Origin of the sequence: Pseudarthrobacter sp. PvP090, assembly GCF_040547365.1 — a bacterium.
GTDB lineage: Bacteria > Actinomycetota > Actinomycetes > Actinomycetales > Micrococcaceae > Arthrobacter.
Window position 1 is genome coordinate 1 of record NZ_JBEPPO010000004.1, and the last position, 228937, is coordinate 228937.

The following is a 228937-nucleotide window of genomic DNA, read 5'->3' on the forward strand; positions in this document are numbered from 1 at the left end:
CCGATGCCGGTCACACCGTCTTCAGTCGTGATCCGCAGAGTCACGAAATTCCGGGAGGGGCTGGTCACGAAGACTTCAGCAGCAATGATTTTCACAGCAGGTCCTTATCTTGGCTGGGTGGGGGTCAGTTGGTGGTGGACGCGAGGGGCTTGGTGTCGCCGGCGGGGCCGTCCGGGCCGCCGCTGGCTGCGTCGTCGGACGTGCCGCCGGCGGCGCCGTCCGCGCCGCTTTCGCGGCGGGACCGGATGTCCGCGAGGATCTCCGCATGCCTGGCGTCGGTGAGCTTGTATTTGGACATCACGGCCACGGCCACGATGGTCAGCACGGCCGGGATGGCACCGGCGGCAACCTGGATGCCGAACACAGCGTCTGCGGTCTGCACGGCGCCGGACTTGTAGCCGCCCAGGGCCAGGGCGTACGCGGCGAGCGCTCCGCCCACGGCCTGGCCGGTTTTGCGGGTGAAGGAGAAGAGCGCGTAGGTGATGCCTTCCGTGCGGACGCCGGTCCTCCACTCGCCGTACTCCACGGTGTCAGCCTCCAGTGCCCACACCACGATGTTGACGGCGAGGACGCCCAAGAGGCTCACGACCAGGCCCGTGAACCCGATCCAGACCTGGCTGGCCGGGGCGAGGAAGACCGTGATGCCGCCGATGACCGTCAGCAGTGAGGAGTAGATGTAGACGCGCTTCTTGCCGAGGTTCCGGACGAGCCGGGGCATGAACCCGGCCAGCACGAAGGTGAGGACCAGCTGGATGATGGACAGGACCGGGTACAGGTCCAGCCGTCCCAGGACATCGCGCAGGTAGTACAGCTGGACCGACGTCAGGGCGAGGTACCCGGAGAGGAAGAAGAACGAGCTGAGGCAAAGCATCAGGAGCGGCTTGTTGCCCTTGAGGGTGTCCATGCTCTGTTTGAAGGTGACGTTCGGGACGGCGCGGTGGACCCGTTCCTTGGCGGTCAGGACGGTGAAGAAGTAGAGGACGGCGCCGATCACCACGAACGCGAGGGTGATGTTGGTGAAGGTCGCCTGGAGGTCGGCTCCCGGCTTGATGAGCGGTGCCACGAAGATGCCGAGGGCGGAACCCACCAGCAGCGCACCGATCATGCGGGCGGAGCCCAGCTTTGCCCGCTCCCCCGGATCCTGCGTCATGGCGCCGGCCAGGGAACCGTAGGGGATGTTGACGAGGCTGTAGGCCAGGCCAAGGGCGGCGTACGTGACGTAGGCGTAGAGGAGGGTGCCCGACTCGCCGAGCTCCGGGATGGAGAAGGTTGCCACGCTGAGCAGGAGCAGGGGGATGGACCCGAACATGATGAACGGGCGGAACTTGCCAAAGCGCTTGCTGAAAGTCCGGTCCACCACGCGGCCGGCGAAGACGTCGGCGAAGGCGTCGAAGATCCTGACCGTGAGCAGCAGGGTGCCGGCCGCGGCGGCGGAGATCCCGGCCACATCCGTGTAGTACACCAGCAGGAACATGGTGGCGGTGGTGAAGGCGAGGTTGTTGGCAGCGTCGCCGGCGCCATAGCCGATGATACTTAACTTGCTGAGTTTCCTGGGCTTGTTCATGTGTGGGCTCCTTTACCCGGGGCCGCCCCTGGGGCCGGCGAAAAATGGTGAAAACGCTAGGGGGTGGTGATGCTCTTCGTGCTGCCGTTCTTCGTGCCGGCCAGCGCGGTCCACCGCTGCCGGAGGGCGAACGCGGCGGGCTTGGGCCGGCGGTCGCGGGTGAAGACGCCCTTCTTGTTGCCGTCCACGCGCATGATGCCGTTGGACGTCTGGAAGTCGGCGAAGTTCCAGACCTGCTCGCCCACCATGGCGTCCACGCGGTCAAAGACGCGGTGGTACATGGCCAGGAATGCGGCCTGGTATTCCTCGCTCCAGGGCTGTTCGTAGATGGAGTGGAATCCGGGCATGGTGTCCGGCCCGTACTCGGTCATGATCATGGGCTTGCCGTATTTGGCTTCCCATTCCCGGAGTTCCTTTTCCAGGACCTGTTCGGCCGTTTCCAGGCCCCCGTTGTTCAGGTACCAGCCGTAGTAGCGGTTGAGCATGATGACGTCGAAGAGGTCGCCCAGCAGTTCCTTGTCGGGGGTGTCGAACATGACGTTGACGTAGCCCACGGGACGGGTGGGGTCCAGCTCGCGCGTGAGTTCCACCAGCGGCTGGAAGTATTCGCGGGCGCCGTCCTCGGAACCGTTGGGTTCGTTGGCGATGGACCAGATCACCACCGAGGGGTGGTTCTTGTCCCGGGCCACGAGCTCGGTGATGGCCTGGCGGTGGCTGGCGGCGGTGTTTGCGTCCACGCCGCCGTCCTCGTACGTCTTCTTGGCGATGCCGCCGAAGACGGCGCCGAAGCCCAAGTGCAGTCCGACGGCGGCGGTTTCGTCGATCACGACAATCCCGTGGCGGTCCGCGAACTCCATGACCTCTTCGGCGTAGGGGTAGTGCGAGGTCCGGAACGAGTTGGCGCCCACCCAGTCCAGGAGCTGGAAATCGTTGACCATCTGGGCGTTGCTGTGGCCCTTGCCGACGGTGACGTGGTCCTCGTGCATGCCGAAGCCGGTGAAGTAGAACGGCTCCCCGTTGATGAGGAATTCTTTGCCGCTGACTTCGACCGTCCGGACGCCGACGGGCAGTGTGTAGCTGTCCAGCAGCCGGCCGCCGTCGCGGATCTCCGCGGTCAGGCTGTAGAGGTACGCGGCGCCGGGCTTCCAGAGCACGACGTCGGCGACCGGCAGCGTTCCCCGGGCGCCGTCGGCGCGGGCCACCTCGACGCCGTCGGCATCCTTAAGTGAAACGGTCACCGTTTCGCTTCCCGTGCCGCCCGCCGTCGCGATGGTGTAGTCCACGCGGCCGGTGGGCCCGTCGAATCCGGTGACGACGGTGATGTCGTCCACGGTCACCGCGGGGGTGCTGAACAGCCAGAGGCTGCGGTGCAGCCCGGCGTAGTTGTAGAAATCGTGCAGGTAGCTCTGCTGGCGGCGGCCGTCCTCGGTGACGGTGATGCTGCCGGGCGGGATGGTGGCCTGGGTAAGCTCGTTGTTCACGGAGACCGTGAGGCGGAATGCCTGGCCGGGGGTCACGTGGTCCGTGATGTCGGCGCTGAACGGCATGTAGCCGCCGGCGTGCTGGGCGACCAGGACATCGTCCACCCACACCATGCCCTCGTGCGTGGCGGAGTCGAGGCGGAGGTGGATCCGCTCCCCTGCCCAGCCGCGGGGCACCCGCACTTCCCGCTGGTACCAGACGTAGCCGACGTGGTCCCGGATGGCTTTGTCCGGGAAGACGTCGTTGTAGCTGGCGGGGACGCCCATTTCCAGCGGCGAGTCGAGCGCCGCCTTGAACCATTCATCCCGGTGGCCGGACCGGTCGAAGTCCACCTTGAACCGGTACAGCCCGTCAAGGTTGACGAGCTCACGGGTTTCATTTGCCTGGGGCTTGAGCATCTGGGGAATCCTTACGCGTCGTTGCGGGGGTGCGCCTGCGGGTCTGGCCGGCGGGCCGGGATGTCCTCCCGGAGCGCCTTCGTCTGGATGTAATCCTAGTCACGTGGCAATCAAATGGCAAGCGGTTGCCAAATATTTCTGGGGGTCAGAACGGCGGATCCTTCAGCAGGGTGCCCCGTTCAGCACAGCGGATCCTTCAGCACAGCACTGCCCGGGTGCCGGCGTGTGGCCGGGCCCGGGCAGGGGTGCCCCCAGGGGCGGGGACTACTCCGGGACAGCCGGCCCGGAGAACGTCCCCCTGAGGCTTTCGACGAGCTCCACGACCGGGCCGCCGCCGGCCGCTGCCGGATCCACGAGCTCCGGGGACAGCAGCTCGAGAAGGGCGCGCGTGCGCCCGGCTGCGCTGAGGGCGTTGGCTGCGGCGATCTCTGATGCCAGCGGGTCGTGGAGCTCTGCCGCGGCCGCGGAGAAGTCCATCCAGGCGGCGATCATCAGCGCGGCGGCGGCTCCGCTGCGGCCCCGGGCGCGTTCGGCCAGGAGCACGGGCACGGCGCGCATGCGGAGCTTGGTGCTGCCGTCCATGGCGATCTGGGCCAGGTGGTGGGCGATCCGGGCGCTGGAGAAGCGTTCGATCAGGGCGGCGCGGTAGGCGGGGATGTCCAGGTCCGGACCCGGCAGGTTGGCTTCCGCCGCGTCCCAGAAGCGTTCGACGGCGTCCCGGCAGAGCGGATCCGCCAGAGCCTGGGCCACGGTGGTGTGTCCGCGGAGCGCTCCGGCGTAGGCGAGCAGGGAATGGGCACCGTTGAGGAGCCAGAGTTTGCGGTTTTCGTAGGGCTCGATATCCGCGACGAACACGGCGCCGGCGTCTTCCCAGCGCGGCCGGCCGGCGGGGAAGTCGCCGCTGAGGACCCAGTTATGGAACGGCTCGGCCACCACCGGGGAGTTGTCCCGGTAGCCACAGGCCGCCTCGACGGCCGCAACGTCCGCGCCGGTGGTGCGCGGGGTGATGCGGTCCACGGACGTGCTGACGAAGCTGGTGTTCGCCTCGATCCAGGCCGCGAGACCGGCATCCCAGGCCCGGGCCATGCCCAGGACGGCGTTGCGGGCCACCGTGCCGTTGTGGGCGAGGTTGTCGCAGCAGACGACGGCGAGGGGCCCGGCCCCGGCGGCCCGGCGGGCGGCGAGGGCGAAGACCAGGCGGCCCAGCGGCGTCGCCGGATGTCCGCTGCCCGACGCCAGCAGTGCGAGGTCCGCGGCGACGTCGGCAGCGGACCGGTCGAGGCTGCCGTCGGCGCCGAGGCGGTAGGCGGCCTCGGTGATGGTCAGCGTGATGATGGCGGTGGCGGGGGCTGCGACGAGTGCCGCGAGCCGTCCGACGTCGGCCCCGTCCACGGCCTCGACGATGCTGCTGACGGTCGCGAAGGAGTCCCCGCCGTCGGCGCGTTCCACCACGGTGTAGAGCCCGTCCTGCTCGGCGAGGGCCAGGGCGGCGTCGGGGCGTCGTCCGGTGAAGGCGGCGATGCCCCACTCCGCGGCATCCCCTGCCTGGTGCGTGTACCAGGCCTGGTGGGAGCGGTGGAAGGCGCCCAGGCCAAGGTGGACGATCCGGACCGGGGCCTTCGCGGACGGGCGGAGGCGGCGGGTCAGGCGGGGGGCTTCCACGGCCGGTTCGCGCTCGGGATTCACTGCGGATGTCAGTTCGATGCTCACAGTTTGAAGACCCTTCGGGGTGAGGCGTCGACGAGGTCGACGATGAGTTCGTGGGCGCGGTCCTCGCTGACCCGGTGCTCCGCGACGAGGCGGGCCAGGAAGGAGGCCTCGATCCGGCGGGAGGCATCGTGCCGTGCCGGGATGGAGCAGAAGGCCCGGGTGTCGTCGATGAAGCCCGAGGACCGGGAGAACCCTGCGGTTTCGGTCACGGCGGAGCGGAAGCGCAGCATGGCGTCCGGCGCATCGAGGAACCACCACGGCGCACCGAGGTAGACCGACGGATAGAACCCGGCCAGCGGCGCGAGTTCGCGGGAAAAGACGGTCTCGTCCAGGGTGAACAACACGAGGTGGAAGTCCTTCGCGGTGCCGAAGTCCTGCAGCAGCGGCCGGATTGCCTCGGTGTAGTTGACCGAGAACGGGATGTCGTGGCCGGTGTCGGCGCCGAATGCCTGGAACGTGGGCTCGTGGTGGTTGCGGTAGGACCCCGGGTGGATGGTCATGACCAGGCCGTCCTCCACGGACATCCGCGCCATCTGGTACATCATGTGGGCTTCGAAGTCGTCGCGGTCCTGCGCGGTGGCCCGGCCCGAACGGGCGCGGTCAAAGAGTTTCGCCGCGGCGCCGGCGTCGAGCTTGAGTGTCGCGGGCGTCCGGACGCCGTGGTCGGCCGAGACCGCGCCGTGGTCCACGAAGTATCGACGCCGGTTTTCCAGGGCGGTGAGGTAGCCGGTGTAGCCGGTGGCGCCGTCGCCCGCTGCCGCGATCAGCCGGTCCACGTTCGCGGACCAGGCGGGATGTGCGATGTTCAGGTAGGCGTCGGGCCGGAAAGTCGGCAGAACGCGCCCGTGGAACGTGGGGTCCTGGGCGATCGCCGCGTGGCTGGCCAGCGTGTCCAGGGGGTCGTCCGTGGTGGCGAGGACCTCGATGTTGAAGTCCTTGAACAGCTGCCGCGGCCGGAAGCCCGGCTCCCGCAGCCTGGCGGAGATCGCGTCGTAGCTGGCATCGGCGGTGTCGGCGCTGATCTCCTGGTCGAGGCCAAAGACGCTCTCGAACTGGGTACGGAGCCAGTAACCGGAGGCGGTTCCCTCGAACAGGGGCCAGGCCCGGCAGAACTCGCGCCAGACGGTGCGGGAGTCCGGTTCCGAGGTGTTCGATGCCCGCAGCCGGTCCAGCGGAACGCCGCTGGCGTGGATCAGCCGGGTGACGTAGTGGTCCGGGCTGACCAGCAGCGCTGCCGGGTCCGGGAAGGGGGTGTTGTGCTCGATGACGGCGGCGTCAACGTGCCCGTGCGGGGAGATGATGGGGAGGTCCTGGACGCGGCCCAGCAGTTCGCGCGCAATGCTGCGCGTTCCGGGATCCGCGGGCAGGAGCCGGTCGGGGTTGGCGGCAATCGACTGTGACATAGCTCAATGGTCCGCCTCCCGGGGACGCCTTGTCAACCGGTTGCCACAAATTGCCATCGAGTTGCGGGCCGGCCGGGCCGGCAGTGCTAGCCCGGGGGCAGGAGCCGTCCGCTGGAGCCCCGCAGCACTAGTTCCGTTTCGACCCGCAGGGTGGCTGGGGGCTCCCCCGCGCCGCGCTGGGGATCACTGTGCAGGAGATCCAGCAGCAGCGCGGCGGCACCCGATCCGCACTCGCCGAGCGGGGAGCGCACGGTGGTCAGCGGGGGCGTGGTGAAGTCCGCCCCGAAGATGTCGTCAAAGCCCACGATGCTGATCTGGTCCGGGACCACCACGCCGGCGGCCTGGAGTTCCTGCATGAGCCCGATGGCCAGGAGGTCGTTGTAGGTCAGCACGGCCGTGGCCCCGCTGGCCCGGACGTCGCGCGCCACCTGCCGGCCGCCGTCGACCGTGGGTTTGCTGGATTCGAGCCGCACGGCGTCCAGCCGGGACCACTCGCAGGCCGCCTGCACGCCCTCCCAGCGCCGGGCCGACATCCAGGACTGCGGGGGCCCGGCAACAAAGGCAACTTTGTGGTGCCCGTTGGCGGCGAGGCTGCGGACTGCCTCGCTGATGCCCTTGTTCACGTCGGGAACCACGCACGGCACGCCGTCGACCTCGCGGTTGATGACCACCACCGGCTTGTCGCGGGCGAGGGCGCGGATGTTGTCGTCGTCCATGCGCGGGCTGGCCAGGATAAGCCCGTCCACGGTGGCCATCATCCGCCGGGCGGCCGTCAGTTCGGTGGCCGCGGATTCCGCCGATTCGGCGAGCACCAGGGTGTAGTCCCGGGCCGTGGCGGTGGTCTCCGCGCCCCGGATGATGTCGAAGAAGGTGGGGTTGGTGATGTCCGCGACGATCAGCCCGAAGGTGCTGGTCCGGCCGGTGGGCAGCGCCCGGGCGAACGGGTTGACCTGGTAGTTCAGCTCGGCCGCGGCATCCTCGATGAGTTTCTGCGTCTTGGCGCTCACCCGGCCGGGCTTGCTGAGCGCACGGGACACCGTGGACGGATTGACGCCGGCGACCTTGGCGATGTCGTAGATGGTGGCGTTGGGGCGGCCGTCCCGGGCGTGCTTCTTGGCCGGAGCCTTGGTGGCGTCAGCGTCCGGCGTCTTGGGTTCAGTCACGGCTCCATCGTAGTGGGCACGGCAACAAACAGCGGGACGGTTGCCAAACCATCTCTCACATTCCGCCCCCTTCATGCCAACGGTCTCTCACTTTCGTCAAGAAAGTGAGAGACCGTTCGCCTCACGGTGCCCAAATGTGCGGGAGCGTTGGGCTAGGAGCGCTCGGGGAACTTGCCTTCGTCCGCGATGCGCTTGTTGAGCTCGGCGAGGAACTCGTTTTCGTCGAAGTCCAGTCCCACTTCCCTCCCGGTCCAGCTGGAGAGGTGGATGGCATTGGCCAGGCGGACACCGTTGATGCCGTCCGAGCCCGGCGCCAGGAGCGGGGTGCCGTCCAGGATGTTGGCGGCGAAGTTCTCCAGGACTCCGGAGTGCTGGGCGCCCCAGGCGGACTCGAACTCGATGACCTCGGTGGTGTAGTACTCCGCCGGGTTCAGCTCTCCCATGAACAGCTTGCGGACATCATCCATGCCCATCCCGTCGCTGAGTTCACGTTCGGGCCGCTTCAGGCGGGTCACCGTGGCCGTTTTGCTGTCGGTGACGACGATTTTGCCCTGGTCGCCCAGGATCTCGAAGCGGTCCGTGCCCGTCAGGTCGTGGGTGGCGGTAACGAACACGCCGGTGGCGCCGTCGCCGTAGTCCACCACCGCGGTGACCTCATCCTCGACGGCGATGTCCCGGCGGAAACCGTAGGCCACCTTCGCGTACACGGACTTGGGCACGCCGCAGATCCACTGCCAGAGGTCCAGCTGGTGCGGCGCCTGGTTGACCAGGACACCGCCGCCTTCGCCGCCCCAGGTGGCACGCCATTCGCTGGAGTTGTAGTAGCCCTGCGGGCGCCACCAGGTGGTGATGATCCAGTTGGTGCGGCGGATGCTGCCGATCTCGCCGGCGTCGACGATCTCCTTCAGGCGCTGGTAGAGCGGGTTGTTGCGCTGGTTGAACATGATGGCGAAGGACAGCTCGGGCTTGCCCGCGGCAAAGTCGTTGAGCTCCTTGACCTGCTTGGTGTACACGCCGGCCGGCTTCTCCACGAGGGCGTGGATGCCGCGTTTGAGGGTCTCGATGCCCATTTCGGGGTGCAGGAAGTGCGGCACGCACGTGACGACCGCGTCGACGTCGCCGCTTTCCAGCATCGTGATGTAGTCGTCGTGGAAGGGGACGTCCGGGAATTGGGAAGCCGCCAGGTCCTTCTTGGCCGGGTCGGTGTCGCAGATGGCCCCGACCTCCATGTTGGGGACCAGGCCGTCCTGGATGAACCTGGCGTAGGCGCCGCCCTGCTGGCCCAGGCCGATGATGCCCAGGCGTACTTTCTTGCTCATGTGCTGATGCTTCCTATCGTGTTGAAACGGTGGTGGGTTGGCTGGATCCGGAATCAGAAGAGGTCCGAGTGGCCCATGGCCACCAGGTTGTCGTACGAGGTCTGCAGTGCCTCCCACACGGTGCGCCCGTAGAGCTCGTCCTGTTCAACCAGCATGTACTCTGCTCCGGCGGCCTGCGAGGCGTCGATGATCGACGGGAAATCGAGGTTTCCTTCACCCACTTCGGCGAATTGGACGACGTTCTTGAATTCCTGCATGAAGCCCGGGAAATCGCCGGCCTGCAGCATCCCGAAGGCCGCCCCGGGCATCTCGCCGATCCGGTAGTCCTTCAGGTGCACCATGGCCGTGCGGTCCGCGTACTTGTTGATGGTCCGGACGGGGTCGAGGCCGCCGCGCTGGACCCAGTGCACGTCGATTTCCATCCCCATGGACGGCGAATTGTCCGCGATGATGTCCAGCATGTATTTCCCGTCGAACTTCGCGAATTCGATGTGGTGGTTGTGGTAGTACAGGCCGATTCCGTGTTCCTGCAGGCGCTCGGCGTAGCCGTTGGCTTCCTTGGCGAAGTCAATGACGGCGCCAAGCGACTGCATGGCCGGGAACGGCAGCATCCCGATCCGGAGGAACCTGGAGTCGAGGCGCTTGGCGTCGTCCACGATCTTGTCGAAGTCATCCCGGAGGGAGTCGCCCGGACGTCCCACCGGTTTTTCCAGGGCCACCGAGAGGGCCGCCATCTCCATGCCAAGTTCGGCGCGGGACCGGCCGAGTTCGGCCACGTTCGCGGCCGTCATGGGGACCTGCGAAATTTCGACGGCGTTGTATCCGATCGCGCTGACCTTGCGGAGCGTTTCAAACGGCCCGATCTCCTCGAAACTGTCCTTCAACATCATGGCTTGAACACCAATTTTGGTCATTCTGGTTCCTCCGTTGCTCTACGTGCTGTGCTAAATCTGGTCCCTGCCCTCAGGCGGGGACGCCTGCCTGTTCGTTCTGCTGGCGCTGGATTTCCAGCAGCCGGTGCCGGTCGGCCCGGCGCTGTTCCTGGCGGTCCGGGTCCGGGACCGGGGAGGCCAGCAGCAGCCGCTGGGTGTAGGGGTGCTCCGGGTCCCGGGTGACGACGTCGGCCGGCCCCTGCTCCACGATCCCGCCGTGGTACATCACGGCCACGCGGTGGCTGATGTGCCGGACGACGTCGAGGTCGTGGGAGACGAAGAGGTAGGACACGCCGGTGTCCTTCTGGATCTGCAGGAACAGGTCCAGCACGCGGGCCTGCGTCGACAGGTCCAGCGCGCTCACGGGCTCGTCGCAGACGATCAGTTTCGGCGACAGCGCCAGGGCGCGGGCGATGGCCACGCGCTGGCGCTGGCCGCCGCTGAATTCCCGCGGGAGCCGGTGGATGGCGTCGGACGGCAGCCCCACCTGGTCCAGGAGTTCCCGGACCCGCGCCCTGGCTGCGGCGGGCGGCGTGCCCTGGACGGCGAGGGGTTCGGCGAGGATGTCGCCGATTTCCAGTGCCGGGTTCAGCGAGGTGTACGGGTCCTGGAAGACCACCTGCAGGTCCCGGCTCAGGGCGCGCCGGTCCTTGCGGCCGGCGTGGCTGATGTCCTTGCCGTCGAAGGTGACCCTGCCCGCGGTGACCGGGGCCAGGCCCAGGACGGCGCGGCCCAGGGTGGTCTTGCCGGAGCCGGACTCCCCCACCAGGCCGAGGGTCTCGCCCTGCCCGATGGCGATGGTGATGTCCGTGAGCGCCCGGAACGGCTTGGCCCGGAAGCCCTTGCCGGGGTATTCCACGATGAGGTTGTCCACGCGGAGCAGGTCTGCGCGGTCCCGGGCCGCGGGAGCGGCGCCGCTGGCTGCGGTTGCCGTCATGATGCCGCCCCCTGGGAGGTTGATGAAACGAGCATTGTCATGGGTTCCTTGCCTTCCAGCATGGACCCCAGCAGGGTCCGGGTGTAGGGCTCCTGCGGGTTCCTGAGGATGCCGCGCACCGGCCCTTCTTCCACGAGCCGGCCGTTCTGCATCACCACGACGCGGTCGCAGAGGTCCGCCACCACGCCGAAGTTGTGGGTCACCAGGATGACGCCGATGTTCAGCCGCTGCTGGAGGTCCCGGATCAGGTCCAGGACCTCGGCCTGCACGGTAACGTCCAGGGCCGTGGTGGGTTCGTCGGCGATGACCAGGTCCGGTTCGCAGCTGATGGCCCCGGCGATCAGCACACGCTGGGCCATGCCGCCGGACACCTCGTGCGGGTAGGCGTCGAAGGTCCGTTTCGGGTTGACGATGCCGACGTCGGTCAGGAGCTTCAGCGCCCGCGCCGCCGCCTCGGCCTTGGAGATTCCCAGGACCCGCACCATGGGGGTGACCAGCTGGTAGCCGATGGTGAAGGCCGGGTCCAGGTTGCTCATGGGTTCCTGCGGAATGTAGGAGATCCGCTTGCCCCGCAGCTTGGACAGCCGCTCCTGGCTGACGGTCTCCTCGCCCGGGGCCACGGTGTAGCTGCCGTCGAACTGGATGGAGCCGGCCACAATCCGGGCGCTGTCCGGCAGCAGCCCCAGGATGGAGAATGCCGTCTGGGACTTGCCCGACCCGGATTCCCCCACGATGCCCAGGATCTCGCCGCGGTCCACGTGGAAGGAAACGTCGTCCACGACCTTCTTGGTGGAACCGTCGGCCTGCGGGTAGCCGACGCCGAGGTTGGTCACCTTCACCAGGTGGTGCTCGGTGCCGGCGTCGACGGCGGCAGGGGTCCTGCGCGCCGCGCGCTTGGCGGCGGGCGCGGGGGCCGCCGTCGTGCTTGTTACCGCTGGTTTTTTGCGGTGCTTGATCTTTTCGCCGTCTTCCAGGGCATCGCGGATGGCATTCCCCAGCAGGACCAGGGCACCGATGGTCAGCGCCATGGCAAACGCGGGCCAGAAGAGCAGGGTGGGCGTGAGGTAGACGTTCTTGAAGCCCTCGGAGAGCATCACGCCCCACGTGGCCTTGGCCGGATCACCCAGGCCCAGGAATTCGAGCCCTGACTGGATGGCGATGGCCACGCCGGCGATCGCCGCGGTCTGGATGATGATGGGGGCCCGCACCACGGAGAAGATGTGGCGGGTGATGATCCGCAGGTCCGAGAGCCCGGACACCCGTGCGGCATCCACGTAGAGCTCGTTGCGGACCGACTGCACGGCAGAGCGCGTCAGGCGGAAGTAGGAGGGGCTGATCAGGACACCGAACGCGATCATGGCTATCCAGACCGACGGGCCGAAGGCCGCACGGATGGTCAGCAGCACGATCAGGCCCGGAAGGCTCATCAGGATGCTGACAACCCAGTTGGAGACGGCTTCGAACCGGCCGGCGTAGTAGCCCGCAATCAGGCCGGCGGGGAGGCCGATGCCGATCGCGACGGCGGCGCACAGCAGCGCGGAGGTGAGCGTCAGCTGCGCCCCGAACAGCAGCCGGCTCCAGACGTCGCGTCCGGAACTGTCCGTGCCCAGGATATTGACGGCGTCCGGGGCGGCGAGGGTCTTGGAGATGTTGGCGAAGTTCTCGTCGAACGGGGCCAGGGCGTCAGCGAACACGGCCAGCAGGGCCAGCACCAGCAGGATCCCCATGGCGACGATGCCAAGCGGGTTTATGAAGAGACGCTTCAGGACGGTTGAACGGACGACGGTTCCGGTCTGGCCGGTCGTTCCGGGCAGGGGCGTCAGGGCTGAGGTTTCAACGGACTCGGTCACGAGGCACGCACCTTCGGGTTGAGCCAGCCGTTGAGCAGGTCAACAACGAGGTTGACCAAAATAACAACGGCGACGGTGTACATAACAACGCCCATCACCACGGGCTGGTCGCTCTGGCCGGTGGCGGCCACGGCCAGCGGGCCCATGCCGGGAAGCGCGAAGATCTGCTCGATGATGACCACCCCGCCCAGCATGCCGATCAGCTGCAGGCTGAGCACGGTGAGCCCTGCCGGCGCGGCGCTGCGCAGGACATGCCTGAACAGAACCTCGCGCTCACTGATGCCGCGGCTGCGCAGGGTGCGGACGTAGTCGCGTTCGAGCTGTTTGATGACGGCACTGCGGATCTGCTGCGCACCGCCGGTGACTCCGTTGATCAGCAGGGCGATGACCGGAAGCGTCAGGGACATTACCCAGGCGGAAGCAGGCTCGCCCGGGGAAATGGTGCTGGTGGCGGGGAAGAGTCCCATTTGGATGGCCAGGACCGTGACCAGGATGATGCCGATGACGAACCCGGGAACGGAGTCGCCGATGATGGCGCCGATCTGGACCACCCTGTCCACCCAGCCGCGCTTGACCGCTGCGGCCACGCCGAGGAGGGTGGCGATGATGGCGATCAGGATCATGGCCGCGACCACCATGGTCATGGTGACCGGAATGCGCGTGGCGAGCGCATCAGCCACGGGCTCAGAGGTGAACCAGGATGCTCCCAGGTCCCCCTGCAGTGCGCCCGTGAGCCAGCTGACGTAGCGCGTGATGATGGGCTGGTCGAGCCCCAGCTCTGCTTCCTTCACGGCCAGCTGCTCCGGCGTGGCCTGGTCGCCCAGGATGTTCCGGGCAATGCTGCCGCTCGAGATGTAAAGCAGGGAAAAGACGAGGATCGAGACGGCGAACAGGACGACGAGTCCGCTGCCGAGGCGTTTGAGGATGAAGGGGATCATTGCAGGCTCCATTGACTGGCATGGATTGGTTGCCGGGTCCGGCAGCCCACCGTTGTTGATGGGCCGCCGGACCCGCGCCGGTTTTTTGGCTCGCGGCCGGGTGCTATTGGGCGGGCGCGTAGTTGTAGATCGACGGAACGGCCTGCTGGACCTGCGGCGTCACGGTGATCTTCGAGTTGTGGTAATACATCTGGTTCACTCGGAACAGCGGGGCAAACCAGGCCTGTTCCACCACGTACTTGTTGACGTCCTGTCCCAGCTTGCCGGCGTCCTTGCCGCCGTTCTGGACGGCGTCGATCTTGGCCTGGAGCTCCGGGGTGGTGTTCTTGAACGGGTTGTACAGCGCTTTCGTGGAGATGATCTGGTTGACCGCCACCCACGGCTCACCCTGGAAGAGCGAGAAGTACATGGTGGTGAACTTCTGGGCTGCGACTTCGGTGGTGAAGGTGTTCGTGATCGCGGCGCCCACTTCGAGGGTGACCCCGATGTCAGCCAGCTGCTGCTTGATCACTGCAATCTGGGTTTCAAAGCCCGGGACGGCCGGGACGGACAGGGTAACGCCGCTTTCGTAGCCGGCTTCCTTCAGGAGCTGCTTGGCCTTGGCCGGATCGTACGTGTAGTAGTTCTCCAGCTCTTCGGTCCAGGCTCCGCTTGCCTTGCCGAACGGCTGGGACGTCGGGGTGCCCTGGCCCAGCATGACCTGGTCCAGGATGGTTTTGCGGTCAAAGGCGTAGTTGATGGCCTGGCGGACCTTGACGTTCGCCAGCGGGGTGTTCTTGGTGCCGTCACGGTCCAGCAGCAGCAGCCCCTGCCAGTCCACTTCATTGGCGACCAGCTTCATCTTGGCGCCCTCGGCCTGTTTGCCGGTCTTCGGGTCCAGCAGCGTCGCGTCAACCTGTCCCGAGACCAGGGCATTGGTCCTGGCGGTCGGGTCAACGAGGATCTTGAAGGTGACTTTCTCGAACTTCTGGTTGTCCTTATTCCAGTAGTCCTTGCGGGCCGTGAACACGGACTGTGAGTCCTTGACCGTGGCGGCCTTGTCCATGACATACGGGCCGCTGCCCACGGGCTCGGTTTTGATGCCTTCGGTGCCCAGGGCCTTGGGGCTGCCCATCAGTCCGGCGGCCTGGCTCAGGTAGTACTCCAGCGAGGGATCCGGCGCCGTGAGGTTCAGCTCAATGGTGTCGGCATCTACGACCAGGACGTCCGCGACGGCGGTGAGCTGGGCCATCTGCGGGCCGTTGGCCTTCTTGAAGTGGTCCAGGTTGGCCTTGGCTGCTTCGGCGTCGAACGCGGCACCGTCGCTGAACGTCACGCCGGTGCGGAGGTCAACGGTGAGCTTGGTGTTCGCGTCGTTGTACTTCCAGGCGGTGGCCAGCATGGGGCTGAGCTTGCCGTCCGGTTCACGCAGGATCAAGGAGTCGTAGGCGGCTTGGTAGGGCTGAAGGTAGTGCCCCACGTGGGCCTGGGCCGGATCCCACGAGCGTATTTCCTGAACCGCGCCCAGGGTCAGCGTGGTTGTCTTGGGGCCGGCGGGGTTGTTCCCGGTGGCGGCGCCTGACGCGCCGCCGCAGGCCGTCAGCGCCAGGGACGCGCTGAGGATGAGGGCAGCCGCTGCTGCCTTGGGACCTAACTTCATTGTTGGCTCCTTGAATACGGGGAACGGAAAAGTTCTTGCTGAGGGAGGTGTGGCGTGGGCCACACCTCCCTTGTGAGATTCACAGTACGCATTGTTGCCTAACTTGGCAACCGATTGTCAAAACTGTTGCAGCATTGCTGGTAAATGCTCGAAAATGAAACGTTCCAGACAGGCCAAGATGGACTCAACCGGTTGCCGGGTGGGCGTTTATGACACCCTGTGGGCGGCGTCGGGGTAGCTCTGCCGGTAGACGTCCTTGATGATGCGCAGCGATTTCTCCGCCTCCGCGGGGCTGATCCAGAACGGCTCCGGATCCTCCAGCCTGCTGTAGAAATCGTTGATCAGCAGCTCGTGCGAGACACCCCAGTAGGACCGGCCGCCGGAGCCGCTCGTGCGCTCCGGAATGACGTCCACGCGTCCGCCCGAATGGGAAACTGTGAGATCGCCCCGCAGGCTCAAAACGGCCTTCTCGGTGACCACGTCGAGCGTGACGGGGGCGTTGTAGGCATTGGCCAGGGTGGCAAAGAACGCGCTCCTGGCCCCGTTAGAATGTTCTGCCACGAATTCGGCGGTGTCCTCGACTTCGATGGTGCTGCCGAGGAAGCGCGTGGACGCGTTGCCGCTGACCTTCACGACGTCCCCGACGAGCCACTGGAGCAGGTCGACGGTGTGGATGGCCTGGTTCATCATCAGCCCACCGCCGCCGCCGGCCCAGGTCCCCCGCCACGGCCGGTTCCGGTAGTACTCCGCGGAACGCTGCCACATCACTGTTGCCGACGCCCCCATGACGGCCCCCAGCTCGCCGGATGACAGCAGCGAGAACATCGCCTGGGAGGTCGCGTTGTACCGGTTCTGGAAGCACACGGCGATTTTCGCCCGCCCTGCCGCCGCGGCATCAACCAGCCGCCGCCCCTCGGCCAGGGTGTGGGCCAGCGGCTTCTCCACGATGACGTTGACTCCGCGCTCCAGGCAGTCCGCCGCCACCGAGGCGTGCTGGTCATGCGGGGTGCAGATGTGTACCACGTCCGGGCGGACCGCTTCGAAGAGACTCAGGTGGTCGGCGAAGCCGGGGACGCCGTGGGCGGCCACCGCGTCCGCCAGCCGCTGCGGATCCGAATCGCAGACCGCCACCAGCGTGGCGCCGTCGAGCTTGGCGACCGCTTCGAAGTGCACGGCGGAAACATCGCCGCAGCCAATGACCGCCGCCGTCGTACTCAATAGAGCTCAACCCCGTTTTTCGCGGCGAGCGCGGCAAAGGCGCGGGCGGCAGTACCAAACGCGGCCGGGCCCGAGAAACCGCCCAGTTCATGGGCGCTGGCCAGGTGCGGCTCCAGGGAGGCGAAGCCGGAAAACCCGTCCGCCTTGAGGGCCGCGATGGTGGCGTCCAGTTCGCCGTCGCCCTCGCCGGCGGGAACCACTTCGCCCGTCGCGGCCACGGCGTCCTTGACCTGGAAGTACTCGAGGTACGGGCGCAGCATGGCATAGCCCTCGGTGAAGGGCTTGACGCCCACCTGGACGAAGTTGGCGTTGTCCCAGGCGATGCGCAGTGCCGGGGAGTCCACGGTCGTCATGATGTCCAGGACGCGCTCCGGGGTGTCGCCGAAGATGCCCTTTTCGTTTTCATGGAGCAGCACGACGCCGGATTTCTCGGCGAGCGCCGCCAGGGCGCCGAGGCGGACCATTACGTCGTCGCGGATGTCCTCAGCGCTCCGGCCGTCCGCCCGGAAGAAGGAGAAAATGCGGATGTAGCCGGCCTCCAGCCCCTTGGCGACGGAGATGATCCGGCGGAGGCGTTCGAGCTCGTGTTCCACCGGCAGGCTCACATCCACCTTGCCGATGGGGCTGGCCACGGCCGAGACTCTGAGGCCCTTCTCATCAAGGATCCCCCTAAGCCGGGCCACCTGCTCCGGCTCAAGTTCGGAGACATTGGTGCCCCAGGCGCTGCGCACCTCGATGTGTCTGGCGCCCAGGGCAAGGAGCACCGCGGCCTGCACGGCAGGGTCCGGGTCGATCTCATCGCCGAAGCCAGAAAGCGGCCAGACTGCGGTGGGGGTATTGCTCACGCGGATCTCCAGGTTTTCGGGGCCGCCGCGCGGGCAGCCCGCATTTTGGCTCCGGCGCGGTGACGCAGTTCACAAACGTTGTTGCTGCCAGCTTAGCCACAGCCGCGGCAAATGACAACCGGTTGCCATACTTTGACAATTTATGGCATCCTTGGCTGACCGGGCCTGTGGCGACAGTCACAGGCCCGCCCTTCCGACCCGGCCCCCACGGCCCGGCCACCACGTTCAGAGAGGAGCGCCGTGGCTACGACGCAACCAGCAGCAGTGGACCGCCCTGCCACCATCCACGACATCGCCGCGCTGTGCGGCGTGGCGGCCTCCACCGTTTCGCGGGCCCTGTCCACGCCGGACCGGGTCAATGTCCGCACCCGCCAGCGCATCGAAGCTGCTGCTGCCCAGCTGCACTACATCCCCAACAGCCAGGCCAAGGCGCTGAGTTCCGGCCGCACAGGCGCGGTGGGAGTCCTGGTGCCGGATATCACCAACCCGTTTTACTTCGACCTCATCCGGGGCACCCAGCTCCAGCTCAAGGCGGCCGGCTACACCCAGCTGCTGGTGGACACGGAGGAGTCGGACGAGGTGGAAGCCAGCACCGTGGAACAGCTGCGAAAGAGTGCCGACGGCATCATCGTTGCCGCGTCCCGGCTCAGCGACGACGCCCTGCTGGCCGCGGCGGCCAAGATGCCCCTGGTCACCATCAACCGTGACGTTCCCGGCGTCCCCGCCGTCCTCATCGACACCCCGTCCGCCACCGGCCAGGCGCTCGACCACCTCATCTCGCTGGGCCACACCAGAATCGCCTACGTGGCCGGGCCGCTGACGTCCCAGTCGAGCACTCGGCGCTGGACCACGCTGTCCGGGGCGGCCGAGGAACGCGGCGTGGACGTGCGCCGGCTGGGACCGTTCGCGCCCAAGAAACAGTCCGGCGCGGCCGCCGCGGACGCCGCCGTGCACAGCGGCGTGACAGCCTGCATCGCGTTCAACGACCTCATCGCCATCGGCATGCTTCAGCGCCTCCGCGACCGCGGCATCCGCGTCCCGGAGGACATGAGCATTGTGGGCTGCGACGACATCTTCGGTGCCGATTTCTGCAACCCCCCGCTGACCACCATGGCCTCGCCGATCGAGCAGGCGGGCCGGGTGGCCGTTTCCATGCTGCTGGCCCGGCTGAATCCCCTGGCCGGCGGCGGCGCCCGCAACCGGTCCGTGATGCCCACGCACCTCACGGTCCGCGGCTCCACCGGGCCGGCTCCGCTGGCGTGACGGCGGGCGCGGGTTGGCGCCGCGGCTCCTGGCGTGCGTTTGCTCGCGGGCGCTGCGGTTTCCGGCACGCGCGGCGGTTTCACGCTGGCGCTGCGGGTTGACGCCTGCGCGAGGGGTATTCGCGTAGCGACCGGTAATTGGCGCAGCGCCATCCAATAGCCGCAGCGCCACTCAGGCGGACATAGTTGAGCGCGGTTGACACCGCTGGCTAGGCTTTGAGTCATGCGTGAACTCCAGGCGAAGATCATCGAAGAAATGGGCGTGCAGCCCCGGATTGACCCCGCCGGGGAGGTGCGTAAACGCGTCGCGTTCCTCAAGGATTACCTGAAGGCGACCCACACGAAGGGATTCGTCCTGGGCATCTCCGGCGGTCTGGACTCCTCGCTCGCGGGCCGCCTGGCCCAGCTGGCCGTGGAGGAGCTCGCCGCCGAGGGTGTGGACGCAAACTTCGTCGCCGTCCGCCTCCCGTATGGCGTGCAGCACGACGAGCACGACGCCCAGGCCGCCCTGGACTTCATCCAGGCCAAGACGGAGTGGACGTTCAACATCTCCGCGGCCGTGGATGGCTTTGAGGACGAATTCGAGAAGACCGTGGGCAACGGGATCTCCGACTTCCACAAGGGCAACACCAAGGCCCGCACCCGCATGATCGCGCAGTACGCCCTCGCCGGCGAGCACAACTACCTGGTCATCGGAACGGACCACGGGGCGGAATCAGTCACCGGCTTCTTCACTAAATACGGCGACGGCGGCGCGGACATACTGCCGCTGTTCGGGCTCAACAAGCGCCAGAACAGGGCACTGCTCGCCGAGCTCGGCGCCCCGGCCCGTGTCTGGGAGAAGGTCCCCACTGCGGACCTCCTCGACGGCCAGCCCGGCCGCACCGACGAGGACGAACTGGGCCTGAGCTACGACACAATCGACGACTACCTCGAGGGCCGCGACATCCCCGTGGCCGCAGCCGAGCTGATCGAACAGAAATACCTCCGCACGCGCCACAAGCGCACCGTCCCGGTCACCATCTTCGACACCTGGTGGAAGTAGCCGGCCCCTGGCTAAGTCGCTCCGGGGGCACTTTGCGCCACCGGCGGACCGTTTAGGCGCCCAGCGCCGGCGTGTCCGAGCCAATGTGCCCCCGGACGGCCGAAGGCCGGTGAACCACGACGCCGGGACTCACCTCGCCGGGTGCCCGCACCCGCCAGGGACCTACGCGGCGCCCTGCAACAGCGTCGAGATCCGGTGGGCCTCATCCATCAGGAGGCGGCCCAGCATCTCCTGGCGTTCCCCCTTGAAGCGCGGCTCGATGCCCGTCAGTGACAGAGCCCAGGCCGGCAGCCCCCGCTGGTCGAAGACTGCCGCCCCCATCCCCCAGCTGCCTTCCAGCACGAGCCCCGGATTCACCGAATAGCCGGCCTGCCGCGTCGCGGCCAGGTTGGCCCTGACGAGCGGCTCGGTGTGGGCGGTCGCGAAACTGCCCGCATGCGCGGGCCAGTCCGCCAGCAGGTCTTCCTGCTCCGTCTCGGGCAGGAACGCCATGATGGCGGTCCCGGCGGAGGCGACCCCGAGCGGGAAGCGGACGCCCTCGTGCAGCACGAAGGACCGCACCGGGAAGCTGCCCTCCTCGCGGAGCAGGCACACCGTTTCGGCGCCGCGCCGGATCGAGAAGAACGCGCTTTCGCCGGTCTCCTCGGCGAGCCGGCGGAGGCTTGGCCGGGCGATGTCCTCCAGCGGGAACCGCGCCGAGGCCACCGAACCCATCAGCAGGATCTCCGGTCCCAGCACCCAGTTGCCGCTTGCCGGATCCTGGTCCAGCAGCCCCTCGGCGGCCAGCGAGCTGAGCAGCCGGTGCACGGTGGGACGGGTGAGCCCGGATTCCCTGACGAGTTCCACGAGCGGGGAGCCTTCCGGTTTCCGCCCGACGATGCGCAGCAGGGACGCGACGCGGCTGACGACCTGCGCGCCCTGGACCGGTGTTGAAGTCATGATTTCCTCGGAAGTCGGGGGAACTCTGCCAAATCATCCACATTGTGGATGGTCCACAGCTTACCGTCCACACTGTAAAAACAGCACCCGCAAAAGAAAAACCGTCCATTGACAGTCTCCTTTTCGGCACCGTAGGCTCCAACACCAGGGAAACAGTCCACAAAGTGGATTGCGTCAAGGGCTCAATGAGGAGATGCAATGTCAAAGGTGAAATCCGGAGCGGCAGCCGCGCTGCAGGACGTACTGCGGGACGGCATGACGCTCGCCGTAGGAGGCTTTGGCCTCAGCGGCATCCCGGCCGACCTGATCGAGGCGGTGCGCGATTCGGGCGTCAAGGACCTCACCGTGGTTTCCAACAACATGGGCGTGGACGGCAAGGGCCTCGGCGTGCTGATTGAAGCCGGCCAGGTCCGCAAGGTCATCGCCTCCTACGTGGGCGAGAACAAGCTCTTCGCCGAGCAGTACCTCGCCGGCAGGCTGGAGGTGGAGTTCACCCCGCAGGGCACCCTGGCCGAGCGCCTCCGCGCCGGCGGCGCCGGTATCCCGGCTTTCTACACGAAGACCGGCGTCGGGACCCTCGTCGCTGAAGGCAAACCACTCGCGGAGTTCGACGGCGAGACGTATGTCCAGGAACGCGCCATCAAGGCCGACGTCGCCCTGGTGCACGCCCACACCGCCGACACCGACGGCAACCTGACCTACCGCTTCACCGCGCAGAATTTCAACCCCGTCGTCGCGGCCGCCGGCGCCGTGACCGTCGCGGAGGCCGAAGTCATCGTCGAACCCGGAGTCCTGGATCCCCACCACATCATCACTCCCGGGGTATTCATCCAGCGCCTGGTCCAGGCCAGCGACCGGGTCAAGGACATCGAACAGCGCACGGTCCGCCCCCGCGCCGAGGCGGCAGACGCCGAGGCAGCAAACTCATCCGCACCCGTTCCGGCCTGAGCGCCGGCCCCTACTTTCTTCAGGAGAATCATCATGGCTTGGACCCGGAATGAAATGGCTGCCATCGCGGCCGAAGAGCTCAACGACGGCGACTACGTCAACCTCGGCATCGGCATCCCCACACTGGTCGCCAACAACCTGCGCGAGGGCGTCCGCGTCGTGCTGCAGAGCGAAAACGGCCTGCTCGGGATGGGGCCGTTCCCCTACGAGGGCGAGGAGGACGCGGACCTCATCAACGCCGGCAAGCAGACCGTCACGGTCCTGCCCGGCGGCAGCATCTTCGACTCCGCCGCCTCCTTCGGCATGATCCGCGGCGGGCACGTCAAGGTCGCCATCCTGGGCGCCATGCAGGTCTCCGGGAACGGCGACCTCGCCAACTGGACCATCCCCGGCAAGATGGTGAAGGGCATGGGCGGCGCCATGGACCTCGTCGCCGGCACCCCGCGCGTCGTGGTCCTCACCGAGCACAACGCCAAGGACGGCACCGCCAAGATCGTCAAGGAATGCACGCTGCCCCTCACCGGGCTGAGCTGCGTTGACCGGATTATCAGCGACCTCGCGGTGTTTGACCTGGACAAGGTCGACGGCGTCCGGCGGCTCACGCTGACCCGTCTCGCCCCGGGCGTCACCGTGGAGGAACTCCGCGGAAAGACCGAAGCCGACTTCGACGTCGCCCCCTCCCTGGACGCAACCCCCACCCTTAACAGCATCACCCTTGAAGGAGCCACCGCATGAGCCTGCGCGAACAGTTCGGCAAAGATGTCCTGCTGACCGGCTGGGGCCACAGCCGCTTCGGCAAACTCACGGACGAAACCCTCGAATCCCTGATCGTCCAGGTCGCCACGGAGGCGATCGGCAACGCCGGGATCGAGCCGGGCCAGATCGACGAAATCTACCTCGGCCAGTTCAACTCCGGCATGATGCCGCTGGCGTTCCCGTCCTCGCTGGCCCTGCAGGTCTCGGAGCAGCTGGCCAACGTCCCGTCCACCCGGGTCGAGAACGCCTGCGCCTCCGGATCGGCAGCGTTCCAGCAGGGCACCAAGTCGCTGCTGGCCGGTACCGCGAAGACCGTCCTCGTGATCGGCGCCGAAAAGATGACGCACGCCGGGGCCGACGTCGTGGGCGCTGCGCTGCTCGGCGCCGACTACGACATGGCCGGCAAGGCCTCCAGCACCGGCTTCACCGGGCTCTTTGCCGAGGTCGCCAAGCACTACGAGAAGCGCTATGGACCGGTGTCGGATGTCCTGGGCACCATCGCCGCGAAGAACCACCGCAACGGCGTGGACAACCCCTACGCCCAGCTCCGCAAGGACCTCGGCGAGGAGTTCTGCCGGACCGTTTCGGACAAGAACCCGATGGTCGCCGACCCGCTGCGCCGCACCGACTGCTCCCCCGTGTCCGACGGCGCCGCCGCCGTCGTGCTGAGCGTCGCCCCCACCGGCGGGGCCACTGCCCCGGTCCGGCTCGCCGGATTCGGCCACGCGAACGACTTCTTCCCCACCGAGCGCCGCGACCCCACCGCCTTCACCGCGACGCGGGCCTCCTGGCAGCGCGCCCTGGGGATGGCCGGCGTCGGGCTCGGGGAGCTGGACTTCGCCGAGGTGCACGACTGCTTCACCATCGCCGAGCTGCTCATGTATGAGGCGATGGGGCTGACCGAACCCGGCCAGGGCGCCCGCGCCATCGAGGAGGGCTGGGTCTTCAAGGACGGCAAGCTGCCCGTCAACGTCTCCGGCGGACTCAAGGCCAAGGGCCACCCCGTGGGCGCGACCGGCGTCTCGCAGCACGTCATCGCCGCGATGCAGCTCACCGGCACCGCCGGCGACATGCAGCTGGCGAACCCGCGCCGCGGCGCCGTGCAGAACATGGGCGGGGTCGGCATCGCCAACTACGTCAGCGTGCTTGAAGCCCTCTGAGAAAGCCAACGCGGGGTCAGATACCGCCAGCGGCGTAAGGGGCCGTATCTGACGCCGCGTTGATTGTGGTGGTCGGGGTCGTGCGGTGCGAGCGGCGGCCGGCGGGTGCCGGGTGCCGGGTCAGGTGTAGTCGTTGTAGAAGCCGCGGCCGCTCTTGACGCCCAGCCAGCCTTTGGCGATGTAGTCCTGCAGCATGGGGGCCGATTTGTTCTCGACCCCGGCCAGCTCGCAGTAGTGGTTTTCGAGGTCGAGGACCACGTCCAGGCCCACCTCGTCCATGAAACGGAAAGGCGTGATCTCGGATTTAAAGAGGTCGGCAAACAAGGCGTCCACGTCCCGCGGCTCCGCCACACCCTCGGCAACGACCAGGAGCGATTCGCGCTTGATGGCCGCCCAGATCCGGTTGAAGATGAAGCCGGTACTCTGTTTGCGGACCCGATGCGGGACCAGTGCGTACCTGGGCAGCTCGGCCATGAGCAGTTCGATGATCCGCGGGTCGGTGTGGCCGCTGGACATCAGCTCCACCGAACGCACTTCCGGCGGCATGTAGAAGTGCATGTTCAGGACACGCTCGGGCTTGTTCACGCCGCCGATGAATTCGGAGGAAGCGAACGCCGAGGAGCTGCTGGCCAGCACGGCGTCCGGGGCGGCCAGCTGGTCAAGGTCAGCGAAGATGGCCTGCTTGAGGCCGAGCTTTTCCGGTACCGCCTCGACCACGAGCCACGAATCCCGCAGGGCGTCGGCGAGGTTGTCCCGCGCCGCGAGCCGGACCGCGGGGTTGCCCCCGAGCTCTTCCACGGCGCGGTGGCGCTGCGTGGCAACGTACTCGAGCGCGGCTCTGGCCACGGCGAGGCTGGTGTCGTAGACGCGCACTTCGGCGCCCTGGAGCGAGAGCATCAAGGCGATGCGCCGGCCCAGGGTTCCGCCGCCGACGACGGTAATGGGCCGGTCCGCGATGTTGGCGGGGAGCGTGTAGGTCATGCCAGTTCCTTTCAGCGGGCTGCCAACGATACGGGCGGCCAGATGGGAGCGGTTCGTGCTGATGCCCTTGGCGTCAATACAAGGGCAGGGACAGCGGCCAACACAAGAGCCGGCGGGCAGGGAGGACTAAACTCGATCCAAGCCCGCCCACCCCCATGCGAGGAGCCTCCATGCGCGCCACGATCATCCACGCCCCCGGCGACATCCGGGTTGAAGACCGTGACTATCCCACGGTCCAGTTGCCCACCGACGCCGTCGTGAAAGTCACCGCGTCCTGCGTCTGCGGCTCGGACCTGTGGCCCTACCGGGGCGTGCGGCCCACCCGCCGGCCCACCGCGATCGGTCACGAGTTCATCGGCACCGTGGAGAGCATCGGCTCAGGGATCACCGGTCTGGCCGTCGGCGACCTCGTGATCGCACCGTTCGTGGTCAGCTGCGGCGCCTGCCCCCAGTGCCTCAACGGCGTCACCGTGGCCTGCGACCATCTGGCGGGCTGGGGCGGCAAGGACGACGCCGGTCACGCGATCGACGGCGGCCAGGGCCAGGCGGTCCGCGTCCCGCTGGCCGACTCCACCCTGGTCAAGGTTCCCGGCGTCGCCGAGCCGGATGACGCCCTCCGGAAGAGCCTGCTCACGCTGTCCGACGTGATGGCCACCGGCCACCACGCGGCCCTCGCCGCGAAAGTCGGCCCGGGCCGGACCGTCGTGGTGGTGGGCGACGGCGCCGTCGGCCTCTGCGGTGTCCTGGCCGCCAAGCGGCTCGGGGCGGAACGGATCATTGCGATGTCGCGCCACGCCGACCGCCAGGCGGTCGCCCGCGAATTCGGGGCCACGGACATCGTGGAGGAGCGCGGGGACGACGGCGTCGCCAAGGTCCGCGAACTCCTCGGCGGAGTGCTGGCCGACTCCGTGCTGGAATGCGTCGGGACCAAGGAATCCATGGAACAGGCGCTGCACAGCACCCGCCCGGGCGGCGCACTGGGCTTTGTCGGAGTCCCCACCGGCGGCAGCGAGGTCCCGCTGCGCTACCTCTTCGACACGAACATTTCCATCGGCGGCGGCATGGCCCCGGCACGCACCTACATCCCGGAACTGCTGGCGGACGTCCTCGACGGCACGATCAACCCGGGCCGCGTCTTTGACGTCGTTATGCCGCTGGAAGAAGCCGCCGAGGCCTACCGCGCCATGGACGAACGGCGCGCCATTAAGGTCCTGCTGACCCCCTAATGGAAACGCCCGACGGCGGTCTTGTCCTGGCTCTTGTTCTACCGAGGGGACCGGGTCTACCGTGAGCGCATCAGCATCCGCCGCTGTCGAGGAGCCGTCATGGCCAGGTTTGTGCAGATCATCGAATTCCAGACCTCCCGCATCGAGGAAATTGAGGCGCTGGGCCGGCCGTCGAGGACCGAGGGAAGCACCCCGCCCACGTTCCGCCGGATCCTGGCCACCGCGGACCGCGACCGTCCCGGAACCTATCTCACCCTGGTCGAATTCGATTCCTACGACTCGGCGATGGAGAACTCAGTGCGGCCCGAGACCTCCGATTTCGCCGCACGGATGGCGGCCCTCTGCGACGGGCCGCCGGTGTTCCGGAACCTGGACGTGATGTGGGAGGACACCGGTAGTCCGACGGACCTTCCGTAGGGGCACGCCATGGACACTGCACATCCTGACCCGTCGGCCAGCAGTTCCCCCGCAGATCCTCTCGTGCTGGATCTCGGCGGGACGGGCACGGCGCCCCTCAAACTGGTGGGCGGCAAGGCCCTGAACCTCGGCAGACTCCTGGCGGCCGGGCTGCCGGTGCCGCGCGGGTTCTGCCTGACCACCGTCGCCTACGACCTGGCGGAACCACCCGGACTCGCAGCCCTCGCAGCCGAACTCGACGCGCCGCGAACGGCGGCGGGAACAGCAGCATCCGACGCGGCGCCCGTCACGGTGGCCGGGCGGGCCAGGGCACTGATCGAGGAAGCGCCGATCCCGCCCGCGGTGGATGCCGCCGTCCGCAGCGCCTACACGGACATGGGCGGAACCCTCGCGGTGGCCGTCAGGTCCTCGGCCACGGCGGAGGACCTGCCCTTCGCCAGTTTCGCCGGCCAGCAGGACTCCTACCTCGACGTCGTCGGCGCCGACGCCGTGGTCGAGGCGGTCCGCCGTTGCTGGGCGTCCCTGTGGAGCGACCGGGCGGTGGCGTACCGGTCCGCCAACGGGATCAGCAACCGCGACGTGGGACTCGCCGTCGTCGTCCAGGCCATGGTCGACGCCGCCACGGCCGGAGTGCTGTTCACCGCCAACCCCGTCACCGGGACCCGGACGGAGACGGTCATCAACGCGAGCCCGGGCTCGGGGCAGGCCGTGGTCTCGGGAGCAGTCAACCCGGACCAGTTCGTGCTGGACACGGCCTCCGGCGCGGTCAGGCTGCGAACGCCGAGAGGGACGGACCCCGGTCGCGACCCGGTCCTGAGCGGGCCCCGGCTGCAGGAACTAACGGCACTGGGAGACCGCGTCCAGCACCTCCTCGGGGCGCCCCAGGATATCGAATGGGCGGTCGACACCGCCGGCAGGACCTGGCTCACCCAGTCACGTCCGATCACCACGCTGTATCCGCTGCCCGAGCCCGCGCCCGAAGACGTCGCCGCCGGCGCCGCGGCGCCCACCCGGGTGTACCTGTGCGGCACCCTCTTCCAGGGGCTCACCCGGCCGATCACGCCGATGGGGCTGGCCGTCCTCGAGGTGATGCGCAACAGCAAAGGGCCCTGGCGGTACGTCAATCCGGGCTTGCGGATGTACGTGGACCTCACGGCGGTGGCCCGCAACAAGTCCGGCCGCGCCTACCTGCTGCGGGTACTCCCCCTGGCGGACGGCAGATCCGGTGCCGTGATGCCTGCCCTCCTAGAGGACCCCAGGTTCAGCCTCATCGAGCACCCGTTCCGGGCACGCCTGCGCAAGGCCGGGCCCGGGCGGCGCGTCCCGCCGCCGCCGCGACGCGCCGGCAGCACCGAGAAAACGGCCAGCCTCGGCCTCATCGCGGGGCTCATTCCGGCCATGATCCGGTCCGCGTTCCGACCCACCGCTGAGCTGCGGCGGGCCAAAAACTACGGCAGGGGGCTCGAGGCCGAGCTCCGGCTGGCCGAGCCCGCCAGCTCAGCGCAGCGGCTCGAATACACCGAGCAGATCCTGGGCCGGACGATTGACGGGCTGATCCGGGCCACGCTGCCGGGCCCGTCCGCTGGCTACATCTTGCTGGCCGTGGCCCGGCGGCTGCTGCGCGGCATCGCCCCGCCCCGGGAGCTGGAGGCTGTCCTGCGCGGCCTCCCCCACAACATCACGACCGAAATGGACCTGGAGCTTTGGAAGCTCGCCGTTTCCATCGGCGACGACCCGGTGTCGCGCGGGGAATTCCTGGCGAAACGCCCTGACGAGCTGTCCGCCGAATATCTCGCCGGCACACTGCCGCCCCAGGCCCAGGCCGGGGTGCGCGGCTTCCTCGCCCGCTACGGCCACCGCGCCGTGGCGGAGATAGACCTCGGCATGCCCCGCTGGTCCGAGGAGCCCGACCATATCCTCGGCATGATCTCCAACTACCTCCGCGTCGAGGATCCGGAGCAGGCTCCCGACCGGCAGTTTGCCCGGGCCGCCGAGCATGCGGAGGACAGGATCCGCAGCCTGGTGGACCGGGCGCGCGTCCGGAGCCCCTGGCGCGCACGGGCGCTGGAGCTCTGTCTACGCCGCGTGCGGCAACTGGCGGGGCTGCGGGAGCTGCCCAAGTTCTACATCGTCGCGGTGCTCGGCGAGATGCATCGGCAGCTGCTGCTGATCGGCGCGGACATGGCCTCGGCCGGCACGATCGCCGACGCCGAGGACGTGTTCTTCCTCGACTTCGACGAGATCCGCGTGGGACTGCGCGGCGCGGACCTGCACGGCATCGCCGCGGACCGCCACCGGCTGTACGACATTGAACTGCGGCGCCGGCGCATTCCGCGGCTGCTGCTGTCCGACGGCACCGACGTCGAGGCCGCCATGATGGCGAAGTCTCCGCCGTCCGGTGCCCTGACCGGGACACCGGCCTCGGCAGGCACCGCTACCGGACGGGTCAGGGTGATCATGGATCCGGTGGGCGCCCACCTCGAGCCCGGCGACATCCTGGTGGCCCCCTCGACGGACCCCGGCTGGACGCCGCTGTTCCTGACGGCCGGCGCGCTCGTCATGGAAATGGGCGGGGTAATATCCCACGGGGCCGTGGTGGCCCGCGAGTACGGCATCCCGGCCGTGGTGGGCGTCCCGGACGCCACCACCCGGTTGCGGACCGGCCAGACCGTCACCGTCGACGGCGCGGCCGGCACCATCCGCGAGGAGCCGTGACCCGGGGCATGCCGTGGCTGGACCAGGGCAGGCTGCCCTCACAGCTGTAGCACAGCTGTGCCAGATAGAATTGGGCGATGACCACACCGGCCCACCGGCCAACGCACCACGAGTCGTCCTTTCAGCTGTCCCGGCAACGGCCGCAACCATCCGGCGGCTCCTTCGCCCTGGCCCGAAAGGCCAGGAACGTCCTACAGCGGGTTCCGGTGTGGACCTGGCGGGTGCTGATGCACTCGGTGAAGGCCAGCGAGAACTCCCGCTTCAACGTGGACCCGATTACCGGCGTCGAATATTTCCACGACATCGATTTCGTGGGGGACGGCATCCGGGCGCACCGCCTCGACGTCATCGTTCCTCACGGGCCCGGCGGCACTACAGCAGCCGGCGTCGGTTCGCCGGGGGCGCTGCCCGTGTACGTGTACTTCCACGGCGGCGGCTGGACGTCCGGAGACAAGGCCTCGCTGACCAAGTACTGCGCCAGCCAGGCCGAGGGCGGCATGGTGGTGGTCAACGTGAACTACCGGAAGGCTCCGCGTTTCCAGATGGCCCACGTCCTGGCGGACGCCAACGCCGCGCTTGCCTGGGTCCGAAAGAACATTGCCGGCTACGGCGGCGACGGATCGCGGATCGTGCTCGGCGGCGACTCCGCCGGAGGCCAGATCGCGGCCCTCCTGACGGCCGCCAGCTTCCGGCCGGAACTGGCGCGGCACCACGGCCTCACCCCGGCCGTACCGGCGTCCGATTTCAAGGGACTCGTCCAGCACTGCAGCGTGGTGGACTTCTCCGTCTTCTTCGAAAAGGGCTTCGTGCTGAGCCTGAACTTCGTCCGCATGCTGCTTCCCGGACTCCGACCCGGCGGCCGGAACCGCGGCATCGGCGGGGGAATGCGCGGCGGCTTTGGCAGCAGGTTTGCCAGCTCCGGTCCCGGCCGGCTCGAGGCCCTCCGCAAGGGCGCAGGCTTCCTCTCACCGATCGAATGGCTGGATTCGCGCTTCCCGCCGGTCTTCGTGACCACCTCGGAACGGGACTTCTTCTACGCCGCCAACCTGAACTTCATTGCCCGGCTGCGCGCACATTCCGTCCCCGTGGACAGCCTCATCTACGACTGGGACAACTCCAACACCGAGCACACCTGGCAGCAGAACTTCCGCTACCCGGAATCTCAGGAAGTGTACCGCCGGCTGCACGCTTTCGTGCGGAAAGTGGCCTGAGGACTGCTGCTCCTCCCCCGCCCGGGTCCCGTCCGCCGCCGGCCCGGGCTATGTTTAGTCCATGGTGTCTGCCGACAGCAACACACAGGGCGACCGGGATCCTGAGGGATTCGGATCGGCGCTGGTTGACGAAGCCGCCCGCCGGGACGCCGCTCTGGGCGACGTGGACTGGACCGTCCTGCCCGAGGGGGCGGTACGGGGCACGTTCGAGGCCCCCAGCGGTCCGCTCGCCACGCTCTCCATGGGCACACCGGGCAACCCGCGGGTGCTCCTGATCCCCGGCGCCACGGGGTCCAAGGAAGACTTTGTCCTGATGCTGCCCGAGCTCGCCGCTGCCGGGTACTTTGTCCTGACCTGCGACATCGCCGGCCAGTACGAATCCGCCGGGGCGGGCCCGGAAAACCTCGTGCCTCCCCGCGCGCACTACGACTACGAGCTGTTCACCGATGACCTGCTCGCCATGCTCGACGCCGATGAGGGGGCCGCGCACGTCGTCGGCTACTCCTTCGCCGCGATCGTCGCCCAGGTGGCTTTTTCCCGGCGGCCGGAAAAATTCCGCAGCCTCACCCTGCTCAGCTGCCCGCCCGAACCCGGCCAGAGCTTCCGCGGCGTTCAGCGCATCGGACGGTTCAGCAGCTGGGTCAGCCCGAGGGTCGGGGCCGCGCTGATGATCTGGGGCATCCGCTTCAACGTCGTGCGTGTCCCGCCCAACCGGATTCGGTTTGTGAATCACCGGTTCCGTTTCACCCGCCGAAGTTCAGTGCGCGACATCGTCGGACTGATGCAGCACGCGCCGGATCTGAGGGCGGTGCTGGCGGCGGCGGCGCTGCCGAAGTTCGTCGCCGTCGGGGAACACGACCTCTGGCCGCTGGCACTGCACCGCCGCTTCGCGCAGTCCATCGGCGCCCGTATCGCCGTGTACCGGGGCGGACACAGCCCCAGTGAGACGTCGCCGCACCAGATGAGCCGGGACCTGATCGCGCTCTACGGATCCGTCTAGCGCGGGTGGTCGCGTTCCCATTGGCGGCGGCGGCGGCGCCGCCGGAACGGGCCCTCCTGCCTGAACTCGACACCGAAAGTGGTCCACGCCATCGACAGCCGGCGCCCGACGGAATGCCAGCTCGCCAGCGGCCGCGCGGAGACCTGAACGCGCAGCGTGGGGTCGCCGATCACCGTCACCTCGGGCGGGATCTGGTAGGAAATGTCCAGATCATCGTGCACCGGCGGGACGCCCCGATGGACGGAGCCGCGGATCCGGTCCCAGACGTCGGACCGCAGCGCGAAATTCGAGCCAAACAGCGGAGGATGTCCCAGCAGCCATCCGATGGCCCAGAAATATCCGGGAATGTAGACACTCGTGCCTACCCATCGGGCGAACCGGGTTGCGCCGTAGAAGTCGCCGGGGCCGGACACGGCGGACAGCGGGCCTGCCTTTTCGAGGATGGCTTCAACCCGTTCGAGCCAGTCCGCGGGTGGTATGGAGTCGGTGTCCAGCCGGGCAATCAGGTCGCAGCGAGCCTCGTCGAATCCGTACGCCGTGGAGGCGGCGATCCCCGGGAGTTCGACGGCGATCCGCCGGGCCCGGGCGGCGGCGCAGACCTCCGCGGTATTGTCCGTGCTGGCGTTGTCTATGACGACGATTTCATCCGCCGGGCGGGTCTGCCGGGCGAGTGCGGCGAGGCATCCGGCGAGCATGTCAGCGTCGTTCCTGGTTGGGATAACCACCGAGATTGTTGTCATATTGCCCCGACTATAGTCCGGCGATGGGACGAAATGCCCCCGTTGGACTCTTGCACCGCGGCCCCCGGACCCGTAGGTTGGGCAACAGCGGACGAATGTCTCCGCAGCCGTTGGCCTCCGGGCCGCCGGAGATCAGCAGCATTTCAGAAGGATATGGCATGGCTACAGGCACAGTTAAATGGTTCAACGCCGAAAAGGGTTTTGGCTTCATTGCCCCGGATGACGGGTCAGCCGACGTTTTCGCCCACTACTCGGCAATCGCCAGCAGCGGCTACCGCTCGCTGGACGAGAACCAGAAGGTCGAGTTCGACGTCACCCAGGGCCCGAAGGGTCCGCAGGCCGAGAACATCCGCCCGCTCTAAATACTCCGGATAGCAGCACCGGCCAGCCGGCCGCCATGCTTTCCCCAAGACCACAAACGCCCCCCTCGAGGATTCCTCGGGAGGGGCGTTTGTCGTTGTTGGGCGCGCAGTGCGGTCAGCCGACGTGGACCCACGGCCGCCTGGTCACGTCCGGCTCCGCCTCCCGCAGCACTTCGCGGGTCACCGGGGCGATTTCCCCCTCACCGAAGGCCAGGAAGCGCAGCAGGTTGGTGACGGGGTTGCCTTCGGTCCAGCGGAAGTAGATGTGCGGCATCAGGCCTGTCACATCGCGGATGTGGAGCAGGACCGACGCGATCGTGTTCGGGACGACGGGCCCATGGACTTCCAGGATCCGGTATCCGTGCCGGGTGATGCCGCGGACCAAAAGCTCCGTTTCAAAGTCGGACGAGTCGTCCACCACCACCTCAAGGAAGAGGGCACGGTAGTCCAGCGGCAGGTGGCTGACCTCTGTGGCGGACGCCAGTTTCTGCTGGTAGGCCTCTGCGCTCATTCGAAGCGGCTCGTGGGCGATGAGCCGCAGCGGCCCGTCCAGCTCATCGGACATGAATTCCAGCGCCGCACTGTCCAGATGGACGCGGGTGGCGTGCAGCTCAAAGGAACGCCCGACCCGCGACAGCAGCGAGATCACGATGATCGCCAAGATGAAGACCGAAGCGATCCGGATGCCTTCAGGGCGTTCGATGATGTTCGCGACGGTGGTGTAGATGAACACAACGGCGATGGCGCCGAATCCTGCGGTGCGTTTGCGCTGCCGCTGCCGGCGGGCCGAAAGCGTCACCGCCACCGCGGCCGACGTCATCAGCACCAGAACCCCCGTCGCGTAGGCGCCACCCTGCGCATCGACGTCGGCATCGAAAAGCCAGGTGATCAGGAACCCGACCAGCGCGAACACGAGCACCAGGGGGCGTACGGCGCGTGCCCACTCAGGGGCCATGCCGTAGCGGGGCAGGTACCGGGGAACCAGGTTCAGCAGCCCGGCCATCGCGGAGGCCCCGGCGAACCAGAGGATCGCGATGGTGCTGATGTCATAGATGGTGCCGAACCCCGCCCCCAGGTGTTCGTGGGCCAGGAACGCCAGGGCGCGGCCGTTCGCCTCGCCGCCGGGCTGGAATTCCTGCTCCGGGATGAGCACCACGGTGGTGAAGCTGCTGACGATCAGGAAGCTGCTCATGATGAGTGCCGCCGTCGTCAGCAGCTTGCGGGTGCCCGCGATGCGGCCGGCAGGATGGTCCTCGCTATCGCCCGCGTGGCCCCGGATCTGCGGCATGACGGCGACGCCCGTCTCGAATCCGGAAAGGCCCAGTGCGAGTTTCGGGAAGACGAGCAAGGCGAAGCCGACGGCCAGCAGCGGGTTTCCGTGTGAGGTGGAGATTGCCTGCCACCAGTTGTCCACGGCAACGGGGTGCGTGAACACCTCAAAGACCGAAACGGACAGCACAACGACGTTCAGCGCCAGATAGACGGCGACGATCAGGACGGCGACGCCGATTGCCTCCTTGAAACCGCGGAGGAAGACCGCGCCCAGCATCGCCAGCAGGAACAGCGTGACCGGCACGTCCTGCCCCTGCAGCCAGCTGGGGGCCATCGGGTTCTGGATCAGGTGCGCCGTGGCGTCCGCCGCCGACAGCGTCATGGTGATCATGAAGTCCGTCGCGGCAAAGCCCAGCAGGACCAGGACCAACAGCTTTCCGCCCCAGCGCGGCATGAGCCGCTCGAGCATCGCGATGGAGCCCTCGCCCCGGTGGCTCTCGCCCGCCACCCGCCGGTAGACGGGCAGGGCGCCCAGCAAGGTGACGGCGACGAGCACGAGGGTCGCGAGCGGCGAAATTACCCCCGCAGCGAGCGCCGCGATTGCCGGCTGGTATCCCAGCGTGGAGAAGTAGTCGACACCGGTCAGGCACATCACCTGCCACCACGAATGCTTCTTCTCGTGGGCAGTGGGCACTCCGCCCGGGCCCTGGTGGGTGCCCTTGCTGTCCTGCAGCCCGAACAGCAGCCAGTTTTTCAGCCCGGCGATCCGCGGCGGGCGGGGAGCTGAGGGGTCTGCCGGCGGGCGGCTCAGGGTGGTCATATGGTGCCTTCCTCGCGGCACGCCGCGGCGCACCGCACTGCGATTACAGCCGAAGCTAGCACCGGCCGGGCGCGGTTTTCCCCGATACGGGCCGATCTTGACGAATCCTTGACGCCGGCTCAGGCTTCGCCCGAAGGCAGGCGTCAAGAACCCGTCAAGATCCGGCCGTCGGCATCAAGGTTCCGTAAGTCTCTACTCTTTCGACTCTTCGGAGGACTTGACTGGATTTAGCCCCGCATACGGGGCGCAGATGAAAGGAACCTGCAATGGCCGACCTGGCTGTTATCGGAATCCTCATGGTGTCCATGGGGTTCGTCATGTGGATCGGCCATGTCCTGGCCGGGGTGGTCGGCGGTTCCGACGACCGGCCGGAGGGCGGGCAATGAGCGCCGACGCGATCATGTGGCTCGTCCTGCTGATAGCCGGATTGAGCCTCTTTGGCTACCTGCTCGCCGTCCTTATCCACCCGGAAAAGTGGTGAACAGATCATGACCTTCAACACTGCATCCTTTGTAATCCAGGTGGCGGCACTCCTCATTGTCCTGGCGGCCATGCACAAGCCCTTCGGCATCTACCTGGCCCGGGTTTTCGAAGGAACGACGTCAAGCCGGCCCGAGCGCCTCTTCTATCGTCTTGCCGGGATCGACGCCGACACCGAGCAGACCTGGGCGGTCTACCTGCGCAGCGTCCTGGCGTTCTCGGCCGTCTCGATCCTGGCCGTGTTCGGCCTGCAGCGGCTCCAAGGCGTCCTGCCCGGCAGCGGAGCGCTTCCCGGCGTGGATCCGTGGGTCGCGATGAACACCGCCATTTCGTTCGTGACCAACACGAACTGGCAGACCTACGTACCGGAGACCACGGTCGGCATCTTTGTGCAGATGACCCTGCTGGCGGTGCAGAACTTCCTCTCCGCCGCCGTCGGTATCGTCGTCGTTGTCGCCCTCATCCGCGGCATCTCCCGAACCAGGACGCAGCGCCTGGGCAACTTCTGGGTGGACCTGGCCCGGACGTCCTTCCGGGTCCTGCTGCCCATCGCGTTCATCGCCGCAGGGGTGCTGGTCCTGGGCGGTGTGGTGCAGAACTTCTGGCCCACCGACGTCACCAACCAGGCCGCCGGAATCAGCCAGAGCATCCCCGGAGGGCCGGTCGCCTCCCAGGAAGCCATTAAGGAGCTCGGGACCAACGGCGGCGGATACTTCAATGCCAACTCCGCCCACCCGTTCGAGAACCCCAATGCCTTCATCAGCCTTTTCGAGGTGTTCCTGCTCCTGCTCATTCCCTCAGCCCTCCCCTACGCCTTCGGCCGGATGGTCGGGGACCAGAAGCAGGGCTATACAGTGGCCGCCGTCATGGGCACCCTCTGGCTGGCCTCCATCACGCTGACCGGCTGGGCCGTTGCCGCCGCCCAGGGAACGGCGACCGCAGCGGCAGGCGGACTCGGTGAAGGTTTCGAGCAGCGCTTCGGCGCGGCCCCGAGCGCGATCTTCGCTGCGTCAACCACCCTGACCTCCACGGGCGCCGTCAACGTCGCCCACGACTCCCTGCCGCCGCTGGCCGGCGGCGTCGCCATGGTGAACATGATGCTCGGCGAAGTCGCACCGGGCGGAACCGGATCGGGGCTCTACGGCATGCTGATCCTGTCCATCATTTCCGTCTTCATCGCAGGTCTCATGGTCGGGCGCACCCCGGAATACCTGGGCAAGAAGATCGGCCCGACGGAAATGAAGCTCGCGGCCATGTACATCCTGGTGACCCCGACCCTGGTGCTGGCGCTGGCCGGTATCACCGTCATACTGCCGGACATCATGGCCAACGCCCCGGCATCAGGGCCGCACCAATTCAGTGAAGTGCTCTACGCCTACACCTCCGGGGCGAACAACAACGGCTCCGCGTTCGGCGGCATCACCACCTCGGGCCCGTTTCTCTCGGTCATGATGGGCCTGGCCATGCTGCTGGGCCGTTTCCTTCCGATTGTCCTGGTCCTCGCCCTCGCCGGCTCCCTCGCCCGGCAGGGCAAGATTCCTGCCTCAGCCGGCACCGTCCCCACTCACGGCGCGCTTTTTGGCGGTCTGCTGCTGGGCGTGACAGTGATCCTGACCGCCCTGAGCTACTTCCCGGCCCTTGCCCTCGGCCCCCTCGCAGAAGGACTCCTGAAATGACCCGGTCCAGCACGGACACCGCCGCCGCCACCTACGCCGACGGCAACCCCCTCGGCACCCCCGGCGAACACAAACACCACACCAAGGCCCCGGCAAAACTCACGATCGCGTCCGTCGCCGCCGCACTGCCCCTCGCTGTCCGGAAACTCTCCCCGCGGCAAATGATCCATTCCCCCGTCATGTTCACCGTGCTCGTGGGCGCCGCCCTGTGCACCGCGATCTCGGTGTACCGGCCCTCGGTGTTCGGCATCGCCGTCACCGCGTGGCTCTGGCTCACCGTCCTCTTCGGCACCCTGTCCGAATCTATCGCCGAGGGCCGCGGAAAGGCCCAGGCCGACAGCCTCCGCGCCAGCCGCAAAGGTGTCCAGGCCCGGCTCCGGCAAGCCGACGGCACCGCCAAAGAGATCCCCGGAACGGAGCTGCGGCGGGGCGACGTCGTGATCTGCGAAGCCGGCGACGTCATCCCCTCGGACGGCGAAATCATCGAGGGCCTGGCCAGTGTCGACGAATCAACCATCACCGGCGAATCAGCCCCTGTGATCCGCGAATCCGGCGGAGACCGGTCCTCGGTCACCGGCGGCACCCGGGTCCTCTCGGACCGGATTGCCATCCGCATCACCGCGGAGCCGGGACAGACGTTCATCGATCGGATGATCAAGCTGGTCGAGGGTGCAGTCCGGCAGAAGACCCCCAACGAAATCGCACTCCACGTGCTACTGGTGTCCCTGACCATCATCTTCCTGGTCGTCACCATGTCCCTGGCCCCGTTCGCCGCCCTGGCCGGCGCCACCCCGTCCCCGATCGTGCTGGTGGCCCTGCTGGTCTGCCTGATCCCCACCACCATCGGTGCCCTGGTGCCGGCAATCGGCATCGCGGGTATGGACCGCCTGGTTCAGCACAACGTCCTTGCCACGTCCGGCCGCGCCGTCGAGACCGCAGGGGACATCACCACCCTCCTGCTGGACAAGACCGGAACGATCACCTACGGCAACCGCCGCGCCGTCAATTTCTTCCCCGCCAGCCATGTGGAGAGGACCCGGCTCATCGAAGCGGCCCGGGTCTGCAGTCTGGCGGATGAAACCCCCGAGGGCCGGTCCATCGTGGACCTCGCCGCGGACAAGGGCGTCACCGGATCCGATTTGGTCACCCTCGAACGCAGCTCCGGCGATTTTGCCGTGGTACCTTTCAGCGCCAGCACGCGCATGAGCGGACTCGACCTTGACGGGCTGCAGATCCGTAAAGGCGCCGCTTCCACGGTGACTGCCTTCGTTGCCGAATACGGCGGCCACACCCCGGCGGAGGTCGAGCACCGGGTCGAGGAAATCTCGGCCCAGGGCGGCACACCCCTGCTGGTCGCCCAGGTGGACAAGGACGGCCGCGCGGAGATCCTGGGGACCATCCATCTGGCCGACGTCGTCAAGCCGGGCATGCACGCCCGCTTCGCCGAACTGCGGCAAATGGGCATCCGGACCGTGATGATCACCGGTGACAACCCCATCACCGCCAAGGCGATTGCCGCCGAGGCCGGGGTCGATGACTTCCTGGCCGAAGCAACCCCCGAGGACAAACTCGCGGTCATCAAGAAGGAGCAGGCCGCAGGGCGCCTCGTGGCGATGACCGGGGACGGCACCAACGACGCACCCGCGCTGGCCGCGGCGGACGTCGGCGTCGCGATGAACTCAGGCACCCCGGCCGCGAAGGACGCCGCCAACATGGTGGACCTTGACTCCGACCCCACCAAACTCATCAACATCGTCGGCATCGGCAAGCAGCTGCTCATCACCCGCGGCGCGCTGACCACCTTTTCCGTGGCGAACGACGTCGCCAAGTACTTCGCGATTGTTCCGGCCCTGTTCACTGCGGCCTTCCCGGGCCTCGGGCTGCTGAACATCATGGGCCTGGCCACGCCGGCCTCGGCGATCCTGTCCGCTGTGATCTTCAATGCCCTGATCATCATCGCCCTGGTCCCACTGGCCCTGCGCGGTGTGAAGTACCGTGCCGTGTCGGCCAACCAGGCCCTGAGCCGGAATCTGCTGATTTACGGGCTGGGCGGGCTCGTCGCCCCCTTCATCGGCATCAAGATCATCGACCTGATAATTTCCCTCATTCCCGGAATCGGCTAGGAGCACGCCCTCATGAACATCCTTACCGGCTATCTCCGCCAGGCAGGAACTGCCCTGCGTTTCCTTGTCCTTGCCACCCTCGTCCTCGGACTGGCCTACCCTCTGTCCGTCTTCGGCGTCGGACAGCTGATCGCCCCATATCAGGCCAACGGCTCGATCATCAAGGACTCCGCCGGCGCCCCGGCGGCGTCCGCACTGATTGCCCAGGCCAGCGCCGATGACAACGGCGCCCGGGATCCGCGGTGGTTCCACGCCCGGCCGTCGGCCGTCGCTTGGGACCCGGCGTCGTCCTCGGCCAGCAACCTGGGCCCCAACGAGCCCAAGCTCCTTGAGGCCGTCACCGCGAACCGGTCCACCGTCGCCGCCGCGGAAGGCATCAACGAGTCCGAGGTTCCGGCCGACGCCGTCACGGCAAGCGGGTCCGGGCTGGACCCGGATATCTCGCCGGAATACGCCAGGCTGCAGGTGGCCCGGGTGGCCGCGGCGCATGGCCTGGACACTGAAGCCGTGGCGTCGCTGGTGGACCGGCACACGAGCAGCGGGTTACTCGCTTTCCTGGGCCAGCCGTCGGTCAACGTGACATCGCTGAACCTGGCGGTCGCTGAGGCCTCGCAAGCGTCGCAGCCGGCACAATCCGAGTGAGAGAATGACGGCATGGCACGTGGAACGCTGCGGATTTTCCTGGGGGCCGCGCCCGGGGTCGGCAAGACCTACGAGATGCTCGAAGAGGCGCACCGGCTCGGCAAGCGCGGCGAGGACGTCGTCGTCGCGTTTGCCATGGACCATGGACGCAGCGAGACACGGGCCCTGCTGGAGGGGCTGGAAATCATACCCCCGAGGCGCATGCCATACCGGGGCACGGAATTTGAGGAAATGGACCTTGACGCCGTCCTCGCCCGGGCACCCGGAACGGCGATCGTGGACGAGTACGCCCACTCCAACATCCCCGGGAGCCGCAACCCGAAACGCTGGCAAGACGTCGATGAGCTGCTCGACGCGGGAATCGACGTCCTGTCCACCGTTAACATCCAGCACCTAGCGTCGCTGGGTGATGTTGTCAGCGCGATCACCGACGTCCACCAGGCGGAGACGGTGCCCGACGACGTCGTCCGCCGGGCCGATCAGATCCACCTCGTCGACATCTCCCCCGAGCTGCTGCGGCAGCGCCTGGGCGACGGAAAGATCTACGCCCCCGAGAAGATCGACGCGGCACTCTCGAACTACTTCCGTCTGGGCAACCTCACCGCGCTGCGGGAGCTGGCGCTGCTGTGGCTGGCCGACCGTGTGGATGAGGGTCTCGCCAGGTACCGGGCGGAGCAGGGCATCGAGGAAAGCTGGCCGGCCAGGGAGCGGATCGTGGTGGGCCTGACGGGCGGCCCCGAAGGGGAGGTCCTGATCCGACGCGGCGCCAGGATCCTTAACCGCATCAGCGGCGGTGACCTGCTGGCGGTACACGTTAGGGCCGCGGACGGGGTCGCCAGCGAATCCCCCCAGGCGCTCGAAGCCCAACGGCACCTGATCCAGGACTTGGGCGGCAGCTACCACATTGTGACGGGTGAGGATCCGGCAGGCGCCCTGCTGGACTTCGCCCGCAGCGTCAATGCCACCCAGATCGTCGTCGGCATTTCCCGGCGCAAGAAGATCTCCGCGCTGCTGGGAAACCTGCTCGGCGGAGGTGTCGGCACGCGGGTGGTCCGCGATTCCGGCGACATCGACGTCCACATGGTTTCCCACCCGCTCGGCGGGCACGGCACCCGGCCGTCCCGGCAACGCGACCTGGGCCGCGTCCGGGTGACGGCGGGTTTCATTCTGGCCGTGCTCCTCCCGGCCGTGCTGCAGCTATTGCTGCTGGCTCTCAACCCGGAGCGGAACGTGGCTACGGTGATGCTGGTCCAGCTGAGCGGTTCCATCGGGGTGGCACTCGTCGGGGGTCTCTGGCCCGCGATCCTCGCCGCGCTCTGGAGCAGCCTGCTGGTGAACTACTTCTCCACCCCGCCTGTCGGGACCCTCACCATCAGCGATCCGCAGAACTTCCTCGCCCTGCTGGTGTTTGTGGGTGTTTCTGCAGCCGTGGCGGTCGTTGTCGACTTGTCAGCCCGGCGGTCGAAGGAAGCCGCCCGTGCCCGCGCGGAAGCCACGACCCTCAGCGACCTGGCCCGGAGTGCAGCCGGCTCCGATGATATGGTCCGGGCCCTCCTCGAGCAGGCACTGGGCGTCTTTCAGGCCCGGGGGGCCGCCGTCTTCAGCCATGTCGAGTCCCCGGGTGACGTCGGGCCGGCCGGCGCCAACGGCCGGAAGTGGAGGCTGATTGCCGCGGCCGGCGAACTGGCCGCAGGCGACACCGAACGCGGCGGCGCCGACGGCGAGAACATTGAAGAGATAGATCCCTCGACGCGCCTCGTGCTGTTCGGCCGAATCCTGCCGGCGAGTGACCGGCGTCTGCTGGGGGCCTTCGGAGTCCATCTGAACGCGCAGCTCGAACGCCAGCAGCTCGTGGCCAGCCGCCGGCAGATGCTGCGCCTCGCCGAAAGCAACACGATCCGCACGTCCATTCTCCGCGCCGTCTCCCACGACCTCCGCACCCCCCTGGCCGGAATCAAGCTCGCCGTCGGCGGCCTCCGCCATGACGGCGCCCGGTACACCCCCGACGAGCAACAGGAGCTGCTGGCGACCATCGAGGAATGCTCGGACCGGCTGGACGCCCTGGTGGGCAACCTCCTGGACATGTCCCGAATCAGCGCCGACGCCGCCCACCCCCTGCTCAGGCCTGTGCGCTGGTACGAAGTCATTCCGGACGCCCTGCGTGCCGTGCCGGAGGGGCGGGTCCGGGTGGAGCTGCCCGCCAACATGCCGGAGGTCGATGCGGACCCCGGAATGCTGGAGCGCGTCATTGCCAACGTCGTGGAAAACGCGGTGAAGTACGCCCCCGATTCGGACGTCGTCCTGGTCGGCGCCGGAGGTGGTCTCAGCCCGGTTACCCTCGAGGGGCATCCGGCAGGAGAATTGCGCATCATCGATCATGGCCGGGGAATCCCGGCAGAGAGGGTCGTGGAAATGTTCCGGCCGTTCCAACGTCTCGACGACGCTCCGCAGACGACCGGCATTGGCCTCGGCCTGGCCGTGGCCAAGGGCTTCACGGATGCCATGGGCGGCAGCCTGACTGCCGAGGCAACACCGGGGGGCGGACTGACCATGGTCATCCGGCTCCCGCTATCCACCGGAGTGCCTTTCGAGACACGCCACCACCAAGCCCCCCTGGAACCCCAGTCGGCCTTGGACCGCCGGCGCCACACCCTGCCCCTCAGTGCGTCCGGAACGGACGCAGGATGACCGCCGTCCTGGTGGTCGACGACGACCCGCATCTGCTCAGGGCCCTGCGGATCACGCTGCAGGCCCATGGCTACGATGTGACGACCGCGGCGGACGGCCATTCGGCCCTGCTGGCGGCCACCCAGCACCCGCTGGCACTTGTCATCCTGGACCTCGGCCTGCCGGACCTGGACGGGACCTCCGTGATCCGGGAACTCCGCACGTGGAGCCGTGTGCCGGTTCTGGTCCTGTCCGCCCGCCACGGTTCCGAGGACAAAGTGGAAGCGCTGGATGCCGGAGCCGACGACTACATCACCAAGCCGTTCGGGCTGGATGAACTGCTGGCGCGGCTGCGCGCACTGCTGCGCCGCACCGCTGACCCGGATCAGGAGCCGGTCGTCACGACAGATGCGTTCACCGTGGATCTGGGTAAACGCCGCGTACTCCGCGACGGCCAGGACATCCGGCTCACGCCGACCGAATGGAAAATGCTGGAGGTGCTGGTCCGGAATCCGGAGAAACTCGTCACCCAGCAGCAGCTCCTGTCCGAGGTGTGGGGTCCGGCGTACGCCAAAGAAACCAACTACTTGCGGGTCTACATGGCCCAACTCCGGCGCAAGCTGGAACCCGGCGCTGCCACGCCGCGGCACCTGGTCACCGAGGCAGGCATCGGTTACCGGTTCCTGCCCTGACGTGGCCCGGGAGTCCCGCGGGACCGGCCCTTGTCTAGACGAACGCGGACTTGCCCGTCACGGCGCGGGCCACGATCAGCGAGTTGATCTCGTAGCTGCCTTCGTACGTGTACAGGATTTCGGCGTCGCCAAAGAGCTTGCCCATCTCGTAGTCGCTGCTGATCCCGTTGCCGCCCATCAGCGAGCGGCCCATCGCCACGGATGCCCGGGCCAGCCGGGTGGTGGTGGACTTGGCCATCGCGGCCTGGACCATTTCGAGCTTGCCGTCCTCCTGGATCCTGGCCAGCTGTGCCATCAGTGAGAGGGAGGCGGACGCGTTGCCCAGGATCTCGGCCAGCTGCTGCTGGATCAGCTGGAAACGCGCCAGCTCCTTGCCGAACTGCTTCCGCTCCAGCGAGTAGGACCGCGCGACGTCGAACGCGGCCAGCTGGATGCCGGCGGCCTGCCAGCCCACCCAGGCGCGTGAATCGCGCAGCAGCTCGTTGGCCTTGGAGAAGTCGGTGGCCCCGGGCAGCAGGTTGGATTCCGGGATGCGGACCTCGTCGAGCACGATGTCCGCGTTCTGCATGATCCGCAGCCCGATCTTGTTCGCGATCTTCGTGGCGGTGTAGCCGGGGCGGTCCGTTTCGACGATGAAGCCCTTGATCTGCTGGTCCGCGACATCCCGCGCCCAGACCAGTGCGAAGTCGGCGATGGTGCCGGCGCCGATCCAGCGCTTGGCGCCGCTGATGACCCACTCTCCGCCCTCAAGCCGTGCCGTCGTGGCCAGCCCGCCCGCGATGTCCGAGCCGTGGTCCGGCTCGGTCAGGGCAAAGGCGCCGATCTGCGTCAGGGCGGTCAGCCCCGGCAGCCAGCGCGCCTTCTGTCCCTCGGAGCCGAGCTGGTCGATCATGCCGACGATCAGCTCATTGTGGATCCCCACGAGGGCCGAGAGGGACACATCGGCGCGGGCCACCTCGACGTACATGAGGCCCTTGAACAGCTTGGACGTCCCGTCCGTCTGCAGGCCGCCCAGGCCGTACTTGCCCAGTTCGGCGAGCAGCCCGAAGGGGAACTCCTCACGGTTCCAGTAGTCGATCGAGGCCGCCCGGATCCGGGACTGGAGGAAGTCGCGGATTTCCTGGTACCGGGACTGCTCCTCCGGGGGCAGGAGGTCGACGATGTACATCAGGTCGGCGTCCGGGAAGGGCGGCGGTACAAGTGCCGTTCCATCCTCAGTGGCCGTCTGTCCGCTGGCACGTCCTTGTGGCTGCACGGGCATGTATCCCTTCGTCGTGATCCGGTCATGAACCGGGTCGCCTCTTCCAAACCCTTGGATGTCCTAGTATATTGCAAAGTGATGGGGGTCACTAGGCAACTGGTGATCTCCGGGCAACGGCGCCGGGCCTGAAACGGCTGCGCCACCAGACTTCGAAAGGTGCACCATGACAGTCACTGAGGAATTCCGCGCAGCACGCGACCGCATGCTTGACCTCCGCACGGACTACGAGGCGGCGCGCAGCGAATTCCAGTGGCCGCGCTTTGAGCACTTCAATTTCGCGCTGGACTGGTTCGACCAGATCGCGGCGGACCCTGCAAAGGCGGACAACCCGGCCCTCGTCATCGTCGAGCAGGACGGCTCCGCCACGCGGCGCAGCTACGCGGACCTGTCCCGCCGCTCCGCCCAGGTGGCCAACTGGCTGCGCAGCCAGGGCGTGCGGCGCGGTGACCGCATGATCATCATGCTCGGAAACCAGGTGGAACTCTGGGAACTGATGCTCGCCGGCATCAAGCTGGGCATCGTCATGATCCCCACGACCACCCTGATGGGGCCGGCGGACCTGAAGGACCGGGTGGAGCGCGGCGGCGCGAACTGGGCCGCCGTTGGAAGTGCCAATATCACGAAGTTCGATGAGGTCCCGGGCGACTACACCCTGATCGAAATCGGCGGCGCCGGTACCGCCAGCAACGACAGCACACACAAGGCGGCCCTGCAGTACTCCGGGGCGGCCGGCGCGGAGGAGTCCTTCACGCCGGACGCGCCCACCCGGGCCGACGAGACCCTGCTGCTCTACTTCACCTCCGGCACCACCTCCAAGGCCAAGCTCGTGGAGCACACGCACACCTCCTACCCGGTGGGCCACCTGTCCACCATGTTCTGGATCGGGATGGAACCCGGCGATGTGCACCTCAACGTGGCCTCGCCCGGCTGGGCCAAGCACGCCTGGTCCAATGTGTTCACGCCTTGGATTGCTGAGGCCTGCGTTTTCATCTACAACTACGAGCGCTTCGATGCCAAGGCACTGATGGAGCAGATGGACCGCGAGTCCGTGACCAGCTTCTGCGCCCCTCCCACGGTCTGGCGGATGCTCATCCAGGCCGACCTGACCCTGTTGAAGAACCCGCCCACCAAGGTGGTGTCCGCCGGCGAACCGCTCAACGCCGAGGTGATTGACCAGGTCCAGCGCGCCTGGGGACAGACCATCCGCGACGGCTTCGGCCAGACCGAGTCCACGGTGCAGATCGCGAACACCCCCGGCCAGCCGATCAAGATCGGCGCCATGGGCAGGCCGCTGCCCGGTTACGACGTCGTGCTCGTGGACCCGGCGACGGGTGCCGAGGGCGACGACGGCGAGCTGTGCCTGCGCCTCGACCCCCGCCCCGCCGGGCTGATGAAGGCGTACTACGGGGATCCCGAAAAGACGGCGGAGGCATTCCGCGACGGCTATTACCACACGGGTGACATGGCGAGCCGGGACGAGCGCGGCATCATCACCTACGTGGGCCGCGGCGACGACGTCTTCAAGTCCTCCGATTACCGGCTGTCCCCGTTCGAGCTGGAAAGCGTGCTGATCGAGCACCCGGCGGTGGCCGAGGCCGCCGTCGTCCCCTCCCCGGACCCGCTGAAGCTCTCGGTACCCAAGGCGTTTGTGGTCCTGGCCGCCGGGCACGAGGCGGGGCCGGAGCTTGCCGAGGACATCCTGCGGTACTGCCGCGACCATCTGGCACCGTTCAAGCGGATCCGCCGGCTGGAATTCGCCGAACTGCCCAAGACCATCTCGGGCAAGATCCGGCGTGTGGAGCTGCGGCACAGCGAGGAAGTGCGCCACGGCGGCGGGACGGTCCCGGCCGGCCTGGGCAGGGAGTACTCCGAAGCCGACTTCCCCGGCCTGAAAAGCCCCGCCGAAAAGCTAGGCTGAACCCTATGAGATGCAGATCGAGTTGCTGGGGGTGCCGTGGCAACGCCGCTGCCGCGTGATCCGATCGCCGACGCCCGGCTGAACTGGGAACGGCACGGCTGGTCCGACGTCGCCGCACCGATGGCGGCCATCACCGCCATCATGCGGACCCAGCAGATCCTGCTGGCCCGGATCGAGGGCATCCTGAAGCCGTTCGGACTGACGTTTGCCCGCTACGAGCTGCTCGCCCTGCTGAGCTTCGCCCGCAGCGGCGCGCTGCCCATGAACAAGGCAAGCGCACTGCTGCAGGTCCATCCCACCTCGGTGACCAACGCCGTCGACCGGCTGCAGGGCGCGGGCCTGGTGATCCGCTCGCCGCATCCCACGGACGGGCGCACCACCCTGATTGAACTCACGCAGGAAGGGCGTACGCTTGCTAAACGGGCGACGGCGGCACTGAACTCCGAGGTGTTCGCCCAGTCCGGCTTCGCGGAGCAGGATGTCGACCAGCTGATCCGGATCCTGGGTACCTTCCGCCGCAACGCCGGCGATTTCAGCGAATAACCGCGGCCGGAGGGCCTCAACAGAAGTGACGTCCCGTCACACCGCAGTGACGGGGTCCGCGGCACCAGGAGACGACTCATGCAGCCGAACGCCTATTCCCGCCCCGATGACAGGGAGCTGCTCCGCGCCTCCCTGCGCCTGCTCTCCGGGAGGTTCCGGCCCGCCGTGCTTTTCGCCGGACTGGCCAGCGGCGAGCTGCTGCAGCTGACGGATTTCCTGGGCACCGCCACGTCCAGCCTGCACCAGATGCTTGTGGTTCCAGGCACGGGGCTCGGCGGCCGGGTCTTCACGCAGCGGCGGCCGTTCCTGGTCGAGGACTATATCGCCTCGGAGGGAATCACCCATGAATATGATCTCGCCGTCCGGCGGGAGCGCCTGACGTCCATGGCGGCCGTGCCCGTGGTGGTCCGGGGCCAGTCGCGCGCGGTGCTGTACATCGCCAGCAGGGACAGCGCCCCGCTGGGCGAGAACACGGTGTGCGAGGCGATGGAGGCGGCCGCCGAAATCGCCGCCGAACTGCGGATCCGGGACGAGGTGGACCGCCGGGTCTCGATCATCGATACCGCCAGGGCCGCGCCCGCCCTGGTCCAGGACCGCAGCTGGCTGGAGCACGTCCGGGAAGCCCACGCCGAGCTGCGGTCCCTGGCCGGCACGGTGTCCGACCCGAACCTGGCGCGGCAGCTGGACATCATCGGCAGCCATCTGGCGCCGCCGTCCGCCGTCGGCATCCATCCGACGGCCCGGCTGGCCCGCCGTGAGCTCGATGTGCTGGCGCAGGTGGCGCTGGGCTGTTCGTACCAGGAAACCGCTGAACGCCTCGGCTTGAAGGCGGTGACGGTCAAGAGCTACCTGCAGAACGCGATGTCCAAATTGTCCGCGCACAACCGGCTTGAGGCCGTGTCCGCGGCCCGCCGGCTGGGACTCATCCCGTAGGGCGGGGCTGCAGGTTTTCACCGGCAGCCCCGCCCCCACCCGCGGATCCCCCAAAGTCCCGAATCCGCAGTCTGGATTGCCTGGCGCAGATCCTAGGGACCTGCGACGGGCTCGATAAATGCTGCGTCGTCCACATGCTTAGACGAGGTGGGCGACTTGCCGTCATCCAGCCCCTGCTTTTCGCGGTTGGGCAGGGCCAAGGTGCAGAGCACACTGAACACGCCGATCCCGGCGAGCAGGATCCCGATGGACCATGCACCGGACGTAACGGCGAGCTGCGCCGCCACGAGCGGGACAATGCCTCCGCCGACGACGCCGGCCAGGTTGTAGCCCATGCCGGCGCCGGTGTAGCGGTACCGGGTCTCAAAGAGCTCCGGCAGCAGTGCCCCGGCAGGACCGTAGGCGATGGCGAAGATCACCAGGGTGACGGTGAGGCCGAAACCAAAGGCGAAGACAGTGTTCGCGCTGAGAATCGGGAACAGCATGAGCGACCACGGCACAGCGAGAATGCACGAGGTGGCGATGACCTTCTTGCGGCCGAAGCGGTCCGAGAGGACGCCGGAGGCCAGGGTGGCGGCGGCGACAAACAGCGAGGAGACCATGCCAGTGCTCAGCACTTCCACCCGGCTCAGTCCCATGCCGGTGGGGCTTGTGGCAAAGCTGGTGAGGTAGGCGGTGCCAACGTAGAAGAAAGCGAACAGAAGCGTCAGGGAGCCGCCGGCGAGGAGGATTTCGCGCGGCTGGCGCTTGACGGACTCGAGGATGGGCAGTTTGGTGCTGGTATGGGTAACCTTGGCGGCGTTCTTGAAGACCGGGGTCTCCTCGATGCTCAGCCGGACCCACAGGCCCACGAGGACGAGCACTGCGCTGAGGATGAACGGCACCCGCCAGCCGATGGTGATGAATGCCTCGGATTTGTCCCCCAGCGTCAGGTTGGTGAGGAGGAAGGTACCGCTGGCCAGGGCGAAGGCAACCGACGGGCCGAGTTGCGGGAAGGAGCCGAACAGCCCGCGCTTGCCCACAGGAGCATATTCGGCCACGAGGAGCGTGGCGCCGGCCCATTCGCCGCCAACGGCGAGGCCCTGCACGAAGCGCAGCACCACCAGCAGGATGGGGGCTGCGACGCCGATGGTGCTGGCGTCCGGAATCAGGCCGATCATCACGGTGGCGATGCCCATCATGAGCAGAGTGGTGATGAGGGTTTTCTTCCGGCCAATCCGGTCGCCGAAGTGGCCGAAGATGATCGCGCCCACGGGCCTGGCGAAGAAGGCGACGGCGAAGGTGCCGAAAGAGGCGATGGTGCCGGCGGCGGCCCCGAGAGCCGGGAAGAACACGACCGGGAAGACCAGGGCGGCAGCGGTGCCGTAGATGAAGAAGTCGTAGAACTCGATGGTGGTTCCGGCGGCGCTGGCGAAGGCAACCTTGCGCAGCGTCTTCTTGCTGGGCGGCGCTTGCAGCCCGGCCGGCGAAGTCGGTGAAACTGAAGTCATGGCAATCTCCTTTGATGTCCGCCTCGATGCGCGGCTTTGTGACTCAGATCACCGTAACGAAAAGCGTGGACATCCAACTACCTCCTAAAAGAGGTAGTCCGAAAAGCGCAGGAGCGCCCGGGCGGTCACCTAGACTTCGGAAAGAAACCAACCCTGAAAATGAGGAGCGCGATGATTCCGGAGATCAACATCTGGGCAGTACTGCTGGCCACGCTGTCCAGCATGGTGGTCGGGTCCGTCTGGTACACGCCGAAAGTGTTCGGCAACTACTGGATGCGCGTCGCCAAGGTCACCCCGAGCGGGGACGCCAAGGATGCTATTAAGCCGATCCTGATCACGCTGGTGGTCAGCTTCGTCAGCGCCATGGTGCTGGCCGGTGCCGCCGCCATCTCGCAGCACTTCTACGGCGGGGATTTCCTGGCCAACACCCTGGTCACGGCCCTGATCCTGTGGGCCGGGTTCACGGCGGCGCGCTTCATCACCCACGATGCCTTCGAGGGCCGCCCGGCCGGACTGACGGTGCTTAACTGCGCGCACGAACTCGTGACGCTCATGGTGATGGCCCTCATCATCGGCCTGTTCGGCATCAGCGCGGCCTGAGGCCTGACGCTGCACAGCCGGCCCGGCGCGGCGGGTCCGGCCTGACGCTGCGCAGCCGGCCCGGCGCGGCGGGTCCGGCCTCACGCGGCGGATCCGGCCTCACGCGGCTTCGCCGGCCTGGCGACACGCAGAAGCCCTGACGCTACCGGAATACGGCAGCGTCAGGGCTTCTGCGCGTCATGGAACGCTTACCGCGTCGCAGGACGGTCCGCGGCGCCTGGTCAGCGGTGCGTGAAGTCCGGCTGCCGCTTCTCGGCGAAGGCTGCCATGCCTTCCTTCTGGTCCTCGGTGGCGAAGAGCGAATGGAACACCCGCCGCTCAAACAGCACGCCCTGGGCCAGCCCGGTCTCGAACGCGGTGTTGACGGCTTCCTTGGCCACCATCGCCACCGGCTTGGACTTGGAAGCAATCACCGCGGCGGCCTTCAAGGCTTCCTCCACCACGTCCGCGGCCGGCACCACACGGGACACGAGGCCGGCGCGTTCGGCTTCCTCGGCGTCCATGAAGCGGCCGGTCAGGATCATGTCCATCGCCTTGGATTTGCCCACCGCGCGGGTGAGGCGCTGCGAGCCGCCCATGCCGGGCAGCACGCCCAGGTTGATCTCCGGCTGGCCGAACTTGGCGTTGTCCCCGGCAATGATGAAATCGCACATCATCGCGAGCTCACAGCCGCCGCCCAGGGCGAACCCGGACACGGCCGCGACCACCGGGATGCGCAGCCGGGTGAAGTCTTCCCAGCCGCGGAACCAGTCCGCCGCATACATGTCCATGTAGCCCTTGGACTGCATTTCCTTGATGTCCGCCCCGGCCGCGAAGGCCTTGGCGGAGCCGGTCAGCACCACCGCCCCTACTTCGGGGTCCATATCCATGGCCGACACGGCTGCCACGAGTTCGTCCATGGTGGCCTTGTTGAGGGCGTTCAGCGCCTCGGGCCGGTTGAGCGTCACGAGCCCCACCCGGCCCCTGCGCTCCACCAGAATGTTTGTGTACTGCTCCGTCATGCCTGTCCCCTCAGCTGCTGTTCGGAAATGTTTGGTGTCCGGCCGGCCGGTGTTCAGAACCGGCTAGTGTCCGGATTTGTCCCGGATGTCGGTAATGATGCCGGAGAAGTCCCGGCCCGCCCCGCCTTCCGCGGCAAAGCTATCGTAGATTTCGGAAGCGAGCGGACCCAGCCGTGCGGCGACGCCAGTGCTTTGGAGCGCGTTGAGTGCCAGCTTGAGGTCCTTCGCCATGAGGGCTCCGGCGAAGCCGGGCTGGTAGTCGCGGTTGGCGGGGCTTGTGGGCACCGGCCCCGGCACGGGGCAGTTGGTGGTCAGCGCCCAGCACTGCCCCGAGGCCGCGGAGGCGACGTCGAACAGCGCCTGGTGGGTCAGGCCCAGCTTCTCGCCCAGCACAAAGGCCTCGCTGACCGCGATCATCGAGACGCCGAGGATCATGTTGTTGCAGATCTTCGCGGCCTGCCCTGCGCCATGTTCCCCGCAGTGGACTACGCGCTTGCCCATCACCTCGAGCATCGGTCTGACTGCCTCGAAGTCCTCCGGAAGTGCCCCCACCATAAAGGTCAGGGTGCCCGCTTCGGCGCCCATGACGCCGCCGGAAACCGGCGCGTCCACGGCCCGGTGGCCGGCCGCCACGGCGAGGTCGGCGGCCTCGCGGGCCTCATCCACGTTGATCGTGGAGCAGTCCAGGAACAGGGTCCCGGGGGCTGCGGTGGCGAGCAGGCCGGGCTGTCCCGGCTGGCCGGGCGTGCCGCGATAGGCGTCCAGCAGGTGTTTGCCGCTGGGCAGCATGGTCAGGACGACGGCGGCACCGGCCACGGCCTCGGCGGCGGTGTCCGCGGTGGTGATGCCGTGCGCGCGGGCAGTCTCCAGTGCGGCCGGCACGACGTCGAAGCCGGTCACGATGTACCCGGCCTTGACCAGGTTGATGGCCATCGGCCCGCCCATGTGGCCCAGGCCGAGGAAGGCGATCGGGCCGCTCTGCGCCCCGGACCGCTCCGGTTCAGACGGCGGGAATTCAGACATTGTCGCGCTCCTTCGAAAGCATCAGTTCACGGTCGCCCAGCGGCGCAAAATAGGATTCGACGTCGCCGCGGCTGACCTCCGCCAGCGTGGCGGGCTGCCAGTGCGGGTCGCGGTCCTTGTCCACCACCTGGGCGCGGATGCCTTCGCGGAAGTCGGGCCCGGCGAGGAACCGCAGTCCCACGCGGTACTCCTGTTCCAGGGCTTCATCGAGGCCCAGCCCCCTGACCCGGCGCAGGGATTCCAGCGCCACTTTCACGGCGGTCGGCGACTTGGCTTCGATGGTGTCGGCGGCGTCGGATGCTTCCCCGCCCACGGCCCGCAGCCGGCGCACGATCTCCTCGGCGTCGTCGCTGGAATAGCAGGCGTCAATCCATTCCTGCTGCGCTGAGAGGACGGAGGGCGGGGCCTCCCCGGCGAAGCGCGCGACGGCGTCGCCCGGCGTCTCGCTCTCCAGCGCCTCGGCGAGTTCGGCGAGCTTCGCGGACGGAACGAAGTGGTCCGCGAGCCCCAGGAACAGGGCGTCGGCGCCGCTCAGGTGCGCGCCGGTGAGGGCCGCATGGGTGCCGGACTCCCCCGGCGAGCGGGAGAGCAGCAAGGTGCCGCCGACGTCGGGCACAAACCCGATGGTGGTCTCCGGCATTCCCATCCGGGTGCGTTCGGTGACGATCCGGACCGAGCCGTGCGCTGAGATCCCCACTCCGCCGCCAAGGACCAGGCCGTCCATGAACGCCACATACGGCTTCGGGTAGCCGGAGATGAGTGCGTTCATCCGGTATTCCTCGGCCCAGAAGTCGGCCGTTGCGTCGCCGCCGTCGAGCATGTCCCGGTAGATGGCCACGATGTCGCCGCCGGCGCACAGCCCCCGGTCACCGGCGCCGCGGACCAGCACCGCCGCCACGGCGTCGTCGTCCGCCCAGAGGGTGAGCTGCTCCAGCATGGCCGAGGCCATGCCCGCGGTGAGCGCGTTGACGGCCTGGGGCCGGTTGAGCGTGACCACACCCAGCCGGCCTCGGAGTTCGAACAGCACCTCCGCGGACGCGGCGTCCGGGGAATGCTTCCCCGCCATCAGCTGCCTTCCGGCATCACGAAGCTGGCACCGGTGCGGATGCCGGACGGCCAGCGCGTGGTGACCGTCTTGGTCTTGGTGTAGAAGCGGAAGGCGTCCGCCCCGTGCTGGTTGAGGTCGCCGAAGCCGGAGGCCTTCCAGCCGCCGAAGGTGAAATAGGCAATCGGCACCGGAATGGGGACGTTGATGCCCACCATGCCCACCTGGACCCGGCTGGCGAAGTCGCGGGCGGAGTCGCCGTCGCGGGTGAAGATGGCCACGCCGTTGCCGAACTCGTGCTCGCTGCACAGGCGCAGGGCCTCGTCGTAGTCCTCCGCGCGGAGCACACTCAGCACCGGGCCGAAGATCTCTTCCTTGTAGATCGTCATGTCCTTCGTGACGTTGTCGAAGAGGGTGGGGCCGACCCAGAAGCCGCCCTCGTAGCCCTCGACCTTGAGGCCGCGGCCGTCGGTGAGCAGGGTGGCGCCCTCGTCGACGCCGGCCTGGATGTAACCTTCGATCCGCTCCTTGGCGGAGGCCGCCACAACGGGGCCGAAGTCCGAGTCCTTGGCGAGGCTGTGGCCGACCTTGAGGTCCGCGATCCGCTCCTCCAGCTTGGCGACGAGCGCGTCGCCGGTGGCCTTGCCGACCGGCACGGCCACCGAGATCGCCATGCAGCGTTCGCCGGCGGAGCCGAAACCGGCGCCCATCAGGGCGTCAGCGGCCATGTCCAGGTCCGCGTCCGGCATGATCACCATGTGGTTCTTGGCGCCGCCGAAGCACTGCGCGCGCTTGCCGTTCGCGGCGGCGGTGGCGTAGATGTACTGCGCGATCGGCGTGGAGCCGACGAAGCCGATGGCCTGGACCCGGGGGTCCTCCAGCAGCGCGTCCACGGCTTCCTTGTCGCCGTTGACGACGTTGAAGACACCGGCGGGCAGGCCGGCCTCGGTGAAGAGCTCCGCGAGGCGCAGCGGCACGGAGGGGTCCCGTTCGGACGGCTTGAGAATGAAGGAGTTGCCGGCGGCGAGCGCCGGGCCGGACTTCCAGAGCGGAATCATGGCCGGGAAGTTGAACGGCGTGATGCCGGCGACGACGCCGAGCGGCTGGCGCAGGGAGTGAACGTCGATGCCCGTTCCGGCGCTGTCCGAGAATTCGCCCTTGAGCAGGTGGGGGGCGCCGGCGGCGAATTCCACGACCTCGATGCCGCGCTGGATGTCACCTTTCGCGTCGAGGAAGGTCTTGCCGTGTTCCGAGGAGAGCAGGGTGGCGAGTTCGTCCAGGTTCTGGTTCACCAGATCCACGAATTTGAGCAGGATCCGGCCGCGGCGCTGCGGGTTCATGGCCGCCCATTCGAGCTGGCCCTTCTCCGCGTTGGAGACCACGTTACGGACTTCCTCGGTACTGGCCAGCGGCACCCGGGCCTGGACCTCGCCGGTGCACGGATCGTAGACATCGCTGAAGCGCCCCGAGGTGCCTTCAACATGCTGTCCGTCAATGTAATGGGATAGTTCGCGAACCATGATGGAATGCTCCTTTGCACCGAGTGATTGCCGAAGTGACGGCCGGGCCGTGTGTGACCCACGCCATCTTCTGCTCCCGAATATACTCGGACTTCCTACTAAATTCCAGAGGGGCGTGGCCGGCCCGCAGCTTTGTCCGGCAGCCAAGTTCGGTAAGTTAGGGATTGTGAAGATAGCTACCTGGAATGTGAACTCGCTCCGCGCCCGTGCCGACCGTGTTGAAGCCTGGCTTCAGCGCACCGACTGTGATGTCCTGGCCATCCAGGAAACCAAGTGCAAGGACGACAACTTCCCCTGGGAGCTGTTCGAGAACATGGGCTACGAGGTGGCGCACTTCGGCCTGAGCCAGTGGAACGGCGTGGCGATCGCCTCCCGGGTGGGGATCACCGACGTCGAACGCACCTTCCTGGACCAGCCCGTCTTCGGCAAAAACGGCAAGGATGCCGTGCAGGAGGCCCGCGCCATCGGCGCCACCTGCGGCGGAATCAGGGTCTGGAGCCTCTACGTTCCCAACGGCCGGGCCCTCGACGACGAACACATGCCCTACAAGCTCAGCTGGCTGGACACCCTCAAGACCCATGCCGAAGGCTGGCTCCGGGAAGCCCCCGACGCACAGATTGCCCTGATGGGCGACTGGAACATTGCCCCGCAGGACGACGACGTCTGGGACATCGATTACTTCCGCACCGAACGCCTCACCCACGTGAGCGACCCGGAACGCGCAGCCTTCCACGCCTTTGAGAACGCCGGCTTCCAGGACGTTGTCCGCCCGCACACCCCCGGCCCCGGCGTCTACACCTACTGGGACTACACCCAGCTGCGCTTCCCGAAAAAGGAAGGCATGCGGATCGACTTCGTCCTGGCCTCCCCCGCCCTGGCCGCCCGGGTCACCGGCGCCGCCATCGACCGCGAGGAGCGCAAGGGCAAGGGCGCCTCGGACCATGCCCCGGTGATCGTGGAGCTGAGCGACTGATGGGCGCAGCCCAGGGAAGCGACGTGCTCCAGTGACGGGCAACATCTACCGCGGCCAGGCCGGACTGCCGTTCTCCTCGGCGCTGCGGGTCTACGAACCCCTGGAGGCCTTCCCGGCGGAACAGCAGGCTGCCCTGCGCGCGGCGGGGGCCCGGAGCGTTTCCCGGGCGGCCGTTGAAAACGCCGAGCTGCTGGCCTCCCTCGGCCGCATCACCCGCCCGGGCGGGGACCCGTTCCCGACCGGCGCGACGGATCTGGTCAGGATCGTTGCCGTCCCGCGGGGCGACGGTACTGCCCCCGGCGGCACCGCCCCGGACGGCACGGCCCCGGCGGCTGGTCCGGCGGACGCCGGGAGTCCCGACGGCGGGGCTTCGGACTCCAGCGCTCCGGAACGGCTGCTGTTTTGCCCCAGCCAGCTGGTGCTCCGGGCCGGGCTGGCGGCCAACGCCCTGATGGAGGGCATCCATGGGCCGCTGGCGCAGCTGCTCATCCCTGAGGAGCAGCGCGACAAGCACCAGGAGCGCATCGATGAAGTGCGGGCGCATTCCGGGCTGGGCCGCGTGCATACCAGGGCGTCCACCTGGGGCATCCCCTTCAGCTGGTTCTGCCTGTTCAAGGAGTCGGACCCCACGGACGTGGTGGAATCCGAGGGGCGGATTGTCACAGTGCGCATCCGCGCGACGATCGCCGAGTCCCTGGAGCGGGTCCGCTACGCCGTAGCCCATCTCGCCCTGGCCGCCCCGGATCTGGACATGCTCGAGGACCTGACCCAGCTCACCGAATGGCTGGAGCTCTTCCACCCGGAGTCCGTGGTGGAGCTGGACTACGGCGCCGTGGCGGACAAGGTCTACCCGGATGACTCGCCCATGGATGTGCGGCTGGGCATTGAGTGCCTGGCGGAAGGGGACATGACCGGGGCTGCCGCCGCCTACCGCCGGCTGGCCTCCCGCTGGATCCCGATCCGGCAGCTGGCCCGCGCTTCCTGACAGGACCGCCGGGTACTATGCCCGGCCTGCCTGATGCGTCAGAGTCCCCGGCGCGGCGCCGTTCCGGGGCGGCGCCGTCGTGCTTCTGACAATCAGCTGGTGCGGGGCCACCGTGGAGCGCACTGCCCCGGCGACGCCGTCGAGCTCGTCCAGCAGCATTTTCGTGCCCAGTTCGGCCTGCTCGTCCGGGCGCTGCCTGACCGTCGTGAGACCCATGGCCTCGGAAAAGTCGTGGTCGTCGATCCCGATGACGGAGAGGTCCTCGGGGACCTTCACTCCGGCCCGGGTGGCCTCAAAGATGATCCCCATGGCCATCTCGTCCGAGGCGCAGAAGATTGCCGTGGGCTTCCGTCCGGGCCTGTCCCAAAGCCGGTGGAAGGCGTCCTGGCCGCTGCGGACCGTGAAGTCCCCCCATTCGTCCCATTCCTCCCGGACGTTCAGGCCGGCTCCGGCCATGACGTCCTGAAAGGCCTTGATCCTGACCCGGGGGACGTCGAAGTTCAGGTCGGTTTCGTCGTCGCCGTGCAGCAGGGCGATCTCCGTGTGGCCGAGGTCGATCAGGTGCCGCACGGCCGTGGCGGCGGCGGCGTAATCGTCGATCCCGATGTAGGGGCATTCCTCGACGTGGCCGCCGACGACGACCAGCGGGATGTCGATCTTCTGCAGGTGTTCGATTTCCTCATGGGTCAGCGCCATACACAGGACCAGCAGCGCGTCGATCTGTTTGTAGACCATGGTCTTGCTGAAGAGCCGCTCACGGTTGCTGCCGTGGCCGCCCAGGTTGAAGAGCGAGAGGTTGTACTGGCGGGCGTGCAGTTCACGGTCGGCGCCCTCGATGGCCTTGGAGAAGAACCAGCGGCTGACGAAGGGGGCCAGCACGCCGATGGTTTTGGTGCGCCCGGTGGCCAGCCCGGACGCCGAGGAGGAGGCGACGTAGCCCAGGTCTGCGGCGATGCCCAGGATTTTCTCCCGGGTGGCCGGCGAAACCCTGGGCAGGCCGCGGACGGCGCGGGACACGGTGGCGGTGGACACTCCGGCGGCGGCGGCCACATCTTCGATGCTGACACCGGAGTGGCCTCCGCGCTGTGCCCTGTCTGTTGTCTTTGCCACCGTGTCCCCTTGTCGACTCACTACTGCCGCCTCATGCCTGGCGGCCGGAAATACCCGCCCGCCTTCCCCGCGGCAAAAGTGCCCCTGCCAAGCAACGCGGGGTCACTTGCGGCCCGCAAACCCCCTCGGGATGGGCGCTGAGTGACCCCGCCTTCACTTGCGCCGCGTCGCCGTCCTTTCCGGCAGGCGCCGGCGCAGCCGGATTAATCCGTACAGTGCCAGCACCATGGCCAGCAGGCCCAGGGCCCAGCCGAGCGCGGGCTGGCCGGTCACCTCCATCCAGACGGTGATCACCAGCAGCACAAGTCCCCAGAACCCGAGGAGCCCGATGATGATGTCGAAATCCTCCCCGGAGCGGACGTGGCGGTATTCGCTGCGCACCAGACCACGGCTCGACTTGCTGTTCATGGCCAGGCCGTCACTTCACAGCGCCGGCGGTGAGGCCCGCGACGATCTTACGCTGGAAGACCAGCACCAGGATCACCAGCGGAATTGTGACGATCGTTCCGGCGGCCATGATGGCCGTGTAGGGAATCTGCTGCGGCTGGGCCCCGGCGAAGTTGGCAATGGCCACCGTCACCGGCTGGGTCGCATCGTTGGAGAGCTGGCTGGCGATCAGGAACTCATTCCATGAGGAAATGAACGCCAGGATCGCCGTCGTGAAGATGGCCGGTGCCGCCAGCGGCATGATGACCCGCCGGAACGCCTGCCCCTGGGTGCAGCCGTCCACCCGGGCCGCTTCCTCAAGCTCCCACGGCATTTCCCGGAAGAACGACGTCATGGTGTAGACCGTCAACGGGAGGACGAAGGAGATGTTCGGAATGATCAGCGCCTGGTAGGTGCCGATCCAGCCGATATTGGTGAACAGCTGGAACAGCGGGGTGATCAGCGCAACCCCGGGGAACATGGACGCCCCCAGGATGAACCCCAGCACCAGGTACTTGAACCGGAAGTTCAAGCGGGCCAGGGCATAGGCCGCGAAGACGCCAAGCACCAGCGAGATCACTGTCACCGTCACGCCGATGAACACACTGTTCAGCAGCGCCTGGCCGAACTTGTTGCCGAACGAGGTGTCGAAGGCTGTGACGAAGTTGTCGAGCGTCACGTGGGTGGGCAGGAGCGAGGTGTCGTAGGTGTAGCCCACGTCGCGGAACGCCGTCACCACCATCCAGTAAGCCGGTGCGAGGCACCAGATCAGGATGACTGCCGCACTGATGTAGGTGCGGACGCTCGCCCACTTCTCACGGTTCTGGGCTACCTTGCGGCCGCGGTCCTGCCGGGCCCTGAGTTCGGTCGCGGCGGTCATTTCTTCCCCTTACCTGCGCCGGTTTGCTGCTCCACGACGTTAGCTCCGAGGAACCGGACGAAGATGAAGGCCACAATGAAGATGATGATGAACGTGATGGTGGACAGTGCGGCGGCAGCGTTGAAGCCTTGCCTGATCTGGTTGACCACCAGGATGGAGAGTGTGGTGGTGTTGTTGGAGCCTTCCGTCAGGATGTACGGGAGGTCGAACATGCGCAGGGCATCCAGGGTCCTGAAGAGGATCGCGACCATGAGCGCCGGCTTCACCAGCGGCAGGGTGATCATCCGGAACCGCTGCCAGGCTGAGGCCCCGTCGACCTTGGCCGCTTCGTAGACCTCGGCCGGAATCATCTGCAGCCCCGCCAGGATCAGCAGCGCCATGAACGGCGTCGTTTTCCAGGTGTCGGCGATGATGACAGCCCACCGGGCCGGGATCTCGCTGCCCGTCCACAGGATCGTGGTGTTGAACAGTTTGTTGCCGATGCCTTCAAAAGCGAAGATGAACAGCCACAGCTGGGCCGTGACGGCGGTGGGAATGGCCCACGGCACCAGGACGGCTGCGCGGACCAGGCTGCGGCCCCGGAAGGTGCGCGCCATGATGATCGCCATCCAGAAGCCGAGGATCGTCTCGAGCGTCACCGTGACGATGGTGAAGTAGAAGGTCGTCCCGGTGGCGGACCAGAACTGCGAGCCGAGGGTTCCCGGCGGGCAGGCCATGGTTCCGCCGCCCGGAGCGGCGCACTGCTGGAAGATCCAGTTGACGTAATTCGAGAAACCGGCCGGGCCGCCAGCGGTGAAGAGACCCGTGACCGGGTCAAGACCGGCATCCTTCTGGAATGACATCACGATGGCGCTGATGATCGGGTAAACGATGACGATGGCCAGCGCGACGATGGTCGGCGCCAGCAGCCACGAGGCCCACCTGCCCTGGCTCGCGATCGCGTTGTCCTCCCCCACGCCCTTGGGTCCGTGGTGGATCGGGGTACCGCCCGACGCCGGTTCCTTGACCGGCGTCGGGCCCAATTCGGTTGCCATGGCTAGGCTACTGTCCCGCGCTCGCGGATTCGATGGACTTCTGCATATCGGACAACGCCGCATCCACGGTCTTCTCGCCCTTGATGGCCGAGTAGGCATTTTCCTGGATGGCCTTGGTCACGGCCGGGTAGTACGGCGTGACCGGACGCGGCACGGCGTTCTCGATCGAGGTCTTCAGCACCGGGAGGTAGGGCAGCTTGGCTACCAGTTCCTGGTCCTCGTACAGGGCACCGAGAACCGGGGCCAGGGAGCCCTGGATGGCGTAGAACTTCTGGGTCTCTTCAGAGGTGAGGAACTTCAGGAAGTCCAGGGCCGTGGCCTTGTTCTTCGAGTAGACGCTCATGCCGGCGCTGTGTCCGCCCAGCGTCGATGCGCCGGGGCCGTCCTTGCCGACCAGTGCGGTCATACCAAGGACGTCCTTGACCTTCGACGAACCTTCCGTCATGGCCAGGTTGTAGACGTATGGCCAGTTGCGGTGGAACAGGAGCTTGCCGTCCTGGAAGGCCTGGCGGCCCTGTTCCTCCTGGAAGGTGATGGCTTCCTTGGGGATGCTGCCGTCGGCGTAGGCCGCGGCCAGGTTTTCAAGGCCTTCCTTGGCCTCGGGGGTGGTCAGGCTCGGCTTGCCGTCCGCGTCGAGCACGGAACCGCCGGCGGAGTTGATGGCCTCGGAGGCGTTGACGGTGAGGCCCTCGTACTTGGCGTACTGGCCGGCGAAGCAGCCGATGCCGTTCTCCTCGGCGACGGAGCACATGCCCATCATCTCGTCCCAGGTGGTGGGCGCGGTGGGAACGAGGTCCTTGCGGTAGTAGAGGATGCCGCCGTCGGAGTTCTGCGGGGCCGCGTAGAGCGTGCCCTTGTAGGAGGCACTGTCGACCGTCGGCTTCAGCATCGCTGAGGTGTCCAGCGCCATTTTGTCCTTGAGCGGCTGGAGCCAGCCCTTGGCGGCGAACTCTGCCGTCCACACCACGTCCACGCTGACGACGTCGTAGTTGGCGTTCTTGGCCTGGAAGTTCTGGACGAGGTCGTCGTGCTGCTGATCCGCCTGGTCGGTCTGTTCCTTGAACGTGACCTTCTCGTCCGGGTGGGCCGCATTCCACTTCTCGATCAGCGGGCGGACCACGTTGCTGTTGTCCTTGCCCTGGACGTACGTGATGGGGCCACGGCTGTCGAGGCCTTGCTCGGCGTCGGCTCCGGCGGTCGTGCCGCCTCCTCCGCCACCGCCACAGGCGGAGAGAGTCAAGGCTAGAACGCCTGCTGCTGCTACGGGAAGTAAGAACTTCGGTGTTTTCATACTGGGGGCTCCTCGCTGAGTACCGGACAAAAAACGGCGGTGCGTTCGTGTGGTGCCCATCACGATAATCAACATCCGGTGAGGAATGCAAGCGTTTACATAGAACCTTTACAGAAAGGAGACCCTTGCGCCGGGGCCAGGTTTGTGCTCCAGCCCGCGCCGATTCAACGGAAATCCGACCACGGGACGTCTTCAGCGTTCGCGGCAAAAGTTTGTTGCCGATAGCTCACACCGGTCAGCGGACCCGTTCTGCCCGACCAAACCTGGAACGGGCACCCGAAGCGATATGGATGAGCACCAAGGTGCGTTTTCCGAGCGCGACGTCGAGCGCTTCCACGAGGGCGGACACCTCGGCTGCGAGCCGGTGCGGGGCCACACCATGACGGGGCTGGATCCTGATTCTCAGGGCCGGTTCGCCGCGGAATTCGTAGGTGGCAACGGTCGCGCCGGCCAGGTCCGGACGGTCCGCCAAAGCGGCCCGAAGTGCCTGTTCGGCCACTCCGCTGCCGATCCTGACGTTTCCGGGCACCTCGCCGGGATCCTCCCCGGACACGAGGAAGTTGGACCGGCCCTTGCCCTGCTGGGCAACCCAGGCCACCATGGCACCAATCACGAGGAGCAGCATCAGGACCACCACGATCCAGAGCCAGCTCTCCGCGCGGCCCGGGAAGCGCGTGCGTTCGAAGAGGTCCCGCCAGATGCTCCAAACGCCGGCGGCCCAGCCCTGCCACCATGCGGCGACCGCGGGCACAGTCGCCAGCAGGATGAGCAGTACTCCGATGGCGAGGAGCTTGAAGCCGAGGACCCCGATCAGGATCCGGTTGAGGGTTCTGGGGGTGCCGTTCATGCGCCGATCACCCCGCTCGAGGCCACATTGATCCGGGCCTCCGGCGCCGGGGTCAATTCCATCTCCCGGAGCTCATCCGTGACGGCCGTGAGGACGGCATTCCGGCTCAGCGGCACGCCGGAGGTGGGACGGACGTTGACTTCGACCTGCTGCCGGGACACGGTCACCATCACCTGTTCCTGACTCACGTTGGCGGCCAGCCGCGCCCGCCGCGCCAGCGCGGAAGCTATCACCTCGTCGTCCACGACGACGGCGGCGCGGCGGTCCAGCACGATGTGGCGGGCACGGCGTCCCGGAAGGACCGCGTTCAGGAAGAAGAACAGCCCTGCCATGACCAGCACCGCCCCAACGACGCCGAGCAGGAGCGGCGGGACCCCATTCGGGAGCGCCACGACCTGCTCCGCGGCGGTTTGCGGATCCACGAGCCAGGGCGGCTGGCCGACGGCCCGGACCGCAGTCTCCAGCAGGGCGTAGACGCAGAGCGCAATGACAAGCACGGCGGCGATGATCGAGGCCGCAGCCCTGGAGGAGTAAGTTTCGCGCTTGAGGATCTGTTCCACACCCTCGACGCCTGCCCCGGCAGCCGCGGGGTTGCCGGCGGACGGTGCGGCGCTGGGAGCGGGCGGGACGTGGCGTCCGCCGCCGGAATGACGGTCCGTGGCGTGGCTCAATGGACCCGCCCTCCTTCCCTCACGCTGGCGCCGCTGATCCGGATGTCGACGCGGCTCAGCCGGGCACCGCTCAGCTCGGTCACGCGGCGCAGGATGTCGGCTTTTGCGGCGACGGCGCGGTCCCAGACGGAGCCGCCGAAGACCGTGACGCGTCCGGGGTCCCGCAGGATGGAACCCAGCGGCGGGAAGGTGATGGGTGAGACAAGTGACAGTGCCAGCAGCCCGTCGTCGTCGGACCACTCGGCCCGCACCTCATGCGGAGTGACACCAAGCGCCTCTGCCGCGGCTGCCTGGGCCACGCTGGTGAGCGCCTGGGTGCTGATCCTAGTGTGTCCAGCCATCGCGGCGGCGTGGACCGCACCAGCTGTCGCGCTCATGAGGAGGAACGCCGGCCCGTGAGGGCGTCAAGCACGCTGCGCAGGTCCAGTTTCCCTTCCGCGGCGCGGCCCAGCAGGGCTCCGATTCCCATGAACAGCAGGGCGCCCAGAAACCCCCATACGCCGAACTGGAAGGACATGAACGCGACAAAAGCGCCCATTGCGATTCCCACAACCGTCAGACTCACTGGATTGCCTCCCTTGAAGGCCGGGTCTCGGCCGGGGTGCCGGGCTTCGCCGGGCCGGGCACGTAGACGTCGTTGATCTCGATGTTCACTTCGATGACCTGGAGCCCGACGAGTTCCTCGACGGCCGCGTACACGGCGGCACGGATCTGGTCCGCCAGGGCGTAAAGGGGCGTGCCGTACAGCGCCACCAGATCTATGTCGACAGCTACCTGGGTTTCACCGACCTCGGCGCGGACACCGGCGGCGTGGTCCGAGCTGCCGACGGCGTCCCGGAAGGCGCCGAGGGCGCGGGACGGGCCGCTCCCCAGGGAGTACACCCCGGGGACGGAGCGGGCGGCGATGCCCGCGACCTTCGCGACGGCGGTTTCGGAAATGACGGTGCGGCCGGCGCCGGGCAGCGGCAGGTCGGCGGCCAAACCAGGCACCGGGACCGCTGCGGGCTGGGAATTCTGGTATTCCATGGAGCACTCCCCCTTCTCTTTGTGACCACCCTAGTACCTGCCAACGACAAGGTGGCCGGTTGGCCCGGCAGGCCACGAACTCGGAAGGGGCCCGGCCCAGGGCCTTGCCGGCCCGAGTCGCCGGAATTGGCCCTGCCCAGGAGAGACCAAACCGGTCAGCGTGTCGAGGCCAGCCTCCTGTAGCTGAAGGACTTGAGCGTCAGGGACCCCTCTGCCGTGACGGCCTTGATGGTCGGCGCGCCCGCGGTTGGGAAAACGAGTGACGTCATGGTCTTTTCCCCGCCATTGATGAAAAGCTCTACTGAGCAATAGTCGACGAATATTGTTAGCTCGACTTTCCCTTCGCGCGGTGGGCTGACGGTGCGCCGCGATGCCCGATAGTCCGGGTGGAGTTCGGCCTTGCCGGCGGCGGCAGCATCGGCATCGCGGGAAATGAATGCCGATTCACCCGCGAAGTCATATCCGACCGTCGCGAACGTCCCCTGGTCGCTTCCAAGCTCGATCCTCGCTTCGGTTCCGTCGTCGCCTGCCCTGCGTTCAAGCGTCACGTCGAGCCTGTATGCCCCGCCCTCCGGAGCCGGGAGCTGCCCTGCGCCATCCTGTGTCATTCGACGTTCCCCGACCGTTGCCACCGGTCCTTCAATAGACTTCATGGCAGCTGTGGGGCTGGACACCAGGGTCGGCTTTCCCATGATGGACTTCAGCCGGATGTCGCGCACGATGGAGTCGGTGCCGCCGTGCCAGTCCCTGGTGGGAAGCTGCCGCGCGTACGTCCAGTTGTTCATCCACCCGATGGCGTGCCGGGAGGACATCCGCTGGCTTTCGGTAAGCCTGGGATCGTCCCACGTCACGGCAGCGTAGAAGTCGGAGCCGGCGTCGAGCCACTGATGCGCGGCGTCAGAAGCTGTGAAACGGGTTCCGTCCCACGAGCCGGTCCAGTAGGCAACGCCCGTGGTGAATCCCTCTTCGCTCCCATTGGCGCTGGCGGCCAGGACCCAGGTTCGCTTGGACGGATCCCCGTCGAGATCCAGTTGGAAGAACTCCGGGCATTCCAGGGTGCCCAGACCGGTGCGTTCGATGCCCGAAGAGTAGTGCCAGTCCTTGAGGTCCGTCGAGGTGTACATGCCGATCTTCTCGCCTTCGGCCAGTGCCATCACCCATTGGCCGTTGGCTTCATCGCGGATGATCTTAGGATCCCGCCAGTGCGGTTCGCCGGGATTTTCCATGATGGGGTTCTTTTCATACCCGGTGAACGAGTATCCGTTGTCGGTGGAATAGAACAGGGATTGCCGCTGGATGCCCTGGTCCTGTTGCGTCATCACCGCGATAACGGCCCCCTTGCCGAAGCCGGCTGAGTTGTCATGGTCCACCACGGCGCTTCCGGTCTCGATGTCGCCCAGCCCGTTTTTGTACTTGGCGATCGCCACCCCTTCGTCTTTCCAGTGCACCAGGTCTGTGCTTGTCAGGTGGTACCACTCGGTGCCGTTTTCCTTGGGATACCCGGCATTGTAGAGGTAGTAGTAGTGCCACAGCCCGTCCAGCAGGATCGGTCGCTGCGGGTCATTCATCCAGTTTTTGCCGGGCGTGATGTGATAGCTCGGCCGGAACTCGGATGCCCCCTCGGGCCGGTCGAAAGCTGAAGCCGCGGGCGACGACGTCTGCCGCGGCACGCCCAGATCGGCGAGCATGGATGCAACTGCTTCGGAAGACATGCACTCCGGGCGGACGACTTCACCTGTTCCTGCGCGGACGACCCGGTTTTCCACGCTGGACGTGATCTCCACGTCATCTCCAATCCGTGCGGCTGCCACCCACCCATCAGGGCATTCGATGCTCCGCAAATCCGCCACGCCTTCGGTCCGGATCGGATGCGTCAGTTTCTCAAGGGTGCGGTCACCACCGCTGAGCCAATAGGAGCCGTATCGGCCATGGGATGCCATTGCTTCGGCCTGGGCGCCGGCGATGCCCATGAGTGCCGTCTCGACCTGGCCGCCGGCGGCCGGACGGGATCCCGTCGCCGTCGGGACCAGCGCCACCGCGACAAGAACCGCCGAGGCCGCTGCAGCCACAACAATCCAGATCGTGCGGGGGCTCAGCATTCCGGGAGGGAATCGTACAAGGTCTCTCACAATTCAACATTCCTGATTCTGGTGGTGACGCGACGCCGTCATCTGAGGCCCGCACATACAGAGGATGGAGGCGCCCGGATTCCCGGGCGCCTCCTCCCTGTTACTGCCTCATGGATGAACTACTTGTAGTGGCCGGCCCCGCCGACGTTGACGTTGGTGGGCAGGTAGCCGAACGGGCCGAGGCCGTTCTGGCCGAAGGTGCGGTCCACTGCGGAAACACCGTCGCGGAAGTTGATCTTGACGGTGGGCGAGAGGGAGCCTCCGCGGACGCCGTTGACGTTGTCAATGAAGGACTGCACCAGGCCGCCGGGCTGCACGTAGTGCGAGTAGGCCTGGAACTGGCGGCCGTTCTGGTTGGGTGTGGGAGCTTCCGGGGACTCGGACGGCAGGTTCAGGTCCGTCGGTGAGCCCAGGGCCAGGCCGCTGTTGTTCATCGGCTGGTAGTCGGACCGGACGCCGTCGCCGACGAAGCCGTAGACCCCGTCCGGGCCGCGCATGCCGGCGGCGTAGGTGAACTGGTGGCTGATGGTGAACAGGTAGTACTTGTTCTTCCCGTTTTCATTCTGGATGAAGATCTGCGGACGTTCGGTCTGGTCGTTGACGCAGTTGGCCGAGAGGATCGGGGGCAGGAAGGACCACTTGGTCAGGTCCTTGTTGTCCGCGACGGCGAGGCCCACATTGGCGGTCTGGAAGTAGGCGCCGCTGCTGTTGACGGTGTTCACGTTTTCGGCATTGGGGTCACCGGGCTGATAGCCCAGGTCCTCGGCCTTGCATTCGTACTGTCCGCGCGTACCGCCGGTGTTGCCTTCGAAGACCATGAAGGTCTTGCCCGGGTGGGCGGGGTCCGCAAAGGTGTACGGGTCACGGAAAGCGAAGCCCGGGTTCTGGGCCTTGGTCTGGTACATCGTGCCATCCGGTTCCAGCAGCTTGGTGTGCTGGAACCCGTCGAAGGTGACCCCGTTCTGGTCGGCGTGGATCTTGCCCAGCGCCTTGGCGATGGCAGCGTCCGGGGCGATGCCGCCGCCGCCGGTGTTGCGCTCGGCCACATCGTAGAACGTGGTGGCCGTGTAAAAGACGTTGACCTGGTTGCCCTGCATCAGGCGGGTGGAACCGGACCATTCAGTGTTGCCGATCGAGGCGCCGTCTGCGAAGACGTGGCCTCCGTAGTTCCACTTGTCCTTGGCCGGGTCGGCGTTGGTTTTGCGGAAGAAGTAGCCGATCCGGGCATTCCAGTGGCGCTGGTCGAAGCCGTAGCCGGCGTCGCGGTCGGCGACCAGGGAGAAGACGACGTCCCAGCCCTTGTAGCTGATCTGGTTCGCGTTCTCGTCCGTCAGTGACCAGGTGTCCCAGACCCAGACGTCCTCATTCATGGTAGGGAAGTCCTCGGGAATTTCCGGCATGGTGACGTCGGGGCTCATGGAGTTCACGCCGGGAGCCACCGTGGGGTCGCTCTGCGCCATGATCTGCTTGGCATCGGCGCGGGTCCACTTGGAGGTGAAATCCGACGCCGGATCGTAAGCCTGTTGGCTGTGCTTGGTCGGAAGCGGGAAGCCGGGAGTGGGTGCCGGCATCTGCGCTGCCGGCGGGTCCGCAGGCTCGTTGGCGTGGGCCGAGGGTGCGGCCAGGAACGCCGAGGCTGCAACGGCTGCGACAACGGCGGCCGTTGAACGCCGTAGCCGGCCGCGGGGTGCGGTGGGGTGCTTGTGCATTTACTGCTCTTCTCGCGGAGTTGAGACCATTCGTGGAAGAAGGGCGGGTGCCCTCTTTTCCCGACATGCCGACAGCCCCGACAACACCGCAGGCGTCATCGAGGACGCCATCGTGTCGAGGGACGGGGCTTCGGTAGGGCCCCGTATTGGCGACTCGGAAAGGACTCCTTTCCTGTGCCGGTTTCCACGCTATGCAAGCCGGAGCCTGCTTATCAAACCGTGATTCGAGGCCGGGAAAGCTGAGCTTTGGCGCATTAGTGCAAGCGCTTACATTGCCCACTCCGCGCGCGTGCCACAGGAATATTCGCGCGTCAAACACTGCCCCATAAATCAGATTTAGTGTGAAATGTCACCCTCCCGCTACGGGCAATTCGCAGCCTCCCCCGCACCCTGGGCATCCGTTCCGAGCCGGTCACCAGCACCTCCTTATACATTGCCCGGCCCTCTAGCCCGTTGGGCTGCATGTGGCCCCTGGGCAGGGCTCGCCACCCGAAGCGCACGGTGGCAGCCGGCCGGACGTCCAGCAGGGCATGAGCTGCTCCGCAACAGCCGTTTTGTTCCGCCAGAAGGGCAGCTACGGAGCAGTGAATGGGAGTTAAAGAAGAAAAGCACCAGTTCCGAAGAACTGATGCTTCCCAGTGGTGGCTCCGACCGGCGTCGATCCGGTGACCTTTCGATTTTCAGTCGAACGCTCTACCAACTGAGCTACAGAGCCTAGGTGACATGTCACCATGAGAGCCGGAATTTCTTCTGGCAATCAGAGCGACCCTGACGGGACTTGAACCCGCGACCTCCGCCGTGACAGGGCGGCGCGCTAACCAACTGCGCTACAGGGCCTTGCTATTTTCTTGCTTCTCTGCAGTATCGCTACCGCAATTTTTCAAGGCCTTTAGCCTACCAGACTTTCACACCCGGTTTGACCAGTTCCTTGCGTACCCCCAACGGGATTCGAACCCGTGCCGCCGCCGTGAAAGGGCGGTGTCCTAGGCCGCTAGACGATGGGGGCCAGGACGCCATCCGGACGAAACCTGTTGAAACAAGGGCAAAAATTAAGGGCCGAAGCCTTTCGTTTTTGTCCTTTCGGGTTCCTCCGAACTGGACTATAAAACTATAAGGGCAGACCCCCGGATTATCCAAAATCGGCGGTTGCCGCCTGCCGGGACGCTCAGCTTCGCCGGCCCAACTCCTGCTGCGCCCGCTCCACATCGCCGGCCGAATCCAGGTCACCCTTGGCCCGCAGTCCGGCGATGACGCCGTCCACATCGGCAGCCGGCCGGTTCTGGCTCAGCTTCCGCTTCGCCTCGACCCTCGCGATGACAAGCTCGACGCCGACAATCGCCCGGAGCTGCCCGGCAATGAAAGCCGCAGGTGCGTCGTCGACGGTCCAGGGCTTTGCCGACTCTGCTTCATGCAGTGCGGTCAGCCGCCGGACCAGGCCTTCCACCCAGGCCGGGTCGTCATGGATGACCAGCCGGCCATAGACGTGCGCCGTGGTGTAGTTCCACGTTGGCACCACCCGGCCGTGTTCGGCCTTCGACGGGTACCACGACGGGGAGATGTACGCATCGGGATGCTGGATGATGACCAGGGATTCGCCCAGTGCCGGCAGCCGCCACTGGGCGTTGTTCCGGGCAAAATGCCCCAGCAGAGCCCCGTGGTCGCCGACCTCCGGGTCATAGACGAACGGCAGCAGCGTCGCAAGCAGTCCGTCCTCTGTCGAGGTCACCAGGTTGGCTGCGCCCGGGTTCGAGAGCAACTCGTTGATGGCGCCCTTGTCGGCGACGAAATGCGAGGGGACGTACATGGGAGCTTCCTTTTGTCGGTTGTGTTGCGGCGGTGTGATGCGGGACGGCTGGCAAGCTCAGGCTACGAGCATGACAGCCAGGGTGACCATGACCAAGGCGATGCCGCCGTCGAGCACGCGCCAGCTGCCCGGCCGGGCGAACACCGGTGCGAGGAACCGGGCACCGGCGCCGAGGGCGGCGAACCAGGCGATGCTGCCCAGACCGGCCCCGCCAGCGAACCACCACCGCCCGTCCGGGCCGTGGGTGCCGGCCAGGGAGCCCAGCAGCAGGACGGTGTCCAGGTAGACGTGGGGGTTGAGCCAGGTCAGGGCGAGGCAGGTCCCCAGGGCGGCCGCCCATGTTCCGGGCTTCCCGGCCGACAGCTGGGACGCCTGCGTTCCGCGGATGGCCCGCCGTGCCGCCATCAGGCCGTAGGCCAGGAGGAAGGCGGCACCGGCCCAGCGCACGACGTCGAGAACGCCGGGCGCCTGCTCGATGAGGACGCCCACCCCGGCCACGCCCAGCACAATCAGGACAAGATCGGAGAGGGCACACACGGCAACCACCAGCAGCACGTGCGAGCGCTGCACTCCCTGGCGGAGCACGAAGGCGTTCTGCGCACCGATGGCGACGATTAGGGACAGCCCGCTGGCCAGGCCTGAAAGGAGAGAGAGGATCACGGGCTCCACGCTAGGGGCCCCATGAACATGAGACCAGTTAATAATTGTTGGCCAACATAAGATGAACTAATGATAGATATCCATCCGGACCAGGCCCGGACCCTCGCGGCCATCGTGGCCCTCGGAAGCTTCGAGGCCGCCGCGAGCCACCTCCGGGTCACGGCGTCGGCGGTGAGCCAGCGTGTCCGCGCCCTCGAAGTGGCCGTCGGCCGGCCGGTGTTGAAACGGACCCGCCCAGTCGAGCTCACCTCCTCCGGCCACGCCGTGGTGCGCTTCGCCCGGCAGTTGGACATGCTCTCCGCCGATCTGGCCGCGGAGCTGCAGCCCGGCGCGCAGGCCGCCAGCGTCCGGCTGACGCTGGTCATCAACAGCGATTCCCTGCATACCTGGGCGCTGCCGGGGCTGGCGGCCGTGGCCGACAAGGTCCAGCTGGAAATTCTGCGCGAGGACCAGGACTACTCGCTGGAGCTACTCCGCAGCGGCGCCGCGGCCGCAGCCATCACCGCCACGGAGAAGGCGGCGCCGGGCTGTTCCTCCCGGCGCCTGGGCGTCATGCGCTACCTGCCGGTCTGCACGCCGGATTTCGCCGCCCGGTGGTTCGCGGGCGGGGCAACGGCGGAGACGCTCGCCGCCGCCCCGGTCATCGTCTTCGACCGCAAGGACGAGCTGCAGGACCGGTACCTGCGGTCAGTGAGCCGCACAGTGCTCCAGCCGCCGCGGCACTATGTTCCGGCGGCCCATGAGTTCGGCGAGGCCATCCGCTGGGGGATGGGGTGGGGGCTGCTCCCCGAGATCGAAGTGTCGGAGGAACTGAAGCGCCGCACGCTGGTTTCCCTGGACCCCGCCGCGCACGTCGACGTGCCTCTCCACTGGCAGCAGTGGCGGTACGGATCGGCGGCCCTCGACGGGGTCGCAGCGGCGATCCAGGCCGCCGCCCGCCCCCTCCGGTGAGCCGCGGGCCGCGGCTGCGCCCCGGCTGGCAGGAACTCGACTAGACATGGCCGATTTCCGCCAGTCCCGGGGCCGCTGCGCGGACTAGATTGGCAGCATGGCAACAACCGCCCAGACAGGCTCCCCCCAGCCGGACAGCTCGCACCCGGACGGCACCCACGAAGTGCCGCCGCATGCTCCCGCCCCCGTTTCCGCGCCCAAGACCCCGACGAAGACCCCGCAGCCGGGCCAGATCAGCAGGCTCGGCATCGCCGCCGTCGTGGTCACCGTGGTGCTGTGGGCGTCCGCCTTTGTGGGCATCCGGGCCGTGGGGCCGAGCTTCTCCCCCGGCTCCCTGACCTTGGGCCGGCTGGCGATTGCCGCCGTCGTGCTGGGCCTGGTGGTGCTGCCGCAGCTTCTGAAAAACGGCAACCTCCCGCGGGGCCGCGAATGGTGGCCCATCCTGGCTTACGGTGTTATGTGGTTCGGCGGCTACAACGTGGCGCTGAACGCCGCGGAGCACCTCCTCGATGCCGGCACGGCCGCGCTGCTGATCAACGTCAACCCGATCCTGGTTGCCATCATGGCCGGGTTGATCCTCAAGGAGGGCTTCCCGCGCTGGCTGATTATCGGCAGCCTCGTCGCGTTCGGCGGTGTCGCGGTGATCGCGCTCGGTTCGGGCCAGCGGTCGACGGCGGACGTCACCGGGGTGCTGCTGTGCCTGCTGGCGGCGGCCCTCGCCGCAGTGAGTGTCATCGTGCAGAAGCCGGTGCTGCGCAAGTTCCCCGCCGCCCAGGCCACCTGGTTCGGGATCATGGTCGGCGCCGTCTGCTGCCTGCCCTTCAGCGGCCAGCTGGTCGCCGAACTGCAGGCGGCCCCGCTGCCGGCCACCCTGGGCCTCGTCTATCTCGGCGTTTTCCCCACCGCGATCGCCTTCACCACCTGGGCCTATGCCCTGTCACTGATCGACGCCGGCCGGCTCGCCGCCACCACCTATCTGGTGCCCGGCACCACGATCCTGATCTCCTGGCTGGTGCTCGGCGAGATCCCCACCGTCTGGGGCCTGGTCGGCGGCGCGATCTGCCTCGTGGGGGTGGGGCTGACGCGGCGCCGGTCCCGCTGATTCGGCGCTAGAGTTTCAGCTATGCCCGCCTCCCTGCCGCCAGGCCTCCCGATCATTCCGAGCGGCCCGGACGGGCCGGACGACGGCGCGAACGGCGGCGGGAACGGCGGCGGCCACGACCACCCGCCGTTCCCGATGTCCGAGACCGATTTCGAAGCCGCGGTGAACGACGCCCTGGACCGGATCCCGCCGGAACTCGCCAAGACCATGAACAACGTGGCCATCTTCATCGAGGACGACTACACACCCCAGCCCGGCGACGATCCGGATACCGTGCTGCTGGGCCTCTATGAGGGTGTGCCGCTCACCGAGCGGGACTCGTGGTGGGACGCCGGCTCGCTGCCGGACCGCATCACCATCTACCGCCAGCCGATCCTGGACATCTGCGAAACGCGCGAGGACGTGATCGACGAAGTGACGGTCACGGTGGTGCATGAGATCGCACACCACTTCGGCATCAGCGACGATCGACTGCACGAGCTCGGCTGGGGCTAGCCTTGTAGGCATGGGACACGACCACAGCCACTCACACGGCCTTACCGGCACCGCAAAGCACCGGAAGCGCCTGGTCGCGGTCCTGGCCATCACCCTCGCCGTCGTCCTGATCCAGATCGTCGGCGCGCTGGTTTCCGGTTCCCTCGCCCTGCTGGCCGACGCCGGCCACATGCTGTCCGACGCAGCCGGGGTGTTCATCGCCCTGCTGGCCGCCTGGATCGCCGCCCGGCCGGCGAGCGACCAGCGCACCTACGGCTACCAGCGCGCCGAGGTGCTGGCCGCCCTCGCCAACGCCCTGGTGCTGATCGTGATCTCGGTGGTCATTTTCACTGAGGCGATCCGCCGGCTGGGCTCCGCCCCCGAGGTGCAGACCGACGTCATGCTCTACGCGGCGGTCCTCGGCGCCGTCGCCAACCTCGTGTCCCTGCTGATCCTCCGCGGCGCCCAGAAGGAGAGCCTCAACGTCCGCGGAGCGTACCTTGAGGTCCTGGGCGACCTGCTCGGTTCCTTTGCCGTGATCGCCGCCGCCGTGGTCATCATGGTCACGGGCTTCCAGACGGCGGACACCATCGCCTCGATCGTCATCGCGCTGATGATCCTGCCGCGCGCCTGGCACCTGCTCCGCGACGTGGTGGACGTGCTGCTTGAGGCCACCCCGAAGGGGGTGGAAGTGCAGATGATCCGCGAGCACATCCTTGCCGTGGAGGGTGTGGTGTCCGTGCACGACATCCACATCTGGACCATCACCTCCGGCGTGCCCGTGTTTTCCGCCCATGTGGTGGTGGAGGATGCGGCGCTGGGTGCCCGCGGCGCCGACCAGATCCTGGACAAGCTCGTCAGCTGCCTGGGCTCGCACTTCGACACCGAGCATTGCACCTTCCAGCTGGAACCGGTCTCCCACGCGGAGCACGAATCACACCAGCACGCCTGAGACCCGGGGCACTGGCCCTGCATTGCCGGCCGGGGGGCCACCTTTAGGAGAGCACGTCCTTGGTGACGAACCGGCCGTACGCAAGCGCACCGAACACGGCGACGTAGCCGCCCTGCAGCAGCGCATTGGTGAGGAAGGACTCCCAGGCGATGGGCTGGCGGAGCAGGTCGGCGAAGTCCAGCCAGTAGTGGCTGAACAGCCACGGGTGCAGCCATTCCAGCTGCGGCAGCGCGTCGAGGACCTGTGAGACCACCGAGAGCACCACCGTGGACGCCATCGCCCCCACGGGGACGTCCGTGAGTGTGGACATGAAGAGACCGATCGCCGACAGTCCCATCAGGGACACGGCAAGATAGGCGGCAATCAGCAGCAGCCGCTGCAGTGCCTCCGCCGCCCCGATCGAGTCCCCGGAGAGCAGCGTGACCGGCCCCACGGGGAAAAGCGCCGCACCGATGCCGGCCCCGACCAGCGCCACTGTGAGCGGCGCCGCGACGGCGAAGGCCACGGCCCCGGCGTATTTCACGAGCAGCAGCCGGACCCGGCCCGCGGGCGCCGCCAGCAGGTACCGCAGGGTACCCAGCCCGGCCTCGCCGGCCACAGTATCGCCTGCGACCACCCCCACGGTCAGCGGCAGGAACAGCGGGACGGAGACCAGCATGGCGGTCACGCCGACAAACAGTCCGTTCTGCGAAATGCGGTCCAGGAACGCCGGCCCCCGGCCGGGCGGCACCGCGGAGGACAGCCGCACCGCCACGGCGATCAGGATCGGAATGGCCGCCAGTGCGCACAGCATGGCCCACGTCCGGCGGCGGCGGAAGAGGACGCCGAGCTCGGACGCGAGCAGACCGCGGCCCCACTGCCCCCGCGGTGTGGACACAACGGCGGGGCTGGATTCCCTACTGGACAACGTCAAAGCCCTCCCCCGTCAGCGCCACGAAGCGGTCCTCCAGGCTGACCTGCTCGGTGGCGAAGCCCCGGACCCGGACGCCGGCGGCCACCAGGGCGGCCACCACCGCCTCCGGCGCCACGGCTCCGTTACCTGCCGCCGCGGGAAGCGGCGCGTAGAGCACCTCACCGCCGCCGGGGATGGCACTGCCGGAACCCGTTGCCGCGCTCAGGCCCAGCCGGGCCAGCACCGCGGCCGCGGTCCCCGCGTCGGGCGTCAGGACCCGGATCCGCGCCTGTCCGCCCTGGCGCAGTTCCGCGAGGGTTCCCTGCGCCACCAGCCGGCCCGCGCTCATGATGGCGGCGTGGGTGCAGATCTGTTCCACCTCGGCCAGCAGGTGGCTGGAGACGAACACAGTGGCGCCGTCGGCAGCGAGCGAGCGGACCAGGCTGCGGACCTCCCGGGTGCCCTGCGGATCCAGTCCGTTCGTGGGTTCGTCCAGGATCAGGAGGTCCCGGGGAGCGAGCAGGGCATTGGCGATGCCGAGCCTCTGCTTCATGCCCAGCGAATAGGCCCGGACCTTCTTGTCCGCGGCGTGAGTCAGTCCCACCCGCTCCAGCGCCGACTGGACCCGGGCCTTCCGGGTGGCGGCGGGAACATGCGGGTCGGCGGCGTCGAACCGGTGCAGGTTGGCCGCACCGGAGAGGAACGGATAAAACGCCGGCCCCTCGACCAGGGCACCCACGCGGGGCAGCACCCCGTGCAGTTGCCGCGGCATTTCCTCGCCGAGGAGCCGGACGGAGCCACCCGTGGGCGCGGCGAGCCCGAGCATGAGCCGGATCGTGGTGGTCTTTCCTGAACCGTTGGGGCCCAGGAAGCCGAAGACCGATCCCGTGGGCACGGCCAGATCAACGCCGTCGACCGCCAGCTGGTGGCCGAATCGCTTGCTGAGACCGGTGGTCTCGATGCTCAGTTCCGTCGCCGGCGCGGCGGCCGTCACGCGGCGGTCACCGGGTGGTTCGCCGACGGGTTCACCAACGGGTTCACGGCGCCGTGGCGGCGGCCTGCAGCCGCTCCAGCGGCACGGAACCGGCGAGGATCCGCCCGTCGTCGAGGATCAGCACGTTCACCAGCGACGTCGACACGAGGCGTCCGCCCGGGACGGCGACGGCGGCCTGCTCCAGCAGGGCGGCGGGCCCGGACGCGGTCCCTTCCTGGTCGGAGGGTTCAGCCTGCAGGGGCTTGGCGGGGAATTCGAGCACCGAGGCCCACCCCGTGCCGGTGACGGCGGGCCTCTTCGCGGCCTTCGCCGCGGCAGCGTCCGACGGCGGCAGGGCGTCGGCGGCTTTGTGGTCCGGCAGCGGGATTTCCTCCACGGTGGCCCCGGGCGGTGGGGTGAAGTTGAAGATGGCGGCATCCGGGGCCTCAAGGGTGAGGCTCGTGTAGGCCACGCTGAAGGCCGGCTCGGCCTGTCCCCGCGCCTTCACTTCGACGCCAAGCGGAAGTCCGCTTTCGCCGTCGACCGCGATGGCGACGGAATCCACGAGGGTGGCATCCGTCGTCGGGGTCAGCACGAGGTTGTAGGCCGCCCGTCCGGCAATCTGGACATCCGGCCCGACGGTCACGTCGGTGCTCGCGTCGAGTTTGGCGAGCAGCTTGCCGGCCAGGTCCTCGGGGGTCGCCGCGGCTCCGGGGCCGCCTGCGTGGCGGCCGGCTGCATCGGCGGGAAGCTGGGCGTGGGCTGCCGTGTTGTCCTTGGAATTGTAGAACCAGAGGTCGTCACCGTTGCGGACCGCGTTCCGTTCCGCCATCCGGTCCATGATCTGCACCCGGGCCTTGGAGGGCCCGTCCAAATAGACGCGGGCTGTGTGCGGTCCGGTCAGCAGCTCCAGCCAGGCGGTCTCCGGGGAGCCCGCACCGGGCCCGGCCTTCGGAAGTTCGGGCAGGCCGATCTCGGAGCTTTGTTCCAGCGTCCCGGACAGGGCTTTCTCGCCGTGCTGGGCGATCATGAGCAGCACCTGCTGCGGGGTCTTCTCCGGCAGCGGGTCTCCGGCGCTCGCGGGAAGGGATCCGGACAGGACGCCGGCCGCGATCACGGCAGGCACCACCACGGCGGGCATCCAACGCAGCCATTTGCGCGTCATCGCGACCGCGCTCCAACCTTGCAGTTCATGATTCAACACTACGCCCGGGAGTGGCGCGTTTCACCCTTTCACCGGGAGACATTGCCGGCAGATGCATCCGGGCAGCCAGCCGCTTGGGCTGGGGCCCGGCGGCGCGGCTAAGCGAAAACATTCAACGTCAACTCGACCGCCCCGAGCACGAGCGCGAGCAGCGACGTCCCGAGTCCGGCGACGAGCAGCAGCCCCGGGTGGGCGAGACCCACGACGACCCGCCTGAGCCGTGGCCTCCGGCGCAGGAATTTCTTGGGCACTCCGGCTGGCGCCGGGTCCTGTTTCCAGCCGCGAATCCGGCGCAGGAACCACGCGCAGCGGATGATGAAGGCCAGCCAGAGCACGGACACCACGAGGGGAACCGCGGCCAGCAGGAGGTTGAATCCCAGGGCAGTGACCTCCCGCTCTGAAGCACCGACGAGGGACTGAATGGTGGTGGAGATCGAGGCGCTCATGACCACTGAGACACCCCACACGAGGAACGCTGCCGAGAGGGCGAGGAAGCGGACGAAAAAGTGGCCAAGCACGGAGTCCTTCCGCGGCTTGAGGTACCGGCGGGGAGTAGCGTGCAGCAGTGCGATGGTCGCCAGCAGCGTGGGCAGCGCGGCCATTCCGACCATCACATACCAGGACCATCCCGCAAAGTCCAAGAAATCGTCTGCAACGATCAGGGCTGCCCAGAACCCCGTCCAGGCCCAGCCGGCGGTGAGTGGGTGGCTGACCAGCCAAGTGGGGAGCCAGGGATCGCCGACGCTGGGCGCCGCGGGTCGGGGCTCCGCCAGTTGTTCGGGCGCCGGCCCGGGTTCGCCCGTCACATGCGGCGGACCTTGGACGTCACTCATGAGCCCACTCTAGCTACGCACCCGGCGGACCGGTGTTCGGCACGACGGTGCCGGCGGCGCCGTCGACCGTGACGCTGTCCCCGGTCGCGATCAGCGTGGTGGCGTCCGGAACCCCGACCACAGCGGGAATCCCGTACTCCCGGGCGACGACGGCGCCGTGCGAGTTGGGACCGCCCATTTCCATCACCAGTCCGCCGGCGGTCAGGAACAGCGGCGTCCAGCCCGGGTCCGTGGATGGCGCCACGAGGATCTCGCCGGGCTCCAGATGCGCGCCCTGCGGCTCCAGGATGACTCGGGCCGCGGCGGTAACCGTGCCCGCCGACGCCGGCGTGCCCGTCAGCAGTCCCGCGGGTCCGGCCTCCGCCCCGGGAACGCCGGCCTGCAGCGCCTCAGGTTCCGTCCCGTCCGAGAGCAGCACCCGCGGGATGCGCCGGCGGCCCAGTTCCTGGGCGTACGCTTCGCGGCGCTGCGTCACGACGTGGTGCAGCTGCTTCCCCGCGAGGCCTTCGCGGACCTCGGCCAGGTCCAGGAAGAAGACGTCGTCCGCTGCGGTGATGCTGCCGGCGGCCGCGAGTTCGGTCCCGATGGCCTGGAGCTGCCGGCGCACCGCGGCCAGGGCCTCGACGATGTGGTACTTCGGCAGTTCCCGCAGCCCGGCGAACATCCTGGTGCGTTTCAGTGCCGCCCGCACCAGCGCTGCCCGCAGCCTGCCCCGCTGCCCGGCGGCGGCAACAAGCCGCTCCACGTGGGACTCTGCATCGCGGGCCGCTTTGCTGAACAGCAGGTCGGGGGCCTGGCCCGGATCGTCCAGCCGCAGGTAGTTGGCCAGGACTCCGAGGATATGGGCCGGGTCGTCGGACCAGCGCGGCATCCCGAGGTCTATTTCCGCCACAGCACGGTGCCCGTAGCGGCCCAGGAAGCCGGCGAGCCCGGACTGCACGACGGCGGGCAGCTCACGGGCCCGGTAGCGGCGGACCAGCTCCGGCACCCCCGCGCCGTCGAACGCTGAGTCGTCGAACACCGCGGCGGATCCGGCGTCGGCCCGGATGGCTGCGGCGAGCTGCCAGAGCGCCAGGTCCATTTCGGTGGTCACGTTGTGGGGAAGTCCCCGCAGCACCGGCTGCAGTGACCCCGGGCCGGCACCGGGCCCCAGCAGCCGGCCGGCGGCCGCCAGGAGGGCGAAGCCCAAGGCGGGCAGCGGCAGGATGTTGGGTACCACGGGGAAGAGCTCCTGCCCGAGGATGCGTTCGACGTGGTCCAGCCGCTGCACCGGGGTGGACCCGGCCGGCACGACGAGGGCGGCCCGGAATCGTTCGCCGAACCGTTCCGCCCGGCGCAGCGCGGCCTCGGGCCGGAACAGGGCACGGAGCAGCGATTCCGGGACCCTGGCCCGCGCCGCCACGGGGCCGACGTGCCGGAGCACCTGCCAGGGGGACCTGCTGGTGACGGAGAAGCGGGGGTCCGCGAACAGCCGCCGCAGCACGGCGGCGGAGCGGGCCTCCATAATGTCGAACACGCGTGGCACGATGGCCCGTCCCACGGCGCTGCGCACCACCGGGGTCAGGTCGAAGAAGATGCGCTGGCCGGCCTGGACGTACGGCGAAGGCCCGTTGTGCGGCACGGGAACGTCGAATTTCGCGGCCCGTGCCACGGACGAGGCAATCAGCCGGAAGCCTGCCAGTCCCATCGGGGTCAGCGGGCGGGTCAGGCCCTGGGCAAGGCTGAAGCACAGGTACACGCGTGTCCCGGGCCGGTCCCGGGGCAGCTCCGGCAGCGGGTAGAGGGTGGTGATGGGCCGCGACTGCGTCAGCCACACCGCTCCGCCGCCGTCGATGGCCCATTCGAGGTCCTGCGGCGCGCCAAAGTGCACCTCCGCGCGCCGGCCAAGCCGCTCCAGCGCCAGGACCTGGGCATCGTCCACGCTGGGCCGGGACCATGAGCCGGGCTGGTCGATGCGTTCGGTTCCGCCGCCCGGCCGTGGCCTGATGGCCACCCCTTTGCCCCCGGTCCGGCGCTCGAGAATTCTTCGCGTGGCGCTGTCGACGACGAAGTGGTCCGGGTTGACCGCCCCGGACACCACCGCCTCGCCAAGCCCGGGGCTGGCATCGATGACCGCCTCATGCCGCCGTCCGGTCACCGGATTCGCGGTGAACAGGACACCGGCCACGGCCGCGTCCACCATCTGCTGGACCACCACGGCCAGTGACACGGATGAGGGGCTGATCCTGTGGGTGGCGCGGTAGCTCACGGCGCGGTCCGTCCAGAGCGATGCCCAGCACTGCCGGACGGCGGCCAGGACGGCGTCGGCGCCCACAACGTTCAGGAAGGTGTCCTGCTGGCCGGCGAAGCTGGCGAACGGGAGGTCCTCGGCGGTCGCGGACGAGCGCACCGCCACCGGGGCGTCCGTTCCCAGTGCCGTGTAGGCGGCCCGGACGGCCTCGGCAATGTCAGTGGGGATGTCGGCCGTCAGGACCAAGGCCCGGCCGGCGGCGGCCAGCCGGGCGAGCCCCGGAAGGTCAGCCGGGGCGGTCGCTGCCAGGCCGGCGTGGACCACCTCGAGCCCGGCGGGCGCAGTGGCGCGCCGGTAGGCCTGTGTGGTCAGGCAGAAACCGGCCGGAACCGGCAGCCCGGCCCGCCGCAGTTCGCCGAGGTTGGCTGCTTTGCCGCCGACGTCGGGCAGCAGCCCGGCGCCGACGAGGTCCAGTGCGAGCACGAGCTGTTCCACCTGCCGGCCCTCCCTTCAGCGAGGAAGCCCTCGGGCCAGGGCCCGGGTTCGGGTACGCCCCGGGCTATGAATCGCCGAGGATGGGTCCGAAGTTCACCCGGTCCGCCAGCCGGGGATCGTCCCGGTCCGGGACCACCATGACGGGGCCTTTGGCGTGGTGCAGGATCCCGTCCGAGGTGGAGCCGAGCAGCATCCCCGCAAAGCCGCCGCGTCCGCGGGTGCCGACGACCACCAGTTCCACGTGCCGGCTGGCCTCGACGAGGATGTCCACGGGCGAACCGTCCACGAGCTGCGCCTCCACCGTGAGGTGCGGGAAATGGCTCCTGATCCAGGCCGTGCCGGCCTCGAGCTGGACCCTGATGTCGGCGAAAAGCGCATCACGGTCCATCGGCGCGGGCACCCAGGCGAGCGAACCGCTGTACTGCGGGACGGCGCACACCACCCGCAGCGGGGCCGAGAGGCGCTCGGCCTGCGCCGCTGCCTCCAGCACCGCCACGCGGGCCTGTTCGGAGCCGTCGACCCCCACCACCACCACGTTTTCGACCGGGAAGTGACCGGACTTCGCCCGCTCCGCGAGGACATGCTTGTCGTCGGTGGTTTCGCCGAGGCGGTCGGCGCAGATCAGGGGCACGGTGACCGTGGGGCATTTGGCGTGCGCGGGGAGGGCGCTGCTGACGGAACCGAGCAGCCGTCCAACGAAACCGCCCCGGCCCCGCGTGCCGAAGACCAGCAGCTCGGCGGTCTCGGACATTTCCAGCAGCACGCCGGAGGCATCGCCGTTCTCGACGGAGGCGTCGACGTCGATCAGGTACCCGGACACCTTGTTCACGGCCTGCTTCAGGATGGCCTCCGCGCCCTCGCGGATCACCGAATCATCAACGGTGGCGTAGCCGCCGTCGAGCCCTGACGCCGCGAAGATCGGAACGGAATAGGCAGTCACGATGTGCAGCGGACGATTGCGGCGCTCGGCTTCGCGGGCGGCCCATACCAGGGCGCACTTGCTGTGGTCTGAACCGTCGACACCGACCACGATCCCCCGGGGAGCCGCGGACCCGCCGGGGGTCTCCCCGGCCGGATCCGGATGCACCTGTTCTCGGCCCATGGGGTCCGCCTCCTCGCGATTCTTGCCTGATGTTGCGGCTATTCTGCCAGACGTGTCCGCGTGCAGCGTCCATTGGCCACGCGCCCGAAGAATCTGCGGCTAGAACCCCTGGTTTTTACAACTATTCTCGGTTTTCGGGGAACTAGCAAGCGCGTTGGAGGGCCCCCCGACGGCTGATCGCCACGCAGGTTTTACCCAGTGTTTACACGGCGTCCGGCAGCCCCGGAGGACGGCGGAAGGAGGCGGCGATGCCGCCCGAAAAGCCCGGGAATTCCCGGTTGGACCAATGTGGCGGCTGCTCTATCCAAGGCCGGAAATGTTAGGTAGTCTTCGAGGCGTTGCTGAACCGAGACTCGTGTTTCAGAACGCGGATCCTGCTGTTGGGGCATGGAGAGGCGCGTTCTGGGCGGGCAGCGGAAAAGCGTCCGGGGCATCGGCCCCGCGACTGGCACCATTCGAGGAGGGACCCTGCAGTGTCGACCATGCCTATGTCCGGTGGTATCGAACGGACCGCAGCCGTCGTGATCGGCACCGGTCTGTCCGGGCTGGCGGTTGCCAGCGAACTGCAGCGGCGCGGCGTGGACTCCATCATTGTGGACGGGCTCGATCTGCTGGGAGCCGGGCATCCGGCCAACACCTCGTCCCTGCAGCGCTGCGACGCGGCCGACGCCGCGAGCCTGCGGGAGCGCAATGAGATCCTCCGGCACCTGCGGAACTACGCCGCCAGCCACAAGCTGGACGTCCGGAACAACATCCGGGCCCTGCAGCTGGACCACGTCGATGCCGGCGTCACCGGCCCGGCCCAGCAGTGGGCTGTCCGCACCCCCGGCGGCGTCCTCCTGGCCGATCACCTCGTCCTGACGCGCTGTGCCCACAGCCAGCTGCGCCGGATGCTTTCCGAGCTCGGCATGACCGCGGGGCAGAACCTGATGGCGGCCATGCACGCCCTCGGGATGTACCTCGTGGGCGTTGGCGAACTCATTACGCCGACGCCGAAGGAAGTGCTGCGCCAGGCGAAGGTCGTGGGCCAGGCGATCTCGGCCAAGGTCTACCCCGACGGCTTTCCCGCCGTCCTCCCGGGATACTACGACCTCGCCGCGCCTGCCTAGCCTGACTTCAGCTCTTGGTGTCGCTGCCGGAGTCCGATTTGAGCCGGCTCTTGGCCATCAGGCCCAGGACCACCAGGATGCCGATGGCCGTTCCCACAAAGATCACAATGCTCCACGGGAACGGCTCCGCGGCGCTGGCCGGCTGAGACGGGGCGGGCGTGGTGCCCGGCTGGGCGGTTCCCATCGTGGGAACCGCGGCAGCCGCCGTCGAGCCGGTGGCTCCGGCCGTGGCCGTGAAGGTGAAACTGCCCTCGATCGGGTGAGAATCCGAACTGACAACGCGCCACACCACCGTGTAGGCCCCGGCCGGGGCGCCGGCCTTGAGCTTCTGCGAGGCGACGTTGTCCACGATCTCGACGGCGCCGTCGGACCAGTTGGTGCCGGCGGCGTCATTCACCAGAATCTGCGAGCCCAGCGCCAGCGGATTCTTGTTGAACGTGACCGTGACCTGCTCCGGCGGTGCCGGCACCGTGGCGCCGGAGGCCGGGCTGGTGGATTCGGCGGCATCGTGGGCCGAGGCCGGAGCCACGGCACCCAGCAGGGCGGCGGCGATGATCGCGGCGCCCAGGAGGGCACTTAAAAGCTGTCGGATGAACCGCATGGAAAAGCTGCTCCTAGTGTTGGCTTCCTTACAGACTAGGCGAAATCGGCCGAACGCCGGGCGCGCGCCCAATAGAATTTAGGCAACACCCATCACTCCCGGAGGACTAATGCAAGACCTAATGCTCAAGCAGGGCTCCGCACTCGACCGGTACTTCAAGATATCCGAGCGGGGGTCGAACTTCTCGCGCGAGATCCGCGGAGGCTTCGCCACGTTCTTCGCCATGAGCTACATCGTGGTGCTGAACCCGCTGATCCTCTCCGGTCCCGATTCCTCCGGCGCCACCCTCGGCTTCCCCGCCGTCGCCGCCGTCACTGCGTTTGTGGCCGGCATCCTGACCATCCTGATGGGCGCCTGGGCCAAGCACCCCTTCGCGCTGGCAACAGGCCTGGGCGTCAACGCCTTCGTCGCAGTCACGGTGGCCACCAACCCCGGCCTGACCTGGCCGGACATGATGGGCCTCGTTATGCTCTCGGGCATCACCATGCTGATCCTGGTCCTCACCGGCTTCCGGACCGCGGTCTTCAAGGCGGTCCCGGAGGGCCTGAAGACCGCGATCGTGGTGGGCATCGGCCTGTTCATCGCCCTGATCGGCCTGGTCAACGCGGGCTTCGTTCGCCGCATCCCGGACGTTGCCGGCACCACCGTTCCCGTCGGCCTGGGCTTCGACGGCAAGCTGCTGGGCTGGCCCACCCTGGTCTTTGTCTTCGGCCTGATCCTCACGATCGCCCTCGTGGTCCGCAAGGTCAAGGGCGCGATCCTGATCGGGATTGTCGCCTCGACGGTCCTGTCCGTGATCCTGGAATTCACGCTGCACATCGGCCCCAGCTTCGACGGCACCACCTACAACCCGCAGGGCTGGTCCCTTGTGGCCCCGGCGTTCTCCGAATGGGCAGCCCCGGACCTGTCGCTGATCGGCCAGGCCAACCCTTTCGGCGCCTTTGAGCACCTGGGCTTCGTCGCCGCGACCCTGCTGGCGTTCGTGATCCTGCTTAGCATCTTCTTCGATGCCATGGGCACCATGGTGGGCCTGGCCACGGAGGCCGGCAGCATCGACAAGGACGGCAACATCCCCAACGTGGACCGTGTCCTGCAGGTGGACGCGCTCGGCGCGATCATCGGCGGCGGCGCCTCGGTGTCCTCGAACCAGATCTACGTCGAATCCGGCGCCGGCATCGGCGAAGGCGCCCGGACCGGCCTGGCCTCCATCGTCACGGGCCTGCTGTTCCTCGTGGCCATGTTCTTCACTCCGCTGATCAACCTCGTGCCGTTCGAGGCCGTGGCCCCGGCGCTGGTCATCGTCGGCTTCATGATGGTCTCCCAGGTCGGCAAGATCGACTGGCAGGATCTGGGCATCGCGATCCCGGCCTTCCTGACCTTCACCCTGATGCCGTTCACCTACTCGATCGCCAACGGCCTGGGTGCCGGCTTCATCACCTTCGTCCTGATCCGCACCTTCCAGGGCCGCGCGCGCGAGGTGCACCCGCTGATGTGGGCTGTGGCCGCGGCGTTCCTGCTGTTCTTCGCGATCGGCCCGATCGAGGCCGCGCTGGGCATGCACTAGGCACTCCCTTCCCCGCCGAGTTCGCATTTCGCGGCAGTGTTTCCCGAAAACATTGCCGCGAAGTGCGAACTCGGCGGCGTTTAAGGGGCGGATTCCGGGATTACGGACAGTCCGACGGCGGCGCGGCTGGTTTTCCGGCCCGGGCTGCGGTGAGCTAGGGGCATGGTTTCCCCCGTGCCCGCCGTTGATGTCCCGCCGCAGCCCTGGACCGGACGGTTCGACGGCGATTCCCCCGAGCACCGCCGCTGGTGGCAGGCCGTCACGACCTACACCCGGCACGGCGTCCAGCATGTCTCCGTCCAGCCCGCCCCTGGCCAGCCCGCCGCACGCCCCGCCGTCATTCTCGGCTTCGGCAGCGACGCCGGGGTGCGCCGCAACAAGGGCCGCACCGGTGCCGCCGCCGCCCCCGCTGCGATCCGCGCCGCCCTCGGTCCGCTCGCCTTCCACCTCCACCGGGACGTGCACGACGCCGGCGACGTCACCGTGGCCGGGGATGCCCTGGAAGCGGGACAGGCGCGCGCCGGGCTCGCCATCACCAGCCTGCTCGACGCCGGGCAGCTTCCCGTGGTGCTGGGCGGCGGGCACGAGACCGCGTTCGCGAGCTACCTGGGGGTGGCAGGCTCGGCGGCGGTCCGCGAGGGCCTGCGCGTGGGGGTGCTGAACCTGGACGCGCACTTCGACCTCCGCGACGAGGCCGTGCCCAGTTCCGGGACACCGTTCCTGCAGATGGCCCGCGCGGAAGCCGCCGCCGGCCGGGAACTGAGGTACGCCGTCGTCGGGATCTCCGAACCGAACAACACCCGGGCGCTGTTCCGGACCGCCGAGGAGCTGGGCGTGGACTACCTGCTGGACGAGGACTGCTCCGCCGAGGCCGCGCGCGTGTTTGTGGCCGCGTTCCTGGCCCAGGTCGACGCCCTGTACCTGACCATCGACCTGGACGTGCTGCCGGCCTCGGTGGCGCCGGGCGTGAGCGCGCCGGCGGCCTACGGCGTGCCGTTGCCGGTGATCAGCGCGGTGTGCCGCCAAGTGGCTGCGAGCGGAAAGCTGCTGCACCTCGATGTGGCCGAGCTGAACCCGGAGTTCGACGTCGACGCCCGGACCGCGAAGGTGGCAGCGCGGCTCATTAATACGCTGCTGGGGTAGCCGCCAGGCCGCCGGGCACCGCGGCCGGCCCCGTCAGATCGGTGTTTTGGGCGCCTTGCCCTCGTCGCCTGTCTGCCGCACGGCCTTCCGTTCGCGGAGCCGGTCCAGCCTGTTCATGACGGGCGCCGTTGTCGCCCCGTGCAACACGATGGACATCGCCACCACCAGGCCGATGAATGCCCACAGCTCTTCGGCCTGGGCGCCGAAGTCGCCCTTGCTGAGCGCGTAGGCGAGGTAGTAGAGCGAGCCGATGCCGCGGATGCCGAAGAAGGCGATGGCGATCCGTTCCCGCGGGCCGGTCTTGCCCCGGGCCAGGCCGATCCAGCCGGCCAGCGGACGGACGACCAGCAGGAACGCCAGCGCCACCAGGATCTCCGCCCAGCCGATGCCGGCGAGCAGGCCCCGGGCGATCGCGCCGCCCAGGAGCACCAGGATGACCACCGTCATGAGCCGTTCGAGCTGCTCCACATAGGAGTGCATCACCCGGTGGAACCCATGCGTGCGTTCCGCGGCCCGGATGGTCACCGCACACACGAAGACGGCGATGAACCCGTAGCCTTCTAGCATTTCCGTCACCCCGTAAGCCAGGAAGGTCGCCGCCAGCGCCACGAAGCCTTCGGAGTGGCCGGACAGCCGGACGCTGTCCCGGGCGGAGAAGAACAGCCGGCCCAGGGCCTTCCCGGCCAGCCAGCCAAGGAGCACGCCCATGCCGATCCGCCACACGACGTCGGTGGCGAACCAGGAAACAAACCACTCAGACGGCGAGGGGCCCAACAGGCTGATGGCGATGGCCAGGTAGACAAACGGGAAAGCCAGGCCGTCATTCAGGCCCGCCTCGGAGGTGAGTCCGAAGCGGATCTCGTCTTCGCCGCGCTCGGTTTCGTCCTCGTCATCGGCGGGCTCCCCCACCTGGACTTCCGAGGCCAGCACCGGGTCGGTGGGCGCGAGCGCCGCCGCGACCAGCAGTGCGGATCCGAGACCCAGCCCCAGCACCCCCAGGCCCAGCAGGGTGAGGGCAACGATGCAGATCGGCATGGCCACGCCCAGCATCCGCCAGGTGGTGGACCATTCGCGCCTGCCCACGGGACGGTCGAGCGCGAGGCCGGCGCCCATCAACGAGATGATGACGCAGATTTCGGTCAGGTGGGTGGTGAACTCCCCGTATTGCAGGGGGTCCGGGTCCGGCAGCGCCGGGATGAACGTGAAGGCCAGCATGCCCGCGGCCAGGAAGACCATCGGCATGGACAGCGGCGCATTGCGCAGCAGCTTGGGCAGAAGGGCTGCGGCGAAGACGGCCAGGCCGGCCGCCGCAAAAATGATGCTGGGAGCCTCAAACACTGCGTGATCCTCCTGCCGGGGCCCGGATGCCCGGGGATGAGTGGGGCGCCGTCCCCTGCGGAACGGCGCCCCCTCACCAAGATACGCGCGAGCGGCGTAAAAACCGGTTGCGGCTAGCTGCGCCGCACCTCCACGCCGTCGGATTTGAGGAAAAGCTCCGTCTCGGACGGGACCGCCGGGACCAGCCAGAGAACGTTGCCGCTCAGTGAGACTTCTTCGACCTCACCGGCGGCCAAAACCTGGGCATGCTTGAGGATTTCGACCCGGTCCCCAGCCTTGAGGCTCCGCCAGTCGGAGACTGCGCTGACCGATGCCAGGCGCCTGGACATTACCGTCCCGCGTGCTTTCATGAACTTCTACCCCTTTGTATATGTTCCTCGTCACAACTTCGTTGGTGTGACTTTCCATTTGTACTACAGTTCCCGGGCCCCCGCTGGCCGTGTTGCCCACTATTTCGGGGGCGCCGGAATTTGGTCACCCAGACTGCATTTTGTTTTCCCTCAGGCGAGATTTCCGACGGCGGATTCGGCCGCCGCCCGGACCCGGCCCGAGGCGACGAGGCGGTCCGCCGCTTCGAGTTCCGGGGACAGGAACCGGTCCGTGCCGGGACCCTCGACGACGTCGCGCAGGACGGCGATCACGGCTGTGCCGGCGGGACCCGGGGTGAGGTCGCCGCCGGAGAGCTGGGTGCGGATGTCGAGTGCCCGCGCCGAGGTCACGAGTTCGATCGCCAGGACGCGGCGCAGGTTCTCCACGGCGCGGCGGAGCTTGCGGGCCGCGTGCCAGCCCATCGACACATGGTCCTCCTGCATCGCGGAGCTGGGGATCGAGTCCACCGACGCCGGGACCGCCAGCCGCTTGTTGTCCGAGACCAGCCCGGCCTGGGTGTACTGGGCGATCATCAGGCCGGAGTCGACGCCCGGGTCCGCCGCGAGGAACGCCGGCAGCCCGTGCGAGCGGGCCGGGTCGAGCATGCGGTCGGTCCGGCGCTCGGCGATGGAGCTCAGGTCCGCGACGGCGATCGCCAGGAAGTCCAGCACGTACGCCACCGGGGCGCCGTGGAAGTTGCCGTTGGAGCTGACCCGGCCGTCGGGCAGGACCACCGGGTTGTCGATCGCGGCGGCCAGCTCGCGGGAGGCGACCATGGCGGCGTGGTCCACGGTGTCGCGAACGGCGCCGGCCACCTGGGGGGCGCAGCGCAGCGAGTACGCGTCCTGGACCTTGGTGTCGTTGATCCGGTGCGAGGCCACGATCGGGGAGTCGGACAGGACCCGGAGCATGTTGTCCGCGGAGGCGGCCTGGCCGGGGTGCGGGCGCAGGGCCGCGTGCAGCTCGGGCAGGAACACCTGGTCGGTGCCGAGCAGCGCCTCGACGCTGAGCGCGGCGGTGATATCCGCCGTCGTGAGCAGCTGGCGGATGTCCGCGATGGCCATCAGCAGCATGCCCAGCATGCCCTCGGTGCCGTTGACCAGCGCCAGGCCTTCCTTCTCGGCCAGGGTGACGGGCTCGATCCCGTGCGCGGCGAGGAGTTCTGCGACAGGTCCCTCGCCCCGCCCGCCGTAAGTCACGCCGTCGGGGCCCGTCGCTTCGCCTTCGCCCATCAGGACGAGGGCGCAGTGGGACAGCGGCGCGAGGTCACCGGAGCAGCCGAGCGAGCCGAATTCGCGGACCACCGGGGTGATGCCGGCGTTGAGGACGTCCACCATAGTCTGCAGGACCACGGGGCGGACGCCGGTGCGGCCGGAGGCGAGAGTCTTGGCGCGCAGGAACATGATGCCGCGGACCACCTCGCGTTCCACGGCCGGGCCCATGCCGGCTGCGTGGCTGCGGATCAGCGACTTCTGCAGCTGGGTGCGCAGCTCGGTCGGGATGTGCCGGTTGGCCAGTGCGCCGAAACCGGTGGAGATGCCGTACGCGGGGACCTCGCTGTGCGCCAGGCTGTCGATGTGGGCGCGGACCTTGGCGACGGCGTCGAGGGCGTCCTGGGAGATGGTCACCTTGGCGTCGTGGCGGGCGACGGCGACGACATCCTCGGGGGTGACGCCGCTGGAGCCGAGGGTGACGGTGAGCGGTGAGTGCGTGGTGACAGTCATGGGATGTTCCTGCTTCATTCTCGTCGAGTGCTCCGCAAGTGCCCTTTTGGTGGCTCAAAACGGCAGTTACGGAGCAGTCGATGTGGGTTGGGGAGCTGGTTAGCGGGTTTCTGACATGGGGATGCGGACGCCGCGTTCGGCGGCGACTTCGACGGCGCGGTCGTAGCCGGCGTCGACGTGGCGGATGACGCCCATACCGGGGTCGTTGGTGAGGAGGCGTTCGAGTTTCTGCGCTGCGAGGTCGGTGCCGTCCGCGACGGAGACCTGGCCGGCGTGGATGGAGCGGCCGATGCCGACGCCGCCGCCGTGGTGGATGGAGACCCAGGTGGCGCCAGAGGCGGTGTTGAGCAGGGCGTTGAGCAGCGGCCAGTCGGCCACGGCGTCCGAGCCGTCAGCCATGGCCTCGGTTTCGCGGTACGGCGAGGCGACGGAGCCGGAGTCGAGGTGGTCGCGGCCTATCACGATGGGCGCCTTGACCTTGCCCTCCCTGACGAGCTGGTTGAACAGCAGCCCCGCCTTGGCGCGGTCGCCGTAGCCCAGCCAGCAGATGCGGGCCGGGAGACCCTCGAACTCCACCCGTTCCTGCGCGGCGTCAATCCAGCGGTGCAGGTGCTTGTTCTCGGGGAACAGCTCCTTGATGGCCTTGTCCGTGACCGCGATGTCCTCCGGGTCGCCGGAGAGCGCCACCCAGCGGAACGGGCCCAGGCCCTCGCAGAACAGCGGCCGGATGTACGCCGGGACGAAGCCGGGGAACTCGAAGGCCCGGCTGTAGCCGCCCTTGCGGGCCTCGTCACGGATGGAGTTCCCGTAGTCGAACACCTCGGCGCCGGCGTCCTGGAACTCGACCATGGCCTGGACGTGCTTGGCCATCGAGGCCTGGGCCTTCTTGGTGAAGCCCTCCGGATCGGCCGCGGCCTCGCGGTGCCATTCCTCCACCGTGATGCCCTCGGGCAGATAGCTCAGCGGGTCGTGCGCGGAGGTCTGGTCCGTGACGATGTCCACGGTGAGCTCACCGGAGTTGTGGCGGCGCAGGATCTCCGGGAAGACCGTGGCGGCGTTGCCGACGTAGCCCACGGACCAGCCGCGGCGCTCCTCCTTGGCCTTCAGGACCTTGGCGATCGCGGCGTCAAGGTCGGTCTCCACCTCGTCGAGGTAGCGCTTGCCGGCGCGGCGGCGCAGGTGGCTTTCGTCGACGTCGACGATCAGGCAGGCGCCGTCGTTCAGGGTGACGGCGAGCGGCTGGGCGCCGCCCATGCCGCCGCAGCCGCCGGTGAGGGTCAGGGTGCCGGCGAGGGTGCCGTTTTCGTCGCCGGTGAGCTTGCGGGCGATCGCGGCGAAGGTTTCAAAGGTGCCCTGCAGGATGCCCTGGGTGCCGATGTAGATCCAGGACCCGGCGGTCATCTGGCCGTACATCATCAGGCCCTCGGCCTCGAGCCGGCGGAACTCGGGCCAGTTCGCCCAGTCGCCGACGAGGTTGGAGTTGGCCAGCAGGACCCGCGGCGCCCATTCGTTGGTGCGGAAGACTCCGACCGGCTTGCCGGACTGGACCAGCAGGGTCTCGTCCTTTTCCATGGTTTCCAGGGTGCGGGTGATCGCATCGAACGCGGCCCAGGACCGGACCGCGCGGCCGGTGCCGCCGTAGACCACCAGGTCATCGGGACGTTCGGCGACCTCGGGGTCCAGGTTGTTCATGAGCATGCGCAGCGGGGCTTCCGTCTGCCAGCTCTTGGCGGTGAGCTCGGTGCCGCGGGCTGCTTTGACCGGGCGGGCACCGGTGGTGAAATCGGCGGGTGCCATGAGGGGCTCCTTTGTGTCTTGGTGGTTCTGTGCTGGTGGATGAGGAGGAATGAGGTTCTGTATCAACTAAAGCCTGTCCGCGGCCGCGGAAACAGGGCCCACAGAGGGGTGCTGTCCGGGATTCCAGACGGGCCCGCCGTCTCCCCCCGCCTCCCGTTGCGCTATCACTTTTGGTCCCCAAAATGCCCAAATGGCAGCCAAAAGTGATAGGGCAACCGGGGTGGGGTGGGGGGGTCAGTTGGGCTGCGGGCGGCCGTGGATCCGGAGGGACAGATCGTCCGCGGCTTTCCGCACCCGGACGGCAAGGGCGGGCCACTCCTCGGGCGGCAGCTTGTCCTCGAGGAAGGTCACGGCGATGGCAGCGGTCGGCCAGCCCACATGGTCCGTGACGGCGGCCGCGATAGATCCAAAGCCGGGCGTCACCTCCCCGTGTTCGGTGGCGTAGCCGCGCTGCCGGACCTGGTCCAGATGCGAGGAGAGCGCCGAATACTTCATGATCGGCGACTCGGTCTCGTGCCGGGCGGTGAAGGCGGCCGCGTTGGGGTACAGCGCCCGGACCTGCGACTTGGGCAGCGCGGCGAGGATGGCGCGCCCGCTCGCGGTGAGGTGGCTCGGCAGCCGCACCCCGACGTCGGTCACCAGCGAGGGCCGGTTCTTGGCCCGCTCCTCCACGATGTAGAGAACATCGCGGCCGTGCAGCACCGCGAGGTGGGCGCTTTCGCCGATCGCATCCACGAGCGAGGCGAGCAGCGGCCGGCCCAGGCGCGAGAGCGGCTCCTGCCGCGAATACGCCGAACTGAGCTCGAAGGCACTGATCCCCAGCCCGTAGCGCTGCTCCTCGTGCAGGTGCAGCACAAAGCCGTTGGCCTCCATCACGCCCAGGAGGTGGTAGACGCTGGAACGCGGCAGACCCAGCGCAGTGGCAATGTTCGACGCCGCCATCGGCCCCCGCTTGGAGGCCAGCAGTTTGAGGATGCGCAGGGTATTTTCCGCCGCCGGAACCTTGGAGGTCACCTTGGGCGGGGCGGATTGGGGCGCCGCCCCGTCGGCAGGCGGGGTACTGCTGGTGGCTGGCATGGATCCTCTTCAATAACGCGGTGTCCGGTATCCCGTACTTAAGCATGCGCCCGGGGCGGTGGTCCAAGACAGTCCTGCATCGTCAGCGGTGTCTGGGATCCCGGACAATGAAGCAGGCCTCCTCAGACCGTAATGACGACCTTCCCGCGGGCGTGGCCGTCGTGCATGTAACGTATTGCTTCCGGGGTGTCACCCAGCGGAAAGCTCTTTTCGATCACGGAGGTGACGGCACCGGCGTCGACGAGCTGGGCAAGATAGCGGAGGTCCTCCTGGCGCTCCGTTGCCATCAGGCCCGTCAATCTCTGCCCGACGAAGGGTGAGAGCAGGGCAGCCCGGAGGGACCGTTCAAATCCTCCGGTCCAGCGGCCCCCGCCTTCGCCTCCTACGATCACGAGGGTTCCGCGGGGCTTCAGCGCCCGCCGCAGGACCGACAGCGGTCGGTTACCGGCCGTGTCCAGGATCAGGTCGAACTGCCGCGCGCCGTCGGCGAAGTCGTCGTGCTTGTAGTCAATGACATGATCGGCCCCGATCGACCGGACCAGATCCAGCTTCGCCGTGCTGCACACGCCCGTGACCTGCGCCCCGAGCGCCTTGGCGAGCTGGACGGCAAAGGAGCCCACTCCGCCGCCGGCGCCAATAATCAGGACCTCCTGCCCGGGCTGGAGCCGGCCGCTGTCGCGCAGGCCCTGCAATGCCGTGGTGGCGGAGATGGGCACGACCGCTGCCTGCTCGAAGGTGGAATTCACCGGCTTCAGGGCAATCTTGCCCTCCTTGGCGCAGACAAATTCGGCGAAGGTTCCCTCGGCGGTCCCGAACACTTCATCCCCCGGCCGGAACCCGACAACGTTCTGCCCCACCGCCTCGACCCGGCCCGCGACTTCCCTGCCGCGGATCGGGTTTTTGGGGGCCTTGAACCCGAAGAAGGCCCGGGTCAGAAACGGCAGTCCGGTCATGAGGTGCCAGACGCCCTGTTCGACGCCGGCGGCGCGGACCCGGATCAACACATCATCGTCGCCGGGTACCGGAGTGTCGACGTCGCGCAGCACGAGCACGTCAGCGGAGCCGTACATATCCTGGGTGATGGCTTTCATGGCGCGTCTCCTTCACAGTCGGGGTACTGGAATGCAGCGTCCAGCGGCACCCTGAGCGCACGGGCGAGGCACGGCCCTGCTCAAAGCGCAGGAGACGAAGGGATTCGCGACCCGGATCGGTTCTATCACGGCCGGATGCCCCTCCGGTAGGGCGCCGGACCCGCGGACCGGCGGCGGGGTCCCCCCGCGGGGCTAAATTGAGTCATGGTCCCCGCCACCCACCTGCTGGCCTTTGCCCTCGCCGCCCTCCTCCTGATAGCCGCGCCCTGACCCAACGTGCTGTTCGTGATCGCCGGTACGGCCCGCCACTGGTTTGCGACTTCACCCCCGGCGGATCGCCGCGCTGGACACCGCAGGCGGCGCGATAATGATCGGACTGCGCGGGACCCTTGCCCTGGGCGGGAACGGGACGGATTACCGGCGGGGCAAGTAGTCGGCGCCGCATCCCAAGTGGTACCCGGTCTGGGAGGGGTAGAAGTTACTCGTGTGACGAATGGGGCTGAGGGCTACAGTAGCTTCACGGCGGCACGGACCGGCCGGGTCGCGGGGCAGGGAACCCTCACAAAGCTGGTCCGGAAGCCGCTGCTAGTCCGAGTGGCGCTTTCCGAAGGAGCGGTTCCGATGGAGTCACCAGCATCTCCGCAGGCACAACACCAACGACCACAACACCACCGACGCCGTGTGGCCCGCTTCCTGTGGGGCACCGTCAGCCGCGCCGGCACCCCGCGCGTCCCATTCCGGGTGGGAGAGGTGCTGGTTGGCGATGATCCCTTCAACGGCCGGCACGTCGGAACAGTGGCTGTGATCGAGGCCCCCTACGTGGGTCTCCGTACCGCCGGCAGCGCAGTCGGGGACGTCACGTTTTACGATTACCGGCAACTCCGGTACCCCGACTAGTGGACGGGCCAGAAGACATGAACACAGCGAATCTCTCCTCCCATTTCCTGACGATCGCGGAGGTCGCTGCGGCCATGCGGGTGTCCAAAATGACCGTCTACCGGTTGGTGAAATCACACGCCATCGCGGCCGTGCGCGTGGGCCGCTCGTTCCGGGTTCCAGAAGAAGCCGTCAACGACTACATCCGCCGCGCCACCGAGCCGGCCACCCAGGATCAGGGCGACGACACTAAGGACGGCAGGAAGACTGACTGACCAGCCACCAGGAGCAACGCGGGGTCAGATCGAGCCCATCCAGGGTCCCGGCGTGGGCGCGATCTGACCCCGCGTTGCTGTGTGCGCGGCGGTTGCTGTATGGCTGGCGCGCTACCGGGCTGACCAGCCGCCGTCCATCGTGTAGCTCGCGCCGGTGACCATGCCGGCGTCGTCGGAGGCCAGCCAGGCGACGAGGGAGGCGACCTCCTCCGGCTCGACGAGGCGCTTGACGGCAGCCTCGGTCAGCATGATCTTGGTGAGCACCTCGGACTCCGGGATCCCGTGCACCTTGGCCTGGTCCGCGATCTGGGACTCGACCAGCGGGGTCCGGACATAGCCGGGGTTGATGCAGTTGGAGGTGACGCCGTGCGCGCCGCCTTCCAGCGCCGTGACCTTGCTCAGGCCCTCCAGGCCGTGCTTCGCCGAGACATAGGCACTCTTGAACGGCGAGGCGCGGAGCCCGTGCACGGAGGACAGGTTGATGATGCGGCCGAAGTTGTTGGCGTACATGTGCGGCAGAGCGGCGCGGATGAGCAGGAACGGCGCTTCCAGCATGAGTGTGATGAGGCGGCGGAAGTCCGCCGGGTCGAAGTCCTCGATCGGGCTGATGCGCTGGATGCCCGCGTTGTTGACGAGAATGTCGCAGTCCAGGCTGACGGACTGGAGGGACTCGACGTCGAGCAGGTTGACCGCCCAGGAGGTACCGCCGACCTCATCGGCGAGGGCTGCAGCCGCGGCCTCATCCATGTCCGCGATGACCACTTTGGCACCCCGTGCCGCGAGGGCCCGGACGCTCGCAGCGCCGATTCCGCCGGCTCCGCCGGTCACCAGGGCCTTGCGCCCGTTCAAGCTGCTTTCCATGTCCTGCACTCCTCAAGTTTTGCGGTCGTCAACAGCCCAGAGGAGGTGCGATGCACAGCGCTGAGCAGTTGTACTGAGTATTGCCGCACAAAGTGGGCGATTCAATGGTCAAACCAGCACCCCTTATGTGCAGAATTGCAGATATGAATGCCAACCCGGATGACCTGCTCGTACTTCTGGCCGTCTCCCGCTCCGCGAAGTTCACGACGGCGGCCCAGTCCCTGGGGCTGAACCACACCACAGTGTCGCGCCGGATCGCTGCGCTGGAGAAGGCCCTGGGCGGGCGCGTGCTGTCCCGCGCCTCCGGCGGCTGGGAACTCACGGAACTCGGCGCGGAAGCCGTGCAGGTGGCGGAGCGGGTGGAAGCGGCGGTCCGGATGCTCGAACAGCCCGGCCGGGTACCGGACCCGATCACCGGCGTCGTCCGGATGACCGCGACGGACGGCTTCAGCGCCTACATCGCGGCCCCCGCGGTGGCCAGGCTGCGCCGTGACCACCCCGGCCTCAGCGTCGAGATCATCACGGTGACGCGGCGGGCGCTCCAGCAGCGTTCCGGACTGGACATCGAGGTCGTGGTGGGCGAACCGCAGGTGCACCGGGCCGAGGCCGCCCGGCTCGGCGAGTACATGCTCGGCATGTACGCCTCCCTCGATTACCTTGCCGAGTACGGCACCCCCACGACGATCGAGGAACTCACCACCCATTCGCTGGTCTACTTCGTGGATTCCATGCTCCAGGTAGACGACCTGGACGCCCCGCGGCGCCTCGTGCCCACCATGCGGGACGGCCTGAGCTCCACCAATGTCTTCGTCCACGTGGAGGCGACCCGCGCCGGCGCCGGGATCGGGTTCCTGCCGTGTTTCGCGGCGGACCTGCATCCGGACCTGGTCCGGCTGCTGCCGGAGGAGTTCGCCGAACTGCTGCCGTACTGGATGGTGCTGCGGCCCGACTCCATGCGCCGCCCGGCCGTCGCGGCCGTGGTGCAGGCGTTGCGCGAACAGACGAAGGCACACCGCAAGGCGCTCCTGGGGCGGGGCGGCTCATCGACTGCTCCGTAACCGCCGTTTTGGGGCGCCTAACGGGCCGTTACGGAGCAGCCGACGCCGGTTCCACCGTTTTCGGGTCGCGGCGGACGGGGGCGCCGGCGGCAAAGGCCCGGACCTTGGCGTCGTCCCAGATGTGGGCCGGCACCGCGCCGCCCAGCAGCCGCCGCGCAAGTCCCGGGTCGTCGTCGAACGGGAGGTCGCTGCCTGCCATGATCATGTTCCCATAGCGCCTGCCCTTGAGCATGGCGGGGTCAGCGATGATCACGGTGTGCTTGAAGGTGTCCGCGATGGTGGCGGCGTCCTCGCGGGCGTTTCTCAGGTCCGGCGCGTCGCCGGAGTTCACGACGTAGATCCCGCCGGGGGCCAGAATGCGTTTGGCGTGCTCGTTGAATTCCCTCGTGGTGAGCGGCCGCGGGGTCAGCGAGCCGGCGAAGACATCGCGGATGATCAGGTCACGGGTCTGCGGCGTCAGGCTTTCGGTGACCTCGCGGGCCTCCCCCACCCGCAGCCGCATCAGCGGCGCCTTCGGCAGGTCGAACCAGCCCCGGACATATTCGGCCAACTTGCCGTCGAGTTCCACGACCACCTGGCGGGCCTCGGGGTAGGCGGCGTGGAAGTAGCGCGCCAGCGAGCATGCTCCGCCGCCAAGGTGCAGGGCGCGCAGCTTCGGCCGGGAGTCCCGCGGCCAGCGCGATTCCACCAGGGCAGAAATCCAGCGCATGTATTCAAAGTCGAGGAACAGTGGATCCGCCAGGTCGATGTGCGAGCTCATGACGCCGTTGATCCGCAGCAGCCAGCCGCTGGAGTTGTCCTGGTCGGCGATCAGCTCGCAGTCACCGGTATCGATGTAGTAGATGCCCTCCACGGGACCGTCGGGGCGGCTGCCCTTTGGGATCTCCACGACTCCGGCGGTCTTTTCGGTGTTGCTCCGGCTGGCCGCCCTGCCCCGCTTGGCCATCAGGCGTCCACCGTTTTGCTCATGTTTCAAGCCTAGTTCACTGGCCCGGACGGGCCTTACCGCGGCTGGCTCCGGGCCCCGCAGCAAGAATTAAGCAAAGGGTACTTACTAATTACTAGTAATCATGCTTACTATTAGCACCCCAGTTGATGCTGGTTTGTGATCAGCAGCCGATCTTGAAAAGAGAGCGAAGATGACAGAGAACAAATGGCCCCAGGACGGTAGCTACGGCACTCCCATGGCCACCCAGCAGACACCCCTCCGGCCGGAAACCACCTTCCCGCCGGCGGCGAACGGCGGGAACCCGACGACCGCCACCCCCACCGACGGCGGGGGCTCCAGGACCGATGCGGCCCGGGACGAAGCAGCCGACCTCAAGCGCCAGGCCACCGATTCCGCCCAGACAGTGGCGGAGACGGCCAAAACGGAAGCCGCCAATGTCGCTTCCGAAGTGAAGACGAACGCCCGGGATCTCCTGTACCAGGCCAAGTCCGACCTGACCGACCAGGCCGGCACCCAGCAGCAGAAGGTCGCCGAGGGCCTGCGCTCGATCTCCACCGAACTGCACACCATGGCCACCGCCTCCGAGCAGCCCGGCGTCGCCAGCGACCTCGTGCGCCAGGCCGCCGAGCGGTCCTCCGCCGTCGCCGGCTGGCTCGATGGCCGCGATCCGGGTTCGTTGCTGACCGAGGTGAAGTCCTTTGCCCGCCAGCGCCCCGGCACGTTCCTGCTGCTCGCGGCCGGTGCCGGCGTCCTGGCCGGGCGCCTCAGCCGCAGCCTGAGCGCCGGAGCGCCGGAAACGGGCGCCACCGGCGCCGTCACGACCCCCGTCACCCGGGTCCCGGACACCGGGATGGCCGTTCCGCCGCCGCCCGTGCAGATGCCTGTCCCGGAAACCACAACGGCCGGCTTCGCGGAGACGTACCCGCCGAATCCGCTCGACGCCGATCCGCTCGGCGACGGCGGCCGGCAGGACCGCTGGGCTTCCGAGCCAGTGGTGACGGACCCGGCCCGGCAGGATCCGTTCCGTGATGATCCCTTTGATGGTGGCCGTCGATGACCAGCGAAATGCCCCACACCGCCGCGCACGCCAAGGCCGAAACGTCATCCCTCGGCGACCTCCTGGGCGAGGTGACGCGGGACATGTCCACCCTCATGCGGCAGGAAGTCGAGCTGGCGAAGGTCGAACTCAAGCAGTCCGCGACCCGCGCCGGCAAGGGCGCCGGGATGCTGGCCGGTGCCGGCGTCGCCGGCCACTTCGTCCTCCTGTTCCTGTCCCTGGCGCTCTGGTGGGCGCTCGGGAACGTTCTGGGGCTGGGCTGGTCCGGCGTCGTCGTCGCCATCATCTGGGGAATCGTCGCCGCCATCCTGGCAGCCAAGGGCCGCAAGGAACTCAACGCGATCAAGGGCATGCCCCAGACCGGCGAGACACTGCAGGAAATCCCGCCCACGCTCAAGCCCACCCCCTAAATACAGCGAGGAAACACGATGAGTGAAAACCCGGATGTCATCCGAGCAGATATTGAAGCAACCCGCGCGCGGCTGGGCACGAATGTCGATGCCGTAGCGGACAAGGTCACCCCGTCCCACATCGTCCAGCGGCAGACCGACAGAGTTAAAGATGCCGTCTTTGGAGTGAAGGAGAAAGTCATGGGAGCTGCCGACCACACCGCCGGCAATGTCCACTCCGCCACCGGCACCGCCGGGGCGCACCTCAGCGACGCCGGTGCAGCCATCGGGGACACCCCGACGCAGGTCAGGACCAAGACCCAAGGCAACCCGCTGGCGGCAGGTCTGATCGCGTTCGGGGCCGGCCTGTTGGTCTCCTCCCTGATCCCGGCCAGCCAGAAGGAACGCGAAGCCGCGGATGCCCTGAAGACCGCGGCCGAACCGCTCACCACGGAACTCACCGAGGCCGCCAAGCACGTGGCGGAGGGGCTCAAGGAGCCTGCCCAGGCCGCGATGGACAACGTCAAGGCCACGGCCGCCGATGCGACCGAACACGTCAAAGCCGAAGGCCAGGGCGCCGTGGCGGACGTCAAGGACCGCACCGCCGAGGCCAAGGACAACGTCCGGCAGGCCTGATCCCGCCGGCACCCGGCCGGCCGTCCTGCGCTCACGCGCCGGGCGGCCGGCTGACGCACTTAACCCCTGAAGGAAGTATTTCCATGTCCAAGAATCCCGCCGCGGCACAAACGCCGGCCGACGCCGAAACGCAGGAAAGCAGCACCGTCAAGGACCGCACGGCGCCCGCCCCGGACGACGCCCGCAAACCGGACAGCCCCACGGATGTCACCAAGCCCTCATGGCAGTACATCGCCAAGAAGACCTTCCGCGAATTCACCAAGGACCAGTGCCCCGACCTCGCCGCGGCCCTGACCTACTACTCGGTGCTCTCGATTTTCCCGGCGCTGTTGGCCCTCGTATCGCTGCTGGGCATCTTTGGACAGCCCGAGAAGACCACCGGGGCACTGCTGGACATCGTCCAGGGTTTCGCGCCAGCTGAGACGGTGGACGCCATCCGCGCGCCGGTCGAACAGCTCAGCAGTTCCTCCGCCGCCGGACTTACGCTGGTGATCGGCATCCTCACCGCCCTGTGGTCCGCCTCCGGCTACGTGGGGGCGTTTGGCCGGGCCATGAACCGGATCTACGAAATCGATGAAGGCCGGCCGTTCGTCAAGCTTCGCGGAACCATGCTCGCGGTCACCATCGCCACCGTCCTGATCGTTGTGCTGCTGGCCGCCATGCTGGTCCTCAGCGGCCCGGTGGCAGAGTCGGTCGGCAACGCCCTCGGCCTCGGTGACGTGGTCCTCACCATTTGGAACATCGCCAAGTGGCCCCTCATCGTGCTGCTCGTGGTGGCCGCGATCGCCATCCTCTACTACGCCACCCCCAACGTTAAACAGCCCAAGTTCCGCTGGATGAGCCTCGGATCCCTCATCGCCCTGGCGATCTTCCTGCTGGCCTCCCTGGCCTTCGGCTTCTACGTTGCCAACTTCAGCAGCTACAACGAGACCTACGGCACGATCGGCGGCGTCATTGTTTCGCTGCTGTGGCTCTGGATCCTCAACATGTCGCTGCTGTTCGGCGCCGAATTCGACGCCGAAATGGAACGCGGCCGCCAGCTGCAGGCCGGCATCGAAGCCGAGGAAACCATCCAGCTGCCACCCCGGGACACCAAGCAGAGCGACAAGCTGCAGGCGCGTGAAGAGGAGGACATCCAGCGCGGCCGTGAACTGCGTGTACGGAGCAGCAACGCTGACTCTGACGCCGCTACGGATTCCCGGTCCGCCCGGGACCAGGATCCCCGCAACCCGCGGGACCAAAGCCCCTAGCCCTTTCCGGGACCCTGCGTTCTACTGGGGGCAAAGTGCCGCCCGGAGGCGGACCTGGCCGACCGGGAGGACGCATGACGGCACCCGCTGCAGGGGACGAACGCACCACCGTGGCAGTGGGCTACGACGGGTCCGAGGCGGCGCGGGCGGCCGTCCGGTGGGCCGCCGGGTACGCGGCCTCCGGAGGGTACCGGCTCCGCGTGGTGCACGCCTGGGTCTGGCCCATCTTCACCAAGAAGCTCGGACCGGTCAAGGGTGTGGAAGGCAGCGGGCTGCGGCACGGGGCCGAGGTGGTTCTGGCGGAAGGTGTTGATCTGGCCCGAACGGCCATCGCCGACGCGCAGGGCCTGTCCGCGCAGGGCTCGGCCGCATCGTCCGCCCCGGCCGGCGGCGGTGAAGCGGCGGAGCCCGCTTCCGGCGTCGAGGGTGTCCTGGAAACCGGCCTTCCGGCTGCGGTGCTGCGCGATGCCGCCAGTGACGCCCGCCTCCTGGTGGTCAGCAGCCGCGGACTCGGCGGCGTGCTGGGGCACGTGGCCGGATCGGTCTGTCTCGACCTGGCCGGCTCCTCCCCCTGCCCTTTGATGGTCATCCGCCAGCTGCGAAGCCCCGGCCAGCCCGCCGGGCCCGTCGTCGTTGGCATCGACGGGACGTCCCGGAGTTCCGCGGCGCTGGCCGGCGCCGTCAAGTTGGCGGGAATGCTGGGCACCACCCTGCAGGTCGTCCACATTGACCAGTCCCGCGGCGGCGCCCGGGAAGGGCACGGCCGGCACGGCCCGCTGCACGGCCAGGAACTCCTGGACCGCACCCTGGAGGAGGCCCGACACCTCGCCCCGGAGCTGTCAATCTCCGGGGTCCTGCGGGAAGGCCACGCGGCGTCCAAGGAGCTGCTGGCGGCCGCCGGTGACGCCGAGGTGCTGGTCATCGGAACCCACAACCGCGAGGGCGGCGGCCCGGGCAACACCGTCTCGGGCATCCTGAACAAGGCGCGCTGCAATGTCCTGATAACGCGCTGACCCCGCTCCACCGGACCACCGCCTTCAGAGGGGAGCTGGAGGTTCTAGCAGAGGAGGACGCCCGTGCGAGCCTGGCGGGTAGGACAGCCCGGGCCGATGAGAAGCGGCCCCCTGGTGGCGGAGGAGTGCCCGGATCCCCGGCCGGGTCCCGGGGAGGTGCTGCTGCGGGTCCGGGTGTGCGGCGTCTGCCGCACCGACCTGCACCTGGCCGAGGGCGACCTCCCGCCGCGGCGCCACGGCGTCATTCCGGGGCACGAAGTCGTCGGCGAAGTCATCACCTGCGGGGCGCGCGCCACGCGGTTCTCCCCCGGCGACCGGGTGGGCGTCGCCTGGCTCGGCGGGACCTGCGGCACCTGCCGCTTCTGCCTGCGCGGCGCGGAGAACCTCTGCCTCTTCCCGGTGTTCACGGGGTGGGACCGCGACGGCGGCTACGCCGAACTCATCACGGTGGCCGAGAAGTTCGCGTACCGGCTCCCGTCGAGCTTCTCGGACGAGGAGGCCGCACCCCTGCTGTGCGCGGGGATCATCGGCTACCGCGCGCTGTCCCGAGCCGACCTGCCCATCGGCGGACGGCTGGGGATCTACGGCTTCGGCGGATCCGCGCACCTGGCGGCCCAGATCGCCCTCTTCCAGGGCGCCCGCGTGTACGTGATGACCCGGTCCGAGGAAGCGCGCGCCCTCGCCCTCGAGCTGGGGGCGACCTTTGTCGGCGGCGCCGAGGAGCAACCGCCGGATCCGCTGGATTCCGCCATCCTCTTCGCGCCGGCCGGCAGCCTGGTTCCGGTGGCCCTGCGGGCCCTGGACCGGGGCGGCACGCTCGCCGTGGCCGGCATCCACCTGAGTGACATTCCGCCGCTGCACTACGCCACGGAGCTGTTCCAGGAACGCCAGCTGCGCAGTGTCACCGCCAACACCAGGGCCGACGGCGAGGAGTTTTTCCGCGTCGCCGCTGAGATCCCGCTGCGCCCCACCACGGTGCCGTATCCGTTCTCGGCAGCGGACCAGGCCCTGCTGGACCTGTCGGAGGACCGGGTCACCGGCGCGGCCGTGCTCCGGATGGACGCTCCGTAGCGGCCTGGCGCTCCAGCCGGGTCAGCCCTCCTTGCGCAGGAAGAGGTGTTCCTGGCCGGCCTTGAGCAGCACCCGCTGGGTTCCCACCCGCACCAGCACAGGGGCGGCGTCACCGGGGGCCGCGGACACCGTCAGCCGGTCCCGTTCCAGCTGGACGGCGAGCATCTGGTCCCGGTAGCGGACGTGGAAATCCAGGCGGCTGAGCTCGACGGGCAGCCGGGGCGTGAAGTCGAGGGCGTCGCGCGTGATCCGCAGCCCGGCGAAGCTGCGCTGGACGACGTCGATCGTCCCGGCCATGGCGCCCAGATGGATGCCGGAGCTGGTGGTTCCGCCCTGTGTGTCGTCCAGGTCCGCGTCCAGAGCCTCCCGGAACACCGCCCACGCCCGCTCGGGGTCCCGTTGCGCCAGTACAGAGGCATGGGCCACCCGGCTGAGCGTGGATCCGTGCGCCGTCCTGGCCAGGTAGAAGTCCACCGTGGCGGCCATCTGCGCGGAAGTGACGGCGTAGCCCATCCGGGCCAGGAACTCGATGAGCTGGTCCTCGCCCAGGACGTACAGCAGCATCAGGACGTCGGCCTGTTTGGCCAGCCGGTAGTGGTTGGTGCTGTCCCCTTCCGCCTCCAGGATCAGGTCCAGCCGCTCGATGAGCCCGTAGCTGCGGCGGTAGTGCTTCCAGTCGAGTTCCCGGAGCGCGCTGTAGCCGTCGAACTGGCTGATGACGCCGTCGTCGTGGAACGGAACAAACATGCGCCGGCTCAGGTGTTCCCAGGCCTCGATCTCGGCGGCGGTGACCATCAGCCGGGCCCGCAGCTCCTCCATGTCGAATCCCCGGACGGAATGCATGATCCAGACGGCCTGGTCGAACACCCAGGCCGCCATGACATTGGTGTAGGCGTTGTCGTTCAGTCCGCCGCCCGGGTCGCCGGGATTCCCGGTGTGGTATTCATCCGGGCCCATCACGCCCCGGAGGTGGAAGCGGTCATCCGCCGGGTCGAACTCCGCCATCGAGGCGAACAGCCGGGCGACGTCGACGATGATTTCCGCCCCGTGCTCGGTCAGCCAGCCGCGGTCCTGGGTCGCCTCGAAGTACTGCCAGGCGTTATAGGCGACGGCGAGGCCAACATGCCGCTGGAGCCGGGAGTAGTCCTGCATCCAGTGCCCGGACCTTCGGTTGAACAGCAGCTTCGGCGTCTGTTCCGTGCCGTCGCTGCCGCTTTGCCACGGGAACAGCGCCCCCTTCAGCCCCGCCGCCCGCGCCGCGTCCCGGGCGGCGCCGAGCCGCCGCCAACGGTAGTCGACCAGCTCCCGGGCGAGGGACGGCAGCCGCGAGTTCAGCACCGGCAGGACGAAGAGTTCATCCCAGAAGATGTGCCCCCGGTAGCCCTCGCCGTGCAGCCCGCGGGCCGGGACGCCGGCGTCGAGTTCGGCGGTGTGGGTGGTGAGCGTCTGCAGCAGGTGGAAGACGTGCAGGTTGAGGATGAGCTGCGCCTGCGAGCTCGCGTCGAACTCAATGATGAACGGCTTGAGCAGGATCTCCCACGCGGCCTCGTGCTCGGCCAGCAGGGCAGCGAAACCGCCCGGGGCGCGGGCCAGGGCGGCCCGGGCGGCCGCCAGCGGCGAGGCGATGGCGTGGTCTCGGGAGGACGCCACGGCCACGGTCTTGAGCACGGTCAGCGGCTCCTCCGCATTCACGGAAAGCTCGAAGCGGTGGGCGTGCAGCCCGCCCAGCTGTTCAGGTATCCCGGCCCCCGCCGGCCCGCTGGCCCCGGACACTTCGGTCCGGAGGGCCAGGGCGATCCCGATCCCGCTGGTGACGGTCCGGACCTCGACCGTGAGGCCGGCGAGGCCCGGGCCGGCCACGGAGGCGGCCGCCTTGACGGACCCCAGGTGCCGGCTCGACAGGGACGCGTCCTCGGGGACATTGGAGTTGGTGACGTCCGTGTCGCAGCCGCTGCGGATGCTGACGCCCCCGCTCCAGCCGACCGCCGTGACGACGGTTTCCAGGGCGGCGAGGTTCGGGGTGGCCATGGACACCAGGCGGCGCTGCAGCAGCCGGAGCTGCCGGCCGGCGTCGTCCTCCAGGAGCGCCTCCCGGGTCAGCAGCGCCCGCTTCAGGTCCAGGGTGCGCCGCTCGCTGCGGAGCGAGAGCCCGCCGTCGGACCACCAGGCGCCGTCGCCGATCCGGAGGTCCAGGGGCAGCCAGTCGGGGATGTTGACCATGTGCTCGTCGTCGGATTCCTGGTCCAGGACCACACTGTGCAGGCTGTTGTAGACCCCGGCGAGATAGCTGCCGGGATAGTGCACCGCCCCTGCCCGGTGCTCCGGCGCGGCTCCCCGGGTGGCAAGGTACCCGTTGCCCAGGGTGGTGAGGGCTTCCCGGTGGCCCTCGTGCGCCGGGTCGAAGCCCTCGTAGACCAGCAGCCACGGGTGCGTGATGACGAGGCCGATGTCCAGTTGGCTGACATCCTCGACGACGACGTCGGCGCCCGCCGCTTCCAGCGGATCCCGGCGCCCGGCCCGGTCGATGCCGACCACCAGCCCGAAGCCGCCGCGCCGCCCGGCCTCCACTCCAGTCACGGATTCCTCGATGACCATCGCCCGGGCGGGCGGGATCTCCAACCGGCGCACCGCTTCCAGCGGCAGCGCGGGGGCCGGTTTTCCCGCGAAATCGCGCTCCAGGGCCGTCTGCCCGTCGATGATGTGGTCGAAGGCGTCCGCGAGCCCGGCGGCGGCCAGCAGCGCGCCGGCGTTCCTGGCGGAGGTGGCGAGCACCACCGGGATCCGGCCGGCCTTCAGCCGGCCGAGCAGGTCCGCGGTGCCGGGGAAGGCCCGGACCGGGTTGGTGCCGAGGAGTTTGTCGAAGAGTTCGTTCTGGCGTGCTGCGAGGCCGAAGGCGGTCCACTCCCCGGGGCCATCCGACGGTGAGCCGTCCGGGATGGCCCCGCCGCGGGAGCGCAGGAAGGTGCTGACCGCGTCCTCCCAGGTCCGGCCCGCCACGAGGTCCAGGTAGTCCTCGGTGCTGAACGGGTCCCGGCGCGTCCCGGCGGGCAGCCGAGGGTCCTGGAGGACGCCGTCGAAGAGCTGCTTCCACGCAGCCGCGCGGAGCTCGGCCGTGTCCGTGACCACCCCGTCGAGGTCAAAGATCACGGCATCGACGGGTGCCAGCGCGGCGGCGAGGGTGGGCGACTCCGTCATGCCAGCAGCGCATCGAGGGTGGTGAAGCCGTATCCGGCCGCGCGGATCCGCTCGATCACCCCGGGCAACGCGTCGGCGTCGAGGGTGGTCCCGTCGTTGGGGTTCGAGCCGATGTGCATCAGCACGATCTCCCCGGGCCGGAGCCCGGCGAGCACCCGGTCCGCCACGATCTGGGCGGTGATCCCTCCGCTGCTGCCCTTCCAGCCCAGGGTGTCCACGGTCCAGCGGACGGGCAGGTAGCCGTAGGCGTTGACTGTGGCGATGGTGCGGGCGTCGCGTTCGCCGAAGGGGAAGCGGAACAGCGGCCGCGGATCCCCTCCGCCGGCCCGGATGGCCTGCTCTGCTCCGGACAGCTGGCTCCCGATCGCGGAGTCGGGGAGCCCTGTGAAGCCCGGATGGGTCATCGAATGGTTGCCCAGCCGGTGGCCGCCCGCCACGATGGCCGCGACTCCCGCCGGGTTCGCGGCGGCCCAGTTGCCGGTGAGGAAGAACGTGCCGCGCACGCCGGTGGCGGCCAGGGTCCGGAGGATGCTGGGCAGCCCGGCGGAGTTGGCTCCGGCGTCGAAGGTCAGCGCCACCACCGTACCGGCCCCCGGAATCACCTCGAGGTCGCGGCCGGCGAGCGCGGCGGGGAACGGTGCCGCCGGGGCAGGAGACGGGGGTTCAGGCGACGGGGGTTCAGGCGACGGCGTTGCGGTAGGCGGGGGCGGCGGGCTGGTGGGCATCGGCGCGGGCTCGGCCGGAACCGTTTCGCTGGGGGTGGGGACCGGAACCTCGGACGGCGACAGACCCGGCGTCGCACTGTCCGACGGGCCGGCCGTAGCCGGAACCGACGGCGAAGGCGGCACGGTGGGCTGCGGTGACGACTCGGATGGGGACGGGCCGGCCGACGGCGGGACCGCTGTCAGGGCGGCGGCCAGGACCACCGCGGCGGACAGCAGAAGCACCGCGGCCACGGCCACAAGCCACCGGCGCCGCTCGGACAGGAACGACCACATGCTTCACTGTGGCACCACCGGCCACAGCCAAACTAGGGCTGAAAGGCCCCCGGGGTGCCGGACGCTGCCGGTATCAGGCGGCCGGCCCGGAGCCGGTCGAACAACCGGGTGAAGGAGTCTTCCGTGCGGCGGTACCCGGTGAAGCCGGCAAGGCGGCTCTTGCTCATGTCGGTGACGACTTCGAGGTTCCGGCCCAGATCACCGTCCGTGTGCCACCAGGAGGCGAGCCGTGCGAGATCGGGTTCGGCGAGCCCGTGGCGGGCGGCGATGTCTGCCCAGAGGCCCTCCATGCCGAGCATCTGTTGTTCCAGCGGGCGGGGCTGGCCGTCGTACCCGACGGGTTCGACGCCGAAATAGGCGGCCAGCGCAGGCCACATGCGCCGCCAGCGGAAGATGTCGCCGTTGACGATGTTGTAGGCCTCGTCGCCCACTCCGCCGGCGGTGGCGGCCCAGATCATGTGGTCGGCCAGCAGCCCGCTGTCCGTCATGTCCGTGAGGCTGTTCCACTGCGTCTCGGAGCCCGGGAAGATGAACGGCTGGCCGAGTTCCCGGCAGATGGAGGCCTGGACGGCGAGCGTAAGTCCCATGTTCATGGCGTTGCCGACCGCATGCCCGATCACCGTATGCGCCCGGTGCACGGACCAGCCAAAGCCCTGTTTCCCGGCGGCGGCCCACAACTCGTCTTCCTGGGCATAGTAGAAGTTAGGCGTCGGCAACCTCGGTTCGTTTTCGCGGAAGGGGGTGTCCGGCATCTCCCCCGCCGCATACGCCTCAAACGGGCCCAGATAGTGCTTCAGCCCGGTCATCAGGGCCACGTGCTCCACCGGATGGCCGGCCAGGCTGGCCAGCAGGTTCCGCAGCATGGCCGCGTTGGTCTCGATGTTTTCCTGTTCCGTGTTCATCCGCGACCACGCGGTGTAGAACACATGGCTCGGCTGTTCGCCCGCCAGGGCTTCCCGCAGGCTCTCCACCGAATTCAGGTCCGCGCTCACATGGCGGACGTCACTGCGCCGGAGCGGGCTGCGGGAGAGTGCCACAACGTCCCAGCCCGCGTCCGCGAGCCTGTCGACCAAGGCGGATCCGGCAATCCCGCTGGCTCCGACCACCAGGGCAGTCTTGGTCTCACCGGTGTCTGAACTGCTTCGCACGCCATTCCTCCTGGTACTGTCCCGGCTGGACCGGCCCCAACCTGCGGGCCGGTCCAGCCGGGACGGATCCTTCCCCGCCCCGGTCCAGCGTCTCATGCCCGTGAGGCGACCGCCCGCTGGCGGATTCGTAACCTGTGCCCGCACGGACCATCAGGGAAGGGGGCCGCAGTAGGATGCAAATAGTGGATCATTCGTGAAGATGGCCCGAATGCGAAGGCAGGATATCCGTGAAACTTTTGCTCCGGTATCCGCTTGTTGCGGGCACCATAGCTGCCCTGCTCGCGGTGCTGATACTGCTCCTGTCCGGGCAGCCGCTGATTGCGCAGGTCTCCGCCAGCGTCTATGCCCTGGCCGTGGCAGCCTACCTGGCCGTCGGCATGGTCCGCCGGCTGATCGGCGGCCAGTGGGGCATCGACATCCTGGCGGTCACCGCGATCGTCAGCACGGTGCTCGTCGGCGAGTACATCGCCTCCATGATCATTGTCCTGATGATGGCCGGCGGCACCGCCCTGGAGGACTACGCGGCCGGCCGGGCCAAGAAAGAGCTGACATCCCTGCTGGAGCGCGTCCCGCAGACGGCCCACCGTGAACGCGCCGGGAGCTCCGCCGCCGAAAACGGCCAGCACGAGGATGTCGCCGCCACCGAGGTCCAGGTCGGTGACATCCTGCTGGTGCGGCCGGGTGAGGTGGTGCCGCTGGACGGCGTCCTGCTCTCCGAATCCGGCAGCTTCGACGAATCCTCGCTCACCGGGGAGAGCCTGCCGGTGGAAAGGGTTGCCGGTGAGGGGCTGATGAGCGGCTCCCTCAACGGGGAGGCCGCGGTCCGGATGCAGGTCACGGCCCGGATGGAGGATTCGCAGTACAGCCGCATCGTTGCCCTGGTCAAGGAAGCCGCGGAAAGCAAGGCGCCCATGGTGCGGCTCGCGGACCGGTATGCCGTTCCGTTCACGGCCCTCGCCTACTTTCTGGGCGCGGTCGGCTGGATTATCAGCGGCAGCCCGGCCCGGTTCGCGGAGGTGCTGGTGGTGGCCACCCCGTGCCCCCTGCTGATCGCCGCTCCGGTGGCGTTCCTGGGCGGCATGAGCCGTGCCGCGCGCGGCGGAATCATCGTCAAATACGCCGGTGTCCTGGAACAACTGAGCCGGATCAAGACCGTCGCCTTCGACAAGACCGGCACCCTCACCTACGGCCGACCGGCCCTGGTCGGGGTCCGGACCTCGGGGTCCTTCACCGAGGACGAGGTCCTCGGCCTGGCGGCCTCCGCCGAACAGTATTCCTCGCACGTGCTGGCCGCCTCGGTGATGGACGCCGCGCACAGCCGCGGGCTGGCCTTCGACACCGCCACGGAGGCCACCGAATTCGCCACGCACGGCGTCCGGGCCCGCTTCGACGGCCGCGACGTGGTGGTCGGCAAGCCCAAATTCGTGGCTGAATCGGCCGCCGGCGTCGTGGAGACGAAGCTGGCCAGCGGCGAACTCGCCATCTACGTGGGCGTGGCCGGGGAATTCGCTGGGTCCCTGGTGATGAGCGACCCGATCCGCGGGGAGGCCCGCCGCACCCTGGCCGAGCTCAAGGAACTCGGCGTCATCCAGACGGTCATGCTGACCGGCGATGCGCTCGCCACCGCCGAGCACATCGCGGCCGAGGCCGGGCTCACCGATGTCCGCGCCGAGTGCCTGCCGCCGGACAAGGTCGAAGCCGTCCGGTCCCTGCCGCTCCGCCCGGTCATGATGGTCGGCGACGGCGTCAACGACGCCCCCGTCCTGGCCGTCGCCGACGTCGGGATCGCGATGGGGGCGCGCGGCTCGACGGCGGCAGGCGAGTCGGCCGACGTCGTGATCATCCTTGATGACCTGTCCAAGGCCGCCTCCGCGGTGCGGATCGGCCAGCGCACCGTCAAGGTGGCGCTGCAGAGCATCTGGATCGGGATCGGGCTGAGCGTGGCGCTGATGGTCGCGGCGGCGGCCGGCTATATCCCGGCCATCGCCGGAGCCCTGTCCCAGGAACTCGTGGATCTGGCCACTATCCTTAATGCGCTGCGCGCACTCAGCCCGGGCAAGAAGGGCGCCGGAACAAGGGCGCCCGGGAAGAAAGCTGCCGGCGTTACCGGGCCGACGCCTGTTTCTCGGCTTCCGCGATCCGCGGAACGGTCCTGAGATAGCTGTCCGGGTTCAGCGAGATGGAATCGATGCCCTCGCTGACCAGGAACGCCGCGAACTCGGGGTGGTTGCTGGGACCCTGGCCGCAGATGCCGATTTTGATCCCGGCGGCGTGGGCCTTGCGGATGGCCTCGCTGATCATCGCCATGACGGCCTCGTCCCGCTCATCGAAGAGTGAGGCCAGCTGCGCCGAATCCCGGTCAACGCCCAGGACCAGCTGGGTGAGGTCATTGGAGCCGATGGAAAAGCCGTCGAAGCGGGTGGCGAACTTTTCGGCGAGCACAACGTTGGACGGGATCTCGCACATCATGTAGACCTGCAGGCCGTTCTCGCCCCGGACCAGGCCGTTCTCCGCCATCACGGCAAGCACCCGGTCCGCTTCCTGCGGGGTCCGGCAGAACGGAATCATCACGATGATGTTGCCGAACCCGAGCTTCTCCCGGACCCGTTTGAGGGCCACACACTCAAGGGCGAACCCCTCGCGGTAGCGCTCGTCGTAGTAGCGGGAGGCACCGCGGAACCCGAGCATGGGGTTCTCCTCCGGCTCCTCGAAAGCCGAGCCGCCAATCAGGTGCGCGTACTCGTTCGTCTTGAAGTCGCTGAGCCGGACGATCACCGGCCGGGGATGGTAGGCCGCGGCGATCTTGGCGATGCCCAGGGCCAGGGCGTCCACGAAGTAGTCCTTCGGGTCCGCGTAGCCGCTGGTCAGGACGCGGATCTGCTCGGCGTCCCCGGCGTCGGTGACCCGCTCGGGGTGGACCAGCGCCATCGGGTGGACGCGGATCAGGCTGCTGATGATGAACTCCATCCGGGCCAGCCCGACGCCGTCGGCCGGCAGCCGCCACCACTGGAAGGCGGCCGCGGGGCTGGCGATGTTCACCATGACTTTGGTGTGCGTCTCCGGCAGCTCCCCGAGATCCACCTCCTCGGTTTCAAACGCCAGGCTGCCCCGGTACACGCGGCCTTCATCGCCCTCGGCGCACGAGATGGTCACGGCGAGGCCCTCCCCCAAGACGGTGGTGGCGTTGCCGGTTCCGACGACGGCGGGGACCCCGAGTTCGCGGCTCACAATCGCCGCGTGGCTCGTGGGACCGCCGTGGTCGGTCACGATGCCGGCTGCCCGCTTCATGATGGGAACCCAGTCGGGGTCGGTCATCTCGGTGACGAGGATGGCGCCGTCGCGGAAGTTTTCGATGTCCGCCGCGCTCCTGATCACACACGCGGTGCCCTGCGCGATGGAATCGCCGATCGCGGCGCCGCGCGCCAGCACGGGGCCGGTTTCGAGCAGGTGGTGGAGGGTGAACCGGGATCCGGTCTTCTGCGACTGGACCGTCTCCGGCCGGGCCTGGACCATAAACAGCTCCCCGGTCACGCCGTCCCGGGCCCATTCCATGTCCATCGGCCGGGCGTAGTGCTCCTCAACGCTCACGGCCCAGCGCGCCAGGGCGAGGATCTCGGCGTCGGCCAGGACAAAGGCGCGGCGTTCGGCTTCCGAGGTGTCCACCATTTTGGTGCGGGCGTGGCCGCCCCGGCTGTAGACCATTTTCCGGGTCTTGGAGCCGAGTGTCTTCTCGATGATCGGACTGAATTCGTCCGCGGTCGCCGCCAGGAGCGGTTTGAACACGAGGTATTTGTCCGGGTTGATGGTGCCCTGGACCACGGTTTCGCCCAGGCCCCAGGCGGCGCTGACCACGGCCGCCCGGGGAAAGCCGGAATCCGTGTCGATGGAGAACATCACGCCGGAGGCGCCGACGTCGGAGCGCACCATCCGCTGCACGCCGATCGAGAGCGCGACGTCGAGGTGGTCGAAGCCCTTGACCTCGCGGTAGCTGATCGCCCGGTCCGTGAACAGGGAAGCGTAGCAGCGGCGGCAGGCGTCCAGGAGCTCCCGCTCCCCGGCGATGTTCAGGAACGTTTCCTGCTGCCCGGCGAAGCTCGCGTCGGGCAGGTCCTCGGCGGTGGCGCTGCTGCGGACCGCGACCGAGAGCCGGACCAGTCCGGCACGCTCGCCCAGTTCCCGGTAGTGGGAGCGGATGGATTCGCCGATGTCCGCCGGGAACTCACTGTCCAGGAACAGCTCCCGGATGGCCTCCCCCGTGGCGCGCAGGGAGGTTTCGCCTGACCGGTAGGCCTTGATCCGCGAGCGCATCGCGGCCTCGATCCCGTTGGCCTCGAGGAACCGGCGGTAGGCGTCGGCGGTGGTGGCGAAGCCGTCCGGCACACGCACGCCCTTGGCTTTGAGGGACTGGATGAGTTCGCCGAGGGAGGCGTTCTTGCCGCCCACCTGCGGGACATCGCCCATGCCGATCTCGTCAAACCACAGCACCGGGGAGTCAGTCATGAACCCATCCTGTGGCGGCGGCCCTTCCGGTGTCAGAGTCTTTGGACCTTTGTGGCCGGTTCGGCCTTCGCGGCCCGGCGGTGGCGGGCGATCTTGTAGAGCCAGTCCGCGAGCAGCACGGCGGGAATGGCGGCGAGCGCCACGGCCAGGCCGCCGGGCGACGGCGGTGCGTGGCCCAGCAGGGCGGCCAGCGGCCCGAGGAACAGGAACACCGCCAGCAGCCCCAGCTCTGCCAGCACCGCCCAGACCAGCAGCCGGTTGGTGAACCAGCCGAGCCGCCACGGGGGAACGGAGGCGCTGCGGCAGGCGAAAGCGTTGGCGAGCTGGGCCAGGACGACGGTGGTGAACGCGGCGCCGGAGGCGGCCATCAGCACGTCCGACGGCGGCAGTTCCGCCCCGGGGGTCCAGCCGGCACCGATCAGCACCGCCGTGTACGCCGTCATTTCGAAGAGCGCCTCGACCGGGCCCAGCAGCCCAAACACGCGGAACATCAGCGCCCGGTCCATCAGGTGCCTGCGCTCCGGCGGGCGTTTCAGCGTTCCCTTGCTCGGTGCCTCGCTGCCCAGCGCCAGCGCGGGGAGCAGGTCGGTGCCGATGTCGAGGGCGAGGACCTGCAGCACGCTCAGCGCCAGCGGGAACCGCCCGCCGGAGAGCGCCCAGATCACGAAGGGGGTGAGCTCGGCGACGTTGTCGGTCAGATGGTAGGTCAGGAAGCGCCGGATGTTCGCGTAGGTGGCGCGGCCCTGTTCCACCGCGGCGATGATGGTGGCGAAGTCGTCATCGAGCAGCACAAGGTCCGCCGCCTCGCGGGCCACGTCCGTGCCGCTCAGCCCCATGGCCACGCCGATGTCCGCCTGCTGCAGGGCCGGGCCGTCGTTGACGCCGTCGCCGGTCATCGCCACGACGTGGCCGCGGCCCTGAAGCAGCCGGGCCACCCGGAGTTTCTGTTCCGGGGTGACCCTGCTGACCACCACCCCGTCGCGGTCCAGCAGCGCGGCCAGAACGGCGTCGTCCTCGGGCAGGTTGTGGCCCTCCAGTACCAGCTCGGGCGTTCCGATCAGCCCGGTTTCCCGGGCGATGGCGGCTGCCGTGAAGGCATGGTCGCCGGTGACCATCGCGACCTTGATGCCGGCCTCCCGGGCCGCCTCGAGCGCCACGCGGACCTCGGCCCGGGGCGGGTCGTGCAGGCCGATCAGCCCCAGCAGCGTCAGTTCGCTCTCGGCGTCCTCCAGTTTGAAGCTGGCGCCGGGCGGGCCGGGCAGGGTCCGCTCGGCCACGGCCAGCACCCTGAGCCCGTGGGAGGCCATCTGGTCGACTTTTTCCCGCGCCCGGGCGGCGCCCGCTGCCTCGCCGGCGTCGCCGCCGCCGTGCACGCACAGCGGAATCACGGATTCCGGGGCGCCTTTGACGTACAGGGTGGTTCCGACGATCGCGGACTCCCGCAGCCGGCGGGGATCGAAGGCGAAGCGGTGCGACACCTCAGGCTCCGCCGGACCCCGCCCGGGATCTGGCCCGGGACCGGCCAGCCGGGCGGCCAGCGCGGCGATGGCCGCCTCCATCGGGTCCCCCTCGGCGACCCACTTGCCCTCGTGGAGCACCGCACGGCCCACGGAGGCGGCCAGCGCGGCGGTGCTGAGGTGCTGTGCCTCCCCGGTGCCCGTCCCTGTGACCTCAGCCTCCGGCCCGTACCCGGCGCCGATGACGCTGAGCACGCCGGCCGGGGTCCAGACCTCGACGGCGTTCATCCGGTTCTGGGTCAACGTGCCGGTCTTGTCCGTGCAGATGAAGGTGGTGGAGCCGAGGGTTTCCACCGCTTCCAGGTTCCGGACCAGTGCGTTGCGCTGGGCCATCCGCTGCGCCCCGACGGCCAGGGACAGCGTGACTGTGGGCAGCAGGCCTTCGGGCACCAGCGCCACCATCACGCCGATGGCAAACAAGAAGGCGTCCCGCCAGGAGATTCCGACCAGAAGGGACAGCACGAAGAACAGCACGCCGATGCCCAGCGCCATTGTGGCGGTGATGCGGACGATTCGTTGCAGTTCCCGCGCCAGCGGGCTCGGCGGCGCCTCCACCTTTCCCGTCAGGGCTGCGATTTCGGCGAGCCGGGTCTTCCCGCCGGTTCCCGCGACCACACCTTCTGCCTGGCCGTTGACCAGGAAGGTCCCGCCAAAGACGGTGTCGCCGGGGACCTTGGCGAGCGCCTCGCTTTCACCGGTGAGCATCGATTCGTCCACCGAGCAGCCTGCCGCCATGACCAGACGGAGGTCCGCGGGTACCCGGTCGCCGGCAACCAGCACGACGGCGTCGTCCGGCACCAGCTCGGTGGTGTGGACCTTGATGACGCGGTTGTCCCGGCGGACGGAGACCATTGCCGGGAGCAGCTCACGGAGCTTGGAGGCAGCGTGCTGGGCTCGCTCCTGCTGGATGTAGGCGAAGATCCCGTTGACCAGGATCACGACGACGATCGCGATCGCCAGCTGCGGCATTCCCGCCAGGTAGGCCAGCACGGAGGCACACCACAGCAGGATGGCGAAGAAGTGGGTCAGTTCGCCCAGCAGCTTCCGCCAGCCAGGGACTGTGCCGGGCTCTGGCAGCCTGTTCGCCCCGAATTGCGTGAGCCTGCGCGCCGCCTCGGCGGAGCTCAGACCCTCAACGCCTGGCAAGGCCCCGGCGGTTGGCCCCCCGGCGGGAGCCTCCGGTGTCACGGCTGGCCGGGTCCGCTTAGGCGCAACAACGCAGACCGGCCCTGGTCAGGAAGCTCATGGATCGAGGGTGCGCCCCGCGGGCGCCGGCCGTTAGGGCCAAAAGTCACGGCGGGGCGCCGGGCCCGTATCCGTGCTCGCACCAGCTAGTCCATGCAGTGGACCGCTAAGCAAGCGAATGAGCAGCCCAAGAGCCGACGCTCAGGGCGCAGGCTCGTATCCGATGAGCCAGTGAAGTCCGTGACGGTCGATGACCTGGCCGTCCGAAGCGCCCCAGGGTTTCGGGGCGAGGGGGTCCACCACCTGGCCGCCATCAGCGAGTCTGTCGAACCACTCATGGAGAACGGACGGTTCGGCGGTCCCCAGCAATGAGAGCATGACACCTTCGAGCCGGACACTCTTCTGGCCTGGTGCCGCATCCGATCCGGCCAAAGCGACTGCGCCGTTGAGCACTCCGTGAGCTATGGCCTCTGGCGGGCCGTCGCTGCGGCTGAAGTCCTCGTAGGTGTACAAGGAAAGCTCTCCGCCGAAAACGTCCGCGTAGAAGCCGAGTGCTTCACGTGCCGTGCCGGGGAAACTGACATAGATCTGCAGCGCCGTCATGCGCACAGCATACAGACACCGCCCACGCACAGATCCTTAACGCCGCGCCCGCGGCTCCGGGCCGGCCGACAGGCCGCGGGCGGCAGCCCCGCGTCAGTCGTCCGCCGGTGGCCGGTGCCGTCCAAGCGTCCGGAGGTAGGCGCCGAAGCCGTGCGGCGCCCGGGCGTGGACGCGGCCGGAGGTCAGCACTCGCATGCTGTCCGTCGCCGTCACGGTGAAGGCGCGGTTGCGCAGGCTTTGCACCAGGGTCCGGTCCTCGTGCGAGGAGAGCTTCGGGAAGCCTCCGGCGGCCAGGTAAGCCGAGGCCCGGACCCCGAAGTTGGCGCCGTAGATGTGCGGGTGGTCTTCCTCGAACGGGTGGCGTTCCAGCCAGCGCCGAAGCAGCTCCGGGTCCATCCCGTCCGGGTCCGGCTCCACCGAGCCCAGCACGGCGTCGGCCCCCGCGTCGGCGAATTCCAGCTGCCGGATGAGCCAGCATTCCGGAACCTGCGAGTCCGCGTCCGTGTTCGCCAGCCAGGTCCGGCCCGCCCACGGCGGGGGTGTCCAGCGCAGGCCGGGCGGCCGGCGCCGGGCCGTCCCGATCCCGGCCGCCCGGATCCCGGCACCCCGGCTGGCTCCGGCGTTTCGAAAGGACACTTCAAGGACGTTGAAGCGGCGGTCCGCCGCGGCGTACCGGGCGGCGATGCCGGCGGAGCCGTCGGTGCAGCTGTCCAGCACCACGGTCACCCTGACGTCCACGTCAGGACGGACCCGGTGCAGGGCGTCGGCGGCGCACTGCACTGCCAGCAGGGCCCGGCCGAGGTGTTCGTCCTCATTGTGGGCGGGCATCACGACGGCGATCCGGTCGATGCTGTGGCCGCGGGGCAGCGGCAGGGCGTGGGCAGCCATCTAGCTGCCCGGGCCCGGCACGGGGGCCGCTTCCGGCCGCGGTTCCCCGCCGGCCTCCGGCGCGATCAGGACCTCCAGGATGAAGTCACGTTCCCGGTAGAGACCGGCGTCGGCCCAGCCGAGGTGGCGGCGGGCGGCGGCGTGGACGGAGTCGCCGTCGAGCTCCCAGCCGGAGATGGGGTGGCGCCAGTGGCACAGGGCCAGGGTGCCGCCGGGAAGGAGTGCGGCCTGGACCCGTTCGAATAGCCCGGCCAGCTCGCCGGGCGAGAGGTAGTAGCCGACCTCGGAGACCACGATCAGGTCGAACCGGCCGTCCGGCCAGTCCTGCGGGACGGTGAGGTGGCGGGTCCGGGCCTCGGGCAGGTGTGCGAGGCGCCGCGCGGCGTGGCCCAGCGCGGCGCTGCTCGCGTCGACGGCCGTGAAGCTGGCACAGCGCTGCGCGAGTTCCACGCTGAGCGTCCCGATCGAGCAGCCGATTTCCAGTCCTGCCGCGTAGTTCAGGCCGGGCAGGGCCGCGAGGGTGAGGGAGCGTTTGCGGTGTTCATACCAGCTGGTGGTGTACTGCCACGGGTCGTCGGTGCCGGTGTGGACGGCGTCGAAGACGCCTTCCGCGTCGGCGGCGGCGTAGGAGCCACCGCTTGCGGCCGGACGTTGCCACGCAAACGTCTCGAACGGCCGTTCAAAGTGCTCCAGGAACCCCGGCGGGAGCAGCACCTCATCCCCGGGCTGGCCGGACAGGGGCCGGACCTGCGAGTCGTGGGAGCCCATCGCCGCCGCCTTCGCCCGCCGTTCGGCGGGGTCCAGCGGCAGGCGCAGCCAGGACTGCCATGCCTGGTCCGCGGCGTCCGCCCAGAGCCAGTACCAGATGGGGTATTCCAGGAGTCCGTGGCCGCCGGCGCCGGCAGCCTCGGCGGCTGCCGCGCCCAGTGCCTCGTGGTCGGTGTGGCCGTCGTGCCGGTACGGGGCCACGAGGGTGATGCGCTCCGCGGGCAGTCCCGAGGCGGCAGCGTCGGCGATGGCGTGCTGCAGCGCCGCACGCAGTTCCGGCGTGTGGTCGGCGAGCCTGCCGTCGGGCAGGGCGAGGAACCGCCAGTCCGGATCCGGCAGCAGATGCGCGAGTGCGCCGCCGAATTCCCTGAGCCGCACGGCGGCGAGCTGTTCCGGCGTCGTGGTGGGTGAGTCGGGGTGGGAAGCCTCCCCCGCCGTGCACAGCAGCACCGTGACGCGGGCGCCGAGCCCCCGGAGCCGGGCCATCAGCCCGCCGGCGCCCAGGGATTCGTCGTCCGGGTGGGCGGCCAGGACGATAAACGCCTGGCCGGCGAGCTCCCCGCCGTCCAGCGGCAGCTCCGGGAGCGCAGCCAGTCCGCTGGCCGCCCAGGCATCCTCGCCGGTTCCGGCGTCCTGATGGGTGAAGCTCACCATGGGTGGTCTCCCTTGAGCGTCAGGGCACCAAGCTGGGCGTCGTCGCGCATGGCGTGGTGCTGGCGGATGTAGAGCGCGAGGTCGGCCATGCGCTTTCCGTAGACGTCGTCGAAGGCAAGCGGTCCTGGCCCGAGGTTCTGGCTGACCAGCGTCTGGATGCGTTCGACGGCGGCGGCGACGTTGCCGCGGACGCGGAGTGCCTCGCTCCAGGCGCCGGTGTCCGTGAGTTTTCCCTCATCGATCTGCCCGGCGGTCTGTGCGAGGTACCCGGTCAGGGCGGCGAGGGTGCGGTCGATCTCGCCGAGGTGGGCGAGCGCGAGCTGGTCCGGTTCGCGGCCGCCGTCGGCCGCCTTGAGCAGGGATCCCCTGAAGCCGCGGGCGACGGCGACGGCGCCGCCCAGCCAGCAGGCGGCCACGCCCATGCCGCCCCAGGCGAAGCCGGGCCGGCGGTAGTACCAGCCAGCGTCGCCCAGCGGCACGGCGGGGACGGCATCGAAGTGCACAGTGCCGCTGGGGATCTCCCGGAGACCCCGGCTGGTCCATTCCGGATCCGCGAAACTCACGCCAGGGGCATGGAGGTCGACGGCGAAGGCGGCGCGGCCGCCGTCGTCCAGATGCGCGGTCACGACGGCGTGGTCCAGCTGGGCGGCCAGGGAGCACCAGGGTTTGGATCCCTGCAGCAGGAAACAGCCGTCCACCGGCGTCGCCTCGAGCCGCAGGCCTGCGGCTTCGGCGGCGAATACACCCCACGCGCCGTCGAAGTGGACACCCTTGAAGTCCGGGCAGTCCCAGCCTTCCACCGCCGCGTGGCCGGCGGCCTGGGCGAGGATTGCCGACGCGTCCAGGTGCGGTTCAATGGCCCGGCCGGCCGCGACGTCGACCGCAGTGACGGAGGCAAGGATCTCCCACAGGAAGGCCGTCCGCCCCTCGCCGGGTTTCGGGGCGGCCTCGTCTGCGGCTTTGGCCAGCTCCAGCAACGCCGGGACGTCGCCGACGGCCGAGCGGGCGGCCTCCAGCAGGGGGGTGAGGCCAGCCAGGCGTTCCGGCCCAGAACTGATCCTCACGGCGCGGGGCCGCTGGGAATCTGAAGTCCGGTTCATTGGGCCTGTTCTCCTTCGAAGTGCATCTGCTGGCGGCGTCCACGGCTGTCAGCCGGGCTACTGTTCAGTAATTGCGGGCTGCTCAGTAAATCTAAGCACACTTAGCACTTTGGGAATTCCGGTGGCAGTTCCGGCGCCGCTGCGCGCTCCACCGCCGCTACAGCACCCGTGCGAGGGCGAAGCCGTCCCAGCCTTTGGAACCCACTGTCTGGATGACGGTGCCGTCCAGCCGCGGGTCTTCGCCCAGCATGTGCAGGGCACTGATGATCCCCGGGGCATTGACGGAGTCCATGGAGGGTTCCAGCACGGCGCCCTCCCACACCACGTTGTCCATCACGACGGCGGTGCCGGGCCGGCCGAGGCGGATGGCCCAGTCGAGGTAATGCGGGTTGTTTTCCTTGTCCGCGTCGATGAAGACGAAATCGAAGGGCTCCGCGCCCTCGTCGGCGAGCGCCTGCAGCGTGTCCAAGGCCGCCCCGACACGGATCTCCACGAGGTGGCCCAGCCCGGCCGCGTCCACGTTGGCGCGGGCCACCTCGGCGTGTTTGGGGAGGTATTCGCACGTGAGCAGCCGGCCGCCGTCGGGCAGCCCTTGGGCCATCCAAATGGTGCTGAAGCCGGCCAGCGTCCCGATCTCCAGGACGCGGCGGGCGCCGGAGAGCTGCACCAGGAGTTTGAGCAGTTTGCCGGCGGTGGGGGCGACTTCGATGGGCGGCAGGCCCGCCTCGACGGCGGACGTGACGGCGCGCTTCAGGGAATTGTCCGGACGGACCACAAGATCGGACAGGAAGTCCTCGACGGCGATCCAGCGGGCGGTGGGCTGATGCTCGAACATGCCCCTCAGTCTTCCAGCTGGCCCGTCCCGGCGGTAGGCTCCGGACGGCCGGGAATCCCAGCCCGCTCCACTGACTCGCTAGTCGCCGAGCGCCTGCTCCAGGCGGTCCAGCTTTCCGGTGAGTTCGCCCGTGAAGCCCGGCCGGATGTCAGCTTTGATGACGAGGGAGACCCTGCTGCCGTAACGGCCCACTGCCTCGGTGGCCCGCTTCACGACGTCGAAGACCTCATCCCACTCGCCCTCGATTGTGGTGAACATCGAGTCGGTATGGTTCGGCAGGCCGGACTCCCGGACGATCCGCACCGCTTCGGCCACGGCGTCGTGGACCGAAGCCTCGTCCGCCGGGACGGCTGCGGAACCGGCGGGCGAGTCCGCGGCCGTGCGTGCCGGACTACCAGAGGGGGCAACAGAAAATGCAAGCAACATGGCACCAGTCTGTCACGTGCACCGGATGCCTGACGGCCTGGAGTGGGCCCGGATAGGGCCCGCGCCCGGCACGGCCCCGTCCGCAGAAACCGTCACATTAGTCACTACCCGGGAGTAATCTCCCGGCCCCGGCCTTGCGTTGCTAACCTAGGCAAATGAACCGGGTAGCAGACCGCAGGCCGCTCCGCGCCGATGCCGCGCGGAACGTGGACAAGATCATCACCGCCGCCCGCCAGTGCTTCCGGGAGCACGGCCCCGAGGTGCCGTTGCAGACCATCGCCGTAACGGCCGGAGTTGGACCCGCAACGCTGTTCAGGAATTTCGCCGACAAGGAAGAACTGGTCCTCGCGGCCCTGCACCGCCAGCTCGGCCTGCTGGTCGACCCGGTCATCGAGGAGGCCCTCGCCGGGCCGGACGCCGCGGACGGGCTCTTCCGTGTCATTGACGCGCTGATGGGCGTTGCCAGCGAAGAAGCCAACCTGCTGGGAGCCGTCGCCGGCCGGCGCGGACTCCTCACCGGAATCACCGGCGATCTGATCGAATCCGTGGCCGTGCTCCTGGGCCGCGGACAGGGCCAGGGAACCCTGCGCAGCGATATTTCGATGACGGACCTGATCCGCCTGCTGGCCATGCTGATCGGCGTCGTGGACACCATGGAGGCCGGTTCCGACGCCTGGCGCCGTCCTGTCGCCCTGGTCGAGGACGCCATCCGCACGGAGCGCCCGAGCCGGCCGCTGCCGCCGCAGTCGCCGCTGCCGGGCACGGCGTTCGACTCTGTCCTCGGCTAGCACCGGTGTCATGGGAAACCGTGGCGGGCGCCGTTGGCGGCGTGCTGCTGGTCTACGCCGTCCTGTTGCTCCTCCTGTGGGGCTACGCGCGCCGGCACCCGGAAACGGTCGCGATGAAGGACGCCCTGCGCTTACTGCCGGACCTGCTGCGGCTCCTGCGGCGGCTGCTCGCTGACAAGACCCTGGGCGCCGGTGTACGGGTTCGGCTGGCCCTGCTCTTGGCGTACCTGCTCTCGCCGATCGACCTCGTACCGGATTTCCTGCCCGTGATCGGCTACGCGGACGATGTCATCATTGTGGCCCTCGTGCTGCGTTCGGTGATCGCGCGGGCGGGCGAGGATGCGGTGCGCCGGCACTGGCCGGGCACCCCCGAGGGGCTCCAGCTCATCCTCAGGCTCGCCGGCCTCGGGGCACCGCGGTAAGGGATCAGGCGCTGAAGGCCGTTCCGGCCGCGCCGCCGTCGAACCTCCGGAGGATTTCCTCGGCAAGGACCCGGAGTTTGACGTTCCTGGTGTTGGAGACCGTGGACAGCAGCTCGAACGCTTCGGACTGCGAGCAGCGGCTCTGGGCCATGAGGATCCCGGTGGCCAGGTTGATCGCGGTCCGCGACCGCATGGCCTGCAGCAGGTCGCGGTTCAGGCCTTGGGCGGAGTCAAGCCGGACAGCCAGCCGCATCACCTTGGCGGCGCGGACCGCGAGCGCCCCGCAGGCTGCCACGGCACCGTCGTCGAAAGCCTCCGGGGATGTCGACGAGAAGGTGAAGACGGCTGTCGCGTCCCGGTCCGCCAGCAGGGTTACGGAGAGAATACTGCGGTTCCCGCGCTGGGCGGCGGCCCGCTGGTAGCGCCTCCACCGGGGATCCATCGTTGTGTCCGGGACCAGCACCGCCAGCCCGGCCAGCCGGGCCTCCAGCCCTGGGCCCTCCGACACGCTGTCCTGCAAACTGTCCAGTATCAACGCCTCGGGGCTGCTGCCGGCCAGGACGATCGGCTGGCGGCGCCGCGCCAGCCGCACCGAGCACAGCACCGGGCGGCCCGTTTCGGCTGTTGCGAACTCTGCCCCCAGGGCGGACAGCTGCCGGAGAAAATCCTCCAGCGCGTCGTTGTCGAGCAGGAGGTCCTGCAGCCGTTCCGCGAGCCGGGCTCTCAGCATCAATCCTCCGCCGGCTTCTCTTTGGCCTCCTGCAGGTGGTGCTGCAGCTTCTCCTCGGCCTCCCGGCGGCGCCGGGCCATCTCACGCAGTTCCCGGGTGGACTCGGCACCCGGCGGAACGAACGGCTCATGCGGCTTGGAATGCTGGCCCTTGCCGGGCGCAGGGGTATCCGGATCCTCGTTGTCGCTCATATCCGAATGCTCCCACGGGGCCTGAGTGGCAAGTAGGGACTAAAGACCGTTACGGAGCGGTACTGGGCGAGGTAGCGGAACAGCTAGCTCCAGCCCAGCAGCCGGAGTCCGGCTGCCGCGCCGGCGCCGGCGAGGACGACCACCAGGAACGGCGCGCGGAGCATCAGGGCAATGCCGGCCGCGGCCAGTGCCCCCAGGCGTGCATCCAGCGCCAGCGTCTGCCCCGATGCCACCGTGTTCACGATCGTCAGGGACGCCAGCAGGCCTATGGTCATGGTCCCGGCGATCCGGGACATCCGGGGGTCGCGCAGCACGCTGGCCGGGACCAGATAGCCCAGCAGTTTCCAGGCGTAGGCCAGCAGGCAGGAGAGCAGCAGCCACATCCACAGGGTCATTTGGCTTCCCCCGATGGACGCGGGTGCGGGTGTTCGTAGGGGTCCACGTCCGGTTCCAGTCCTTCGTCGCTGCGGCCGTGGCTGAACCAGCCGATTGCTGCCGCCACCACCGCGGCCACCAGGATCGGCACTCCGGCGGGCACCAGCGGTACGGCCAGCACGGTGGCCAGGGCGCAGACGACGGCGATCGCCACCGGCTCGCGGCCCTTGAGCCGTGGCCACAGCAGGCCCAGGAACGCCGCGACGGCGGCTCCGTCCAGGCCCCACTGCTTGGGATCCCCCAGCGACGCTCCGGCCAGCGCGCCCACCGCGGTGAACAGGTTCCAGAGGACGAAGATGCCCAGGCCCGCGGTCCAGAAGCCGCGCTTCTGCTCGAGCGGGTCCGTCTGGCCCGTGCTTGTGGCGGTGGATTCGTCGATGGTGACGTGGGCGGCGGCGAACCGCAGCCAGCCGCGCGGCCGCAGCAGTGCGTTGATCTGCATGCCGTAAATCCCGTTGCGCATGCCCAGCAACGTGGCCGCACCCATCGCGGCGACGCCGGAGCCACCCCCGGCCACCACCCCGATGAAGGCGAACTGCGAGCCGCCGCTGAACAGCAGCAGGCTCAACGCCATGGTCTGCCAGAAGTCGAGCCCGGAGGTGACCGAAAGCGCGCCGAAAGACACACCGTAGAGACCGGTGGCGATGCTGATGGACAGCCCGACCCGGACGGCCGGGGACTGCAGGAGCCTCACCGCCGGACCGGGTTCCGCAGGAGGCCGACGGCGGCGCCCGCCTCCAGCAGGCCACTGAGCGCCACCGCGGAAAGCGTCTGGGTGTCCCGGCCGGACCAGCGAGATGGCATGGAACCACTCAATCACAGCCACGGGGTGCCCGCTAACCGCGGCTGCCAGCGGGAAAAACGGGACTTTCCGCAGGGGTGCCCGCCGGTCAATCCGGCGTACCTTGTTGACTATGAGCGGTGTCGTGGAAATGACTGGCGTAGTAAAGCGCTTCGGGGCCGTGACGGCCCTGGACGGATTGGATTTCGAGGTGGCGGCCGGCGAGGTGCACGGTTTCCTCGGTCCCAACGGATCCGGCAAGTCCACCACCTTGCGGCTCCTGTTGGGGCTCTTGCGCTCCAATGCGGGCTCCATCCGGGTGCTGGGCCTGGACCCCTGGAGCGAGGTGGCGACCCTGCACCGCCGGCTGGCCTATGTCCCGGGGGACGTGGCCCTCTGGCCGAACCTGACCGGCGGCGAAGTGATCGACCTGCTCGGCCGCTTACAGGGCGGCCAGGACCGCGCGCGCCGCGAGCGGCTCCTGGAGCTGTTCGAGCTGGACCCCACAAAGAAGTCGCGCACCTACTCGAAGGGAAACCGGCAGAAAGTGGCCCTCGTGGCAGCCCTGGCCACCGATGCCGAGCTGTTCCTCCTGGACGAGCCGACGAGCGGCCTGGACCCGCTGATGGAGGACGCCTTCCGCGGCTGTGTCCGCGAACTGCGCGCGCAGGGGCGCACCGTGGTGCTGAGCAGCCACATCCTCAGCGAGGCCGAGGCGCTCTCCGACCGGGTCAGCATTATCCGCGCCGGGAAGGTCGTGGAGACCGGCCCGCTGGAGCAGCTGCGCCACCTGACCCGCACCTCGGTCACCGCCGACGTCGCCACGGTGCCTCCCGGACTCGACCTGCTGCCCGGCGTCCACGACGTCGTCGTGACGGACCACCGGGTCAGCGCGCAGGTCGAGCCTGCCGGGCTGACGCACCTGATGCAGGCGCTCACGACGGCGGGACTGAAGTCCCTCACAAGCCAGCCGCCGACGCTGGAGGACCTGTTCCTGCGCCACTACGGCGACATCGCCGCCGGAGTTCCTGCCGCGGCCATCGGCACCTTCCCCGGCCGGCCCGGCACCCCGGTGCCGGGCGGACGGCAGGCCGGCGATGCTTGAGACCCTGGCCGGAACGGGCGTCCTGATCCGGCTCGGACTGCGGCGGGACCGCTGGTTGCTTCCGCTCTGGATCCTTGGCTTTGCCCTGATCGCCTACTCGACGGCGGTGGCCGGAGCCGAGCTTTACCCGGATCTGGCGAGCCGAGTCGAGGCCTCTACCGTGCTGAATGCGACTGCCTCGATGGTGGCCCTGTTCGGGCGGATCTACGATCCCACCTCCATCGGCGCCCTCTCGCTGATTAAATACACCGCGTTTATGACGGCCATCCTCGCCGTCCTCATGGTCATCCTCACCATCCGGCACACCCGAAGCGACGAGGAAAGCGGACGACTGGAGCTGCTCGGCGGCGGACGGCTGGGCCGGGACGCCCCGCTGGCGGCCGCGCTCACCATCAGCTTCGGCGCCAACGTTGTCCTCGGGTTGTTCTCGGCGGCCGCGCTGGCGGCCGGCGGACTGCCCGCCGTCGGCTCCCTAGCCTTCGGGCTGGGCTGGGCTGCCACGGGGATGGCCTTCAGTGCCGTGGCGGGACTGGCTGCCCAACTGACCGCCAGCGCCCGGGCCGCCACCGGGTTCAGCATCAGCTTCGTGGCCCTCACCTATGCGCTGCGCGCCGTCGGGGACCTGGCCGAACCGGGCCCCTCGGTGCTCTCGTGGCTGTCGCCCATCGGGTGGAACCAGCAGATCCGGGCGTTCTCCGGGGACCGCTGGTGGGTGCTGGTGCTGCCCGTCGCCCTGTGCCTCGTGCTCGTCCCGGCAGCCTTTGTACTCCGTGCCCGGCGCGACCTTGGCGCCGGACTCCGCGCTGAGCGCCCCGGTCCGGCCAGGGGTTCGCTGTCCGGCGTCTGGGCTCTGGCCGTGCGGCTGCAGTACAAGGTGCTGCTGGCCTGGGCCGTGGCGTTCGTGGTTTTCGGCGTCGTGATCGGATCCCTTGCCAGCAACGTGGCAGAGCTGCTCAGCTCGCCGAACGCGCAGGACTTGATCAAACTGCTGGGCGGCCGGCAGGCCCTGACGGAGGCCTTCCTGGCCGCGGAGATCAGCATCATGGGGTTGTTGGCGGCAGCCTATGGGGTGTCCTCCGCGAACCACCTGCGCAGCGAGGAGGCTACGGGCCACACCGAAGCCCTGCTGGGGACGGCCACGACCCGGGTCCGCTGGGCGAGCAGCCACTTCGTCTTTGCCCTGGCCGGGGTGGCTTTGCTGCTCCTGCTGGCGGGCGCATCGATCGGCGCCGGCGCCGCTGTCGCCGTCAACGACGCCGCCGTTCTGGGCCGCAGCACCGTAGCCGCCCTGGCGCAGGTCCCCGCCGCGTGGGTTGTGACCAGCGTGGCGCTGGTCGTGTTTGGCTGGGCGCCGCGGCTGGCCGGAGCCGTCTGGGGCCTGCTGCTGGCCCTCGTCGCACTGGGAGAATTCGGGGTGCTGTGGAACGCCCCTGAATGGCTGATGGACCTCTCCCCGTTCCGGCACTCCCCGCTGCTCCCGGTGGGCTCCGGTGATGTGCCGGCGCTGGCAGTCCTCACCATGGCCGCGGCGGCCCTCGCGGCGCTGGGGTATTCCGGCTGGCGCCGGCGCGATCTCGCAGCCTAGGCCCTGTCTTTCTGGAGAACGCCAGTCCGTGTTGGTGGAGAAGCTCAGCGGCCCGGGCACGAGTCAGTTGACGAAAAACCCCTTTCCAGGTGCCAGTACCAGCGTCACGCCGGCCGGTCGTCTTTTTGTCGGTGCTCGATGATTTGATGGGTTTATGGGAAGCACGGACTGGAGTGCGGAGGCAAGGGAGGCCCTGGCGGCCGTCGCGGCGTTGACTGCGGCACTGGATTCCTTCGCCGGGGGCGGCGCTGACCGCGCTGATTTGTCCTGTTCTGATCAGACTGGTCCGTCTTTTTCTGATCGGACTGGTCCGTCCGGGGCCGGCCCGTTGTGGGACGATCCGTTGCGGGATCTGGCGGACGAGTGCCTGGACGGCCTGGGCGACATGGCCCAGGTGGAGGCGAGGTTTGCTGCGTTGAAGGTGCTGCTGGCCGCGGCCTATCTGCGGGCCACGCACGCCCTGGCCGCGCCGCCGGTGGCCCTGCAGGACGCCAGGTGCCAGGAGATGGCCGTGACCGCTGAGGTCGCGTGTGTCCTGACGGTGGGAGCGGGGACCGCCGGGGCGTTCCTGGGCGACTGCCTGGCCCTGACGAACCGTTTGCCGCTGACCCTGAAGGCGCTGGGTGCCGGGACGATCTCCTGGGACCACGCCCGGGCCATGGTGGATGAAACCGCGAACCTGGACCCGGCCGGGGCGGCCGCGCTGGAGGCGCACTTCCTGGACCCCGACGCGCCCAACCCGGCCCGGGGCTGCCCGGCCGGGGAACTCGTCCCGTACCGGTTCCGCGGCAAGGCCCGCACCTGGCGGGAACGCCACCACCCGGACAGCATCGAGAAACGCCACGCCAGAAGCGCGAAAGACCGGCGGGTCGAATTCCGCCCCGACTCTGACGGGATGGCCTGGTTCTCCGCGTACCTGCCGGCAGATACCGCCGCGGGGATCTGGGACCGGACCACCACTGCCGCCCGTGCCCTTCAGGGCCCGGACGAGGCACGCACCCTGGCCCAGCTCCGCGCCGACATCGCCGCCACCTTGCTCCTGAACACCGGCACCGACGCCGGCACCGACGGCAACGGTCTTGCCGGGGAGGTGCCGGTCCCGCGGGCACAGGTCCTCATCACCGTCCCGGTCCTGTCCCTCCTGGGCGCCACCGAGGAACCGGCGATGCTCGACGGATACGGTCCGATCCCGCCGTCCATGGCCCGCCGCCTGGTCGCCGACGGCGCCGACTCCTTCCACGGGGTCCTGATCGACCCCCGGGACGGGGCCCCGCTGGAAATCGGGAGGACCAGCTACCGCCTCACGAAGACGATGCGCCAATGGCTCCGGCTCCGCGACGGCAGATGCCCCTTCCCCGGCTGCAACAACCCCTCCCTGGACAACGACGCCGACCACCTCCTGGCCTGGGCCGACGGAGGCACCACCGGCATCTCCAACCTCGGCCAGCCATGCCGCCGGCACCACCGCCTCAAACACGCCTCAGCCTGGACACCGAGCGGGGCCAACAAGCACAACCCGCCCGGCTGGACCTCCCCGTCCGGAAGGTACTATCCCAGCGAACAACAGGACTGGGAACCACCCCACTGGCCACCCGGCATCCTGGCCGCCGAGACGCTCCCGGACACACTGATGGATTCAGGCCTGCCCGCGTATCCAGGCTGGGATACCGACCTCGACCCGCCGCCGGACCCCGACCGGGATCCCAACCTGGAACTTCCCCCGGACCCCTTCGCGGACTGGCACGACTCCGCTGCCGCTTAGCGGTGGCTCTGGGTGCCGGCCGACAGCTGGGCGAGGACCTGGGCTGGCCGGTTTGTGGTGATCTCGTGGATCCCGAGCTCCTGGCAGAGCGCGACGTCGTTTTCCGAGTCCACGGTCCACACCCGGAACCGGCGGCCGGAGTTGAGCCAGCGCCGGATGGTCCGGGAATGCCCCCGGACATAGTCAATGCCCGGTCCTGCCAGCCCAGTCTCGCAGTCGTCCAGGATCCGCTCGGCTTCGGTTTGCGCCGCCTTCATCAGGTTCGCGAGCGCCCCGCCGGTGATCGCCCCGAGGCCAAGCTCCTCCCGGATCTCCAGGACATTGACGTCATCCACGAGCTGGCACACGGCGGCGGACGGGACAGACTTGAGCAGGTGTTTCACCGAATCCGGGCTGAAGCTCATGAAGGACACCGTGATGTTGCCGAGCCGGGACGTCGCCGGGTCCCAGCCCTGGGACCGGAGGACCTCCAGGACCCGGTCCTCCAGCTTGAGCTGGAAGGGGCTGGGGTGTTTGAGCTCAATCGCCAGGCCGATCTCCCGGCCGGCGCACTGCAACAGGACCAATAGCTCCGGGAGCGTCAGCAGCTGGGTGGACCGGGCACCGTATTCGTCCGGGATCCGGGCCCCTTTCCAAGAGGAGAAATCCAACTGCCGCAGCTCGTTGAGGGTCCGGTCCGCCACCGGGCCGGTGCCGTCCGACGTGCGGTCCAGGTTGGCGTCGTGCAACAGCACCGCGTGCTGGTCCCGTGTGAGGTGGATGTCGCACTCCACGCCGTCGGCGCCGTCGGCGATTGCCTGCAGGTAGGCGGCCCGGGTGTGCTCAGCGAACGCCCCGCTTGAACCGCGGTGCGCGTAGACCAGCGGACGGGCTGCGGCGGACTCGTCAGTCGTCATGCTGCCACGTTAGCCGACAGCCGCTGCCAAAGCGGGGCTAGGCTGGGCACATGCAGGTGAATACTGAGCCAAGTACCCGTCCGGAAGGACACGGCGACGCCGGAGCTGCCGCGGCCGGCGACGCAGTCCGCCGCCATACCCTGTCCGCCGGCGACGCCGAAAAGGCGGCCGCGCTGCGGAAGATGAAGCTGCTGGCGCTCTCGCTGCTGGTCCTGATGGCGGTCATCTTCGTGGTCGCCTTCGCCCTGCAGAAGCAGTACCCCTGGCTGGAATACGTCCGGGCCGCGGCCGAAGGCGGCATGGTCGGCGCCCTTGCTGACTGGTTCGCGGTGACGGCCCTGTTCAAGTACCCGATGGGCCTCAAGATCCCGCACACCGCCATCATTCCGCAGCGCAAGGACCAGATCGGCGCCTCGCTGGGCGAATTCGTCGAGACCAACTTCCTCTCCGAGCAGGTGGTCCAGGAAAAACTGGCCTCCGTTGACATCGCCCGGAAGGCCGGGGCCTGGCTCTCCGGGCCCGGCGGCGCCGAGCGCGTCGCCAAGGAAGGCGCCGCCGTCATCCGCGGTGCCTTTACCGTGCTCAACGATGACGACGTCCAGGCCGTGATCGAGGGCATGGTCCGCCGGCACCTGCTCGCCCCGCCCTGGGGCCCGCCGGTGGGCCGCGTCGCCCAGCGGATCTTCGAGGACGGGCACCACCACGCCCTGGTGGACGTGCTGGTGGACCGGACTGTGGACTGGGTGCGGGACAACCAGGATACGGTCAACCGGCTGGTCACCGACCGTTCCCCGACGTGGGTGCCGTCGTTCGTGGACGGGCTCGTGGGCGACAAGGTCTACGTGGAGATCCTGAAGTTCACCCGGGCCGTGCAGTCGGACCCGAAGCACCAGGTCCGCCTCTCGATCGACAAGTACCTCAAGGACCTTGCACAGGACCTCCAGCATGATCCGGTGATGATCGCCCGGGCCGAAGGCATCAAGGCCCAGGTCCTGGGTGATCCCGAGATCCGGGAACTCGCCTCCCGCACGTGGGGGACCATCAAGGCCGCGCTGCTCTCCGCCGTCGACGATCCGCACAGCGAGCTGACCGTGCGCTTCAAAGCCGCGGTGCATGACTTTGGCACGCGCCTGGTGGTTGACCCCGAGCTGGCCGGCAAGGTGAACAAGTGGATCGGGGACGCCGCGGGGTACCTCGTGAAGACATACCGCTCGGACATCGCGGGCGTGATCACCGATACCGTGGCCCGCTGGGATGCGGTGGAGACCTCGGAGAAGATCGAGCTCCAGATCGGCAAGGACCTGCAGTTCATCCGGATCAACGGCACCGTGGTGGGCGCCCTCGCCGGGCTCGCGATCTTCACGGTGGCGCATCTGGCCTTCGGCTGACACTCCTGGCCTCCGCCTAGGCGGCGACCTTCGCCTTTGCCCGGCCCGGTACGGCGAAGATCGTGAAGGCCAGCGCAGCAAGCGCCGTGACCACCAGCAGCAGCAGCCCGATCGAGTAGCTGTGTGTCGCGGGGTCGTACGTCGCTCCCATGATCAGCGGCGGGAAGTAGCCGCCGAGGCCGCCGGCGGCGCTGACCACTCCACTGATGCTGCCGACTTTCCCCGGCGGGGCGAGCACCCCCACCCAGGCGAACACCCCGCCTGTCCCGAGTCCCAGCGCCGCCGCCATGGCGACGAATGTCAGGCCGGCGGGGACCTCGCCGTCGGGCTGCAGGTTCACCACCCAGGCGAGGACCGCGACGCCTGCCAGGGACGTGATCACCACGGGCTTGGGCCCGAACCTGTCCGCGAGGACGCCGCCGACCGGCCGTGCCAGCACGGCCGCCAGCGCGAAGCCGGCGGTGCGCGCCCCGGCGCCGCTCGGATCGAAGCTGTACACGTCGCGGAGGTAGGTGGGCAGGTAGGTGGCGAAGGAGACGAATCCGCCGAAGACGACGGCGTAGAGGAAGCACATCTTCCAGGTGATCGGGGTCTTCACGGCGTCGAGCAGCTTGGGCAGGACGGGGAGGTTGTTGCGGGTCCAGCCCGGGGCTTCCTTCATCAGGAACCAGACCAGGCCCGCCATGACCGCGAGAATCCCGGCGATCAGCAGGTGCGTGGGAAAGTAGCCGATTCCCGCGACCAGCCGCGGGTTCAGGAAGGCGGCCAGCGCGGTGCCGCCCATCCCGGCGCCGAAGACGCCGGTGGCGAAGCCGCGCCGCGACGGCTCGTACCAGGCGCTGACGAAGGGGATCCCGACGGCGAAGACCGTTCCGGCAACGCCCAGCAGCAGCCCGGCACCGAGCACCAGGGCGAAGGAACTGAGGAGCCCGCCGACAGCCACGAGCAGGATCGGCAGGATGGAGGCCAGCAGCACGAAGGTGAACATGGCCCGGCCGCCGTACCGGTCCGTCAAGGTGCCGACGACGATCCGGCCCAGCGAGCCGACGAAGACCGGCATGGCCACCAGCACGCCGGTGGCGGCCGGAGTGAGCTGGAGGGTCTGCGTGTAGAACGCGCCGAGGGTGGCAACCGAGTTCCAGGCCCAGAAACCGACCACCGACGCCGAGGTGGCGAGCACGAGGTTGCGGGTCCGCCCGGCGGGGGCGGCCGACGGAAAGGGCTCGGATCCGGCCACTGGTGGTCCTCTCAGTTCGACATCAGTTGTGCGCCGGGCTGCGGCCCGGCTCAGCGGTTGCGGGTGTCCCGGTCCCGGGTTCCGACGGCGGACCAGCCGCGGCGGGCAGCGACGTTGGAGGTCCGTGCGGCCGGTGCGCCCGCTGTGCCGCCGTTTCGGTCCCGGTCCCTCGAGCGGTACACGATGTAGGGGCGGAACAGGTAGTGGAACGGGGCCGTAAAGGCATGGACCAGCCGGGTAAACGGCCAGATGATAAACAGGGCCATGCCCACCAGGGTGTGCAGGTGGAAGGAGAACGGCGCGGCCGCCATGGCCGCGATGTCCGGCTGGAGGACGAACAGCGAGCGGAACCACGGGGCGACCGTCTCGCGGTAGTTGTGGCCGTGCTCCCCCTCGAAAACACTGGCCAGGGTGGTCCACAGGCCGAACACGATGGCAGCGGTCAGCACCACGTACATGGTCTTGTCGTTCGTGGTGGTGGCCATAAAGACCGGTCCGGTGGTGCGGCGCCGGTAGATCAGCAAGAGGATCCCGCCGAGCGTGCCCACGCCCGCAATCCCGCCCACGAACAGGGCGTTGAAGTGGTAGAAATCCTGGCTCATCCCCACCGCCTGGGTCCAGGCCATCGGAATGACCAGGCCGAAGAAGTGGCCGGCGATCACTGCGAGCAGGCCGAAGTGGAACAGGGGCGAGGCGATCCGCAGCAGCCGCGATTCGTAGAGCTGGGACGATCTTGTGGTCCAGCCGAACTGGTCGTACTTGTAGCGCCAGACCAGGCCGCCGACCAGCACCACAACCATGATGTAGGGCAGGACGCCCCAGAGGGCGACGTCCAGGGCGGAGATTTCGACGGCGGATCCAGGCTCGGTTTCGGACGCCAGCATGGTCAGGCCCCCTTCACGGGCAGCAGTCGCGGATCGTACGGGTCCAGGCCCACCGCTTCGGCGGGCGGACCGTAACCGGCCATCCGCATCACGGCCTGCTCGTCGGCCGGCGATTTCCCGGGCAGGGTGGCGCAGATGGCCTGCAGGATCCGGGCATGCGGAAGCCCGTCCCGTAGCAGCCCGAACCGGAGCATCTCCAGGCTCGCCCGGAAACGGATCAGCAGCTCACGGCCGGCCGCGCGGTCCACGAGGGCGGCGTACTCCAGCACCATCGGCAGGTAGTCGGGCAGCTCCCCGTGCGTGTCCACCAGAATGTCGCTTTGCCGGTAGGTTTTCTTGAAGTTGCCCAGAACTTCGCCGCGCCGGCGGGTGTCCCCGTCCGTCCAGTAGGACAGGTGCAGGGCGTGGCGCTTGCCGAGGTCGAACTCCCGCACGTACTGGGCCTGGCTCTCCATCGGCGGTGCGGATTCCAGCGAATCCAGCACCTCCTGGAAGTCCGCGGTGGCGCCGCGGAACTCGGCCAGCGCGGCGCGCATGAGCGGTACCTTGCCGAGGAGCTCCTCGTCCGGGTAGGACAGGCACCAGGACGCCGCGAGATAGACCACCTGCTCGCGCCGGCTCACGGCTGCTCCCCGTCCGCCGGGGTGCCAGGACCGGGCGCGGGCGCGGGCGGTTCCTCAGGGCGCGGCGCCTTTTCCGGAAACAGCCCGGAGGGAGCCCCCGTCCCGTCCCAGTTCAGCAGGTTCACCCGGCCGCGCAGGGTGGTTTCGCCGGGCGCATCGCCGGAGGTCTGCCGGTCGCGCAGGGCGTTGAAGGTTTCCACGGCCACCGGGACGGGCCGGCCGCTGGCTTCGCCGAACGGGGACGAGTCCTGCATGCCCGGTCCGCCCTCGAAATCCAGCGAGCAGCCCATCTCCTCCAGGTCATGCGCCTGTTCCACGTGCGCCTTCGGGATGACGTACCTCTCCTCGTACTTCGCGATCGCCATCAGCCGGTACATCTCGTACATGGTCTGGCTGTCCATGCCCACGGATTCGGGGATGGAGTCGTCGGGGTCGTTGCCGAGGCTGATGCCGCGCATGAAAGAGCGCATGGCCGCGAGTTTCTTCAGGACCGCGGTGACCCGGCCGGCGTCGCCGGCGGTGAAGAGTTCCGCGAGGTATTCCACCGGGATGCGCAGCGCGTCGATGGCCCCGAAGAGGTTGCCGGCGTCCTCGCCGTCGTGCCCCTGGTCGCGCAGCAGGTCCACCACGGGTGAGAGTGGCGGCACGTACCAGACCATCGGCATGGTCCGGTATTCGGGGTGCAGCGGCAGGGCCACCTTGTAGATCTTGGCCAGGGCGTAGACCGGCGAGCGCCTGGCGGCGTCAATCCAGTCCTCCGGGAGGCCCTGCGCCCGGGCTTCGGCCTGGACGGCGGGGTCGTTCGGGTCCAGCAGCACGTCCATCTGGGCGTCGTAGAGTTCCTGGGGGTCCGTGACGGACGCCGCCGCCGTGACGGCGTCGGCGTCGTACAGGAACAGCCCCAGATACCGCAGCCGGCCCACGCAGGTCTCCGAACAGACCGTCGGCAGCCCCACCTCCACCCTCGGGTAGCAGAAGGTGCACTTCTCGGCCTTGCCGGTCTTGTGGTTGAAGTAGATCTTCTTGTACGGGCAGCCGGTGACGCACTGCCGCCAGCCGCGGCATTTGTCCTGGTCCACCAGGACAATCCCGTCTTCCACCCGCTTGTAGATCGCGCCGGACGGGCAGGAGGCCATGCAGGAGGGGTTCAGGCAGTGTTCGCAGATCCGCGGAAGGTAGAACATGAAGGTTTGCTCGTAGGCGAACTTGATCTTGTCCTCGGATTCCCGCCGGACCTTTTCCACGATCGGGTCCAAGTGCCCGTGCTCGGTGGAACCGCCCAGGTCATCGTCCCAGTTCGCCGACCAGGTGATCTTCGTGTCCTTCCCGGTGATCAGGGACTTGGGCCGGGCCACCGGGAAATCGTCGCCCAGGGGCGCGTCCACGAGGGTCTTGTAGTCGTAGGTCCACGGCTCGTAGTAGTCCTTGAGCTCGGGCTGGACCGGGCTGGCGAAGATCCCGAAGAGCTTCTTGACCCGGCCGCCGGCCTTGAGGACCAGTTTGCCGCGCTTGTTCAGCACCCAGCCGCCCTGCCACTTGTCCTGGTCCTCGTAGCGGCGCGGATACCCCTGGCCGGGGCGGGTTTCGACGTTGTTGAACCAGACGTATTCGGTGCCGGCACGGTTGGTCCAGGCCTGCTTGCAGGTCACGGAGCAGGTGTGGCAGCCGATGCATTTGTCCAGGTTCATGACCATGCCCATTTGAGCCATCACACGCATCAGTACTGCACCTCCTGGGAACGACGGCGGACGGTGGCGACCATGTCGCGCTGGTTCCCGGTGGGGCCGAGGTAGTTGAACGCATAGGCCTGCTGGGCGTAGCCGCCGATCAGGTGCGAGGGTTTGACCAGCAGCCTGGTCACGGAATTGTGGATGCCGCCGCGGCGTCCGGTGGCCTCGGACTTGGGCACGTCGATGGTGCGTTCCTGCGCGTGGTGGACGTAGACGACGCCGGCCGGCATCCGGTGGCTGACGATGGCCCGGGCCACCAGGACGCCGTTGATGTTCAGGCACTCCACCCAGTCGTTGTCCTTGACCTTGATGGCGTCCGCGTCGGCGGGACTCATCCAGACCGTCGGCCCGCCGCGGGAGAGGGAGAGCATCAGCAGGTTGTCCTGGTATTCGGAGTGGATGGACCACTTGGAGTGCGGCGTCAGGTAGCGGACCACCACCTCCATGGCCCCGTCCTGGCCGAGTCTGGGTTCGCCGAAAAGCTTGTGCATGTCCAGCGGAGGCCGGTAGATCGGCAGGGCCTCGCCGATGTCGATCATCCAGTCGTGGTCCAGGAAGAAGTGCATCCGCCCGGTCAGGGTGTGGAAGGGCTTGAGCCGTTCGATGTTGATGGTGAACGGGGCGTAGCGCCGCCCGCCCGTTTCGGAGCCGGACCATTCCGGCGAAGTGATCACCGGGACCGGGCCGGCCTGGGTCTGGGCGAAGGTGATGAATTTTTCCTCGGACCCCTCCGACAGGTCCGCCAGTTTCCGCCCGGTGCGGAGTTCCAGGTCCTTGAAGCCCTGCACGGACAGCGCGCCGTTGGTGGTGCCGGAGAAAGCCAGGATGGCCTCGGCCATTCTCGCGTCGGTGTCGATCGCCGGGCGGCCGTCCGCGGCGCCGCCGAGCATCACGCCGTTGGAGCGGCTGAGCCGGTCCAGGGACCCGGCGAGTTTGTAGGTGACGTTCTTGACCGTGAATCCCAGTTTGTCGGCCAGCGGCCCGACGGCAGCGAGCTTGTCCGCGATGGCGGTGTAGTCCCGCTCCACGACGGAAAAGACGGGCATGTTCTGCCCGGGGACCGCGGGGATGGACGTGTCCCGCCAGTCCCGGACGATCCCGCCGGGCTGGGCGAGCTGGCCGGGCGTGTCGTGCTGCAACGGCACGCTCACCAGGTCCCGGCGCACGCCCAGGTGGGTCCTGGCCTGCCGGGAGAACTCCTGGGCCAGCAGGTGGAACATGTCGAAGTCCGTCTTGGTCTCCCACGGCGGGTCGATCGCCGGGGTGAAGGCGTGCACGAAGGGGTGCATGTCGGTGGAGGAGAGGTCATGCTTCTCGTACCAGGTGGCGGCCGGGAACACGACGTCGGACAGCAGCGTCGTGGAGGTCATCCGGAAGTCCGCGGAGACCAGCAGGTCCAGTTTCCCTTCGGGCGCCTGGTCGTGCCATTTCACGTCCCGGGGTTTGAGGCCTTCGGCGTGGTCCTTGCCGAGGACATTGTTGTGGGTGCCCAGCAGGTTCCGCAGGAAGTACTCGTTGCCCTTGGCGGAGGATCCGAACAGGTTGGAGCGCCACAGCACGAGCGTCCGCGGCCAGTTCTCCGGGGCGTCCACGTCCTCGATCGCCGGGTTCAGGGTGCGGTTCTTGAGCGCGTCCGCGATGTAGCCGGGGGTGTCCCTCGCCGTCCCGGCGGCGACGGCGGCCTCCGCCTCGTCCGCGAGGTCCAGCGGGTTGCGGTCGAACTGCGGGTAGAACGGCATCCAGCCGAGCCGGGCGGACTGGGCCAGCGCGTCGGCGGTGTGCATGCCGTCCATGGCCCCGGTGGACAGCGGGGATTTCAGCGCATCCGCGGAGTAGCCGTCCTGCCGCCACTGGTCCGTGTGCATGTACCAGTAGCCGGTGCCGATCATGGTCCGGGGCGGGCGTGACCAGTCCAGGGCATTGGCCAGCGACAGCCAGCCGGTGACCGGCCGGGTTTTCTCCTGCCCCACGTAGTGCGCCCAGCCACCGCCGTTGCGGCCCATGCAGCCGGTCAGCATCACGAGCGCCAGCACCGCCCGGTAGGTGGTGTCGCCGTGGAACCACTGGCAGATCCCGGCGCCCATGATGATCATGGACCGGCCCTTGGACTGCTCGGCGTTCCGGGCGAATTCGCGCGCCACCCGGATGCAGGCCTGCGCGGGGACACTGGTGATCTCCTCCTGCCAGGCCGGGGTGTAGGGAGTCGCGGCGTCGTCATAGCCGGCGGCCCACTCCCCCGGGAGCCCGGCACGGCCCACGCCGTACTGGGCCAGCATGAGGTCGAACACGGTGGTGACCAGCTGCCCCTCCACCTCCAGGACGGGCACACCGCGCCGGAGCACGCTGCCGGTGCCGTCCGCCTCCTCGAAGCAGGGCAGCAGGATCTCGGCGCTCGCCGCGGAGACTTCGCGCAGCGACAGCGCCGGCTCGATCCCCTCAAGGTCCAGGTTCCATTTGCCCTCGCCGCTGCCGGAGTAGCGGAATCCCATGGAGCCGTTGGGGACTGCCGGGCGCCCGGCCTTCTTGTCGAACACCACGGTGCGGAATGCCGCGTCCTCGGCCCCGGCCTCGGCCGGGAGGTCCCGGGCGGTGAGGAACTTGGACGGGGTGAGGGAGCCGTCGTCGCGCCGTTCGAGCCGGACCAGGAACGGAAGGTCCGTGTACTGGCGGACGTAGTCGGAGAAGAACGGGACCTCCCGCTCGACGAAGAATTCCTTGAGCATCACATGGCCCATCGCCATGGCCAGGGCCGCGTCGGTTCCGGCCTGGGCGGGGAGCCATTCGTCGGCGAACTTCGTGTTGTCCGCATAGTCCGGGCTGACCGTGACCACCTTGGTGCCGCGGTACCGCACCTCAGCCATCCAGTGCGCGTCCGGGGTCCGGGTAACGGGGACGTTGGATCCCCACATCATGAGGTAGCCCGCGTCCCACCAGTCGCCGGATTCCGGGACGTCGGTCTGGTCCCCGAAGACCTGCGGGCTGGCCACCGGCAGGTCCGCGTACCAGTCGTAGAAGGACGTCATCACCCCGCCGATCAGCTGGATGAAGCGGGTTCCGACCGCATGCGAGACCATCGACATCGCGGGGATCGGCGAGAAGCCGGCGCAGCGATCCGGCCCGTAGTTCTTGATGGTGTTCACGTGGGCGGCAGCCGCGATTTCGATCGCTTCCTGCCAGGAGACCCGGACCAGGCCGCCCTTGCCGCGGGCCAGTTGGTAGCGGCGGCGCCGCTCCGGGTCCCCCACGATGTCGGCAAAGGCCAGCACCGGGTCGCCCAGCCGGGCCTTGGCCTCGCGGTACATCTCGACGAGGACACCCCGGGCGTAGGGGAACCGGACGCGGGTGGGCGAGTAGGTGTACCAGGAGAAGGCCGCGCCGCGCGGGCAGCCCCGCGGCTCGTATTCCGGGCTGTCCGGACCCACGGAGGGGTAGTCGGTCTGCTGGGATTCCCAGGTGATGATGCCGTCCTTGACGTACACCTTCCAGGAGCAGGAGCCGGTGCAGTTCACCCCGTGGGTGGAGCGGACCACCTTGTCGTGGCTCCAGCGGTCCCGGTAGAAGATGTCGCCCTTGCGGCCGCCTTCCCGGAACACCGCCCTGCCGTCGTCGGTCTGGTCCCATTTCGTGAAAAATCGGCCCAGCTTCAACATTGCATCCGAGGCGGGTCCGTCCAACCCCGCAGCGCCTCCGGCAGTCATGCCCTCAAGCTATGGGCCGGAATCTGGCCCGGATAGGGCCTTACGGCACTGGCCAGACCCCAGCCCAGGGTCAGAAATTGATACCTTTGACGAGGGTGATGAGCTTGTCCTTGATCTGCTCGGCCGTAGGACCGGCCGGGGAGATCAGGATCTGCGCGGTGAAAATGGCCATGTTCTGGCCGCGTGCGACCATGAGGGACATGTTCGTGAGCGGTACGTCGCTGGGCGGTCGGAGGGCCTTCGGTCCGCCGGCGTCCGTCCGGACGATCAGGATTGCCCTGTCTCCAACCCCCTCGATTTCTTGGCCGTCCGGCACCGGCCGGGACATCAATGAGGCACCGCCCTCATGGAATTCGATGGAAAACAGGAGCGAGTCGGGTCCGGGCGTACCCAGAGCGCCGAAGGTGTACCGGCAGCTGCCCTCGCCCGGGAGGACCTGCGCCTGGGTTGTCGCGCCGAACGCCTGCTGGACTGCGCCGGCGCTGACCAGGGCACACACCGGATTGTCGGTCGTGGTCTGCGGGCCGACGGGCGGTGCGGACGGAACACTGAGCGCACTCCCGTTGCCCCAGCCTCCCTCGACGGCGGCTTGGGCGAGCGCGCGGGCCGTGGCGTTGCCGTCCGGGACGGGGATCCCGGACGTCATCGGCGGTGTCGCCACGACGCGCAGGTCGAGTGACTCGTTGCCGCGGACCGCCTTGAGGACCGTGTTGGCCGACGCCCCGCCGGCCTCGCCGCGGAACCACCCCGTCCATTGGAAGCACGCGAAGTCGCCGATGCCCGCTACGGGGGAGCAGTCCGGCGTCTTCTTTGCCCCGGCGATCTCCGCCGCCGACGCGGGCGAGGTCAATGCCACGGTCAGTGCGTTCATGCCCTGGTCCGATTTGCTCATGTAGCTACACAGGTAGGCGGGACTCCCTGGAGGTTTGGCGGCCTGGTTCTGGCCCATGCCGGCGAAACTCGGGTCCACCTTGGCTGCAATCTCCGGTGTGATGAGATCGCAGGCCGGATTGCCGGAACCTGACGACGGCGACCCGGCGGACGGCGTCGTACCCCCTTGTGCGCATGCGCCGAGGAGAAGCACAAGCGCCGCGGAGAGCGCCAGGCATTGTCCAGAAGCACGGATCCGATGAACGCGCATGGTCTCCCCCAGTTCCGGGAAACCGCCCCCACCTGTTCGAGGGCGGCTTCGATGAGACCAACGCTAGGGACCGGCGGGTCGTACCAACAGGGCCGACCGGCCCCCGGGTGATACCGCGGCTTCTAGGCGAAGGACTCCAGTTCGACGCCGGCGCTTTCCAGGGCCGCGCGGATCGCGGCGGCCGTGGCGATGGATCCGGGGGTGTCCCCGTGGATGCACAGCGACTGCGGTTCGATCCGGAGCACGGTGCCGTCCACGGCCTCGACCTCGCCCTTCGTGGCGAGGCGCACCGCGCGTTCGGTGATCCGGCCTACGTCGTCGAGCATGGCGCCGTCCTGCGAGCGCGGCACGAGGGTGCCGTCCGGCAGGTAGGCGCGGTCGGCGAAGGCCTCGGCGAAGACCGGATGGCCGGCTTCCCGGGCGATGCCGAGCAGCGCGGAGCCCGGGAAGCCCAGGACGGGAAGTCCCGGGTCGTAGGCCTGGATGGCGGCGACGACGGCGGAGGCCTGTTCGGCGTCGCGGACGGTCCGGTCGTACAGCGCCCCGTGCAGTTTGACGTAGTCCACCGAGGCGCCGACCGCGTGCGCCACCCCGTCCAGGGCGCCGAGCTGGTAGAGCACGGCGCCGAAGAGGTCATCGAAGGTGATGTCCATGGACCGGAGGCCGAAGCCGGCGAGGTCCGGGTAGCCGAGGTGCGCGCCGACGCGGACGTCGAGCTCGTAGGCGGCCCGGCAGGTGTCGAGCATGGTCACGGGGTCCCCGGCGTGCAGTCCGCAGGCCACGCTGGCGCTCGTCACCAGCGGGAACATTGCGGCGTCGTCGCCCATGGTCCAGGTCCCGAAGGACTCCCCCAAGTCAGCGTTCAGATCCAAAACGTGCCGCCTTCCTGCGCTGCATTGTCCTTGCTGCCCCGCACTGCTGCCGGGCGGTCGGCTTCCGGGCCGTCCGCCGGGCTTGCGGCCGGTGCCGGGCCGCCCAGTTCGCCCGGAATGACGAGCGGCATCGGGCCGAACGCCTCCTTGGCGTTCGCGACGACGGCACGGCCCATCATCCGGTTGCCCACGCCGCCGACGACGGCGCCGATGCCGAACGGCAGCGCCCGGCCCAGCAGTGCCGTGCCCTGCTGTTTGAGCAGGGTCCGGAGGAACATTGTCTGGATCCGTTCCCGCACCGTCCCGAAGCCGGCGAGCGGCACCCGGCGGGTAAAGAGGGATCCCCAGGCCTGTGTGGGGCCCTTGCCGTGTCCCGCGGCCTGCCCGCTCAGCGAGCTCAACAGTGCGGTGCCCTCTTCGCCCAGCATGATCGCCATGACCAGGGTGCTGGCCTTCTCCGGATCCACCAGCCGGACGCCGTGGAGTTCGGCGAGGGACGTGGAGAACAGCGCGGTGGCTTCCAGGAAGCCGACGGTCGCGGCGGCCGAGAGGCCCAGGGCTGCGGCCGTCCCGACGCCGGGGATCACGGCCGCTCCACCCACCAGCGCGCCGCCGCCGGTGACGGCAATGAGGTAGTCCCGTTCCAGGGTCGCGGCGAGCTGCGCCGCGGTGGCCTGCGGATTTCTCCGCTGGAGCCGGCGGATGTTCGCCAGCACCAGCGGGCGCTGGACTTCCACGGCCCGCAGGAGCACATTGTGGACGCCCGGCTTGGGCTTGCCCTGGGCGTCGAACATCGCGTTGTGTGCTGACTTCTGGGCAATCTTTATTGCCGGGTTGCTGCGCTTGGCCATCGTCGCCTCTCGGTGAACTATAAGGGTGCTGAGCTTCGTCTGGTGTTAACACTAGGCCACGGGCCCGCCGGTCCGCGCCTCGGCCGCCCGTCCTCGACGGCGGCTAGAGAGCCCACGATTCAGCGACGGCCACGAACGCCGACGACGCCGGGCCCAGCGGCCCGGGGTACACGCTGGCGGCGCCGGGCCATTCCACCCCGAACTCCACGAGCCGGCCGGTGCCGCACGGCAGGTACACGTTGCTGAGCGAGGCGCTGGAGTCTCCGAGCTGGAAGTTGGGAGCCGCGAACTGCCGGCGGTCCAGGACACCGCTGATCTCCAGCGCGGCCTTCCGTCCGGTGGCGTGCACTCCCCGCCCGGCGTCGAGCCCGACGTCGAACTCGTCATCGGTGTGGGTGAGGGCGCCCAGCGGGAACCGGGCAGCCTGCGGGAAATGCCGGGTCAGTTCTTCCGCCAGGGACGCGGCGAAGAACTCACTGGTGCCGTAGCTCCGCCAGCCCTGGAGGGTGGCGACCAGCAGGGCATTGCCTGCGCCCCAGCGCGACCAGTCGACCATCCAGAACGAGGCGAAGCAGCTCGCCGGCTCGCCCGGCAGCAGCGTTCCACCGGCGTCCACCGGGTGCAGGGCGAGTCCCGCGTTGGCGCCGATGAGGGCCAGGCTGCGCCGCGAAGTTGCTGTGGCCGAGCCGCCCGAAGTGTTCATAGCAGGAGCCTATCCGGGGCGTGCCCGTGGCGCGGAAGCGCCCCGCCGATACGGTTCCGGACGGGCTGGGACGGGTCAGGACCGGGCCTCTAGACTGGAGCCATGCGCTCACTGAGGGCCCTCCGCCCGTTCGCGCACCGGGAATACCGTGTGCTGATATCGGCCCTGGCCATCTCCATTTTCGGCTCCGGCATGTGGGCCGTGGCCATGGTCTATGAGGTGATCCACCTGGGCGGCGGCCCGCTGGAGCTCTCCCTCGTGGCGGCCGCGGGCAGCGTGGGCCTCGTCGCATTTGTGCTCGCCGGCGGCATCGCGGCGGACCGGTTCCCGCAGCGGCTCCTGATCATCGCGGTGGAGGGTGCCAACCTTGCCGTCATCGCCGTCATCAGCGGGCTGGCCCTGCTGGGCTGGCTGCAGCTGTGGCATCTGGCGCTCGGCGGGTTTGTGCTGGGCGTCGGGGCCGCGTTCTTCTTCCCCGCCTACTCCGCCATCCTCCCCCGGATCCTGCCGCCGGAGGACCTGCTCGCGGCCAATGGCATGGAGGGGACCATGCGCCCCATGCTGCAGCAGGCCGCCGGCCCCGCCGTCGCTGGCATCCTGGTCGCGGCCCTGTCCCCCGCGCACGCCGTGACGGGGGTCGCGGTATGCCACCTGCTGGCCTTTTCCATCCTCAACCTGCTCCACCACCAGCCCCGGACGGACAGCGGAGAGGGCCGGGAGGCCGTGTCCGGGGAACCCGCCAAAACGTCCGTGCTGCACGACCTCCGGGAGGGTGTCAGCTACACGGTCCGCACGCCCTGGCTGCTGTGGACCCTGCTGTGGGCCTGCATCTCCGTGTTGTTCCTGATCGGCCCGATTGAGGTGCTCCTGCCGTTCGTGGTCCGCGACCAGCTCGGCGGCGACGCGCGCATGTTCGGCTTCCTGCTCGCGATCGCCGGCGTCGGCGGGGCCGCGGCATCGCTGGCCACCGCCTCGTTCCCGCTGCCGCGCCGCTACCTCAGCGTCATGATGGTGGGCTGGGGTGCGGGCAGCCTGCCGCTCGCAGCCGTCGGCATCATCGACAGCTTCTGGGCGCTGGCCGCCGCACTGTTCATCTTCGGCGCCACCGGCGGCATGGGAATGGTCATCTGGGGGACGCTGCTGCAGCGCCGGGTGCCGGCGCATCTGCTGGGCCGGGTGTCCAGCCTGGACTTCTTCGTCTCGCTGGCCCTGATGCCGGTCTCCATGGCCCTCGCCGGACCCGCCGCGGAGGTGCTGCCGATCTGGCTCATCTTCCTGGTCGCCGGGACGGTCTGCCCGGTCATGGCCGCCGTCGCCATGGCCGTCGCCCGGATGCCGGCCGACGAACTCGCCCACCCGCTGGACCACGGCCAGGTGGACAGCCTCGCCGATGCCCAGGCCCCTGGCCCTGCCCCTTCACCGTCCAGTGCCCCTGCCGACGCCTCCGGACCAGGGCGGCCCGGCCAAAAGCAACGCGGGGTCACGTAGCGCCCATATCCGCCGGGGATTATGGGCGCCGAGTGACCCCGCGTTGCTTGGGCGTGCTCAGACCGCCGCGCGCACGATCGGGATCGACGCCGTCGGGAGTCCGCTCGGGAAGATCGTGGGCTCCGGTGCCGCGACCGGGGCCAGCGGAACCTGCACCGTGTCGCCGTCGACCGTCAGCAGCTCACCGCGCACATCGACCTCGAGCGGTGCACCCTCGCGCACGGTCAGGCTGATGGAACCCTGCGCCAGTTCGAGCTGCAGCAACCGGCCCTGGATCTTCAGGTGGAAGGACAGCCCGTCCCATCCGGCGGGCAGCCGCGGGTCGAAGTACGGCACCGCACCCTGGTCGCGCAGGCCCGCGAAGCCGCTGACCAGTGAACTCCACACCCCGCCCGTGGAGGCGATGTGCACGCCGTCGATCGTGTTGCCGTGGGTGTCGTCCAGGTCGATGAACAGCGCATGCGTGAAGTGGTCCAGCGCGGCATCGGCGTAGCCGACCTCGGCGGCCATGATGCCCTGCACGCACGCGGACAGGGTGGAGTCGCCGGTGGTGATCGGATCGTAGAAGTCGAAGGCGCGTCGCTTTTCCTCGGCGGTGAAGTCCTGCCACTGCAGGAACATGGCCAGCACGCTGTCCGCCTGCTTGAGGACCTGGTGGCGGTAGATCACCAGGGGGTGGAAGTGCAGCAGCAGCGGGTATTTGGCCCGGGGCGTGCTCCAGTCCCACGGCTCCAGGGTCATGAAGTCGTTGTCCTGGGAGTGCACCTGGAGGTCCTCGTCGTAGGGCAGCTGCATCCGGTTGGCGGCCTGCTCCCAGAGCTGGCGTTCGGCGTCGTCGATCTCCGGGTGGTCCAGCGCCGCCGCGGCGCGCAGATTAAACCGGGCCATGACGTTCGTGTACAGGTTGTCATTGACGACGGCGGTGTACTCGTCCGGGCCGGTGACGCCGTGGATGTGGAAGAGCCCGTCCTTGCCGAAGAAGCCCAGTGAGACCCACATCCGGGCGGTCTCGATCAGCAGCTCCGAGCCGAGGGTTTCCTGGAACGCCTGGTCGCCGCTGGCCCAGATATAGCGGTTGGTGGCGAAGGCGATCGCGGCGGCGATGTGGAACTGGGCCGTGCCGGCGGCGTAGTACGCGCTGGCCTCGAGCCCGTTGATGGTGCGCCATGGGAAGAGCGCGCCGTCCACGCTGAGCTCCTTGGCGCGGATCTTGGCCTCTGGGAGCATGTCGTGGCGGAACTCGAGGACCTGGCGGGCGTTGCCCGGGCTGGTGTACGTCAGGTACGGCATGAGGTACACCTCCTGGTCCCAGAAGTAGTGGCCGTCGTAGCCGGACCCGCTGACGCCCTTGGCCGGGATGCCGGCGACGTCGGCGCAGGCCGTGGCCTGGGCCAGCTGGAAGAGGTTCCAGCGGACGGCCTGCTGGAGTTCGGTCTGGCCGGCGAGGACGATGTCGCTCGTGGTCCAGTACTCGCGGTAGTGCGCGGCACTTTCGGCGAAGATCTCCGCGAGCGGCTTGAGGCCCGCTTCCGCGTCGTCGGCCAGGTCCTCGGAGGCCTGCCCGACGGCGTAGCTGACGCTCTTTTCCAGCACGAACGGCTCGTCGGCGCCGACGGCCAGGACGTAGCGCACGCTGCTGTCGTCCTCCTGCACCAGGGTGTCGAAAGGCTGCACACCGGCGTTCGTCCAGTGGTCCACGGCCAGCCCGATGCGCTGTTTGGATTCGGCGGTCTCCCAGGACAGGCGCAGCGACCCGTCGCCGCCGTCGAGCCGCACGGGAAGCAGCACCCGCCCGGCGTGCCGGCCGGCGCGTCGCGGGTCATGGGCCGAGTGGTCATCGACCGGCTGGTCCTGGCGGTTGATCACCGAGGAGGTCACGTCCGCGGAGATGTCCCGGTCCGCGGCCAGTTCCAGCGAGATGCCGAGCGCACCCCGGGACTGGTAGCCGACGGCGCGGCGTTCGGTGGTGGTCACGGTGGCGCCGGAGCGGCACTGCCAGGTGATCCGGCACTCGTAGACGCCGGTGGCGAAGTCAACGCTGCGCCGGTAGTCCAGCACGGTGGATTCGTCCAGGCTCATTGTTTCGCCGTCGATGATCACGGTGAAGTTGTTGGCGTCCGGGATGTACAGGATGCGCTGGCCGGTACGGGCGAAACCGTAGGCGTTCTCGGCGTGCTTGATGTCCCAGGTCTCATGGAAGCCGTTGATGAAGCTGCCCGGCAGTTCGGCGTCGGCGGCGGCCCAGTGGGCGCCGCGGATGCCGAGGTGGCCGTTGCCCAGGCTGAAGAGCGTCTCCAGCGTGCCGGCGTTGCCGGGGAGGTGGACGGTTTCGACCAGCTGCCAGGGGTCGTTGGGGAACCGTGCGCGGTCCGAAGTGATGAGGGCCATGGTTTTTCCTTCAGGCGGTAAAGAATCAGGTGGTGAAAGTGTCTGTGCCGGGTGCGGCGGCGGGGGCGCGGAACGGAGGCTAGAGGAGCTCGTCGAGGTCACTGACCACGAGGGTGGCGCCGGAATCCAGCAGCGTCTGCCGGCCGGCACCGCGGTCCACGCCGATCACCGAGTGGAAGTTCCCGGCCTTTCCGGCCTGGACCCCGGAGATGGCGTCCTCGACGACGACGCATTCCTCGCTGGGCAGGCCCAGCAGCCGGGCAGCGTACTCGTAGGTCGCCGGGCTGGGCTTGCCGGGCAGGCCTTCGGCGACGGCGACGACGCCGTCGACCACCACCGGGAAGTAGTCGGAGAGACCGGCGGCCTTGAGCACGGCGGGTGCGTTGCGGGAGGAGGAGACGACGGCGACCTTGAGTCCGCGGGCCAGTGCGGCGTCGATGAAGCGCACGGAGCCTTCGTAGGGCTTGACGCCGCCGGCCTCGACGATGTCGTTGAAGACCTTGTTTTTGCGGTTGCCCAGTCCGTGGACGGTGTTGTTTGCCGGATCGTCATCGAGCGGGCCCTCGGGCAGGACGATGTTGCGGGAGGCCAGGAAGTCGCGGACGCCGTCGAAGCGCGGCTTGCCGTCGATGTGGTCGAAGTAGTCGCTTTCACGGTAGCCGGGCGCCTCGGGCACGGTCTTGAGGAAGCCGTCGAAGAGTTCCTGCCACGCGCGTTCGTGCACGATCGCGGTGGGGGTCAGGACGCCGTCGAGGTCAAAGAGGATGGCGGAGGCCCCGGTCCAGCTCGAAGGGGTGCTGTTGGAAAGCTCAGTCATGGATCGGTTGTCCTTTCAGACGAAGGTAAACAAAATCGGTGGGCACGCCATTCGCTTGGCGGCAGTGGGCGCCGGCAGCGGACGGCGCCATGGCGGTGTGCGGGGAGTTCTGGAGGAGTCCGGCCGCGCGGCCGGTTCCGGTCACCGCCTGCGGCGGGTGCTTTTGCGCGGTAGCAGTTTGGTGTCCAGCACGTGGCTGGCCGGGGGATTCGGAAGCCCGGAGCGGTGGAGCCGTTCTATCAGCAGGCTGGCCGCGAACGCGCCCTGGTCGGCGACCGGCTGGGAGATGGTGCTCAAACCCAGGAACCAGCTCATCTGATGATCGTCTATTCCTATGATGGACACGTTTTTCGGTGCAGACAAACCGAGGTCCCTCAGCGCCATGAGCGCGCCGAAGGCTGTTTCATCGCAGCCGGCAAGGATCGCTGAGGGCATCCGGCGGTTTTCGATCAGCTCGATCATGGCCACCCTGCCGCCTTCGATGCTGGACCCAGCTGGCAGGACCAGGTCCGGATCGACCGTCAGGTGATGGGCGCTGAGGGCCTGTTCGAATCCCCGCAGCCGCTCGTTGGCGGTCACCAGGGAGGGCTCGCCCGCCTCGCTGCCGCAGAGCATGGCCAGGTCCCAGTGACCCAGGCCCAGCAGGTGTTCGGTGGCGGTGCGCGCCGCTTCCTCGTTGTCGATCCCGACGTTGTCCCAGGGCACGTCGTGCATGCCGACGCTGGCCACGGCGAGCCCCGAACCGGCGAGGGCTGCCAGTTCGGCTGCGCTGAGGGCGATATTGAGAAGCAGGACGCCGTCGACCCGCTGGGCCAGCCCGGTGAGGTCAGCGAAAAGCTGGTGCTGCACGCTGGGCCGGTTGCGCAGGCTGATCAGGACGGTGTCGTAGCCGCTGTCGGCAAACATCTCCTCCGCCGCTTCCACGGCCTGCGCGAAGAACCAGGCAGTGGCGGTGGGGACGATGATGGCCACGCAACCGGTGCGTCCGCCAGCCAGGCGCGAGGCTGCCGGGGAGGCCTTGTATCCCAGCTTGGCAGCCGCATCGCCGACTTTTACCCGGGCCTCGAGGGAAACATTCGGGAGGTCCCGGAGGGCGCGGGAGACGGTGCAGATGGAGAGTCCGGAAAGGGCGGCGACGTCCTGGATGGTGACGCGCGGCGTCTTAGCCTGCAGCACGGGCTCAGCCCTTTCTTCCCCCTGAAGTAGTGGGCCGTGTACATGGCCAACGTCGAGTGTAAACGCTTACAAAATTGGCGCGCAAGTGGATAAACGGTTAAAGGCCGTTTGGCACTGTTGGGCGAAGGTTCCGCGGGCTAAGGGGCGCTCTGGGCCCGGCCGTCGGGGCGCAGCACGTAGTGGCGGAGGAATGCACTGACGTCCACGAGTTCCGCCGCAGAGATCGAGTGGCCCATTCCGGGGTAGGTCCGCGCCGTGAGCTGCGTATGCTCGTGCAGCCATGCCTCGGTGTGTTCCGTGGCGGCGTCGTTGATCACCACGTCGTCCCGGTCCCGGCCCCAGAAGAAGGGCGGGCGGGCCTCGAACGATTCGCTCATCGCCAGGAGCTCGTTTTCCAAAACAAAACCGGACAGCCCGACGACGGCCCGGAACTGCGCGGGCCGCAGCCGCAGCAGGGTGCTGGCCATGGCCATGCCCTGCGAGTAGCCGAACAGGCTGACGCTGCTGTGCTGCGCTTTGACGGATTCGATCCAACTGAAGACTGCATTGGTGGAGGAGATGACGTCGGCGAAGTCATGGGTCAGGAAGTAGTCCAGCAGGAACCAGCCGTAGCCGTCCCCGATCTCCTTGGGAGCGCGCAGCGCGGCGCAGGTGAACCCGGACGGCAGGCTCCCGAAGAGCTTCGCCATCCGCGATTCGTCCCGGCCGTAGCCGTGCAGCATCACCAGCAGCGGCGTGCCGGCGCGTTCGTGTTCCGGCCTGGACCAGACGACTGTCTCCATCGGAACAGCCTAGCTTTCGGTGATCACCAGCGCGGTGCTGTGCCCGCCGAATCCGAACGCGTTGGCGATGCCCGCCCGGGCCGGCTGTGCTGCCGCGGTTTCCCGGAGGAGGTTAAGGTCGATCCCGTCGTCGGGCTGGTCAAGGTTGCCGGTGCCGGGGACTTCCCCGGTCTTCAGGGCCTGGATCATGACGATGGCTCCGAGCGCGCCGGCCCCGCCCAGGAGGTGCCCGGTGAGGGATTTCGTGGACGTGACGGGAACCTGGTTGCCAAGCACGGCCCTGATCGCTTCGGCTTCCAGACGGTCGCCGACCGGTGTGGATGTCGCGTGGGCGTGGACGAGCCCGATGTCCCCGGCGCCAAGGCCAGCGGCGGCGATTGCCTTTTCCATCACCCGGCGCTGCATGGCCGGGTCGGCAGCGACGATGTCGACGGCGTCGGAGGTGACCGCGGTCCCGGCCACGACACCCAGGATTTCCGCCCCGCGGGCCCGGGCGTGGTCCTCACGTTCCAGGACCAGGATCGCGGCGCCTTCGGCCATCACGAATCCGTCCCGGTCCCGGTCGAAGGGCCGCGACGCGGACTGCGGGTCCCCGTTGCGGGTGGACAAGGCGCGGATTTGCGCGAAGCCGCTGATGATCAGGCCATTGATGCAGGAATCCACTCCGCCGGCGATCACCACGTCCGCCGCGCCGGCCCGGATCATGTCGGCGGCCTGGGAGATGGCTTCCGCCCCGGAAGCGCAGGCACTCACCGGTGTGCGCGCCCCTCCCTTGGCGCCAACGTCGATGGAGACCCAGGCCGCGGGGGCGTTGGTCATGATCCGGGTGAGGGTATGCGGGGAAACCCTGCGCGGGCCGCTGGCATCCAGCGTCCGGGCCTGCTCCAGGGTGGTGTCCAGGCCGCCGTAGCCGGATCCGATCACCACCGCCAGGCGCTCCGGATCAGCCTCCGGGCGGCCGGCCTGCTCCCACGCTTCCCGGGCGGCGATCAGCGCCAGGTGCCCGCACCGGTCCATCCTCTTGTATTCGGGAGTGGTCAGCAGCGAGGCAACGTCGACCTTCACCTGGCCGGCAATGCGGACGGGCAGCGACTGCGCCCAGTCCTGCTCAAGCGCCGTGATACCGGACCGCCCGGCGAGCAGCGCCGCCCGGGTCTCGGCGGCGGTCCCGCCAACAGGGGTCACGGCGCCCAGTCCGGTGACAACGACTCTGGGGGAAGCTTCAGGCATGGCACCGGCATTTCTGTGAGGCCCGCCATGGGCCCGCGGCAGCGCGGGGCAGGTGGGCGGGGCGTAGCGGGGTCAAACGGCGGGCGGCAGGCATGGGGGCTGCCGCGATGCGCCCTTTAAGAGTACGTGCGATCCCCTGCCCCGGGCCGCGCCGAGTCGCCGCCGCGAATCCGCTGCGGAAACGGACAGCTGCACCCCGGGTCCGCGCCGCGGGCGTCCGAAGCCGCAGCGGAAAGCGCGGTGCCACGAGAATTGACCGAAATGACGCCGAGCGGGTCGTTGAAACTACACAGACCGGGCTGTAGCGTGACGCTGGACAGCATGCTTAGCACTACCTATCCGTCCCACCGGACACAAGGAGCAAGTCATGAGAATCGGTTCCTCCATCTTCCTCATTGCCCTCGGCGCCATCCTGGCCTGGGCCGTCACCCCCGGACTGATACCCAACGTTGACCAGACCATGATCGGCTACATCCTGATGGCGGTGGGCGTTATCGGCCTGATCGCTTCCCTCGTGCTGGCCGCCCCGGGCCGCAGCCGCACCCGCCGGGTCAGCGAAACCCGCTCCGTTGTCGACCCCAACACCGGCGAGACCATCACCAGGAATGAGAGCCGCGACGCCGGCATCTAGTCCCAGGGCGCCGCTGTGCACCACGGTGCGCCACTCGAACGACCCGGACGCCGGGCCGGACCTCAGGTCTGGCCCGGCGTACGTCGTTTCCGGGGCCCGGGCTCACCAGCCCCCCCGGACGGGACATGCCCAGCCTGCCGGGTGAAGGATGGACATGGTGCCAATATGCCCACCCTCCTGCACAAAGACTGGACATGTCCCGCGGCTCACCAAACTCCAGCCCGGGCATGCCCAGCCTGCGGCGCCACCAGTGGACATAGAGCGAATATGCCCGCTCCCCGGCACAAAGACTGGACATGTCCCGCGGCTCACGCTGCCCCGGACGGGACATGCCCAGCTTGCGGGGTCGCGGATGGACATAGTGCCAATATGCCCACTCGTCACAGCAAAGACTGGGCATGCCCCACGGGAGGTGGGTGAGTTTTCTGCGTTCATGTTGTTTTCCATTGACAAAGCCACAGATTCAAAGATAAAGTCAATCAACTCCACTATCTGTGATGGCTATCACTGAAGTGGCGGGAAGGTCCGCAGTACTGACGCAAGGGAGAGCCAGTGTTCGCCGAAGAACGCCAACAGCTGATCGTTGGGCTCATTACTGCCAGCGGCCGCGCCAGCGTCACGGACCTTGCCGAGCGTTTCAGCATCACCACCGAGACGGTCCGCCGGGACCTTGCCGCCCTCGAAGCCGCCGGCAGTGTACGCCGGGTCCACGGCGGCGCGGTGTCCCCGGACCGCTTCAGCACCAACGAGGAAAGCATCCTGGTCCGCACCGACCAGCGGCAGCCGGAAAAGACCCGGATCGCAGAGGCCGCCCTGGCGCTCATCCCGCAGGACCGCACCGGCAGCATCCTGATCGACGCCGGGTCCACCACCGAGGCCCTCGCGGAACTCCTGGCCGCCCGGACGGCAGCAACCGCCGCCATCTCCGGGCCCGCCGCGGAACTCGTGGTCATCACCCACTCGCTGCCCGTGGCGGCAAAGTTGTCCGGGGAACCCGGCATCGCCCTGCATCTGCTGGGCGGTAAGGTCCGCGGAATCACGCAGGCCGCCGTTGGCCAGTCCACCGTGGAAGCCGCCCGCCGGCTCCGCCCGGACATCGCCTTCATCGGCACCAACGGCATCCACGCAGCCTTCGGGCTGAGCACTCCCGATCCTGAAGAAGCCGCTGTCAAGGCTGCCTTCGTCCAATCAGCGCGCCGCATTGTGGTGCTGGCTGATGCCTCCAAGCTGGATGCCGAAACCCTGGTCCAGTTCGCCTCGTTGAAAGATCTGGACACCTTGATCACTGACACGAAACCCAGCCAGGACCTGGCCGACGCCCTCGCGGACGCCGGAGTCGAGGTGGTGGTCGCATGATTGTCACGCTGACCGCCAACCCCAGTCTGGACCGCACCGTGGCGCTGCCTGGCCCCCTGCTTCGCGGCGAAGTACAGCGGGCCGTCTCCGTCCGGCAGGAATCCGGCGGCAAGGGAGTCAACGTCTCCCGCGCCCTCGTCGCCTCCGGCCTGACGACAGTCGCGGTGCTGCCCGGAGCCGAGGCGGACCCCGTCCTCGCAGGCCTCCGCGACGGCGACGTCCCGTTCGCCGCGCTCCCGATCGGCGAGCCGCTGCGCAGCAACGTGGCGCTCACCGAACCCGGGGGCGTCACCACCAAGATCAACGAACCCGGCCCTGTGCTGAGTGCGGACCAGCAGGAAGCCCTGATCGGGCTGCTCCTGGACCACGCCCGCGGAGCCAGCTGGGTTGTCCTGGCCGGATCGCTCCCACCCGGGGTGCCGGCCGACTTCTACGCCACCGTCACCCGGCGGCTGCGCTCCATGGATCACGGCAACGAGGCCCCCCTCATCGCCGTCGATTCCTCCGGCGAACCGCTCGCCGCCGCGATCTCCGGCGACGCGCTGGGGAAACCGGATCTCATCAAACCCAACGCCGAGGAACTGGTGGAACTGGCTGCCGCAGCCGGGTTCGCCACGCACAAGTCCGCCGAGGAACTCGAAGCGGATCCGGCGGCCGCCGCAGTGGCTGCTGCCGCCCTCGTGCGATCCGGGGTGGGTGCCGTGCTCGCAACACTCGGCTCCAAGGGTGCGGTACTTGTGACGGCCGACGGCGCGTGGCTTGCCACGCACCCGCCGGTCACTGCGGTGAGCACGGTGGGCGCCGGTGATTCCTCGCTGGCCGGCTACCTGCTCGCCTCCAGCCAGGGCGCCGCCCCGGCCGGTTGTCTCCGTCAGGCTGTGGCCCATGGTGCCGCCGCCGCTTCGCTGCCGGGCTCCACAGTCCCGGCAGTCCACCAAACCACCCCTGATGCCGTAACCATCACGGCCCTCCGGAAGGATTGACAGTGACTCAGCTCATTACGACCGAACTGGTCGAGCTCGACCAGAACCTGGGCAGCACGCCCGAGGACGTGATCCGGCACATGGCAGGCAAAGTTGCAGCCAACGGACGCGCCACCGAAGTGGAGGGCCTCTTTGCCGACGCCTTCGCCCGGGAACAGAAAACCGCCACCGGCGTCCCCGGCGGCATCGCCATCCCGCACTGCCGTTCGACGGCGGTCACCGAACCGACGCTGGTCATGGCCCGGCTCTCCCAGCCGGTCGACTTCGGCGCCAAGGATGGCCCCGCGGACCTGATCTTCTTCATCGCGGCCCCCGAAGGCGCGGACCAGGAGCACCTCAAGCTGCTCTCCAGGCTGGCCCGCTCCCTGATCAAAAAGGACTTCACCGCTGCCCTGCGCGCCGCCGGCTCACAGGCCGAGGTCGTCGAGCTCGTCGAGGGTGCCCTCGCGGACAAGCCCGCCGCCGCAGCTCCGGCGGCGGGAGCAGCCGCTGCCGCTGCGGCAGGCTCCGCCGCAGCAGGCGCTAGCACCGAGCCGGAAAAGGCCGGGGCCCCCCGCCCCAAGCGCCTCGTCGCCGTGACCGCCTGCCCCACCGGCATCGCCCACACCTACATGGCCGCCGATTCGCTCGTGGCCGCGGCCAAGGAAGCCGGCGTGGACCTGCAGGTCGAGACGCAGGGTTCCTCCGGCGCCAAGCCCCTTGACCCGGCCGTGATCGCGGCCGCCGACGCCGTGATCTTCGCGGTGGACGTGGACGTGCGCGGCAAGGAACGCTTCGCCGGCATGCCGGTCATCAACGCCCCCGTCAAGCGCGGCATCGACGAGCCCGGCAAGATGGTCCAGGAGGCCCTCGCCGCCGCCGACAACCCGAACGCCCGCCGAGTCCCGCACTTTGGTGAGGAACAGGCCCAGCTGGCGGCCGAGGAAAAGGGCGAGCACTTCGGCACCAAGCTGAAGAAGGCGCTGCTCACGGGTGTCAGCTACATGATCCCGTTCGTGGCCGGCGGCGGTCTGCTGATCGCCCTTGGCTTCCTGCTGGGCGGCTACGACATCACCGCCTACGCCGACAAGATCCTGGCGGACAACACGCTCACCAATCTGCCCACCGAGTACCCGGAACTGGCCTGGGGCCCGCTGGGCGCGTACCTGGGTGCCGTGATGTTCAAGATTGGCGCCCTGTCCCTCGGCTTCCTCGTCCCGGCACTGTCCGGCTACATCGCGTTCGCCCTGGCTGACCGGCCGGGCATCGCCCCCGGCTTCGTCACCGGTGCCGTTGCAGGGTTCATGGGCGCGGGCTTCCTCGGCGGCATCGTCGGCGGCCTGCTGGCAGGCTACACGGCACATGCCATCGGCCAGATCAGTGTCCCCCGCTGGCTGCGCGGACTCATGCCGGTGGTCATTATTCCGTTGGTGGCATCCCTCGTGGCGTCCGGCCTGATGTTCCTGGTCCTGGGCGGCCCGATCGCCGCACTCACCGTGGGCCTCAACGACTGGCTGAACAGCCTCACCGGCGCCAGCGCCATCGCCCTCGGCGTCATCCTCGGCCTGATGATGTGCTTCGACCTCGGCGGACCGGTCAACAAGGTTGCCTACGCCTTCGCCGTCGCCGGCCTCGGCGCAGCAACCATCGACAACCAGGCCCCGTGGCAGATCATGGCGGCCGTGATGGCAGCGGGCATGGTCCCGCCGCTGGCCATGGCCCTCGCCTCCACCGTGCTGAACAAGAAACTCTTCAGCCTCGCGGAGCAGGAAAACGGCAAGGCCGCCTGGCTGCTGGGAGCCTCCTTCATCTCCGAAGGCGCCATCCCCTTCGCCGCCGCCGACCCGCTGCGCGTCATCCCCGCCAGCATGCTCGGCGGAGCGGTCACGGGTGCCATCTCGATGGCAGCCGGCGTGGGATCGAAGGCCCCGCACGGCGGCATCTTCGTCTTCTTCGCCATCGACAACTTCCTGATGTTCGTCGTCGCCATCGCGGCCGGCACCGTCGTCACGGCCTTCGCCATCATCGGGCTCAAGCGCTACGCAGTAAAGAAGCCGGTTGATACGGTGGAACAGGTTCCCGTAGCCGCCTGAGCCGTCCAGAAAAACCTTCCTGGCTGATATTCCCCAAGCAAAACCCAAGGAGCAAAAATGACCGAACGTAACGCCACCATTGCCAGCCGCGTCGGGCTGCACGCCCGCCCGGCCGCCATCTTTGCCGAGGCTGCAGGCGAGTTCGATCTCGAAATCACCATTGCCCGGCTGGGCGAGCCCGTTGACGAGGCCATGGATGCCGCCAGCATCCTGTCCCTCATGAGCCTGGGCGCGTCCCACGGCGAGGTTGTGGTCCTGCGCGCCGAGGGCGACGGCGCCGACGCCGCCCTGGAACGCCTGGTCCAGATCCTCGAAACGGACCACGACGCCGAATAGCGGCACCTTCCGGCGATACCGCCGGATCCAAGGCCCGGCCGCACCCTCCCAGGGTGCGGCCGGGCCTCTGCGTTCCCGGGCCCCCGGACATCCCTCAGCAAACTTAGTAAATGCTTGTCACGGCCCGGCGGCGCGGCTAGTTTGGAATCCGCGGCACCACTCACCGTGGCCTGCCGCAGGACGATTTCCCGGCCGAAGGAGGCAAGCCCGTGGCAAACGTGCAGGAAAGCATCGACGTCGACGTTCCGGTGTCCGCCGCGTACAACCGGCTGCCGAGGTAGCCATGCCCACGAGGAAGAACTCCCCGCGGGGGTCCGAGAGCCCCAGCATCAAGGATGCGGAACTCTACGAAGAGCTGATCGAGGACGGCGCGTCGAAGCAGAAAGCCGCCCGCATCTCCAATGCCGCAGCCCGGGACGGCCGGTCAGCCGTGGGCCGCAAGGGCGGGAAAGCCGGCGACTACGAGGACTGGACCGTCCCCCAGCTCAAGAAACGCGCCAAGGAAATCGGCCTCAAGGGTTACTCGGCCAAGAACAAAAGCGAGCTCATTTCCGCGCTCCGGAACTCCTGATCCCGGTGGCCACGGGCCGGACAGCCGACCGCTCAGGCCTCCTTCCGCGCGCTCCTGGCGGCCGTCTTCGGCGCGGCGGTCTTGGTCGCGGTGGCCCTGCTTGCGGTCTTGGGCGCTGCCTTAGCGGCGGTCCGGGCGGCCGCCTTCGGCGCGGGCTTGGCCGCCGTCGACTTGGCCTCCGTGGACTTGGTGGCGGCCGACCTGGCGGCGGGCTTGGTAGTCGACTTGGCGGGTTCGTCGGCGGACGCTGCCCCTCCGCCGCGTTTCTTCTCCAGGCTCCGTTTGAGTGCCTCCATCAGGTCGATCACCTCGCCGCTGCCAGCCTCGGCCGCCGGGACGCCAAAGGTTTCCTCGGTGTCCAAGGACTCGCCCTTCTCCAGCTTTGCCTCGATGAGCTGGCGCAGCTGCAGCTGGTAGTCGTCGGTGAACTGGTCCGGTTCGAAGTCCGCCGCCATCGAGTCGACCAGCGCGGCGGACATCTCACGCTCCTGGGCGGAGATGCGGATCGTTGTTTCGAGCGACGGGAAGCTGGCCTCGCGCACCTCGTCGGCCCACAGCAAGCCCTGCAGCACCAGCACGTCACCCCGGATCCGGAGGGCGCCCAGCCTGGTTTTGTCCCGCAGGGCGAACTGGACGATGGCCACCCGGTCGGTGTCCTCCAGTGCCCGGCGCAGCAGGACGTAGGCCTTGGGCGACTTGGAGTCCGGCTCCAGGTAGTAGCTCTTCTCGAACATCATGGGGTCGAGCTGCTCGGCCGGCACAAACTGGACGACGTCGATCTCGTGGCTGTTCTCGGCCGGGATGGACTTGAGCTCCTCCCGGCTGAGGACCACCGTGCGGCCGTCGTCCTCGTAGGCCTTGTCGATGTCCTCGTAGTCCACGATCTTGCTGCAGACCTCGCAGCGGCGCTGGTAGCGGATCCGTCCGCCGTCGGCATTGTGGACCTGGTGCAGGCTGATGTCGTGGTCCTCGGTCGCGCTGTAGACCTTGACGGGCACGTTGACCAGCCCGAACGCTATCGCGCCTTTCCAGATGGCTCTCATGGATCAAGTGAACATCACAGTTGCGTGGAGGTGAAGCCCCTTGGCTGAACGGGCATCCGCCAACAACAAGGAGCGGGTCCGGGTCGGCGGCCGCGAACTGGTGGTCACTAATCTGGACAAGGTGATGTATCCGGAGACCGGCACCACCAAGGCCGATGTGCTGGCGTACTACGCTGCGGTGGCCCCCGTCCTGATCCCGGCCGCCGCGAACCGCCCGGCCACCCGGAAACGCTGGGTGCACGGCGTCGGTACGGCCGATGCCCCCGGCGAGATGTTCTTCCAGAAGAACCTGGATCATTCGACGCCGGGGTGGGTGCCGCGGGCCTCCATCACGCACAAGGAACGCACCATCCAGTACCCGCTGGTCAACGATCCGGCCACCCTGGCCTGGCTCGCGCAGATCGCGGCCCTGGAGATCCACGTGCCGCAGTGGCGCGTCGACTCGCACGGCAACGCCCTGCCGCCGGACCGGCTGGTGCTGGACCTGGATCCCGGCGAGGGGGCGGGGCTGGCCGAGTGCGTTGAGGTCGCGAAGCTCGCCCGCACCATCCTGCAGGACGTGGGCCTGGACCCGGTGCCCGTGACCAGCGGCAGCAAGGGCATCCACCTGTACGCCGCGCTGGACGGCACGCAGAGCTCCGAGCAGATCTCCGACTTCGCCCACGAACTGGCACGCTCGCTGGAAACCGATCACCCGGAGCTGGCCGTGAGCGACATGAGGAAGACACTGCGCACCGGCAAGGTCCTGGTGGACTGGAGCCAGAACAGCGCCGCAAAGACCACCATCGTCCCCTATTCCCTGCGCGGACGGCTCCGGCCCACCGTGGCGGCGCCCCGGACCTGGCGCGAGCTCAGCTCACCGTCCCTTCACCAGCTCGACTACCAGGAGGTCCTGCAACGGGTGAAGTCCGGCAAGGACCCTTTCGCCGTCATCTCCGGCAGGGGCCGGCCGGTGGCCCCGACGCACGGCCGTCCGGGCGGCTCCGCCGGGGAAGCGCACGGCGACGGCGGCGCCTCCGACCCTCGGCTGGAGAAGTACCGTGCCAAGCGGGATGCGGCCTCGACCCCGGAGCCGTTCACCGCCGAACGGTACCGTGCGGAGATAGAAAGTGCGGAGACGGGAAGCGCGGCGACAGAGGGCGGCACCCTCCGGGAGAAGTTCGTCATTCAGGAACACCATGCCAGCCGGCTGCACTATGACTTCCGGCTGGAGCGCGACGGCGTGCTGGTGTCCTGGGCGCTGCCCAAGGGGGTCCCGACCAGCAAGACAGAGAACCACCTGGCAGTCCAGACCGAGGACCATCCGATGGACTACGCGGACTTCGAAGGCACCATTCCCAAGGGCCAGTACGGCGCCGGAACCATCAGCATCTGGGACCGCGGCTACTACGAGTGCGAGAAGTGGATTGCCGGAAAAGAGGTCATTGCCACCCTCACCGGCCAGGACGACGGCGGACTGGGCGGTGCCCGCCGGTTCGCGCTGATCCACACCGGCCGGGGCGACGACCAGTGGCTCATCCACCTCATGGACCCGCCGGGCGGGAAGAAGGGCCAGGCGCCCCCGCGGGCGGAGGAGCCGGCGACGTCGACCGCGCAGGAATCCGACGCCGCGGCGCCGGCAAGCGGGCAGCCCGCAGCCCCGGACCCGGCGGACTTCCTGCCGATGCTCGCGAGCCCCGGTACGGCCGCGGACCTGCCGGGCAAGGACTGGCAGTTTGAACTCAAATGGGACGGGGTGCGGGCCTTGGTGGTCGGAGACGCGAGCAAGGTCCGCCTGATCAGCCGCAACGGCAACGACATGTCCGCGGCGTACCCGGAACTGACGGACCGCACCTGCTGGCCGGAACGGGATTTCGTCGCCGACGGCGAGATCATCGCCGTCGGCCCCTCGGGGCGGCCCGACTTCGGACTGCTGCAGGGGCGGATGAAGCTCACCAGGGCCGCCGACGTCGCGAGGGCGCAGTCGTCGACGCCCGTGCGGCTGATGCTGTTCGACCTCCTGTCCGAGGACGGCACGGACCTGCGCCGCCTTCCGCTGCGCAAGCGGCGGGCCCGGCTGGAAGCGTTCCACACCAGGTCCGGCTGCCCGGTGGAACTGTCCCAGCTGATCGACGGCGACGTCCGGCACATCCTGGAAAGCGCCGAGGAGCTGGGGCTGGAGGGTGTGATGGCCAAGCGCACGGACGGCCGCTACGTCGGGCAGCGCAGCAGGTCCTGGCTCAAGCTCAAGTTCGAACGCACCCAGGAAGTCGTGGTCGGCGGCTGGAGGCCGGGCAAAGGCGTGCGCGGGCAATCCGTCGGCTCACTCCTGCTGGGGATCCCGGCCGGTTCCAAGCTGCGCTACGTCGGGCGCGTCGGCAGCGGATTCAGCGCCCGGGAGCTCAAGGAACTGCGGCAGCAGCTCGATGCCCTGCCCCGGAAGACCTCGCCGTTCGATGAGGTGCCGGCGGCCGACGCCTCGGACGCGCATTGGGTGAGCGCCAAGCTGGTCGGGGAGGTCACCTACGGGGAATGGACCGGCAGCGGCAAGCTCCGGCACCCGGTCTGGCGCGGCTGGCGGCTGGATAAGAGCCCGGCGGACGTGGTGCTGGAATCGGACTGAAGGCAGTGGAAAGCCCGGGCGGCCGTTGCAGGCCGTCCCGGGCTATTTGCCGCCGGCGCGGGGCGCCGTCGTTGGTTCAGGAGACGTTGGTTCAGGAGGAGTGCGGGGTGTCCGGCGGGGTGATCCGGTGGACCGCGTTCACCGCGGCCTCGTGCCCCAGCCGGCCGTGCTGGACATCGTGCTCTTTGGGATGGCGGTGTTTGCCGCTGCCGTCCGGCCACTGTTTCCCGTCGGCCGCGGTGGGCGGGGCGGGACGTTTCGTTTCCGGCCCGGGCGCCTCATCCATGGACTCCGCTAAATGACTGGCAACCTCAGGATTGATCTCGTCTCCGAACTGGTGTTCCGCCATTGCTCTTCCTTCCGCTCTCGATTTGCGCTGCCGACTTGCGTCGTCGAAATAAGCTGTGAAACGAAGTGTCCAACCATCGTAGGTCGGCCGGCGTGCGATGTCTGTAGGGCTACCAGCGCACTTTCTTCTCCGCCGGGCCCTGCTTGCCGCTGACGTGCGTGGGCTTGTGGCTGTGGCCGACGCTCTGTGAGGCGGCGCCGCCGCGCGACTTGCTCTCGAGCATCTCCCGCTGGGCGTCCGTGAGCCGCGACTTGATGCCTTTCCCCTGCTTGGCCTGGGACTTGTCGTCCCCCTCGGCCCCGCTGTTGCCGCTCTTCTTGGTCTCTTTGCCAGTCATGGACTGTTCTCCTTGGGTGGCTCGTGATCAGCACTGCACTGATGTCAACCCTAAGCGCTTTCCGGACCCCTTGGGTACCCCCTGTTTCACGGTGCGGCGGGGCCTCCCGGCGGGCGGGCCGCGCCGGCCCCAATCGTGCAATTTGGCCCGGATTTACGGTCTTCTGCGGTCCCGCGGGGAAAAAGTTTCCGCAGCCCACGGCGCAGACCGGGGTTTCCGTGCAATGGCGCGGTGAAACCGCGGAAAAGAAATCCGCTAACAAGACCCCGATCGGGGCCGAAACACTGGATGATACGGCACCAAACTCGGAAACACCATAGAAATCGCGTAAAATTGAAAGCCTGCCCAGAGCGGGGCAGCTACAAGTCGCAAGCAAATGACCCCCCTAGGAGCGGCCCAAATGCCCAAAGACCGAAGCACGACCGACTCTTCAGCAGGCGTGATGAACGCCAGCGGAACCTACCAAGCTGCACCCACCGGTGCGAAGAAACCGAAGCTACGGACGCGCCGTCGACTCAAAGAGTCCGACGTCAACGTCGTCAACAAGCCGATGCTCAAAAAAGCCCTCGGCGGCACCATCGTGGGTAACACCATGGAATGGTACGACGTCGGCGTGTTCGGCTACCTGATCACCACCATGGGACCGGTGTTCCTGCCCGAAGCGGACAAGTCCGTGCAGACCCTGTTCCTGCTGGGTACCTTCGCCGCCACCTTCATTGCCCGCCCGCTGGGCGGAGTCATCTTCGGCTGGCTCGGCGACAAGGTGGGCCGCCAGAAGGTCCTCGCCTGGACCCTGATGCTGATGGCCGCGAGCACGTTCGCCGTCGGCCTGCTCCCCGGCTACGCGCAGATCGGCATGTGGGCTGCTGCCCTGCTGGTGCTGCTCAAGGTCGTCCAGGGCTTCTCCACCGGTGGCGAGTACGCCGGTGCCACTACTTTCGTAAGCGAATATTCCCCGGACAAGCGCCGCGGCTTCTTTGCCAGCTTCCTGGACATGGGCAGCTACCTCGGCTTCGCCCTCGGCGCCGCCCTCGTCTCCGTCCTGCAGCTGACCCTCGGCCAGAGCGCCATGGAGGAGTGGGGCTGGCGGATCCCGTTCCTCGTTGCCGGCCCGCTGGGCCTGATCGCGGTCTACTTCCGTAACAAGATCGAGGAATCCCCGCAGTTCCAGGCCACCCTGGACGCCCAGGAGGCCAACGCGAAGGACGCCACGTCCGCCGACGTCACCGCCTCCAAGGGCCCCGTGGGCATCGTCAAGGCTTACTGGCGTTCACTCATCGTCGCCATGATCCTGGTCGCAGCCGCGAACACCGCCGGCTACGCCCTGACGTCCTACATGCCGACGTACCTCACCGAATCCAAGGGCTACGATCCTGTCCACGGCACCCTGCTGACCATCCCCGTGCTGGTCATCATGAGCCTGTGCATTCCGCTGACCGGCAAGCTGTCCGACAGGATCGGCCGCCGCCCCGTGCTGTGGATCGGCGCGCTCAGCACCGTGGTCCTGGCCGCCCCGGCATTCATGCTGATCGGCGTCGGAGAAATCTGGTCCACCCTCCTGGGCCTGGGTTTGATCGCCTTCCCGGTGACCTTCTACGTGGCCAACCTGGCCTCGGCCCTGCCGGCGCAGTTCCCGACGGCGAGCCGTTACGGCGCCATGGGCATCGCGTACAACTTCTCCGTGGCCATCTTCGGCGGCACCACTCCCTTCATCGTTGCCGCCCTCATCGGCGCCACCGGCGATGACATGATGCCCGCCTACTACCTGATGGCCACCTCGGCGATCGGTGCCATCGCGATCTACTTCCTCAAGGAATCGGCCCAGCGCCCGCTGCCGGGCTCCATGCCCAGCGTGGACACCCAGGCCGAGGCCAAGGAAATCGTCGCGAACCAGGACGAGAACCCGCTGATCGACCTGGTGGAAATGGACATGCCGTTTACCGCGGCCCCGGCAGATTCAGTGGCCGGTTCGACGGCGGCCCGGGACGCCGATAAGGTCCCCGCCGGCGCCTGAGCTTGCCCTCTGGCAGCCCGGCAGGGTTCATCCTGAGCCTTGCCGGCTAATCCGGATTCTGTAGCGAAGTCCCGCCCATTGAGGCCTGCCTTGCGTGATTACCCATTGGGGAAGCACGCAAGGCAGGCCTTAGGCGTGTCCGGCACCACGCAGCGCGACCAACCCGTCAACCAACCCGTCCGGCATGACCGGCCCAGCCCGGAAAAGAGTCAACCGTGCAGCCTCTCCGCGGCCATCTCCGCAGTCTCCACCGCCTGGCGCCGGCCAACAACGACCATGTCTCAGCAGTGCGCGTGGCCGTCAGCGTGGCCATCCCGTCCCTCGTGCTCCTCGCCGCGGGCCGCCCGGACCTGATGGTCTACGCGGTGTTCGGCGCCCTGACCGGCATGTACGGCCGGAACGAGCCGCATCAGCTGCGCCTCAGGCATCAGGGCCAGGCTGCTTTCCTGCTGGTGGGCGGGCTGGCCGTGGGCGTCTTCCTCTCGGTAAACCAGCTCCATTCCTGGGTGCTCGTTGTCACCGAAACGCTTCTCGCGGCGGCGGGGTCCCTGTTCGCCGACAGGGTCGCACTGAAGCCCAACGGCCCGTTCTTCGGCATACTGGCGCTGGGCGCGTGCGCCTCCATCCCCACCACCGTGCACTGGCACACCGCGGTCCTGATCGGCGCGCTGTCCGCCGCCTTTTCCATGCTGGTGGGGTTTGGCGGCTGGGTGCGGGGCCGGGCCTGGGAACGCGGCGCGGAAAGGGATGTCCCGCCGCTGCGCGGGGCCCGGGGCCGGGCAGCCTGGATCCATGCCGCCCGGTACCTCACCGCCGTCGGGGCGGCCGGCGCCGTCGGGGTCCTCAGCGGAAGCGGGCACCCGCACTGGGCCATGGCCGCCGCCGCGGTCCCCCTTGCGGGGGCGGATATGCCCAGCAGCGTGTATCGCGGCCTGCACCGGATTGTTGGCACCCTGGTGGGCCTCGTGGTGGTTGCTGCCGTGCTGTTTCCCTGGACCTTCTCGCCCCTCCGGGCGTTCCCCGGCCACGAGTCAGCCGTTCTGGCCCTGCTGGTGATCGTCCTGCAGTTCACCACGGAGCTGTTTATGACCAGGCACTACGGGCTGGCCATGGTGTCTTTCACGCCCGTGATCCTGCTGATGACCCAGCTCGCCGCTCCCGCCGACCCACAGGTGCTGGTGACCGAACGGGCACTCGAGACAATGGTGGGCGCCCTGACGGGCATCCTCGTCGTCGTCCTGATCCGCCGACGGCGTTGACGGCTCCGGCCGCCGGGGCGACGGCTCGTGCGGCCGCCCGCCCCTTTCGCGGAAGAGGCGAGCAGCCGCACGGATGCAGTCCTGCTACTGCGGCTCCGCTGCCAAGAGCTCGGCGTGCTCCTCCGGCGTAAGGTCCTTCTGCCCTGATCCCCCGCACCTATTTGGCGCGGCGGGCCGGCCCTGTCACGAGCCTGTCAGGGAGGACGCGGGCGGCGGCGGTCAGCACCTTGTAGCGCTTGGTCGGGATGGAGACGGCTTTGCCTTTTATGTTGTCCGCGAGGCTTTCACGCACCACGCGCTCGGCCGGCAGCCACATCCAGCGCGGGGTCACCGTCTTATCCATGCCCATCCGGTCGTGGAATTCGGTGTGGGTGAATCCTGGGCAGACCGCGGTCACGTTCACGCCCTGTTTTGCATAGGCGAGGTTGGCCCAGCGGGAGAAGCTGACAAGCCACGCCTTCGCCGCCGAGTAGCTTCCCCGGGGAAGGAACGCGGCCACGCTGGCGACGTTGATGATCCTGCCGGAGTGCCGGCTGAGCATGCCCTGCAGGGCGGCATGCGTCAGTTGCATGGCTGTCTCCACGTGCAGCCTGAGATGCCTGGTTTCCTCCGCGATGTCGTTCTCCTCGAAGGGGTGCAGCAGGCCCATGCCGGCGTTGTTGACCAGGATGTCCACCGGGCGGGCCGGATCCGCAAGCCGGGCGACGACGGCCGCCACCCCGGCGTCGTCCGCGAGATCCGCGGCGAGGACTTCGGCGCGCACGCCGTACTGATTCTCCAGGTCCTGCGCCCTGGCCTGCAGCCGGGCGGTGTCGCGCGCCACGAGAACCACGTTGTGGCCCTGCTCGGCGAGCTGGCGGGCGAATTCCGCGCCGATCCCGGCGGTTGCTCCGGTGATCAGGGCCGTGGTGCCAGCCTGCATTGCGGCATGTTCAGTCATGGCGCCAGCTTAGCCCGGCTCCCCTGCCCTCAGGCCAGGGCCGGGCCCGTGGCCAGTTCATCTTCCGCGGGATCGGCTGCGTCACCCAGGTGGCGGTTCTGCAGCTCTTCGGTGGCCAGCTCATACCAGGTGTGCGCGCCAAAGGACGGGCTGCTGGTGTCAAGGTGCCGGTACAGGGCATCGGCCAGCTGGACCAGGGCCGCGTCGGACAGAGCCCGGACGGTGGCGGCGGGGTCCAGGGTTCCCTCGAAGTACTCGGAGAGCTCCAGGCCGTTGATGGTGTTGAGCTCGGCGGGAATCGGGATGCAGGCCTCGTCCAGCCCCGAATCCAGCTGCCCTCCGATGCCAGTGGAAAGCTCCGGCCTTGCCCCGGCAACGTCAAGCGGCGCTGCCGGCGCGGGCTCCCCCTCAAGGCCGGCGAGGACTTCGCCGTCCGAGCCCACGTGCAGCAGGCAGATCGGCAGGTCCGCGGGTTCCGCCAGCGTGACCCGGAAGGGTTCAGCCCCGGGACCGGACCCGGCGGCAGCCCCGCCGTCGGCGGCGATGGACCTCAGCTGCAGGAGGATTTCGGGGTCCAGGTGGGAGGAACCGTGAAGGTCGACAAGGACATCGGTCCCCGCGCCGAGACGTCCCGCCCTGCGCATGATGTGCAGCAAGGAGGGAAAGTCTGATTGGGTAAGGCAGCCGGTGACTTCGAGGGTCACAAGTCCGGGATCGGCATCCACACGGACAAGCACACGCAGTTTATGGTTCACGGGGTTCTCCAAAGGGACACGTCCAAGAGCCAACTGCATAACTCTGCTAAGACTTTATTAGGTTGTAGCCCCGGTCACAAGCGGGTCCCACAGCCCAGGCCCGCTGCCGGTCCGGGTTTCAGGCTCCGGCCGGGGGCTGCTCCGGCCAGTCGATGTACTGGGTGTAGGAGTCGTGCCGGCGCAGGTAGCGGTACATAAAGGGGCAGTTCGGGATGATCCTCTTGCCGGACGCCACCACATCATCGAGCGCGAAGTGGGCCAGTACCTTGGCGAGACCCTGGCCCTGGAATTGCTCCGCCGTATCGGTGTGGATGAAGTCGATATGGCCGGGCTCGTCGATGAAGCGGATCTCGACGGCCAGCTTGTCGCCGACGTGGAGCTCGTAGCGGTGCAGCCCATCATTGCGGGTGGTGGATACGTTCGGGCTGAACGTGTCTTCAGTGGCTGCCGAGTTCTCCGTCATGGTTCGACATTGGCACTTAATGGCGGGCGTGGCAATGGCGGGCCCGATCCGCCGGGGCCCGGATCTGCCACGAGCCGGGCCGGGATCCGGCCGAGCAGCAGGACGGCGAGCGCGAAGCACGCCGCTCCCCCGCCGAGCAGCCCCAGGGTTAGTCCGTTGAGCGCTGCGTCGGCCACCGGGACAAAGACGACGACGGCGGCCATCACCACGGCAGGCACCGGGCGGGGCCGGGCGGGGTCGGGCGACGTCGGGCGCTCTTCGAGCCGGCCGAAGAGCGCCAGCACGGGCAGCAGCAGGCCGATCACCCCGAGCAGCACGAGCGGTCGTCCCCACCACCAGGCGGCGGTGCCCCCCGCTGGCTGCGGAAAGCCGGTCAGAATTAACACGCCGGACATCGCCGCGAGCAGAGGCAGATGCCAGAGGTAGACGGTCATCGACCGCCGTCCGGCCAGTCCAATGAACCGCCGCACCCGCACTAGCGACGCGATTCTCGACAGCACGGGCCGGAAGAGCTGCAGGGCGGCGGCCTGCGAGATGCCGAGGAGCAGCAGGGTCAGGTTGGGCGGATTGAGGTTCACCAGCATGTTCCCGGAATACAGACCCAGCCACACGAGCAGGCCCAGGATCAGGTTGCTGGTGAGGATGATGCCGGCCAGTGCGATACGCCCCGGGGCCCGCGGTCCGCCGTCGGCGAGGAAGAATCCGAGCTGCTGCACGGCGCACCACAGGAAGACCATGTTGAGGTACGCCAGCGTCGGCATCATCCCGCGCAGGCAGTCCACCGTCACCGCCAGCGAAGTGAGCCCCAGCATCGTCAGCCAGGGAGCCCTGGCGTGGAGGCGTGCCAGCACCGGGAGGTTCAGCTGTGCCGAGAGGTAGGCTGCGAGGAACCATAGCGGCGTGCCTGCTCCGAAAACCAGCAGCTGGATGACTTGCGGGTCCACCCCGGCGAGCCTCGCCGCCCAGAGCCCACTGAACATGATGGCGAGCAGGACAGCGGCAGGGCGGATGAGCCGGAGCATGCGTGCCTGCATGAAGTCGGAGGTGTGGCCGCCCCGGGCCCGGAGGCGCCGCCAGGACTGCAGACCGGTTATGCCCCCGACGACGAAGAATAGCGGCATGACCTGCAGGACCCAGACCACCGGTTCGAACCAGCGCTGGTTGCCGAGGGTGTTGTCGGACGTCACGGTGCCGTCGGGGTGCAGCACGGGACTCACCATCATGGTGTGCGACGCCACCACGAGTGCAAGGCAGAAGAACCTGGCGAGATCAATCACCAGGTCGCGGTCGGGCCTTATTGCCTGCCCGCTCCCTGCCCGCTGCCGTGGAACCATTGCGCCCCTCCGGAACCTGCCAAACCGCTTCGTAGGCTGTTGGCCGTCAACGCTGCTGTGTTGTTGCCCCCATTGTCGGCCTTGTCCGGTTCCACGGCCAGTACCGGGAGGCCCGGATATCAGGCCGCTCAGGCGGAAAGCAGCGCTAAACCGAGGGAGGCCAGGATCATGGTTTTGATCCTGGCCTCCCCCGGTTCCGGGGCGGTTGTGGGCGTCAGCGCGAGAGCGTCGCCAGCGCCGTGGCCGCGAAAGCCCCGGCCGCGGCGTCCCAGTCGGCCAGCAGTCCCTGGAGGTTCTCGCCGTCTGTCCGGTGCGCCGCCGTGCGCGACTCGAGGGTCTCAAGGACGCCGGTACGCAGCTCGGTGTTGAAATTGACCTTGCCCACGTTCATGGCGGCGGCCTTCACGAGCTCGGCGGCAGGGATTCCGGAGGCGCCGTGCAGCACCAGGGGAATGCGGGTCCGCACGGCAATGTCCTGCAGCACGTCCCAGCGCAGCTCCGGCTCGCCCTTGTACTTGCCGTGGACGTTGCCCACGGCCACGGCCAGCAACTGGGCTCCGGTCCGTGCCACGAAGTCCTCCACCTGGGCGGAGTCGGTGAGCCCGGCCGTGCCGGCCGCCGGGGCATTGCCGGTGGCGTCTGGTCCAAAGGCCCTGTCCTCGTCGCCGGCCAGGCCGCCGAGTTCGGCCTCGATCACGATCTCCGGGACGGTGCCGTCCGCTGCCAGCCCGTCCAGGGCGGCGCGTGCAGACCGGACCAGGGCAATGTTGTCGTCGTAGGCCAGCGACGATCCGTCCACCAGGACGGAGTCCGCCCCGGCGGCAACGGCGTCCGCAATCACGCGGAGGTCCGAGGCATGGTCGAGCTGCACGGCGACCGGAACCCCGGCGCCGTCGGCCAGGCCGCGCAGCGCCTCAATCAGCCGCAGGCCGTTCGGGGTGGCCGCCGTGCTGGGCGAGACGAGCAGGATGGCACCGCGGCCGGCCTCCTCCGCCGCCCCCACCACGGCGAGCGCCGTGGTGAAGTCGTAGCAGGTAAAGGCCGGGACGGCCGATCCCTGCTGGAGGGCTGAAACCACCAGCTGGTCGAGACGGACACGCATCAGACGCTCAGGCCTCCCACCAGGATCCAGACGAGGAACGTCAGGGCGAAGCCTGCCACACCGAGGATGGTCGTGAGGACCGTCCAGGTGCGCAGCCCGTCGGCAACCGACAGTCCCAGGTACCGGGTGACGATCCAGAAGCCGGAGTCATTGATGTGGCTGAGGCCGAACGCGCCGAAGCCTATGGCCACCAGGATCAGTGCCGTCTGCACAGGCGAGTACCCGCCGTCGGCAACGGAGGTCGCCAGCAGGCCTGCAGTGGTGATGATGGCCACGGTGGCCGACCCCTGGGAGGCCCGGAGCACCGCCGCCAGGACGAACGCCATCAGGATCAGCGGAAGCCCCACGTCCTGCAGCCCCTCGGCGAGCGCCTTGCCGATGCCCGAGACGGTGAGGACTTTGCCGAAGACGCCGCCGGCGCCGGTCACCAGGATCACGATGGCGGTCGGTGCGAGGGCGGAGTCCATGACCTCACCCGTGTGCTGGGAAGACCAGCCGCGGCGGATACCCAAGAAGTAGTAAGCCATGCCGAGAGCGGTCAGGAGGGCCATCAGGGGTGAGCCCACGAAGGCTGCAATGTCGGCGGCGGGGCTGCCCTTGGGCAGCAACACGGCGCCAACGGTTCCCACCATGATCATCAGGATCGGCAGCACAATCAGGGTGATGATCATGGCCGGGCTGGGAGCGGTCTTGGCTGCGGTCTTGACAGCAACGCCGCCGCCCGTCGCGGTGTCCTGCTCGACGTCCGATTTTCCGGTGCCGAAGAGGCGGAACTGCTCCGCAGTGCCGGGGAGCATCACGTAGTCGCGGCGGTTGAGCCGCTTGGCGATGAAGTAGCCGAGCACACCCACGGGGATGCAGAGCAGGAGCCCGATGATGGTGGTCCAGCCGATGTCCGCGTTGAGGATGCCGGCACCGCCCACAACACCCGGGTGCGGCGGAACAACGACGTGGATCGCCAGCATGATCGCGCCGACCGGCAGGCCGATCTTGACCGGGTTGACCCCGGCGGCCTTGGAGAAGCCGTAGATGATCGGGATCAGGATGATGAATCCGACGTCGAAGAAGACGGGGATGGCCAGCAGGAAGGCCGCGGAGGTCAGGGCCGCGATGACGCGGCGTGGTCCCAGCAGCTGGGTGAACTTCCCAGCCAGCGACTGGGCGCCGCCGGAAACTTCAATCATCTTTCCGAGCATGGCGCCGAGGCCGACGAGGATGGCGACGGAGCCGAGGGTTCCGCCCATGCCTTCGGTGACCGTCTTGACGATGTCCGGCAGCGGAATGCCCGCCACCAGGGCCACGAGGACGCTGACAACCAGCAGCGCCAGGAAGGCCGGGATCTTGAATTTGATGACGGCCACGAGCAGCAGGGCGACGCCTGCTGCGGCTATGGCCAGGAGAGCGAGAGCGCTCATCGGGTGTCTCCTTTGACGGACCGGTCCCGGGAAGGACCGGCGGGTGGGTTCGACGACGGCGGAAAGGGGGGATCCGCCGTCGTCGGGCTTGGGGGAATCTGGAGGGGCTACGGGGAACTAGGCGGTGCGCTTGGTGGGCGCGACGACCTTGATAACGGCGGAGTCGTCGGCGGCGGCGAGGCCCTGGGCCTGGCCGAGGAGGTAGAGCTGCTCGGCGGCGGCGGCCACCGGGGCGGCGAGGCCGGCGGCCCGGGTGGCCTTGCCGACGATGCCCATGTCCTTGACGAAGATGTCCAGGCGGCTGAGGACCTCGGCGCCGTTGTCCGTGTAGGCCTCGAGGATGCGGGGTCCGCGGTTGGACAGCATGAAGGATCCGGCGGCGCCGGCTTCCAGGGCTGCGAGGGTCTTGGCCTGGTCCAGGCCGAGGGCGTCAGCGAGGGCCATGGCCTCGGCTGCCGCGGCGATGTGGATTCCGCAGAGCAGCTGGTTGACGGTCTTGAGGGCCTGTCCGTCGCCGGGCTTGTCGCCCACGACGGTCAGGGTGGAGGCCAGCAGTTCCAGGACCGGACGGGCCGCTTCCAGCGCCTGTGGTTCGGCGCCGACGACGATCAGCAGGTCTCCTTCGCCGGCGCGCTTCGGTCCGCCGGAGAGCGGGGCGTCAACGAGGGCGACGCCGAATTCCGCGAGCCGGGCGACGGTGGCGGGAATGGCTTCGGTGCCCACGGTGCTGCCCAGGATCACGACGGCGCCCGGCTTCAGCGCCGAGGCGACGCCGTTCGCGCCGAAGAGGACGTCGTCCAGCTGCTCGCCATTGCGCACGGCAAGCAGCAGCGCGTCGGCGCCCTCGGCCGCTTCACGGGCCGAGGCGAACGTGCGCACCCCGGCGGCCTCGGCGAGCGCCAGGCGGGGCTCGGCGATGTCGAAGCCGTGGACGGTCAGCTGGGTTGCCAGCCGGGTGGCCATGGGCAGTCCCATGGCGCCCAGGCCGAGGACGGTGACTTTGTAGTTCATGGTTTTCTCCGTTGAAATGCGGGTTTGGCAGGGGTCAGAAAGTATTGCTCAGCTTGCGGGTGACCTGGGCCAGGGACTCGTCGTCGCCCACGTTGCCGGCGAAAACGATGTACGGGATGCCCTTCGCGGGTCCGTCCACCGGCTCCCACAGGCTGACGATGCCCGGCAGCATGGGGCCGCGGACGATCGCGTGGCGGATCTCCAGGCCGTGGGCGGCCACGTCCGAGGACGTGATGCCTCCCTTGGCGATGACGAAGCGCGGCGGGAACGTCTTCAGGGTCCGGTTTACCACTGCGACGACCGCGGCGGACACGGTGCGGGCAATCCGCAGGCTCGCGGCGGCGTCGTCGGTCTTGATGAGCAGCCGGCTGGTGTGGAGGATGACGTCGGCGCTGTGCAGGGACTCCGCGACGTCCCGGACGATGCCGTCGAGGTAGCCCTCGGAGTTTCCGTCGAGCAGCTTTTCGACGTCGATTTCCACGATGCGCGCGGCGCTGTGCTGTTCGACGAGGGCCTTGAGCTGGCGGGTCGTGACACCGACGTGCGAGCCCACGACGATGAGGCCGCCGGCGCCGGAGGGGGTGTTGCCGGCGTAGGCCTCCTCGCCGCTGAGCTCGGCGCGGATTTCCTGACCGATGCGGCCCCGGACAAACGGCGGGCCCACCCGGTAGAGCAGCTTCTTGCCGCGTCGCTCGGCTTCCTCGAGGCCCAGCGCGAGGGCGCGGAAATCGTTCTCGGTCACGATGTCGGCCACGATCGGGGTGGAGTCCGTGGCGGCGTCGATGGCGTCCGCGATGGCCTTCGCCGAGACCTGCGGGTCGCCGTCCTGGCCGGCGGCGCGGATGACGTCCAGGGTCAGCACGATCACCGAGTCTGCCTGGAAGCGGCTCTGGGATTTCTCTTCGACGTATTTGGCCAGCTCGGAGTTCGCGAAGCCGAAGCTCGCGTCCCGGGCGAATTCGGTCTCAGCCACCGGGGTGAGCTTGCCGGCATCGTCGCCGGTGCCGCGCATGAAGTGCACGCCGCCGATTGTCACGCGTCCGGCGTCGGGGAATGCCGGGACGATAACGACGCCGTCCGTCGCCTCGCCGCTGACTGCGGCGACGGTTGCCGCAATGGTGTCCGGTTCCAGCGGGTAGTGGCCGCGGAGGGTGGAGTCGCTGCGGCTGACGAACCCCAGGCGCAGCCTGGAACTGGCGCTGCTGGAACCGGCACTGCCGGAACCGGCACTGCGGGTTTCGAGGGCGGCGGCCGCGAGGGCGTTCCGGACCACCTCTTCGTTGCGGGCTGCAGCCTCGGCGGGGTCCAGGCTCCGCGTGTTGGTCAGGACGTAGACGGCGTCCGGCCGGCGGCCGTTGATGCGGTGGTTGAAGGCCCAGGTGAAGTCGGCGACATCCCACCGCGTCAGAACCGGCAGGTCCGCGACGGATTGTGTGCCCGTCGGGTCGTCGTCGAGCACCACCAGGATCCGGGGGGACGGCACGGACGAGGCCGCGAGGGTGTCAGCGACGGTCCGGGCGGGGATCCGGACCTCCGCCGGGAAGGCGGCCAGCACTTCTGCTTCGAAAAGCTCTGATTCAAAGGGCACTTGCACTCCATTGTGGGACTCTGCTGCGTGTTAAGGATTTGTAAGATGTCTGACATCTAACATTTGAATGCTAGTGTGGCATACGGCACAAAGACGCGCAAGTAGACTTGTCCATCAGGCAGGTCGGAGACAGCGAATGGGGAAAATTGGCTAGGAAATCGCTGGTCGGCGTCGTGGCCGACGAACTGCTGGACCGCATCATTGCCGGCGAGTTCCCGCCCGGAGCATCCGTCCCCGGCGAGCTGGAGCTGAGCGCCCGCCATGAGGTGAGCCGCATGACGGTCCGCGAGGCGATGAAGACCCTCGAAGCCCAGCAGATCCTCAGCGTGGAGCGCGGCCGCGGGACCTTCGTGAACCCGCTGAGCCGCTGGGCCTCCCTGGAGGCCGTCCTCCGGGCAGCGTCAGAGGGGAAGAACGACGCGGCGGCCGCAGTGCAGCTGATCGAGCTGCGCCGGATGCTGGAATCGGGCGCCTGCGAGCTCGCGGCGGGCCGGATCAGCGACGCAGACCTCAAGGCCCTTTACCGGGAGCTGGAATCGATGCGCGAGGCGCACGACAAGCATGATCTCGCCGCGTTCGTGGCGGCGGACCTGGCGTTCCACGACCTCATCCTGCGCGCCTCGGAGAATGTTTTTGTGGCCGTCCTGTTCGCGCCGCTGCACCGGGTGCTGGAAAAGCGGCGGACCCAGACTTCCGAGGTGCGCGAGATCCAGGCTCACGCGATCGGCCATCACCAGAAAATTGCCGACGCCCTGGCCACGCGGGATCCGCACCAGGCCCGCGACGCCATGGACGCGCACATGCAGCAGACGCTGGATGACCTCAAGACCTACGTCCTGGCGGACCGGCCGGCCTGATTATCCGGTCCCGCAAGCCCGACCCCCCGCATCCGGCCCGCGGGACGCGCGGCCGTGCGGGGACGGGACTCAGCGCGGCTCAGGCGAGCGAGAGGAAGAGCTTCTCGAGTTCGGCCCTGTCCAGGCTGGGGTCCTCCTGCTGCATGCACTGCTGCAGGCCGGTGGCAATGATCGAGAACCCGGCCTTGTCCAGCGCGCTGGACACCGCGGCGAGCTGGGTAACCACGCTCTTGCAGTCGCGGCCCTCCTCGATCATTCGCGTGACGGCGGCAAGCTGCCCCTGGGCACGGCGAAGTCGATTGATGACGGGCTTCATGTCGGTGGGATCGAGTTCCATTTGTTCCTCCAGGATCAACGGGGCTACATTCCATGATATACCCCCCTATGTATCAGGGATGCCCGGCAGGGTATGATCTCCCTCGCTCCCGGCTAGGGACCTAAGTACCTAGTGAAGCCTGCATTTTCGGCGTATTGCTGGGAGTGTGAACGCCGCCGGTTTCCTGGATTCTGGCGCCGGACAGGCCGGCGCAGGAGGCCCCGCCCCGAGACGGGGCCCGGACCGGAACCCGGGCCCGCCCACAGGGTCCTGGAATGCGGGGCCGTGGGGCCGCTATGTTGCAATGGGGGATTCGTTCACCTCGGGCCTCGGGGACCCGGAACCGCTGAGTCCGGGCGGCATGCGGGGCTGGGCGGACCGGATCGCCGAGGAACTCAGCGAGGGAAGGCCGGATTTCCGGTACGCGAACCTCGCCGTCAGCGGCCTGCTCCTGGGCGAGATCCTGGACCGGCAGCTCGGGCCCGCGATTGCGCTCAAACCGGACCTGGTCACGCTCTCGGCCGGCGGGAATGACATTGTGTTCCACCGGGGCGATCCCGACCGGCTGGCTGCCGCCCTGGACGCCGCGGTGGGCAGGCTCAGTGCCACCGGCGCCACCATCGTGTTGTTCACCGGCCCCGACTGGCGCGACACACCCCTGCTGGGACATAACCGCGGGAGGGTCGCCGTCTTCAACGAGAACATCCGGACCATCGCCGTGCGCCATCACGGTGTGATCGCTGATCTCTGGGTCCTGCGGCAGCTCTCGGACCCGCGGATGTGGGCCCCGGACCGCCTGCATTTCTCGCCGATGGGCCACCACACCATCGCGGCGATGGTGCTCGAATCCCTGAGCGTCCCGCATGGCCTGAGTCCGCTGGAGCCCAAGCCCATGCCGGCCGGAAGCTGGCGGGAAAGCAAGGCGGGGGACCTCGCCTGGTTCACCAACTATCTGCTTCCCTGGATGGTCAGCCGGGTCCGGAAGCGCGCTGACGCCCCGCCACTAACGCCCAAGCGCCCTGAGCCGGGCCCGGTCTCGGGATCCTGAGGCATGGCCGCCGGGCCTAGTCCCGCTGCGATCTGTCGGCTAATCTGCAGGAACGGCCAACCGCCGGGTATCGATGGCGATCACGAGGAGCGAAGTTGTCTAATCACACTTACAGCATTTCTGAAATTGTCGGAACGTCGAACGAGGGCGTTGATGCCGCGGTCCGCAACGGCATCGCCGAGGCGGCCAAGACCCTGCGCAACCTCGACTGGTTTGAGGTCAAGGAAATCCGCGGACACCTCGAAAACGGCGCGGTCGCCGACTGGCAGGTCACCATCAAGCTCGGGTTCCGCCTGGAGCGCTAAGCCGCAAAGGACCACCGCGTGCAGTACACGCAGCTGGGCCGCTCGGGCCTGAAGGTTTCCCGGCTCTGCCTGGGAACCATGAACTTCGGGCCGCAGACCGAGGAGACCGATGCCCGCGCCATCATGGACTCCGCGCTGGAGTCGGGCATCAATTTCTTCGACACCGCGAACGTCTACGGCGGCGCCGGCCACCGCGGCCGCACCGAGGAAATCCTGGGCCGCTGGTTCGCCACGGGCGGCGAGCGCCGCGAGCGGACCGTGCTGGCGACGAAGCTGTACGGCACCATGGCGGACCGGCCCAACGAGTCGAGGCTTTCCGCGCTGAGCATCCGCCGAGCCCTGGATGCGAGTCTGAAAAGGCTGCAGACGGACCACATCGACCTCTACCAGTTCCACCATGTGGACCGCATGACTCCATGGGATGAGATCTGGCAGGCGATCGACGTCGCGGTCCAGCAGGGCAAGATCCTGTATTCGGGGAGCAGCAACTTCGCAGGCTGGCACATCGCCCAGGCGCAGGAGGCTGCCGTGCGCCGGCACAGCTTCGGGCTCGTCAGCGAGCAGTCCATCTACAACCTGCTGACCCGCAACGTGGAACTGGAGGTCATTCCGGCCGCACAGCAGTACGGGCTGGGGCTCATCCCCTGGTCACCCCTGCAGGGTGGACTGCTGGGCGGGGTGCTGAAGAAAGGGCACGACGGCGTGCGCCGCACCGAAGGCCGGTCCCTCGCCACCCTTGAGAAGCACCGGGACCAGATCCGCCAGTTCGAGGATTTCGCCGGTGAGCTGGCCCGGGAACCCGGGGACGTCGCGCTGGCCTGGCTGCTGCACCAGCCCGCCGTGACCGCACCGATTGTGGGTCCCCGCACCCCGGGGCAGCTTCAGGCGGCCCTCCGCGCCCTGGACCTGGTGCTCGACGCGGCCGCGCTCCAGCGGCTGGACGGCATCTTTCCGGGGCACCGGACCGCGCCGGAGGACTATGCGTGGTGACGGTACACGGTGCGAATTGAACCCGCACCGGCGGGTCGGACAAACGGGTCCGGCCGGCCAAAGGAGCAGCGTCGCGGGATGTTTCCCTGCCCGGAGTGGCTCTTTTATGCTAAGCATGATTAGTATTAGGGCAGAAGGATGAAGCGCACTCGGCAACCCGGGTGTCTCCTCAATGAAAGAAGAAGGAACAACAAAAATGGGTTTTTTTGCATTTCTGATTCTGGGCCTTATTGCCGGCGCAATCGCTAAGGCTATCCTCCCGGGCAAGCAGGGCGGTGGCATTCTGATCACCTTGCTGCTCGGCGTCGTCGGCGCCATCCTGGGTGGCTGGATTGGCGGACTGCTGTTCGGCACTGGCATCAACGAGTTCTTCTCGCTGTCGACCTGGCTCCTGGCCATCGGCGGTGCGATCATCGTCCTGCTCGTTTACGGCATGATCACCAAGCGCTCAGCCCGCTAAAGCTGACGCGACCGAAAACCGGTCCCGGGACTTTTCCCGGGGCCGGTTTTTTGGCACACGGCCGCGCCACGATTTTGCGGTCCCCTTTATTTTTTGAGCACCACCGAGGAGCAGGAGTACAGCATGAAAGGCAAAGTTCTTTTTGGAGCCGGAATCGCCGCAGGCTACGTTCTTGGGTCACGGTCCGGGCGGGCAGCCTACGAGAAGCTTAAAGCCCGCGCGGCGGCCCTCTGGGAAAGCCAGCCGGTCCAGGACAAGCTGACCGCGGCGACCGATGCGGTCAAGGAAAAGGCACCCGAGGTCTCGGAGCAGCTCGGCGAGGCTGCCCGGCGCGCGGGGACGGTCATCGGTTCAGCCGTCCGCCGTGACAACTCCCCCACCGGGAACGTTGACAAGTCGAGCGGCACCGCCGCGGCCGGCATCCCGGCGCACAGCACGCATCCGGAGACCGTGAACCTTGGGACCTCGTCCGCGTCCGCGGCTTCGGCGGCTGCCGACGTCGAGTCCGACCCGGCGCTCAACGACCAGCACGGGCAGGACTGGTCCGACGAAGGTGGCGCCACCCTGGCGGGAGCCGCGACCAACGTCGATCCCGACAAGGTTTCTTAGCTACACCGGGCTGCGGGCGGGTCCGTTGCGCCGGTCGCCGCAGTTCCGATCACCACCGTGGCTTCCAGCTCCCCGGAGCGGGCCACCCTGGCGGTGAGTCCATTGCGGATGAACAGCCCGGCTGTCCGCGATGCCTGCCGCCGACTCGTCTCGATCAGCAGGTGGCCGCCCGGTGCCAGCCACTGGGGCGCCGCGGCGGCCACCCGCTGCTGGACCTGCAGCCCGTCCGTGCCGCCGTCGAGGGAAACCCGCGGCTCGTGCAGGCGGGCTTCCTGCGGCAGGGTGCCGATCTCCGCCGAAGGAACATACGGGGCGTTGACCGCAAGGATGTCGACCCGCCCGCGCAGCCGCGCCGGGAGAGGCTCGTAGAGGTCCCCTTCGTGGACGGCACCGCCGAGCGGAACGACGTTGCGGACCGCGCACCGCACCGCGGCGGGGTCGATGTCCGAGGCGTGAAGCTCCAGGGGGCCGGCCAGCGCCGCCAGCGCGGTTCCGACCGCCCCTGAACCGCAGCACAAGTCGACGACGACGGGCGCACGCCCCGTGCCGCCGGTGCCGGCCAGGAGCTGCGCGGCCTGCTGGACCAGGAATCCGGTGCGGCGGCGGGGCACAAATACACCCGCGTCCACTTCGATCCGAAGCCCGCAGAACTCCGCCCAGCCCAGGATGTGCTCGAGCGGCAGTCCGGACACCCGCCGCTCCACAAGGGCATCAAGCTGGTCCGTCGTCGCGGCGGCAGCGGCCAGCAGCCGGGCTTCGTCCTCGGCGAAGACGCAGCCGGCAGCCCGCAGCCGTGTGATGACCCGGGGCGCGGGTGGAGCCGTCATGTGCCCCCTCTCCGCGTATGGTGCCGGAGTCCCATGCTATCGAAGTGGCAGGATGGCACCATGGCCACCGAACGAATCGCCGCACCGTCTTCCGTGCTGTTACCAACGGCTGCAGTCCCCTCGCGGGAGCTGATCTGGACAGGTTGTTACACCGCGGACGGCGGCGGCCGCGGGATCGGAATCGGGGCGCTGCATGCCGGAACTGACGGAACACTGCGCTGGCTGGGCCTCGCCGCCGCGGCGGACTCGCCGTCGTTTCTTGCCGTGCACTCCACCTTTGACGTGGTCTATGCCGTGGGTGAGGCGGCCCGGACCGTCACGGCGTACCGCCGCTCCGGCGACTTCGGGCTGGAAGCCGCCGGCCGTGGCTGGCCGGCCGGCGACGCCGCCTGCCACGTCGCCGTCGACCCGCAGGGCCGCTTCCTCGTGGTGGCCTGCTGGGGCGACGGGCAGGTGCTGCTGTACGAACTGGACCATGACGGCGGCATCACGGCACGGTTCGCGGCCGCCGCCTCGACGCTGGCCGGACGTCCCAGCCGCGCCCACGCCAGCCTGATGCTCGACGACGGCAGGGTGATGACCACCGACCTCGGGCACGACCTCCTGCGGGTCTGGAACTATGTGCCCGCCCAAGGGCTGCGGCTGGACCATGAACTGGCTCTCCCACGGGACAGCGGCCCCCGGCACCTGGTCCAGCATCCCGGCGGCAGCGTGCTGGTGGTGACCGAGTACTCGATTGAGGTTGCGGTAGTGCAGCGGTCCCCGGAGTCCGGGACATTCCGCCTCGCCGGCATGGTCCCGGCGACAACGGCGGGTGCCCTTCCCGGGGACTCCGCGGCGGAGATTGCCCTCGCCGCGGACGGCAGGCACGCCTACGTCGGGGTCCGCGGCTCCAACCGGATCGGAGTGCTGGAGGTGGACGCGGGCGGCAGCGTCGTCCGGCCCGTGGCCGACGTCGCCAGCGGCGGCGACTGGCCGCGGCACCATCTGGTCCGGAACGGCCGGCTGCATGTGGCGCACGAGCGTTCCGGGGACGTGGTGACGTACCTGCTGGATCCGGTGACCGGGCTCCCCGGTGAGGCCGCGGGCAGGGTGGACCTGGCTTCCCCCACCGCGCTGGTCCCGGCGGCGGACATGCCCAGTCCCACCCGGTAGCACGGCCGCGCGACATGCCCAGTCCCACCCGGTAGCACGGCCGCGGGACATGCCCAGTCCCACCCGGTAGCACGGCCGCGGGACATGCCCAGTCCCACCCGGTAGCACGGCCGCGGGACATGCCCAGTCCCCGCAGCGGACAGTGGACATAAGGGCACTATGCCCAGCCCTCCCCGCGTCCGGAGAGCATGTCCCCTGCACGGCGCACATGGACGGGCCGCGCAGCAGCCCGGACCGCGGGACATGCTCAATCATCGCGGTGAACACTGGGCACAACAGCACTATGCTCAACCATCCCCGCACCCGGAGGGCATGTCCCGCGGTCGGACGGTGCGCCGGCAGTCAGCGCGTCGACGCCGCCCATGCCAGCAGGCGGTCGAGGGGCCAGCTGGTGACGATCCGTTCCGCCGGCACGCCGTTGCGTTCCGCCCGTTCGGCACCGTACTGCAGGAAATCGAGCTGGCCGGGGGCATGGGCATCGCTGTTGATGCTGAACAGGCAGCCGGCCTCGAGGGCGATCTCAATGAGGGCTCCCGGCGGGTCCTGGCGTTCTGGCCGGGCATTGATTTCGACGGCGACGTCGTGCTCGGCGCAGGCGGCGAAGACCTCGTGGGCGTCGAACTCCGACGCCGGACGCGTTCCCCGGCCCCCTTGGATGAGCCGGCCCGTGCAATGGCCCAGCACGTTCATGTGCGGGTCCGCTATGGCGCCGAGCATCCGCCGGGTCATGGTGCGCTTGTCCGCGCGCAGTTTTGAGTGCACGCTCGCGACGACGATATCCAGCCGGTCCAGCATCTCCGGCGTCTGGTCCAGGCTGCCGTCCTCGAGGATGTCGGCCTCGATGCCCCGCAGGAGGCGGAAGCCGCCGTCGTTGCGGGCATTGATCTCCTCGACAATGTCGAGTTGCCCGGCCAGCCGCTCGGCGCTCAGCCCGTTGGCGATCTTGAGGTTGGGTGAATGGTCGGTCAGCGCAAGGTATTCGCGGCCCAGCAGCCTGGCGGCGCCCACCATGGCTTCGATCGGGGATCCGCCGTCGGACCAGTCGCTGTGGCTGTGCAGGTCGCCGCGGAGCGAGGCAAGCAGAGCATGTCCTCCCGGCACCAGCGGCCGGGATCCCCGGTTCCGGAGCCCGACCAGGTACTCCGGCACGTCGCCGTCGAGGGCTTCCTTAATGACCTGGTACGTCCGGTCGCCGATCCCCTTGGTCCTCCGGAGCCGGCCGTCGGCAGCCCGGGCTGCCAGTTCCTCCGGCCCGAGGCCGGCAACGATTCCGGCGGCTTTCCGGAACGCCTGGATCTTGAAGGTCGGGGCAAGCTCGCGTTCGAGCCAGAAGGCGATCTCGTTGAGGGCGTCGGCGGCATCCATGGCACCATCTTGCACCCCGGACCGGCGCCCGGGCACCCCTGGCTGCCGCTCGGGGGACCCCGGCGCCGCCCCGATGCCGCGCCGTTTCGGCCGGCGGGGGCGGCGTTCTGAGAGACTTGTCCCGGCCGGGGCCTGATCCGGCGGGGAACTACGCCGGCGGTCCATGGGGAGGGCCGCTCCGGCAGCAGGGAAACTTCAATCTATGGTGCTTCTCGACCGGTCAACGCTCATGGTGGTCTTCGCCGTGATGACGCTGACAATGCTGGTCCTGTTCTACTTCGACACCTACCGCCAGAGCCGGGCTCCGTTTGCCGGCTGGTGGTGCGGGGCTGTCGCCTCCTTCTTCCTGGCTGCCACGTTCTACTTCATGGGTGAGGTCCAGGCGGTGACCTGGGCCCCCAGCGTGGGCAACGGTGTCATGGTGCTGGGCTCCGGTTGCGTCTGGGCCGGGACCCGCTCGCTGGCCGGCCGCCGGATCAGGCCCTGGCTGCTGGGGGTCCCGGCGACGGCGGCCGTCGCCATCGACGCCGGCGTCCGCTACTCAGACCATGCCCGGATCGGCAGCATCGTCCTCCTGGCACTGATGGGGGCCGCGATCGGTCTCGCCTCCGCGGAGCTGTGGCGTGAGCGGGTGGATTCCTGGCGCCTCGTCCGGTCCCTCGCCGTCGCAACTGCCGTCTGTGCCGGCTATTACCTGAGCAGGATGGTGGGGCTGGCGTTGCTCGGCCCGGAGGATCCGCTGTTCCAGATGCTGTTCGGCACCGGCGTGACCCTGCTGATGGCCATGATCCTGCTGGTGGTTGTCTCGTCCAGCATCACCTCGCTGAACTACGCCCGCCGGACCGAGGACCTGCAGGAGTTGGCCTACCGTGACGGGCTGACCGGGCTGCTGAACCGCGGGGAGTTCACGCACCAGGCCCAGCGCAGGCTCCGGGCCAACCTCGCGGCCGGCGTCGACACCGTGGTTGTGATGGCGGACCTGGACCGCTTCAAGGCCATCAATGACCGCTTCGGGCATGATGCGGGCGACGGCGTCATCCGCGCTTTCGCCGTTGCCTGCCGTTCAGCGGTGCGGGACGCCGACCTCGTGGGCCGCTACGGCGGGGAGGAATTCGCGCTGCTGCTCGACGGCGTCGACGCCGAAGAGGGCGTCCGGATCGCAGACCAGATCAATGCCTCGCTGGCCGAACACAGCTCCCTGCCCGCCGGCGTCGACGCGCCGACGGCGAGCTTCGGCGTCGTCGATACCCGGGAACGGAACGCGGGGCTGCAGCGCCTCCTGCGGGAGGCCGACCGCGCCCTATACAACGCCAAGGCGGAAGGGCGCAACCGGGCGGTCATCGGGTTCACCGCCGCAGGAACCCAGGCCAGCTGAGCCGACCGGCAACACTCAGCGCTTGCGGGGCAGCTTCGCCGCGAGTTTTCCGGCCGCGGCCGCGGCGGGCCGCACCGTGGGGTCCATGGCGGTCATTACGGTCAGCAATGACACCCAGGCCGGCCCCAGGTCAGCGGGAATCACGGGGTTGCGGAGGGTTCGCGCCACGAGGGATTCCATCAGAGTGCCCGGGAACGCCTTGGCCCCGGTGAGGCACTCGAGCAGCACCAGCCCGAGGGAATAGACGTCGCCCGGCGCACCGGGATACCGGCCGGCGGCCTGCTCCGGGCTCATGTAGTGCACTGTGCCGGAGGAATCACCCGGCTCCAGCTTGGCGCCGGCAGGGGTGGAAATACCGAAATCGGCGATCCGGACCGCGGAACGCCGCAGCCCACTGAGCAGGATATTGGCAGGTTTGATGTCCCGGTGGACCAGCCCGCGCGCATGGACGTGCGCGAGCCCGGACAGCGCCGCCGCCGCCCAGCCGGCCACGTCGCGGGCGTCGGCAGGGCCGCTGCGGATCCGCTCGGCGAGGCTTCCGCCGTAGACGAGTTCCTCCACGATGAACGGGCGCCCGGCCCAGCGGTCGCCCGCCGGCACGACGCCCTCGGCAATGAAGGTGACGATCGCGGGGTGATCGAGCGATGCCAGGATGCGCGCCTCGGCGTGGATCCGTTCGGCCTGCCGCTTTTCGGGGCCCTCGGCGACCTTGATGGCGACGGGCCGGCCGTCTGCCAGGTCCGTGCCGCGGAACACCGTGGCGGTGGCGCCCCGGCCCAGCAGTTCCCGGACCAGGAATCCCCTCCCGTCAGGGCCCGGGAGCACCAGCACCTTGGCATCGAGTCCGGCGGCCGGGACCGAAGAGGGGTTGGCCGTCCGTTCCACCAGCACCTTGGCATCGAGTCCGGCCGGGACCGGAGACGGGCTGGCGGCGGTCCGTTCCGCCAGGGCCGCGGCAGCGGGCGGGGTCACCGGCTGAGGCCGGACGGGATCCCGGACGTCCGCATGATGCCGTCCAGTTGGAAGCCGCAGCCGCAGCGCCAGAGGGGCGGCAGCTCTGCCGCGGCGTCGGCCGGCGCGAAGGAATACACGGACATGGTGGCCGACGCAGGCGACTTCCACTCCATGGGCATCCCGCAGTGGACCGGCGCGGCCAGGGACTGCATGGGAGACGCGGAGGCGGCGGCCAGTTCAGCCATGACGCCGGAAAAACACAAATCAGACATAGTTAGTAAGCATACATATAACTAGGTGGGCTAGCTAGTTAGTTACGGGGTCGGCCTGCAGCGTGGTGCGGGGGCTCCGCCAATGCTTCACTCATCCGCCGCAGGAAGCTGACCACGGTCCTCGCTTCCTCGGCGCTCAGGTCCTCCGCGACGGCCATCATCCTGCGGTGCATGTCCCCCAGCGTCGCCCGCACCTCCGCATCCGTTTCCACCGTGGGAACGATGACCAGGGAACGCCGGTCCGTGGGGTGGGGCTCGCGGCGGACATGGCCGCTGCCTACGAGGCGGTCAATCAACGAGGTGGTGGAGGCCGTGGTGATGCCGAGGACGCGGCTGAGGTCCTTCGGCCCCACCCGCTCGCCGTTCGCCTGGGCGCGCAGCAGAAACCTCAGCGCCAGCAGGTCCGTCTCGCCCATCCCCATGGAATCCCGCGTGGAGCGCCGCCGGGTGACTTCCGCGTTGCGGTATTCACGCAGGGCCTGCAGCACGGCGCCGGGCGGGTCGAGCCTGTCGTCGGGTCCGTACCAGTACCCGGAACCGGAAGGGCTGTGCGCGTTCATCCGGCAATCCTAGCTGAACTGGTTACTAGATCATCGTGGGTTCTCCGGACGGCCGGGAAGGAATCCGGGCTCGACCCCGGCTCGCGGGCTTTGCCTGCCGCAACCCCGTGTCCGCGTCCGGTGGATCTCAGTACACTGGGACGCATGACCGAGCAGGACCCGGCCCCGTCCAGGGCCGCTGCCGCTCCCGACGCGATCGACACGTCCTTGCGCAGTCCGGCGCAGCGGTCCCGCACCTTCGCCGGGATTTTGGCAAACACCGCCCTGGCCAACATCACGACCAGCTACCTGTGGTTCGCCCTGACGTTCTGGGCGTACCTGCAGACGCGCAATGTGATCGCCACGGGGGTAATCGGCGGCGCGTACATGCTGTTGATCGCCTTTTCCAGCATCAGCTTCGGCACCTTCGTGGACCGCTACCGCAAGCTGGACGTGATGCGCTTCGCCGCCGGCTTCACCCTGGTGATGTTCATGCTGTCCGGAGTCATGTTCCTGCTGACACCCGCAGCCTCGATGCTGGACCTGACACAGCCATGGTTCTGGGTCTTCACCCTGGTCATCCTGGTCGGCGCGGTGGTGGAAAACATGCGCAACATCGCCCTCTCCACCACGGTCACCATTCTCATCGAGCCGGACCGGCGGGCCAACGCCAACGGGCTGGTGGGAATGGTGCAGGGACTGATGTTCATCGTCACGTCGGTGCTCTCCGGGCTCTCGGTCGGGCTGCTGGGCATGGGTTGGACCATCGTCGTCGCCATCGCGCTCACCGCGCTCGCGTTCGCGCACCTGCTCACGCTGCGCATACCCGAGGAGGTGCGCGCGGCCGCCACGGACGCCCACGGCGGCTTCGACCTGCGCGGCTCCCTCGCCGCCGTCCGAGCCATTTCCGGACTTTTCGCACTGATTCTCTTCTCCACGTTCAACAACTTCATCGGCGGCGTCTACATGGCGCTGATGGATCCCTACGGCCTGGAGATGTTCCCCGTGGAGCTGTGGGGGACCTACTTTGCGCTCGGCGCCACCGGGTTCATCGTGGGCGGCGCGCTGATCGGCAAGTTCGGGCTCGGGTCCAACCCGCTGCGCACCATGCTCATCGCGGTGATCCTGATGGGGGTCCTCGGTGCGGTGTTCACACTGCGGGAGTGGGCCTGGCTTTACATCGCCGGCATCTGGCTGTACCTGGTCCTGGTGCCTTTCGTGGAGGCCGCCGAGCAGACGGTCATCCAGCAAGTGGTGCCACTGAACCGGCAGGGCCGGGTGTTCGGATTCGCCATGGCGTTCGAGTCCGCGGCGGCTCCGATCACCGCGTTCCTCATCGCGCCGATCTCCCAGGTCTGGATCATCCCGTATGCGCGGTCCGCTGAAGGCGCCGCCCAGTTGGCCCCGCTGCTGGGCGAGGGCACCTCCCGCGGCATCGCCCTGGTGTTCCTGATGGCTGGGATCATCATGATCGCGGCCGCGCTGCTGGCGTTCCTGACGCCGGTCTACCGCCGGGTCTCGGCGACGTATGCACAGACGGCGGCAGAGGCGTCGGGGACGGCGAACCCCGCATAAACCCGGGCTCGCCCCGACCACCAAGGGCTTAAAACAGAAGCAGGCCAGAGGCAAAATGCCTCTGGCCTGCTCCGTGGGTGGGCCCTGTGGGGATCGAACCCACGACCCACGGATTAAAAGTCCGATGCTCTACCAACTGAGCTAAAGGCCCCAGCCGAGGCCCCGAAACAACGGATAAATCCGCTGTTCAAGGGCTGATCAGCCCAGTCCATTTCTGGACGTTAATACTGTACCCCAGACTGGGGCGGGATTTTCGCACCGGCGGGGACGCCGTCGTCGTGCGCGGGGCCAGGGGTCCCGGACAGATGCTGCTCCGCCGGTCCGCACGCTCGATTCCCCGACAGCTCTGGAGTAGCGTGGTGGCATGAGCGAGCAAGCAGGATCCAGCGCCCCCGGACCGCACCGGCACCACAAGCCGAAGGCCTTCGCCCCGATTGACTTTGAACCCTTCGCGGGCGGGGCCGATCCTGCCCGCATCTCCGAGGCAGCCCACCTCGCCGCCCAGGCCCTCGTGCGCCGCGGACGCGACAGCGACGACCCCGTCGTGACCAAGCGTCTCGTGAAGCTCGCCGATGAACAGGGTCTGGAAGCCATTGCCGAAATGTGGGCCGAAAGCCCGGCACGCTCGCTCCCCGGGGCCCTCTGGCGCCTGTACGCCCTCCGCGCCGCCACGATCCAGGACCCGGAGCGGATCTCCGTTTACTTCAAGGCCGGCAAGGACACCGCGCAGGTATCGCACGTGGTGGCCGGCGCGGCCGAGCCGCCCGGGGCGGACGAGATGAAGTCGATGGCGGATGCCATCCTGTCCGGAGCGTTCGACGGCGAGTTCGACGTCGCGCTGGAACGCTCCGCCGCGTTCTGCCGCGTGGTGGCACTGGGCCAGGCCACCCTCGCCGACGGCGCCGAGCACAGCAACGAGAACCACGCGAGCAAGCTCACGCGCAATTCGCACCTCCTGGTCAAGACCGCCGAGGACCTCGAACACGCCGCCAACGCCTGGCGCCTGGGCGAGCTGGACTGAGGCCCCCGCACGCCGCCGGACCCCGGTAGGCATGCCACCCGCGGACTGTCAATGTTGACTTGTCCCCGACCACGTAGAACACTAAAAGCGGTGCCGAACCGCGAAACCCCCGGGCTTCAACATCTAGCCGCCTAGAGCGGCCTACCGCCGAGAGGCGTATCCGGTTCGGCACCATTTTCATGCCCTCGACGCGCCACGCCCCGGCAGCTGAACCGGCGCGGTCAGCTTCCGGTGAGCTCCGCGTACAGCTTCTGGACACGGCCCTTGATGTCATCCCGGACCAGGCGCATGCGTTCCATGCCTTCGATGCCGCGCTCGGAGGGCTCGTCGGTATCCCAGACCTCGAGCCGCTTGCCCTCGGGGGCTTCGACCTTTGCCTCGTTGCCCAGGACGATCACAACGTCGGCCGCGTCCAGCACTTCGCCGGTGACTGGCTTAGGGTGTTCGCCGGTGATGTCGATGCCGAGTTCAGCCAGCGAGTCCACCGCCTGCGGGTTCAATGACTTGCCGGGCTTGGTCCCGGCGGAGTGCACTGTGACGGCCCCGTCTGCGAGCTGGTTCATGAGTCCGGCGGCGAGCTGGGATTTTCCGCCGTTTTTGCTGCAGACGAACAGGACGCTGGGCGTTTTGGTGGTCGGGGTCATGCGTTTGATACTTCCTTGTCTGAGGTGGGGTTGTTGAGCAGTGACGCCGCCAGCGCCCTGACCCGGTCGTGGATCTCGTCACGGATGATCCGCACGGCGGCTACGGGCAGGCCGGCCGGGTCGGCGAGCTCCCAGTCCTCGTAGCGTTTGCCCGGGTAGATCGGGCAGGAATCGCCGCAGCCCATCGTGATTACCACGTCGGAGGCGCGCACCACATCGTCGGTGAGGGGCTTGGGGTAGGCCCTGGTGAGGTCCAGGCCCATCTCGGACATAGCCGCGACGACGGCGGGGTCCAGTTCGGCCGCCGGGAGGGAACCGGCTGAGCGGACGCGGATCCTGCCTTTGGATTCGACGGTGAGCAGGGCTGCGGCCATCTGGGACCGGCCGGCGTTCTGCACGCAAACGAATAACACCTCCGGGACGTCGCTGGTGACGGCGTCCTTGGATTTGGCCAGGGCGCTGAGCCGGTCGCTGGCGAAGTGTTCCGTGGTGGAGGGCAGGTGGGTGGTGATCTTCGCGGTCCGGGCCAGTGCCGTGTAGGACTCGAAGACGTAGCGTTCCACCGTCTCTGCGGCGAACACACCGGAGAACCGGTCGGCCAGGCGCGCGCTGATCCGGCGCAGGAGCTCGGTGTTGTCCTGCAGGCCCGTGCCGTGTTCGGGGTGGTAAGTCATGTCAGCTCTCCAGGGTGTCGGTGGACCGGGTCAGGCGTGGGTGGGTTCCTCGACGAGGGCGGTGGCGATGCTGTCGGCGTCGTCCAGTGCGGCGAGGTAGCGTTCGGCGTCCAGGGCGGCGGCGCAGCCGGTGCCGGCGGCCGTGATGGCCTGGCGGTAGCGGTGGTCCACGGCGTCCCCGCACGCGAAGACACCGGAGAGGTTGGTGACCGTGGTGGGGGAATCCACCTTGATGTAGCCCTCGGCGTCGAGCTCCACCTGGCCGGTGAGCAGTTCGGTGCGCGGGACATGGCCGATCGCGACGAAGATGCCGGTGGCGTCCTGCTCCCGGGTTTCGCCCGTCCGGGTGTCCGTCAGGGTGACGCCGGTGACCTTGGCGTCCCCGTGGATGGCGGTGACGGCGGAGTTCCACGCGAAACGGATCTTGGGGTTGTCCTTGGCGCGCTGCGCCATGATCCGCGAGGCGCGGAGCTCGTCCTTGCGGACCACGACCGTGACGGACTTCCCGAAGCGGGTCAGGAAGGTGGCTTCCTCCATGGCCGAGTCCCCGCCGCCGACCACAATGATGTCCTGGTCGCGGAAGAAGAACCCGTCGCACGTGGCGCACCAGGAGAGCCCGTGCCCGCTGAACTTCTTCTCCTCCGGCAGGCCGAGTTCCTTGTAGGCGGAGCCGGTGGCGAGGATGACGGCCGGCGCCTCGTGCGTCCCACCGGCTGCCGTGACCACACGCTTGAGGTGGCCGGCGAGCTGGACCCCCGTGACGTCGTCGAACACCACCTGAGCGCCGAATTTCTCGGCCTGCTGCTGGAGGCCGTCCATCAGCTCGGGGCCCTGGACGCCGCCGGGGAAGCCGGGGAAGTTTTCCACCTCGGTGGTGTTCATCAGGGCACCGCCCGCGGTGACCGCACCGGCGATGACGAGGGGCTTCAGGCCGGCCCGGGCGGCGTAGATAGCCGCCGTGTAGCCGGCGGGGCCGGACCCAATGATGATCAGCTGTTCAGGGTTTCCGGTGTCAGGTTTTCCGGTGTCAGAACTCACGGTCATGCTCCTAGGCGTCGGTTTGGTGCCGGTTACTTGGCTGCGGGCACGAGGGAGGCGATAAGGTCCTCGATGCGGGCCTTGATGTCGTCGCGGATCGGGCGGACGGACTCAACGCCGTGGCCGGCCGGGTCTTCGAGTTCCCAGTCCTCGTAGCGCTTGCCCGGGAAAATCGGGCACGTGTCGCCGCAGCCCATGGTGATAACGACGTCGGATTCCTTGACGGCCTCGGTGGTGAGGACCTTCGGGATCTCAGCGGACATGTCGATGCCGAGTTCGGCCATGGCCTCGACGGCGGCCGGGTTGACCTTGTCCGCTGGCGCGGAACCGGCCGAGCGGACCTCGATGGCGCCCCTGGCCAGGGTCGTGAGGAACGCGGCGGCCATCTGCGAGCGGCCGGCGTTGTGGACGCAGACGAACAGGACGGAAGGCTTCTTGGCGGTTTCGGTACTCACTGGGTTTCTCCTGGGATCAGTTAGGTGACGGGCAAGGCTGGGTATATTCGGAAAGTCAGGCGGTCAGCACACGCGGGGAAAGGTCACTGATCCGGTGGGCGATGTCCTGGAAGGCCTGCTCAAAGGCTTCCTCGGTGCCCAGGCGCAGCGGATCCGGCACCGACCAGTGCACGCCACCCAGTCCGCCCAGTTCCTCATGCGCGCTGTCACACACGGTCACCACAAAGTCCCCTTCCCCCGCCACCTGCTCCAGCGTGCGCGGAGGGAGGTCCGCGAGGTCCATGCCGTGGCGGCGGGCGACCTCGATGGCACCCTGGGCGATGCGGTCCGCGGGATGCGTCCCCGCCGACACCGAGGGGATTGCGCTGACCTGCCGCCAGAGCGCGGCGGCCAGCTGGGACCGTGCACTGTTTCGCGTGCAGACAAACAGGACGCGGCGGGCGCCGTGCTCGACCCCCGGCACCAGGCCCTCCAGGGCGCCGGCGGCAAGCCGGATGTAGCTACGGCGCCTGTCCGCTTCGGAGCGGCGCCGGATCACCAGCCCGGCATCTTCCAGCGCGCGCAGGTGGTGGGAGAGCAGATTCGACGGCATCCCCAGCTCTGCCTGCAGCTCCGTCGGGGAGAAGTCCCCCAGTGTCAGCAGGTCAACGATGCGCAGCCGCGCCGGATCGGCGAGGGCCGCATGCTTGGCTACCCGCGCCCGAAAATCGTCCACTGCATCAATATTCATTGATTCAATTTTGACTGAGTTAATTCTTTCAGTCAAGCTGTTTCCATGACTTCCAACCAGCCGCCACTGTGGCGCCGCGCCATCGCCGAACTGCTCGGCACCAGCCTGCTCGTATGCATCGTCGTTGGATCCGGGATCGCCGCACAGCAGCTCTCCCCCACTGACGTTGGCCTGCAGCTGCTCCAGAACAGCACGGCCACCGTGCTGGGCCTGACGGTCCTGATCCTGATGCTCGGACCCGTGAGCGGCGCGCATTTCAACCCTGTGGTCTCCCTCGCCGACTGGATCCTGGGCCGACGCAGCGGCTCCGGATTGACCCTGCCGGAGCTGGGCACCTATGTGGCCGCCCAGACCGTCGGTGCGGTGGGCGGCAGCGTGGTCGCGAACGCCATGTTTGAGGTGGGCACCTCCATCTCCGCCAAAGAGCGTGCGACGACGGGGCATCTGCTGGGCGAGGTTGTCGCCACCGCGGGGCTTGTCCTGCTGATCTTCGCCCTCGCGGCCACGTCCCGCGGCGCCCTCGCCGCACCGGCGGTGGGCGCCTACATCGGCGCCGCGTACTGGTTCACATCCTCGACGTCGTTCGCGAACCCGGCGGTGACGGTGGGCCGCATCTTCAGTGACACCTTCGCGGGCATCGCACCGTCCTCGGTCCCGGCGTTCGTCATGGCACAGCTGGCCGGCGCCGCCGTGGGCCTCGGCCTCCTGATGCTCCTGTTCCCCTCCGCGGCCCGCACCGCGGAGGACGTCGTTCTTCCGCACAGTTCCGAAAAGGTCATCGCGTAGCCTTCGACGGCGGCTGGCGGGCCGACCCCGCGCCGTGACGGCCAGCCAGAGGAATCAGGCAGGCTGTGAGCTGAGCGCGGTCAGCGCCGACAACTTCTCTTCGCCGATAGGTTCTTCAGGCAGCAACGGGATGAGGGCGACCCTGGCCGTCAGGGTCTGCACCTTCGTGATCTGTTCGATCTCGCTCGCGGCGCGGGCCCGCAGGAACTGAGTTTGCGGATGGGCAGCCGCGATCGAGTTGTTGATCACCCAGGCCCACGGGTGGATCCCAGCCCTTTCCAGATCATCGTGCAGCCCCTCGGCCTCCAGCACCGGTGTCGTTTCGGCCAGCGTTACGAGGACAACCTTGGTCTGCGCCGGGTCCTGCAGCCGCATGAGTGGCGTCACGAACCCCATGGTGTCGCCGACCTGGCGTGCAATCTCCCGGTGGTACGAACCGGTGGCGTCCAAGAGCAGCAGGGTGTGGCCGGTCGGTGCCGTGTCGATCACCACAAAATGCCGGCGTGATTCCTGGACCACTTTTGAGAACTGCCGGAACACAGCCACCTCGTCGGTGCACGGGGACATCAGGTCCTCGGCGAGCGCCGCGCGTCCGTCATCGTCCAGGTTCCGGCCCTTCGTTTCCATCACATGGCGCCGATACTCCTGGATGGCAGCTTCCGGATCGATGCGCGAAACCGTCAGGCCCGGGATGGAACCATGGAGCGTTTCGCTGAGGTGTGCAGCCGGATCGGTCGTGGTGAGGTGGACCGCATGCCCGCGTCTGGCCAGTGCGACCGCAATGGCGGCAGCGACAGTGGTCTTCCCGACGCCGCCCTTTCCCATACACATCACCAGACCGTGACCATCAAGCTCCATCTCGTCCACCAAGGCAGCCAGCGGAGCGTCCTCAATCTCAGCGGGCAGCGCCGCCTCCGTCGCGATCCCGGTACCCGGAGTTGCCGCGAAGAGGGACTCAAGCGCCGGAATGCCGACCATGTTGCCTGGCTTCAGATCCAGGACATCCCGGGGAAGTCCGGCGACCGCCGGGGGAATGGCTGCGATAGCCGCCGCTTCCCTGGCGCGCAGGGCCTGCGCCAGCTCCTCCCCACCGGCGGCCTCCGGCAGGACGCCGTTGACGACGACGAATCCGCCCCCGATGCCGATCTGGTTGAGTTCGAAATAGGTCCGCTCGATCTCGCTCAGTGACGATGTCTGCGCGCGGCTGACCAGGACAAGCCGGGTCCTGGCAGGGTCGGTGAGGGCCTGGACTGCCTTGGCGTACACCTGCTTGTGCTTCTCCAGTCCCGACAGAGGGCCCAGGCAGGACGGGTCGCCTTTGCCGGCCGCAAGGAAATCGGTCCACGAACCGGGCAGCTGCAGCAGGCGGATCGTGTGGCCTGTCGGGGCGGTATCGAAGACGACGTGGTCATACTCCCCGTAGGAGCTGTCGTCGGCGAGCAGGTTCGTGAACTCGTCGAAGGAGGCAATCTCCGTGGTGCAGGAACCCGAGAGGCTCTCGGCAATTCCGGCCAGCTCCGATTCCGGCAGCAGTCCGCGAACGGGACCAATGATCCGCTCCCGGTAGGCCTCGGCAGCCTGCTCCGGGTCTATCTCGAGCGCGAAAAGACCCGGAACATCCCGGATGGTAGTGACGGTGTTCCCGATGGTCACGCCGAAGACCTGCCCTACATTGGACGCGGGATCGGTGCTGACCAGCAGGACATTCTTTCCGGCCTTCGCCAGGGTGAGTGCTGTTGCGCACGCAACGGAGGTTTTGCCTACGCCGCCCTTGCCAGTGAAGAACAGAAACCGGGGTGCATCCTCGAGAAACTTCACGGCGGAACCTAGCAGCAGCTCGTGGAGCCGCCGCAGCAGCCGGTGGATTTTTCGCTCAGGCCGAGCTCCGGGCGGGACTGCGGTTCAACGTTGGCGCCGCCGAGTCCGGCGAATGCCAGCAACTGTCCCCTGCTGGGATAGGTTCCGGTGGCGACCGTGACGCCGTCGACGATGGTGAGCGGAAGGCCCTTGGATCCGACCAGGTGCATGAACCCACGGACCGTCTCGTCCTCGGCGAAGGCGGTGGGTTCGCTGGCGAGGTTGTGGCGCGCAATGTCGGCACCGAGGCCCTGGAGATGACGCACGTCCGCGGTCACCTCCACCAGGGACGGGTCGACGTCGGGGCCGCAAACACCGGTGTCACAGCAGAGAGCGGCTTCGTAGATTCGGATGGCAGGCATGTCATTCTCCTTGGCACTCAGGTGGTTCGGTCTGGCACCGAAACACAGTGCCCCACCAGGGCGCCCGCCACTGAGAGTGGGAGACGGCGTGAGTGTGGCACTTCACCCATAATATCGATTCTTATCGATGCAGGATAGGGGCGTCGATAGTGCTGCCGGCAACGGCGCGCCGCGGGCCCAGGCGGACGCAAGGCGCATTCTGCGCCGTCCGCCGTCATATTCCGCAGGCCCCCGGGGCGCTTTCCCGGCGCCTTCAGGCCGGACGGTAAAGTAATGCTCATGCGCGGGTCATCATCACCTCACACGCCCGGCCGACTCCGCCCGTGCACCTCCCCCCGGAAGACCGGTAATCACACGTGAAGCTGCGCCTTTTCCCCCAGGAGCCCGCCGGGCTGAATCTCCTTGCCCAGCTGGCAGGCCAGATTGTGCTGGCCACGGGCACTCTTTCGGAGATTCTGGGCGCCCCGGCCAGTGAGAATGCCCGGCTGGTGGAGGACATGCACAACCATGAGGCCAAGTCCGCGGAGCTGCACTTCGCGCTGTTGACCCATATGCGGACCTCATTTGTAAACCCGCTCCCCCGCGAGGACATGTATGCCCTCTCCCGCTACCTCAATGAGGCGATGGAAAAACTCGACGCCGCCGCGGACATGGTGTCGCTCTACAAACTCGACCGCCTGCCCAAACGCGCCGCTGACCAGCTTGAAATCATCAGCAGGCAGGCCGAGCTCACCGTGGACGCCATGCGGCGGCTGGACAACCTGGATGATCTCGAGGACTACTGGATCGAGGTCCTCCGCCTGTCCAAACGCGCTGAACGCTCCCACCGGGTCTGGGTGGCGGACATGCTCAACGAGATGAAGTCGGCGCGGTACGCACGCACCCGGGACATCGCCGAGCAGCTGGTCGACGTCACCAGGGACATGCGGAAGGTCGCCACCCAGGTGGGCAGCATCATCGTCAAGGAATCCTGACGTGACCATCTTCCTGTTTGTCCTGGTGGTAATCTTCGCCGGGGCATTCGCCTTCCTGAACGGCTTCAGGGATGCGTCGGCGGCGGTGGCACTGGCCGTCCGCACCCGGGCCCTCACCCCCACCGTCGCCGTATTGCTGGCCGGTTTCTTCAACTTCATCGGCGCCGGGCTGAGCGCCGCCCTGGCCCTTGCCATCAGCCAATCCTGGGTGCAGCTTCCCGCGGGGGAGAACGGGCTGACCATCCTGGTGGGGGGTCTGGTGAGTGCCGTGATCTGGGGGATCTACACCTGGTGGCGGGGCATCCCGTCGTCGTCAACGCATGCCCTCGTGGGCGGTCTGGCGGGCGCCGGGATAGCGAGCGTCGCTGTCGGCGGGAACGCCGTCGGGGGCGTTGACACGTCCCTGCTCTTCCAGGTGGTGCTTCCGCTGCTGCTCTCCCCGCTGATTGCCTTCGCGGGCGCATACCTCCTGGTCTGGCCCGCGACCTGGGCCGCGCGGTACACGCCGCCGAACGTGGTCAACAGCCGCTCCCGGAGGGCCCAGAGCATTGCCGTAGGCGCCGTGGCGTTGGCCCACGGCCTGCAGGACGGACAGCGCACCAGCGCCGTCCTGCTCCTGGCGCTGCTGGCGTCCGGGCTGTCCGATGGCAGCGAGATGCCCGTCTGGGTGGCACTGTTCACCGCGATCCTGCTGACCGCAGGAACCCTGGCCGGCGGCTGGCGGATCTCCTATACCATCGGCTACCGGATGATCCGGATGGATCCCCTGCGCGGTTCCGTGGCGCAGCTGTTCAGCTCGGTCATCCTGCTCGTGGGCGCAGTCGGCCTGCACTGGCCCATCTCCACCACGCATACGGTCACCTCAGCCGTGCTGGGCGCAGGCACCAATCAGGGGTTTCCCGCGACCAACCGGAAAGTGGTGATCCGCGTGCTGATGTTCTGGGTGATCACGCCGGTTGCCACCGCAGCCGCGGCGTTTGTGTTGGCACTGTCCCTGTCACCGCTCGCGCAGCTCTAGCAAACGTCGCTTGAACCCGTCGATTGCTCCACAGGTGCCCTTTTGAGGGCTCAAAACGGCACCTGTGGAGCAATCGATGGGGGTTATCCGAAGCGGCCGGAGACGTAGTCTTCGGTGGCCTTCTGGGTCGGGTTGCTGAACATGGTGTGCGTGTCGCCGTATTCGATCAGGCGTCCCGGCTTCCCGGTGCCGGCGATGTTGAAGAACGCCGTCTTGTTCGACACACGGGCGGCTTGCTGCATGTTGTGGGTCACGATCACCACGGTGTACTGGTCCTTGAGCTCGTTGATGAGGTCCTCAATGGCGAGCGTGGAGATCGGGTCCAGCGCGGAGCACGGCTCGTCCATCAGGATGACCTGCGGCTCCACCGCGATGGCCCGGGCAATGCAGAGGCGCTGCTGCTGGCCGCCGGACAGCCCGGAGCCGGGCTTGGACAGCCGGTCCTTGACCTCGTTCCAGAGGTTGGCGCCCTGCAGGGAGCGTTCCACGAGCACGTCGGCCTCACCCTTGGAGATCTTCTGGTTGTTGAGCTTCACGCCGGCCAGCACGTTGTCGCGGATGGACATCGTGGGGAACGGGTTGGGCCGCTGGAAGACCATGCCGATCTGCGAGCGGACGGTGACCGGGTCCACGCCGGGGCCGTACAGGTTGTCGCCGTCGAGCAGCACCTCACCCTCGACGCGGGCGCCGGGGATCACCTCGTGCATCCGGTTCAGGGTGCGCAGGAAGGTGGACTTGCCGCAGCCGGAGGGCCCGATGAAGGCCGTGACAGACTTGGCCTCGATGTTGATGTTGACGTCTTCGACGGCCAGGAATTTACCGTAGTAGACGTTCAGGTCCTTGACGTCGATGCGCTTAGACATGATGTTCCTTCACTTGCTGGAGGTACGGGCTGAAGATTTGGGTCCCCGGGCCGGGCTAGCGGCCGGTCTTGGGGGCGAACATGCGGGCGATGAGACGGGCGCCGAGGTTGAGCAGCATCACCAGGATGATGAGCACCAGGGCGGCTCCCCAGGCGCGCTGTGAGGACGGATCCGGGTTCGACGGCGAGGTCGGGTTGAGGATCTGCGTGTAGATGAACGTCGGCAGCGAGGCCATCCAGCCGCTGAAGACGTTGTAGTTGATGGAGGTGGCGAAGCCCGCGGTGACCAGGATCGGGGCGGTTTCGCCGATCACCCGGGCGATCGCGAGGGTGACGCCCGAGGCGATGCCGGAGATCGCCGTCGGGATGACCACCTTGAGGATGGTCCGCCACTTGCGGACGCCCAGGGCGTAGGCCGCTTCGCGGAGTTCGTTCGGGACGATCTTGAGCATTTCCTCGCTGGAGCGGACCACCACGGGGATCATCAGCACGGAGAGCGCGACGGCGGCGACGGCACCGGTTTTGGTGCCCGGCCCGACGACGGCGAAGAAGAACGCTGCCGCGAACAGGCCGGCCACGATCGAGGGGATGCCGGTCATGACGTCCACGAAGAAGGTGATGGCGCGGGCCAGCGGGCGGTCGTTGCCGTACTCCACGAGGTAGACGGCCGTCAGCAGGCCCACGGGCACCGAGATCACGGTCGCGACCAGTGTGATCAGCAGGGTGCCGATCAGGGCGTGGAAGATACCGCCGAGCACCGGGGCGCCTTCCTCGACGCTCTTGTTGTCAAAGGCGCCGGTGACGCCGTTCATCGAGGTGGTCAGGAAGCCGGGGTCCATGAGCCCCGGGAGGCCGTTGACCAGGACCGTCCAGATCACGGAGAACAGGGGCAGCAGCGCAACGAGGAACGCACCGACCACCAGGCAGGTGGCCAGTTTGTCCTTGGCGCGGCGCGAGCCTTCCACGACGGCGCTCCAGCCGACGAGGCCGATGGCGAAGATGACCGCCGAGACGAGTCCCCAGCCGAGGGCGTTGAAGCCGATCAGGGCCAGGATAGCCGCGCCGAGGACCAGGGCGATGCCGAGAACCAGATAGGGGGCCCACTTCGGGAGCTGGCCCTTGGTGAGGGCCGAGCGCTTCTTGACGGGGGTCAGGGTGGCGGTCATTTAGTTGGCTCCCGAGAATTCTTTGTGCCGGCTGATGATCCAGCGCGCGATCATGTTCACAGCGAGGGTGATGACGAACAGAACCAGGCCGGCGGCGATCAGCGTGTTGACCTTCAGGCCGCTGGCCTCGGGGAAGTTCAGCGCGATTTCGGCGGCGATGGTCTGGTTGCCGGACTGGATGAGGCTCGCGGTCAACGCACCGGAGGACAGCACGAGCGCGACGGCCATGGTCTCGCCGAGGGCGCGGCCCAGGCCCAGCATGACGGCGCTGATGACTCCCGGGCGTCCGAACGGAAGCACGGCCATCCGGATCATTTCCCAGCGGGTGGCGCCGAGCGCCAGGGCGGCCTCCTCGTGCAGCTTGGGGGTCTGCAGGAAGATTTCGCGGCTCAGCGAGGTGATGATGGGCAGGATCATGACGGACAGCACAATTCCCGCGGTCAGGATGGTCTTGCCCGTGGCCGAAGCCGGGCCCTGGAAAATCGGCAGCCAGCCCATGTTGTTTGCCAGCCAGTTGTAGGCCGGCGAGATTTCCTTGGCCAGGAAGGCGGCGCCCCAGGCGCCGTAAACCACGGAGGGGATCGCGGCCAGCAGGTCGATCACGTAGCCCAGGCCGGAGGCGAGCTTGCGCGGGGCGAAGTGCGAGATGAACAGTGCGACGCCGATCGCGACCGGCGTCGCGATCACGAGGGCGATGACGGCCGCAATGAGGGTGCCGATGACGATCGGCCAGATGTAGGCGAAAAAGCCTTCGCCGCCCTGGATCTTGTCCGGGGAGGCCACAAGGGCGGGGAATGCCTGGATCAGGAGAAAGAGCGCTACTCCGAAGAGCACGGCCAGGATCAGGCACCCAGCGGCCAAGGTGGCTGCGGAAAAGACCTTATCTCCGGCGCGGCCTGCGCCCCGGGACGTGGTCAGGGAGGTGGTGGTCACTTCATGATCCTTCAGATCTTGGGGTACTTCGGACAAACACGTCGGTTCCCTGCCCCGGTGTGGCCGTCGGTGACAGCCGGACCGGGACAGGGAACCAGAATCAGGCTGGTGTTTCCACTATGCCTGTCGGGGCTAGGTAACCCTAGGACTTGACCTTGATGGACTCGATGGACTTGAGGGCCTTGTCCTGCAGCTCCTTGGACAGCGGAGCGGACTTGGCGGCATCAGCGGCCGCGGTCTGACCGGCGTCGGAGACTACGTAGCTCTCGAATGCCTTCAGGAGGTCGACGGTCTTCTGGTCGGCGTAGGTGCTGCAGACGACGTGGAAGGAAACCAGCACGATCGGGTAGGCACCCTCGATGGTGGTGGTGCGGTCCAGTTTGATGGAGAGGTCGTTGGCGTTGCGGCCTTCGACCGGTGTGCCGGCGTCGACTGCCTTGGCGGCGGCCTCGGCGGAGATCTTCGTGTAGGACTCGCCCACCTTGATCAGCGCGACGCCCAGCTTGCCGCTCACGGCGGAGTCATCCGCGTAGGTCACGGCGCCCGGGGTGTCGGTGACGGTCTTGACCACACCGGAGGTGCCCTTGGCGTTCTCGCCCTGGAGGGTTGCCGGCCAGACGCCGGAGGCCTTGTCGGTCCACGCCTCGGGGGCCGCAGCGGCCAGGTAGTCGGTGAAGTTCGACGTGGTGCCGGAGTCATCCGAGCGGTTCACCGGGGTGACCGCCAGGTCCGGAAGCGTGGCGTCCGGGTTCTGGGCGGCGATCGCGGGGTCGTTCCAGGTGGCGATTTCGCCGCGGAAGATCTTGGCGACGGTGACGGCGTCGAGGTTCAGTTCCTTGATGTCGGGCAGGTTGAAGGCCACGGCGATCGGGGAGATGTAGACCGGGATGTTCAGGGCGCCGTCGGGGCCGCACTGGGTGGTGGAGCTGGCGTACTCTTCGTCCTTGAGGTAGGCGTCGGAACCGCCGAACTGGGCGGATCCGTCCAGGAGTGCCTTGCGGCCTGCGCCGGAACCGTCCGGGGAGTACTGCACGGTGGCGCCCTGGTTCGCGGAGGCGAAGTTGGTCTTCCATGCGTCCATGGCGGCACCCTGTGCGGAGGAGCCGATGCCAGTCAGCGTGCCCGTCACCTGGGCGCCGGAAGCGGCGGGGGTGGCGGGAGCGGTGCCAGTTGCGTTGTCCGAGCCACAGGCGGTCAGCGCGAGAGCGCCGGCTGAGATGACAGCGATAGCCGCGTTGCGGCCGAAGCGGAGTGCCTTCACTTAGATGTACCCCTTCCAGGGATTTTCTCAAATGCGTGCCGGGCCGGAGAAGACCGGGCAGGGATGCGTACGGTTTGTACCTTCATTGAACCTAGGTGCCCCAGATGAAGAGAATGTCCGACCAAGATGAACGAAGGGTTAACGACGCCGGGACATTGGCTTACATCGGCCGGGGCGCCTTGCGTTAGCCAGGTCACAGCCGTAGGCGTTCCCACAAACGGCCCGGCGGCCCGGCGGCCCGGCCCAGCGGCCCATAGACTGGAGCGCATGGCCCCCGCTATTGGACTTTCAGCAAGCGCCCGGTTTCTGCGCGGCCGCGTCCGCACGGGCCTGGTCCGGAGCCGAAACTCGCTCGTGCCGGCCATCCAGATGACCGGCTGCGCCGTCGGCGCCTACGCGTTTGCGGAGTACGTGCTGGGCCACAGCGGCCCGCTCTTCGCCGCCACGTCCTCCCTCATCTCCCTGGGCTTTTCCCGGGACCCCCGGCTGCGCCGCGTGATCGAGGTCGGCCTGGGCTGCACCATCGGCATTGTGGTCGGTGACCTGCTGCTGCACTGGCTGGGCGCCGGAATCTGGCAGGCCGCCGTCGTGCTGCTGTTCTCGATCCTGCTGGCAAGGTTCCTCGACAGCGGCACGATTTTCACCACGCAGCTGGGGCTGCAGTCCCTCCTGGTGGTGCTGCTCCCGGCGCCGGCCGGGGGGCCGTTCACCCGCAGCATCGACGCGATCGTGGGCGGCGTGTTCGCCCTGCTCGTGACGGTTCTGATCCCGAAGGACCCGCGCCGGGAACCCCGCAACGACGTCAAGAAGCTCCTGCATGAACTCGCCGAGGTGCTGCGCGAATGCGCCTCCGCGCTGAGCTACAGCGATTCCACCCAGGCCTGGCATGCGCTCATCCGCGGGCGGAACTGCCAGCCCCTCATCGATGCCATGCGGCAGTCCCTGCGGGCCTCCGGCGAGGTGGCCACCCTTGCCCCGGCCTACCGCCGGCACCGCGACGAGCTGGACCAGATGGAGCAGTCGCTGGACTTCATCGACCTTGCCCTGCGCAACAGCCGCGTCTTTGCCCGCCGCCTGACCAGCGCCATCAACCATGCGGCGCTGTCCGACGAGGCCACCCAGAACATCGCCGAAGTCCTGCAGGACACGGCCGACGCCGTCGACGAGCTCTCCCTGGGCCTGGCGGAGGTGCACGACGGCGTCCGCCGCGCGCATCTGCGGACGGCCCGGACTGAGCTGCGGGAAATCGCCGGCCGGCTGCACCCGCGGCTGCTGGACGTGCAAAAGCTTGAGGGCGAGACGGTGGTCATGCTGTTCCGCCCGCTGATGGTGGACCTGCTGGAGGCGGCAGGCGTCGACTCCCGGGAGGCCCGGGACATCCTGCCGCCGCTCTAGCGCTGCAGCTTCCGCGGTGCGGCGGCGTTCTTGTCGCGTTTGTTGTCGCTGGGCGCCGATAGGGTGGAGCGATGGCTACCAAGACTTCCCGGGCCACCAAGGCGCCGGGCTACAAATGCGCGGAGTGCGGCTGGACCACGGCCAAGTGGGTGGGCCGCTGCGGCGAGTGCCAGGCCTGGGGCAGTGTGGAGGAAACCGGCGGCGCTGTGGCGCGCACGACGGCGGCCACCACCGTGCTGGAGCCGGCCCGCCGGATCGCGGAGGTCGACGCCACCACCGCGGCGTTCCTGCCCACCGGCGTGGACGAACTGGACCGGGTCCTCGGCGGCGGGCTGGTCCCGGGCGCCGTGATCCTGCTGGCGGGCGAGCCCGGGGTCGGCAAGTCAACCCTGCTGCTGGATGTCGCGGCCAAGTTTGCCCGCACCGCGCAGGACGTCCTCTACATCACGGGCGAGGAATCCGCCGCGCAGGTCAAGCTCCGCGCGGACCGCATCGACGCCGTCGCCGAATCCCTGTACCTCTCGGCCGAAACGGACCTCGGCCAGGCCCTGGGCCAGGTGGAGAAGCTCGAGCCGCGCCTGCTGGTCGTGGACTCCGTGCAGACCCTGAGCAGCGCCGATGTGGAAGGCAGCGCAGGCGGTGTCTCGCAGGTCCGGGAGGTCGCCGCCTCCCTGATCGCCGCGGCGAAGCGCCGCAACATGACCACCCTGCTGGTGGGCCACGTGACCAAGGACGGTTCCATCGCCGGGCCCCGGCTGCTCGAGCACCTGGTGGACGTCGTGTGCCAGTTCGAGGGCGAGCGGCACTCCCGGCTGCGGCTGCTGCGTGCGGTCAAGAACCGTTATGGCCCCACGGACGATGTCGGCTGCTTCGACCTGAACGAGGACGGGATTGTGGGCCTGGCCGATCCGAGCGGCCTGTTCGTGTCCCGGACCAAGGAGCCGGTCTCCGGCACCTGCATCACGGTGACCCTGGAGGGGCGCCGCCCGCTCCTGGCCGAGGTGCAGTCCCTGCTGGCCGAAAGTTCCAGTTCACAGCCGCGGCGGGCCACGAGCGGGCTGGACAGTTCGCGGGTGGCCATGCTGCTGGCCGTGCTCCAGCAGCGGGCCGGCTGCCTGCTGAACAAGGACGATTCCTACGTGGCAACCGTGGGCGGCGTGAAACTCAGCGAGCCTGCCACGGACCTTGCGGTCGCGCTGGCCGTGGCCTCGGCGAAGGCCAGGAAACCCCTGCCGGAGCGGCTGATCGCCTTTGGCGAAGTGGGGCTCGCCGGGGAGGTCCGCCCGGTGCCCGGCATCAACCAGCGCATCCACGAGGCCCACCGGCTGGGGTTCACCCATGCCGTGGTGCCCGCGAGCCCGAACGGCCCGGGCCCGGTGCCGGCGGGTTTCTCGGTGCGGGAAGTCGGGCACCTGACCGAAGCGCTGAGCCTGCTGATCAGCTGACGCCGCCCCGCTGTCTGGCGTTCTGCCCCAAAGGCGACTAAGGACCCTATCCCCCGCCGGGTATCCGGCGGAACATCGGGTAGGAACGGTCGCGAACGAAGGGATCAGGCCATGATGGGTTACTACGGTAACGGCTTCGGCTGGATGTGGCTCTGGGGACTGCTGTTGCTGGTCGGGATCGCGGTGCTCGTGCTCCTGGCGGTCCGTCTCTTTACCGGCGGTACCAGCCGCGGCGGCCCCGCCCACTACGGAGCCTACGGCGCCCCGCCTTACGGACCCCCGGGGGGTCCCCCGGGCGGCGCCGGCTTCCCCGGCGGGAAGAGCCAGGCACGACTGATCCTCGATGAACGCTTCGCGCGGGGCGAGCTCACCGCGGAGCAGTACCGCGAGAATGTGAAAGTACTCGGCGAGGAACCGTAATGCGGCCGATCAGCCGCCGCAACGCCGTCCTCCTGGGCGGCCTGGGCACGGCTGCCGCCGTGGCGGGCGGCGCCGGGCTGTGGTGGTCCCTGAATTCCCCCCAGCAGCCAACCGCCGTCGGCGGCAACAGCGGGGGCAACGGTGGGGGCGCAGCGCCCGCGCCGGGGGCCGAGTTGCGCGATCCCGCCGAACTCCGCAGTGCGAACGGCCGGCTGGAGCTCACCCTTGACGCCGCTCCCGGACGGGTGGAGCTCGGCGGCCGCCAGGCCCGCGCCCTCTGTTACAACGGCACCGTCCCGGGCCCCACCCTGCGGCTGCGCCCGGGCGATGAGCTCAACGTCAGGCTGGTGAACGGCCTCAACGAACCGACGAACCTTCACGTCCACGGCCTCCACGTCTCCCCGCAGGCGGACGCGGACAATGTGTTTATTGCTGTCCTGCCCGGACAGGGCTTTGACTACCGGTACCGGCTGCCGTCGGACCACCCGCCGGGTGTGTACTGGTACCACCCGCATCACCACGGCATGGTCGCGGACCAGATCTTCGCCGGGCTCTTCGGGGCGATCATCGTCGAAGACCCCGAGACCATCCCGGTGAGCACGGAACGGGTTCTGCTTGTCTCGGACACCACACTGGACAGCGCCGGGAACATCGCCGCCGTGTCGCCGATGGAACGTATGGCGGGCCGGGAGGGGGAACTGCTCCTGCTCAACGGGCAGAGCAACCCGCTGCTCACGGCACAGCCGGGCACCCGGGAGCGGTGGCGGATCATCAACACCTGCGTGGGCCGTTTTCTCCGGCTCCGGCTGGACGGCCAGCAGCTGCAGCTGCTCGGCATGGACTCGGGCCGGTCCCCCGAACCCGAAACCGTCGACGAGCTCCTGCTGGCGCCGGGCAACCGGGCGGACCTGCTGGTGACCGCCGCCGCCGGCGAAGCCGTGCTGCAGGCGCTCCCCTATGACCGCGGCGGTATGCCGGGGATGATGGGGCAGGGGCTGTTCCCCGGCAGCGGGGCCGGGGCGCTGGCGACCTTCCGGGTCAGCGGCGCCTCCGCGACCCCGCCCGGCGCCGTCATGTCCCGGCCGGCCCAGGAGGACCTGAGGACTGCCGCCGTCGCCGCACGCCGGCAGCTGGTCCTGTCCATGGGTGCGGGACAGGGAATGAGGGGCGGCGGGATGGGCGGCATGATGCGGTTCACCATCAACGGCCGCGAATACAGCGAAGCCCGCACGGACACGACCGTCGCGGCCGGCACAGTGGAGGAATGGACGCTGGTCAACACCAGCCCCATGGACCACCCCTTCCACCTGCACGTTTGGCCGATGCAGCTCATCAACGACAACGGCCGGGCAGTCGGTCCCGTGGTGATGCGGGACGTGGTGAACGTGCGGGCGAATGGGCGCGCCACTGTCAGGATCGCGTTCCGCGACTTCAGCGGCCGCTCGGTGTACCACTGCCACATCCTGGACCACGAGGACCTGGGCATGATGGGCGTGATCGAGGTCCGCTGAACCAGAAAACCTCTTGCCATACATACCCCCTGGGGGTATGGTGAAGCTGAATCCGAATTCGCGAGGAACCTCCCTTAGGAGCGCGCATCATGGAACACCGGCACACCAGCCCGGCCGTCGGCGGCCAGCAAGTCAGCCACCCGCACGAGGAGCACAGCAGCCACCAACCCCACGGGGCAATGGGCATGAACGGCCCCCGGCAGGACGACGAGCACATGGTCCACAGCCACGGCCAGCATGCCGGGCACAGCGTGGCGATGTTCAAGAACAGGTTCTGGCTGACCCTGGCCCTGGCCGTACCGGTGGTCTTCTTCAGCCCCATGTTCGGGCACCTGCTCGGCTACCAGGCCCCGGTGTTTCCCGGCTCCGCCTGGATCCCCCCGGTGCTGGGAACAGTCATCTTCTTCTACGGCGGCCAGCCGTTCCTCAAGGGCGGCCTGAATGAGCTGAAAAGCCGCAAGCCGGGGATGATGCTGCTGATCGCCATGGCCATCACCGTCGCCTTCACCGCCTCGTGGGTGACCACCCTGGGGATCGGCGGCTTCGACCTCGATTTCTGGTGGGAACTGGCCCTGCTGGTCGACATCATGCTGCTGGGGCACTGGATCGAGATGCGCGCCCTCGGCTCGGCCCAGGGCGCCCTGGATGCCCTCGCGGCGCTGCTGCCGGACGAGGCCGAACGCCTCACCGAATCCGGAACCGAAACCGTCAGGGTGTCCGAGCTCAGGAGCGGCGACACGATCCTGGTCCGGTCCGGCGGCAGGATGCCGGCGGACGGAACCGTGGTCGAAGGGCAGGCCGAATTCGACGAATCGATGATCACCGGCGAGTCCAAGACCGTCCTGCGCTCCCCCGGCGACCCCGTGGTCGCGGGAACCATCGCCACGGACAACAGCCTCCGCGTCCGGGTGACAGCCATCGGCGACGACACCGCCCTCGCCGGCATCCAGCGGCTCGTGGCCGAGGCGCAGGCCTCCTCCTCGCGGGCCCAGGCCCTCGCCGACCGCGCCGCCGCCTTCCTGTTCTACTTCGCCGCCGGGGCGGGCGTCATCACCTTTATCGCCTGGACGCTGCTGGGCAGCATGCCCGACGCCGTCGAGCGCACCGTGACGGTGCTGGTGATCGCCTGCCCGCATGCCCTGGGCCTCGCCATCCCGCTGGTTATCGCGATCTCCACGGAACGGGCAGCCCGGGCCGGCGTGCTGATCAAGAACCGGATGGCGCTCGAGCGGATGCGGACTGTCGACGTCGTGCTGTTCGACAAGACCGGGACCCTGACCAGGGGCGAGCCGGAACTCAAGGACATCGCTGCCGCCGAAGGGACCGACCCGGACGAGCTGCTCGCGCTGGCCGCTGCGGCGGAATCGGACAGCGAGCACCCGCTGGCCCGCGCGATCGTGTCGGCCGCCCGCGGGCGCGGGCTGCCGGTCCCGCAGGCGAGCGGTTTCACCTCCCTGACCGGCCGCGGCGTCCGCGCCACGATCGACGGCCGGACGGTCCTGGTGGGCGGACCAGCCCTGCTCCGGGAAGTGGGGGCGGACGAACCCCCGGCACTGGCCGCCGCCACGGCTGCCTGGCGGGACCGGGGAGCGGCGGTGCTCCATGTGGTCGACGGCAACACCGTGCTGGGCGCGGTGAGCCTTGAGGACGCGGTGCGCCCGGAATCCCGTCAGGCGGTCGCGGCCCTGCAGCACCGCGGAATCAAGGTGGCCATGATCACCGGCGACGCCCGCCAGGTGGCCCGGGCCGTGGCCGCCGAGCTGAACATCGACGAGGTCTTCGCCGAGGTCCTCCCGGCGGATAAGGACAAGAAGGTCGCCGAACTCCAGTCCCGCGGCCTCAGGGTGGCCATGGTGGGCGACGGCGTGAACGACTCCCCGGCCCTGGCCCGGGCCGAGGTGGGGATCGCGATCGGCGGCGGGACCGACGTCGCGGTGGAGTCCGCCGGAGTGGTCCTTGCCGGGAACGACCCCCGGGCGGTGCTGTCCATGGTGGACCTGTCCCGGGCCAGCTACCGGAAGATGTGGCAGAACCTCGTCTGGGCCACGGGCTACAACATCGTTGCGGTGCCGCTGGCCGCCGGCGTCCTGGCCTTCGCCGGGGTGGTCCTCTCGCCGGCCGCCGGCGCGGTGCTGATGTCAGCCTCCACGATCGTGGTGGCCCTCAATGCCCAGCTGCTGCGGGGCCTGAAACTCAATCCGGCCAAGGTGGGCTGACCGTGGCCCCCAGGCCGGAGACCAACCCCCGCCCGCCGTCGTTCGGGCGGTCCTTTGCCCGTGTGGGCCCAAAGATGGACGCCCGCGGGGCCGCGGACCACCGCCGGCGGCTCGTGGAGCCGGCGCACGGCGCCGTCGTCGAAATCGGGGCCGGCTACGGGGCCACCTTCCCGTTCTACCCGTCAGTGGTGACGGGCGTGCTGGCCCTCGAACCGGACCCCACGCTCCGGGAGCTGGCCCTGGCCGCCGCGGCCAGGGCGCCGGTGCCCGTCACAGTGGTGGACGGTGTGGCGGAGTCGCTGCCGACGGCGGACGCCTCGGTCGACGTCGTGGTCTCCAGCCTGGTGCTGTGCAGCGTGGCGGACCAGTCTGTTGCCCTGGCGGAGGTGGTCCGGGTCCTGCGCCCGGGCGGCCTGCTGCTGTTCTACGAGCACGTCCGCTCGGCACACCGCGTGCTGGGGGCCGCCGAGGGCCTGATCACGCCGCTGTGGAGCAGGGTGGCCGGCGGATGCCATCCGAACCGGAACACGGCCGCCGTGATCGCCGGAGCAGGCCTAACGGTGCAGGGCCTGGAGCGCTTCGGCTTCTCAGCCCTCCCCGGCAATCCGCGGCTCGCCCACGTCCTGGGGGCAGCCAGCAAACCCTGAGCGCCCTCCGTCGACGGTCCCGCCAGGCGGCACGACGACGGTCGCCCGGCCGCCGCGTCAGCCGTGGTCAGCGCGTTCTGGCGATCGGTCGAGTCGGAGCAAATGCCATTGCCATGCGCCAAGTCCGACGAACAACCCGTCGACGAGATCGCCGCCGGCGCGGTCGAAACTCATGTTTCGGGTCGGGTCGGTCAGCTGCCACCGGTGACCACGCAGGTCCGGCCACGGTGCTCTCACGTGACCTGCTGCGGGCGCATCGCTCAGATTAACGACGATCAGCCACCGGGTGGCGCCGTCCCAGCTCCAGGCGACGAGGTTTTCGAAGCTGTCGTCGCCCGGCCACCCGGACCGCTCACACAGTTGCCAGTACCCGTCGCGAAAGGTCGGGCCGGCGACAGCCGCCAAGAGCCGGCGGTAGAAGGCCGCGAGCTGGCCATCAACCGGCTCGGTGGGGAAACGACCCAGGAACACCGGAAGGCGTACCTTCCACCCCAGCAACTGGCCGTGGTGAATGAGCCGTGCCCCGGTCTGGGTAAGTGCCGCCACCGCCGCCGCCTGTGTACGGCCGGCTCCGAACGCAGCGGCGGCCCGTGGCTCGTCATGATTCTCCACGAACCGGACAAGGGCGTTCTGATACGTGCGCTCTGCCAGCAGGTGTAGCCGCACCTCGTCGGCACTCCCGCCGAGAAGGCGGTCATACAGACGCTTGTCGTAGCAGTAGTCGAAGCCCTGCTGCATGAGGGACCACTCAAGATCCCAATAGGCTTCGGCGAGGAATACGAACCCGGGGTGGGTTTCACGTACGGCCGTGATCACCGTTGGCCAGTACTCAGCGCCAGGTGCCGGACCAACCCGGGCACCCCAGGTGCGGGCGAAAACGTCGTTCATGACCAGCATCGCCATGTCGCAACGCACCCCGTCGCATTGATCGGCGATCGATCTCATCGTCTCCACCGCCGCCGATCGCAGGGCGGGGCTGAAGGCGTTGAGCTGGACGACGTCCGGCCACGCCGGGAAGTAGGGGTCCCGCCCGTTGGCGAGCACCCGGCCGCCTACCTCGACGAAGGACGTCGGATCCAGGTCCCGGTCCGCGGCTGTCCCCTGGACGAAGAGCTCGGGTGTCCCAGTGGTCCACGGATGATCCGGTGCAACATGGTTGGGCACATAGTCCAGGATCAACCGGACACCCCTGACCGCCAGCGCCTCCCGGGCGGCGGAAAGCCCGGCGGGGCCACCCAGGCGTTCATCGACGACATACTCCCTGACGCAGTACGGCGATCCGACGACATCCTCGGCACGCCAATCGGGAAGAGCGGCCTGGAAATCGGAACGCAGGGCGGGATTTGCCAGGGCGATCCCGATTCCGGCGGGGCTGCGACGCCAGACCCCCATCAACCAGACCGCGTCGAAACCCAGACCGGCAATTTCATCCCAGTAGCGTTGCGGGAGGGAGCCCAGACCTATTGGTTTGTCTTCTTCCACGCTGATTGATTCGAGCCATGCCCAGGTGTTGATCTCGTAGATAAACGGGTGGGCCACCGGTGGCAACAAGCCCGGGAATTGGGGCGCCGCTGCCATCTCGTCCATTACAGCTCCCTCGCCGATCCTGGCTCTCCGGACACGGGCCGGGCCCTTAGTCTCGTTGGACATGGGTTTCCGGCCCCGTCTCCGGCGGTTCTGCCGTGGTGCTTGGGTCCGGGTTGTCCTGGAACACCATCCGGTAGCTGTGGCGGGGTGGATCGAGGATGAGCTCCGCGACCAGCGCGGTCCACCCCGTCTGGTGCATGGAGCCGAGTCCGGCCCCGTTGTCGCCGTGGAAGTACTCGTAGAACAGAAGGTTGTCCTTCCACGCCGGATCGCTCTGCAGCAGGTCGACGCCGCCGTAGACCGGTCTGCGTCCGTCCGGCCCGGGGAGCCAAACGCTCACCAGCCGGTCGGCGAGGTCACCGGCAATCTCCCGCAGGGTCAGGTGGTGACCGGAGCGGGTGGGGTATTCGACGGTGAAGTCGGGACCGAAGAACTGGTCGTACTGCAGCAGGGCCCGGATGGTGAGGTAGTTGACCGGCAACCACACCGGTCCTCGCCAGTTGGAATTGCCGCCGTACATGGCGGTCCGCGATTCGGCTGGTTCGTACTGGATTGCAGCGGTGGGCAGCCCCGGAACCGTGTAGGGCGTGTTGTGCCGCTTGGACAGCGATCGCAGACCATGGGGAGACAGGAACGCCTCCTCGTCGAACAGGGTGCCGAACAGCCGGACGAGCTTGTCCATCGGGAGGACCGACAGCAGCGTCCGCCGGGAGTTCCCGGTGCCGCGGACCTGCCAGTCGAGGATCGCGTGCCGGTCGGTCTGTTCCAGCCGGAGGGCGAACCGTTTCCGCAGCCGGCGGTTCCGGTCCGTGTCCTGGGTGGGGAGCGCGACCGCGGGCAGCGCCGGGATCAACCCGACGAGGGTCTGCACCTTGATCGGGACACTGGTCCCGGAAGGGTCGGTGAGCCGGTCGTAGAAGAAGCCGTCCTCAACGTCATAGCAGCCTGAATCCTCCAGCGCGTCCATGATCAGTACGGTCTGTTCCAGGAATTTCACCACCATGTCGTCATAGACGTCGTCATGTTCGGCGAGTTTGGTGGCCAGGGTGAGCATGGCCACGGAGTAGTACGCCATCCACGCTGTACCGTCGGCCTGGTCCAGCTTGAAGCCGGGCGGCAGGTGGGAGCGGTCGACCGGGCTGATGTTGTCCAACCCCAAAAAGCCGCCGCCGAACAGGTTGTTCCCGTCCGGATCCTGCCGGTTGAGCCACCAGGTGAAATTCAGCAGCAGCTTGTTGAACACCCGTTTCAGGAATTTTAGGTCGGTGCCGCCGTCGATGACGAACACCCGGATGGCGGCCAGCGCATGGACGGGCGGATTGACATCGTCGAAGCTCCACTCATACGACGGGAGCGCACCGTTCGGGTGCTGGAACCACTCCCGAAGGAGCACCATCAGCTGGTATTTGGCGAACGCGGGATCCAGGTGCGCCCAGGTGACGGCGTGAAACGCCAGATCCCAGGCCGCGAACCACGGATACTCCCACGGGTCGGGCATGGCAAGCACGTCGAACGAGTCCACGTGCCGCCACCCCGTGTTCCGGCCGTTACGATGCCCGGCCGGCGGCGCCGGCTCGGTGGGGTCGCCATCCAACCAGCGGTTGACCCGATACGGGTACATCTGCTTGCTCCAGACCAACCCCGCGCAGGCCTGGCGCATCACCTGCATCGCCCCGGCGCCGGTCCCGGCAGGGGCGATCGCCGCGTAGAACTCGTCCGCTTCCCGCTCCCGGTCCCTCATGACGTCGTCGAAATAGGAGCCGGACCAGCCGGCGGGGGTTGGGGTCTGGTCCGGGACGGGCCGGTGCAGCCGCAGCCGCAGCTCGACCTTCCCTCCGCCCGGCACGCTCACCTGATACCACCAGGCTGCCTTTGTGCCCTCATGCTGCGGATTCACGGTCTCCGCGCCGGAGACCACGTGATCGTTGATGCCGTCCTTCGGGTAGGCGGTGATTGGAGGCGCCCCGAACAGCCGGCCCTTGTTCGTCTCGTTGTCGCAAAACAACGCCTGCGGCCGGACGCCCTCCCTGGTGGGAGCGGCATCGAGCCGGTATCCGGACAGCCGCGGGTGCTCGACGGCGACCCCGTCCCCGTCCAGCAACAACGACGGCGCCTCGTCGCCCGAAACCCGCCACGTGTTGCGGAACCACAGGGTAGGCAACACCGAAAGCACCGATTCCTCGGACGAATGGTTTTCGATGGTGATCCGGGCCAGGACCTCGGTCGGTGAAGCCTTGGCGTACGCGACATCAACGGACCAGTAGCGGCCGCCGTCGAAGACGCCGGTATCCAGCAACTCGAACTCGGGTTCGTCCCGGGACCGTCGGGCGTTCTCCTCGATCAACTGCTGATACGGAAACGCTGCCTGCGGGTAGTGATACTTCCACCGCAGCCACGCATGGCTGGGCAACGCATCCGGGTACCACCAGTACTCCTTGACGTCCTCGCCGTGATTGCCCTGCGGGCCAGTCAGCCCGAACATCCGCTCCTTCAGGATCGGATCGGCCCCGTTCCACAGCGCCAGCCCCAGACACAGGTCATGGTGAATATCGGACAGCCCTGCCATGCCGTCTTCGTTCCACCGGAACGCGCGGGACCGGGCATGATCATGCGGAAAATACCCCCACGCGTCACCACTGTCGCTGTAGTCCTCCCGAACCGTGCCCCAGGCCCGCTCCGACAGATACGGCCCCCACTCGTACCAAGGATTCGCCTCGGACAGGACATCCTCCGCCGCTCCCGTGGCCTCAGCCAGCCGGGCATGTTCAGCGGTTACACCCCGGGGAGCCGCGGGCGGCGTCGTGTCGGTCATGACGTCCTCTCAGGAAGCGCTGACAGCCGAACCTCTCAGGACACGCCCGGATTGCTGCCCGCGACCTGGCCCCATCGACCTTCAACGACACCACGCACCGCGCCGGGTGTGCCCATCTAGGCCGATAGTACCAAGCGGCACATCGCCCCGGTCACCCCGGAGCAACAATTCACCTGTCGTTCCCGTCGTCGATCTACTCCGACACGGCCCCGAACCTCGGCACGGCGTTCCCGCCCGGGCACGCAACAGGGGCGCCTGCCGCGATGGCAGACGCCCCTGTCGTCAATCATCCAAAACTAGTTTGGGCCCCGGCGCTTAGGCCTTTTTGGGCGGCAGTGCCAGCTTGAAGACCTTGGCCCAGGTGGAACCGACCTGCTTCCAGATCGGGCCGGTGGTGTACGGCAGGCCGTAACGCTTGCAGATCTCCTGCACCTTCGGCGCCACCTCGGCATAGCGGTTGGACGGAATGTCCGGGAAGAGGTGGTGCTCGATCTGGTGCGACAGGTTGCCGGTCATCAGGTGCATGAACTTCGAACCGGAGATGTTGGCGGAACCGATCATCTGGCGCACGTACCAGTCCCCGCGGGTCTCGCCTTCCACCATTTCCTCGGTGAACGTGTCCGTGCCCTCGGGGAAGTGTCCGCAGAAGATCACCGCGTGCGCCCAGACATTGCGGACGGCATTCGCGGTCAGCGTGCCGTACAGCGCCTGCTTGCCGGAGCCGGTGAGCATGGCGACGGCGGGGGTGGCGGCGTAGTCCTTGGTGAACTGGGTGAGGGCCTTGCGGCCAAGGGCCTTGAGGTCCTTGACCAGGGCTTCCTTGGACTTGTTGCCCTCCTTGTAGTCGTTCAGCTCGAGATCGTAGATCGCGATGCCCCATTCGAAGACCGGGGCCAACAGGGCGTTGTAAAGCGGGTTGCCCAGGTTGAACGGCTTCCACTCCTGGTCCGCGTCCATCCGCAGCAGGTTGTATCCGACGTCGTTGTCCTTGCCCACGACGTTGGTCCAGCGGTGGTGCAGATCGTTGTGGGTGTGCTGCCAGGCGCGCGCCGGGGTGACGAAGTCCCATTCCCAGGTGGTGGAGTGGATGTCCGGGTCCCGCATCCAGTCCCACTGGCCGTGCAGGATGTTGTGTCCGAGCTCCATGTTTTCGAGGATCTTCGCGAAGCTGAGCAAGGTGGTCCCGGCAACCCAGGCCGCCTTGTGCTTGCTGACAAGCAGCGTGGCGCGGCCGGAAATCTCCAGTCCGCGCTGGATCTTGATCATGCGGCGGATATAGGCGGCGTCGCTGGCCCCGCGCTTGGCGAGGATGTCGTCCTTGATGGCGTCGAGCTCACGGCCCAGCTCGGCGATCTGCTCGTCGGAGAGATGCGCCGCGGCCGGCGGCCGGACGGTCGGGCTGCCGGTCTCGGCGAGGGCGCCGCGCCGCGTCTTCACGGCAGCGGTCGCCTTGGCAGAGTCATTTGCGCCTTGGGGAGCGTCCTCGGAAAGGTCAGGCTTGTCGGAAACAATCGTCATGCTGGTACTCCTCAGAGGTCGAGGTTAACGGGTCCGGCGGCTGCCGAAACACACGTCTGGATTAGTTGGCCGGGCTCGCCATGGACTTCGTCCGTGCGCAGGTCACGAACCTGGCCGGCCCGGAGGGGGATAAGACAGCTGTGGCAGATGCCCATCCGGCAACCGCTGGGCATCAGGACGCCGGCGTCCTCGCCGACGTCGAGCAGCGGGGTGTCGCCGTCAGCTTCGACTTCGCGGTCCGACGCTTCAAAGGTGACCAGGCCGCCGTCGTGCCCTTCGCCGCCGGCCAGCTTGGTGCTGAAGCGTTCGATGGTGAGGGTGGCCTCCGAGGCGGGCTCGGCGGTTGCGGTCTCCGCCTCCCACAGGGCCTCGGCGTCGTCGAGGAAGCTTTCCGGGCCGCAGGCGTACGCAGCGCGCTGGCGCCAGTCCGGGCAAAGCTCTTCCAGCCCGGCAACGGAGCTGAAGTCGATCCGCCCGCGTTCGCCGGTGAACCAGTGGACGACGCGGAAGTTGGGAAACTGGTCCGCAAGTTCGGCCAGTTCCTCGCGGAAGATGGCGTCCGCGGGGGTCCGCGCCGTGTGGATGAGGACGACGTCGGAATCCGGGCGGTGCGGGACGAGCGTGCGGATCATCGACATGACCGGAGTGATGCCGCTCCCTGCGGTGAGCATCAGCAGGGGCCGCGGGTGCTCCGGAAGGACGAAGTCGCCCTGCGGCGGCGCCAGGAAGAGCACATCGCCCGGCCTGGTGTTGCGCACGAGCGTCCCGGAGACGGCCCCCATGTCACTGACGGTGATGGCCGGGTCCTGCCCGGCGGGGGCGCTGAGCGAGTAGGACCGCCAGTGGCGGACACCGTCGAGCTCGACGCCTATACGGGCCCACTGGCCGGCAAGGTGTGCTTGCCAGCCGCGGCCGGGACGGAAGAAAATGGTGGCGGAATCGGCCGTTTCTGGAACCACCCGGGTGACCACGCCGCGCAACTGGCGGGCGGAAAACACAGGATTGAACAGCGACAGAATGTCTTCTGGAGCTAGTGGGGTGGTCAGTAGAGATGCGGCGCGCGCCAGCTTACGGAGCCGGATCATTCATCAATCTTATGTCAGAGAGGGTCATAGTTCTTCACCCAAGGCATACGATCGACGTGAAGAAACTATCTCCCCGCAACAACTTTGGAACCAGGCTCATGAACGCTTCCCCGACCTCCCCCGCCTACGATCCTCCGTGGCTCGCCCTGCCGCGCGAGGTCAGCGACGTGCTCCGGCCGATGATGCCGGGCATTGTCGAGGCCATCATCGACGCCGTGCCGCAGCTCGTGCCGGCCTACGCCCGGCCGATCGAAGGCCGCTTCGGGCGGGGCCTGCGCCGGGGTGTGGCCGCCGCGCTGGAGCGCTTCCTGCAGCTCCCGGGAACCCGGCTGCCCGCCCTTTCGGAGGAGAGCAGGCAACTCGTGGCAGGCCTGGGTAGCGGCGAATTCCGCCAGGGCCGGAGCATGGATGCGCTGCTGAGCGCCTACCGGATGGGCGCCCGCGTGACCTTCCGCGAGATGTCCCGGGTGTCCGTGGAGCACCACCTTGGCCAGACCGTGGTGGTGGACCTGGGCGAATCGATCCTGGCCTACATCGACGAGCTGTCGGCGGTCAGCGCCGAGGCGTATGCCTTTGAACAGTCCGAACGGGCCGGCGCGGTGGACCGCAGGCGAACCGAGCTGCTCGACCTGCTCCTGCTGGGGCAGGCCGACGAGGCGGCCCTGCGCCAGACGGCCGCCATGGCGGACTGGTCGCTGCCACAGCGGATGGTGGTGGTGACCCTTCCGGTGGACCGGTCCGCCGGGCTGCGGATCCGGCTGGGGCCTGGAACCCTGGTTATCGAGCGCGAAACCGACGCCGTCGCCCTGGTTCCGGCACGGCAGTCCCAGGCCGCGCGGGCAGACCTGGACAAGGCTCTGCGCGGACGCGGGGCGGCTGTCGGCCCGGCCGGGGGCTGGGAGAAGGTTCCGGATTCGCTGCGCCTGGCAGTGCTGGCGGCCTCGGTGCTGCCGCCACGGGACGGCCCCGAGGACCCGCCGATCTGGGCCGACGAGCACCTGGCCGAGGTGATTCTCGGGGCGGAGCCCTCTGCCATCGCGGAACTGGCCAACCGCCGGCTGGCGCCGCTGGAGGGGCTGCGGCCGGCCCAGCGCGAGCGGCTCGCGGAGACGCTGCTGTCCTGGCTGCGGCACTGGGGCCAGCGTGCCCCGGTGGCGGCAGAGCTGGGCATCCACCCGCAGACCGTGGGCTACCGGGCGGCGCAGCTGCGCGAGCTGTTCGGGGACACGCTGGAGGACCCGAAGGCGCGGTTCGAACTGGAGCTGGCGTTGCACGCCGGCAGGCGTTAGCGGAGGCGTTAGCGGAGCAGGCGTTAACCGGCGACGACGGCGCCGCGCCGTCGCCTATTCCTGAAGGGTGATCGCGTCCCGGCTTTGCAGCCGCAGCTCAAGGTCGTTCATCACGATCGCGGCCAGGTCCTGCAGCGCCCGGGTGTCCTCGGCGCTGAACTCCCGCGGTTCCCGGTCCAGGATGCAGAACGTGCCCAGGTTGTAGCCGTCCGGGGTGCGCAGCGGGACCCCTGCATAAAACTGCAGGCCGAACTCGCCCGCCACCAGCGGGTTGGCCAGGGTCCGGGGATCCCTGGCAGCGTCCTCAATAATCCACGCCTCGTCCTGCAGGATGGCGGAGGCGCACAGCCCCGGGTCGCGGCCGATCTGCGTGACCTCGGTGCCGTGGTGGGCCTTGAACCAGATCCGGTCATGGTCCACCACGCTGACGATCGCCACGGGCACAGAGAACATCCGCGCGGCGAGGCCCACGATCCGGTCGAAGGCGCCGTCCGCCGGGGTGTCAAGGATCCGGTAGCGCTCGACCGCGCGCATCCGGCCTTCCTCGTCCGTGGTCGCCGGAGCCGGGTCCATGCGGTGGCGGGCGGCGCTGTTGATGACTTCCTGGCGCAGGGCCAGCGACACTTCCCGGGCCGGCGGGCGCTGCGCCGGGTCGCGGGCCAGCATGGAGGACAGCAGCGCAACCCACATGGGGGCGAGTTCCTCGGGGATCTGCGGGTCGTTGAGCAGCCGCGCGACGGCGGACTGGATGGGCGCACCGGGGTATGCCATCTTTCCGGTCAGCCCCTCGAGCAGCACCAGGCCGAGGGAATACACGTCGCTGAGCGGGCCTACCGGTTCGCCGGCGGCCTGCTCGGGGCTGAGGTAGGCCGGTGTCCCGGAGGTCCCGCCCTCATCCGGCGCCCGGCCGTTGCCGGTGATGACGGCGACGCCGAAATCGGTGAGCCTGGCCCGCGGGCGCCGGTCGTCGTTGCTGTAGTCCACGAGCAGGATGTTCGCGGGTTTGACGTCCCGGTGCACGATGCCGTGGTGGTGGATGTAGGAGAGGCCGTCCGCCAGGTCATAGCCGATGTGGGCCATGTGCGCCGCCGAGAGCGGTCCCTGGGCACCGCGGTGGCGCAGGTCCTGGCCGCGGACCAGTTCCATCACAAGGTATGTGAGCCGGTCGGCCGGGTCGCTCAGGTCGGCACCCGCGTCGAAGAGCGTCACGAGGGCGTGGTGGCTCATTCCGGCCAGGATGCGGATTTCCTCACCCTGCCGGCGGGTTTGCTCCAGATCGTCAGCGTCGTTGCGGAAGAGCTTGACCGCAACCTCGCGCTGCAGGAGTTCGTCGTAGGCCCGGAACACGGTGGACTGGCTGCCCCGGCCAATAAGGTCCGCGATCCGGTACCGGCCGCTCAGCAGGTAGCCGGGTTCCATGCGCTGCTTCGGGGTGACCGGCGTGGCACGGGCCGGCTGTGAAATGAGCTCTGTCAAGTGGTGTTCGTTGTCCCTTAAAGCGGGGTCCGCCGATGGCGCCGGCGGATCAATCCAATACCGGCATACGAGAAGATCCGGCGCCCGCATAATTAGCAAGGTTACTTATGATACCGCGGTTTCCTGATTCGGGAAGACCTGCGGGCCACCATTTTTTCCGCCCGCCCGCGGGCGGAGGCCGCCTATTTGGCGGGGTTGTGGGTGCCGATCGGCAGCAGCGTCAGGTCGGGGTGGTTCTTCTCGATCCGGCGCAGGGCCCACACATCATTGAACAACGCGAGGTATTCGCCGTCGGAGCGAAGCAGCACCTCGGCGCCGGGCACATTGGCCAGCGCGGGCATGGCGTCCACCGTCGAGATCCTTGCGATGGAATACGGCAGGCGTTCCAGCCGCATCGGCGCGCTGAAGTCGTGGGCCATGCGGTCCTCCACCACTTCGAACTGCATGGGGCCGACGGCGGCCAGCACCGGGGCCTGGTCGCCGCGGACGTCCGAACGGAGCACCTGGATAACGCCCTCGTGCTCGAGCTGCTCGATGCCGCGGCGGAACTGCTTGAACCTGCTGGGGTCCTTGGAGCGTGCCACCTGGAAATGCTCCGGCGCGAACAGCGGGATGGCGGGGAACTCCACCGGCTCCTCAAGGAAGAGGCTGTCGCCCACCCGCAGCGAGGAGGCGTTGACCAGTCCCACTACGTCCCCGGGGAAGGCCTCATCAATGACTTCGCGTTCCCGCCCGAAGACCTGCTGGGCGTACTTGGTCGCGAAGGACTTGCCGGTCCGGCCCTGGGTCACCACCATGCCGCGTTCGAAGACGCCGGAGCAGACGCGGATGAAGGCGACGTGGTCGCGGTGTGCCTTGTTCATGCCGGCCTGGACCTTGAAGACGAAGCCTGAGAAGGGCGCATCGACGGGCCGGGCGGCGCCGTCGACGTCGGGCCGCGGGGCGGCCGGCGGGGCGAAGTCCACGAGGGCGTCGAGGATCTCCTTCACGCCGAAGTTCAGGGCGGCGGAGCTGAAGAGGATCGGCGTCGCCTTGCCGGCGTGGAAGGCGTCGACGTCGAACTCAAGGTTGGACTCGATGACCAGCCCGGCCTCGTCGACGGCGTTGGACCAGTCGTCGCCCTGACTGGCCGCGGCCTGCTCCGGGGTGAAGTACTCGGTAAGGGCAATGTTGGCGCCGGCGTTGTTGCGCTTGAACTGCGCGAAGCGGTCATTGCGCAGGTCCCAGACGCCGCGGAAGTCACCGGAGATGCCGACGGCCCAGGTCAGCGGCATCGGCTGCAGGCCGGTGCGCTCGGTGATCTCGTCCATGAGGGCGAGTGCGTCCAGGCCGGGCCGGTCCCATTTGTTGATCACGGTGATGATGGGCAGGTTGCGCTGCTTGCAGACCTCAAAGAGTTTCATGGTCTGGGTTTCCAGGCCCTTGGCGGCGTCGACGAGCATCACGGCGCAGTCGACGGCGGCCAGCACACGGTAGGTGTCCTCGGAGAAGTCCGCGTGGCCGGGGGTGTCCAGCAGGTTGATCACGGTGTCCCGGTAGCCGAACTGCAGGGCTGCGGAGCTGATCGAGATGCCGCGGTCCTTTTCCATCTGCATCCAGTCCGAGACCGTGTCCTTGCGGTTGGCCTTGCCGCTGGAGGCACCGGCCGTGCCGATCACCTTCGCGTGCAGCGCGAGCGCCTCGGTCAGCGTTGACTTGCCGGCGTCGGGGTGTGAAATGACCGCGAAAGTCCGACGCCGGGCCGCCTGCTTGTGAATCTCCTGGACTCGGGCGGGGCTAAGGACGTCTTGGGACACGGTGCTACTTTCGCTGCGGCGTTGAATGGTTGCGCTCCCGGGTTTGCGGGAATCCGGCTGGCCCGGTGGGAACGCGGGTTGTTCTGCGTGGTGGCTGTGCGGGACTGCTGTGGAGGATTGCTGTATGGGATTCAAGGGGCGCGGCGACGGGTAGCCGACGGAACACCCAAGAACCCCAGTTTATCGCAGCCCGCGCCGCCGCCGCGAAGCGGGAGAAATGCCGGCGCGAAGCGCGACGGCATTTCTTCGAAAGTGCGCGCCCGGGCGTCCGCCCCCAGGGCCGTTCCGGAGGCGCTCCCGCGGACATCGCAATGGACCACTTTGGGGCTTGTCCGTGCGGAAGTTGGCCCGCTTTACCTCTACTATAGGGAGAGCAGGGAACCGAGTACTTTTGATCCGGCCGGCAATCACTGGAAACCGGCGCACTTGCGGGCTGCGGCCCGCACCTTTGAAGGGAACGTCTATGGCTCGGAGCCCTGAAGATTCACTCAAGGCGACCCTGGGCCGGGTGGCACCGGGCACCGCCCTCCGCGACGGCCTGGAGCGCATCCTCCGCGGACGGACCGGCGCCCTGATTGTCCTGGGCATCGACCGGACCATCGAATCCATCTGTTCCGGCGGCTTCGACATCGGCATCGATTTCTCCCCCACCCGGCTTCGGGAACTGGCCAAAATGGACGGCGCCATCATCTGCGACAAGGACGCCAGCAACATCCTGCGCGCGGCCGTCCAGCTGGTTCCCGACTCCAGCATCGAGACCCAGGAGTCCGGCACCCGGCACCGGACCGCGGAGCGTGTCGCCATCCAGACGGGCGTTCCGGTCATCTCGGTCAGCCAGTCCATGCAGATCATCGCCCTCTACGTGAACGGCCTGCGGCACGTCCTGGAGGGCTCCGAGAAGGTCCTGGCCCGCGCCAACCAGGCCCTGGCCACCCTGGAACGCTACCGTTCGCGCTTGGACCAGGTGACGAGTTCCCTCTCGGCCCTGGAAATCGAGGCCATGGTGACGGTCCGCGACGTCGCCGTCACCCTGCAGCGCCAGGAGATGGTCCGCCGGATTTCCGAGGAAATCTCGCAGTACGTGCTCGAACTGGGCGAGGACGGGCGGCTGCTCTCCCTCCAGCTGGACGAACTGACCGTGGGCCGCGGTCCCGGCAGCGACGTCATCATCCGCGACTACTCGGGTCCCGACGCGTCTGCCGACGACATTGACAAGGCCGTGAAGGCACTCGTCAACCTCGGCCCCACCGAGCTGATCGATCTGGGCAAGATCGCCGGGATCGTCGGCTTCGCCGGCGGCGAGGCCAACCTTGACGCCGTCGTCCAGCCGCGCGGCTACCGGCTGCTGTCCGGGCTGAAGGCCGTGCCGAAGGCTGTCGCGGACCGCCTGGTGGACCACTTCGGCGGTCTGCAGTTCCTGATGGCGGCAACGATCGATGACCTCATGACCGTGGACGGCATCGGCGACCAGCGCGCCCGGACCGTCCGTGAGGGCCTGAGCCGGATGGCCGAGGCCAGCCTGCTGGACCGCTTCCTCTGACCCCCGTCGGTTGCTCCGCAACTGCCCTTTTGGGACCTCAAAACGGCGCCTACGGAGCAGTCGATGGGGATAGATGAGGGGATTGGTCTGAGGGGATTGGCCTGAGGGGATTGGCCGGCGGGATTAGTTGAGCTGGAACACGGCTTTGGGACTCGTCTTGTTCGCCAGCCGCGCGGTGAAGACGTAATACGCGCCGCCCGCCCCCGGTTTGGCCTCGATCGGCGCGCAGCCCTGGACGGTGCGGTTGCGCTGCCAGGGGAAGTTCGCCGTCTCGCTTTGCCCCGGCGCGATGGTCTTCACGAGCTCGGTGGAGTCGGTCTGGCAGTCAGTGGACGAAAAGATCCGGTCCGAGCCGCTGGTGATCAGGAATTCCATCTGCGACGTCCCGATATTGATCTCACACGGCACCTTGTTGCCGTTCGTCACCTTGAGGGTGAGCAGCGGGTTCTCGCCCGCCGCGTAGGCAGCCTTGTCCGTGGCGGCCGTAACGGTCACGAGGTTCTGCTCGCAGCCGTTGCCGGTCGGGGTAGCCGAAGGGGAAGCTGTGGCTTCCGGGCCGGCGGCCGGCTCTGTCTCCTGGTCCGTGGGGGTCGCTCCCGCGCCGGCGTTGGACTGCCCGCCGGTGAGGACGGTGGAGACGGCGGCGAAACCGCCGAAGGTCACGGCGATCACGAGCAGGAGGGCGGCGCCGACGAACAGCCGGCGGCGGCGGTAAACCGGGCCGACCGGTTTCCGGGCAGCTTTGCCGGCGGGCTGGCGCGCAGGCTTGCTGGCGGGTTTGCGCGCCGGCTTGGGGGCAGGCTTGGGTACGGATTTCCCTGCGGTGTTGCGTTCCGCGGGTCGGCCCGAGGATGCTCCGCTGCCGGAAGCCCCCGGGCGGGAACCGTGAGTTCCTGAGTTGTCGTGCCTGCCCATCCTTCTAGGCTAGAGAACCGCGCCGGGTATGGGGCCCTCCCACGCCGCAGGCGGACTGTGGCCCTCATCTATTACGCTGAATCCATCAAAGCTCTAGCCGATTCCCTCACCGCCCCTGCCGCCGCGCGCCCGGTCGACGTTCCTGCGGCCGTTCCGCTGGCCGCCCTCCATGAGACCCTCGACACCTGGTTCGGGGCCAACGCCCGGGACCTGCCGTGGCGGGCGCCTGAATGCACGCCGTGGGGCGTGCTGGTCAGCGAGATCATGCTGCAGCAGACGCCGGTGGTGCGCGTGCTGCCGGTCTGGGAGGACTGGCTGCGGCGCTGGCCCGCGCCCGCCGATCTGGCCCGGGAGCCCGCCGGCGAGGCGGTCCGGGCCTGGGGACGGCTGGGCTACCCGCGGCGGGCCCTGCGGCTGCACGCGGCCGCCGTCGCCATCGGCGCCAGCCACGGCGGAAACGTCCCCGGCACGTACCCGGAACTCCTGGAGCTGCCCGGAGTGGGCAGCTACACAGCGGCGGCCGTCGCCGCCTTCGCCTTCGGCCGCCGCGAAACCGTGGTGGACACCAACATCCGCCGCGTGCACGCCCGCTTGTTTTCCGGCGCGGCCCTGCCGTCGCCGGCGCTGACCGCCGCGGAGATGCGGCTTGCCGCGCAGGCACTGCCCGACGACGCCGGCCCCTCCGTCCGGTGGAACGCCTCCGTGATGGAGCTGGGGGCGCTGGTGTGTACGGCGCGGTCGCCGAAGTGCGGGGAATGCCCGGTCAGCGGCTCCTGCGCCTGGCTCGCGGCCGGCGAGCCGCCGCCGACCTACACTCCGAAGGGGCAGTCGTGGCACGGCACGGACCGCCAGGTGCGGGGGGCGGTAATGGCGGTCCTCCGCGTTGCCGAGTCACCGGTGGCGGCGGAACTGTTCCACCGGGCCCCGGCGGACCTTGGCTTCGAACCCTCCGGGATCGGCATCCCGCTGGCCGCCCTGCACCGGCTCAGCAGCGCACCGGAACAACTGGAACGCGCGCTGGCCGGGCTGCTGAGCGACGGACTGGCCGAGCTGCATCCCGCGGGTTTCCGGCTGCCCGCCTGACCGCTCAGGACTCCGGACCCTAGCCCGGGCGGGCCGCCGGAACTACGCTGAAACATGCGCACGCTCGCTACACTTGTGGGCCTCGGTTGCACCGCACTGCTGGCCACCGGCTGCCAGCCCCAGGCGGTGTGCCCGGCAATCGCCCCGGCACCGGTGGTGGCGCTGACGGTGGCCCGGGAGTACACCGAATCGGTGAAAACACTGCGGCTCAAAGCCTGCCAGGACGGGCGCTGCACGGAGGCTGACCTGGAGCTGTACCCGGGGAGCACCACTGTGGACCAGGGCTGCGAACCGGGACCAGACGGCAACGACCGCCCCTGTTCCGCAACATCCTCACCCGACGGCACCCTGACGGGGATGCTCATGCTGGAACGGCTCACGGAATCCCCCATCGAGGCCAGCGTGGGCGGCACCGACACCAGCGGCCTCCCCCTGCCGGTCCGGACCCTGACGTTCACGCCGCGGGTTGCGTATCCGTACGGCGAGCAGTGCGGCCGGTTCATCTCAGCCGGAGTGCTACTGGACGCGGACGGCCTCCGGGCTGTCTAAGCCGCGTTGAGAAAGGTGGACGAACAGTGAACCCGCAGAACATCAACCGCTGGATCCGGGCCGGGCTGTGGGCACTGCCGGTCTCGTGGCTTCTCACTGCCTGGTCCACGCTGGAGCCGCAGCCGGACCAGTGGAAGGATCCGGACGCCTGGGCGCGGTTTGTCAGCTCCGACTCCTACCAGTTCGGCCACCTGCTCGGCAGTACCCTGGGCACGATCCTGGCCATCTTCGGGCTCTTCGCACTGGGCTGCTGCCTGGCGACCAGCCGGGTGGGAGGCCTGGCGCTGGCGGCAATGGTCACCGCGGCCGCCGGCACGGCCCTGCTGCTGGTGCCGGCCGTGATCTCCACCTTTGCCACCCCCGCCATCGGAAAGGCCTACCTGGCCGGAAACCAGGAGGTGATGCAGCTGGAATTTCCGGGGTCCATGACAGGGGCGTTCCTGGCTGGCCTCCTGCTCGCGTACCTCGGCAACCTCCTGCTGGGGGTCGCGGTGTGGCGTTCGCACGTACTTCCGCGCTGGGCCGGGGCGCTCTGGGCGGCCGGCGCCGTCGTGTTTTATGTCCTGGGCGTTGTCCTGGGGCAGGCGACGACGGGGAGCAGCCTGCCGGCCCAGGCGGCCGGGGCCCTGCTGGTGGCAGTTGCCGGCGGGTGGATCGCCTGGCGCGGACCCCGGCACGCCATGGCAGCACCGGACCTGACCGCGGCCGGTGCGGCCTGAGGCCAGAGGACTAGGGTTCGCCGAAGCCCGCCGTGATCAGTCCGCGCAGATAGTCCACGGCTTTGCCCGCATCCGGGCCGCTGGCTTCGATATGCAGCACCGTTCCCCTGGCCGCGCCGAGCATCATGAGCTCCGTCATCGATGCGCCGTCTGCGCCGTTCACTGTCACCTCGGCGTCCATGCCGGACAGCCCGCCGGCAATCTTCGCGGCCGGACGGGCGTGCATGCCGGCCTGGTTGATGAGTTCAAAGTCCCCAGTCGCCTCCGGCGGCCGGTGCTCGTGAACGTGCTGCGCCGCCGCCGGGGGCCGGTAGACAGCCTCCGCCGCTTCCTTCACGCCGGCGGAATCCGCTCCGGCCTGCGCAGCCACGGCGGCCGCGACAAGACCTTCGACCAGGGGCGCATCGGCCAGCAGCACGGAGGAGGGATCCGCCAGGAATTCCACCGCGGACTCGGCTGTCATCACGGCCGAGCCCAGATCCGTCAGGACGACGATGCCGTCGCTGTTGACATCCCCGGCCTGCTCCAGCGCCGCCATGACCCGCTCGAGGCTGGTGCCGATCCGGCCGTCGTCGGTGCCGCCGGCGGGGAGGATCAGCACGTCGGGCGCCATCTGGGCGGCAAGCTCGACGGCGCCGTCGGCAATCTTCTCGCTGTGGGAGACCACGACGAGCTTGACGGTCATTCGGCTGCCCCGACGGCGGCGCGCAGGATCAGTGCGCTGGAGACCGCGCCCGGATCCCGGTGGCCGATGCTGCGCTCCCCCAGATAGCTGGCGCGTCCCTTGCGGGCGAGCATCGGGTCGGTGGAGACGGCCCCGGCCTCTGCCGCCTCTGCCGCGGCCACCAGGACCTTGAGGACATCACTGTTTCCGGCCGCGGCAGCGGCCGCGTCAACCGCCGGGGTCCAGGCATCAACCATCGTCTTGTCCCCTGATTCCGCCTTCCCGCGGGCCACGATCCCGTCCCTGGCGGCCTGGAATGCCGAGGCGAGGGTGGCGGCGTCGATGTCGGACGCCTCCCCCAGCGCCGTGCCCGCCCGGAGGAAGGCCGTGCCGTAGAGCGGCCCGGCGGCCCCGCCGACTTTGGACATCAGGGTCATGGCGGTCAGTTTCAGGGCCGCCCCGGCGGTTTCCGGTGGCGCCTCGGCAATCTTCACCATCACCGCTTTGAAGCCGCGGTCCATGTTTTCGCCGTGGTCCGAATCGCCGATTGGCCGGTCCAGCTCGATGAGTTCTTCCCGGTGCTCCGCCATGGCCTCGGCTGAGAGGGTCAGCCACCGCAGAGCCCAGTTGACGTCCAGCCCCACGGTCAGACGCCCCAGCGGAGGGCCGGGGTGTGGACGGGTGCATCCCAGAGGGCCGTCATCTCATCGTCGAGGCGCAGGACGGTAATGGAACAGCCCTGCATTTCGAGGGAGGTGATGTAGTTGCCCACCAGTGACCGTGCCACGGTGATGCCCTGCGCGGCCAGCTGCTGTGCGGCGCGGCGGTAGACGATGTAGAGCTCGCTCTGCGGGGTGCCGCCCATGCCGTTGACGAACAGGAGCACTTTGTCCCCGGACGCCAGGCCGAGGTCGCTGACGACCGGTTCGAGCAGGCGGTCGGTGATGCCGTCGGCGTTTTCCATCGGAATGCGGTGTCGGCCCGGCTCGCCGTGGATGCCGATGCCGATCTCGATTTCGTTTTCCTCCAGCACAAAGCTGGGCGACCCCGCATGCGGGACGGTGCAGGCCGTCAGCGCGACGCCCATGCTGCGTACGTTTTGGTTGACCCGGTCGCCGATGGCGGCGACGGCGTCGAGGTTGTCCCCGCGCTCGGCGGCGGCCCCGGCGATTTTTTCCACCAGCACTGTTCCGCCCACGCCGCGCCGTCCGGCGGTGTACAGGGAGTCCTGGACCGCGACGTCGTCGTTGACCAGCACCGTGCGGACCTGCACCCCCTCCGCCTCGGCCAGTTCGCCGGCCGTCTCAAAGTTGAGGACGTCGCCCGTGTAGTTCTTCACGATGTGCACGACGCCGGCGCCGGAGTTGACGGCGAGGGTCGCCGGAAGGATCTGGTCGGGTGTTGGCGAGGTGAACACGGCGCCCGGGACCGCGGCGTCGAGCATTCCCAGGCCGACGTAGCCGCCGTGCAGGGGCTCGTGCCCGCTGCCGCCGCCGGAGACCAGCCCGACTTTTCCTGCCACCGGCGCGTCCTTGCGCACGATGTACTTGGGGTCCGCAAAGACGGTCACCAGGTCGGCATGGGCAAGCCCGAAGCCCTCCACTGACTCGTCGACCACGGCGCGGGGATCATTGATGAGCTTCTTCATGGCTGTGCTCCCTGGATGGTGTCCTGGCTGCTTGGTTAGACCCTACTACCGGGGCCCCTGCCAGCGGTAGGCTCCGGTTTCACAACCTCGGGAGCGGAATCGGGGTGCTGCCGGACGGCCGCTTTCCCCGGATCCGAGGGTGCCTCAGCTTGGTTTATCCGCCCACAGCGGGAAGTTAGGCCAGGCGTCGCTGCCCAGCCAGGAGAACGGCGGCGCGTTCAGCCGCCCCCGGTCGGTTCCGGGCGCCGGGCCGGGGCCGGACTCGAGGCCCGGATGGCCCGGGGCGGGGCCCTCGGCAGAGTCCTCCCGGGCGCGCGGATGCGTGGTGTGGCGTGGTGCGGCCGCGCCGGCGATTGTCATTTGGAATGCGGAGAAATCTGGAAAAGTCACGCGATCGTGCAATTTCTTGCCTCCGGATGTCGGGTGGTCCACCCCCTGGACCGGGATCAGTTTATCCATCAAATTTATGGATGGGAAGACCCCGCCTTGCGCCCCTCCGGGCCCCGTTTTTACAGGGTTTTGATCATCCTGGTGTTGCCGAGCGTGTTGGGCTTCACCCGGGCGAGGTCGAGGAACTCGGCAACGCCCTCATCGTGGGAGCGCAGCAACTCCGAATACACGACGGGGTCGACGGCGGTCTGGTCGGCCATGACTTCGAAACCGTGCTTTTTGAAGAAGTCCACCTCGAAGGTCAGGCAGAACACGCGGGAGACCCCCAGCGCCCGGGCGTCCTCCAGCAGTCGCTCCACCAGCAGGTGGCCCACGCCTTTTCCCCGCCAGGCGTCCGAGGCCGTGAGGGTGCGGACTTCGGCGAGGTCTTCCCACATAACGTGCAGGGCCCCGCAGCCGATCACCTCGCCGTCGGGCGACTCGGCGATCCGGAACTCCTGCAGGCTTTCGTAGTAGGCCACAGTTTCCTTCGCCATGAGGATCCGCTGGTCCGCCAGCGGCGCAACGAGTGTCTTGATCGCCCCGACATCGCTCGTGCGGGCAGGGCGGATGCGGATTGTCTCAGTCACAGCCCAATCTTACGGGGGCAGGCTGCCTAGAGCCCCAGTTCGGCAGGCACCGGCAGATCCTTGTCCAGCAGGTTCCGGGCGAGGAAGTGCTCGACGACGCCGTACCAGACCTTCGCGTGCTGCGGCTGCAGGATCCAGTGGTTCTCGTCCGGGAAGTAGAGGAACCGGTGCTCGGTGTCGCCGTTCTCGTCGGCGGCGAGCCGTGACTTGGAGAGGAGCTCGTACCAGAGGCGCAGGCCCTCGCCGATCGGGACGCGGTAGTCCTTGTCGCCGTGGATGACGAGCATGGGGGTGCTGATGTTCTCCACGTGCAGGTGCGGGGAGTTCTCCAGCGCCATCTGGGCCGTCATCTCCTTGAGCCAGTATTGCGCGGCGTCCGTGGTGGGGCCGAACTGGTCCAGTGCCCAGAGGCTGGCGTGGGTGACGATCGCCTTGAACCGGTCAGTCTGGCCGGCCACCCAGTTGGCCATGTAGCCGCCGAAGGAGCCGCCCATGGCGGCGGTGCGGGTCTCGTCGATGTCCGGCCGCTGCACCACGGCGTCGGTGATGGCCATCAGGTCGGTGAACGGGGCCTTGCCCCACGCGCCCCAGCCGCGCTGGATATAGTCCTGGCCGTAGCCGGTGGAGAGCGCCGGGTCCGGCAGCAGCACAGCGTACCCCTGCGCCACGAGCAGCCAGGGGTTCCAGCGCCACGTCCAGGCGTTCCAGGAACCGAGCGGGCCGCCGTGGATCCAGAGCAGCAGGGGCGCCGGGCTGCCGGCCGAGGCGCCCTCAGGCAGCGCCAGGTACGCCGGGACGCGGGCGCCGTCTGCCGCCGTCGTCTCCACCCGTTCCAGCGAGCCCTGGTACTGCGGGCGCTCAGCGGGGGCAGGGAGCCGGACGGCGCCGCCGCCTGCAAGGTCGATGCGCACCGCTTCCGGAGGGAATTCGTAGGAGCTGCGCAGCGCATAGGCAGTGCGGCCGTCCGGGGCCGCCACGACGTCGGTGTAGGCGGCTGTGTCGGCGGTCAGGCGGGTGACCCGGCCGGCTGTGTCGCGCCCGCCCACGCTGATCCGGAAGACCGGCGAGGCGCCGTCCTCATCGGCGGTGACGAGCAGGGCCGATCCGTCCGGCAGCCAGGCGGCGGGGCGCGCCCAGCGGTCCCAGTCATGCGCCAGCGGCGTCAGCGCGGCTGCGCCTGCCGCTCCAGCTGCCGGGCTGGAGACGTCGAGCAGGTGCAGCCTGACCTGAGGGGCCGCTTCGGGCGTGGTGTCCGACTCGCTGAGCACCACAAGAGTCCGGTTGTCTGGGCTCACCGGCCCGGGAAAGTAGCTCATTCCCTGGGTGTCCAGCAGCACCTTGCGGGTGCCGGTGGCGACGTCGATCGCGACGAGGACGGACCGTGAATCCGCACGGGCGAGCGGCTTCGCGAAGCTGCTGTAGATGGTCTTGCCGTCCGGGCTGACGACCGACTCCGCATCGCGGAGGCCGGCACCGGCGTCGGGCGTCAGGTTGCGGAGCTGCAGCGGCGCCGCGGCGTCGACGGTTGTGGGCCTGCCCGGCTCCTGTTCCTCGCCGGGTTCGACGGCGAAGAGCCTCGGCTGGGCGGGTCCCAGATCGGCATCCCAGTAGCGCACGGGATAGCCGCTGTGCAGGATGGCGGCGACCTTGTTGTCCTTGCGCGCCTTGCGGCGCTCCCCGTCGTCGTCCTCATCCGTGGATCCTGACAGCACGGCGGCGTTGACGAAAAGGGCGCCCGTGTCCTTCGCGGCCAGGAGCGCGCTGACTCCACCGGCCCGGGTGAGCACAACGCGGGCCTCGCCGCCGTCGGCGGGCAGCATCCACAGGGCGTTGACGGGGTCCGCTTCGGGGGTCTCCGGGTCCGGGCGCGCGGAGCTGAAGTACAGCTCGCCGCCGGCGGCGAACACGGCGCCGGCCTCGCCCTTGGCGCTGCGCGTGATGCGGCGGGCCTGTTTCTGTCCCGCCGGATCCAGTTCCCACAGGGCCGTGCCGTATTCGGTGCCTTTGGCGTTCAGCGTGGCCACGGTGGTGACCAGCCGGCTGCCGTCCGGGCTCAACGCCAGGCCCGCCACCCTGGGAATCGCGAGGTAGTGGTCCAGGTCGTGGAAGGGCGTCTCGGGTTTTTCGCCCAGGGTCTCTGCATCGGTGGAAGCCATGCACCGATTCAACACCCCCTGTGTGCCGGATCACACCAATTTCACCGACAGTGAAACACTGCTTTCAGACCCATCCGGGTGCAGAACGCAAAAAGCCCCGCCTTCCCTTTCGGGAACGGCGGGGCCTTTGAGCCGATGCTTAGACGCTCGGAGCGATCTCCGGGATGCGCGGCTTCGCGTTGCCTGCGAAGGTGAACTTGGCGTCGTCGCCTTCGCCGTCCACATCCACCACAACGATGTCGCCGGCGTGGATTTCGCCGAAGAGGATCTTCTCGGAGAGCTGGTCCTCGATCTCGCGCTGGATGGTCCGGCGCAGCGGCCGGGCACCCATGGCGGGGTCGTAGCCGCGGGTTGCGAGCAGGATCTTGGCCGCGGGCGTGAGCTCGATGCCCATGTCCTTGTCCTTGAGGCGCTTCTCCAGCCGGCCGACGAACATGTCCACGATCTCGATGATCTCGTCCTGGGTCAGCTGCGGGAAGACCACAACGTCGTCAACACGGTTCAGGAACTCGGGACGGAAGTGCTGCTTGAGCTCCTCCGTGACGCGGGCCCGCATCCGGTTGTAGCCGGTCTGCGTGTCCGTGCCGGACTGGAAGCCGGTGGCAACGCTCTTGGAGATGTCCCGGGTGCCGAGGTTGGTGGTCATGATGATCACGGTGTTCTTGAAGTCCACCACCCGGCCCTGGGAGTCGGTCAGGCGGCCGTCTTCCAGGATCTGCAGCAGCGAGTTGAAGAGGTCGGCGTGGGCCTTCTCCACTTCGTCGAACAGGACCACGGAGAACGGACGACGGCGGACCTTTTCGGTCAGCTGCCCGCCCTCTTCGTAGCCCACGTAGCCCGGAGGGGCACCGAAGAGACGCGACACCGTGTGCTTCTCCGAGTACTCGGACATGTCCAGGGTGATCAGGGCGTCTTCCTCGCCGAAGAGGAATTCGGCCAGGGCCTTGGCGAGTTCGGTCTTGCCGACGCCGGTGGGGCCGGCGAAGATGAACGAACCGCCCGGACGCTTCGGGTCCTTCAGGCCTGCACGGGTGCGGCGGATCGCCTGGGACAGGGACCTGATGGCCTCGTTCTGGCCGACAACGCGCTTGTGCAGCTCGTCTTCCATTTTCAGCAGTCGCGAGGACTCTTCCTCGGTCAGCTTGAAGACCGGGATGCCGGTGGAGTTCGCCAGCACTTCCGCGATGAGGTCCTCATCAACTTCGGAGATGTCGTCCATGCCGCCGGTCTTCCACTGGCGTTCCTTCTCGGCGCGCTCGGCAATGAGCTTCTGCTCCTTGTCGCGCAGCGAGGCGGCACCTTCGAAGTCCTGCGCGTCTATCGCGGATTCCTTCTCCAGCTTCATGGCGGCGATCTTCTCGTCCATGATCTTGAGCTCCGGCGGGGCCGTCATCCGGCGGATGCGCAGCCGTGCACCGGCCTCATCGATCAGGTCGATCGCCTTGTCCGGCAGGAAGCGGTCCGAGATGTA

General features: G+C 68.3%; 204 protein-coding genes and 4 tRNA genes (1 of these 208 cut by a window edge). 80 read left to right on the top strand and 128 right to left on the bottom strand.

Annotation, left to right across the window (positions count from 1 at the left end; translation table 11 throughout):
• Positions 1–124 precede the first annotated feature (124 nt).
• The 13 genes from uidB to ABIC21_RS05330 form a co-directional block, all read right to left on the bottom strand.
• Complete coding sequence (gene uidB, locus ABIC21_RS05270) at positions 125–1564, bottom strand: glucuronide transporter (protein WP_354349371.1); 1440 nt, start codon at positions 1562–1564, stop codon at positions 125–127.
• 56 nt (positions 1565–1620) lie between these two features.
• A complete protein-coding gene (gene uidA, locus ABIC21_RS05275) occupies positions 1621–3444 on the bottom strand; it encodes a beta-glucuronidase (protein WP_354349372.1) in 1824 nt (607 codons plus the stop codon).
• Between the two features lie 264 nt (positions 3445–3708).
• Positions 3709–5154: a mannitol dehydrogenase family protein gene (locus tag ABIC21_RS05280; protein ID WP_354349373.1), complete on the bottom strand. Its 1446-nt coding sequence runs from the start codon at positions 5152–5154 to the stop codon at positions 3709–3711.
• A complete protein-coding gene (gene uxaC, locus ABIC21_RS05285; RefSeq protein WP_354349374.1) occupies positions 5151–6557 on the bottom strand; it encodes a glucuronate isomerase in 1407 nt (468 codons plus the stop codon). Before uxaC ends, ABIC21_RS05280 begins: the two co-directional genes overlap by 4 nt.
• 86 nt (positions 6558–6643) lie before the next feature.
• A complete protein-coding gene (locus ABIC21_RS05290) occupies positions 6644–7720 on the bottom strand; it encodes a LacI family DNA-binding transcriptional regulator (RefSeq protein ID WP_354349375.1) in 1077 nt (358 codons plus the stop codon).
• Between the two features lie 152 nt (positions 7721–7872).
• Positions 7873–9039 carry a Gfo/Idh/MocA family protein gene (locus tag ABIC21_RS05295; protein ID WP_354349376.1) on the bottom strand — a complete coding sequence of 389 codons (1167 nt, stop codon included), beginning with the start codon at positions 9037–9039 and terminating at the stop codon, positions 7873–7875.
• A 53-nt stretch (positions 9040–9092) separates the two neighbouring features.
• The gene (locus ABIC21_RS05300) at positions 9093–9953 is read right to left on the bottom strand and encodes a sugar phosphate isomerase/epimerase family protein (protein WP_354349377.1); all 861 of its coding nucleotides are present in this window, start codon (positions 9951–9953) and stop codon (positions 9093–9095) included.
• Positions 9954–10002: 49 nt separating this feature from the next.
• Positions 10003–10908 (bottom strand): ATP-binding cassette domain-containing protein, encoded by a 906-nt coding sequence (locus tag ABIC21_RS05305; protein WP_354349378.1) that lies wholly within the window; start codon positions 10906–10908, stop codon positions 10003–10005.
• A complete protein-coding gene (locus tag ABIC21_RS05310; protein WP_354349379.1) occupies positions 10905–12758 on the bottom strand; it encodes a dipeptide/oligopeptide/nickel ABC transporter permease/ATP-binding protein in 1854 nt (617 codons plus the stop codon). Before ABIC21_RS05310 ends, ABIC21_RS05305 begins: the two co-directional genes overlap by 4 nt.
• Positions 12755–13696, bottom strand: a complete 942-nt coding sequence (locus ABIC21_RS05315; RefSeq protein WP_354349380.1) for an ABC transporter permease — start codon at positions 13694–13696, stop codon at positions 12755–12757. Before ABIC21_RS05315 ends, ABIC21_RS05310 begins: the two co-directional genes overlap by 4 nt.
• Positions 13697–13799: 103 nt before the next feature.
• Positions 13800–15335, bottom strand: a complete 1536-nt coding sequence (locus ABIC21_RS05320; RefSeq protein ID WP_354349381.1) for an ABC transporter substrate-binding protein — start codon at positions 15333–15335, stop codon at positions 13800–13802.
• A gap of 207 nt (positions 15336–15542) precedes the next feature.
• The gene (locus ABIC21_RS05325; RefSeq protein WP_354349382.1) at positions 15543–16553 is read right to left on the bottom strand and encodes a Gfo/Idh/MocA family protein; all 1011 of its coding nucleotides are present in this window, start codon (positions 16551–16553) and stop codon (positions 15543–15545) included.
• Entirely contained in the window at positions 16550–17398 is an 849-nt protein-coding gene (locus ABIC21_RS05330) for a sugar phosphate isomerase/epimerase family protein (protein WP_354349383.1), read from the bottom strand. Before ABIC21_RS05330 ends, ABIC21_RS05325 begins: the two co-directional genes overlap by 4 nt.
• 240 nt (positions 17399–17638) lie before the next feature.
• On the opposite strand from ABIC21_RS05330, the gene ABIC21_RS05335 reads away from it, so the two are divergent.
• Complete coding sequence (locus ABIC21_RS05335) at positions 17639–18661, top strand: LacI family DNA-binding transcriptional regulator (protein WP_354349384.1); 1023 nt, start codon at positions 17639–17641, stop codon at positions 18659–18661.
• Between the two features lie 222 nt (positions 18662–18883).
• Positions 18884–19705, top strand: a complete 822-nt coding sequence (gene nadE, locus ABIC21_RS05340; protein WP_354349385.1) for an NAD(+) synthase — start codon at positions 18884–18886, stop codon at positions 19703–19705.
• Between the two features lie 162 nt (positions 19706–19867).
• Here the strand turns inward: nadE and ABIC21_RS05345 are convergent, their stop codons facing one another.
• The gene (locus ABIC21_RS05345; RefSeq protein WP_354349386.1) at positions 19868–20644 is read right to left on the bottom strand and encodes an IclR family transcriptional regulator; all 777 of its coding nucleotides are present in this window, start codon (positions 20642–20644) and stop codon (positions 19868–19870) included.
• Between the two features lie 198 nt (positions 20645–20842).
• On the opposite strand from ABIC21_RS05345, the gene ABIC21_RS05350 reads away from it, so the two are divergent.
• The 3 genes from ABIC21_RS05350 to ABIC21_RS05360 are packed head-to-tail and all read left to right on the top strand — an operon-like array spanning position 20843 to position 23508.
• Complete coding sequence (locus tag ABIC21_RS05350) at positions 20843–21592, top strand: CoA transferase subunit A (protein ID WP_354349387.1); 750 nt, start codon at positions 20843–20845, stop codon at positions 21590–21592.
• Between the two features lie 33 nt (positions 21593–21625).
• Positions 21626–22327, top strand: a complete 702-nt coding sequence (locus ABIC21_RS05355; RefSeq protein WP_354349388.1) for a CoA transferase subunit B — start codon at positions 21626–21628, stop codon at positions 22325–22327.
• On the top strand, positions 22324–23508 hold the full coding sequence (locus ABIC21_RS05360) for an acetyl-CoA acetyltransferase (RefSeq protein WP_354349389.1): 1185 nt from the start codon (positions 22324–22326) through the stop codon (positions 23506–23508). The genes ABIC21_RS05355 and ABIC21_RS05360 overlap by 4 nt, the downstream gene beginning before the upstream one ends.
• 120 nt (positions 23509–23628) lie before the next feature.
• On the opposite strand, the gene ABIC21_RS05365 is transcribed toward ABIC21_RS05360, so the two are convergent.
• Complete coding sequence (locus tag ABIC21_RS05365; RefSeq protein WP_354349390.1) at positions 23629–24489, bottom strand: 3-hydroxyacyl-CoA dehydrogenase family protein; 861 nt, start codon at positions 24487–24489, stop codon at positions 23629–23631.
• Positions 24490–24659: 170 nt separating this feature from the next.
• On the opposite strand from ABIC21_RS05365, the gene ABIC21_RS05370 reads away from it, so the two are divergent.
• The 5 genes from ABIC21_RS05370 to ABIC21_RS05390 all read left to right on the top strand — a co-directional run bounded on the left by ABIC21_RS05370 (position 24660) and on the right by ABIC21_RS05390 (position 31058).
• On the top strand, positions 24660–25715 hold the full coding sequence (locus ABIC21_RS05370; RefSeq protein ID WP_354349391.1) for a zinc-dependent alcohol dehydrogenase family protein: 1056 nt from the start codon (positions 24660–24662) through the stop codon (positions 25713–25715).
• Positions 25716–25814: 99 nt separating this feature from the next.
• Positions 25815–26132 carry a hypothetical protein gene (locus tag ABIC21_RS05375; RefSeq protein WP_354349392.1) on the top strand — a complete coding sequence of 106 codons (318 nt, stop codon included), beginning with the start codon at positions 25815–25817 and terminating at the stop codon, positions 26130–26132.
• 9 nt (positions 26133–26141) lie between these two features.
• Complete coding sequence (locus ABIC21_RS05380) at positions 26142–28847, top strand: PEP/pyruvate-binding domain-containing protein (RefSeq protein WP_354349393.1); 2706 nt, start codon at positions 26142–26144, stop codon at positions 28845–28847.
• A 77-nt stretch (positions 28848–28924) separates the two neighbouring features.
• Complete coding sequence (locus ABIC21_RS05385; protein WP_354349394.1) at positions 28925–30058, top strand: alpha/beta hydrolase; 1134 nt, start codon at positions 28925–28927, stop codon at positions 30056–30058.
• A gap of 61 nt (positions 30059–30119) precedes the next feature.
• Positions 30120–31058, top strand: coding sequence for an alpha/beta fold hydrolase (locus ABIC21_RS05390; protein ID WP_354349395.1), 939 nt, complete (start codon positions 30120–30122; stop codon positions 31056–31058).
• On the opposite strand, the gene ABIC21_RS05395 is transcribed toward ABIC21_RS05390, so the two are convergent.
• Positions 31055–31798, bottom strand: a complete 744-nt coding sequence (locus tag ABIC21_RS05395) for a glycosyltransferase family 2 protein (RefSeq protein ID WP_354349396.1) — start codon at positions 31796–31798, stop codon at positions 31055–31057. The two genes, ABIC21_RS05390 and ABIC21_RS05395, sit on opposite strands and share 4 nt — an antisense overlap.
• A 158-nt stretch (positions 31799–31956) precedes the next feature.
• Between ABIC21_RS05395 and ABIC21_RS05400 the strand changes: the two genes are divergently transcribed.
• Positions 31957–32160, top strand: coding sequence for a cold-shock protein (locus ABIC21_RS05400; protein ID WP_013599688.1), 204 nt, complete (start codon positions 31957–31959; stop codon positions 32158–32160).
• Positions 32161–32275: 115 nt separating this feature from the next.
• Here ABIC21_RS05400 and ABIC21_RS05405 read toward each other — a convergent pair whose 3' ends face one another.
• Positions 32276–34252: an APC family permease gene (locus ABIC21_RS05405; protein ID WP_354349397.1), complete on the bottom strand. Its 1977-nt coding sequence runs from the start codon at positions 34250–34252 to the stop codon at positions 32276–32278.
• A 382-nt stretch (positions 34253–34634) separates the two neighbouring features.
• On the opposite strand from ABIC21_RS05405, the gene ABIC21_RS05410 reads away from it, so the two are divergent.
• Genes ABIC21_RS05410 through ABIC21_RS05435 form a run of 6 tightly spaced genes read left to right on the top strand, consistent with a single transcriptional unit; the run spans position 34635 to position 42532 of the window.
• A complete protein-coding gene (locus ABIC21_RS05410) occupies positions 34635–34733 on the top strand; it encodes a potassium-transporting ATPase subunit F (RefSeq protein ID WP_116765591.1) in 99 nt (32 codons plus the stop codon).
• A gap of 7 nt (positions 34734–34740) precedes the next feature.
• Positions 34741–36408: a potassium-transporting ATPase subunit KdpA gene (gene kdpA / locus ABIC21_RS05415; RefSeq protein ID WP_354349398.1), complete on the top strand. Its 1668-nt coding sequence runs from the start codon at positions 34741–34743 to the stop codon at positions 36406–36408.
• A complete protein-coding gene (gene kdpB / locus ABIC21_RS05420; RefSeq protein ID WP_354349399.1) occupies positions 36405–38531 on the top strand; it encodes a potassium-transporting ATPase subunit KdpB in 2127 nt (708 codons plus the stop codon). Before kdpA ends, kdpB begins: the two co-directional genes overlap by 4 nt.
• Positions 38532–38543: 12 nt before the next feature.
• Positions 38544–39173 carry a potassium-transporting ATPase subunit KdpC gene (kdpC, locus tag ABIC21_RS05425; protein ID WP_354349400.1) on the top strand — a complete coding sequence of 210 codons (630 nt, stop codon included), beginning with the start codon at positions 38544–38546 and terminating at the stop codon, positions 39171–39173.
• A gap of 12 nt (positions 39174–39185) precedes the next feature.
• Positions 39186–41861: a DUF4118 domain-containing protein gene (locus ABIC21_RS05430; RefSeq protein ID WP_354349401.1), complete on the top strand. Its 2676-nt coding sequence runs from the start codon at positions 39186–39188 to the stop codon at positions 41859–41861.
• Complete coding sequence (locus ABIC21_RS05435; protein WP_354349402.1) at positions 41858–42532, top strand: response regulator; 675 nt, start codon at positions 41858–41860, stop codon at positions 42530–42532. The genes ABIC21_RS05430 and ABIC21_RS05435 overlap by 4 nt, the downstream gene beginning before the upstream one ends.
• Before the next feature lie 34 nt (positions 42533–42566).
• Here ABIC21_RS05435 and ABIC21_RS05440 read toward each other — a convergent pair whose 3' ends face one another.
• On the bottom strand, positions 42567–43700 hold the full coding sequence (locus ABIC21_RS05440; RefSeq protein ID WP_354349652.1) for an acyl-CoA dehydrogenase family protein: 1134 nt from the start codon (positions 43698–43700) through the stop codon (positions 42567–42569).
• A 256-nt stretch (positions 43701–43956) separates the two neighbouring features.
• Here ABIC21_RS05440 and ABIC21_RS05445 point away from each other — a divergent pair, with 256 nt between their 5' ends.
• From ABIC21_RS05445 to ABIC21_RS05455, 3 genes are all read left to right on the top strand, one after another.
• Complete coding sequence (locus ABIC21_RS05445) at positions 43957–45711, top strand: AMP-binding protein (protein ID WP_354349403.1); 1755 nt, start codon at positions 43957–43959, stop codon at positions 45709–45711.
• Between the two features lie 36 nt (positions 45712–45747).
• Positions 45748–46254, top strand: coding sequence for a MarR family winged helix-turn-helix transcriptional regulator (locus ABIC21_RS05450; RefSeq protein ID WP_354349404.1), 507 nt, complete (start codon positions 45748–45750; stop codon positions 46252–46254).
• 78 nt (positions 46255–46332) lie between these two features.
• Positions 46333–47187, top strand: coding sequence for a helix-turn-helix transcriptional regulator (locus ABIC21_RS05455; protein ID WP_354349405.1), 855 nt, complete (start codon positions 46333–46335; stop codon positions 47185–47187).
• Positions 47188–47279: 92 nt separating this feature from the next.
• Here the strand turns inward: ABIC21_RS05455 and ABIC21_RS05460 are convergent, their stop codons facing one another.
• Entirely contained in the window at positions 47280–48677 is a 1398-nt protein-coding gene (locus tag ABIC21_RS05460; RefSeq protein ID WP_354349406.1) for an MFS transporter, read from the bottom strand.
• Between the two features lie 171 nt (positions 48678–48848).
• On the opposite strand from ABIC21_RS05460, the gene ABIC21_RS05465 reads away from it, so the two are divergent.
• A complete protein-coding gene (locus tag ABIC21_RS05465; RefSeq protein ID WP_354349407.1) occupies positions 48849–49277 on the top strand; it encodes a DUF1761 domain-containing protein in 429 nt (142 codons plus the stop codon).
• A gap of 221 nt (positions 49278–49498) precedes the next feature.
• On the opposite strand, the gene ABIC21_RS05470 is transcribed toward ABIC21_RS05465, so the two are convergent.
• From ABIC21_RS05470 to ABIC21_RS05485, 4 genes are all read right to left on the bottom strand, one after another.
• Positions 49499–50278, bottom strand: coding sequence for an enoyl-CoA hydratase (locus ABIC21_RS05470; RefSeq protein ID WP_354349408.1), 780 nt, complete (start codon positions 50276–50278; stop codon positions 49499–49501).
• A 63-nt stretch (positions 50279–50341) separates the two neighbouring features.
• Positions 50342–51301 carry a 3-hydroxyisobutyrate dehydrogenase gene (gene mmsB / locus ABIC21_RS05475; protein WP_354349409.1) on the bottom strand — a complete coding sequence of 320 codons (960 nt, stop codon included), beginning with the start codon at positions 51299–51301 and terminating at the stop codon, positions 50342–50344.
• Complete coding sequence (locus ABIC21_RS05480) at positions 51294–52367, bottom strand: enoyl-CoA hydratase/isomerase family protein (RefSeq protein WP_354349410.1); 1074 nt, start codon at positions 52365–52367, stop codon at positions 51294–51296. The genes mmsB and ABIC21_RS05480 overlap by 8 nt, the downstream gene beginning before the upstream one ends.
• Positions 52367–53866, bottom strand: a complete 1500-nt coding sequence (locus ABIC21_RS05485; protein ID WP_354349411.1) for a CoA-acylating methylmalonate-semialdehyde dehydrogenase — start codon at positions 53864–53866, stop codon at positions 52367–52369. Before ABIC21_RS05485 ends, ABIC21_RS05480 begins: the two co-directional genes overlap by 1 nt.
• 166 nt (positions 53867–54032) lie before the next feature.
• Between ABIC21_RS05485 and ABIC21_RS05490 the strand changes: the two genes are divergently transcribed.
• Together ABIC21_RS05490 and ABIC21_RS05495 are read left to right on the top strand one after the other, a co-directional pair.
• The gene (locus ABIC21_RS05490; RefSeq protein WP_354349412.1) at positions 54033–54839 is read left to right on the top strand and encodes an exodeoxyribonuclease III; all 807 of its coding nucleotides are present in this window, start codon (positions 54033–54035) and stop codon (positions 54837–54839) included.
• A 31-nt stretch (positions 54840–54870) separates the two neighbouring features.
• Entirely contained in the window at positions 54871–55824 is a 954-nt protein-coding gene (locus tag ABIC21_RS05495; RefSeq protein WP_354349413.1) for a DUF8083 family protein, read from the top strand.
• Between the two features lie 15 nt (positions 55825–55839).
• On the opposite strand, the gene ABIC21_RS05500 is transcribed toward ABIC21_RS05495, so the two are convergent.
• The 17 genes from ABIC21_RS05500 to ABIC21_RS05580 all read right to left on the bottom strand — a co-directional run bounded on the left by ABIC21_RS05500 (position 55840) and on the right by ABIC21_RS05580 (position 69411).
• Positions 55840–56934: a LacI family DNA-binding transcriptional regulator gene (locus tag ABIC21_RS05500; RefSeq protein ID WP_354349414.1), complete on the bottom strand. Its 1095-nt coding sequence runs from the start codon at positions 56932–56934 to the stop codon at positions 55840–55842.
• A gap of 153 nt (positions 56935–57087) precedes the next feature.
• Positions 57088–57342, bottom strand: a complete 255-nt coding sequence (locus ABIC21_RS05505; RefSeq protein ID WP_354349415.1) for a hypothetical protein — start codon at positions 57340–57342, stop codon at positions 57088–57090.
• A 10-nt stretch (positions 57343–57352) separates the two neighbouring features.
• On the bottom strand, positions 57353–58240 hold the full coding sequence (locus ABIC21_RS05510; protein WP_354349416.1) for a carbohydrate ABC transporter permease: 888 nt from the start codon (positions 58238–58240) through the stop codon (positions 57353–57355).
• Positions 58237–59274, bottom strand: a complete 1038-nt coding sequence (locus ABIC21_RS05515; protein WP_354349417.1) for a carbohydrate ABC transporter permease — start codon at positions 59272–59274, stop codon at positions 58237–58239. The genes ABIC21_RS05510 and ABIC21_RS05515 overlap by 4 nt, the downstream gene beginning before the upstream one ends.
• A 7-nt stretch (positions 59275–59281) precedes the next feature.
• Entirely contained in the window at positions 59282–60565 is a 1284-nt protein-coding gene (locus ABIC21_RS05520) for an ABC transporter substrate-binding protein (RefSeq protein WP_354349418.1), read from the bottom strand.
• A gap of 235 nt (positions 60566–60800) precedes the next feature.
• Complete coding sequence (locus tag ABIC21_RS05525) at positions 60801–61412, bottom strand: hypothetical protein (RefSeq protein WP_354349419.1); 612 nt, start codon at positions 61410–61412, stop codon at positions 60801–60803.
• On the bottom strand, positions 61409–62083 hold the full coding sequence (locus tag ABIC21_RS05530) for a hypothetical protein (protein WP_502935956.1): 675 nt from the start codon (positions 62081–62083) through the stop codon (positions 61409–61411). The genes ABIC21_RS05525 and ABIC21_RS05530 overlap by 4 nt, the downstream gene beginning before the upstream one ends.
• The gene (locus tag ABIC21_RS05535; protein ID WP_354349420.1) at positions 62080–62460 is read right to left on the bottom strand and encodes a hypothetical protein; all 381 of its coding nucleotides are present in this window, start codon (positions 62458–62460) and stop codon (positions 62080–62082) included. The genes ABIC21_RS05530 and ABIC21_RS05535 overlap by 4 nt, the downstream gene beginning before the upstream one ends.
• Positions 62457–62648, bottom strand: a complete 192-nt coding sequence (locus ABIC21_RS05540; protein ID WP_056427875.1) for a hypothetical protein — start codon at positions 62646–62648, stop codon at positions 62457–62459. The genes ABIC21_RS05535 and ABIC21_RS05540 overlap by 4 nt, the downstream gene beginning before the upstream one ends.
• Positions 62645–63109, bottom strand: coding sequence for an Asp23/Gls24 family envelope stress response protein (locus tag ABIC21_RS05545; RefSeq protein ID WP_354349421.1), 465 nt, complete (start codon positions 63107–63109; stop codon positions 62645–62647). The genes ABIC21_RS05540 and ABIC21_RS05545 overlap by 4 nt, the downstream gene beginning before the upstream one ends.
• A 155-nt stretch (positions 63110–63264) precedes the next feature.
• Positions 63265–65079 carry a glycoside hydrolase family 32 protein gene (locus ABIC21_RS05550; protein ID WP_354349422.1) on the bottom strand — a complete coding sequence of 605 codons (1815 nt, stop codon included), beginning with the start codon at positions 65077–65079 and terminating at the stop codon, positions 63265–63267.
• Positions 65080–65357: 278 nt separating this feature from the next.
• Positions 65358–66947 carry a glycoside hydrolase family 68 protein gene (locus ABIC21_RS05555; RefSeq protein WP_354349423.1) on the bottom strand — a complete coding sequence of 530 codons (1590 nt, stop codon included), beginning with the start codon at positions 66945–66947 and terminating at the stop codon, positions 65358–65360.
• A 639-nt stretch (positions 66948–67586) separates the two neighbouring features.
• Positions 67587–67662 (bottom strand) — tRNA-Phe (locus ABIC21_RS05560).
• A gap of 48 nt (positions 67663–67710) precedes the next feature.
• Positions 67711–67784, bottom strand: a tRNA-Asp gene (locus tag ABIC21_RS05565).
• A 96-nt stretch (positions 67785–67880) separates the two neighbouring features.
• Positions 67881–67953 (bottom strand) — tRNA-Glu (locus tag ABIC21_RS05570).
• A gap of 159 nt (positions 67954–68112) precedes the next feature.
• Positions 68113–68751, bottom strand: a complete 639-nt coding sequence (locus tag ABIC21_RS05575) for an FMN-binding negative transcriptional regulator (protein ID WP_354349424.1) — start codon at positions 68749–68751, stop codon at positions 68113–68115.
• Positions 68752–68808: 57 nt separating this feature from the next.
• Positions 68809–69411 (bottom strand): LysE/ArgO family amino acid transporter, encoded by a 603-nt coding sequence (locus ABIC21_RS05580; protein WP_354349425.1) that lies wholly within the window; start codon positions 69409–69411, stop codon positions 68809–68811.
• A gap of 69 nt (positions 69412–69480) precedes the next feature.
• Here ABIC21_RS05580 and ABIC21_RS05585 point away from each other — a divergent pair, with 69 nt between their 5' ends.
• From ABIC21_RS05585 to ABIC21_RS05600, 4 genes are all read left to right on the top strand, one after another.
• Positions 69481–70362 (top strand): ArgP/LysG family DNA-binding transcriptional regulator, encoded by an 882-nt coding sequence (locus tag ABIC21_RS05585; protein WP_354349426.1) that lies wholly within the window; start codon positions 69481–69483, stop codon positions 70360–70362.
• A 97-nt stretch (positions 70363–70459) separates the two neighbouring features.
• Positions 70460–71464, top strand: coding sequence for a DMT family transporter (locus ABIC21_RS05590; protein ID WP_354349427.1), 1005 nt, complete (start codon positions 70460–70462; stop codon positions 71462–71464).
• Between the two features lie 21 nt (positions 71465–71485).
• Positions 71486–71959, top strand: a complete 474-nt coding sequence (locus ABIC21_RS05595; protein ID WP_354349428.1) for a metallopeptidase family protein — start codon at positions 71486–71488, stop codon at positions 71957–71959.
• Positions 71960–71969: 10 nt separating this feature from the next.
• Positions 71970–72890: a cation diffusion facilitator family transporter gene (locus tag ABIC21_RS05600; RefSeq protein ID WP_354349429.1), complete on the top strand. Its 921-nt coding sequence runs from the start codon at positions 71970–71972 to the stop codon at positions 72888–72890.
• Between the two features lie 43 nt (positions 72891–72933).
• Here the strand turns inward: ABIC21_RS05600 and ABIC21_RS05605 are convergent, their stop codons facing one another.
• From ABIC21_RS05605 to ABIC21_RS05630, 6 genes are all read right to left on the bottom strand, one after another.
• A complete protein-coding gene (locus ABIC21_RS05605) occupies positions 72934–73767 on the bottom strand; it encodes an ABC transporter permease (RefSeq protein ID WP_354349430.1) in 834 nt (277 codons plus the stop codon).
• A 19-nt stretch (positions 73768–73786) separates the two neighbouring features.
• Positions 73787–74776, bottom strand: coding sequence for an ABC transporter ATP-binding protein (locus ABIC21_RS05610; protein ID WP_354349431.1), 990 nt, complete (start codon positions 74774–74776; stop codon positions 73787–73789).
• A gap of 43 nt (positions 74777–74819) precedes the next feature.
• Positions 74820–75920 (bottom strand): LolA family protein, encoded by a 1101-nt coding sequence (locus tag ABIC21_RS05615; protein ID WP_354349432.1) that lies wholly within the window; start codon positions 75918–75920, stop codon positions 74820–74822.
• Positions 75921–76057: 137 nt separating this feature from the next.
• A complete protein-coding gene (locus tag ABIC21_RS05620) occupies positions 76058–76792 on the bottom strand; it encodes a hypothetical protein (protein WP_354349433.1) in 735 nt (244 codons plus the stop codon).
• 13 nt (positions 76793–76805) lie between these two features.
• Positions 76806–79517, bottom strand: a complete 2712-nt coding sequence (locus ABIC21_RS05625) for a PEP/pyruvate-binding domain-containing protein (RefSeq protein ID WP_354349434.1) — start codon at positions 79515–79517, stop codon at positions 76806–76808.
• Positions 79518–79581: 64 nt separating this feature from the next.
• Positions 79582–80619, bottom strand: a complete 1038-nt coding sequence (locus ABIC21_RS05630) for a universal stress protein (protein ID WP_354349435.1) — start codon at positions 80617–80619, stop codon at positions 79582–79584.
• A gap of 482 nt (positions 80620–81101) precedes the next feature.
• Between ABIC21_RS05630 and ABIC21_RS05635 the strand changes: the two genes are divergently transcribed.
• Positions 81102–81728, top strand: a complete 627-nt coding sequence (locus ABIC21_RS05635; RefSeq protein ID WP_354349654.1) for an NAD(P)/FAD-dependent oxidoreductase — start codon at positions 81102–81104, stop codon at positions 81726–81728.
• A gap of 7 nt (positions 81729–81735) precedes the next feature.
• Here ABIC21_RS05635 and ABIC21_RS05640 read toward each other — a convergent pair whose 3' ends face one another.
• Positions 81736–82329, bottom strand: a complete 594-nt coding sequence (locus ABIC21_RS05640; RefSeq protein WP_354349436.1) for a copper resistance CopC family protein — start codon at positions 82327–82329, stop codon at positions 81736–81738.
• 121 nt (positions 82330–82450) lie between these two features.
• Between ABIC21_RS05640 and ABIC21_RS05645 the strand changes: the two genes are divergently transcribed.
• Positions 82451–83893, top strand: coding sequence for an NCS2 family permease (locus ABIC21_RS05645; RefSeq protein WP_354349655.1), 1443 nt, complete (start codon positions 82451–82453; stop codon positions 83891–83893).
• 162 nt (positions 83894–84055) lie between these two features.
• Complete coding sequence (gene hutG, locus ABIC21_RS05650; RefSeq protein WP_354349437.1) at positions 84056–85036, top strand: formimidoylglutamase; 981 nt, start codon at positions 84056–84058, stop codon at positions 85034–85036.
• 33 nt (positions 85037–85069) lie between these two features.
• Here hutG and ABIC21_RS05655 read toward each other — a convergent pair whose 3' ends face one another.
• The 6 genes from ABIC21_RS05655 to ABIC21_RS05680 all read right to left on the bottom strand — a co-directional run bounded on the left by ABIC21_RS05655 (position 85070) and on the right by ABIC21_RS05680 (position 92432).
• Complete coding sequence (locus tag ABIC21_RS05655; protein WP_354349438.1) at positions 85070–86374, bottom strand: cation:proton antiporter; 1305 nt, start codon at positions 86372–86374, stop codon at positions 85070–85072.
• 113 nt (positions 86375–86487) lie between these two features.
• Positions 86488–86724 carry a hypothetical protein gene (locus tag ABIC21_RS05660; protein WP_354349439.1) on the bottom strand — a complete coding sequence of 79 codons (237 nt, stop codon included), beginning with the start codon at positions 86722–86724 and terminating at the stop codon, positions 86488–86490.
• A 150-nt stretch (positions 86725–86874) separates the two neighbouring features.
• The gene (hutH, locus tag ABIC21_RS05665) at positions 86875–88467 is read right to left on the bottom strand and encodes a histidine ammonia-lyase (RefSeq protein ID WP_354349440.1); all 1593 of its coding nucleotides are present in this window, start codon (positions 88465–88467) and stop codon (positions 86875–86877) included.
• Between the two features lie 99 nt (positions 88468–88566).
• Entirely contained in the window at positions 88567–90264 is a 1698-nt protein-coding gene (gene hutU / locus ABIC21_RS05670) for a urocanate hydratase (protein WP_354349441.1), read from the bottom strand.
• 234 nt (positions 90265–90498) lie between these two features.
• The gene (locus ABIC21_RS05675; RefSeq protein WP_354349442.1) at positions 90499–91341 is read right to left on the bottom strand and encodes an IclR family transcriptional regulator; all 843 of its coding nucleotides are present in this window, start codon (positions 91339–91341) and stop codon (positions 90499–90501) included.
• Positions 91342–91463: 122 nt separating this feature from the next.
• On the bottom strand, positions 91464–92432 hold the full coding sequence (locus ABIC21_RS05680; protein ID WP_354349443.1) for an NAD(P)-dependent alcohol dehydrogenase: 969 nt from the start codon (positions 92430–92432) through the stop codon (positions 91464–91466).
• A 681-nt stretch (positions 92433–93113) separates the two neighbouring features.
• On the opposite strand from ABIC21_RS05680, the gene ABIC21_RS05685 reads away from it, so the two are divergent.
• A complete protein-coding gene (locus ABIC21_RS05685) occupies positions 93114–93329 on the top strand; it encodes a hypothetical protein (protein WP_354349444.1) in 216 nt (71 codons plus the stop codon).
• A gap of 17 nt (positions 93330–93346) precedes the next feature.
• Positions 93347–93583, top strand: a complete 237-nt coding sequence (locus ABIC21_RS05690; protein WP_354349445.1) for a helix-turn-helix domain-containing protein — start codon at positions 93347–93349, stop codon at positions 93581–93583.
• Positions 93584–93694: 111 nt separating this feature from the next.
• Here ABIC21_RS05690 and ABIC21_RS05695 read toward each other — a convergent pair whose 3' ends face one another.
• Positions 93695–94444, bottom strand: coding sequence for a 3-hydroxybutyrate dehydrogenase (locus ABIC21_RS05695; RefSeq protein ID WP_354349446.1), 750 nt, complete (start codon positions 94442–94444; stop codon positions 93695–93697).
• Positions 94445–94587: 143 nt separating this feature from the next.
• On the opposite strand from ABIC21_RS05695, the gene ABIC21_RS05700 reads away from it, so the two are divergent.
• Positions 94588–95502 (top strand): LysR family transcriptional regulator, encoded by a 915-nt coding sequence (locus ABIC21_RS05700; protein WP_354349447.1) that lies wholly within the window; start codon positions 94588–94590, stop codon positions 95500–95502.
• A gap of 28 nt (positions 95503–95530) precedes the next feature.
• Here the strand turns inward: ABIC21_RS05700 and ABIC21_RS05705 are convergent, their stop codons facing one another.
• Positions 95531–96448: a spermidine synthase gene (locus tag ABIC21_RS05705; protein WP_354349448.1), complete on the bottom strand. Its 918-nt coding sequence runs from the start codon at positions 96446–96448 to the stop codon at positions 95531–95533.
• Between the two features lie 193 nt (positions 96449–96641).
• Between ABIC21_RS05705 and ABIC21_RS05710 the strand changes: the two genes are divergently transcribed.
• The 6 genes from ABIC21_RS05710 (at position 96642) to ABIC21_RS05735 (ending at position 101867) form a co-directional block, all read left to right on the top strand.
• Positions 96642–97508 carry an ATP synthase subunit B family protein gene (locus ABIC21_RS05710; RefSeq protein ID WP_354349449.1) on the top strand — a complete coding sequence of 289 codons (867 nt, stop codon included), beginning with the start codon at positions 96642–96644 and terminating at the stop codon, positions 97506–97508.
• The gene (locus ABIC21_RS05715) at positions 97505–97918 is read left to right on the top strand and encodes a phage holin family protein (RefSeq protein ID WP_354349450.1); all 414 of its coding nucleotides are present in this window, start codon (positions 97505–97507) and stop codon (positions 97916–97918) included. The genes ABIC21_RS05710 and ABIC21_RS05715 overlap by 4 nt, the downstream gene beginning before the upstream one ends.
• A gap of 18 nt (positions 97919–97936) precedes the next feature.
• Positions 97937–98533, top strand: a complete 597-nt coding sequence (locus tag ABIC21_RS05720) for a DUF3618 domain-containing protein (RefSeq protein ID WP_354349451.1) — start codon at positions 97937–97939, stop codon at positions 98531–98533.
• A gap of 83 nt (positions 98534–98616) precedes the next feature.
• Positions 98617–99783, top strand: a complete 1167-nt coding sequence (locus ABIC21_RS05725; protein WP_354349452.1) for a YihY/virulence factor BrkB family protein — start codon at positions 98617–98619, stop codon at positions 99781–99783.
• Between the two features lie 74 nt (positions 99784–99857).
• The gene (locus ABIC21_RS05730) at positions 99858–100796 is read left to right on the top strand and encodes a universal stress protein (protein ID WP_354349453.1); all 939 of its coding nucleotides are present in this window, start codon (positions 99858–99860) and stop codon (positions 100794–100796) included.
• A gap of 63 nt (positions 100797–100859) precedes the next feature.
• A complete protein-coding gene (locus tag ABIC21_RS05735; protein ID WP_354349454.1) occupies positions 100860–101867 on the top strand; it encodes a zinc-dependent alcohol dehydrogenase family protein in 1008 nt (335 codons plus the stop codon).
• A gap of 21 nt (positions 101868–101888) precedes the next feature.
• On the opposite strand, the gene ABIC21_RS05740 is transcribed toward ABIC21_RS05735, so the two are convergent.
• The 3 genes from ABIC21_RS05740 to ABIC21_RS05750 are packed head-to-tail and all read right to left on the bottom strand — an operon-like array spanning position 101889 to position 107208.
• On the bottom strand, positions 101889–105062 hold the full coding sequence (locus ABIC21_RS05740; RefSeq protein WP_354349455.1) for an HAD family hydrolase: 3174 nt from the start codon (positions 105060–105062) through the stop codon (positions 101889–101891).
• Positions 105059–106060 carry a polysaccharide deacetylase family protein gene (locus ABIC21_RS05745; protein ID WP_354349456.1) on the bottom strand — a complete coding sequence of 334 codons (1002 nt, stop codon included), beginning with the start codon at positions 106058–106060 and terminating at the stop codon, positions 105059–105061. The genes ABIC21_RS05740 and ABIC21_RS05745 overlap by 4 nt, the downstream gene beginning before the upstream one ends.
• A 32-nt stretch (positions 106061–106092) precedes the next feature.
• Positions 106093–107208: an SDR family oxidoreductase gene (locus ABIC21_RS05750; RefSeq protein ID WP_354349457.1), complete on the bottom strand. Its 1116-nt coding sequence runs from the start codon at positions 107206–107208 to the stop codon at positions 106093–106095.
• Positions 107209–107435: 227 nt separating this feature from the next.
• Between ABIC21_RS05750 and ABIC21_RS05755 the strand changes: the two genes are divergently transcribed.
• Positions 107436–109364 (top strand): heavy metal translocating P-type ATPase, encoded by a 1929-nt coding sequence (locus ABIC21_RS05755; protein WP_354349458.1) that lies wholly within the window; start codon positions 107436–107438, stop codon positions 109362–109364.
• Here ABIC21_RS05755 and ppsA read toward each other — a convergent pair.
• The 8 genes from ppsA to ABIC21_RS05795 all read right to left on the bottom strand — a co-directional run bounded on the left by ppsA (position 109312) and on the right by ABIC21_RS05795 (position 119684).
• Positions 109312–111708: a phosphoenolpyruvate synthase gene (gene ppsA, locus ABIC21_RS05760; protein WP_354349459.1), complete on the bottom strand. Its 2397-nt coding sequence runs from the start codon at positions 111706–111708 to the stop codon at positions 109312–109314. The two genes, ABIC21_RS05755 and ppsA, sit on opposite strands and share 53 nt — an antisense overlap.
• A gap of 32 nt (positions 111709–111740) precedes the next feature.
• A complete protein-coding gene (locus ABIC21_RS05765; RefSeq protein WP_354349460.1) occupies positions 111741–114371 on the bottom strand; it encodes a cation-translocating P-type ATPase in 2631 nt (876 codons plus the stop codon).
• Positions 114372–114611: 240 nt separating this feature from the next.
• Positions 114612–115013, bottom strand: coding sequence for a VOC family protein (locus ABIC21_RS05770; RefSeq protein WP_354349461.1), 402 nt, complete (start codon positions 115011–115013; stop codon positions 114612–114614).
• 93 nt (positions 115014–115106) lie between these two features.
• On the bottom strand, positions 115107–115901 hold the full coding sequence (locus ABIC21_RS05775; RefSeq protein WP_354349462.1) for a glycosyltransferase family 2 protein: 795 nt from the start codon (positions 115899–115901) through the stop codon (positions 115107–115109).
• Positions 115902–117323: a PIG-L family deacetylase gene (locus ABIC21_RS05780; RefSeq protein WP_354349463.1), complete on the bottom strand. Its 1422-nt coding sequence runs from the start codon at positions 117321–117323 to the stop codon at positions 115902–115904.
• Entirely contained in the window at positions 117317–118423 is a 1107-nt protein-coding gene (locus tag ABIC21_RS05785; protein WP_354349464.1) for an acyl-CoA dehydrogenase family protein, read from the bottom strand. The genes ABIC21_RS05780 and ABIC21_RS05785 overlap by 7 nt, the downstream gene beginning before the upstream one ends.
• A gap of 157 nt (positions 118424–118580) precedes the next feature.
• Positions 118581–119258, bottom strand: coding sequence for an O-methyltransferase (locus ABIC21_RS05790; protein WP_354349465.1), 678 nt, complete (start codon positions 119256–119258; stop codon positions 118581–118583).
• Positions 119259–119336: 78 nt separating this feature from the next.
• Entirely contained in the window at positions 119337–119684 is a 348-nt protein-coding gene (locus ABIC21_RS05795; RefSeq protein WP_354349466.1) for a thiamine-binding protein, read from the bottom strand.
• 155 nt (positions 119685–119839) lie between these two features.
• Between ABIC21_RS05795 and ABIC21_RS05800 the strand changes: the two genes are divergently transcribed.
• Positions 119840–120472 (top strand): TetR/AcrR family transcriptional regulator, encoded by a 633-nt coding sequence (locus tag ABIC21_RS05800; protein WP_354349467.1) that lies wholly within the window; start codon positions 119840–119842, stop codon positions 120470–120472.
• A 5-nt stretch (positions 120473–120477) separates the two neighbouring features.
• A complete protein-coding gene (locus ABIC21_RS05805; protein ID WP_354349468.1) occupies positions 120478–120894 on the top strand; it encodes a YkvA family protein in 417 nt (138 codons plus the stop codon).
• A gap of 4 nt (positions 120895–120898) precedes the next feature.
• Here the strand turns inward: ABIC21_RS05805 and ABIC21_RS05810 are convergent, their stop codons facing one another.
• The 4 genes from ABIC21_RS05810 to ABIC21_RS05825 form a co-directional block, all read right to left on the bottom strand.
• A complete protein-coding gene (locus ABIC21_RS05810) occupies positions 120899–121624 on the bottom strand; it encodes an ANTAR domain-containing protein (RefSeq protein WP_354349469.1) in 726 nt (241 codons plus the stop codon).
• The gene (locus tag ABIC21_RS05815; protein WP_282378365.1) at positions 121624–121815 is read right to left on the bottom strand and encodes a hypothetical protein; all 192 of its coding nucleotides are present in this window, start codon (positions 121813–121815) and stop codon (positions 121624–121626) included. Before ABIC21_RS05815 ends, ABIC21_RS05810 begins: the two co-directional genes overlap by 1 nt.
• 83 nt (positions 121816–121898) lie before the next feature.
• Positions 121899–122210: an AzlD domain-containing protein gene (locus ABIC21_RS05820; protein WP_354349470.1), complete on the bottom strand. Its 312-nt coding sequence runs from the start codon at positions 122208–122210 to the stop codon at positions 121899–121901.
• A complete protein-coding gene (locus ABIC21_RS05825; protein WP_354349471.1) occupies positions 122207–122944 on the bottom strand; it encodes an AzlC family ABC transporter permease in 738 nt (245 codons plus the stop codon). The genes ABIC21_RS05820 and ABIC21_RS05825 overlap by 4 nt, the downstream gene beginning before the upstream one ends.
• 238 nt (positions 122945–123182) lie before the next feature.
• Between ABIC21_RS05825 and ABIC21_RS05830 the strand changes: the two genes are divergently transcribed.
• The 3 genes from ABIC21_RS05830 to ABIC21_RS05840 all read left to right on the top strand — a co-directional run bounded on the left by ABIC21_RS05830 (position 123183) and on the right by ABIC21_RS05840 (position 127483).
• Entirely contained in the window at positions 123183–124136 is a 954-nt protein-coding gene (locus ABIC21_RS05830; RefSeq protein ID WP_502935957.1) for an ABC transporter ATP-binding protein, read from the top strand.
• Positions 124129–125721 carry an ABC transporter permease gene (locus ABIC21_RS05835; protein WP_354349473.1) on the top strand — a complete coding sequence of 531 codons (1593 nt, stop codon included), beginning with the start codon at positions 124129–124131 and terminating at the stop codon, positions 125719–125721. The genes ABIC21_RS05830 and ABIC21_RS05835 overlap by 8 nt, the downstream gene beginning before the upstream one ends.
• 154 nt (positions 125722–125875) lie before the next feature.
• Positions 125876–127483, top strand: a complete 1608-nt coding sequence (locus ABIC21_RS05840) for an HNH endonuclease signature motif containing protein (protein WP_354349474.1) — start codon at positions 125876–125878, stop codon at positions 127481–127483.
• On the opposite strand, the gene ABIC21_RS05845 is transcribed toward ABIC21_RS05840, so the two are convergent.
• Positions 127480–128379, bottom strand: coding sequence for a glycerophosphodiester phosphodiesterase (locus ABIC21_RS05845; RefSeq protein WP_354349475.1), 900 nt, complete (start codon positions 128377–128379; stop codon positions 127480–127482). The genes ABIC21_RS05840 and ABIC21_RS05845 overlap by 4 nt on opposite strands.
• Before the next feature lie 50 nt (positions 128380–128429).
• Between ABIC21_RS05845 and ABIC21_RS05850 the strand changes: the two genes are divergently transcribed.
• Complete coding sequence (locus tag ABIC21_RS05850; RefSeq protein WP_502935958.1) at positions 128430–129767, top strand: DUF445 domain-containing protein; 1338 nt, start codon at positions 128430–128432, stop codon at positions 129765–129767.
• Positions 129768–129783: 16 nt separating this feature from the next.
• Here ABIC21_RS05850 and ABIC21_RS05855 read toward each other — a convergent pair whose 3' ends face one another.
• The 9 genes from ABIC21_RS05855 to ABIC21_RS05895 form a co-directional block, all read right to left on the bottom strand.
• Complete coding sequence (locus ABIC21_RS05855) at positions 129784–131004, bottom strand: MFS transporter (protein WP_354349476.1); 1221 nt, start codon at positions 131002–131004, stop codon at positions 129784–129786.
• Between the two features lie 50 nt (positions 131005–131054).
• The gene (gene narI, locus ABIC21_RS05860; RefSeq protein ID WP_354349477.1) at positions 131055–131888 is read right to left on the bottom strand and encodes a respiratory nitrate reductase subunit gamma; all 834 of its coding nucleotides are present in this window, start codon (positions 131886–131888) and stop codon (positions 131055–131057) included.
• Positions 131889–131890: 2 nt separating this feature from the next.
• Positions 131891–132511 carry a nitrate reductase molybdenum cofactor assembly chaperone gene (gene narJ / locus ABIC21_RS05865; protein ID WP_354349478.1) on the bottom strand — a complete coding sequence of 207 codons (621 nt, stop codon included), beginning with the start codon at positions 132509–132511 and terminating at the stop codon, positions 131891–131893.
• Complete coding sequence (narH, locus tag ABIC21_RS05870; protein ID WP_354349479.1) at positions 132508–134229, bottom strand: nitrate reductase subunit beta; 1722 nt, start codon at positions 134227–134229, stop codon at positions 132508–132510. Before narH ends, narJ begins: the two co-directional genes overlap by 4 nt.
• Entirely contained in the window at positions 134229–137939 is a 3711-nt protein-coding gene (locus ABIC21_RS05875; protein WP_354349480.1) for a nitrate reductase subunit alpha, read from the bottom strand. The genes narH and ABIC21_RS05875 overlap by 1 nt, the downstream gene beginning before the upstream one ends.
• A gap of 70 nt (positions 137940–138009) precedes the next feature.
• The gene (locus tag ABIC21_RS05880) at positions 138010–138831 is read right to left on the bottom strand and encodes a hypothetical protein (RefSeq protein ID WP_354349481.1); all 822 of its coding nucleotides are present in this window, start codon (positions 138829–138831) and stop codon (positions 138010–138012) included.
• 371 nt (positions 138832–139202) lie between these two features.
• Positions 139203–139952, bottom strand: a complete 750-nt coding sequence (locus tag ABIC21_RS05885) for a LamB/YcsF family protein (protein WP_354349482.1) — start codon at positions 139950–139952, stop codon at positions 139203–139205.
• On the bottom strand, positions 139943–140803 hold the full coding sequence (locus tag ABIC21_RS05890) for a hypothetical protein (RefSeq protein WP_354349483.1): 861 nt from the start codon (positions 140801–140803) through the stop codon (positions 139943–139945). The genes ABIC21_RS05885 and ABIC21_RS05890 overlap by 10 nt, the downstream gene beginning before the upstream one ends.
• Before the next feature lie 103 nt (positions 140804–140906).
• Positions 140907–141506 carry a hypothetical protein gene (locus ABIC21_RS05895; RefSeq protein WP_354349484.1) on the bottom strand — a complete coding sequence of 200 codons (600 nt, stop codon included), beginning with the start codon at positions 141504–141506 and terminating at the stop codon, positions 140907–140909.
• A gap of 102 nt (positions 141507–141608) precedes the next feature.
• Between ABIC21_RS05895 and ABIC21_RS05900 the strand changes: the two genes are divergently transcribed.
• Positions 141609–142994, top strand: a complete 1386-nt coding sequence (locus tag ABIC21_RS05900) for an MFS transporter (protein ID WP_354349485.1) — start codon at positions 141609–141611, stop codon at positions 142992–142994.
• Between the two features lie 57 nt (positions 142995–143051).
• Here ABIC21_RS05900 and ABIC21_RS05905 read toward each other — a convergent pair whose 3' ends face one another.
• The 5 genes from ABIC21_RS05905 to ABIC21_RS05925 all read right to left on the bottom strand — a co-directional run bounded on the left by ABIC21_RS05905 (position 143052) and on the right by ABIC21_RS05925 (position 149387).
• A complete protein-coding gene (locus ABIC21_RS05905; RefSeq protein ID WP_354349486.1) occupies positions 143052–145382 on the bottom strand; it encodes a glycoside hydrolase family 65 protein in 2331 nt (776 codons plus the stop codon).
• A gap of 79 nt (positions 145383–145461) precedes the next feature.
• Entirely contained in the window at positions 145462–146199 is a 738-nt protein-coding gene (locus ABIC21_RS05910; protein ID WP_354349487.1) for an HAD family hydrolase, read from the bottom strand.
• 141 nt (positions 146200–146340) lie between these two features.
• Complete coding sequence (locus ABIC21_RS05915) at positions 146341–147375, bottom strand: LacI family DNA-binding transcriptional regulator (RefSeq protein ID WP_354349488.1); 1035 nt, start codon at positions 147373–147375, stop codon at positions 146341–146343.
• 137 nt (positions 147376–147512) lie between these two features.
• Positions 147513–148157, bottom strand: a complete 645-nt coding sequence (locus tag ABIC21_RS05920) for an alpha/beta hydrolase (protein ID WP_354349489.1) — start codon at positions 148155–148157, stop codon at positions 147513–147515.
• A gap of 9 nt (positions 148158–148166) precedes the next feature.
• Positions 148167–149387 carry a beta-ketoacyl-[acyl-carrier-protein] synthase family protein gene (locus tag ABIC21_RS05925; protein WP_354349490.1) on the bottom strand — a complete coding sequence of 407 codons (1221 nt, stop codon included), beginning with the start codon at positions 149385–149387 and terminating at the stop codon, positions 148167–148169.
• A 367-nt stretch (positions 149388–149754) separates the two neighbouring features.
• Between ABIC21_RS05925 and ABIC21_RS05930 the strand changes: the two genes are divergently transcribed.
• From ABIC21_RS05930 to ABIC21_RS05955, 6 genes are all read left to right on the top strand, one after another.
• Complete coding sequence (locus tag ABIC21_RS05930; RefSeq protein ID WP_354349491.1) at positions 149755–150018, top strand: DUF6458 family protein; 264 nt, start codon at positions 149755–149757, stop codon at positions 150016–150018.
• A gap of 552 nt (positions 150019–150570) precedes the next feature.
• The gene (locus ABIC21_RS05935; protein WP_354349492.1) at positions 150571–151374 is read left to right on the top strand and encodes a DeoR/GlpR family DNA-binding transcription regulator; all 804 of its coding nucleotides are present in this window, start codon (positions 150571–150573) and stop codon (positions 151372–151374) included.
• Positions 151371–152357 carry a 1-phosphofructokinase family hexose kinase gene (locus tag ABIC21_RS05940; RefSeq protein ID WP_354349493.1) on the top strand — a complete coding sequence of 329 codons (987 nt, stop codon included), beginning with the start codon at positions 151371–151373 and terminating at the stop codon, positions 152355–152357. Before ABIC21_RS05935 ends, ABIC21_RS05940 begins: the two co-directional genes overlap by 4 nt.
• Positions 152358–152359: 2 nt before the next feature.
• On the top strand, positions 152360–154429 hold the full coding sequence (locus ABIC21_RS05945; protein ID WP_354349494.1) for a PTS fructose transporter subunit IIABC: 2070 nt from the start codon (positions 152360–152362) through the stop codon (positions 154427–154429).
• Between the two features lie 57 nt (positions 154430–154486).
• The gene (locus tag ABIC21_RS05950) at positions 154487–154765 is read left to right on the top strand and encodes an HPr family phosphocarrier protein (protein WP_056428072.1); all 279 of its coding nucleotides are present in this window, start codon (positions 154487–154489) and stop codon (positions 154763–154765) included.
• Positions 154766–155048: 283 nt separating this feature from the next.
• Entirely contained in the window at positions 155049–155336 is a 288-nt protein-coding gene (locus ABIC21_RS05955; protein WP_354349495.1) for a DUF7218 family protein, read from the top strand.
• 32 nt (positions 155337–155368) lie between these two features.
• Here ABIC21_RS05955 and ku read toward each other — a convergent pair whose 3' ends face one another.
• Entirely contained in the window at positions 155369–156379 is a 1011-nt protein-coding gene (gene ku, locus ABIC21_RS05960) for a non-homologous end joining protein Ku (protein WP_354349496.1), read from the bottom strand.
• A gap of 40 nt (positions 156380–156419) precedes the next feature.
• Between ku and ABIC21_RS05965 the strand changes: the two genes are divergently transcribed.
• On the top strand, positions 156420–158981 hold the full coding sequence (locus ABIC21_RS05965) for an ATP-dependent DNA ligase (protein ID WP_354349497.1): 2562 nt from the start codon (positions 156420–156422) through the stop codon (positions 158979–158981).
• Between the two features lie 91 nt (positions 158982–159072).
• Here the strand turns inward: ABIC21_RS05965 and ABIC21_RS05970 are convergent, their stop codons facing one another.
• Both ABIC21_RS05970 and ABIC21_RS05975 read right to left on the bottom strand, forming a co-directional pair.
• Positions 159073–159330, bottom strand: coding sequence for a hypothetical protein (locus tag ABIC21_RS05970; protein ID WP_354349498.1), 258 nt, complete (start codon positions 159328–159330; stop codon positions 159073–159075).
• A gap of 109 nt (positions 159331–159439) precedes the next feature.
• Positions 159440–159667: a hypothetical protein gene (locus ABIC21_RS05975; RefSeq protein ID WP_354349499.1), complete on the bottom strand. Its 228-nt coding sequence runs from the start codon at positions 159665–159667 to the stop codon at positions 159440–159442.
• A gap of 400 nt (positions 159668–160067) precedes the next feature.
• Between ABIC21_RS05975 and ABIC21_RS05980 the strand changes: the two genes are divergently transcribed.
• Together ABIC21_RS05980 and ABIC21_RS05985 are read left to right on the top strand one after the other, a co-directional pair.
• A complete protein-coding gene (locus ABIC21_RS05980) occupies positions 160068–161681 on the top strand; it encodes an MFS transporter (RefSeq protein ID WP_354349500.1) in 1614 nt (537 codons plus the stop codon).
• A gap of 215 nt (positions 161682–161896) precedes the next feature.
• Positions 161897–162940, top strand: a complete 1044-nt coding sequence (locus ABIC21_RS05985; RefSeq protein WP_354349501.1) for an FUSC family protein — start codon at positions 161897–161899, stop codon at positions 162938–162940.
• 157 nt (positions 162941–163097) lie between these two features.
• Here the strand turns inward: ABIC21_RS05985 and ABIC21_RS05990 are convergent, their stop codons facing one another.
• The 8 genes from ABIC21_RS05990 to ABIC21_RS06025 form a co-directional block, all read right to left on the bottom strand.
• Positions 163098–163880, bottom strand: a complete 783-nt coding sequence (locus ABIC21_RS05990; RefSeq protein WP_354349502.1) for an SDR family NAD(P)-dependent oxidoreductase — start codon at positions 163878–163880, stop codon at positions 163098–163100.
• A 29-nt stretch (positions 163881–163909) separates the two neighbouring features.
• Complete coding sequence (locus tag ABIC21_RS05995) at positions 163910–164635, bottom strand: hypothetical protein (RefSeq protein WP_354349503.1); 726 nt, start codon at positions 164633–164635, stop codon at positions 163910–163912.
• A 118-nt stretch (positions 164636–164753) separates the two neighbouring features.
• Positions 164754–165098 carry a GNAT family N-acetyltransferase gene (locus tag ABIC21_RS06000; protein ID WP_354349504.1) on the bottom strand — a complete coding sequence of 115 codons (345 nt, stop codon included), beginning with the start codon at positions 165096–165098 and terminating at the stop codon, positions 164754–164756.
• Entirely contained in the window at positions 165095–166432 is a 1338-nt protein-coding gene (locus ABIC21_RS06005) for an acyltransferase family protein (protein ID WP_354349505.1), read from the bottom strand. The genes ABIC21_RS06000 and ABIC21_RS06005 overlap by 4 nt, the downstream gene beginning before the upstream one ends.
• A gap of 214 nt (positions 166433–166646) precedes the next feature.
• On the bottom strand, positions 166647–167534 hold the full coding sequence (locus ABIC21_RS06010; RefSeq protein WP_354349506.1) for a class II fructose-bisphosphate aldolase: 888 nt from the start codon (positions 167532–167534) through the stop codon (positions 166647–166649).
• A complete protein-coding gene (locus ABIC21_RS06015) occupies positions 167534–168949 on the bottom strand; it encodes a GntP family transporter (RefSeq protein ID WP_354349507.1) in 1416 nt (471 codons plus the stop codon). The genes ABIC21_RS06010 and ABIC21_RS06015 overlap by 1 nt, the downstream gene beginning before the upstream one ends.
• Before the next feature lie 117 nt (positions 168950–169066).
• On the bottom strand, positions 169067–169960 hold the full coding sequence (locus tag ABIC21_RS06020) for an NAD(P)-dependent oxidoreductase (RefSeq protein ID WP_354349508.1): 894 nt from the start codon (positions 169958–169960) through the stop codon (positions 169067–169069).
• Positions 169961–169994: 34 nt separating this feature from the next.
• Positions 169995–171548 (bottom strand): four-carbon acid sugar kinase family protein, encoded by a 1554-nt coding sequence (locus ABIC21_RS06025; protein WP_354349509.1) that lies wholly within the window; start codon positions 171546–171548, stop codon positions 169995–169997.
• A 146-nt stretch (positions 171549–171694) separates the two neighbouring features.
• On the opposite strand from ABIC21_RS06025, the gene ABIC21_RS06030 reads away from it, so the two are divergent.
• Positions 171695–172405 carry a FadR/GntR family transcriptional regulator gene (locus ABIC21_RS06030; RefSeq protein WP_354349510.1) on the top strand — a complete coding sequence of 237 codons (711 nt, stop codon included), beginning with the start codon at positions 171695–171697 and terminating at the stop codon, positions 172403–172405.
• A gap of 79 nt (positions 172406–172484) precedes the next feature.
• Here the strand turns inward: ABIC21_RS06030 and ABIC21_RS06035 are convergent, their stop codons facing one another.
• Positions 172485–172742 carry a metal-sensitive transcriptional regulator gene (locus ABIC21_RS06035; RefSeq protein ID WP_018774886.1) on the bottom strand — a complete coding sequence of 86 codons (258 nt, stop codon included), beginning with the start codon at positions 172740–172742 and terminating at the stop codon, positions 172485–172487.
• Between the two features lie 283 nt (positions 172743–173025).
• Here ABIC21_RS06035 and ABIC21_RS06040 point away from each other — a divergent pair, with 283 nt between their 5' ends.
• The 5 genes from ABIC21_RS06040 to ABIC21_RS06060 all read left to right on the top strand — a co-directional run bounded on the left by ABIC21_RS06040 (position 173026) and on the right by ABIC21_RS06060 (position 176133).
• On the top strand, positions 173026–173769 hold the full coding sequence (locus ABIC21_RS06040) for an SGNH/GDSL hydrolase family protein (protein ID WP_354349511.1): 744 nt from the start codon (positions 173026–173028) through the stop codon (positions 173767–173769).
• Positions 173770–173864: 95 nt separating this feature from the next.
• A complete protein-coding gene (locus tag ABIC21_RS06045) occupies positions 173865–174074 on the top strand; it encodes a dodecin (RefSeq protein WP_056428140.1) in 210 nt (69 codons plus the stop codon).
• 18 nt (positions 174075–174092) lie between these two features.
• Positions 174093–175064, top strand: coding sequence for an aldo/keto reductase (locus tag ABIC21_RS06050; protein ID WP_354349512.1), 972 nt, complete (start codon positions 174093–174095; stop codon positions 175062–175064).
• A 196-nt stretch (positions 175065–175260) separates the two neighbouring features.
• A complete protein-coding gene (locus ABIC21_RS06055) occupies positions 175261–175524 on the top strand; it encodes a GlsB/YeaQ/YmgE family stress response membrane protein (RefSeq protein ID WP_066432543.1) in 264 nt (87 codons plus the stop codon).
• A gap of 123 nt (positions 175525–175647) precedes the next feature.
• Positions 175648–176133, top strand: coding sequence for a hypothetical protein (locus ABIC21_RS06060; RefSeq protein WP_354349513.1), 486 nt, complete (start codon positions 175648–175650; stop codon positions 176131–176133).
• Here ABIC21_RS06060 and ABIC21_RS06065 read toward each other — a convergent pair.
• Entirely contained in the window at positions 176130–176960 is an 831-nt protein-coding gene (locus ABIC21_RS06065; RefSeq protein WP_354349514.1) for a putative protein N(5)-glutamine methyltransferase, read from the bottom strand. The two genes, ABIC21_RS06060 and ABIC21_RS06065, sit on opposite strands and share 4 nt — an antisense overlap.
• Before the next feature lie 60 nt (positions 176961–177020).
• Between ABIC21_RS06065 and ABIC21_RS06070 the strand changes: the two genes are divergently transcribed.
• A complete protein-coding gene (locus ABIC21_RS06070; protein WP_354349515.1) occupies positions 177021–178115 on the top strand; it encodes a lactonase family protein in 1095 nt (364 codons plus the stop codon).
• Positions 178116–178457: 342 nt separating this feature from the next.
• Here ABIC21_RS06070 and ABIC21_RS06075 read toward each other — a convergent pair whose 3' ends face one another.
• Entirely contained in the window at positions 178458–179480 is a 1023-nt protein-coding gene (locus ABIC21_RS06075) for a PHP domain-containing protein (RefSeq protein ID WP_354349516.1), read from the bottom strand.
• A gap of 202 nt (positions 179481–179682) precedes the next feature.
• Here ABIC21_RS06075 and ABIC21_RS06080 point away from each other — a divergent pair, with 202 nt between their 5' ends.
• On the top strand, positions 179683–180855 hold the full coding sequence (locus tag ABIC21_RS06080) for a GGDEF domain-containing protein (protein ID WP_354349517.1): 1173 nt from the start codon (positions 179683–179685) through the stop codon (positions 180853–180855).
• Between the two features lie 15 nt (positions 180856–180870).
• On the opposite strand, the gene ABIC21_RS06085 is transcribed toward ABIC21_RS06080, so the two are convergent.
• The 3 genes from ABIC21_RS06085 to ABIC21_RS06095 form a co-directional block, all read right to left on the bottom strand.
• A complete protein-coding gene (locus ABIC21_RS06085) occupies positions 180871–181827 on the bottom strand; it encodes a serine/threonine-protein kinase (RefSeq protein ID WP_354349518.1) in 957 nt (318 codons plus the stop codon).
• Positions 181824–182054 (bottom strand): hypothetical protein, encoded by a 231-nt coding sequence (locus ABIC21_RS06090; protein ID WP_354349519.1) that lies wholly within the window; start codon positions 182052–182054, stop codon positions 181824–181826. Before ABIC21_RS06090 ends, ABIC21_RS06085 begins: the two co-directional genes overlap by 4 nt.
• 65 nt (positions 182055–182119) lie before the next feature.
• Positions 182120–182641 (bottom strand): MarR family winged helix-turn-helix transcriptional regulator, encoded by a 522-nt coding sequence (locus ABIC21_RS06095; RefSeq protein WP_354349520.1) that lies wholly within the window; start codon positions 182639–182641, stop codon positions 182120–182122.
• Between the two features lie 144 nt (positions 182642–182785).
• Between ABIC21_RS06095 and ABIC21_RS06100 the strand changes: the two genes are divergently transcribed.
• The gene (locus ABIC21_RS06100; protein ID WP_354349521.1) at positions 182786–184195 is read left to right on the top strand and encodes an MFS transporter; all 1410 of its coding nucleotides are present in this window, start codon (positions 182786–182788) and stop codon (positions 184193–184195) included.
• 78 nt (positions 184196–184273) lie between these two features.
• Here the strand turns inward: ABIC21_RS06100 and ABIC21_RS06105 are convergent.
• Positions 184274–184346, bottom strand: a tRNA-Lys gene (locus ABIC21_RS06105).
• 213 nt (positions 184347–184559) lie between these two features.
• On the opposite strand from ABIC21_RS06105, the gene ABIC21_RS06110 reads away from it, so the two are divergent.
• Entirely contained in the window at positions 184560–185216 is a 657-nt protein-coding gene (locus ABIC21_RS06110) for a hypothetical protein (RefSeq protein ID WP_354349522.1), read from the top strand.
• 221 nt (positions 185217–185437) lie between these two features.
• Here ABIC21_RS06110 and ABIC21_RS06115 read toward each other — a convergent pair whose 3' ends face one another.
• Genes ABIC21_RS06115 through ABIC21_RS06135 form a run of 5 tightly spaced genes read right to left on the bottom strand, consistent with a single transcriptional unit; the run spans position 185438 to position 188757 of the window.
• Complete coding sequence (locus tag ABIC21_RS06115) at positions 185438–185860, bottom strand: arsenate-mycothiol transferase ArsC (RefSeq protein ID WP_354349523.1); 423 nt, start codon at positions 185858–185860, stop codon at positions 185438–185440.
• Complete coding sequence (locus ABIC21_RS06120) at positions 185857–186534, bottom strand: arsenate reductase ArsC (RefSeq protein WP_354349524.1); 678 nt, start codon at positions 186532–186534, stop codon at positions 185857–185859. Before ABIC21_RS06120 ends, ABIC21_RS06115 begins: the two co-directional genes overlap by 4 nt.
• Before the next feature lie 30 nt (positions 186535–186564).
• A complete protein-coding gene (gene trxB / locus ABIC21_RS06125; protein ID WP_502935959.1) occupies positions 186565–187578 on the bottom strand; it encodes a thioredoxin-disulfide reductase in 1014 nt (337 codons plus the stop codon).
• Between the two features lie 26 nt (positions 187579–187604).
• Positions 187605–188027, bottom strand: a complete 423-nt coding sequence (locus tag ABIC21_RS06130) for an arsenate reductase ArsC (protein ID WP_354349526.1) — start codon at positions 188025–188027, stop codon at positions 187605–187607.
• Positions 188028–188082: 55 nt separating this feature from the next.
• Complete coding sequence (locus ABIC21_RS06135) at positions 188083–188757, bottom strand: metalloregulator ArsR/SmtB family transcription factor (RefSeq protein ID WP_354349527.1); 675 nt, start codon at positions 188755–188757, stop codon at positions 188083–188085.
• Between the two features lie 45 nt (positions 188758–188802).
• Between ABIC21_RS06135 and ABIC21_RS06140 the strand changes: the two genes are divergently transcribed.
• Positions 188803–189543 (top strand): aquaporin, encoded by a 741-nt coding sequence (locus ABIC21_RS06140; protein WP_354349528.1) that lies wholly within the window; start codon positions 188803–188805, stop codon positions 189541–189543.
• A gap of 54 nt (positions 189544–189597) precedes the next feature.
• Here ABIC21_RS06140 and arsA read toward each other — a convergent pair whose 3' ends face one another.
• Positions 189598–191361 carry an arsenical pump-driving ATPase gene (arsA, locus tag ABIC21_RS06145; RefSeq protein ID WP_354349529.1) on the bottom strand — a complete coding sequence of 588 codons (1764 nt, stop codon included), beginning with the start codon at positions 191359–191361 and terminating at the stop codon, positions 189598–189600.
• Between the two features lie 8 nt (positions 191362–191369).
• On the bottom strand, positions 191370–191762 hold the full coding sequence (gene arsD, locus ABIC21_RS06150) for an arsenite efflux transporter metallochaperone ArsD (RefSeq protein WP_354349530.1): 393 nt from the start codon (positions 191760–191762) through the stop codon (positions 191370–191372).
• A 356-nt stretch (positions 191763–192118) separates the two neighbouring features.
• Here arsD and ABIC21_RS06155 point away from each other — a divergent pair, with 356 nt between their 5' ends.
• Positions 192119–192736, top strand: coding sequence for a DUF47 domain-containing protein (locus tag ABIC21_RS06155; protein ID WP_354349531.1), 618 nt, complete (start codon positions 192119–192121; stop codon positions 192734–192736).
• Between the two features lies 1 nt (position 192737).
• Positions 192738–193754, top strand: a complete 1017-nt coding sequence (locus ABIC21_RS06160; RefSeq protein ID WP_354349532.1) for an inorganic phosphate transporter — start codon at positions 192738–192740, stop codon at positions 193752–193754.
• Positions 193755–193837: 83 nt separating this feature from the next.
• On the opposite strand, the gene pstB is transcribed toward ABIC21_RS06160, so the two are convergent.
• The 4 genes from pstB to pstS form a co-directional block, all read right to left on the bottom strand.
• A complete protein-coding gene (gene pstB, locus ABIC21_RS06165; protein ID WP_354349533.1) occupies positions 193838–194617 on the bottom strand; it encodes a phosphate ABC transporter ATP-binding protein PstB in 780 nt (259 codons plus the stop codon).
• Positions 194618–194672: 55 nt separating this feature from the next.
• Entirely contained in the window at positions 194673–195782 is a 1110-nt protein-coding gene (gene pstA, locus ABIC21_RS06170; RefSeq protein ID WP_354349534.1) for a phosphate ABC transporter permease PstA, read from the bottom strand.
• Positions 195783–196715: a phosphate ABC transporter permease subunit PstC gene (gene pstC, locus ABIC21_RS06175; RefSeq protein WP_354349535.1), complete on the bottom strand. Its 933-nt coding sequence runs from the start codon at positions 196713–196715 to the stop codon at positions 195783–195785.
• A 142-nt stretch (positions 196716–196857) separates the two neighbouring features.
• Positions 196858–197976, bottom strand: a complete 1119-nt coding sequence (pstS, locus tag ABIC21_RS06180) for a phosphate ABC transporter substrate-binding protein PstS (RefSeq protein ID WP_354349536.1) — start codon at positions 197974–197976, stop codon at positions 196858–196860.
• Positions 197977–198243: 267 nt separating this feature from the next.
• Here pstS and ABIC21_RS06185 point away from each other — a divergent pair, with 267 nt between their 5' ends.
• The 6 genes from ABIC21_RS06185 (at position 198244) to ABIC21_RS06210 (ending at position 205610) form a co-directional block, all read left to right on the top strand.
• Complete coding sequence (locus tag ABIC21_RS06185) at positions 198244–199371, top strand: FUSC family protein (protein ID WP_354349537.1); 1128 nt, start codon at positions 198244–198246, stop codon at positions 199369–199371.
• 71 nt (positions 199372–199442) lie between these two features.
• Positions 199443–200816 (top strand): DNA repair protein RadA, encoded by a 1374-nt coding sequence (radA, locus tag ABIC21_RS06190; RefSeq protein WP_354349538.1) that lies wholly within the window; start codon positions 199443–199445, stop codon positions 200814–200816.
• Between the two features lie 111 nt (positions 200817–200927).
• Entirely contained in the window at positions 200928–201236 is a 309-nt protein-coding gene (locus tag ABIC21_RS06195; RefSeq protein ID WP_354349539.1) for an SHOCT domain-containing protein, read from the top strand.
• Complete coding sequence (locus tag ABIC21_RS06200; RefSeq protein WP_354349540.1) at positions 201236–202747, top strand: multicopper oxidase family protein; 1512 nt, start codon at positions 201236–201238, stop codon at positions 202745–202747. Before ABIC21_RS06195 ends, ABIC21_RS06200 begins: the two co-directional genes overlap by 1 nt.
• Before the next feature lie 89 nt (positions 202748–202836).
• Complete coding sequence (locus ABIC21_RS06205; protein WP_354349541.1) at positions 202837–204963, top strand: heavy metal translocating P-type ATPase; 2127 nt, start codon at positions 202837–202839, stop codon at positions 204961–204963.
• A gap of 2 nt (positions 204964–204965) precedes the next feature.
• Positions 204966–205610 (top strand): class I SAM-dependent methyltransferase, encoded by a 645-nt coding sequence (locus ABIC21_RS06210; protein WP_354349542.1) that lies wholly within the window; start codon positions 204966–204968, stop codon positions 205608–205610.
• 57 nt (positions 205611–205667) lie between these two features.
• Here the strand turns inward: ABIC21_RS06210 and ABIC21_RS06215 are convergent, their stop codons facing one another.
• From ABIC21_RS06215 to ABIC21_RS06230, 4 genes are all read right to left on the bottom strand, one after another.
• Positions 205668–207197: an alpha-amylase family glycosyl hydrolase gene (locus ABIC21_RS06215; RefSeq protein WP_354349543.1), complete on the bottom strand. Its 1530-nt coding sequence runs from the start codon at positions 207195–207197 to the stop codon at positions 205668–205670.
• A gap of 46 nt (positions 207198–207243) precedes the next feature.
• A complete protein-coding gene (locus tag ABIC21_RS06220) occupies positions 207244–210009 on the bottom strand; it encodes an MGH1-like glycoside hydrolase domain-containing protein (protein WP_354349544.1) in 2766 nt (921 codons plus the stop codon).
• A gap of 315 nt (positions 210010–210324) precedes the next feature.
• Positions 210325–211527 (bottom strand): fatty acid desaturase family protein, encoded by a 1203-nt coding sequence (locus ABIC21_RS06225; RefSeq protein ID WP_354349545.1) that lies wholly within the window; start codon positions 211525–211527, stop codon positions 210325–210327.
• A gap of 11 nt (positions 211528–211538) precedes the next feature.
• Positions 211539–212612: a ferredoxin reductase gene (locus ABIC21_RS06230; protein ID WP_354349546.1), complete on the bottom strand. Its 1074-nt coding sequence runs from the start codon at positions 212610–212612 to the stop codon at positions 211539–211541.
• A 98-nt stretch (positions 212613–212710) separates the two neighbouring features.
• Here ABIC21_RS06230 and ABIC21_RS06235 point away from each other — a divergent pair, with 98 nt between their 5' ends.
• Positions 212711–213901 (top strand): PucR family transcriptional regulator, encoded by a 1191-nt coding sequence (locus ABIC21_RS06235; protein ID WP_354349547.1) that lies wholly within the window; start codon positions 212711–212713, stop codon positions 213899–213901.
• 54 nt (positions 213902–213955) lie between these two features.
• Here ABIC21_RS06235 and ABIC21_RS06240 read toward each other — a convergent pair whose 3' ends face one another.
• Positions 213956–215377, bottom strand: a complete 1422-nt coding sequence (locus ABIC21_RS06240) for a protein kinase domain-containing protein (RefSeq protein WP_354349548.1) — start codon at positions 215375–215377, stop codon at positions 213956–213958.
• Positions 215378–215559: 182 nt separating this feature from the next.
• A complete protein-coding gene (locus ABIC21_RS06245; RefSeq protein WP_354349549.1) occupies positions 215560–217173 on the bottom strand; it encodes a peptide chain release factor 3 in 1614 nt (537 codons plus the stop codon).
• A gap of 463 nt (positions 217174–217636) precedes the next feature.
• On the opposite strand from ABIC21_RS06245, the gene disA reads away from it, so the two are divergent.
• Positions 217637–218713, top strand: a complete 1077-nt coding sequence (disA, locus tag ABIC21_RS06250; RefSeq protein WP_354349550.1) for a DNA integrity scanning diadenylate cyclase DisA — start codon at positions 217637–217639, stop codon at positions 218711–218713.
• Between the two features lie 123 nt (positions 218714–218836).
• Here disA and ABIC21_RS06255 read toward each other — a convergent pair whose 3' ends face one another.
• Positions 218837–219628: a hypothetical protein gene (locus tag ABIC21_RS06255; RefSeq protein ID WP_354349551.1), complete on the bottom strand. Its 792-nt coding sequence runs from the start codon at positions 219626–219628 to the stop codon at positions 218837–218839.
• Positions 219629–219784: 156 nt separating this feature from the next.
• Between ABIC21_RS06255 and ABIC21_RS06260 the strand changes: the two genes are divergently transcribed.
• From ABIC21_RS06260 to ABIC21_RS06270, 3 genes are read left to right on the top strand one after another with little or no spacing between them, the layout of a single operon-like run.
• Positions 219785–220711 (top strand): iron-sulfur binding domain-containing protein, encoded by a 927-nt coding sequence (locus tag ABIC21_RS06260; RefSeq protein ID WP_354349657.1) that lies wholly within the window; start codon positions 219785–219787, stop codon positions 220709–220711.
• A 54-nt stretch (positions 220712–220765) separates the two neighbouring features.
• Positions 220766–221260 carry a hypothetical protein gene (locus ABIC21_RS06265; RefSeq protein WP_354349552.1) on the top strand — a complete coding sequence of 165 codons (495 nt, stop codon included), beginning with the start codon at positions 220766–220768 and terminating at the stop codon, positions 221258–221260.
• 26 nt (positions 221261–221286) lie between these two features.
• A complete protein-coding gene (locus tag ABIC21_RS06270) occupies positions 221287–221979 on the top strand; it encodes a hypothetical protein (protein ID WP_354349553.1) in 693 nt (230 codons plus the stop codon).
• Between the two features lie 10 nt (positions 221980–221989).
• Here the strand turns inward: ABIC21_RS06270 and dhaM are convergent, their stop codons facing one another.
• The 7 genes from dhaM to ABIC21_RS06305 all read right to left on the bottom strand — a co-directional run.
• On the bottom strand, positions 221990–222664 hold the full coding sequence (gene dhaM / locus ABIC21_RS06275; protein WP_354349554.1) for a dihydroxyacetone kinase phosphoryl donor subunit DhaM: 675 nt from the start codon (positions 222662–222664) through the stop codon (positions 221990–221992).
• Positions 222661–223287 carry a dihydroxyacetone kinase subunit DhaL gene (gene dhaL, locus ABIC21_RS06280; protein WP_354349555.1) on the bottom strand — a complete coding sequence of 209 codons (627 nt, stop codon included), beginning with the start codon at positions 223285–223287 and terminating at the stop codon, positions 222661–222663. Before dhaL ends, dhaM begins: the two co-directional genes overlap by 4 nt.
• 2 nt (positions 223288–223289) lie before the next feature.
• Positions 223290–224291 (bottom strand): dihydroxyacetone kinase subunit DhaK, encoded by a 1002-nt coding sequence (gene dhaK, locus ABIC21_RS06285; protein WP_354349556.1) that lies wholly within the window; start codon positions 224289–224291, stop codon positions 223290–223292.
• Positions 224292–224435: 144 nt separating this feature from the next.
• Positions 224436–224651, bottom strand: coding sequence for a hypothetical protein (locus tag ABIC21_RS06290; protein WP_354349557.1), 216 nt, complete (start codon positions 224649–224651; stop codon positions 224436–224438).
• 149 nt (positions 224652–224800) lie between these two features.
• Positions 224801–225310 carry an amino-acid N-acetyltransferase gene (locus ABIC21_RS06295; protein WP_354349558.1) on the bottom strand — a complete coding sequence of 170 codons (510 nt, stop codon included), beginning with the start codon at positions 225308–225310 and terminating at the stop codon, positions 224801–224803.
• A 26-nt stretch (positions 225311–225336) separates the two neighbouring features.
• Positions 225337–227466 carry a prolyl oligopeptidase family serine peptidase gene (locus tag ABIC21_RS06300; RefSeq protein WP_354349559.1) on the bottom strand — a complete coding sequence of 710 codons (2130 nt, stop codon included), beginning with the start codon at positions 227464–227466 and terminating at the stop codon, positions 225337–225339.
• Between the two features lie 139 nt (positions 227467–227605).
• Positions 227606–228937, bottom strand: partial view of an ATP-dependent Clp protease ATP-binding subunit gene (locus ABIC21_RS06305; RefSeq protein ID WP_354349560.1) — the 3' portion only. It continues 1161 nt past the right edge of the window; 1332 of the gene's 2493 nt are visible here — the last part of the coding sequence; its start codon lies beyond the right edge, outside the window — the gene reads right to left on this strand; the stop codon is at positions 227606–227608.

Bases quoted from the DNA above. Each gene is read 5' to 3' on its own strand.
- uidB (WP_354349371.1), bottom strand. From the start codon at position 1,564: ATGAACAAGCCCAGGAAACTCAGCAAGTTAAGTATCATCGGCTATGGC.
- uidA (WP_354349372.1), bottom strand. From the start codon at position 3,444: ATGCTCAAGCCCCAGGCAAATGAAACCCGTGAGCTCGTCAACCTTGAC.
- uxaC (WP_354349374.1), bottom strand. From the start codon at position 6,557: ATGTCACAGTCGATTGCCGCCAACCCCGACCGGCTCCTGCCCGCGGAT.
- ABIC21_RS05295 (WP_354349376.1), bottom strand. From the start codon at position 9,039: ATGAGCAAGAAAGTACGCCTGGGCATCATCGGCCTGGGCCAGCAGGGC.
- ABIC21_RS05300 (WP_354349377.1), bottom strand. From the start codon at position 9,953: ATGACCAAAATTGGTGTTCAAGCCATGATGTTGAAGGACAGTTTCGAG.
- ABIC21_RS05305 (WP_354349378.1), bottom strand. From the start codon at position 10,908: ATGACGGCAACCGCAGCCAGCGGCGCCGCTCCCGCGGCCCGGGACCGC.
- ABIC21_RS05315 (WP_354349380.1), bottom strand. From the start codon at position 13,696: ATGATCCCCTTCATCCTCAAACGCCTCGGCAGCGGACTCGTCGTCCTG.
- ABIC21_RS05320 (WP_354349381.1), bottom strand. From the start codon at position 15,335: ATGAAGTTAGGTCCCAAGGCAGCAGCGGCTGCCCTCATCCTCAGCGCG.
- nadE (WP_354349385.1), top strand. From the start codon at position 18,884: ATGCGTGAACTCCAGGCGAAGATCATCGAAGAAATGGGCGTGCAGCCC.
- ABIC21_RS05345 (WP_354349386.1), bottom strand. From the start codon at position 20,644: ATGACTTCAACACCGGTCCAGGGCGCGCAGGTCGTCAGCCGCGTCGCG.
- ABIC21_RS05350 (WP_354349387.1), top strand. From the start codon at position 20,843: ATGTCAAAGGTGAAATCCGGAGCGGCAGCCGCGCTGCAGGACGTACTG.
- ABIC21_RS05355 (WP_354349388.1), top strand. From the start codon at position 21,626: ATGGCTTGGACCCGGAATGAAATGGCTGCCATCGCGGCCGAAGAGCTC.
- ABIC21_RS05360 (WP_354349389.1), top strand. From the start codon at position 22,324: ATGAGCCTGCGCGAACAGTTCGGCAAAGATGTCCTGCTGACCGGCTGG.
- ABIC21_RS05365 (WP_354349390.1), bottom strand. From the start codon at position 24,489: ATGACCTACACGCTCCCCGCCAACATCGCGGACCGGCCCATTACCGTC.
- ABIC21_RS05370 (WP_354349391.1), top strand. From the start codon at position 24,660: ATGCGCGCCACGATCATCCACGCCCCCGGCGACATCCGGGTTGAAGAC.
- ABIC21_RS05375 (WP_354349392.1), top strand. From the start codon at position 25,815: ATGGCCAGGTTTGTGCAGATCATCGAATTCCAGACCTCCCGCATCGAG.
- ABIC21_RS05380 (WP_354349393.1), top strand. From the start codon at position 26,142: ATGGACACTGCACATCCTGACCCGTCGGCCAGCAGTTCCCCCGCAGAT.
- ABIC21_RS05385 (WP_354349394.1), top strand. From the start codon at position 28,925: ATGACCACACCGGCCCACCGGCCAACGCACCACGAGTCGTCCTTTCAG.
- ABIC21_RS05390 (WP_354349395.1), top strand. From the start codon at position 30,120: ATGGTGTCTGCCGACAGCAACACACAGGGCGACCGGGATCCTGAGGGA.
- ABIC21_RS05395 (WP_354349396.1), bottom strand. From the start codon at position 31,798: ATGACAACAATCTCGGTGGTTATCCCAACCAGGAACGACGCTGACATG.
- ABIC21_RS05400 (WP_013599688.1), top strand. From the start codon at position 31,957: ATGGCTACAGGCACAGTTAAATGGTTCAACGCCGAAAAGGGTTTTGGC.
- ABIC21_RS05405 (WP_354349397.1), bottom strand. From the start codon at position 34,252: ATGACCACCCTGAGCCGCCCGCCGGCAGACCCCTCAGCTCCCCGCCCG.
- ABIC21_RS05410 (WP_116765591.1), top strand. From the start codon at position 34,635: ATGAGCGCCGACGCGATCATGTGGCTCGTCCTGCTGATAGCCGGATTG.
- kdpA (WP_354349398.1), top strand. From the start codon at position 34,741: ATGACCTTCAACACTGCATCCTTTGTAATCCAGGTGGCGGCACTCCTC.
- kdpB (WP_354349399.1), top strand. From the start codon at position 36,405: ATGACCCGGTCCAGCACGGACACCGCCGCCGCCACCTACGCCGACGGC.
- kdpC (WP_354349400.1), top strand. From the start codon at position 38,544: ATGAACATCCTTACCGGCTATCTCCGCCAGGCAGGAACTGCCCTGCGT.
- ABIC21_RS05430 (WP_354349401.1), top strand. From the start codon at position 39,186: ATGGCACGTGGAACGCTGCGGATTTTCCTGGGGGCCGCGCCCGGGGTC.
- ABIC21_RS05435 (WP_354349402.1), top strand. From the start codon at position 41,858: ATGACCGCCGTCCTGGTGGTCGACGACGACCCGCATCTGCTCAGGGCC.
- ABIC21_RS05440 (WP_354349652.1), bottom strand. From the start codon at position 43,700: ATGTACATCGTCGACCTCCTGCCCCCGGAGGAGCAGTCCCGGTACCAG.
- ABIC21_RS05445 (WP_354349403.1), top strand. From the start codon at position 43,957: ATGACAGTCACTGAGGAATTCCGCGCAGCACGCGACCGCATGCTTGAC.
- ABIC21_RS05455 (WP_354349405.1), top strand. From the start codon at position 46,333: ATGCAGCCGAACGCCTATTCCCGCCCCGATGACAGGGAGCTGCTCCGC.
- ABIC21_RS05460 (WP_354349406.1), bottom strand. From the start codon at position 48,677: ATGACTTCAGTTTCACCGACTTCGCCGGCCGGGCTGCAAGCGCCGCCC.
- ABIC21_RS05465 (WP_354349407.1), top strand. From the start codon at position 48,849: ATGATTCCGGAGATCAACATCTGGGCAGTACTGCTGGCCACGCTGTCC.
- ABIC21_RS05470 (WP_354349408.1), bottom strand. From the start codon at position 50,278: ATGACGGAGCAGTACACAAACATTCTGGTGGAGCGCAGGGGCCGGGTG.
- mmsB (WP_354349409.1), bottom strand. From the start codon at position 51,301: ATGTCTGAATTCCCGCCGTCTGAACCGGAGCGGTCCGGGGCGCAGAGC.
- ABIC21_RS05480 (WP_354349410.1), bottom strand. From the start codon at position 52,367: ATGGCGGGGAAGCATTCCCCGGACGCCGCGTCCGCGGAGGTGCTGTTC.
- ABIC21_RS05485 (WP_354349411.1), bottom strand. From the start codon at position 53,866: ATGGTTCGCGAACTATCCCATTACATTGACGGACAGCATGTTGAAGGC.
- ABIC21_RS05505 (WP_354349415.1), bottom strand. From the start codon at position 57,342: ATGAACAGCAAGTCGAGCCGTGGTCTGGTGCGCAGCGAATACCGCCAC.
- ABIC21_RS05510 (WP_354349416.1), bottom strand. From the start codon at position 58,240: ATGACCGCCGCGACCGAACTCAGGGCCCGGCAGGACCGCGGCCGCAAG.
- ABIC21_RS05515 (WP_354349417.1), bottom strand. From the start codon at position 59,274: ATGGCAACCGAATTGGGCCCGACGCCGGTCAAGGAACCGGCGTCGGGC.
- ABIC21_RS05520 (WP_354349418.1), bottom strand. From the start codon at position 60,565: ATGAAAACACCGAAGTTCTTACTTCCCGTAGCAGCAGCAGGCGTTCTA.
- ABIC21_RS05525 (WP_354349419.1), bottom strand. From the start codon at position 61,412: ATGAACGGCACCCCCAGAACCCTCAACCGGATCCTGATCGGGGTCCTC.
- ABIC21_RS05535 (WP_354349420.1), bottom strand. From the start codon at position 62,460: ATGAGCGCGACAGCTGGTGCGGTCCACGCCGCCGCGATGGCTGGACAC.
- ABIC21_RS05545 (WP_354349421.1), bottom strand. From the start codon at position 63,109: ATGGAATACCAGAATTCCCAGCCCGCAGCGGTCCCGGTGCCTGGTTTG.
- ABIC21_RS05550 (WP_354349422.1), bottom strand. From the start codon at position 65,079: ATGGGCATCGCCGGCGCCCAGGCCGAAGCAATGGCATCCCATGGCCGA.
- ABIC21_RS05555 (WP_354349423.1), bottom strand. From the start codon at position 66,947: ATGCACAAGCACCCCACCGCACCCCGCGGCCGGCTACGGCGTTCAACG.
- ABIC21_RS05575 (WP_354349424.1), bottom strand. From the start codon at position 68,751: ATGTACGTCCCCTCGCATTTCGTCGCCGACAAGGGCGCCATCAACGAG.
- ABIC21_RS05585 (WP_354349426.1), top strand. From the start codon at position 69,481: ATGATAGATATCCATCCGGACCAGGCCCGGACCCTCGCGGCCATCGTG.
- ABIC21_RS05590 (WP_354349427.1), top strand. From the start codon at position 70,460: ATGGCAACAACCGCCCAGACAGGCTCCCCCCAGCCGGACAGCTCGCAC.
- ABIC21_RS05595 (WP_354349428.1), top strand. From the start codon at position 71,486: ATGCCCGCCTCCCTGCCGCCAGGCCTCCCGATCATTCCGAGCGGCCCG.
- ABIC21_RS05600 (WP_354349429.1), top strand. From the start codon at position 71,970: ATGGGACACGACCACAGCCACTCACACGGCCTTACCGGCACCGCAAAG.
- ABIC21_RS05615 (WP_354349432.1), bottom strand. From the start codon at position 75,920: ATGACGCGCAAATGGCTGCGTTGGATGCCCGCCGTGGTGGTGCCTGCC.
- ABIC21_RS05620 (WP_354349433.1), bottom strand. From the start codon at position 76,792: ATGAGTGACGTCCAAGGTCCGCCGCATGTGACGGGCGAACCCGGGCCG.
- ABIC21_RS05630 (WP_354349435.1), bottom strand. From the start codon at position 80,619: ATGGGCCGAGAACAGGTGCATCCGGATCCGGCCGGGGAGACCCCCGGC.
- ABIC21_RS05635 (WP_354349654.1), top strand. From the start codon at position 81,102: ATGCCTATGTCCGGTGGTATCGAACGGACCGCAGCCGTCGTGATCGGC.
- ABIC21_RS05640 (WP_354349436.1), bottom strand. From the start codon at position 82,329: ATGCGGTTCATCCGACAGCTTTTAAGTGCCCTCCTGGGCGCCGCGATC.
- ABIC21_RS05645 (WP_354349655.1), top strand. From the start codon at position 82,451: ATGCTCAAGCAGGGCTCCGCACTCGACCGGTACTTCAAGATATCCGAG.
- hutG (WP_354349437.1), top strand. From the start codon at position 84,056: ATGGTTTCCCCCGTGCCCGCCGTTGATGTCCCGCCGCAGCCCTGGACC.
- ABIC21_RS05660 (WP_354349439.1), bottom strand. From the start codon at position 86,724: ATGAAAGCACGCGGGACGGTAATGTCCAGGCGCCTGGCATCGGTCAGC.
- hutH (WP_354349440.1), bottom strand. From the start codon at position 88,467: ATGACTGTCACCACGCACTCACCGCTCACCGTCACCCTCGGCTCCAGC.
- hutU (WP_354349441.1), bottom strand. From the start codon at position 90,264: ATGGCACCCGCCGATTTCACCACCGGTGCCCGCCCGGTCAAAGCAGCC.
- ABIC21_RS05675 (WP_354349442.1), bottom strand. From the start codon at position 91,341: ATGCCAGCCACCAGCAGTACCCCGCCTGCCGACGGGGCGGCGCCCCAA.
- ABIC21_RS05680 (WP_354349443.1), bottom strand. From the start codon at position 92,432: ATGAAAGCCATCACCCAGGATATGTACGGCTCCGCTGACGTGCTCGTG.
- ABIC21_RS05690 (WP_354349445.1), top strand. From the start codon at position 93,347: ATGAACACAGCGAATCTCTCCTCCCATTTCCTGACGATCGCGGAGGTC.
- ABIC21_RS05695 (WP_354349446.1), bottom strand. From the start codon at position 94,444: ATGGAAAGCAGCTTGAACGGGCGCAAGGCCCTGGTGACCGGCGGAGCC.
- ABIC21_RS05700 (WP_354349447.1), top strand. From the start codon at position 94,588: ATGAATGCCAACCCGGATGACCTGCTCGTACTTCTGGCCGTCTCCCGC.
- ABIC21_RS05705 (WP_354349448.1), bottom strand. From the start codon at position 96,448: ATGGCCAAGCGGGGCAGGGCGGCCAGCCGGAGCAACACCGAAAAGACC.
- ABIC21_RS05710 (WP_354349449.1), top strand. From the start codon at position 96,642: ATGACAGAGAACAAATGGCCCCAGGACGGTAGCTACGGCACTCCCATG.
- ABIC21_RS05715 (WP_354349450.1), top strand. From the start codon at position 97,505: ATGACCAGCGAAATGCCCCACACCGCCGCGCACGCCAAGGCCGAAACG.
- ABIC21_RS05720 (WP_354349451.1), top strand. From the start codon at position 97,937: ATGAGTGAAAACCCGGATGTCATCCGAGCAGATATTGAAGCAACCCGC.
- ABIC21_RS05725 (WP_354349452.1), top strand. From the start codon at position 98,617: ATGTCCAAGAATCCCGCCGCGGCACAAACGCCGGCCGACGCCGAAACG.
- ABIC21_RS05730 (WP_354349453.1), top strand. From the start codon at position 99,858: ATGACGGCACCCGCTGCAGGGGACGAACGCACCACCGTGGCAGTGGGC.
- ABIC21_RS05740 (WP_354349455.1), bottom strand. From the start codon at position 105,062: ATGACGGAGTCGCCCACCCTCGCCGCCGCGCTGGCACCCGTCGATGCC.
- ABIC21_RS05745 (WP_354349456.1), bottom strand. From the start codon at position 106,060: ATGTGGTCGTTCCTGTCCGAGCGGCGCCGGTGGCTTGTGGCCGTGGCC.
- ppsA (WP_354349459.1), bottom strand. From the start codon at position 111,708: ATGACTGACTCCCCGGTGCTGTGGTTTGACGAGATCGGCATGGGCGAT.
- ABIC21_RS05770 (WP_354349461.1), bottom strand. From the start codon at position 115,013: ATGACGGCGCTGCAGATCTATGTCAGTTTCCCCGGCACGGCACGTGAA.
- ABIC21_RS05775 (WP_354349462.1), bottom strand. From the start codon at position 115,901: ATGGCTGCCCACGCCCTGCCGCTGCCCCGCGGCCACAGCATCGACCGG.
- ABIC21_RS05780 (WP_354349463.1), bottom strand. From the start codon at position 117,323: ATGGTGAGCTTCACCCATCAGGACGCCGGAACCGGCGAGGATGCCTGG.
- ABIC21_RS05785 (WP_354349464.1), bottom strand. From the start codon at position 118,423: ATGAACCGGACTTCAGATTCCCAGCGGCCCCGCGCCGTGAGGATCAGT.
- ABIC21_RS05790 (WP_354349465.1), bottom strand. From the start codon at position 119,258: ATGTTCGAGCATCAGCCCACCGCCCGCTGGATCGCCGTCGAGGACTTC.
- ABIC21_RS05795 (WP_354349466.1), bottom strand. From the start codon at position 119,684: ATGTTGCTTGCATTTTCTGTTGCCCCCTCTGGTAGTCCGGCACGCACG.
- ABIC21_RS05800 (WP_354349467.1), top strand. From the start codon at position 119,840: ATGAACCGGGTAGCAGACCGCAGGCCGCTCCGCGCCGATGCCGCGCGG.
- ABIC21_RS05810 (WP_354349469.1), bottom strand. From the start codon at position 121,624: ATGCTGAGAGCCCGGCTCGCGGAACGGCTGCAGGACCTCCTGCTCGAC.
- ABIC21_RS05815 (WP_282378365.1), bottom strand. From the start codon at position 121,815: ATGAGCGACAACGAGGATCCGGATACCCCTGCGCCCGGCAAGGGCCAG.
- ABIC21_RS05820 (WP_354349470.1), bottom strand. From the start codon at position 122,210: ATGACCCTGTGGATGTGGCTGCTGCTCTCCTGCCTGCTGGCCTACGCC.
- ABIC21_RS05830 (WP_502935957.1), top strand. From the start codon at position 123,183: ATGACTGGCGTAGTAAAGCGCTTCGGGGCCGTGACGGCCCTGGACGGA.
- ABIC21_RS05835 (WP_354349473.1), top strand. From the start codon at position 124,129: ATGCTTGAGACCCTGGCCGGAACGGGCGTCCTGATCCGGCTCGGACTG.
- ABIC21_RS05840 (WP_354349474.1), top strand. From the start codon at position 125,876: ATGGGAAGCACGGACTGGAGTGCGGAGGCAAGGGAGGCCCTGGCGGCC.
- ABIC21_RS05845 (WP_354349475.1), bottom strand. From the start codon at position 128,379: ATGACGACTGACGAGTCCGCCGCAGCCCGTCCGCTGGTCTACGCGCAC.
- ABIC21_RS05850 (WP_502935958.1), top strand. From the start codon at position 128,430: ATGCAGGTGAATACTGAGCCAAGTACCCGTCCGGAAGGACACGGCGAC.
- narI (WP_354349477.1), bottom strand. From the start codon at position 131,888: ATGCTGGCGTCCGAAACCGAGCCTGGATCCGCCGTCGAAATCTCCGCC.
- narH (WP_354349479.1), bottom strand. From the start codon at position 134,229: ATGCGTGTGATGGCTCAAATGGGCATGGTCATGAACCTGGACAAATGC.
- ABIC21_RS05875 (WP_354349480.1), bottom strand. From the start codon at position 137,939: ATGACTGCCGGAGGCGCTGCGGGGTTGGACGGACCCGCCTCGGATGCA.
- ABIC21_RS05880 (WP_354349481.1), bottom strand. From the start codon at position 138,831: ATGAGCAAATCGGACCAGGGCATGAACGCACTGACCGTGGCATTGACC.
- ABIC21_RS05890 (WP_354349483.1), bottom strand. From the start codon at position 140,803: ATGGCCAAGCGCAGCAACCCGGCAATAAAGATTGCCCAGAAGTCAGCA.
- ABIC21_RS05895 (WP_354349484.1), bottom strand. From the start codon at position 141,506: ATGAACACTTCGGGCGGCTCGGCCACAGCAACTTCGCGGCGCAGCCTG.
- ABIC21_RS05900 (WP_354349485.1), top strand. From the start codon at position 141,609: ATGCGCTCACTGAGGGCCCTCCGCCCGTTCGCGCACCGGGAATACCGT.
- ABIC21_RS05905 (WP_354349486.1), bottom strand. From the start codon at position 145,382: ATGGCCCTCATCACTTCGGACCGCGCACGGTTCCCCAACGACCCCTGG.
- ABIC21_RS05910 (WP_354349487.1), bottom strand. From the start codon at position 146,199: ATGACTGAGCTTTCCAACAGCACCCCTTCGAGCTGGACCGGGGCCTCC.
- ABIC21_RS05920 (WP_354349489.1), bottom strand. From the start codon at position 148,157: ATGGAGACAGTCGTCTGGTCCAGGCCGGAACACGAACGCGCCGGCACG.
- ABIC21_RS05925 (WP_354349490.1), bottom strand. From the start codon at position 149,387: ATGCCTGAAGCTTCCCCCAGAGTCGTTGTCACCGGACTGGGCGCCGTG.
- ABIC21_RS05930 (WP_354349491.1), top strand. From the start codon at position 149,755: ATGAGAATCGGTTCCTCCATCTTCCTCATTGCCCTCGGCGCCATCCTG.
- ABIC21_RS05940 (WP_354349493.1), top strand. From the start codon at position 151,371: ATGATTGTCACGCTGACCGCCAACCCCAGTCTGGACCGCACCGTGGCG.
- ABIC21_RS05950 (WP_056428072.1), top strand. From the start codon at position 154,487: ATGACCGAACGTAACGCCACCATTGCCAGCCGCGTCGGGCTGCACGCC.
- ABIC21_RS05955 (WP_354349495.1), top strand. From the start codon at position 155,049: ATGCCCACGAGGAAGAACTCCCCGCGGGGGTCCGAGAGCCCCAGCATC.
- ku (WP_354349496.1), bottom strand. From the start codon at position 156,379: ATGAGAGCCATCTGGAAAGGCGCGATAGCGTTCGGGCTGGTCAACGTG.
- ABIC21_RS05970 (WP_354349498.1), bottom strand. From the start codon at position 159,330: ATGGCGGAACACCAGTTCGGAGACGAGATCAATCCTGAGGTTGCCAGT.
- ABIC21_RS05975 (WP_354349499.1), bottom strand. From the start codon at position 159,667: ATGACTGGCAAAGAGACCAAGAAGAGCGGCAACAGCGGGGCCGAGGGG.
- ABIC21_RS05980 (WP_354349500.1), top strand. From the start codon at position 160,068: ATGCCCAAAGACCGAAGCACGACCGACTCTTCAGCAGGCGTGATGAAC.
- ABIC21_RS05990 (WP_354349502.1), bottom strand. From the start codon at position 163,880: ATGACTGAACATGCCGCAATGCAGGCTGGCACCACGGCCCTGATCACC.
- ABIC21_RS06000 (WP_354349504.1), bottom strand. From the start codon at position 165,098: ATGACGGAGAACTCGGCAGCCACTGAAGACACGTTCAGCCCGAACGTA.
- ABIC21_RS06005 (WP_354349505.1), bottom strand. From the start codon at position 166,432: ATGGTTCCACGGCAGCGGGCAGGGAGCGGGCAGGCAATAAGGCCCGAC.
- ABIC21_RS06010 (WP_354349506.1), bottom strand. From the start codon at position 167,534: ATGCGTGTCCGTCTCGACCAGCTGGTGGTTTCAGCCCTCCAGCAGGGA.
- ABIC21_RS06015 (WP_354349507.1), bottom strand. From the start codon at position 168,949: ATGAGCGCTCTCGCTCTCCTGGCCATAGCCGCAGCAGGCGTCGCCCTG.
- ABIC21_RS06020 (WP_354349508.1), bottom strand. From the start codon at position 169,960: ATGAACTACAAAGTCACCGTCCTCGGCCTGGGCGCCATGGGACTGCCC.
- ABIC21_RS06035 (WP_018774886.1), bottom strand. From the start codon at position 172,742: ATGGAACTCGATCCCACCGACATGAAGCCCGTCATCAATCGACTTCGC.
- ABIC21_RS06040 (WP_354349511.1), top strand. From the start codon at position 173,026: ATGGGGGATTCGTTCACCTCGGGCCTCGGGGACCCGGAACCGCTGAGT.
- ABIC21_RS06055 (WP_066432543.1), top strand. From the start codon at position 175,261: ATGGGTTTTTTTGCATTTCTGATTCTGGGCCTTATTGCCGGCGCAATC.
- ABIC21_RS06060 (WP_354349513.1), top strand. From the start codon at position 175,648: ATGAAAGGCAAAGTTCTTTTTGGAGCCGGAATCGCCGCAGGCTACGTT.
- ABIC21_RS06065 (WP_354349514.1), bottom strand. From the start codon at position 176,960: ATGACGGCTCCACCCGCGCCCCGGGTCATCACACGGCTGCGGGCTGCC.
- ABIC21_RS06070 (WP_354349515.1), top strand. From the start codon at position 177,021: ATGGCCACCGAACGAATCGCCGCACCGTCTTCCGTGCTGTTACCAACG.
- ABIC21_RS06075 (WP_354349516.1), bottom strand. From the start codon at position 179,480: ATGGATGCCGCCGACGCCCTCAACGAGATCGCCTTCTGGCTCGAACGC.
- ABIC21_RS06080 (WP_354349517.1), top strand. From the start codon at position 179,683: ATGGTGCTTCTCGACCGGTCAACGCTCATGGTGGTCTTCGCCGTGATG.
- ABIC21_RS06090 (WP_354349519.1), bottom strand. From the start codon at position 182,054: ATGGCTGAACTGGCCGCCGCCTCCGCGTCTCCCATGCAGTCCCTGGCC.
- ABIC21_RS06095 (WP_354349520.1), bottom strand. From the start codon at position 182,641: ATGAACGCGCACAGCCCTTCCGGTTCCGGGTACTGGTACGGACCCGAC.
- ABIC21_RS06100 (WP_354349521.1), top strand. From the start codon at position 182,786: ATGACCGAGCAGGACCCGGCCCCGTCCAGGGCCGCTGCCGCTCCCGAC.
- ABIC21_RS06110 (WP_354349522.1), top strand. From the start codon at position 184,560: ATGAGCGAGCAAGCAGGATCCAGCGCCCCCGGACCGCACCGGCACCAC.
- ABIC21_RS06115 (WP_354349523.1), bottom strand. From the start codon at position 185,860: ATGACCCCGACCACCAAAACGCCCAGCGTCCTGTTCGTCTGCAGCAAA.
- ABIC21_RS06120 (WP_354349524.1), bottom strand. From the start codon at position 186,534: ATGACTTACCACCCCGAACACGGCACGGGCCTGCAGGACAACACCGAG.
- trxB (WP_502935959.1), bottom strand. From the start codon at position 187,578: ATGACCGTGAGTTCTGACACCGGAAAACCTGACACCGGAAACCCTGAA.
- ABIC21_RS06135 (WP_354349527.1), bottom strand. From the start codon at position 188,757: ATGAATATTGATGCAGTGGACGATTTTCGGGCGCGGGTAGCCAAGCAT.
- ABIC21_RS06140 (WP_354349528.1), top strand. From the start codon at position 188,803: ATGACTTCCAACCAGCCGCCACTGTGGCGCCGCGCCATCGCCGAACTG.
- arsD (WP_354349530.1), bottom strand. From the start codon at position 191,762: ATGCCTGCCATCCGAATCTACGAAGCCGCTCTCTGCTGTGACACCGGT.
- pstB (WP_354349533.1), bottom strand. From the start codon at position 194,617: ATGTCTAAGCGCATCGACGTCAAGGACCTGAACGTCTACTACGGTAAA.
- pstA (WP_354349534.1), bottom strand. From the start codon at position 195,782: ATGACCGCCACCCTGACCCCCGTCAAGAAGCGCTCGGCCCTCACCAAG.
- ABIC21_RS06185 (WP_354349537.1), top strand. From the start codon at position 198,244: ATGGCCCCCGCTATTGGACTTTCAGCAAGCGCCCGGTTTCTGCGCGGC.
- radA (WP_354349538.1), top strand. From the start codon at position 199,443: ATGGCTACCAAGACTTCCCGGGCCACCAAGGCGCCGGGCTACAAATGC.
- ABIC21_RS06195 (WP_354349539.1), top strand. From the start codon at position 200,928: ATGATGGGTTACTACGGTAACGGCTTCGGCTGGATGTGGCTCTGGGGA.
- ABIC21_RS06200 (WP_354349540.1), top strand. From the start codon at position 201,236: ATGCGGCCGATCAGCCGCCGCAACGCCGTCCTCCTGGGCGGCCTGGGC.
- ABIC21_RS06205 (WP_354349541.1), top strand. From the start codon at position 202,837: ATGGAACACCGGCACACCAGCCCGGCCGTCGGCGGCCAGCAAGTCAGC.
- ABIC21_RS06215 (WP_354349543.1), bottom strand. From the start codon at position 207,197: ATGGACGAGATGGCAGCGGCGCCCCAATTCCCGGGCTTGTTGCCACCG.
- ABIC21_RS06220 (WP_354349544.1), bottom strand. From the start codon at position 210,009: ATGACCGACACGACGCCGCCCGCGGCTCCCCGGGGTGTAACCGCTGAA.
- ABIC21_RS06225 (WP_354349545.1), bottom strand. From the start codon at position 211,527: ATGACGATTGTTTCCGACAAGCCTGACCTTTCCGAGGACGCTCCCCAA.
- ABIC21_RS06230 (WP_354349546.1), bottom strand. From the start codon at position 212,612: ATGATCCGGCTCCGTAAGCTGGCGCGCGCCGCATCTCTACTGACCACC.
- ABIC21_RS06235 (WP_354349547.1), top strand. From the start codon at position 212,711: ATGAACGCTTCCCCGACCTCCCCCGCCTACGATCCTCCGTGGCTCGCC.
- disA (WP_354349550.1), top strand. From the start codon at position 217,637: ATGGCTCGGAGCCCTGAAGATTCACTCAAGGCGACCCTGGGCCGGGTG.
- ABIC21_RS06255 (WP_354349551.1), bottom strand. From the start codon at position 219,628: ATGGGCAGGCACGACAACTCAGGAACTCACGGTTCCCGCCCGGGGGCT.
- ABIC21_RS06265 (WP_354349552.1), top strand. From the start codon at position 220,766: ATGCGCACGCTCGCTACACTTGTGGGCCTCGGTTGCACCGCACTGCTG.
- dhaM (WP_354349554.1), bottom strand. From the start codon at position 222,664: ATGACCGTCAAGCTCGTCGTGGTCTCCCACAGCGAGAAGATTGCCGAC.
- dhaK (WP_354349556.1), bottom strand. From the start codon at position 224,291: ATGAAGAAGCTCATCAATGATCCCCGCGCCGTGGTCGACGAGTCAGTG.
- ABIC21_RS06290 (WP_354349557.1), bottom strand. From the start codon at position 224,651: ATGACAATCGCCGGCGCGGCCGCACCACGCCACACCACGCATCCGCGC.
- ABIC21_RS06300 (WP_354349559.1), bottom strand. From the start codon at position 227,466: ATGGCTTCCACCGATGCAGAGACCCTGGGCGAAAAACCCGAGACGCCC.